At 46.6% G+C, this 230,686-nt stretch carries 188 protein-coding genes (2 of these 188 only partly in view); 49 read left to right on the top strand and 139 right to left on the bottom strand.

The genetic code is table 11. The features are described 5' to 3' along the window. Positions 1 to 864: the 5' portion of a Gfo/Idh/MocA family protein gene (locus AC4E8D_RS05635; RefSeq protein WP_221818974.1), read on the bottom strand. The gene continues 138 nt to the left of window position 1, outside the view; the window shows 864 of its 1,002 coding nt (coding positions 1-864); its start codon is at positions 862 to 864; its stop codon lies off the left edge, out of view. 496 nt (positions 865 to 1,360) lie between these two features. Here AC4E8D_RS05635 and AC4E8D_RS05630 point away from each other — a divergent pair, with 496 nt between their 5' ends. The 7 genes from AC4E8D_RS05630 to AC4E8D_RS05600 all read left to right on the top strand — a co-directional run bounded on the left by AC4E8D_RS05630 (position 1,361) and on the right by AC4E8D_RS05600 (position 10,671). Beyond that, positions 1,361 to 3,091, top strand: a complete 1,731-nt coding sequence (locus AC4E8D_RS05630) for an AraC family transcriptional regulator (RefSeq protein ID WP_221818973.1) — start codon at positions 1,361 to 1,363, stop codon at positions 3,089 to 3,091. A gap of 99 nt (positions 3,092 to 3,190) precedes the next feature. Next, positions 3,191 to 4,264 carry a FecCD family ABC transporter permease gene (locus AC4E8D_RS05625; RefSeq protein ID WP_221818972.1) on the top strand — a complete coding sequence of 358 codons (1,074 nt, stop codon included), beginning with the start codon at positions 3,191 to 3,193 and terminating at the stop codon, positions 4,262 to 4,264. A gap of 2 nt (positions 4,265 to 4,266) precedes the next feature. Beyond that, entirely contained in the window at positions 4,267 to 5,283 is a 1,017-nt protein-coding gene (locus tag AC4E8D_RS05620) for a FecCD family ABC transporter permease (RefSeq protein ID WP_490205955.1), read from the top strand. A gap of 60 nt (positions 5,284 to 5,343) precedes the next feature. After that, positions 5,344 to 6,291: an iron-hydroxamate ABC transporter substrate-binding protein gene (locus AC4E8D_RS05615; RefSeq protein ID WP_221818970.1), complete on the top strand. Its 948-nt coding sequence runs from the start codon at positions 5,344 to 5,346 to the stop codon at positions 6,289 to 6,291. Positions 6,292 to 6,558: 267 nt separating this feature from the next. Beyond that, positions 6,559 to 6,993, top strand: coding sequence for a MarR family winged helix-turn-helix transcriptional regulator (locus AC4E8D_RS05610; RefSeq protein ID WP_221818969.1), 435 nt, complete (start codon positions 6,559 to 6,561; stop codon positions 6,991 to 6,993). A gap of 68 nt (positions 6,994 to 7,061) precedes the next feature. After that, entirely contained in the window at positions 7,062 to 8,846 is a 1,785-nt protein-coding gene (locus tag AC4E8D_RS05605) for an ABC transporter ATP-binding protein (RefSeq protein WP_490205954.1), read from the top strand. Then, the gene (locus AC4E8D_RS05600; RefSeq protein WP_490205953.1) at positions 8,839 to 10,671 is read left to right on the top strand and encodes an ABC transporter ATP-binding protein; all 1,833 of its coding nucleotides are present in this window, start codon (positions 8,839 to 8,841) and stop codon (positions 10,669 to 10,671) included. Before AC4E8D_RS05605 ends, AC4E8D_RS05600 begins: the two co-directional genes overlap by 8 nt. Before the next feature lie 679 nt (positions 10,672 to 11,350). On the opposite strand, the gene AC4E8D_RS05595 is transcribed toward AC4E8D_RS05600, so the two are convergent. Further along, a complete protein-coding gene (locus AC4E8D_RS05595) occupies positions 11,351 to 12,766 on the bottom strand; it encodes an ATP-binding protein (RefSeq protein WP_490205952.1) in 1,416 nt (471 codons plus the stop codon). Positions 12,767 to 13,181: 415 nt separating this feature from the next. On the opposite strand from AC4E8D_RS05595, the gene AC4E8D_RS05590 reads away from it, so the two are divergent. After that, complete coding sequence (locus AC4E8D_RS05590; protein WP_221818966.1) at positions 13,182 to 13,517, top strand: hypothetical protein; 336 nt, start codon at positions 13,182 to 13,184, stop codon at positions 13,515 to 13,517. 240 nt (positions 13,518 to 13,757) lie between these two features. On the opposite strand, the gene mglC is transcribed toward AC4E8D_RS05590, so the two are convergent. From mglC to AC4E8D_RS05555, 7 genes are all read right to left on the bottom strand, one after another. Beyond that, positions 13,758 to 14,777 carry a galactose/methyl galactoside ABC transporter permease MglC gene (mglC, locus tag AC4E8D_RS05585; protein WP_221818965.1) on the bottom strand — a complete coding sequence of 340 codons (1,020 nt, stop codon included), beginning with the start codon at positions 14,775 to 14,777 and terminating at the stop codon, positions 13,758 to 13,760. 15 nt (positions 14,778 to 14,792) lie between these two features. Continuing rightward, the gene (locus tag AC4E8D_RS05580) at positions 14,793 to 16,298 is read right to left on the bottom strand and encodes a sugar ABC transporter ATP-binding protein (protein WP_221818964.1); all 1,506 of its coding nucleotides are present in this window, start codon (positions 16,296 to 16,298) and stop codon (positions 14,793 to 14,795) included. A gap of 74 nt (positions 16,299 to 16,372) precedes the next feature. Next, positions 16,373 to 17,434: a galactose ABC transporter substrate-binding protein gene (locus AC4E8D_RS05575; protein WP_036606548.1), complete on the bottom strand. Its 1,062-nt coding sequence runs from the start codon at positions 17,432 to 17,434 to the stop codon at positions 16,373 to 16,375. A gap of 171 nt (positions 17,435 to 17,605) precedes the next feature. Further along, positions 17,606 to 18,778, bottom strand: a complete 1,173-nt coding sequence (locus AC4E8D_RS05570) for a substrate-binding domain-containing protein (RefSeq protein ID WP_221818963.1) — start codon at positions 18,776 to 18,778, stop codon at positions 17,606 to 17,608. After that, the gene (locus AC4E8D_RS05565) at positions 18,756 to 20,582 is read right to left on the bottom strand and encodes a cache domain-containing sensor histidine kinase (protein WP_221818962.1); all 1,827 of its coding nucleotides are present in this window, start codon (positions 20,580 to 20,582) and stop codon (positions 18,756 to 18,758) included. Before AC4E8D_RS05565 ends, AC4E8D_RS05570 begins: the two co-directional genes overlap by 23 nt. Continuing rightward, entirely contained in the window at positions 20,579 to 22,312 is a 1,734-nt protein-coding gene (locus AC4E8D_RS05560; RefSeq protein ID WP_339307104.1) for a response regulator transcription factor, read from the bottom strand. The genes AC4E8D_RS05565 and AC4E8D_RS05560 overlap by 4 nt, the downstream gene beginning before the upstream one ends. A 332-nt stretch (positions 22,313 to 22,644) precedes the next feature. Then, complete coding sequence (locus AC4E8D_RS05555; protein ID WP_221818960.1) at positions 22,645 to 23,547, bottom strand: tyrosine-type recombinase/integrase; 903 nt, start codon at positions 23,545 to 23,547, stop codon at positions 22,645 to 22,647. A gap of 169 nt (positions 23,548 to 23,716) precedes the next feature. On the opposite strand from AC4E8D_RS05555, the gene AC4E8D_RS05550 reads away from it, so the two are divergent. Continuing rightward, positions 23,717 to 23,917, top strand: coding sequence for a cold-shock protein (locus AC4E8D_RS05550; RefSeq protein ID WP_017690333.1), 201 nt, complete (start codon positions 23,717 to 23,719; stop codon positions 23,915 to 23,917). A 103-nt stretch (positions 23,918 to 24,020) separates the two neighbouring features. Then, complete coding sequence (locus AC4E8D_RS05545) at positions 24,021 to 24,293, top strand: HU family DNA-binding protein (protein WP_036606368.1); 273 nt, start codon at positions 24,021 to 24,023, stop codon at positions 24,291 to 24,293. Between the two features lie 340 nt (positions 24,294 to 24,633). Here AC4E8D_RS05545 and AC4E8D_RS05540 read toward each other — a convergent pair whose 3' ends face one another. The 3 genes from AC4E8D_RS05540 to AC4E8D_RS05530 form a co-directional block, all read right to left on the bottom strand. After that, positions 24,634 to 25,278 carry a Vat family streptogramin A O-acetyltransferase gene (locus tag AC4E8D_RS05540; protein ID WP_339307100.1) on the bottom strand — a complete coding sequence of 215 codons (645 nt, stop codon included), beginning with the start codon at positions 25,276 to 25,278 and terminating at the stop codon, positions 24,634 to 24,636. 35 nt (positions 25,279 to 25,313) lie between these two features. Further along, positions 25,314 to 26,993: a methyl-accepting chemotaxis protein gene (locus tag AC4E8D_RS05535; protein ID WP_490205951.1), complete on the bottom strand. Its 1,680-nt coding sequence runs from the start codon at positions 26,991 to 26,993 to the stop codon at positions 25,314 to 25,316. Between the two features lie 380 nt (positions 26,994 to 27,373). Beyond that, the gene (locus tag AC4E8D_RS05530) at positions 27,374 to 29,332 is read right to left on the bottom strand and encodes a CotH kinase family protein (protein WP_405131529.1); all 1,959 of its coding nucleotides are present in this window, start codon (positions 29,330 to 29,332) and stop codon (positions 27,374 to 27,376) included. 458 nt (positions 29,333 to 29,790) lie between these two features. Between AC4E8D_RS05530 and AC4E8D_RS05525 the strand changes: the two genes are divergently transcribed. Then, a complete protein-coding gene (locus AC4E8D_RS05525; protein ID WP_101314730.1) occupies positions 29,791 to 31,527 on the top strand; it encodes a methyl-accepting chemotaxis protein in 1,737 nt (578 codons plus the stop codon). A 177-nt stretch (positions 31,528 to 31,704) separates the two neighbouring features. Here AC4E8D_RS05525 and AC4E8D_RS05520 read toward each other — a convergent pair whose 3' ends face one another. From AC4E8D_RS05520 to AC4E8D_RS05510, 3 genes are all read right to left on the bottom strand, one after another. After that, the gene (locus tag AC4E8D_RS05520) at positions 31,705 to 32,481 is read right to left on the bottom strand and encodes a hypothetical protein (RefSeq protein ID WP_490205950.1); all 777 of its coding nucleotides are present in this window, start codon (positions 32,479 to 32,481) and stop codon (positions 31,705 to 31,707) included. 394 nt (positions 32,482 to 32,875) lie between these two features. Further along, entirely contained in the window at positions 32,876 to 33,274 is a 399-nt protein-coding gene (locus AC4E8D_RS05515; protein WP_221818954.1) for a type II toxin-antitoxin system VapC family toxin, read from the bottom strand. A 2-nt stretch (positions 33,275 to 33,276) separates the two neighbouring features. Continuing rightward, positions 33,277 to 33,537 carry an AbrB/MazE/SpoVT family DNA-binding domain-containing protein gene (locus AC4E8D_RS05510; RefSeq protein ID WP_100528578.1) on the bottom strand — a complete coding sequence of 87 codons (261 nt, stop codon included), beginning with the start codon at positions 33,535 to 33,537 and terminating at the stop codon, positions 33,277 to 33,279. 650 nt (positions 33,538 to 34,187) lie between these two features. Between AC4E8D_RS05510 and AC4E8D_RS05505 the strand changes: the two genes are divergently transcribed. Together AC4E8D_RS05505 and AC4E8D_RS05500 are read left to right on the top strand one after the other, a co-directional pair. Beyond that, entirely contained in the window at positions 34,188 to 34,766 is a 579-nt protein-coding gene (locus AC4E8D_RS05505; RefSeq protein WP_237176755.1) for a TetR/AcrR family transcriptional regulator, read from the top strand. Between the two features lie 77 nt (positions 34,767 to 34,843). Beyond that, entirely contained in the window at positions 34,844 to 37,030 is a 2,187-nt protein-coding gene (locus AC4E8D_RS05500; RefSeq protein ID WP_490206469.1) for a YhgE/Pip family protein, read from the top strand. A 128-nt stretch (positions 37,031 to 37,158) separates the two neighbouring features. On the opposite strand, the gene AC4E8D_RS05495 is transcribed toward AC4E8D_RS05500, so the two are convergent. Continuing rightward, positions 37,159 to 37,500: a DUF4190 domain-containing protein gene (locus AC4E8D_RS05495; protein WP_237176756.1), complete on the bottom strand. Its 342-nt coding sequence runs from the start codon at positions 37,498 to 37,500 to the stop codon at positions 37,159 to 37,161. Positions 37,501 to 37,774: 274 nt separating this feature from the next. Between AC4E8D_RS05495 and AC4E8D_RS05490 the strand changes: the two genes are divergently transcribed. Further along, positions 37,775 to 37,987, top strand: a complete 213-nt coding sequence (locus AC4E8D_RS05490; protein WP_490205949.1) for a hypothetical protein — start codon at positions 37,775 to 37,777, stop codon at positions 37,985 to 37,987. A gap of 80 nt (positions 37,988 to 38,067) precedes the next feature. Here AC4E8D_RS05490 and AC4E8D_RS05485 read toward each other — a convergent pair whose 3' ends face one another. The 6 genes from AC4E8D_RS05485 to AC4E8D_RS05460 all read right to left on the bottom strand — a co-directional run bounded on the left by AC4E8D_RS05485 (position 38,068) and on the right by AC4E8D_RS05460 (position 42,137). Then, a complete protein-coding gene (locus AC4E8D_RS05485; protein WP_339182415.1) occupies positions 38,068 to 38,823 on the bottom strand; it encodes an amino acid ABC transporter ATP-binding protein in 756 nt (251 codons plus the stop codon). A 33-nt stretch (positions 38,824 to 38,856) separates the two neighbouring features. Then, positions 38,857 to 39,516, bottom strand: a complete 660-nt coding sequence (locus AC4E8D_RS05480) for an amino acid ABC transporter permease (protein ID WP_221818950.1) — start codon at positions 39,514 to 39,516, stop codon at positions 38,857 to 38,859. 112 nt (positions 39,517 to 39,628) lie between these two features. Continuing rightward, complete coding sequence (locus tag AC4E8D_RS05475; protein ID WP_237176757.1) at positions 39,629 to 40,399, bottom strand: amino acid ABC transporter substrate-binding protein; 771 nt, start codon at positions 40,397 to 40,399, stop codon at positions 39,629 to 39,631. A 132-nt stretch (positions 40,400 to 40,531) separates the two neighbouring features. Beyond that, positions 40,532 to 41,089, bottom strand: coding sequence for a DUF4825 domain-containing protein (locus AC4E8D_RS05470; RefSeq protein ID WP_339182411.1), 558 nt, complete (start codon positions 41,087 to 41,089; stop codon positions 40,532 to 40,534). After that, positions 41,086 to 41,781, bottom strand: a complete 696-nt coding sequence (locus tag AC4E8D_RS05465) for a permease prefix domain 1-containing protein (RefSeq protein WP_339182409.1) — start codon at positions 41,779 to 41,781, stop codon at positions 41,086 to 41,088. The genes AC4E8D_RS05470 and AC4E8D_RS05465 overlap by 4 nt, the downstream gene beginning before the upstream one ends. Beyond that, positions 41,778 to 42,137: a PadR family transcriptional regulator gene (locus tag AC4E8D_RS05460; RefSeq protein ID WP_047841826.1), complete on the bottom strand. Its 360-nt coding sequence runs from the start codon at positions 42,135 to 42,137 to the stop codon at positions 41,778 to 41,780. Before AC4E8D_RS05460 ends, AC4E8D_RS05465 begins: the two co-directional genes overlap by 4 nt. 80 nt (positions 42,138 to 42,217) lie before the next feature. Between AC4E8D_RS05460 and AC4E8D_RS05455 the strand changes: the two genes are divergently transcribed. Beyond that, positions 42,218 to 42,817: a hypothetical protein gene (locus AC4E8D_RS05455; RefSeq protein WP_405131527.1), complete on the top strand. Its 600-nt coding sequence runs from the start codon at positions 42,218 to 42,220 to the stop codon at positions 42,815 to 42,817. A 48-nt stretch (positions 42,818 to 42,865) separates the two neighbouring features. Here the strand turns inward: AC4E8D_RS05455 and AC4E8D_RS05450 are convergent, their stop codons facing one another. From AC4E8D_RS05450 to AC4E8D_RS05430, 5 genes are all read right to left on the bottom strand, one after another. Next, positions 42,866 to 44,371, bottom strand: coding sequence for an alpha-glucosidase/alpha-galactosidase (locus tag AC4E8D_RS05450; protein ID WP_405131526.1), 1,506 nt, complete (start codon positions 44,369 to 44,371; stop codon positions 42,866 to 42,868). A 171-nt stretch (positions 44,372 to 44,542) separates the two neighbouring features. Further along, complete coding sequence (locus tag AC4E8D_RS05445) at positions 44,543 to 45,307, bottom strand: carbohydrate deacetylase (RefSeq protein WP_221818943.1); 765 nt, start codon at positions 45,305 to 45,307, stop codon at positions 44,543 to 44,545. Positions 45,308 to 45,334: 27 nt separating this feature from the next. After that, positions 45,335 to 47,176: a beta-glucoside-specific PTS transporter subunit IIABC gene (locus AC4E8D_RS05440; RefSeq protein ID WP_221818942.1), complete on the bottom strand. Its 1,842-nt coding sequence runs from the start codon at positions 47,174 to 47,176 to the stop codon at positions 45,335 to 45,337. 197 nt (positions 47,177 to 47,373) lie between these two features. Next, the gene (gene licT / locus AC4E8D_RS05435; protein WP_221818941.1) at positions 47,374 to 48,225 is read right to left on the bottom strand and encodes a BglG family transcription antiterminator LicT; all 852 of its coding nucleotides are present in this window, start codon (positions 48,223 to 48,225) and stop codon (positions 47,374 to 47,376) included. 283 nt (positions 48,226 to 48,508) lie between these two features. After that, positions 48,509 to 49,525 carry an AraC family transcriptional regulator gene (locus AC4E8D_RS05430; RefSeq protein ID WP_221818940.1) on the bottom strand — a complete coding sequence of 339 codons (1,017 nt, stop codon included), beginning with the start codon at positions 49,523 to 49,525 and terminating at the stop codon, positions 48,509 to 48,511. 181 nt (positions 49,526 to 49,706) lie between these two features. On the opposite strand from AC4E8D_RS05430, the gene AC4E8D_RS05425 reads away from it, so the two are divergent. Then, positions 49,707 to 50,333, top strand: a complete 627-nt coding sequence (locus tag AC4E8D_RS05425) for a histidine phosphatase family protein (protein WP_490205948.1) — start codon at positions 49,707 to 49,709, stop codon at positions 50,331 to 50,333. 201 nt (positions 50,334 to 50,534) lie between these two features. On the opposite strand, the gene AC4E8D_RS05420 is transcribed toward AC4E8D_RS05425, so the two are convergent. From AC4E8D_RS05420 to AC4E8D_RS05385, 8 genes are all read right to left on the bottom strand, one after another. After that, positions 50,535 to 52,871: a rhamnogalacturonan lyase gene (locus AC4E8D_RS05420; protein WP_490206468.1), complete on the bottom strand. Its 2,337-nt coding sequence runs from the start codon at positions 52,869 to 52,871 to the stop codon at positions 50,535 to 50,537. A 557-nt stretch (positions 52,872 to 53,428) separates the two neighbouring features. Next, entirely contained in the window at positions 53,429 to 55,873 is a 2,445-nt protein-coding gene (locus AC4E8D_RS05415) for a glycoside hydrolase family 6 protein (protein WP_490205947.1), read from the bottom strand. 570 nt (positions 55,874 to 56,443) lie between these two features. Next, positions 56,444 to 57,520: an efflux RND transporter periplasmic adaptor subunit gene (locus AC4E8D_RS05410; RefSeq protein WP_339182398.1), complete on the bottom strand. Its 1,077-nt coding sequence runs from the start codon at positions 57,518 to 57,520 to the stop codon at positions 56,444 to 56,446. Positions 57,521 to 57,548: 28 nt separating this feature from the next. After that, complete coding sequence (locus tag AC4E8D_RS05405) at positions 57,549 to 58,919, bottom strand: ABC transporter permease (RefSeq protein WP_221818936.1); 1,371 nt, start codon at positions 58,917 to 58,919, stop codon at positions 57,549 to 57,551. Positions 58,920 to 58,937: 18 nt separating this feature from the next. Continuing rightward, positions 58,938 to 59,621: an ABC transporter ATP-binding protein gene (locus AC4E8D_RS05400; RefSeq protein WP_490205946.1), complete on the bottom strand. Its 684-nt coding sequence runs from the start codon at positions 59,619 to 59,621 to the stop codon at positions 58,938 to 58,940. A gap of 219 nt (positions 59,622 to 59,840) precedes the next feature. Beyond that, positions 59,841 to 61,004: a hypothetical protein gene (locus tag AC4E8D_RS05395; protein ID WP_221818934.1), complete on the bottom strand. Its 1,164-nt coding sequence runs from the start codon at positions 61,002 to 61,004 to the stop codon at positions 59,841 to 59,843. Beyond that, positions 61,001 to 62,467, bottom strand: coding sequence for a sensor histidine kinase (locus tag AC4E8D_RS05390; RefSeq protein WP_221818933.1), 1,467 nt, complete (start codon positions 62,465 to 62,467; stop codon positions 61,001 to 61,003). Before AC4E8D_RS05390 ends, AC4E8D_RS05395 begins: the two co-directional genes overlap by 4 nt. Then, the gene (locus tag AC4E8D_RS05385) at positions 62,464 to 63,177 is read right to left on the bottom strand and encodes a response regulator transcription factor (protein WP_036606313.1); all 714 of its coding nucleotides are present in this window, start codon (positions 63,175 to 63,177) and stop codon (positions 62,464 to 62,466) included. Before AC4E8D_RS05385 ends, AC4E8D_RS05390 begins: the two co-directional genes overlap by 4 nt. A 215-nt stretch (positions 63,178 to 63,392) precedes the next feature. Between AC4E8D_RS05385 and AC4E8D_RS05380 the strand changes: the two genes are divergently transcribed. Next, positions 63,393 to 63,869 (top strand): RNA polymerase sigma factor, encoded by a 477-nt coding sequence (locus AC4E8D_RS05380; protein ID WP_076213502.1) that lies wholly within the window; start codon positions 63,393 to 63,395, stop codon positions 63,867 to 63,869. 222 nt (positions 63,870 to 64,091) lie between these two features. Beyond that, positions 64,092 to 66,878 carry a DUF5689 domain-containing protein gene (locus AC4E8D_RS05375; RefSeq protein WP_490206467.1) on the top strand — a complete coding sequence of 929 codons (2,787 nt, stop codon included), beginning with the start codon at positions 64,092 to 64,094 and terminating at the stop codon, positions 66,876 to 66,878. Between the two features lie 96 nt (positions 66,879 to 66,974). On the opposite strand, the gene AC4E8D_RS05370 is transcribed toward AC4E8D_RS05375, so the two are convergent. The 5 genes from AC4E8D_RS05370 to AC4E8D_RS05350 form a co-directional block, all read right to left on the bottom strand. After that, positions 66,975 to 67,235 (bottom strand): hypothetical protein, encoded by a 261-nt coding sequence (locus AC4E8D_RS05370; RefSeq protein ID WP_405131521.1) that lies wholly within the window; start codon positions 67,233 to 67,235, stop codon positions 66,975 to 66,977. Between the two features lie 266 nt (positions 67,236 to 67,501). Continuing rightward, entirely contained in the window at positions 67,502 to 68,308 is an 807-nt protein-coding gene (gene phnE, locus AC4E8D_RS05365; protein ID WP_237176767.1) for a phosphonate ABC transporter, permease protein PhnE, read from the bottom strand. Beyond that, positions 68,305 to 69,156, bottom strand: a complete 852-nt coding sequence (gene phnE / locus AC4E8D_RS05360) for a phosphonate ABC transporter, permease protein PhnE (protein WP_036672541.1) — start codon at positions 69,154 to 69,156, stop codon at positions 68,305 to 68,307. The genes phnE (AC4E8D_RS05365) and phnE (AC4E8D_RS05360) overlap by 4 nt, the downstream gene beginning before the upstream one ends. Beyond that, positions 69,153 to 69,950 (bottom strand): phosphonate ABC transporter ATP-binding protein, encoded by a 798-nt coding sequence (gene phnC, locus AC4E8D_RS05355; protein WP_062837418.1) that lies wholly within the window; start codon positions 69,948 to 69,950, stop codon positions 69,153 to 69,155. Before phnC ends, phnE (AC4E8D_RS05360) begins: the two co-directional genes overlap by 4 nt. Positions 69,951 to 70,127: 177 nt before the next feature. Further along, entirely contained in the window at positions 70,128 to 71,126 is a 999-nt protein-coding gene (locus AC4E8D_RS05350) for a phosphate/phosphite/phosphonate ABC transporter substrate-binding protein (protein WP_397376237.1), read from the bottom strand. A gap of 258 nt (positions 71,127 to 71,384) precedes the next feature. Between AC4E8D_RS05350 and AC4E8D_RS05345 the strand changes: the two genes are divergently transcribed. Next, entirely contained in the window at positions 71,385 to 72,992 is a 1,608-nt protein-coding gene (locus AC4E8D_RS05345) for a bifunctional metallophosphatase/5'-nucleotidase (RefSeq protein WP_221818929.1), read from the top strand. Between the two features lie 103 nt (positions 72,993 to 73,095). Here AC4E8D_RS05345 and AC4E8D_RS05340 read toward each other — a convergent pair whose 3' ends face one another. From AC4E8D_RS05340 to AC4E8D_RS05225, 24 genes are all read right to left on the bottom strand, one after another. Further along, positions 73,096 to 73,431 carry a hypothetical protein gene (locus AC4E8D_RS05340; RefSeq protein ID WP_221818928.1) on the bottom strand — a complete coding sequence of 112 codons (336 nt, stop codon included), beginning with the start codon at positions 73,429 to 73,431 and terminating at the stop codon, positions 73,096 to 73,098. 278 nt (positions 73,432 to 73,709) lie between these two features. Next, positions 73,710 to 75,548 (bottom strand): ABC transporter ATP-binding protein, encoded by a 1,839-nt coding sequence (locus AC4E8D_RS05335; RefSeq protein WP_490205945.1) that lies wholly within the window; start codon positions 75,546 to 75,548, stop codon positions 73,710 to 73,712. Next, entirely contained in the window at positions 75,529 to 77,337 is a 1,809-nt protein-coding gene (locus tag AC4E8D_RS05330; RefSeq protein ID WP_405131517.1) for an ABC transporter ATP-binding protein, read from the bottom strand. The genes AC4E8D_RS05335 and AC4E8D_RS05330 overlap by 20 nt, the downstream gene beginning before the upstream one ends. A 368-nt stretch (positions 77,338 to 77,705) precedes the next feature. Further along, complete coding sequence (locus AC4E8D_RS05325; RefSeq protein ID WP_490205944.1) at positions 77,706 to 78,272, bottom strand: hypothetical protein; 567 nt, start codon at positions 78,270 to 78,272, stop codon at positions 77,706 to 77,708. 138 nt (positions 78,273 to 78,410) lie between these two features. Beyond that, on the bottom strand, positions 78,411 to 79,514 hold the full coding sequence (locus AC4E8D_RS05320; protein WP_036606281.1) for a toxic anion resistance protein: 1,104 nt from the start codon (positions 79,512 to 79,514) through the stop codon (positions 78,411 to 78,413). Positions 79,515 to 79,525: 11 nt separating this feature from the next. After that, positions 79,526 to 80,278 carry a hypothetical protein gene (locus AC4E8D_RS05315; protein ID WP_490205943.1) on the bottom strand — a complete coding sequence of 251 codons (753 nt, stop codon included), beginning with the start codon at positions 80,276 to 80,278 and terminating at the stop codon, positions 79,526 to 79,528. A gap of 266 nt (positions 80,279 to 80,544) precedes the next feature. Next, positions 80,545 to 81,594, bottom strand: a complete 1,050-nt coding sequence (locus tag AC4E8D_RS05310; RefSeq protein ID WP_490205942.1) for an ATP-grasp domain-containing protein — start codon at positions 81,592 to 81,594, stop codon at positions 80,545 to 80,547. Then, positions 81,595 to 82,443, bottom strand: a complete 849-nt coding sequence (locus tag AC4E8D_RS05305) for an HAD family hydrolase (protein WP_221819297.1) — start codon at positions 82,441 to 82,443, stop codon at positions 81,595 to 81,597. Next, a complete protein-coding gene (locus AC4E8D_RS05300) occupies positions 82,443 to 83,594 on the bottom strand; it encodes a cysteine protease StiP family protein (RefSeq protein ID WP_221818922.1) in 1,152 nt (383 codons plus the stop codon). The genes AC4E8D_RS05305 and AC4E8D_RS05300 overlap by 1 nt, the downstream gene beginning before the upstream one ends. Then, on the bottom strand, positions 83,591 to 84,886 hold the full coding sequence (locus tag AC4E8D_RS05295; protein WP_260632602.1) for a phosphoribosyltransferase family protein: 1,296 nt from the start codon (positions 84,884 to 84,886) through the stop codon (positions 83,591 to 83,593). Before AC4E8D_RS05295 ends, AC4E8D_RS05300 begins: the two co-directional genes overlap by 4 nt. A 67-nt stretch (positions 84,887 to 84,953) precedes the next feature. Continuing rightward, positions 84,954 to 86,156 carry an HpcH/HpaI aldolase/citrate lyase family protein gene (locus tag AC4E8D_RS05290; protein ID WP_223199854.1) on the bottom strand — a complete coding sequence of 401 codons (1,203 nt, stop codon included), beginning with the start codon at positions 86,154 to 86,156 and terminating at the stop codon, positions 84,954 to 84,956. A gap of 136 nt (positions 86,157 to 86,292) precedes the next feature. Beyond that, entirely contained in the window at positions 86,293 to 87,549 is a 1,257-nt protein-coding gene (locus AC4E8D_RS05285) for a TerD family protein (protein ID WP_221818920.1), read from the bottom strand. Positions 87,550 to 87,574: 25 nt separating this feature from the next. Continuing rightward, positions 87,575 to 88,156, bottom strand: coding sequence for a TerD family protein (locus tag AC4E8D_RS05280; protein WP_221819295.1), 582 nt, complete (start codon positions 88,154 to 88,156; stop codon positions 87,575 to 87,577). 93 nt (positions 88,157 to 88,249) lie between these two features. Then, positions 88,250 to 88,825, bottom strand: coding sequence for a TerD family protein (locus AC4E8D_RS05275; protein ID WP_221818919.1), 576 nt, complete (start codon positions 88,823 to 88,825; stop codon positions 88,250 to 88,252). Between the two features lie 91 nt (positions 88,826 to 88,916). Beyond that, complete coding sequence (locus tag AC4E8D_RS05270) at positions 88,917 to 89,510, bottom strand: TerD family protein (RefSeq protein WP_221818918.1); 594 nt, start codon at positions 89,508 to 89,510, stop codon at positions 88,917 to 88,919. A 35-nt stretch (positions 89,511 to 89,545) separates the two neighbouring features. Further along, entirely contained in the window at positions 89,546 to 89,992 is a 447-nt protein-coding gene (locus AC4E8D_RS05265) for a tellurite resistance TerB family protein (RefSeq protein ID WP_221818917.1), read from the bottom strand. A gap of 343 nt (positions 89,993 to 90,335) precedes the next feature. Then, the gene (locus AC4E8D_RS05260; protein ID WP_221818916.1) at positions 90,336 to 91,991 is read right to left on the bottom strand and encodes an extracellular solute-binding protein; all 1,656 of its coding nucleotides are present in this window, start codon (positions 91,989 to 91,991) and stop codon (positions 90,336 to 90,338) included. Positions 91,992 to 92,051: 60 nt separating this feature from the next. Then, on the bottom strand, positions 92,052 to 92,921 hold the full coding sequence (locus AC4E8D_RS05255; protein ID WP_036606256.1) for a carbohydrate ABC transporter permease: 870 nt from the start codon (positions 92,919 to 92,921) through the stop codon (positions 92,052 to 92,054). Positions 92,922 to 92,934: 13 nt separating this feature from the next. Next, the gene (locus AC4E8D_RS05250) at positions 92,935 to 93,852 is read right to left on the bottom strand and encodes an ABC transporter permease (protein WP_260632600.1); all 918 of its coding nucleotides are present in this window, start codon (positions 93,850 to 93,852) and stop codon (positions 92,935 to 92,937) included. A 271-nt stretch (positions 93,853 to 94,123) separates the two neighbouring features. Further along, the gene (locus tag AC4E8D_RS05245; protein ID WP_490205941.1) at positions 94,124 to 95,188 is read right to left on the bottom strand and encodes a response regulator transcription factor; all 1,065 of its coding nucleotides are present in this window, start codon (positions 95,186 to 95,188) and stop codon (positions 94,124 to 94,126) included. After that, a complete protein-coding gene (locus AC4E8D_RS05240; protein ID WP_490205940.1) occupies positions 95,185 to 97,002 on the bottom strand; it encodes a cache domain-containing sensor histidine kinase in 1,818 nt (605 codons plus the stop codon). The genes AC4E8D_RS05245 and AC4E8D_RS05240 overlap by 4 nt, the downstream gene beginning before the upstream one ends. Before the next feature lie 186 nt (positions 97,003 to 97,188). After that, positions 97,189 to 98,079: a hypothetical protein gene (locus tag AC4E8D_RS05235; RefSeq protein WP_221818913.1), complete on the bottom strand. Its 891-nt coding sequence runs from the start codon at positions 98,077 to 98,079 to the stop codon at positions 97,189 to 97,191. A gap of 265 nt (positions 98,080 to 98,344) precedes the next feature. After that, the gene (locus tag AC4E8D_RS05230) at positions 98,345 to 99,076 is read right to left on the bottom strand and encodes a nuclease-related domain-containing protein (RefSeq protein WP_017690394.1); all 732 of its coding nucleotides are present in this window, start codon (positions 99,074 to 99,076) and stop codon (positions 98,345 to 98,347) included. A gap of 278 nt (positions 99,077 to 99,354) precedes the next feature. Further along, positions 99,355 to 100,248 (bottom strand): NAD(P)-dependent oxidoreductase, encoded by an 894-nt coding sequence (locus AC4E8D_RS05225; RefSeq protein WP_339307057.1) that lies wholly within the window; start codon positions 100,246 to 100,248, stop codon positions 99,355 to 99,357. A 195-nt stretch (positions 100,249 to 100,443) separates the two neighbouring features. On the opposite strand from AC4E8D_RS05225, the gene AC4E8D_RS05220 reads away from it, so the two are divergent. The 3 genes from AC4E8D_RS05220 to AC4E8D_RS05210 are packed head-to-tail and all read left to right on the top strand — an operon-like array spanning position 100,444 to position 104,199. Beyond that, positions 100,444 to 101,565: a GerAB/ArcD/ProY family transporter gene (locus tag AC4E8D_RS05220; RefSeq protein ID WP_490205939.1), complete on the top strand. Its 1,122-nt coding sequence runs from the start codon at positions 100,444 to 100,446 to the stop codon at positions 101,563 to 101,565. Next, positions 101,537 to 103,039, top strand: coding sequence for a spore germination protein (locus tag AC4E8D_RS05215; RefSeq protein ID WP_490205938.1), 1,503 nt, complete (start codon positions 101,537 to 101,539; stop codon positions 103,037 to 103,039). The genes AC4E8D_RS05220 and AC4E8D_RS05215 overlap by 29 nt, the downstream gene beginning before the upstream one ends. Next, complete coding sequence (locus AC4E8D_RS05210) at positions 103,036 to 104,199, top strand: Ger(x)C family spore germination protein (RefSeq protein ID WP_490205937.1); 1,164 nt, start codon at positions 103,036 to 103,038, stop codon at positions 104,197 to 104,199. The genes AC4E8D_RS05215 and AC4E8D_RS05210 overlap by 4 nt, the downstream gene beginning before the upstream one ends. 86 nt (positions 104,200 to 104,285) lie before the next feature. Here the strand turns inward: AC4E8D_RS05210 and AC4E8D_RS05205 are convergent, their stop codons facing one another. Both AC4E8D_RS05205 and AC4E8D_RS05200 read right to left on the bottom strand, forming a co-directional pair. Then, positions 104,286 to 104,789, bottom strand: a complete 504-nt coding sequence (locus AC4E8D_RS05205; protein ID WP_490205936.1) for a hypothetical protein — start codon at positions 104,787 to 104,789, stop codon at positions 104,286 to 104,288. Further along, a complete protein-coding gene (locus AC4E8D_RS05200; protein WP_339307050.1) occupies positions 104,786 to 105,157 on the bottom strand; it encodes a hypothetical protein in 372 nt (123 codons plus the stop codon). The genes AC4E8D_RS05205 and AC4E8D_RS05200 overlap by 4 nt, the downstream gene beginning before the upstream one ends. 98 nt (positions 105,158 to 105,255) lie before the next feature. Here AC4E8D_RS05200 and AC4E8D_RS05195 point away from each other — a divergent pair, with 98 nt between their 5' ends. Then, entirely contained in the window at positions 105,256 to 105,588 is a 333-nt protein-coding gene (locus AC4E8D_RS05195; protein ID WP_445252491.1) for a hypothetical protein, read from the top strand. Positions 105,589 to 105,729: 141 nt separating this feature from the next. After that, positions 105,730 to 106,266: a hypothetical protein gene (locus tag AC4E8D_RS05190; protein WP_339307048.1), complete on the top strand. Its 537-nt coding sequence runs from the start codon at positions 105,730 to 105,732 to the stop codon at positions 106,264 to 106,266. Positions 106,267 to 106,368: 102 nt separating this feature from the next. Here AC4E8D_RS05190 and AC4E8D_RS05185 read toward each other — a convergent pair whose 3' ends face one another. Together AC4E8D_RS05185 and AC4E8D_RS05180 are read right to left on the bottom strand one after the other, a co-directional pair. Further along, the gene (locus AC4E8D_RS05185; RefSeq protein WP_339307046.1) at positions 106,369 to 106,650 is read right to left on the bottom strand and encodes a hypothetical protein; all 282 of its coding nucleotides are present in this window, start codon (positions 106,648 to 106,650) and stop codon (positions 106,369 to 106,371) included. Positions 106,651 to 106,877: 227 nt separating this feature from the next. Next, positions 106,878 to 108,176, bottom strand: coding sequence for a galactokinase (locus AC4E8D_RS05180; protein ID WP_339307044.1), 1,299 nt, complete (start codon positions 108,174 to 108,176; stop codon positions 106,878 to 106,880). Between the two features lie 276 nt (positions 108,177 to 108,452). Here AC4E8D_RS05180 and AC4E8D_RS05175 point away from each other — a divergent pair, with 276 nt between their 5' ends. Genes AC4E8D_RS05175 through AC4E8D_RS05165 form a run of 3 tightly spaced genes read left to right on the top strand, consistent with a single transcriptional unit; the run spans position 108,453 to position 111,458 of the window. Further along, positions 108,453 to 109,709 carry an MFS transporter gene (locus tag AC4E8D_RS05175; protein ID WP_490205935.1) on the top strand — a complete coding sequence of 419 codons (1,257 nt, stop codon included), beginning with the start codon at positions 108,453 to 108,455 and terminating at the stop codon, positions 109,707 to 109,709. A gap of 59 nt (positions 109,710 to 109,768) precedes the next feature. After that, positions 109,769 to 110,695, top strand: coding sequence for a DUF2268 domain-containing putative Zn-dependent protease (locus AC4E8D_RS05170; protein WP_405131495.1), 927 nt, complete (start codon positions 109,769 to 109,771; stop codon positions 110,693 to 110,695). Beyond that, the gene (locus tag AC4E8D_RS05165) at positions 110,670 to 111,458 is read left to right on the top strand and encodes a MerR family transcriptional regulator (RefSeq protein ID WP_405131494.1); all 789 of its coding nucleotides are present in this window, start codon (positions 110,670 to 110,672) and stop codon (positions 111,456 to 111,458) included. Before AC4E8D_RS05170 ends, AC4E8D_RS05165 begins: the two co-directional genes overlap by 26 nt. A gap of 147 nt (positions 111,459 to 111,605) precedes the next feature. On the opposite strand, the gene AC4E8D_RS05160 is transcribed toward AC4E8D_RS05165, so the two are convergent. The 8 genes from AC4E8D_RS05160 to AC4E8D_RS05125 all read right to left on the bottom strand — a co-directional run bounded on the left by AC4E8D_RS05160 (position 111,606) and on the right by AC4E8D_RS05125 (position 119,262). Continuing rightward, entirely contained in the window at positions 111,606 to 112,205 is a 600-nt protein-coding gene (locus AC4E8D_RS05160) for a hypothetical protein (protein ID WP_221818900.1), read from the bottom strand. Between the two features lie 453 nt (positions 112,206 to 112,658). After that, entirely contained in the window at positions 112,659 to 115,103 is a 2,445-nt protein-coding gene (locus AC4E8D_RS05155; RefSeq protein ID WP_490205934.1) for a DEAD/DEAH box helicase family protein, read from the bottom strand. Then, complete coding sequence (locus AC4E8D_RS05150) at positions 115,087 to 115,413, bottom strand: nucleoside triphosphate pyrophosphohydrolase (RefSeq protein WP_105405575.1); 327 nt, start codon at positions 115,411 to 115,413, stop codon at positions 115,087 to 115,089. The genes AC4E8D_RS05155 and AC4E8D_RS05150 overlap by 17 nt, the downstream gene beginning before the upstream one ends. Before the next feature lie 226 nt (positions 115,414 to 115,639). Then, complete coding sequence (locus AC4E8D_RS05145) at positions 115,640 to 116,137, bottom strand: hypothetical protein (RefSeq protein ID WP_221818898.1); 498 nt, start codon at positions 116,135 to 116,137, stop codon at positions 115,640 to 115,642. Between the two features lie 47 nt (positions 116,138 to 116,184). Then, positions 116,185 to 116,634, bottom strand: coding sequence for a hypothetical protein (locus AC4E8D_RS05140; RefSeq protein ID WP_221818897.1), 450 nt, complete (start codon positions 116,632 to 116,634; stop codon positions 116,185 to 116,187). 95 nt (positions 116,635 to 116,729) lie between these two features. Then, complete coding sequence (locus AC4E8D_RS05135) at positions 116,730 to 117,041, bottom strand: hypothetical protein (protein WP_221818896.1); 312 nt, start codon at positions 117,039 to 117,041, stop codon at positions 116,730 to 116,732. 12 nt (positions 117,042 to 117,053) lie between these two features. Then, positions 117,054 to 118,169, bottom strand: a complete 1,116-nt coding sequence (locus AC4E8D_RS05130) for a WXG100 family type VII secretion target (RefSeq protein WP_221818895.1) — start codon at positions 118,167 to 118,169, stop codon at positions 117,054 to 117,056. A gap of 565 nt (positions 118,170 to 118,734) precedes the next feature. After that, complete coding sequence (locus AC4E8D_RS05125) at positions 118,735 to 119,262, bottom strand: HEPN domain-containing protein (protein WP_221818894.1); 528 nt, start codon at positions 119,260 to 119,262, stop codon at positions 118,735 to 118,737. Between the two features lie 141 nt (positions 119,263 to 119,403). Between AC4E8D_RS05125 and AC4E8D_RS05120 the strand changes: the two genes are divergently transcribed. Continuing rightward, positions 119,404 to 119,745 (top strand): helix-turn-helix domain-containing protein, encoded by a 342-nt coding sequence (locus tag AC4E8D_RS05120; protein WP_076253421.1) that lies wholly within the window; start codon positions 119,404 to 119,406, stop codon positions 119,743 to 119,745. A gap of 80 nt (positions 119,746 to 119,825) precedes the next feature. Here the strand turns inward: AC4E8D_RS05120 and AC4E8D_RS05115 are convergent, their stop codons facing one another. The 10 genes from AC4E8D_RS05115 to AC4E8D_RS05070 form a co-directional block, all read right to left on the bottom strand. Beyond that, positions 119,826 to 120,560 (bottom strand): restriction endonuclease, encoded by a 735-nt coding sequence (locus AC4E8D_RS05115; RefSeq protein WP_221818893.1) that lies wholly within the window; start codon positions 120,558 to 120,560, stop codon positions 119,826 to 119,828. A 403-nt stretch (positions 120,561 to 120,963) separates the two neighbouring features. Further along, a complete protein-coding gene (locus AC4E8D_RS05110) occupies positions 120,964 to 121,383 on the bottom strand; it encodes a hypothetical protein (protein ID WP_405131491.1) in 420 nt (139 codons plus the stop codon). A 158-nt stretch (positions 121,384 to 121,541) separates the two neighbouring features. Beyond that, a complete protein-coding gene (locus AC4E8D_RS05105) occupies positions 121,542 to 121,922 on the bottom strand; it encodes a hypothetical protein (protein ID WP_221818891.1) in 381 nt (126 codons plus the stop codon). A 34-nt stretch (positions 121,923 to 121,956) separates the two neighbouring features. Beyond that, positions 121,957 to 123,084 carry a hypothetical protein gene (locus AC4E8D_RS05100; RefSeq protein WP_339182294.1) on the bottom strand — a complete coding sequence of 376 codons (1,128 nt, stop codon included), beginning with the start codon at positions 123,082 to 123,084 and terminating at the stop codon, positions 121,957 to 121,959. Positions 123,085 to 123,528: 444 nt separating this feature from the next. After that, the gene (locus AC4E8D_RS05095; RefSeq protein WP_490205933.1) at positions 123,529 to 126,666 is read right to left on the bottom strand and encodes a DUF3427 domain-containing protein; all 3,138 of its coding nucleotides are present in this window, start codon (positions 126,664 to 126,666) and stop codon (positions 123,529 to 123,531) included. Positions 126,667 to 126,849: 183 nt separating this feature from the next. After that, complete coding sequence (locus AC4E8D_RS05090; RefSeq protein WP_221818888.1) at positions 126,850 to 127,512, bottom strand: hypothetical protein; 663 nt, start codon at positions 127,510 to 127,512, stop codon at positions 126,850 to 126,852. 87 nt (positions 127,513 to 127,599) lie between these two features. Further along, positions 127,600 to 128,088 (bottom strand): hypothetical protein, encoded by a 489-nt coding sequence (locus AC4E8D_RS05085; RefSeq protein WP_221818887.1) that lies wholly within the window; start codon positions 128,086 to 128,088, stop codon positions 127,600 to 127,602. 18 nt (positions 128,089 to 128,106) lie between these two features. Further along, on the bottom strand, positions 128,107 to 129,267 hold the full coding sequence (locus AC4E8D_RS05080; RefSeq protein WP_260632564.1) for a CdiA C-terminal domain-containing protein: 1,161 nt from the start codon (positions 129,265 to 129,267) through the stop codon (positions 128,107 to 128,109). Between the two features lie 255 nt (positions 129,268 to 129,522). Then, the gene (locus tag AC4E8D_RS05075; protein WP_036606220.1) at positions 129,523 to 129,807 is read right to left on the bottom strand and encodes a DUF4183 domain-containing protein; all 285 of its coding nucleotides are present in this window, start codon (positions 129,805 to 129,807) and stop codon (positions 129,523 to 129,525) included. Between the two features lie 82 nt (positions 129,808 to 129,889). Next, entirely contained in the window at positions 129,890 to 130,720 is an 831-nt protein-coding gene (locus tag AC4E8D_RS05070; RefSeq protein ID WP_490205932.1) for a DUF4183 domain-containing protein, read from the bottom strand. Between the two features lie 738 nt (positions 130,721 to 131,458). On the opposite strand from AC4E8D_RS05070, the gene sstT reads away from it, so the two are divergent. Continuing rightward, positions 131,459 to 132,688, top strand: coding sequence for a serine/threonine transporter SstT (sstT, locus tag AC4E8D_RS05065; protein ID WP_237176813.1), 1,230 nt, complete (start codon positions 131,459 to 131,461; stop codon positions 132,686 to 132,688). Positions 132,689 to 132,954: 266 nt separating this feature from the next. On the opposite strand, the gene AC4E8D_RS05060 is transcribed toward sstT, so the two are convergent. The 13 genes from AC4E8D_RS05060 to AC4E8D_RS05000 form a co-directional block, all read right to left on the bottom strand. Beyond that, positions 132,955 to 136,437, bottom strand: coding sequence for a glycoside hydrolase family 2 TIM barrel-domain containing protein (locus AC4E8D_RS05060; protein ID WP_490205931.1), 3,483 nt, complete (start codon positions 136,435 to 136,437; stop codon positions 132,955 to 132,957). Positions 136,438 to 136,751: 314 nt separating this feature from the next. After that, positions 136,752 to 138,599: an IucA/IucC family protein gene (locus AC4E8D_RS05055; RefSeq protein ID WP_490205930.1), complete on the bottom strand. Its 1,848-nt coding sequence runs from the start codon at positions 138,597 to 138,599 to the stop codon at positions 136,752 to 136,754. Then, a complete protein-coding gene (locus tag AC4E8D_RS05050) occupies positions 138,559 to 139,908 on the bottom strand; it encodes a type III PLP-dependent enzyme (protein WP_490205929.1) in 1,350 nt (449 codons plus the stop codon). Before AC4E8D_RS05050 ends, AC4E8D_RS05055 begins: the two co-directional genes overlap by 41 nt. Continuing rightward, positions 139,905 to 140,681, bottom strand: coding sequence for an HpcH/HpaI aldolase family protein (locus tag AC4E8D_RS05045; protein ID WP_490205928.1), 777 nt, complete (start codon positions 140,679 to 140,681; stop codon positions 139,905 to 139,907). The genes AC4E8D_RS05050 and AC4E8D_RS05045 overlap by 4 nt, the downstream gene beginning before the upstream one ends. After that, positions 140,678 to 142,657, bottom strand: a complete 1,980-nt coding sequence (locus AC4E8D_RS05040) for an IucA/IucC family protein (RefSeq protein WP_490205927.1) — start codon at positions 142,655 to 142,657, stop codon at positions 140,678 to 140,680. The genes AC4E8D_RS05045 and AC4E8D_RS05040 overlap by 4 nt, the downstream gene beginning before the upstream one ends. Then, positions 142,632 to 144,419 carry an IucA/IucC family protein gene (locus AC4E8D_RS05035; protein WP_490205926.1) on the bottom strand — a complete coding sequence of 596 codons (1,788 nt, stop codon included), beginning with the start codon at positions 144,417 to 144,419 and terminating at the stop codon, positions 142,632 to 142,634. Before AC4E8D_RS05035 ends, AC4E8D_RS05040 begins: the two co-directional genes overlap by 26 nt. Next, positions 144,397 to 145,830, bottom strand: coding sequence for an MFS transporter (locus tag AC4E8D_RS05030; RefSeq protein ID WP_490205925.1), 1,434 nt, complete (start codon positions 145,828 to 145,830; stop codon positions 144,397 to 144,399). Before AC4E8D_RS05030 ends, AC4E8D_RS05035 begins: the two co-directional genes overlap by 23 nt. Next, positions 145,824 to 147,179 carry a diaminobutyrate--2-oxoglutarate transaminase gene (locus tag AC4E8D_RS05025; RefSeq protein WP_490205924.1) on the bottom strand — a complete coding sequence of 452 codons (1,356 nt, stop codon included), beginning with the start codon at positions 147,177 to 147,179 and terminating at the stop codon, positions 145,824 to 145,826. The genes AC4E8D_RS05030 and AC4E8D_RS05025 overlap by 7 nt, the downstream gene beginning before the upstream one ends. A gap of 85 nt (positions 147,180 to 147,264) precedes the next feature. Further along, positions 147,265 to 148,281, bottom strand: coding sequence for an ATP-grasp domain-containing protein (locus AC4E8D_RS05020; RefSeq protein ID WP_339306995.1), 1,017 nt, complete (start codon positions 148,279 to 148,281; stop codon positions 147,265 to 147,267). 542 nt (positions 148,282 to 148,823) lie between these two features. Beyond that, on the bottom strand, positions 148,824 to 149,645 hold the full coding sequence (locus AC4E8D_RS05015; RefSeq protein ID WP_100526515.1) for an ABC transporter ATP-binding protein: 822 nt from the start codon (positions 149,643 to 149,645) through the stop codon (positions 148,824 to 148,826). A gap of 13 nt (positions 149,646 to 149,658) precedes the next feature. After that, positions 149,659 to 150,702 (bottom strand): FecCD family ABC transporter permease, encoded by a 1,044-nt coding sequence (locus tag AC4E8D_RS05010; RefSeq protein WP_490205923.1) that lies wholly within the window; start codon positions 150,700 to 150,702, stop codon positions 149,659 to 149,661. Continuing rightward, complete coding sequence (locus AC4E8D_RS05005) at positions 150,699 to 151,712, bottom strand: FecCD family ABC transporter permease (protein ID WP_490205922.1); 1,014 nt, start codon at positions 151,710 to 151,712, stop codon at positions 150,699 to 150,701. The genes AC4E8D_RS05010 and AC4E8D_RS05005 overlap by 4 nt, the downstream gene beginning before the upstream one ends. A 97-nt stretch (positions 151,713 to 151,809) precedes the next feature. After that, positions 151,810 to 152,823 (bottom strand): ABC transporter substrate-binding protein, encoded by a 1,014-nt coding sequence (locus tag AC4E8D_RS05000; RefSeq protein ID WP_490205921.1) that lies wholly within the window; start codon positions 152,821 to 152,823, stop codon positions 151,810 to 151,812. A gap of 424 nt (positions 152,824 to 153,247) precedes the next feature. Between AC4E8D_RS05000 and AC4E8D_RS04995 the strand changes: the two genes are divergently transcribed. Together AC4E8D_RS04995 and AC4E8D_RS04990 are read left to right on the top strand one after the other, a co-directional pair. Continuing rightward, positions 153,248 to 153,829, top strand: a complete 582-nt coding sequence (locus AC4E8D_RS04995) for a hypothetical protein (RefSeq protein WP_076213307.1) — start codon at positions 153,248 to 153,250, stop codon at positions 153,827 to 153,829. Between the two features lie 262 nt (positions 153,830 to 154,091). Further along, positions 154,092 to 155,864 carry an alpha-glycosidase gene (locus tag AC4E8D_RS04990; RefSeq protein WP_490205920.1) on the top strand — a complete coding sequence of 591 codons (1,773 nt, stop codon included), beginning with the start codon at positions 154,092 to 154,094 and terminating at the stop codon, positions 155,862 to 155,864. Positions 155,865 to 156,031: 167 nt separating this feature from the next. On the opposite strand, the gene AC4E8D_RS04985 is transcribed toward AC4E8D_RS04990, so the two are convergent. The 5 genes from AC4E8D_RS04985 to AC4E8D_RS04965 all read right to left on the bottom strand — a co-directional run bounded on the left by AC4E8D_RS04985 (position 156,032) and on the right by AC4E8D_RS04965 (position 161,567). After that, positions 156,032 to 156,895 carry an IS3 family transposase gene (locus AC4E8D_RS04985; RefSeq protein ID WP_313771405.1) on the bottom strand — a complete coding sequence of 288 codons (864 nt, stop codon included), beginning with the start codon at positions 156,893 to 156,895 and terminating at the stop codon, positions 156,032 to 156,034. A gap of 11 nt (positions 156,896 to 156,906) precedes the next feature. Next, the gene (locus AC4E8D_RS04980) at positions 156,907 to 157,224 is read right to left on the bottom strand and encodes a transposase (RefSeq protein WP_221818869.1); all 318 of its coding nucleotides are present in this window, start codon (positions 157,222 to 157,224) and stop codon (positions 156,907 to 156,909) included. Between the two features lie 175 nt (positions 157,225 to 157,399). Continuing rightward, complete coding sequence (locus AC4E8D_RS04975) at positions 157,400 to 158,779, bottom strand: ANL family adenylate-forming protein (protein WP_221818868.1); 1,380 nt, start codon at positions 158,777 to 158,779, stop codon at positions 157,400 to 157,402. After that, positions 158,776 to 160,191 (bottom strand): cysteine peptidase family C39 domain-containing protein, encoded by a 1,416-nt coding sequence (locus AC4E8D_RS04970; RefSeq protein WP_221818867.1) that lies wholly within the window; start codon positions 160,189 to 160,191, stop codon positions 158,776 to 158,778. The genes AC4E8D_RS04975 and AC4E8D_RS04970 overlap by 4 nt, the downstream gene beginning before the upstream one ends. Then, positions 160,188 to 161,567: an alpha/beta hydrolase gene (locus AC4E8D_RS04965; RefSeq protein WP_490205919.1), complete on the bottom strand. Its 1,380-nt coding sequence runs from the start codon at positions 161,565 to 161,567 to the stop codon at positions 160,188 to 160,190. Before AC4E8D_RS04965 ends, AC4E8D_RS04970 begins: the two co-directional genes overlap by 4 nt. Before the next feature lie 448 nt (positions 161,568 to 162,015). Here AC4E8D_RS04965 and AC4E8D_RS04960 point away from each other — a divergent pair, with 448 nt between their 5' ends. Beyond that, a complete protein-coding gene (locus AC4E8D_RS04960; RefSeq protein WP_490205918.1) occupies positions 162,016 to 164,172 on the top strand; it encodes an alpha-amylase family glycosyl hydrolase in 2,157 nt (718 codons plus the stop codon). A gap of 156 nt (positions 164,173 to 164,328) precedes the next feature. Here the strand turns inward: AC4E8D_RS04960 and AC4E8D_RS04955 are convergent, their stop codons facing one another. The 4 genes from AC4E8D_RS04955 to AC4E8D_RS04940 all read right to left on the bottom strand — a co-directional run bounded on the left by AC4E8D_RS04955 (position 164,329) and on the right by AC4E8D_RS04940 (position 169,497). Further along, entirely contained in the window at positions 164,329 to 165,615 is a 1,287-nt protein-coding gene (locus tag AC4E8D_RS04955) for an MFS transporter (RefSeq protein WP_490205917.1), read from the bottom strand. A gap of 148 nt (positions 165,616 to 165,763) precedes the next feature. Next, on the bottom strand, positions 165,764 to 166,600 hold the full coding sequence (locus AC4E8D_RS04950; RefSeq protein ID WP_017690474.1) for a sugar ABC transporter permease: 837 nt from the start codon (positions 166,598 to 166,600) through the stop codon (positions 165,764 to 165,766). Then, complete coding sequence (locus AC4E8D_RS04945; RefSeq protein ID WP_221818862.1) at positions 166,597 to 167,952, bottom strand: sugar ABC transporter permease; 1,356 nt, start codon at positions 167,950 to 167,952, stop codon at positions 166,597 to 166,599. The genes AC4E8D_RS04950 and AC4E8D_RS04945 overlap by 4 nt, the downstream gene beginning before the upstream one ends. A 258-nt stretch (positions 167,953 to 168,210) precedes the next feature. Further along, on the bottom strand, positions 168,211 to 169,497 hold the full coding sequence (locus AC4E8D_RS04940) for a sugar ABC transporter substrate-binding protein (protein ID WP_490205916.1): 1,287 nt from the start codon (positions 169,495 to 169,497) through the stop codon (positions 168,211 to 168,213). 445 nt (positions 169,498 to 169,942) lie between these two features. Between AC4E8D_RS04940 and AC4E8D_RS04935 the strand changes: the two genes are divergently transcribed. Then, the gene (locus AC4E8D_RS04935) at positions 169,943 to 170,977 is read left to right on the top strand and encodes a LacI family DNA-binding transcriptional regulator (protein WP_339306978.1); all 1,035 of its coding nucleotides are present in this window, start codon (positions 169,943 to 169,945) and stop codon (positions 170,975 to 170,977) included. Positions 170,978 to 171,151: 174 nt separating this feature from the next. Here the strand turns inward: AC4E8D_RS04935 and AC4E8D_RS04930 are convergent, their stop codons facing one another. Beyond that, on the bottom strand, positions 171,152 to 171,910 hold the full coding sequence (locus AC4E8D_RS04930) for an SDR family oxidoreductase (RefSeq protein WP_307414842.1): 759 nt from the start codon (positions 171,908 to 171,910) through the stop codon (positions 171,152 to 171,154). A 192-nt stretch (positions 171,911 to 172,102) separates the two neighbouring features. On the opposite strand from AC4E8D_RS04930, the gene AC4E8D_RS04925 reads away from it, so the two are divergent. Together AC4E8D_RS04925 and AC4E8D_RS04920 are read left to right on the top strand one after the other, a co-directional pair. Next, positions 172,103 to 172,696 carry a TetR/AcrR family transcriptional regulator gene (locus AC4E8D_RS04925; RefSeq protein WP_490205915.1) on the top strand — a complete coding sequence of 198 codons (594 nt, stop codon included), beginning with the start codon at positions 172,103 to 172,105 and terminating at the stop codon, positions 172,694 to 172,696. Positions 172,697 to 172,852: 156 nt separating this feature from the next. Next, complete coding sequence (locus tag AC4E8D_RS04920; protein ID WP_490205914.1) at positions 172,853 to 173,392, top strand: hypothetical protein; 540 nt, start codon at positions 172,853 to 172,855, stop codon at positions 173,390 to 173,392. A 120-nt stretch (positions 173,393 to 173,512) separates the two neighbouring features. Here the strand turns inward: AC4E8D_RS04920 and AC4E8D_RS04915 are convergent, their stop codons facing one another. The 5 genes from AC4E8D_RS04915 to AC4E8D_RS04895 form a co-directional block, all read right to left on the bottom strand. Then, the gene (locus AC4E8D_RS04915; RefSeq protein ID WP_490205913.1) at positions 173,513 to 174,652 is read right to left on the bottom strand and encodes a toxic anion resistance protein; all 1,140 of its coding nucleotides are present in this window, start codon (positions 174,650 to 174,652) and stop codon (positions 173,513 to 173,515) included. Between the two features lie 198 nt (positions 174,653 to 174,850). After that, complete coding sequence (locus tag AC4E8D_RS04910) at positions 174,851 to 176,539, bottom strand: vWA domain-containing protein (protein ID WP_221818857.1); 1,689 nt, start codon at positions 176,537 to 176,539, stop codon at positions 174,851 to 174,853. 12 nt (positions 176,540 to 176,551) lie between these two features. After that, positions 176,552 to 177,283, bottom strand: a complete 732-nt coding sequence (locus AC4E8D_RS04905) for a hypothetical protein (RefSeq protein ID WP_313771416.1) — start codon at positions 177,281 to 177,283, stop codon at positions 176,552 to 176,554. A gap of 394 nt (positions 177,284 to 177,677) precedes the next feature. Then, a complete protein-coding gene (locus AC4E8D_RS04900; RefSeq protein ID WP_339306969.1) occupies positions 177,678 to 178,040 on the bottom strand; it encodes a Uma2 family endonuclease in 363 nt (120 codons plus the stop codon). Positions 178,041 to 178,328: 288 nt separating this feature from the next. Next, complete coding sequence (locus tag AC4E8D_RS04895; protein ID WP_490205912.1) at positions 178,329 to 180,650, bottom strand: beta-L-arabinofuranosidase domain-containing protein; 2,322 nt, start codon at positions 180,648 to 180,650, stop codon at positions 178,329 to 178,331. A gap of 182 nt (positions 180,651 to 180,832) precedes the next feature. On the opposite strand from AC4E8D_RS04895, the gene AC4E8D_RS04890 reads away from it, so the two are divergent. After that, complete coding sequence (locus AC4E8D_RS04890) at positions 180,833 to 181,597, top strand: helix-turn-helix transcriptional regulator (protein ID WP_490205911.1); 765 nt, start codon at positions 180,833 to 180,835, stop codon at positions 181,595 to 181,597. Positions 181,598 to 181,726: 129 nt separating this feature from the next. Then, positions 181,727 to 182,239 carry a GNAT family N-acetyltransferase gene (locus AC4E8D_RS04885; RefSeq protein ID WP_490205910.1) on the top strand — a complete coding sequence of 171 codons (513 nt, stop codon included), beginning with the start codon at positions 181,727 to 181,729 and terminating at the stop codon, positions 182,237 to 182,239. A gap of 134 nt (positions 182,240 to 182,373) precedes the next feature. Here AC4E8D_RS04885 and AC4E8D_RS04880 read toward each other — a convergent pair whose 3' ends face one another. Continuing rightward, complete coding sequence (locus tag AC4E8D_RS04880; protein WP_490205909.1) at positions 182,374 to 183,417, bottom strand: 2,3-butanediol dehydrogenase; 1,044 nt, start codon at positions 183,415 to 183,417, stop codon at positions 182,374 to 182,376. 333 nt (positions 183,418 to 183,750) lie between these two features. Here AC4E8D_RS04880 and AC4E8D_RS04875 point away from each other — a divergent pair, with 333 nt between their 5' ends. Next, complete coding sequence (locus tag AC4E8D_RS04875; protein WP_490205908.1) at positions 183,751 to 184,560, top strand: LysR family transcriptional regulator; 810 nt, start codon at positions 183,751 to 183,753, stop codon at positions 184,558 to 184,560. Between the two features lie 216 nt (positions 184,561 to 184,776). Here the strand turns inward: AC4E8D_RS04875 and AC4E8D_RS04870 are convergent, their stop codons facing one another. After that, positions 184,777 to 186,531 (bottom strand): methyl-accepting chemotaxis protein, encoded by a 1,755-nt coding sequence (locus AC4E8D_RS04870; protein WP_490205907.1) that lies wholly within the window; start codon positions 186,529 to 186,531, stop codon positions 184,777 to 184,779. A gap of 444 nt (positions 186,532 to 186,975) precedes the next feature. On the opposite strand from AC4E8D_RS04870, the gene AC4E8D_RS04865 reads away from it, so the two are divergent. Then, complete coding sequence (locus AC4E8D_RS04865; RefSeq protein WP_313771415.1) at positions 186,976 to 187,323, top strand: winged helix-turn-helix transcriptional regulator; 348 nt, start codon at positions 186,976 to 186,978, stop codon at positions 187,321 to 187,323. A gap of 307 nt (positions 187,324 to 187,630) precedes the next feature. Further along, positions 187,631 to 188,518: an SDR family oxidoreductase gene (locus AC4E8D_RS04860; RefSeq protein ID WP_339182196.1), complete on the top strand. Its 888-nt coding sequence runs from the start codon at positions 187,631 to 187,633 to the stop codon at positions 188,516 to 188,518. Positions 188,519 to 188,873: 355 nt separating this feature from the next. Here AC4E8D_RS04860 and AC4E8D_RS04855 read toward each other — a convergent pair whose 3' ends face one another. After that, the gene (locus AC4E8D_RS04855) at positions 188,874 to 190,226 is read right to left on the bottom strand and encodes an amino acid permease (RefSeq protein WP_339182194.1); all 1,353 of its coding nucleotides are present in this window, start codon (positions 190,224 to 190,226) and stop codon (positions 188,874 to 188,876) included. Between the two features lie 451 nt (positions 190,227 to 190,677). Further along, positions 190,678 to 191,133: a GNAT family N-acetyltransferase gene (locus AC4E8D_RS04850; protein WP_221818846.1), complete on the bottom strand. Its 456-nt coding sequence runs from the start codon at positions 191,131 to 191,133 to the stop codon at positions 190,678 to 190,680. Positions 191,134 to 191,388: 255 nt separating this feature from the next. Here AC4E8D_RS04850 and AC4E8D_RS04845 point away from each other — a divergent pair, with 255 nt between their 5' ends. Together AC4E8D_RS04845 and AC4E8D_RS04840 are read left to right on the top strand one after the other, a co-directional pair. Next, entirely contained in the window at positions 191,389 to 191,964 is a 576-nt protein-coding gene (locus AC4E8D_RS04845; RefSeq protein WP_339182190.1) for a GNAT family N-acetyltransferase, read from the top strand. Next, positions 191,961 to 192,308 (top strand): DUF1801 domain-containing protein, encoded by a 348-nt coding sequence (locus AC4E8D_RS04840; RefSeq protein ID WP_490205906.1) that lies wholly within the window; start codon positions 191,961 to 191,963, stop codon positions 192,306 to 192,308. Before AC4E8D_RS04845 ends, AC4E8D_RS04840 begins: the two co-directional genes overlap by 4 nt. 73 nt (positions 192,309 to 192,381) lie before the next feature. Here the strand turns inward: AC4E8D_RS04840 and AC4E8D_RS04835 are convergent, their stop codons facing one another. The 8 genes from AC4E8D_RS04835 to AC4E8D_RS04800 all read right to left on the bottom strand — a co-directional run bounded on the left by AC4E8D_RS04835 (position 192,382) and on the right by AC4E8D_RS04800 (position 202,424). Continuing rightward, the gene (locus AC4E8D_RS04835; protein ID WP_339306952.1) at positions 192,382 to 193,686 is read right to left on the bottom strand and encodes a DUF1963 domain-containing protein; all 1,305 of its coding nucleotides are present in this window, start codon (positions 193,684 to 193,686) and stop codon (positions 192,382 to 192,384) included. A 106-nt stretch (positions 193,687 to 193,792) separates the two neighbouring features. Next, entirely contained in the window at positions 193,793 to 194,971 is a 1,179-nt protein-coding gene (locus tag AC4E8D_RS04830; RefSeq protein WP_490205905.1) for an alanyl-tRNA editing protein, read from the bottom strand. Positions 194,972 to 195,230: 259 nt separating this feature from the next. Further along, positions 195,231 to 195,983: an iron ABC transporter ATP-binding protein gene (locus tag AC4E8D_RS04825; protein WP_339182181.1), complete on the bottom strand. Its 753-nt coding sequence runs from the start codon at positions 195,981 to 195,983 to the stop codon at positions 195,231 to 195,233. Continuing rightward, on the bottom strand, positions 195,980 to 197,044 hold the full coding sequence (locus tag AC4E8D_RS04820) for an iron chelate uptake ABC transporter family permease subunit (protein WP_339182178.1): 1,065 nt from the start codon (positions 197,042 to 197,044) through the stop codon (positions 195,980 to 195,982). The genes AC4E8D_RS04825 and AC4E8D_RS04820 overlap by 4 nt, the downstream gene beginning before the upstream one ends. Next, positions 197,041 to 198,051 (bottom strand): ABC transporter permease, encoded by a 1,011-nt coding sequence (locus tag AC4E8D_RS04815; protein WP_372238406.1) that lies wholly within the window; start codon positions 198,049 to 198,051, stop codon positions 197,041 to 197,043. Before AC4E8D_RS04815 ends, AC4E8D_RS04820 begins: the two co-directional genes overlap by 4 nt. A 31-nt stretch (positions 198,052 to 198,082) precedes the next feature. Continuing rightward, positions 198,083 to 199,120, bottom strand: a complete 1,038-nt coding sequence (locus AC4E8D_RS04810) for a siderophore ABC transporter substrate-binding protein (RefSeq protein ID WP_221818839.1) — start codon at positions 199,118 to 199,120, stop codon at positions 198,083 to 198,085. Between the two features lie 392 nt (positions 199,121 to 199,512). Beyond that, entirely contained in the window at positions 199,513 to 201,282 is a 1,770-nt protein-coding gene (gene dhaK / locus AC4E8D_RS04805) for a dihydroxyacetone kinase subunit DhaK (RefSeq protein ID WP_339182170.1), read from the bottom strand. After that, on the bottom strand, positions 201,282 to 202,424 hold the full coding sequence (locus AC4E8D_RS04800; RefSeq protein ID WP_017690500.1) for a glycerol dehydrogenase: 1,143 nt from the start codon (positions 202,422 to 202,424) through the stop codon (positions 201,282 to 201,284). The genes dhaK and AC4E8D_RS04800 overlap by 1 nt, the downstream gene beginning before the upstream one ends. Positions 202,425 to 202,729: 305 nt before the next feature. Between AC4E8D_RS04800 and AC4E8D_RS04795 the strand changes: the two genes are divergently transcribed. Then, positions 202,730 to 203,764 (top strand): PocR ligand-binding domain-containing protein, encoded by a 1,035-nt coding sequence (locus AC4E8D_RS04795; protein WP_490205904.1) that lies wholly within the window; start codon positions 202,730 to 202,732, stop codon positions 203,762 to 203,764. A gap of 105 nt (positions 203,765 to 203,869) precedes the next feature. Beyond that, complete coding sequence (locus AC4E8D_RS04790) at positions 203,870 to 204,859, top strand: aldo/keto reductase family protein (RefSeq protein WP_221818835.1); 990 nt, start codon at positions 203,870 to 203,872, stop codon at positions 204,857 to 204,859. Here AC4E8D_RS04790 and AC4E8D_RS04785 read toward each other — a convergent pair. From AC4E8D_RS04785 to AC4E8D_RS04770, 4 genes are read right to left on the bottom strand one after another with little or no spacing between them, the layout of a single operon-like run. Further along, the gene (locus AC4E8D_RS04785) at positions 204,856 to 205,734 is read right to left on the bottom strand and encodes a LysR family transcriptional regulator (protein WP_221819290.1); all 879 of its coding nucleotides are present in this window, start codon (positions 205,732 to 205,734) and stop codon (positions 204,856 to 204,858) included. The genes AC4E8D_RS04790 and AC4E8D_RS04785 overlap by 4 nt on opposite strands. A 30-nt stretch (positions 205,735 to 205,764) precedes the next feature. Beyond that, on the bottom strand, positions 205,765 to 206,226 hold the full coding sequence (locus tag AC4E8D_RS04780) for an SMI1/KNR4 family protein (protein ID WP_260632595.1): 462 nt from the start codon (positions 206,224 to 206,226) through the stop codon (positions 205,765 to 205,767). A gap of 41 nt (positions 206,227 to 206,267) precedes the next feature. Continuing rightward, positions 206,268 to 207,374, bottom strand: a complete 1,107-nt coding sequence (locus AC4E8D_RS04775) for a threonine aldolase family protein (protein ID WP_221818833.1) — start codon at positions 207,372 to 207,374, stop codon at positions 206,268 to 206,270. Between the two features lie 48 nt (positions 207,375 to 207,422). After that, positions 207,423 to 208,283 (bottom strand): LysR family transcriptional regulator, encoded by an 861-nt coding sequence (locus AC4E8D_RS04770; protein ID WP_221818832.1) that lies wholly within the window; start codon positions 208,281 to 208,283, stop codon positions 207,423 to 207,425. Between the two features lie 181 nt (positions 208,284 to 208,464). Between AC4E8D_RS04770 and AC4E8D_RS04765 the strand changes: the two genes are divergently transcribed. The 4 genes from AC4E8D_RS04765 to AC4E8D_RS04750 all read left to right on the top strand — a co-directional run bounded on the left by AC4E8D_RS04765 (position 208,465) and on the right by AC4E8D_RS04750 (position 211,484). Next, positions 208,465 to 209,454 carry a quinone oxidoreductase family protein gene (locus tag AC4E8D_RS04765; RefSeq protein ID WP_405131477.1) on the top strand — a complete coding sequence of 330 codons (990 nt, stop codon included), beginning with the start codon at positions 208,465 to 208,467 and terminating at the stop codon, positions 209,452 to 209,454. Positions 209,455 to 209,847: 393 nt separating this feature from the next. Next, a complete protein-coding gene (locus tag AC4E8D_RS04760) occupies positions 209,848 to 210,066 on the top strand; it encodes a bacteriocin immunity protein (protein ID WP_405131476.1) in 219 nt (72 codons plus the stop codon). Between the two features lie 173 nt (positions 210,067 to 210,239). Beyond that, the gene (locus AC4E8D_RS04755) at positions 210,240 to 210,551 is read left to right on the top strand and encodes a hypothetical protein (protein ID WP_490205903.1); all 312 of its coding nucleotides are present in this window, start codon (positions 210,240 to 210,242) and stop codon (positions 210,549 to 210,551) included. Positions 210,552 to 210,695: 144 nt separating this feature from the next. After that, positions 210,696 to 211,484, top strand: a complete 789-nt coding sequence (locus AC4E8D_RS04750) for a formate/nitrite transporter family protein (RefSeq protein WP_017690511.1) — start codon at positions 210,696 to 210,698, stop codon at positions 211,482 to 211,484. A 167-nt stretch (positions 211,485 to 211,651) separates the two neighbouring features. Here AC4E8D_RS04750 and AC4E8D_RS04745 read toward each other — a convergent pair whose 3' ends face one another. The 8 genes from AC4E8D_RS04745 to nirB all read right to left on the bottom strand — a co-directional run bounded on the left by AC4E8D_RS04745 (position 211,652) and on the right by nirB (position 228,488). Then, positions 211,652 to 212,638 carry a WXG100 family type VII secretion target gene (locus AC4E8D_RS04745; protein WP_221818828.1) on the bottom strand — a complete coding sequence of 329 codons (987 nt, stop codon included), beginning with the start codon at positions 212,636 to 212,638 and terminating at the stop codon, positions 211,652 to 211,654. A gap of 69 nt (positions 212,639 to 212,707) precedes the next feature. Beyond that, positions 212,708 to 213,148 (bottom strand): acetyltransferase, encoded by a 441-nt coding sequence (locus tag AC4E8D_RS04740; RefSeq protein ID WP_405131474.1) that lies wholly within the window; start codon positions 213,146 to 213,148, stop codon positions 212,708 to 212,710. A 154-nt stretch (positions 213,149 to 213,302) separates the two neighbouring features. After that, the gene (locus tag AC4E8D_RS04735) at positions 213,303 to 214,871 is read right to left on the bottom strand and encodes a glycoside hydrolase family 30 protein (protein WP_490206466.1); all 1,569 of its coding nucleotides are present in this window, start codon (positions 214,869 to 214,871) and stop codon (positions 213,303 to 213,305) included. Positions 214,872 to 215,017: 146 nt separating this feature from the next. Further along, positions 215,018 to 217,729, bottom strand: coding sequence for a glycoside hydrolase family 3 C-terminal domain-containing protein (locus AC4E8D_RS04730; protein ID WP_490205902.1), 2,712 nt, complete (start codon positions 217,727 to 217,729; stop codon positions 215,018 to 215,020). 663 nt (positions 217,730 to 218,392) lie between these two features. After that, positions 218,393 to 223,363: a DUF4132 domain-containing protein gene (locus AC4E8D_RS04725; protein ID WP_490205901.1), complete on the bottom strand. Its 4,971-nt coding sequence runs from the start codon at positions 223,361 to 223,363 to the stop codon at positions 218,393 to 218,395. Between the two features lie 24 nt (positions 223,364 to 223,387). Then, positions 223,388 to 223,807 (bottom strand): hypothetical protein, encoded by a 420-nt coding sequence (locus AC4E8D_RS04720; protein WP_221818824.1) that lies wholly within the window; start codon positions 223,805 to 223,807, stop codon positions 223,388 to 223,390. A 343-nt stretch (positions 223,808 to 224,150) separates the two neighbouring features. Further along, positions 224,151 to 226,283, bottom strand: coding sequence for an assimilatory nitrate reductase catalytic subunit NasC (gene nasC, locus AC4E8D_RS04715; protein ID WP_405131469.1), 2,133 nt, complete (start codon positions 226,281 to 226,283; stop codon positions 224,151 to 224,153). Between the two features lie 21 nt (positions 226,284 to 226,304). Beyond that, positions 226,305 to 228,488 carry a nitrite reductase large subunit NirB gene (gene nirB / locus AC4E8D_RS04710; protein ID WP_490205900.1) on the bottom strand — a complete coding sequence of 728 codons (2,184 nt, stop codon included), beginning with the start codon at positions 228,486 to 228,488 and terminating at the stop codon, positions 226,305 to 226,307. Positions 228,489 to 228,914: 426 nt separating this feature from the next. Here nirB and AC4E8D_RS04705 point away from each other — a divergent pair, with 426 nt between their 5' ends. Further along, a complete protein-coding gene (locus AC4E8D_RS04705; RefSeq protein WP_339308604.1) occupies positions 228,915 to 230,144 on the top strand; it encodes a nitrate/nitrite transporter in 1,230 nt (409 codons plus the stop codon). Positions 230,145 to 230,272: 128 nt separating this feature from the next. Here the strand turns inward: AC4E8D_RS04705 and fabF are convergent, their stop codons facing one another. Further along, positions 230,273 to 230,686, bottom strand: the end of a protein-coding gene (gene fabF / locus AC4E8D_RS04700; protein WP_339306917.1) for a beta-ketoacyl-ACP synthase II. 825 nt of this gene lie beyond the right edge of the window; only the last 414 of its 1,239 coding nucleotides appear in the window; its start codon lies off the right edge, out of view; its stop codon occupies positions 230,273 to 230,275.

The following is a 230,686-nucleotide window of genomic DNA, read 5'->3' as shown; positions in this document are numbered from 1 at the left end:
AAAAGCATAACCAATGCACGTTCGATCATCGGTGAACTTCTCGGGCTCGTCCTGACCATTCACATGCAGATAGGCTTCTTTGCCCGCCAGGAATAAAGGAAGACGAATCTTGCCTTCCGTACCGTATATGACTGCTTCATTGCTAAGGTTCAGACGAATGGCAGCACTCAGTGATGCAGAACGTCCCTCAGAATAGGACAACAACACGGAAAACTGCTCGTCCACACCCGTCTCACCGATATTGGCCGTACTCCAGACATGCTGGGGCTGTTCGCCAAAGATCATCGAAGCAAAAGAAATGGGGTACACCCCCGCATCCAACAATGCGCCCCCACCCAGATCCGGATTAAGCAACCTTCCTTCCGGCTCCCAGCCGACACGGAATCCAAAGTCTGCCTGAAGCATACGTACTTCACCGATTCGTCCTTCTGCAATCCATGCTCTGGCTTGAGCGATCGGTGGCAAAAAGCGTGTCCACATCCCTTCCATCAGGAAAAGGTTACGCTCCCGTGCCGTCTCCACCAGTTGCTCCAACTGACGTGCATTCATCGTAAACGGCTTTTCACAGAGCACCGCCTTGCCTGCCTCCAGACAAGCCATTACATTCTCCTTATGCACAGGGTGAGGTGTTGCCACATAGATAATATCTACCTCAGGATCTTGCAGCATCTCATCATAAGAACCGTAAGCGCGTGCAAAACCATATTCAGCTGCAAACTTCTCCGCACTTCCCGCTGTCCGTGAACCTACCGCTGCTTTCACTGCGTTCCCCGCATGCTCCAAATCCCTTGCAAACTGGGATGCAATCCATCCCGTGCCCATAATGCCCCAGCGTACTTTGTCCCGTCCCACTACTTCTGTCATATTTAAAGCCTCCCTACTGCAATTTGAGTTGAAAAGGTTCATGATTCTGATCAGGCCAACATGTTATCCCCTTTATTTTACCAAAAAGAAACGCTTACGTCAGAAAACGATTTCGATTATGTGCTTTCAATAGAATCCAAGCTCATCAGGGCCTCGAACATATCTGTATACATTTCAATTCTCCAGTAGATTTGCTAAGATTATCAGCAGACCTTGGCCAAGAATTCTTGTCCCTAAGCATACTTGTTACTAACGACAATCTGGTTAAACTATCGATCACATCTGATAACAGGATCAGGATCATATACCCTGTGCTATTCATAAAACATCTGACTATACTGCAAACGCGCTTTTGACAAGACAGCCAGTAATCATAACATCATGCAAAACGCATCAATAGACATTCAAGAAAGACGTTCAGGTCCGAGAAAATATAGTGCGTTCCAGATTCAATCATTACCTAAACTGTTCAAAAGAAAGGAGGACGCATAACATCATGACTACCATCCCTGGTACCGCCCACAGCTGCATGAATCCACACATGTTGCATCAGCAGACAAGTCCCAATGCAGAAAAGGAATCCTCAACCCGAGCAGATCTGAATGCATTCCTGAATGATACCCTGATCGAACTTCGTCAGGCAGAACATATTATAACCCGTGGGGAATGGCGCTGGTCCACAACTGAGCTGGCTCATCATACCTTCATATACATGCACAAATTCACAGGCCAACTGATCATGAATGAGATCAAATCTCATGTGGTTCGCAAATCAGCCTGTCTGTCCCTACCAGGAACTGCAATTGAACTGATTAGTGATGATGACCATGATATTGAACTGTATATGATTCACTTTGATCTGTATCGGGCTACGGAGAAAACAAAAGCCAGACGAATCTACGAACGTGAGCTCAGTTCACCTGTTACAGGCTGGATTCAGGGCCCGTTTTACGGTATACAGCGCATTGCCGCACAGCTTACACAATTAAGCAATGAAGGTTTGGAAACAGGCCTCAAGGCACAGCTCTTCCTGACGGAACTGTTACATATGCTCTGGCCCCAAGAAGACCAGACTGACGTAGGGGCTGGGCAGGATGAACCCGAACAGTGGCTCAGGTCCACCCTGCAATACATGCGCGAAAACTATATGCACGAGATCAAGCTCGAAAAGTTGGCTGAACTGGCTGACATGCACCCGTCCTATTACTCGCAGCTATTCAAGAGCCGCATGCAGAAAAATCCGATTGAATACATCACTCATCTGCGTATGAACCGGGCCAAGGAATTACTGCTCACTTCCGATCTGCGTATCCGGGATGTGGCTCGTGAAGTGGGTTACCGTGACGAGTTTTATTTCAGCCGACGTTTCCGAAACCATGCCGGTTATGCGCCAACTTCCTATTCGAAGCAGGTCCACCGAAATATCGTGTCACTCTCCTATCCATACACGGACCACCTGATGACACTTGGCATCACGCCATGCGCAGCTCAGATCCAAGGCCATCTTCCTCATATGCCCAAATCGCTGACGCTGCCCTTTCACGCCTATGAACCTTGGGAACAGGGACGTCAGGCTTTCCTGGATGTGAATCCCGAATTGATTCTGACCAAGGACAATGCAGCTGCCAAAGCGATGGAGCATATTGGCGATGTCGCTCCCATCATCACGATTCCCTGGAACCAGACTGACGTCTTTGGTCATCTGCATCAGATTGCATCCATTGTGGATCGTACCCAAGCAGCGACAGATTGGCTGGATCGACATGAACGCAAGACAGAGCGTGCACGCAAAAAAATCAAGGAATTCGTCGGGGACATCACCGTTGCTGTTGGCACGTTAACGCCTAAAGGTCCACGGATGTACAGCCATCGGAACTTTGGACATGTCTTTTATCGAACCTTGCAACTGGCCGCTCCTCAGCGTATTCAGACCGAACTGGCTGGCAAATCTCCCGGCGTTGGATTCAACTGGCTGCCCTTCACACCAGGAGAATGGGACGGACTGGAGGCAGATGTGCTGGTACTGGCGATTAATTCTATGCATGAAAAGGCAACACTGTTGAAAGAGATGGCTTCGAATCCACTGTGGAACAGCCATCCTGCGGTAAAAAACGGACGTGTACATCTCATCGACTGGAACTCATGGGTTGTATATGCTCCATATTCCATCAACATCCAGCTCGATGAAGCGCTCTCTATGTTGACGAACAAACCTTCACTTTTGTAATCTAAAAAATGTCCATCTCCAAAATCTTAATTTATGCCATGTACGGGCCTGAATTAAGATTTTATAATGATCACTAATTGATAATGATAATCAATAACAATGAAATACGTTGTTGGTACCAAAGGAGTGAACCGTATTCAACATCCGGGACTGCCACATCGTCCGTCTAATTCAAGAAAATCTGCAGTGACTGTTGGGCTGACGTTTTTGTCTGCCATAGCCATACTGCTGCTAAGTATGTTTGTCGCAATCTCTTTAGGTGCCAAAGGGTTAACGCTGGAAACCGTATGGGCTGCCATATTTCAGTACAACCCAGCTTTGACACCACATCAGATTATCCATGAGCTGCGGTTGCCTCGTGTCCTTGCCGCGGTTATGATCGGCGCTTCCTTTGCTGTTGCAGGAGCTTTAATGCAGGGCATTACACGCAATCCGCTGGCAGACACAGGCATTCTGGGCATCAATGCTGGAGCCACTTTTGTCGTAGCACTGAGCTTTGCCTTTTGGCCCGGACTGCCATACGGCTGGATTATGTTTTTATCATTCATGGGGGCTGTTCTGGGCACACTGCTTATCTTCCTGCTTGGAATGGCAGCACCTGGTGGTCTGAATTCCATTAGACTGACCGTTGCCGGAGCCGTTATTGCAGCCATGTTAACCTCGCTCAGCACAGGCGTTGCCATTTATTTTGACCTGAGTCAGGATCTGGCCTTCTGGTATGCGGGAGGTTTCGGTGGAATAGAATGGCGGCATCTCAAGCTGATTCTTCCCGTGCTGCTCGCCACACTAATACTGATTATGCCACTTGCCCGGCGTGTATCGCTTATGTCACTCGGTGAAGAAGTGGCGATTAATCTCGGGATCAACCTGCGCTGGACGAGATTAATCGCCCTTGCAGCGGTTGTTGTGCTGGCTGGTGTGTCCGTGTCGGCAGTAGGCTCCATTGGATTTGTCGGACTGGTCATCCCTCATATCTCCCGCAAACTGGTGGGTGTGGATTATCGGCTCATCATTCCGATGTCTTCTCTGCTTGGAGCGATATTACTGGTGCTCGCCGATCTGGGCTCACGCATCGTGAACCCGCCCGAGGAGCTCGCGGTAGGCATTATGGTCGCTTTTGTCGGTGTACCGTTCTTCCTCTATCTGGCCCGTAAAGAAAGGAGGGCCTTGTAGCGATGAATTTCAATACACCTTCACGAGGTAAACGTTCGATCATCGTCAGTATCACGCTGCTCTGCATCGCCATTGCCGTTATTGTGATCAGCCTGAACACCGGAACCATTCGTCTCTCCCCAATGGCTGTGTTACAGACTTTGCTTGGTAATGGCAATTCGGATGATCAGATTGTACTGTTTGATTACCGACTGCCTCGCATCCTGGTAACTGTATTGGCTGGAGCAGGACTTGGTATTGCCGGAGCGGCCTTGCAAGGGATCACCCGCAATCCACTTGCGGACCCGGGGATTCTGGGATTACATGCGGGGGCAGCCTTTGGACTAATGGTGTTTGTTAGTCTCTCCTTTACGATGGATGGCTCTGTGGCCTTGCTAATCCCGTTGTTTGCTTTTGCAGGAAGTGTGGCCGCCGCCCTGATCATCATGCTGTTATCTTATGATCGCCATAACGGCGTATCGCCCATTAAGCTGATTCTGGTGGGAATCGCGGTAGCGGCCGGGTTCCATGCGTTAACACTCTACCTATCCCTGCGTCTGGATGAAGATACCTATTCCTTTGCCGCTCGCTGGCTGGCAGGAAGCGTCTGGGGCCGGGATTGGATTCATGTGCAATCTTTGCTTCCTTGGGTGGTGCTATGTATTTCTTATATTTGGAGTCGATCCAAAACACTCGATGCCTTCAATCTTGGAGATGCTGCCGCAACCAGTATCGGGACACCTGTCCGATCCCAACGTATTATTTTGCTGCTCTGTGCCGTGGCTTTGTCTGCCGTTAGTGTATCGATGGCTGGTGGGATCGGCTTTATCGGTCTGGCAGCACCACATCTGGCACGCAGGCTTGTCGGTCCGATGCATCGGCATCTGATCCCTGCTGCCGGGCTCATCGGTATGGTTATTCTGGTGACCGCTGATACGATCGGGCGAACGATCTTTCAGCCTAATGCCATTCCGGCAGGTGTGGTGGTTGTTGCGATTGGTGCACCTTACTTTTTGTACCTGTTAGTACGAAGCAAGTGATCTTTTTTTCAGAAAACAATTAAGACATCCAAGAGATGTTCAAGGAGAATGTGACTACCCATGTTAAAGAAAAATCTTATGCTTGTTATGAGTATCTGTCTGGTACTTGTACTCGCAGCCTGTGGAACGACCAATAATTCACCATCTGCTTCTGGTGGTTCGTCTACGGATAATTCAACCAAGAATCAAGACAACAGTGCAAGTTCGGGAGAGCAACGCATTGCCTCCATGTCGATCCATCTGACCAATGATCTGCTGTCTCTCGGCATTACTCCGGTTGGTTCCGTTATCGGTGGTGAAGCCAAAGGCTTCCTGTCCCATGTTGCTGATCAACTTCAAAATACAACACCACTTGGTCCGGTTAAAGACCCGGATATGGAAGTTTTGCTTGCCCTGAAACCCGATGTGATCTATCTGGACGAAGAATTCTCCGGTGGTGATATTGCCAAATTCGAAAAAATTGCTCCGGTGCATGTCTTCAATCTGAATAACGGTACATGGCGCGACCATCTGAAAGAGATTGGCAAACTCGTGAATCGCGAGAAAGAAGCCGAGCAATACATTCAGGACTACGCGACCGAAACAGAAGAAGTGAAATCTCTGATTCATGACACGATTGGTGATGGTACTGTGATGGCGATCCGTGTTACTGCCAAAGAATTACGTGTATTCAGTACACGCCGTCCCATGGGTCCCATTTTATATGAGGATCTCGGTCTGACTCCTGCCAGAGGGATCACAGATATCGACTCGACTAAACCTTATCAAGTTGTCTCCCGTGAAATATTGCCAGACTACGATGCAGATGCGATCTTTGTGGTTGTGAATTCGGATGATGAAGCCCAGACCATGTTCAAGGAGCTGCAAAACAATCCGATCTGGCAAGGCCTGAAAGCAGTCAAAGCCGGCCATGTCTACCCGATTGGTGCACAACCTTGGCTGGATTACTCATCGATCGGTAATAAAATGGCCATGGATGAAGCCAAAGAAATGTTCTCCAAAAAATGATTTTCCTTACACTCCACACTTAGCGTGTCACAATACCAAAAAACCTCTCTTAGAGACCGGAACAGAGTTAGTTATCATACTCTCTTCCGTTCAAAGCAGAGGTTTTTGTTTTTTTCTTATCTATTTTACTTGTTTACTTTCCAGCCAATCGACCTGGAAATACCTTAAATCCAAAATTAACGACTTGTATTCACTTGACGATATGTCAAATCAAACTTAAGATTTATTTAGTCGACTAACTAAAAGGATACGAACGGAGTAGATGATATGAACCCAGTCCAAAATGATCGGTTAATGGGACAGCTATCCGAACTCGTGAAACTGAAACGCTACAAGGTTCATGAGAAACTTGTGAACCACCCCGAGTTATACCCGGGGCAGCCCCCTTTGCTGTTCCAGCTTGAACGGAAAGATGGCCAATCCCAGAAAAACCTGGCCGAACAACTTCAGCGCAGTCCCGCAACGGTAACTGTCATGCTCAAGCGCATGGAATCATCCGGTTATGTGAGACGCGAAGCAGACCCGAAGGATCTGCGCAGTCTGCGGGTATACCTGACGGATCAGGGCCGATCCGCGCTACAAGAATTGAAAGAAGTGATTCAGGAGTTGGAACAGCAGGCCCAGAAAGATTTTACACCGGAAGAACTCCGGATCATGTCTGCACTTGCACAGCGTATGCTCCAAAACCTGCGTGAATCCTGAGGTGATGCAGACTCGTGACATCGTTTAAAAGAAAATAATTATGCAATGAAGATTGAGGTGATTCCCTATTGTGGACGTTAAAACGATTCTTGACCCCGTATAAGTCGGCGGCAATCGTCGCCCCGCTGCTCATGGTACTTGAGGTTACCATGGACCTGCTCCAGCCCAAGCTGATGTCCAGCATCGTGGATGATGGTGTACTTGCAGGGAATCTGCCCCATATCATAACTACAGGTCTGATCATGCTACTTGTTGCGTTAATCGGCTGGGTTGGCGGCGCAGGCTGTACACTCTATTCAAGTAAAGCTGCCGTTGGATACGGCACAGATCTGCGACAAGAACTGTTTGACCATATTCAAACCTTCTCCTTCCGCAATCTGGATACGTTTCAGGAAGGATCTCTGATCACTCGTCTGACCAGTGACATTACCCAGATGCAGACCTTTGTACAGATGCTGCTACGGATGTTTATCCGTTCACCAATGCTAATCATCGGTAGTATCATCATGGCGTTTACGATCAGTGTAAAGCTAGCTTTGATTCTTATTGCAACTGTACCGGTGCTGTTTATTATTTTATTTATTCTGATAAAAGCTTCCTATCCGCTGTTCGCCAGTGTGCAGAGCAAGCTTGATCAGGTCAACGCTGTGCTTCAGGAGAATCTTGCCGGCATTCGTGTCGTCAAGGCGTTTGCACGTGCGCGTCTGGAGAAAAAGCGGTTCAAACAATCCAATGAAGATTACACCTCAACTGCCGTCAAAGCCTGGCGTATTGTCACACTGAATGCACCCGTACTCAGCCTGATGCTGAACGCTACCATTGTAGCGGTGCTGTGGTTTGGAGGTTTCCAGGTAGTCGGAGGCGATATTGCTGCCGGAGATCTGATTGCTTTTATCAACTATGTCACGGTTGTACTCTCGTCCCTCACGTCGATCGGCATGATGATGATGAGTTTCTCCCGCGCCAAGGTATCAGCTGCACGGATCAACGAGGTGTTACATACACAGCCGGATATTCAATCGGGAACCGATAACTCCGGGAATGTACAGTCATCCCCGTCTACTCGTGATCAGTCCCGAAAACAAACGTCTTCTCTTCCCTCCCACACAGGCGGTCAAGTGGAGTTCAGAGACGTATCTTTCCGTTATGACGGAGACCATGCACTCACTGACATTAACCTGAAGGCTCGCCCGGGTGAGAAAGTGGCCCTGATCGGTTCAACAGGTTCAGGCAAAACCTCGCTGGTGCAGCTGATTCCCCGTCTATACGATGCTTCGCAGGGTGAAGTGCTCGTGAATGGAGTGAACGTTCGCCACTGGGATCTTCAGGATCTTCGCAGCCGTGTGTCCATTGTGCTACAGGAATCCATCCTGTTCAGCGGCAGCATCCGGGATAACATTTGTTTCGGCCGGCCCGGTGCAACGGATGCTGAATTGCGTGCTGCGGCACAAGCTGCGGCAGCGGATGATTTTATTATGAAACTGAAAGACGGGTATGACACGGAGCTGGGTCAACGCGGGGTCAATCTGTCCGGTGGACAGAAACAGCGGATATCCATTGCACGCGCCCTGCTCATGCGACCGGAAGTGCTGATTCTGGATGATAGCACCAGTGCTGTTGATCTGCGTACGGAAGCGAGCATTCAGAAGGCTTTGCAGTCCTTGATGAAAGACAGCACGACCTTTTTGATTGCACAACGGATCTCCTCCGTGAAGGATTCAGACTGTATATATGTCATTGATGAAGGACAGATTGTTGCCAGAGGCACACATGATGACCTTATGGCTCATTCATCACACTATCAAGCCATCTATTTTTCGCAGCAACGGAAGGAGGATGTTCAATTTGGCTAAACCTGCATCTTCCTCCATACAACAAACGGTCGTGCCTCCCATCGGAAGACCCGGACCAGCGGGCAGAGGACCTGTTCCCAAAGTCAGAGCCAAAAATGCTCGCCACGCCCTGATTCGGGTATGGTCGTACATGGGACGTCATCGCAAAGGAGTTATCGCTGCATTAGTGCTGACGGCTCTTGGAACACTGCTCAATCTGGCAGGACCTTACCTTCTCGGCCGCACCGTAAACGAACATATTGTGCCCAAAGTAACAGCGGGTTTGCTGAAGGAATGTCTTCTTTTGCTGAGTGTGTATGTCCTTGGCTCACTCCTGATGTGGGCTCAATCCTATGTCATGATTGGTGTGTCCCAACTGACCGTTAAAGATCTGCGACATGCGTTGTTCTCCCGACTGCAAGAGCTGCCTGTCCATTTTTTTGATAAAAATCAAAGCGGGGATCTGATGAGCCGGGCGACCAATGATATCGATAACGTATCTACAACGCTGAACCAAAGCGTAACCCAATTGATGTCCAGTGCCATCCTGCTCGTTGGTTCCTTATCAATCATGTTTGCACTTGATGTACGGCTTACCCTGCTCAGTCTGGTGACTGTACCGTTGATTACCATCGCCACTCGCCTGATCGCGTCAAGAACACGTAAACACTTCACAGCCCAGCAGAAATTGCTTGGTGAGCTTAATGGGTATGCTCAGGAAACCATTGCTGGACAAAAAGTCGTAGCGGCTTATAACCGTCAGGATCAGGCACATCAACATTTTGAGAATTTGAACGAGAAACTGCGCACATCCAGCACACAGGCCCAGACCGTTTCGGGTTTGGTTGGACCTACGATGAACGTGATGAATAATATCGGGTTTGCCATACTGGCTTCTGTAGGTGGATGGATGGCTTATCATGAAATGACGTCCATCGGACTGATCGTCAGCTTTCTCGCTTACTCCCGCCAGATTGAGCGGCCGCTCAACGATCTTGCCAATCAGTACAATCTGATTCAGGCTGCAATTGCAGGTGCTGAACGTGTGTTTCACATTATGGATACGCCTAGCGAATACGTAGAGGAACAGAAGAAACAACTGGACCAGATTCAAGGTAAAGTGGTATTTGAAGACGTCTCTTTCGGATACAGTGCGGAGCGAGACATTTTGAAGAAGGTCAGTTTTACTGCAAAACCTGGTGAGATGATTGCACTTGTTGGACCCACCGGCGCAGGCAAAACGACCATTATCAACCTGTTACCCCGTTTCTACGAGATTACAGGCGGACGGATTACCATCGATGGATGTGACATCTCGGAACTGGAGAAGGATCAACTCCGTCGGCAACTCGGCATTGTACTTCAAGATGCCTACCTGTTCTCGGGTACCATTCGCGACAATCTCGCCTACGGGAAGCCCGACGCAACCGATGAACAGATCAGGCAAGCGGCTGAGCTGGCGAATGCACATTCGTTCATCCGAAAACTGTCACAAGGTTACGACACCCCCATCATTTCCGGGGGAAGCAACCTGAGTCAGGGACAACGACAACTGCTGACCATTGCCCGGGCAATTCTGGCTGATCCGGCCATTCTTATTCTGGATGAAGCAACGAGTAGCATTGATACGCGCACGGAGATGCACATTCAGGAAGCGATGCGCACTTTAATGAAAGACCGTACCAGCTTTGTCATCGCCCACAGACTGAGCACGATTCGTGAAGCCGATCAGATTCTCGTCATTGATGATGGACAGATCGCTGAACGGGGCAACCATGATGAGTTGATGAAGCAACAAGGATTCTACTATCAGTTACATCAGGGACAGCTGAATAAGTCGAACTAAAGCGACTCTGCAAAGTTACTCCATGCCGAAGCGGACCTTAGCGCGTATGGAGCAAGTAATTACGCTGTATCCTGAATGTGGGAGAACATGTCCTTTTCGTGCGAACAAGCGATCAATATGCCACAAAAGTGGATTTAATCTATTCCAAATGAAAAGCTCCACTCCGTGCCGGGCGGGCTTGAGGACATCGTCCAGCTCGCGGTTGGAACAGAGCAAGAGCGTAAACTAACGAATCTGAGGCGCCTTATTCAAGCTTTTGAAGCCCCCTCAGAAATCTAAAGAACCTGAGACACGTTATATCCAAATAAACAGCCATTTTCAGCGTTTTTTCATGGGATGTTGGGAAATAACGTGTCTGAAGTTTCTTACAAATTAAAGTAAGGACTTGAAGGCCAAATAAGACGTCCTATGTTCCTTAGAAAATCGACTACCCATTCGCCAGGATCAACCGGCTTGAACTTCAGACTTTTATACGCTGACCTCCATCACCATATCGCTTACTTGAATTTGCAGTCACACTCTTATATAGCTAAAATGATCGGAACCGATGTGGTCTGCACACATTAACTTTATTAATCGAAATATTAAACGCCGCACGGGGTTCTTCTGAACCCATGCGGCGTTTTTATGTTTTTGTCTAATGACTATTTAATTGCTATCTCTGGGTCAGTTATACGCTTTATGTCTCCATTGGCAGATGAAGCGTGAAGGTGGAACCAACCCCCATTTCGCTATGGACGGTAATTTTACCTTTGTGATCCTGAACAATTTTCTGGCAGAGTGCAAGTCCAAGTCCCGTACCTTCTTCTTTGGTTGTATAAAATGGATTAAAGATGGTGGATAGCGAATTTTCCGGAATGCCGCTTCCTGTATCTGTAATTGAAATGAGTACTGCGTCTCCGTCCTGCAACAAATCCATATGGACCTCACCAGGGTCAGTCATTGCTTCAAAAGCGTTACGAATCAGATTGATCAATACCTGCACAATTTTATCTCGATCCATGATGATCACAACTGGCTCATTAGTCATTTCAAGCGTAATTTGATGCCCTCGGGATGCCGCATCTGACTCGGTCAAAGACATCACTCGTTCAAGGCAGTGACCCAAATGTTCAGGCTTCATGTGATTCGCATGTGGTTTAGAAAACTGCAAAAATTCAGCTGTCAGATCGGTTACTCTCGTCACTTCACCCATAATCACTTCATACCATGGCGCGATATTAAATGCTTGTCCACGGGACAGCTGCAGGAATCCCCGAATTGCGGTAAGCGGGTTCCGAATTTCGTGAGCCATACCCGCGGCCAGTTCACCTACAGCCCTTAGTCTTTCGGAACGAAATACTTCTTCTTCATTTTTCAGCCATTTGCTGCGCTGTTGTTGAAGCAGCCTATCCTCGGCTACCGTCATAAAGTGCTGCAACGAATCCGACATTTCCGGGTACAGGGAGATGCTGTAGCTTACCTGGAGTCCTTGAAGCTGCACGGATAGTAGTGACGCCATTCGTTCTTCCACATCCTGTATCTCTGGCAAAACGACTGCAAATCGGTCTCCTGCATACCGGGATATGCCATAGGCCTCGGTGAAATGATTGCTGATCATCTGGCCTGTACCTGTGATTACCGTACACCAAGGATCTTCTGACTCTTTTTTAAAGCCGCTAAAGTTATTGACGTTCAAAAGGACAAGCAAAAAAGACCGTTGCTCTTCCACTGTCTTATGTAACACCTCCATGTAACCTTCGTAATTCAACAGTCCGGTAAGCGGATCATGCAGGGTCAGGAACCGATTTTTTTCCCGAAGCCTGCGCTTCTCGACCTCACTGTTGATTAAGGTATGGTACAAAAAAATGATAACAACCGAGGTTAACAGGTCAAATAACGAAACCAGCAAAGCATATGTATCTACAGGCACATACGAAAGCCGAATCAACGTATATTGCAGCATAAGCAGCAACGAAATCGGCAAGGTCTGTGCCAACCTTGGTTTGTCCTGGATCATTGAAATAATGAGCATATAATACAGCATGTTGCACCAGTTCAGTTCACTGAAATAGTGGAATATCCCGAGAAAAATCCACTGAAATTTTCGCAGCACAGGATATCGTCTCTCCCCATAAATACTTGCTACCAATAATGTCGCCGAAAGTGACATTATTGCCATATTAGGGGTAAGCCTGAGAACATAAGAGGACAGAATGACAAGCAGACAACCTAGCGGGAATATCACCATTTTCATCGTGTAACTAAGCAAACAGCCTCGCCCCCTTTGACATAAAACTCACATCAAACAACTTATGTACATGTATTATATCGATTATGATTAGCTGATGTTGTCGATTAGTGGAGGCTCGTCAAATTCGCACGAATGTATAAATTATGAAGGCAATAGGACATATGATGTAATTGTAATCAACAAAAGTGAAACAATTCCTCTTCGCATAAATCATTATTGTGGTACAATACATTAATGGATTAATTTAGGATAAATACTTTCTTATGGAGGATATCACATGATAACACAACGAAAACCACTGGGCCTCGGAACGCTCTCTCTACTCGTACTATTGATGGGTCTCGCCTTTAATTTCCAATGGGGCAAAACAAATTTTATGATCAGTCACTATCTTTTTAACTTAATAAACATACCGATTTATAGCAACGGAACTCAAGGACTTCATATTCCTTTTGTAGTAGCAGCCCTCTTCTGGATTCCAGCCTTCTTGCTTGCCAAAAAAAATCGTTCACATTATGGCACAAGTGTATCTTATAACGTCGCCGGATTCATGTTGCTCTTATGCATCATTGGACCAGTTATCCCCGTTATCGATTGGATGGTCAATGGTTAAACGCTTAAAGCCAGCTCTCTATATTCAGAGGGCTGGCTTCTTTGCTGCTTTTCCATATAAGATGAACAAATTATTTACACAACAACGTAGAGGACAGAAATAACCTGAAGAAGCGGAGCGTTCGCCTTTATCCCCGGATTTCCACTTCTTTTAAAAGGGAATCAAAAAAATCTGGGGATAACAGCGATCAGAAGGTTGTTCTGTCATCGGAGTGACTGGTGTAACCTCTTGAGGCTCATCTTATTTCTTCGCCATATACTTACGGATATCAAAAGCCACCGCAGCAACAATGATCAATCCTTTGATAATCAACTGCCAGTATGGGCTCACACCAATAAACGTCAGACCATAGTTAATGACCCCGAAGATCAGCACACCCGCCATAACCCCAGGAACCGTTCCAATACCTCCTGCCGTTGATACGCCGCCTACCACACATGCGGCAATCGCATCCAGCTCATACATGTTACCGTAATTGTTTGTTGCTCCACCTGTGCGTGCTGCCTCAAGTACACCGCCCAGACCATATAGTGCACCCGCAATAGCATACAGCGCAACCAGGTTGCGTGCCACATGAATCCCGGATACATGCGCTGCCTGAATGTTGCCACCAATCGCGTACATGTTTTTGCCGAGACGTGTTTTGTTAAAGACCACCCAGCAGATTAATGCCACCGCAATAGCAATCAGGACAATATACGGGATGGAATAACCTCCGCCCAGATCAATGTATCCAGAGCCAATAACGGTGAAGTCCGGTCGTAATCCTCCGATCGGCTGTGACTGGTTGGGTTCCGTATCAAAATAAATGGAGTTCAGTCCGTACACGGCAACCATCGTACCCAGCGTTGCGATAAAAGGAGGTACATGTAATTTGGCGACAATGAGTCCATTGACCAATCCCACGAATAGACCCGCGGTAATCCCGACAAGGATCGGCAGACCCACCCATAAGTGGGGCAGATCGGGGAAGAAGCGATTGGCATACTCGTCAATTTGCAGCATCGATGCCGATACAACCGCTGTCAGACCAACCACCCGTCCAGCGGACAGATCGACCCCGCCCGTGACAAGGATAAAAGCTGCACCGAGCGCAATAATGGCCCGTGTGGAGGACTGCTGCAAGATGTCCCGTAGTGTGGAGAAGGCCAGAAAATTCGGATCGGCAATCGCGATACCAATAATGAGCAGGATCAATACGATAAAGATGGCGCGTTGTGTTACATATTGTTTCACTTGATTGATCATCTGTGTGTTCATCTGTTTCCCTCCTGACTAAGCCATCCGCTGCTGCGCGGCCAGCCTCATAATATCCTGCTCTGTTGCCTCGGCTCCGTCCACGATTCCGGTGAGACGCCCTTCGCTCATCACCATAATGCGATCCGACATACCCAGCAGTTCTGGCATCTCCGAGCTAATCATGATAATGCTTTTGCCCTGACGAGCCAGTTCCGTAATAATGGTGTAAATCTCAAACTTGGCCCCTACATCAATTCCACGCGTCGGTTCATCCAGCAGGAGTATCTCCGGGTCGGTCAATAACCAACGGGCCAGCAGAACTTTCTGCTGATTACCGCCAGATAGGTTGCGAATCAGCGTGTTAACTGAAGGCGTTTTGGTTCTGAACTTCTGCGTCTGCTCACGTGCCTCTTCGCGGCCCTTTTTCTCGTCCAGCAAGCCCATTCGATTTCGGTAGCGCCCCAGACTGGCAATGATCGTGTTCTCATACACCGACAACACCGGGAAGATTCCTGTGACCCTTCGTTCTTCGGTGAGCAACGCGATGTTATGACGCTTCGCTGCTGCGGGGGAGTTAATCTTCACCTTGCGCCCATGAATCGAAATTGTACCTGAAGCGAGTCCACGCAGTCCAAACAAGGACTCAATCAGTTCTGTCCGCTGTGCTCCAACCAAGCCGCCAATGCCAAGCACTTCACCTTTTCGCAGCTCAAAGGATACATCACAAAACGATTTGGACTGGCTTGATGTCAGACCCTCGGCTTTTAATATCACTTCACCGGGTACGTTCGTCCGTTCCGGGAAACGTTCGTCCAGATCACGGCCAACCATACGCGTAATGATCAGATCTGTTGTTAAATCAGCAGCATCCCAAGTTCCTACAACGAAACCATCACGCATGATCGTCACTTCATCCGAGATCGTCAGGATCTCCTCCATCTTGTGTGAAATATAGATAATGGATACGCCGCGACTGCGCAGTTCATTAATAATGGCGAAGAGCTGATCCACTTCCTTGCCTGTCAGGGAAGAAGTTGGCTCATCCATGACGATGACTTTGGATTGAAACGAGACCGCCTTGGCGATTTCCATGGATTGAATCTTGGAGACAGACAGTGTTCCCGCCTGAGCCTTCGGATCAATATCCAGGTTCAAGTCCTTGAACAGGGCCAGCGTTTCGGTATACATCCGTTTCTCGTCCACTAGTATTCCCCTCATCGGAAAACGACCCAGCCATATATTCTCCATCACCGGACGATGCGGGACCGGATTCAGCTCCTGATGAATCATGGATATGCCTTGCTGAAGGGCCGCTTTGGAATTCGGAATATCCACATCCTTTCCTTCGATACGTATCGTTCCTTCATCCGGGTGATACATGCCGAACAGACATTTCATAAGTGTGGATTTCCCCGCTCCATTCTCTCCCATCAAGGCGTGAACCGTCCCCGGTTTCACTTTCAATGTGACCTGACTTAGTGCCTGCACACCCGGAAATGCCTTGGAAACTCCATTCATCTCCAGCAGGTAAGGTGACTCCATCTTGGTTCCTCCCTTCCATATGACCGGCAAAAAAGGGACGCTACCCGAATGTCGGACGTCCCTGTCTCGTGCTGTTATTGGGCGTCGGCGATGTTGTCTTTTGTAATCTTTTTGTATGCAATCCAGACGTATTTACCATCTGTAATGTCGTATTTGGTATTTTCCTTTGTTGGTGTCTCACCTTTGGCAAGTACGGAAGCCAGTGCCACCGTGGCTGCACCCTGATTCTTGGCATCATTAAGCACCGTGCCCAGCATTGTACCATCCTGGAGAGCCTGAATGGCTGGAGCTGTTGCATCCACACCTACAACCGGCATGGATTTGCCGTCCTTGAAGTATCCGGCTGCTTTCAATGCCTCAATGGCTCCCAAGGCCATGTCATCATTGTTTGCGAGAACGGCTTCAATCTTGTCACCATGTGAAGCCAGGAACGCCTGCATTTTCTCCTGACCTTTTACCCGATCCCACATCGCCGTGTCTTCCGCCAGCGCTTCCACTTCAATTCCGGCATCCTGGATCGCCTGAACCGAATATTTGGTCCGAAGCTCTGCATCCTGGTGACCCGGTTCCCCTTTCAGCATGACGTATTGCAGTTTGCCATCACCGTTTTTGTCCGCTTCCGGATGTGCTTTCCAGTAATCCACAATTAGCTGACCGGAGATCGTACCGGACTCCTCCGCTTTGGCTCCTACGTAGTACACTTTATCCCATTTGTTCATATCTTCCGCCACCGGCTCACGGTTGAGGAATACTACTGGAATATTCGCTGCCTTAGCCTTGTCAATGATGACACCTGCCGCCGTCCGGTCCACCGGGTTCACGGCCATTGCATTGTATTTCTTGGATACAAACAGATCCACTTTCTCATTCTGGGTCGGCTGTGCATTCTGGCTGTCCACGATATCCAGAGTCGCAACGCCTTCCGCTGCTGCGGTCATTGCATTACGTACACCCGTCATGAATGTATCATCGAATTTGTAGATGGCAACACCAATCTTTGGCGTTTCCGTCCCGGCTGCTGTCTGACCTCCTGTATCTGTTCCCGTACTTCCACCTGCACTGTCTCCGCCGCTGCTACACCCCGCCGCCACAACCATACATGCCGTAATCAACAGTGTCATCCACGTTTTCTTCATATTCTTCATATCCTAATGACCTCCCCCAAGTTCATTCGGCTTCACCGATGTCTTTATTATGAAAGGGTTTACATTAAATTCGAATACAATATCTTCACCTGTTCTATCGAAATCTTCCTCAAGTTAACAAACTCCTTAATTTCTTCATTCAGCATTCGTTCCGGCACTCTTTTATTGTACAAAAGGAAACAACAGCTTCTGGTTATCCATCCAGAACATATTGTCTGTACTAACCAGCTTGGTCTCAAGTAACACTCTCGCTTGCACCTGTTGATTGTTCAGCCGTGCAACGGCTTGATTCAATCCCAGATAACCTGCACTGTATCCATTCTGGACGATGAGATGATCAAAGACCCCTTCTTGCAATTGCTCCAGTTGCTGTTGTTCACTGCCGAATCCAACAATCCTTACTTTGCCCGCAGATTTGCGTCGATTCAGTTCATCGGCTGCTCCCAGAGAAGCAGGTTCCTGAAGAGTAATGAAGCCATCCACCTCCTGCTGGTCCAGCAATTGCTTTGCAGTCTGCCAACATCCATCCCGTGTATTACATATCGATTTGGGTTCTACTTGAATATCAGGATACTGTACCAAAGCTTCCATAACTCCCTGCTCTCTCTGAATCAGACCAGAATTAAGAGGATCGGGGCCCAATAAGGCCACAAGCCCTTTTCCTTCCAGAAGCCCCGCCATAGCCTGGCCGGCCTGTCTTCCCGCCTCAACATTATCCATCGAGATGAAACTGGTGATGCCTTTCACGGGAAATTCATCGTTAAGCACAATGACAGGAACAATGGTTCCATCAGAATTCATTGTCTGTGCCTCCTGAATGATGTCACTAAGTGCCTTCTCACTTAGGGGATCAACCAATAGAGCTGATGCCCCCTGCTTCAGAGCCGATGCGGCGGCCTCCACTTGAGCCTGCTCTCGTGCACTGCGAGACAACGTTTGGCTGTTGATATTTTCCTGTTTGACCTGCATCTGGCTTCCAGCAGAGTCCAGAATGGCAGGTGTGTACACATCACCATCGGAAGGGTATGCTTCCACGGTAATCAGTTCGGCCCCACTCTCTTTGGCAGCCGCTTCGGCGCCAAGCCGGATGGCTTCCGCAAGTTCCCCTGTCCCAGCTGGCGTAATCAGCGCAATACGTGGCGGTGCTGCCGTAGCATCGGGACTCGATAAGCCACAGGCACTGCATATGAGCAGACAGCAGCTTGCAGCTGTCTGGGTTAATAACCGACGTTTCCAGATTCCAGGGAAGCTCGCAACAACCTTTTTCCAAAATGTACGGATATTCAATCCTTTAACTCTATGAGTATCGTTCTTATTCACTTGGTTGTTTGTCATCAGGCTCACCCTCCTTCTGCTGCGATTGAATGGGAATCCGAACCCAGACCGTGGTACCTTCTTCCAACTCACTTGCAAAATCAAGGCCGAAGCCCTCCCCATAATAAAGCCGAATTCGGTCATGGACGTTGCGTACCGCTACGCCGGAGCCTGCACCGCTTTTGACCACAGGACGACCACTCAATAATCCCGACATCTGTTCTTCCGTCATGCCGACCCCATTATCTGTAATGCGAAACACCAGCTTGTTGTCCTCATGATAGACATCGACCTCAATACTTCCTTCGTCCATGTGGTACTCGATGCCATGAACAATGGCGTTCTCAATCAGGGGTTGAAGCACCAGCTTTAATGTCAGGCAATCCAGAAGCGTATCATCGGCCTTAATCGTAAAGTTGAATTTGCGCTTGAACCTCATCTGCTGAATCGTCAAATAATGCTGCGCATGCTCCAGCTCTTCCCTGACCGTGATAATCGTTTTGCCTTGACTAAGACTTATGCGGAACAGGCGCGAAAGAGATGTGATCATCGTGATCACTTCCTCATTGCGGCTCATGCCTACCATGCGCACCACAGAATTCAGCGTATTATATAGAAAATGCGGATTGATCTGAGCCTGTAAAGCCTCCAGCTCCAGACGCCGCTTCTGTTCCTGTTCATGGATGATCTCATCCATCAAGGTGCGAATTTTATTGACCATCAGGTTGAAGCGACGGGATAGTCGTTCCACCTCCAGCGGCCCTTCAATAGGCAACTCCACGTTGAAATCCCCGCGCTCCACCGCCTTCATCTTACGTTCCATTCGCCGGATCGGACGCGTCAGACTGGAGGAAAGAAACAGGGATACGAGAATGACCAGTACCAGAACAACGACCAGTACACGAATGAGATATCCATTGACCTCCTGACGCGTTGTCATAATCTCATCCAGATAAGCAACACCGACTATTTTCCACCCGATATTGGCAACGGATTTCACGGTATTCAGCCTCTTCTGTCCATCTGCTTCATCTTCGTAACTGCCGGAAGCCACCAAAGCCTGTTCGATATTCTCGCTTTTGAGTCCCATATACATCAATTGTTGCTGCGGATGGTACACGATATTGCCCGCACTCTCATCGATGATATAGACATATCCCCGTTGCCCCAGACTGACCCGACGGCTCAGTTCATCCATCTGTTTGAAATTGATATCGACCAGCAGGATAACCTGCCGATCCTGACCATTTTGCCGTATCGTTATGCCTTTGCTCATGGAAACGACCCATTTATATGGGCCTGTGTACATGTTCTGAATATGAGGTAACGAGAAACTCAGGTGATCCGGCACACGAAGCGCAGACTGAAACCACCCTTGCTGTGTCACATGGGCACTTGGTTTTAATTCAGCTGTAGGTCGGTTCTTGAGCAATTTCCCCGTGGAATCAAGCAGAGTAATCGAGATGATATCTTCACGACTGCTGAGCAGTGTGTCTAGTTGTTTATCCACCAGTTCCCCTTCCCATGTCCCGTCACGCAGCATGTGTTCCTCAATGGCACGGTACAGATGAGACATACTGCGAACGTAATCCTCCAGGTTATAACTGACCTGATCCACAATCTGTCTCGTCGTCAGTTCCGCACTTCGCTCGGCAGCCTGCGTGAACTTGTCATGCAGAAGCATCGCCATGATGGTCAGTACCAAGACGATGAAAACGGAAAAGGACCACGTAATAATAAACCGGATACTGCTGACTCTGGACGAACGCAGACGAGAGCGTAATTGAGGTCCCGTGGACTTCACCCATCTGGACAAAAACTTCATCGGATCGAACCTTCACTTGCCGTCTGAGAAGCCTGTTTACGATATTCTTTGGGCGAGACGCCAGTATGTTTTTTGAAACAAAAACTGAAGTAATTGGGTTCAGCAAAGCCAACCTGCTCCGCAATCTCAAATGACTTCAGCTCTGTCGAGCGAAGCAGTTCACGCGCTGCCTCCATTCGGATCTGCATCAGGTACTGCAGGAAGGTAAGTTGCACTTCTTTTTTGAAAATGCCACAAAAATAACCGGAGCTGATATGCAGATGGCCGCACAACTTCTGAATGGACAGGTCCGGGTCGGCATAATGCTCCTTGGTGAAGACTAACGCCTGCTCGACAATATCCTTGTATACATGCTGACGTCCGCTGGCAATGCGATGTTGTACGAGTAGACAGACTTCCCGTACCTTCTTCTGTGCATCAGTAAGTCCCGGAAGTCGGAACAAATCCGCATACAACTGGAACCCTGCACCAAAGATGTCCTCCATCGCTTCCCCTGATGCCTGTGCTGCCTTCCACACTGTTGTTAATACTTCAATTAAATAGAGCTGAATATCACTTCGCCCGTGTTCCACTGTAATTTCCCGGAAAATGATCGCAAGTGCTTCCTCCAGCTCCGCTTGTGTACCCGCCTTCAGACAACGTGTCAGCGTCTGCTGCTTCAACTCGTCGAACCGCAGCTTGCCCGCTGTCTGTCGCTCCACGTCCGCGATGTATATAATTGAATCCGTTCCGGGCACAAGTCGATAATCCAATGCCAGCAGGGCATCTTCATAGGCATGATTCACATCCGCGAGTGTATCGACAATCTGACCAGATCCCACCGTAGCCGGGATACGTAAATAGTGGTTGATGCTGCGCATCACATTTTCCAACGCTTTCTGTTGCCGCTTCACTCCATCTGTACCGCCCGTACGATCCACATAGAGCAGGACAATCGTCTCCTGATGCATAAAGGCATGACCAGCCCCATGCTCCGCCCAGACTTCTGCCGCAATGTTAAGTGCAGCAAAGCGTTTCAGCTCAGCATCCTCAGATTGACGCAAGGAACCTCCGGGAACCAATATCTCAGACTGATCCGCTACCTCGGATGATGTTTTGTTATCTCGCTGTGGGGTCTCGATAAATACTCCCTCAGACTTCTCCTTCTGTACATCTCCATCCATGTGCAGTGTCAATACGGACACACCATAGCGTTCTCCTATCAGGTCCAATCCGCATTGTTTGGCTTTACTATGAATATATGTCGAGGATTTCTGCCGATGGAGCAAGGTCGCCATCAGATCTGCCTGTAATAAAGGCAAACTGGTATGATAGTGCTCACGCAGCTGCTGTACATCTTCACGCTCAGCCACTTCAGCCGCCATCTGGGCGCGCAATCTTGTGAGCAGTTCGGTGAGATGTCCTGCCGAGAATGGCTTCAGCAGATATTCATCCACACTTAACGAGATGGCTTGCCTCGCATAATCAAATTCATCATATCCAGTCAAAATGACCACCTTCACGAGTGGATTACGCTTCCTCAATCTTTGTGCAAGTTCCAGACCATTCATGAATGGCATGCTGATATCTGTCACCACAATGTCCGGCTCCACCCGCTCCGCCATCTCCAATGCTTCCCGCCCGTTCTCAGCCAAACCGACTATCCGCAGATCAAGCGCTTCCCAATCGACCTCTACAACAAGTCCTTCACGCACATCTTCTTCATCATCCACCAGCAGTACCCGGTACATGTTTGGATTCCTCCTTTTGATGACAACCTTATGTCCTAGCAAAGAATATATATGTAGCATGTGAATCATTTGATTTCTTATGGCTCACCGAATTGAAGCAAAATGCAAAGGCTCATGTTGATTGCTCCAAGGTTGCCATCATAATATACAATATTATCAGGGATATGTAATCGCTTTCTTTGTTAGAGGTAAGGCAACCCTGTCGGGCAGTGCCTAAGTGAAATGTGAAGGATAGTATATGAATGCTAAAGGTAGGTTAAAGTAATACAAACACGGAAAATTTCGAAGTACTTCTAATAAGAGGTGTTTTGATTGTAACTATAATTCAGACTTCATTCTTGTTCTTTACGATGATTTGTACTTAATGCTTTAAAATAAATCATGGTTGTATCTGGGTTGGTGTGTCCCATTATCTCGGCTAAACGGTGCAGTGGCGTATGCTCAGCCATGACGTAGCCAAAACGATGACGCAGATCGTGTGAACTCAATCCTTCCAGCCCTGCTGTTATCATTACTTTTTTAATCAGGTGCCGCAATGCTCTCTCCGTTAAACGATCGTTTGTCTTCTCTGAAGGAAAAAGGTAAGCAGGATCGGTAGCAAGATCAGATAAGTACTGATTCAACATGACAACACATTGTATATTCAAAGGGATCTTACGTTGCACGTTGCGTTTATCGGCTCTCACTGTCAGGTGACCGCTTCGTCTACCAAGTTCGATATCCTGAGGCTTGAGGTTGCATACCTCCATCGTTCGCAAGCCTGTGTGAAACATTAGGGTCAGGATTGTCTGATCACGAAGGGAATTACCGTACTCCACTGCCGCGAGGAATGCCTGCTCTTCTTCTAATGTCATTCGGCGTGGACTTACTTTGTCTTCCGGAATGAATTTTAATGGTTTGGAAGGGTCATGACTGAGCCTGGATTCCAAGACAGCCCATTTGAAAAAACGCTTCAGCGTAATCAACCTCCGGTTAATGGTGGCTGGTTTCAATAACATAACGTTGTGAGCATTTTCACGATAACTGACTAAAGTGGATGTATCCACATCTTCAATTCGCAGTGAGAACTCTTCACTAAGCATGGTGCTTTCCTTGTACCATTCGATAAAGTGTTTCAGATCACTTGTATATTCCTTCACGGTTTTGGGATGCAATTCTCCCTCATTAGCAAGCATATGTATGAATTCCTCTATCGTCGGTTCCCGCTGCACCGAAATCCCTGATGACTGATTCATTAGAAAATACCTCCAAATCTTGACTTATATTAGCGGACATGGTATTATCATATTAATCGATACATTAGCGGACATCAAGTTCGTGGTTTAAATGCACCAGGTGAGTGTCAATTTTTCAATAATACTCGTCATAATGATCGGCTAAAAACTTATTTTTTGGAGGAATCACATGCAAACAGGTACAGTGAAATGGTTCAACGCGGATAAAGGATTCGGCTTTATCGAAACTGAAGAAGGAACAGATGTATTCGTTCATTTCAGTGCAATTCAAGGTGAAGGTTACAAATCTTTGGACGAAGGTCAACGCGTTCAATTTGAAGTAACTCAAGGTAACCGTGGACCACAAGCTGAGAACGTTACTAAACTTTAATTATATGAAAGCTGCCTTATTAATAAGGCAGCTTTTTATTTACACATATGTTGCACAGTAAAGAAAAGATTTCACATCACAAGAATGAAAGCGAGGTATTCCCATGGATAAAGAACAATTGATCACAGAAGTAGCTAAGGCTGGCGGTTTCTCCAAGAAGAATGCTGAAAAAGCTGTAACCGTTGTACTGGACTCGATTCTCGAAGCTCTCAAAGAAGGTAAAGAAGTTCAACTGGTTGGATTCGGGAAATTTGAAGTGCAGAAGCGTGAGGCAAGAACAGGAAGAAGCCGGAAAACAGGCAAGGAAATTCAACTACCTGCAGGTAAAGTTCCTGTATTCACAGCAGGTTTAAGCATGAAAGAAGCTTTAAATTAAACCACGTAACAAACGTAACAACCCATTGAAAAGAGGTTTTTATTCAAACACACAATGATAATATGGATTTAAATGTCGTGTTTACTACCGTTGATGATATCATTAACTTTTATTCAGGCAAACAGACAAACTCGGATCATACAGAAGCTCATACTCATTTAAAGCCCCCATCAGTACAGTCTGATTGCAACCTACGACCACCCACCCGCTAAATTAACATTTCATCTTGGACAACAAGAGGCCCTGATCCGCTCAAAACGGTCCAGGGCCTGATTTGCTTGGAAGCCGGCTCCGTCAGGGAACCAGCTTTTTTATCTTTTATGCACAATGTACAACCATCCTATTTGCTGTTCTGTAGTTCGCGCAAGATCTGGAGATCATATGTAGAGACAAGACGTTCCAAATGCGTATCCAGCCATTCCTCATCCTGATCCCACCACTTCAATTCCAGCAGCAGTCCAATCGTCTCTTCGTCAAAACGCTTTTTAATAGTCTTGGCTGGATTACCACCAACAATCGTATAGGGTTCAATGTCCTTAACAACGGTTGAATTGGAGGCAACGATTGCCCCGTCTCCAATCGTGATACCAGGCATGATCGTTACATTTTGACCAAGCCATACATCGTTCCCCAGTACCGTGTCACCCTTATATGGAAGTTGTTCCAGTGTAGGTGTCACACGTTCCCATCCTCCACCAAAAATGTTGAACGGATAAGTGGTCATACCCTCCATCCGATGATTAGCGCCATTCATAATGAATGTCACACCTTCCGCAATTGCACAGAAATTCCCAATGACCAGGCGATCACCAATGAAGTCATAATGATGCTGTATCCGGTCATAGAATTGCTCTGGCGGATTCGTGTTATCGCTATAATAGGTATAATCACCGATGTCCACGTTGGAACGCGGCGGCAGGTTTTGAATATAACATACCGTACGGATATTCTCATTCGGGAAAAGTTTTGTTTTATCAGGGGCCATATTGTAGTCCCTCCTTTTCCCTATTGTAACAGATATTAAATCTTAAACGGACTAAGTGAGGTCTGGAGCTCTGTCGACACATCAGACAAAATAGCCGCAGATGCCTTGATCTGTTCTACCGACTTGAGCTGTTCATGAACAGATCTTGCAGCCTGCTGTGAATTGGTACTGGCCGTCTGCGCATGGCGAGCGATCTCATGCACAGAAGCCACGATCTGTTCCACGCCTGCGGACATCTCTTCACTCGTCGCAGCCATGTCCTCAATCTCTGTAGCAATACGCAGGTTTGTATCCCGGATCAGGCTGAAGTTTTGCTCCGTTTCCCGGGTCAAGCGCAGTCCTTCCTGTACTTCGTCCTTCACTCTCGACATGGCCGATAGCGATTGCTGCATATCTTGTTCCATGGCTTCGACCAGTTCTTCAATACGATCTGAAGAGTCTCCAGCTTGTTCAGCCAGTTTACGAACCTCGGTAGATACGACGGCAAATCCTCTGCCATGCTCCCCTGCTCTTGCCGCTTCAATGGATGCATTGAGGGCGAGTAGATTCGTTTGATTTGCAATCTCATGAATGGCGGAAACCATCTGGCTAATCTGTGCCGACTTCCCTTCCAGCATACGAATGACTTCATCCGTTGTGGTAACGGAAGATTCAATTGTAGACATCTGCTGAACGGTAAGTTGCACCGCTTCACCTCCGGTTTCTGCCTGTTTGCGTGAATACAAGGCAGAGTCCGAGATACTGGAGGCCTTGTCCGCCATACGTTGTACACCTATAGCCACTTCTTCCATGGCCTGCAGATTTTCTTCTGTACTGATCGTCTGACTATCGGCTCCGTGCGCCACTTGTTCAACGGAGGATGCAATCTGCGCCGATTCTTTGGCCGTTTGATCCGCAATCTTGAGTAGCAGTCCAGTCGAATTCTCTGCTTTCTCCGCAGCTTGAAGTCCGCCTTGAATGATGACCTGGAGATTACTTCTCATCTCATTGTATCCCGTACCCAGCATGCCAATCTCGTCTTGGATGTTGTCCACAACTGGCTGTGTGAAATCGCCCGTCCCCGCACGTTTAATCGCCACAGATACCCGCTCGATTCTTACTCTCACCCTGCGAACGTACAGCAGGATCAGGGTAATTGCGACCAACATTGCAAGCAGGAATACGATCAGGAATGTCTTGAGGAACGAGGAGATAATCACATCAATTAACGATTGAGAAGCACCCACATAGAAAATTCCAATAATGTCTCCGGATGCGTTCTTGATTGGTTCATAGGCCGTCTGATATTTCTGACCCACAACCACGGCTTCACCGTAGTATTTTTCCCCTTGCTGCAAAACGGTCTGGGCGACCTCGTCCGATACCTTCGTGCCGACAGCACGCTTTCCGTCCACCATGACATTTGTTGCAACACGTTCGTCACCTCGGAAGATCGTCACCGTGTCCCCAGACGCTTGTCCAATCTCATCCACCAATTCAAAGTTGCCTTCCAGCGCGGCATCTCCCTTGAATAATTGTCCATCCTTAATGGCCCAATCTCCTGGATGCTTATATGTAATGATACTATTCGCCATCTCCAAATCTCGCTTTGCCTTCTCTGTAGCAAATGTCGTAATCCCCTGTCTCATCTCCAGGATTACACTTACCGCCACGGCTGAAGAGAAGGTGATAAATATACTGATAACGATCAAACTGATTTTGGTACCGATGCTCATGCTTCGCATGTGTGTGAGCCACCCTTTTCCCTATGTAGTTGTGGGGATATTCAAGCCAATTTCGAATCCGTTTCGAATATCACTATAGTCTTATCGGTAGGGGTGATCACAATATTTATAATATTTCAGTGACTTTTATCACAAAAATAACTTGTTGAAACCTAATATTTTACGAATTATCCGTAATCATGTAAGAATGTTCTTTAAGTGAAGCCAATCAAACACATGCCAAAAGTAAGGCCAGACATGAACGAGGCCGGATTTTGCTGGATGTTCGCTCCGTCTAACCTGACAAAGCAGAGCAAAAAGGGATTCGATCTGACCATCGAATCCCTTTTCTTATTCTCCATACAACAACGTTGCTCTTGAGAAGATATCTCTTATTTGGATGTAAGGCTTACTTGTGCAGCGGTTTGATCCCAGTCCACGGTAAGTCCCAGTCCTTCTGAGATGAAGCGTACAGGCACGAGTGTGCGACTGTTTTGAATGATCGCTGGTGCATCAATTTCGAGTGTCTCTCCATTTACGGTTGCGGTGCTGCTTCCGACCTTGAGCACAAAGGTCTGATCATTCAGAACCGCCGTTACCGTCTTAGCCGTTTTGTCCCAAGTCACTTCTGCACCCATTGCTTCGAGGATTGCGTTCACAGGTACCATTACTCGTCCATTTTGCTGCAGCGGGTCCTGATCCGGGAATGTGATCGATTTACCATCGAGTGTTACGGTAATAGTTTTGTCGGTTGTTCCGGATGAAGTATTCGAACCTGTCTCTTCCGAATTCTCAGGCAAAGGCGTTACTTCACGTCCGAGTTGCTCTTGCAGATTCGCAAGACGGTTCAGTGCAAATGTCGTCAGTGATCCGGCTGCCATGGAGCCCATGCCTCCGCCCCCGCCGCCAAAGTTACCACCAGGGCGTGTCTGCGTATTTCCTGTATTCGTTGTTGGATCTGTTGCTTCATCCGGAGGTGTCATTCCTTCGAAACCTTCAGGCGGCGTCATACCTTCCATGCCTTCAGGTGGGGTCATTCCCTCAAATCCTTCTGGTGGTGTACCGCCCATACCACCTGCCGCATCTGCATTGGCAGAATAAGCGATGTTGGATTCAAACTGTTCTGTCGTATAAAATTTCGTTGGATCTGCTTCTACATAAGGACGAATCTCATCGGCAAGGCCAGTAATACGATCTTGAATGCCTTCCATGTAGTCCGTCAGTTCGTTGACGTAACTCAAATATTTTTCCTTATACTCCGGCACAGCAAGCAGGTTATTGATCATCGGTACATTTTCCATGCTGATGCCCAATACAGGCTCGTCTACAGATACGTTCGTAGCATTGGTGTTAGTCGTGGTTGATCCGGTTGTTGTGCCACGTCCGCCTCCGCCCGAGTACCCGTTGAAGGACATGTTGAAGTCCCAAGGAACAACCGTGAACTTGCCAGCGGCATCACTGTAGAGCATGTAGTTGTGTCCTTTGTCGCCGTTATAGCTGTCATAGTTGCCAAAAACCATGTTGCCTGCAATATATTGAAGCGCCGAATCTACGTCCAGTACACTTTCAATATCACCCTTTTCTCCTTCTGGCATCTCATTTAGTGTTTGGATGAAGGTTTTGAGTTTGGTTTTGTCCTTATCCGTACCCAAGTCTTTGGTGATTGTACTGTAGTCACTGCCCTCTTCGTATTGAAGATAACTCTTCTCATCCGTATCATAGAGGTCACCTTCTTCGTAATTCTCACCGTAGTTGCGCTCCAGATAGCTATCATCCACTGCTTCAACGCCAGTATAGAAACCAACCAGCTCGCCGTTAACGTACAGATTAACATAGTTCGTCATTGGGACATCCATGCCAATACTCCGCAGTGCTTCATAGTGTAGAACTTCACGCATATACGACGGATCGGCGTAGTTATTGTTCAGCACCATTTTGTCCAGTCCAAGCAGGCTTTGTGTTTTATCGTATTTATCAAACTTCAGTCTGAAGCTGTAACGGTCCGAATCTTCCATTGAGGCTACAGCTTTCAGGGTCAGATTGCCCTTGGTGGAAAAACCGACGTTGTCCAGCTTGTTGCCGTCCACTTCCACACTCACATTCTTATAATCCTTATCCAGCGGACTTTCGAGCATGCTCTTCCAGTCTGCATCATCAATCGTTACATTCACATCTATGACGTTATCCGTCTGGAACAATGATTCATAAGCTTGCGTCACGCCTGCACTCGTGGTTGTCGCTGTACTTTCTGAAGCATATGCCGCATTCGGACTTCCGATCAGCCCAAAAGATGTCGTTACCATCGTCACGGACAATGCCGTTACTGTAACTTTTCGTAATAAAATATTCAAAATGATGAATCCTCCTTCTTGGTTTCTATTAAGCTACTGAGGCTTATGTAATCATGGTAGGGGACTAACCTTTAGTGAATCTTAAACGCGATTAAAAATGATATGTATCACTATGAAATTTTCATGGACATACAAGAAATATAATGAAAAAAAGCGCAATTATAACCTTGGAACCGGTTCATAAGTCCTATTTTATTGCAATTATCTAACATTAATATGCCTTTATAACGATATATCTGAAGAGTAGAACTTACCTGGAGTTCATATACGTGAATAGCAAAACTCTTTACAAAAAGCTTTTAGAAACAAAAGAGAATTTGAGCAGACAAGATATTTAGGGACCACATTGCATTTTTTTAAGTCAACAATTACATAGCGTGTAAACCCCCAGGATAAGTCCTTCGTCACAATCGTAGAAGGAGTGAACCATCTTGTTTAATAAGCTTCGCTGGAGTACCATGCCTTTCTTCATCAAAAATTTGGTGATTTCATTCGGCAGCATCATGTTGATCGGTGTAATCCTGATTACTGCCGCGTATCAATTGCAAAAAAATATCTTGGTTGAACAGTTGCACGACCAGGCTACCGTCATCACCCAGAAATGGTATGACGATCTCGACACTGCCAAAGTGGCAGAAGCGGCTAAGGAAAAAAGCTACTCCGGTCCTGTACAGCTGGAAATGAAAGCTTATCTCGATTCCATCCATGAATTCTATCCAAACATCGCGCAAGCGTACATTTTTGGTTCAGAACTTGAGGAAGGAAACGGAACGTCCATCATCGCGATTCCAACCAACCTGTTGGAACCATTCGAGGAGGGTAATCTGCCTGCAGGTGCCATGTACCCGCTGCCTCAGAATAACGTCGTAGTGCTGGAACAGATGAAAAAGGACGGAAAGCCTGCCTTCAGTGATTTCTACACGGATGAGTACGGAACTTGGACCACTCTGATCTATCCGATTAATAACGCAGATGGCTCCATGTACGCTGCTCTTTACTTCGATGTAGATGCAAGTGCCGTTCCAAAAGGCCTTAACAAACTGCTTACGTACGGTTTGATGTTCCTGATCGGTTTCTTGATCCTGTTCATGGTGTTGCAATTCATTTTGCTGAAAAGAACGTTGCTTCCGATCCGCAATCTGATGAAAGGTATCGAAGAAGTCAGCACGGGTAATCTGGACGTAACCATCGATACCGGGCGAGATGATCTGGGTATCATCAACGAGAAGTTTAATGCGATGATCCATCGATTCAATACAACCATCTATAAAGTACAGAATACTTCGCATCACCTCTCGGAATCTTCCAAACAACTACTGGGCATTTCCGAGAAAAATAATGTGAACATTCAATCCATTAGCACCAATATTCGGGAAATATCTACTGGACTGGTGTCACAAGACAAAGCCACTGTGGAGAACGCACGTGCCATGACTGAGATGTCAACGGTAGTGCAGACGATCGCCAGCAGCTCAGCCGATGTGGCAGATGAAGCACTCAGCATGGAGCAGCGCTCCAGCACAGGTAATGTGGTGATGCAACAAGTCATTGAGCAGATGCGCCTGATCTCCGGTGCGGTGCAAAATACGTCAAACTCGATTCAGTCTTTGGAAAATAACTCGAACCAGATTAGCAACATTGTTAACGTAATCACGGAGATTGCCGGACAAACCAACTTGCTTGCACTTAACGCTTCAATCGAGGCAGCCCGTGCAGGTGAAGAAGGAAGAGGTTTTGCGGTGGTTGCAGGTGAGGTACGTAACCTGGCAGAGCAATCGCAGGAATCAGCGAAGCAAATTCGACAGTTAATTGAAGAAATTCAACGGGATATCATGCAGTCTTCCGAAGCGATGCAGTTGGGTTCCAAGGAAGTTACCAAAGGCTTGGAAGTTACCCAAGAGACTGGTGTATTCTTCGAGAATATTCTGACTGCTACGAATAAAGTTGCAAACCAGATTCAGGATATCTCCAGTTCTACTGAAGAGATCTCGGCAAGCACACAAGAAATGTCTGCTACGGCCGATGAACTGTCTGCCAATGTCAGCAAGGCAGCAAGCAGCAGTAAACAAATTGAGCAGTCAATTGATGAGCAGGAAGCCTCCATGGCAGCCATTGTGAGTGCCTCCGATGAGCTCTCGGTTGTATCCGAACAACTGCAAGAACTGATCTCATTCTTTAAAGTACGTGCAGAATAGAATTAATAGGATATAGAGAACAAGAATACGACACAGTAAAAACCAAGGCTCATGAGTGACTACACTCAAAGCCTTGGTTTTTTTGTTGTTACCAACTTAGGTGGGTAGGTTCTATACCTTCCCGGTATCATTTAACAGACAGTGGTGTCATCAACTGATTGTTGAACCTCCAATCCACTATAATCCTGCAGCTGCTTTAATTTCTTTTCTCTGAGAAACGATTAATGATTGTATCTTTTCTGTTCCAAATGCACCTGCTGAGAAAGCATTCGCTTTGGGATAATAAACCATTCGAAAAGATGTTCCATCTTGAAGGTGCACACGTAAAAAAATCCCTGTCTCATGCTTGGATTTCTTATACACCTCATCAAAGCCAACATATCGCAACAGCAAAAGCTCGTTCATGAATTCGGATGCGGCTTCCTGGGGAAAGTCACCGATTGGGCTGCTATCGTTCCCGCTTTCAAGGCTGACTTTTTCCACTTTGTCTTCAATGTCCATCAGGTCTCCCATTGTCTTAGCATTGGGATTTTCTTTTGCTTCGTAAACCTTTTTATTCGCTACTACGCGATAATGCGACTTATAACCTTTTAGTTCATATATAACAGTTCCAATTGGAAGATATGCCGCATCACCATTCTCGGTCACGTGATCCGCACACGCATGCTCGTTCAGCATGAAGCTCACTTCCCCTACCCTATCCCCAATTTGCTCTGCGGGTACCTCTTTGGTCCCCTCGTTGTTTTGAAAATATGTAATATTATTGAGCATTAGAAAATCAATCCATTCAAGGGTTCCCGGGCATCGCTTCGTTGATTCCTTTGAAACTTCTTCCGTATCCGTTTCCTGGGGTTTGGATGTTATTTCACCCTTATTCGATGTTCCACAGCCAACAATAATGACTAGAACAAAAAGTATACTCAAGCGCTGGCTCCAATATTTAAATGGTTTCATGTTCAATCACCTCAACTTATTAGACGGATTTAACTAAGACTTAGTTACGAGCTTTTTACGATCAGCTATTCAACTCAATAAACGCCTAAGAACAGGGAACAGTTATTGGGCCAATGTGCTCCTCCTTGGTGCACTTCATGCAAGCTGCATCTCTGTATCATTCAAAAAACAGGTACTCGTAGTTCTATCCGTCGTTATACAAAAAAACACAGACAGTACAACTATCTGTGTTTTTTTACAGGTATGGGAGCTCAGTTAGATACAAAATCCATTCTCGTCCTCTTACCAAAATTTCAATCACGCACTCCATACAGAGTACGATTTAGAATACTTGTACCAGCATTATTTACTGTAATGTTACTGCTACCGCTGGTTTCAATTACCTAAACAACATTTAAAGTTGATTTGGCTTGTAATACTCGCATCCCAGCTTCTTAAAATCACTGTCCCATGTTACTACTGGCATGTTAATTGTTTTTGATTTTGCGCTAAGATAACAGTCCACAATGTCAACGTTACCCTTTTCAACAAACAGCCTTAACGCATCTTTCATGTAATCTTCCTCAAAGATAATGTTATCAATTTGCGATAGACTAAACAGGGCATTTCCTACATCAACATTAGAATGCTTGTAATGTGATCTCAGTACCCAACATGTTTCAATAATTACTGGTGATGAAACAATTATCTGAAAATCTCCGCTATCTAGCATTTCAGAAACTTTTTCAAACTGCTCCTTATCGTCTTGAGTGAACAACCGTACTAGTATGTTTGTATCAGCCAAAAAATCCATTGCTATTCCCCTTTTTTGTAACTGTTCCCCACCCAGTCAATCGCTGACTTCCTAGCTTCCTGAAGATCATGTTCTTGCCCTGTCTTTAAGATTCCTACAAGATCAGTTAACTTTTTCTGTTTCCTAACTTCTAATTTTGCTTCGCCATTTTGGATAATTACAATAATTTTGTCGCCTGTAGCTATACCTAGTTGTTTCCTTACCTCAACTGGAATTGTAACTTGTCCTTTCGAAGTTACCTTACCTGATTCATACATACTCATACACTACTACCTCCTACTCTATTACCTATATTACAATGTACTACTTTAATGTTCAAGTATTACTTTTTACATCAAGTAATATACATTCCAAGTATAGTCATTTGGAATTGAATTTCTAATGCTGAGTAATTTCAGCGTCAATATGTAAGCCCAAAGCTGTTTTACATGTTCATGTGTATTATAAACTTCAACTTCCCAGTCATAAGTAGGTATTTGCCGTTCCAATGTACTTCTTTAATGTGAGTTATTTCCCATTAACATGGTCATTAAGGACAATATTTCAATCCACGCACTCCATACGGAGTGCGACAGCGAAAAAGTACGTATTTTAACGATTTGAGCCATCCAAAACACGTTTTTTCACTATTATTCTATGACTTTCCATATCATTATTCAATCACATTATGCCTACGTGTTGCCTTAAGGTAACAATTTTGCCCATTTCGACAAATTCTGAGGTGCGAATCCCCCAGGGTTTTCATGTGAGCATCACATTCGCACCTGTCCCATCCGTTTATGACAATGATCATATCTAGCTCCCCTGTTCAAGTGCTACAGTTGTTAACGACCAACTGACCATAATAGTAAAATGGTCAATATAGGACTTACCTTACCATTATCCTTTCAACCTACAAGGAGGTGTATATGTGATGAAAACGATAGATCGAAGGCAACAGGTGATGGATTCTGCCGAGAAATCCTTTGCCCTGTTTGGCTATAAGGCCACAACGATGGAGCAGGTTGCGAGACTTGCCAATGTGGGCAAGGGAACGATCTATACTTTTTTCGAAAATAAAGAAGAATTGTTCAGTGAGATTCTGCGCTCGATCATTGCAGATATGAGACAGATTACAGAGCAGACCGTGAAGGAAGAGAATTCCTTTCTGGATAACGTGCATATGAGTATGGATTCTTTGCTGGAGTATCGAGAGGAACATGAGCTGTTGATCAAGCTCTTTCAGGAGGTCAACGAGTTCGGCACGCCGCAGGCCAAGGAAGGTTTGCAGAAAGTGGAGACAGCCATTCTCGAATATTTGGAGCGTCAAGTGAGCCGTGCCATGGAATTAGAGCAGATTCGCAGAGATGATCCCAAGCTGGTTTCTTTTGTCCTGCTGAAGCTGTATGTCACCTTAACCTCAGATTGGAACAAAGCGCATCCTACGTTGCACAAAGATCAGATCAAGGATTTTGTGGGCCTCTTTCTCAAGAATGGCTTATCCCCCATCTAGAGATAGGTATGCCACTAGATTCAAAACCTAATAGAGATAGAACACACGGATTAGCGTAAGGATAGGGAGAGAACATGATGAAATCATTCCACGTGTTTGGGCAGGATCTGAAGTCCGCCTTCAAAAAACCAAAAGTATTTATTCCGATTCTCGTTGTACTGTTCATTCCGGTGCTGTATAGTGGCCTGTTCCTGAACGCATTCTGGGACCCCTATGGCAAAATGAATGAATTACCTGTAGCCGTGGTCAACACGGATCAGGGTGCAGTCTACAATGACAAATCACTCGAGGTCGGTCAGAATCTGGTCGATGAATTGAAAAAAAGTGATGATTTCGACTGGCAATTCGTGACTAGTGAACAAGCAGAACAAGGTATGCAAGACAACACGTATTATATGACGATTGTGATTCCGGAGGACTTTTCCACCAAAGCAACAACCCTGATGGATGAGCACCCTGAGCCGGCAGACCTGATCTATGAACCCAATGAAGGATATAACTTCCTCGCAGGTCAGATTGGCGGCACGGCGGTCAAACAAATTCGTTCCAAAGTCGCTGCCAAAGTCACAGAATCGTATACGGAAACGCTATTGGATCAGGTCGAGAAAATCTCTAGCGGTTTGGCGGATGCCGGGGATGGCGCAGGTCAGATTCATGATGGTGCGATCAAGCTGGATGAGGGTACTGCTACATTAAAAGAGAACCTGTCCAAACTGGCCGTAGGCACCGACAAGCTCGAAACGGGCGTAGTTCCGTTAAAAGAAGGTACGACTACGCTCGCCCATGGCATAGGTGATCTTCATACTGGCGCGAGTGCCCTGTCCAGTGGCCTGTCTCAATTGGCAGCAGCAGGCACGAAGCTGGGTGATGGAGCATTGCAGGCTGAAGCGGGTGGCAAACAGTTACAGGCTGGCCTTCAATCTGTTCAGGAAGGCACAGCTAAGCTGGATGCAGGACTGGCGGCTTCCGAGGAAGGCAGTGCAAAGCTGACTGCTGGGCTGCAAAGTTCTGTTGAGGGCAGTGGCAAAGTTAGCGAGGGTGCCAAAGCGGTTGCGCAAGGTCTTGCCCAATTAGCTGAAGCGAGTCCGGAACTTGCCGCAAGTCCTGCTGTGCAGCAACTCCTGGCAGCCAGCCAAGCCGTAGCTACGGGCAGCGAACAGCTGTATCAAGGCGGACAGCAATTGGTCGCAGGCAGTCAAAACCTGTACGCTGCACAGCAACAACTGCATCAAGGTAGCAGCCAGTTGGTACAGGGTGAACAACAACTGGTACAAGGAGCCACGCAATTATCCGTCGGACAAGAAAAGCTTGCGACTGGTTTACAACAGTTCAATTCCAAATTATCTGAGGCAGCCGCTGGAGGAGCCAAACTTGCAGATGGTTCAAGTCAATTGGATGCTGGTGCAGGCAAGCTGGTTGCGGGTGTAAGCCAGTTCACTGATGGAATCTCAACCCTTTCAGATGGCTCACATAAGTTGGATGACGGTGCTGGTCAGTTAAAAGAAGGTACCCTTAAGCTAACAGACGGCTCTGGCGAACTTGCCATCAAGTTGAATGAAGCGGCTGAGCAGACGGGTAGTGTGAAAAAGACGGATGAGCTGGTAACCATGTATGCAGAGCCTGTTCAGGTCGATGAGCATAAATATAATGAGGTACCCAACTACGGTACAGGATTCTCGCCATACTTCCTGTCACTTGGGCTATTTGTCGGGGCATTGATTGCGACATTGGTTGTGCCAACACGCGGCAGCACGGTTAGCGAGGCAAGTGGCTGGAATCGTTTTGTGAGTAAAACGCTGGCTTTCACACTCATGAGTGCAGTGCAGTCCCTGCTTGCTTCATGGCTGGTCTTATACGGCTTGGGTCTGGATGTTCAGAGCGTTCCATTATTCCTCTTGTTCAGCTTTGTTACCAGTCTAAGCTTCATGTACATCATTCAGGCCCTGGTGACTTGGCTGGAGAATCCGGGTCGATTCCTCGCGATTCTGATGCTGATCTTCCAGCTTACTACCAGCGCGGGCACCTTCCCGCTCGAACTAATTCCAAATTGGCTGAAAGTGTTTAATCCATGGCTGCCTATGACCTATTCGGTAACAGGTTATAAAGCAGTTATCTCAAGTGGACAGTTCGGTGTGGCTTGGGATCAGATTGGTATTCTGTGCATCTTCGCCGTGATTGGCCTGGGAGGAACCTTAACGTATTTCCTGATGCCTCCTACCACGGAGAACGCAAACGTCAGCAGTGAAGTCTCACTTCACCTGTAAAAAGTAAAATAAAAAGCAAAGGCATGTACCTAAGTCCCACCCTCTTCTGGACAACAAGAGGTGTGAGTTAAAGTACGCCTTTGCTTTTTTAGTTTGAGATACAATCTAAGTTTGCTAACTTCATATTTCTAGTATGTAGAGTAAATTTCAGAACTTGAGATAGCGAAACTAAACAATAGCACGAGCAAAATAAGTAATACATACATCGCTGTACCGATGATTCCACAAACAAGTCCAGCAATGGCCAATCCTCTGCCTTGCTCCATGCGAACTCTGATCTCTTTGAAGGCTAAAGATGCAAATATAATCGCGACGATTCCGATTAAAATTCCCACGTAAGGAATCGTGACAGACAGAATCCCCAAAACTAGTGATACAATCGACTTGCTATTGGTCTTTGGTACTACATAAGGCGGTGGTGGCAATGTGTCGTTATAATAACGATCTACATCATTTTCGTGATGTTCCAAGGTAAATCCTCCCTGTTCTTTAAGTATGTTCATTATAATCGATTATTAGGAAAAATAATATCCATATTGTGTTAATTATGAATTACCATTAGATTTATTTTATTCTCATCATCCCCGGACATATACCTACATCCACAAGCTTATAAATTGTACTTCAAGGATATGAATTTAAGAACCGTTTATCCGTGTGATGATATAAACCAAGAATACCTCTAACATATAGATATTATTATAGTCGTAATAATTTTCTGAATATCTTTGGGGGATCACTACGATGAAAATCGATAAAGTAATGAACATACTTATGATTGTGATGCTTCTACCTATTGCTCTATATCGAAATAATGTAGCTGTATTATGTTTTAGTATTGTTTTGTTTGGAATCATGAGTTACACCACTTATCGAATCCGAACACGTTGGAATGTAGTAACTTATATCGTGTTGACCCTTGTATTGATGATCTGGAACATATACCTGTGGACATAAGCCATTATTTCAAAAAAGAACGCAATCCCTTATTAATCAACGGATTGCGTTCTTTCACATCATATAATTTGAGGTTTCTTCTACCTCTCCACTTCCACCCGCTGCAAAAACGTCCGGGTACGTGCAAGCTTTGGATTGCCGAAGATCTGTTCTGGAGGCCCCGCCTCTGCGATCTCGCCGTTATCCATGAAAAATACACGATCCGCAACGTCACGGGCGAAGCCCATCTCATGCGTGACGATTAACATCGTCATATTTTCCTGCGCCAGTTGTTTGATTACACGTAACACTTCCCCGGTCAGCTCTGGATCGAGTGCCGACGTTGGCTCATCAAACAGGAGGATATCCGGTTGCATCATGAGTGCTCGGGCAATAGCTACACGCTGTTTCTGTCCACCGGATAGATTGGCCGGATAGGCATCGGCCTTGTCCGACAGCCCTACTTTTCCAAGTAATTCAAGACTGCGATGCCTGATGACGCTTGAACTTTCTTTTTTCAAAGTCTTCGGTGCGAGTTCCAGATTAGCCTGTACGGTCAGATGCGGGAACAAGTTAAAATGCTGAAACACCATGCCCATGCGATCCGTAATCTTGCGAATATCCGCGGCACCTGCGTAACGGCCATTATCGACCAACGTCTGATCCTGAATGCGAATCGTTCCGCCCGAAATATCCTCCAGATGAATCAGGCTGCGCAGCATCGTACTTTTCCCCGAACCAGAAGGCCCGATCACGGCAATTACTTCGCCTGGTTCCACGTTGAAGGATACCTGTTTCAGCACATCAAGTGTGCCGAATGATTTTCTCAACTGATTTACTTCTATTATATGTGTCATATGCAGACAGTCCTTTGATTGATCAGATTTAATTTATTCAAATGAAAACCGCTTCTCAAGTGCCTTGAACAGCACGGTGAGTACAAGTGTCATGAGCAGATACATAACCGCCGCCACGAAGAAAGGTAACAGCTTTATGTCGCGATTTACCGCCGCTTGGGCGTAATACAACAGCTCAGGCACAGCCACGGCATAGAGCAGAGCCGTATCCTTGATGAGCGTAATGGACTCATTGGCCGTTGCAGGCAATACTACACGAATCATCTGAGGAATAATGACTTTGGTCATCGTCTGCCACTTCGTTAATCCAAGGACCTTGGCTGCTTCATGTTGCCCCTTATCAATGGAAAGCAGTCCGCCCCTGAAGATTTCAGCGAAGTACGCCGCATAGTTCAGGATGAACGCAATCCCCGCTGCAACAAAACGATCAAACACCAGATACTCTCCAATCACCGGAAGCAACGGTAAACCGAAGCAGAAGAATAGAATTTGGAGCAGTAGCGGTGTTCCTCGCATCACGTATACATACGTATGGGCAATCCACGCCAGCAGTTTAATCTGGCTTCTCATCGCAAGCGTGACCGCAAATCCAAGCGGTACAGATAACACGATCGCTAGCAAGAACATGAAAATGGTGGTCTGCGCACCCTCTAGCATCGGTTTTAAAATGGTCGATAAATAATCCCAACTCATTGTTTCGTCTCCTCTAATCTGTTAACCCCGCATTCCTCTGGGGCATAAATCGCTCCAGCATGGAATACGGGGTCCGTTTTGTTTCTAACTATATATCAGGTGTGTAACCTGCCTATTTCAGAACCTTATCTTCACCCAACCATTGGGCGGAGATTTTAGCCGCTGTTCCGTCTGCATTCAGCTCATCCAGCGCTTTTTGTAGCTGATTCAGAAGCTCTTCATTTCCCTTTTTGATACCAATGCCATATTGTTCCGGTGCAAGAGATTCATCCAGCAGTTTGAATGTTCCCTCTTCTTTGGACATGTAGTATCTCGCTACCACTTCATCAATGATGACCGCATCCAGACGTTTTGTCTTCAGATCCGTCAGTGCAAGCACGTTATCCTTGAATTCGGAAGCTTTCACTTTATCCTTCAGAGGACTTGCTGCCAATGCATCTGCCGCGGAGGACAGCGCCTGCAATCCCACATTTTTGCCATCGAGTTCATCCAGCTTTGTGATTGGCGAGTCTGCCAAGGTAATAGCTACTTGGCTGTTTTCCAGATACGGCTTCGTGAAGAGCACTTTCTCTTTACGCTCATCCGTAATGGTGTACCCGTTCCAGATCATATCGATCCGGCCACTGTTCAGCTCTGATTCTTTGGAAGACCAGTCGATTGGCTGGAATGTGATTTCTTTACCCATTTTCTCCGCTGCAGCTCTTGCGTAATCAATATCAAAACCAACAATTTCATTTTGCTCGTCCCGGAAGCCCATTGGAGCAAACTTGTCATCAATTCCTACAACAATCGTGTTATCGTCTTTGCTTGCGGAACTGGAACAACCAGCCACAATCAATACACATATACTAATGAATAATAGTAGAATCGCTTTTTTTCTCATCTCTCGAACCCCTCCATGTCTATAACCAAAACCCAAACGCTTTAGTTCGTTACCACGTTATCAGAGATTTATAATAACATAGCATGGGAGAAGAGTCGAGTCTCTTGCCTATTTCCTTCTATTTCATGCAGCTTAATTGTCAACAATCTGTGAAAAAGCCTTTTTCACTTGTGCCGGTTCTACCAGCTTCTCGCGTACAGTCGAATTCCATAGCTCCAGGTTCTGAAGCTCCTTTAATTCCGTACCTGTCCATTGTTGGGCAGATTCACGACGTAAGGTATGGCTGGTATTCTCAAACTGGTAGACGATCTGCTCCAGATTATCAATCATAACAAAGTTCGCAACCGCATTATATACAAGTATCCGCTCAAGTTCCTCTGCATCCATCTCACGCGTATCCAAGCTATAATTCACTTGGACCGTGAACGTCTCCGGGTACAGTTGGTAACCATTCAATCTTTCACGTAAAGGTAAAGCCTGATTCAGATGACTAAGGTTTGAATTATCACCCATGTAGGGACTGCGATATTTGGCTAAAGCGGCAAAATCATGTGTCAGCGGATTCTGCTGCTCTTCCTCGTACCGAGCCTGTTTCGCCTCGATCTTCGGATTAACGTAGCCTTCAACAATCACTAAGCCAATGATGCCCAACACAACAAGTGTTATAATCCATATGTTTCTAATTCTCATAACGCATCACTCACTTCATACTTACTAACGATCCGATACGCCCGATGCACTACCAAAGGGATAATAACGCTTAGTAACGGGATGGCAAAGGCAATGACGATCACAGCAAACTGGTAGGGTCCATCCACCTGAATGGGTCGATTAAACCAGATGTTGCTTCCGAATCGCAACGCTGCCTGCGTTCCCCATAGTACGAGTATTAATGCCGCCCACAACCACCATATCCTGCGATTCCACTGCACTAAGGCAGGGATTCGAATAACCGTGGTTTTCACGGAAGTTGCAGAATCGTTCGTCTTGTTGATCAACAGATACAATACATACATGCCACCAACAATGAGACTCACGATCATAAGCAGATTGTTTATGGCGGAGCCTTGCATCAGCACTCTCATTGGAATGGTAATGATCCAGGCTATGAGGCTATAAATCAGAGCAGACTGCAACAACGCTGTCCAGTAAGGAACACGTTGTACCCTTCGATGGTCACTCATCACTTCATCCATACCAGCGATATGCTGAATGGCGGTCTGGAACGCCTTCTCTTCACTCATACCCTGCGAGATATAATCGTCAATCCGCGCAGCGAGATTGCTGTGAATCTCTTCTTTTAATTCTCGATTGTCTAATGTATCTTGTGCGTGAGCGAACAAACGATTCACATGACGAGTGATGCGAGCTTCCAATCTCATAGGTCTTCATCTCCTTTTTCTCCAGTGACAATCATGCAATCAATCAGTGCCTTGGCTGCTTGCCAAGCATGAACCTGCTCTCTATAGGCTTCAAGGCCTTGCGTTGTAATTCGGTAATATTTGCGTCGTCCTCCCTGCGTCTCTTCCCCCCAGTAGGACTCCACATATCCACTCTTCTCCAGCCTCTTCAAACTGGAATAAAGCGTAGGTTCCTTCAATTCAAACTGCTCTCCGCTCTTACGGTAGATCTCCTTAATAATGCTGTAACCATAGTTATCTGCGGGTATAAGTACACTCAGAATGATGGGGTCAATATTGCCCCGAATCAGATCACTGTTAATCACTTGCACATCCATCTACGAGTTTCACCGACTTTCTTCCGTCCTGTGTATACTATAAGACACATTACTATGTCTGTAAAGGTAATATGTATCACATGGTAAATATGCATCGCAAGAGTAACACTAGCAACATTCCTCTCTTGCAAATAAAATTCTTCAATACGATAAGAACATTGACCACATTGTTATTTCTTTCAACTTTGCTTATATTATCCGGCTGTAATCCTACTCCAAGTCATGGTACAAACAAAACTGCCTCACCCTCAACAACCAATGCAAATCAAGCCAAAACGGAATTAAAACAAAATCAGGAACTGCCTACACCAGTGATACAGACTGAAAGTGGCACTCCTATTCCTGCTATACAGGGCAGTTATTGCTGGGAAAGTATGTGTGCAGACTATGCAGGTCATATGGAACTGCTGGAAGGTCAAGTACCTGTCTCCGTGTTGGTAGGCGAGAATATATCTATTCATCTGGGTACAAATGTACCACCTGACGAGTTAACTCTTGTCGAATATGTAAATGGAGTGGCACGTCCCATCTCTTTGCGAGAAGGTTCATTCCAGTTAGCGCAGGAAAAAGGTACTCATTATTATGGAGCCTTTGCCCGCTGGACTTCCTCTCAAAATTCGCAGGTTTCCTTGGGTGATACCTCTTTTGCCTTTGTTATCCGTGGTGTCGAAAAAAAATAGAAATAAACAGGCCCCTCCAATTTTGGAGAGGCCCTTACACATTTTTATCTAATGCTGCACTTTCTCGCGATCTTTCCCTTTATCGGATTCACCCGCGTTTTTGTTGGCAGCATCGCGATCCTGTTTCATCTCTTCCACCGTTTTCACCTTAAGTCGTGCTGCACCTTCATATTCCTTTGTTGGAATAAGGTCGCCAGCAGCAAGTCTTGCTTCTGCAGCTACAATCGCATCCCCATACTGCGGCAACCACTGGGCCTGCGCAACTAGCATCTCATCGACCATCTGCCAGATCTCTTTCGGATTACACACGGCACCCACGAGCGGGTCCATCATGAACGCCTGACGAAGTAATTTGTCGTCTCCGTTCACCGCTGCTTCAACCGCAAGACGTTGCACGGAAATACTCACATTACATACCGCAGCCGGACCAAGTGGCAGATCGCCTACATGAGGCATGGAGATGCCGTTGCGGTCCACATATCCCGGTGCTTCAATAATCGCATCATCCGGCAGGTTCGAGATTACTCCATTATTAATGGTATTGAAATGTCCACGATAGACACGTCCCGTCTCCAGACCTTCGATAATATACGAACCGTGCTCCTCGCCCCGTTTTTCCGGAATGAATTGCATCGGTTCATCCTTCATCCAGTTAGGAAAATCAGTCTCAAACCAGTTGCGCCCCTCTGTACACACCCGCAGATAACCACCTGTCTCTCCGTTGATCCAATTGCCCAGGTCGATCCATTCGTTAATCTCTTCCGGACGTTTGCGGTACCACGGCACATATTCACTCAGGTGACCATTCGATTCTGTGCTGTAGTAACCGAAGCGGCGCAGCATATCGATCCGCACTTTCTCAGTGCGGCTGTACTCTGGATGTTTCTCGAAGGCTTCGAGCAGATCACCTGTAAGGTCTTTGCCCTCATGAGACGCTTGAATATACCAAGTCTGATGGTTGATGCCGGCACAGACAATATCCACTTCACTCTTTTTCAATCCAAAAGCTTCCGCAATCTGATGATGACCATGCTGTACGCCATGACACAGTCCAATCGTCCGCACACCACCATATTTGTTGCATACCCAAGTCAACATCGCCATCGGATTGGAATAGTTCAAGAGCAGCACGTCGGGTGCACTCTGTTCACGAATATCTTTACAGATGTCCAGCATCTCGGCGATTCCGCGTTGTCCATACATAATGCCGCCTGCACACAGCGTATCGCCGACACATTGATCTACCCCATACTTCAGTGGAATGTCCACATCGGTTGCAAATGCTTCCAGTCCCCCTACACGAATCGTACACAGTACATACTTCGCATCTTTTAACGCTTCTTTCCGATCTGTTGTCGGCTGAATCTGAATATTCAATCCATTCTCACGGATATCCCGCTGACACAGCTCAGTCACCATGTCCAGATTGTGTTGGTTAATATCGCAGAACGCAATTTCAATGTTGTTAAACTCTGGTACCGTGAGCAAATCCCTTAACAATCCCCGTGTAAATCCGATACTTCCTGCCCCGATAAACGCCACTTTAAACGACATCCCTATGTCCTCCCCTAATCCGAATCTTTCGCTTCGGTTAATGACTCTCTTCATGAAATCATTGTACCAACCGCAAATAGGGAAGCGTTATCAAAATCATGACCTGTTCATGATCTTGTTGTCAAAAATCCTAACTTAATCTTCTGACTCGATGAAACAGCCGTACCTCTGCTACAACTGACTGTAGCTAATGAGTTGAATACCTTGTTCTGTCACATATTCTTTCAACGCTGGATTCATCAATAAAGCAAGATCGTGCTCCCGTTCATCTACCAGAGATGAGATATTGCGTAATTCTTCATCTGCATATCCTGGATGTCCAGCAATTTCAACGATATATTCTGTATCCTTATACTGCTCCAGCACGCTGCGAAACCATGATTCCTGTAGAGAAGGCATAGCTGGATCACCACATAACCTATCTGTAGACCGAATACCTGCATCCGCCAGCTTCCCCTCAAACTGGCCAGATAAGAGGTCATCTCTTCTCATAGGAACGTTATACTCCCGAGCCAGTTCCATCACCAAATCAAGAATTTGCGTATCTTTAATACTCACCCCATGATGGGTATCCAGATGATTTAACTTCAATCCGGAAGCCAAAAACTTCTCGATTTGTGCCTTCAACTCCGTGCGCACTTCCCCAGGATCATAGGATGCAGGAATAAGCCCAGGTTTTCGATAGAAACGACCCGACTTGTCGACGATACTCTGAACTGCTGATGCTTCCAGCACCGGAGCCATGAATGTCAGATTCAAATGAACGCCCATAGCCGTGATGCCTGCTTCAAGAGCCATGACACTACTCTTCTCAAAATGTACCGAATTCACCAACGCCGAGGTATCTGTAATCAGACCCTGTTTCATCCCATGAAGGATGCCTTCGCTTACTCTCATGGTGATGCCATAATCATCTGCATTAACAATCAGCTTCATTTTGCTCCTCCCCTTCTCTGTATCCATTTATGATCGAACAGACAACAGCTCGTCTGTTGCAGCAACTGTCCCTTCTGACTGCAACGGCGTAATGACGCGGAATTGATCAGAGTTCGTTACAACAATCGGAGTCGTCAGTTTAAAGCCTTCGTTCCGGATCTGATCCAGATCAAATTCAATCAGTACCTCCCCCTTACGGATTCGGTCACCTTGCTGAACTTTCTGTGTAAAATACTTCCCTTTTAATCTCACCGTATCTATGCCGATATGCATGAGAATTTCGACGCCTTCATCCGAAGTAACCGCAATGGCATGTGCGCTTTTCATTGTTACAGAAACAACGCCGTCTACCGGGGACACCAGCTGACCTTTGGACGGAATGATCGCTACGCCTTTACCCATCGACTCTGAGGAAAACACGACATCCTCCACTTCACGAAGTGTAATAACAGTGCCTTCAAGCGGACTGGTAATCAAGCTTTCCATCGCTGCATTCGTGTGTACATCAGGAGCTTCAGTCCCCCGATCATTTTTCTTACTCTCGTAGCCAAACAGCACCACGCACAAGGCTCCGCCCGCAATGGCAGTCAATACACCAATAATGTAATACAACATCGGACTCTGAGCAGGCAGGGTGAACACATTAAGGAAGAAATTGAACACAACCAACTTCACGCCGAGATAACCCATCAGACCACCGCCAATGGCTCCAGCGGCCACCAGATAAATGAGTGTTTTGCGGTAACGCAGAATGATACCGTACAGAATTGGTTCAGTAACCCCTGACAAAATTGCAGAAAGGAAAGACGAGCCGCTTAAAGCCTTGAGATCTTTATCCTTTGTTTTCAGGAATACCCCGAGACCGATACCCATGGAAGCAGCTACCGATGTTGCCGCAAGGGGTGCAATGAGATCTCCCCCAGCGCTTAGGTTCCCCATAATAATAGGCACCGTCGCCCAGTGTAATCCAAGCAATACGAGAAAAGACCAGGTACCCCCAAGAATAGTCCCTGCGATGACAGAGTTGCTGTTAATCAGGAAATTAACAATATTTCCAATCCATTGGCCCACATATTGCCCGAATGGACCAATCAACATGGCTGTTAGTGGTACCATAATGACGAGTGACAGGAATGGAACTGCGAACAGCTGCACATTTTTGTGCATGATTTTCTTCAAAAACTTCTCCAAAACCGCATAGATGCTAACGGCGATAAACATCGGAAAGACCGACGAAGCATAGTTCATTAACGATACGGGTATCCCGAGAAAATGAGTGGTGCTTCCTGCTGCTGTCAAAGCCGTAAAATTCGGTTCCATCAATGCGGCCCCGATCGCCGCTGCCACATAAGAATTCACATTTAGAACTTTGGCAATCGTGATGCCGAGAAGAATCGGCAGGAAATAAAAGATCGAGTTCCCCGCCGCAGCCAATATAGCGTATGTTCCACTATCCACAGCGATCCAGCCTGCTCTTTCAAGAACAATTAACAGAGCCTTAACTAGCCCTGCTCCAGCAAATACCGGGATTAATGGCGTTAAACTACCCGATATCAGGCCAAAGATGGCTGAACGGATGCTCCTTTTTTCTTTCTCTGAGCTTCCATCGGACCCTGCTCCGTCGAATTCCCCTTCGGCAACGATATGTTTGTACACCTCGGAAACATCATTACCTACAACAACCTGAAATTGCCCACCGCTTTCAACAACCTTCAGGATGCCTGCTGTGTTTTCCAATATGTCTGCATCAGCCTTTCGGTTATCGTTCAAGACAAATCTTAAACGGGTAGCGCAGTGAGTCAGCGATTGAATGTTATCCTTTCCTCCAACGCGGTCTACAATGTTTTGTGCTAATTTGAGATGATCCATGTTGTTCCCCCCATACATTTGTTTAATTCCTACAGTTCACGTCTTGACTCCATCATTTCGAATAACATATTACGATGGCAAAATAAAAACCTGAACTGAAGCTCGTCTACTGACCTTAGTCAATACACAAGCCTCAATTCAGGTTTCGCCTGCCGAACAGTCACAATCCCTTAATATATAGTTGTATCAGTATTCCTTCATTCTTCCGTCAGATCCTGCTCACGGTTCGTGACCCGGTGAATGTGGATCATGAAATAAACCATTTCCTCATTCGTTGTTTTCTTCTCGTAATTAATCTCCAGGTAGTTTCTAATCTTTCTGGCGCACGCATACGATTCGGGGTACTTGTCCTTTACATGATCATACAAAGAATCTCTCTCTTCCGGAATCAACTCATCATGTAGAATTCTGTAAGCAAAATACCGCAGATGTGTGAGGAAACGGCTATAATTAATCGAGCTTTCGTCCAGTTTAATTCCAAAATGATATTTCACAATATTCGCCAAATCATTAACAATCTTTGTCATCTGATAGGTTTGTTTCATATCCTGTCCTCGCTGCTGTGCATTGACAAAATGTAGGGCAATGGAACCTGCCTCATCCTCCGGCAGTTTCACACCTGTTTTCTGTTCAATAATGTTCAGCGCATTCAGGGCAACTTCATACTCGGCTGCATAGAACTTTTTGATCTCCCACAGCAAAGCATTCTTGACAATAATGCCTTCTGGAAACCTTCTTATCGCGAAACTGATATGATCCGTCAGGGTGATGTAGATGTTATCACTGAATTTGAGGGCAAGCTGTTGTTCGGCGTATTCAATAATTTCATTCGATAACTCCAGATGTTCGGTTGGAATCTCACCAATCAGACCCATCAGTTTGTCAGATGTTGCTTTTTCAACCACAAACTTTTTCTCTACCTGCGAGAAATCAATCACATCACTGTTATGTTTGTTATACCCAATCCCTTTTCCCATCACGATCATTTCGTCCCCGTTATCATCCGTCAGTAAAATCACATTGTTATTAAAGATTTTCCTGATCTTCATCTGCATCACCCCCAACTCATCACACGCTCATCCCATTAATATTCCATTAGAACTTCAAAAAAATCTCCCATAAAAAAAACCTAAATTGAAGCAGCAACATGTACAACTCATGTCTACTACGAACAATTTAGGTATCGCCTGCCGAACAGTCACAATCCTGAATATATGAGATTAACCACTACATTATCGACGAATCTGTTACTTCTGAACAAAGGATATCATGAATACCCTTTCAGTTCAACATTTAGTTTCTACCATGCCTTGTCAGCCCCAGGTGTTGCGCCTACTCCGATTCCTCCGGGTAGCTCCACTCTATTCGCTCCATGGAACCCCTGTATTGAACAGGTGTCTTACCCGTATACTTTTTGAAAAGCATATGAAAATACTGCCGACTCCCCACACCAACATAGTCTGAAATTTCGGAGATGGGAATATTGGACTGTTGTAACAACATCTTGGCCTTTTCCATTCGAAGCATCGTCAGGTAGTCGGTAGGTGTGCGCTGCGTGTGCTGACGAAAAATACGATGTAAATAACCTGGATGCAGATTGACGGCTGCCGCGATATCCTTCATCTGAATGTTGCGATCCATATTGTGATGCATGAATTCAATGGTTCGTTTGACATACAACTCCGCCTGATCTGGCGCACTCCGGCTCATTTCTCCGCGCAGACGCGCAACACGGACCAGCAACTGGATAAACAGCGTACGCACCAGCATGCCCTGTTCCGGGGACGAGAGATTGCGCGCCTCGCGGTGATACAACCTTTCCTCTGGTGGAATGATCTTCATCGGCACAGTTGATCTTCCTTGCTCCAGTAGACCACGCTGATCGAGTTCCAACACCAGACTTTTCATAATGTGATACACCTCTTCCGGGTCAGGCAGTACCAGATATGGCGAAGCATTAGTGAGTAGAGTGTGAACTTCTTCCTCTTCCAGCGCAAGCTGGCGGATGGATAGCTGTCCGGGAGACGAGGTGGAGAAACCAAACTCCACATTGAGCATCCGGCAAGGGACACCATCTTCCACCAGCAAACGGTGCGGGACACCTGCGTCGAGCATAATGAACTGCCCTTTTTTCAAAACGGTCTGCTCCGAACTCCCATCCGACATCTGCACATCCACCCGGCACATTCCCGAAATAATATACATGATCTCTGTGGAATCATGATGGTGATAGGACATACGATAGTTGTCCCACTGCTTGTAATAGTACGCGTAGAAACGCGGCCCGCAGTCCTCTGTTCGCAATGCCTCCTGGTACAGGCTTCCTGTCCAACGCTTTCTGATGCTCATGTCCATGCCTCCATTCCTGCGACGATCGATCCTCAATTTTCTCCATTGTAACAATTCCGTAGGTTGAATATAAACTGTCTTCGTTAAAAGCTTTATTGCATTGTTAAATTAGATAAATATATAATTAGTATATCATCTAATTATCTGTGTAAATTATCTATACTTAAGGAGGTTTCCACGCATGAGTACCACCTATCATCTCGTGAGACATGGTCTCAAAGAACGACGAATCGGTGATGTCTCCCTCACTTCCGAAGGGGTCTTACAAGCCGAAGCCACGGCACTTCATTTTGCCAGAGCTACCTTTCCCGTTACTAAAATCCTTACCAGCCCACTTCGACGAGCCCAAGAAACCGCAAATATGATTGCCCGCCACACCCATTCCCATATAACCGAAGATCCTCGCCTGCGCGAACGTGCCAATTGGGGCGATTGCCCCGATCAGTCATTCGAAGAATTCATTGCAATGTGGGATCGATGTACGTCTGATCCAGATTACGTTCCAGCCGTGGGAGACTCGGCCAAACAGGCTGGTGAACGTCTGGCCTCCCTCCTAACCGCATTAGCTAATGAAGAGCCAGAGAACAGTAACATTATTGTGGTTGCACATGGTGGACTCATTACTGATTTTCTGGTGCAAACCTTTAGCGAGGGCGAGCTTAACGTCTGGCATTCCAATTTTATAGCTATGCAGAACCAATTGATCCCCGAGTGCTCCATCACCACATTGATCCATGATCAAGGTAAATACACCATTAAAGCATTCGCTTCTACCGTGCATCTAGACTCCAACGATGTAAAAAAATGACGTAACATGGATGGCTGAGCAAACGCCAAGCTTTATCCGCAGATCCTTATGTGAAAAAAGCTCTGAAACCCCATGTGCGAGACACATTGGGATTCCAGAGCTTTTAAGCTTCGATGCCAATTCTTAAAAATGCCAACGCTGCTTTACGTTACAGGCTCACATGTTGTAGTGCTATTGCTAGGCAGTGCTCATCCAGCCTGCTTACTTTCCGCCCTTACCTGGCGTGTAGAACTTAGGTAGCGTTACTTTGGACCAGTCCATATCCGATGCCATATAGAAGGACGGATAGGACGGCTGATTGTATCCACTGTTCTGTCCGGCAATGCCCACACGATACATCGCATCATGCATCAGCGTGTACAGCTTGCGGTCTGTCTTCTCGGTACTCAGATAGATACGAATCGCGGAACTGTCCGTGGTTCTCACCAGCATCTCTTCCCGCCAATCCCCTAAGATATCAGCTACAAGGGAAGGTGTACCTTTGGTGTGATTGTTGGTCAATGTGCCTGTTGCCGTCAGCAACGTGCCACGATTCCAGTCTTTGATTGTAGGTGTGACGTCGATGGCACCATCAACGATCTGTGTCGTCATATCACCAGCCCAACGGATATTCATATTCGTTCCCGGCATCTGATCACTGATTTTCTCACCCTTAGCTGTCCACAAGCCTACAGCCCATGTCTCCAGTCCACGACGAGTCGGATCAACATCCCCCACCATGCCGCGACCGGTATCTTTCCCTGTGTATCCACCGTAGATCACTTCTCCGGTCTTCGCATCACGCAGGGAATAGCCGTACGGCGCCCACGGGCCGCCCTCGTGAACCATGAAAATCTCAAGTCCCGGACGATCCGGGTCGATATCTGCCACATGAAGTGCGTCCCCATGACCCAGACGGGCAATGGTTCCCGGCGCAGCACTCTCGGCAGGCATCAGGTCTGTGGAGCTGTACAGCACGCTGCCGTCATGATCAATCGTAGCGGAGCCATAGATAATCTCCTGTTTGCCGTCTCCATCCACATCCGCCACACTGAAATAGTGCGCTCCCTGGGTTGTTATGGAGCCGTACTCTGGATCTGTACCATCTACGCCGTGTGGCCCGTCATTGAACGGGTTTTTCATCGGTGTCCAGCCGCTGTCCACTTTCCATTCCTTTTTCAACTTCTTGCCGTCCCAATTGTAGGCAACCATCGTCGAACGTGTATAATATCCGCGTGCAAAGATTGCAGACGGTTTCTTGCCATCCAGATAGGCCACTCCTGCCAGGAAACGGTCCACTCGATTCCCCGGTTCAATCCGTGCCATGGCATAATCGCCCCACATCAGACCATCATCATGACGCTCGGGTTCATATGGAATGGTCTCCAGCTCTTTGCCTGATTTTCCTTCAAATACCGTAACATACTCCGGTCCATCCACGATAAAACCTTCAAACTTGCGCAGCTCATTTCGGTTACTGCGTTCTACCGCATACACATCAATGAAGTAGTCGGCCAGGCTCTCGGCATCTTGCTGAGATAATGGGTAGTTATACTTTTTCTCCATTCCAAAAGCCTCTTCCAATGTCGCAGGCCAGTTGCCCTTCACAACCTCATCATGTTTATGCCAGTTCTTGAACATATCCACCACGTGATCGTAGTAACCATCCGCACTTAAACGATAATCATCTTCGTTCGAGTACCCTGCCTTGCGATCCTGCTTGGGAAGTGTGATGTACTTCTCGGAGGTTACTTTTCCTTTTTTGTTATATTTAATAATCTTTGTGCCCGGAGCGGTCTTAAACATCATCTCGGCTTTGCCATCCCCGTCAAAATCGTAAACGAGCATCTGTGTATAATGAGCACCTGCACGGATGTTGACCCCAAGGTCGATCCGGTACAACAATTGTCCGTCCAGGGTGTAAGCATCAATATAGGTTTTACCGGTGTACCCTTTTTGCGATACGTCCTTGGCGTTGGAAGGGTCCCATTTGACGAAAAACTCATATTGGCCATCCCCATCCACATCACCCACGCTCATGTCATTGGCGGAATACGTATAGGCTTCTCCTGCTGGCGTCACGCCATCAGCCGGTTTTTGCAGTGGAATGTCCACATATCCGTTCGCCCAAGGTTTGACGGATGCACTGCGTTTGCTTTCCTTGCCCTTCTTGTTCACCGCTGCCACTTCATAACGGGAAGACGATTTACCCGCGGCATCAACATAGTTGGTGCTGTCGGTGACGGTAGCGATCTTTTTGCCATCACGATAGACGTTGAAGTCCGTACCTGTCAGCCCGTTGTCGCTGTACCCTGTGGCCTCATCACCAAGCAATCTCCAACTGAGAAAAACACCTTCAGATGTCGATGCAGCCACCAAACCCCGATCCAGATATTCCAGTTGAATCTCTTTCACGTGACTGCCCCCCTTATGTGATTGCAGGCTGGCCTCCGGCGCCCCATTACCGTTCGAAGCTTCCGCTCCCGTAACGCCAGCTGTTCCTCCAATGAGCAAAGCTACGCTGAGTGCCGAAGAGAGCACCTTGGCTGCAAGTGGCATACGTGCCTTCCTGCGACCTGATTGTCGACCTGACACCGATCCCTTATGTACCGGCGCTGTTGTTCCTGAGTTCATCCACCTTCACGCTCCTTGAGACAGAATAGGTGACGCATATACACATTGATAATGATTGGACGTTCGATAATTCATAGAGGCCTTCTTCGAAAGAAGGTTTCAACCCGCAATGATTACGCTTACAAAATTAAAAAAGAGAAATCAGCTTGCCCGACTACCAGAGTACGGTCCCCCTTCCATTCTCTTTCCAATCCGAGCGAGGTGATCTCGCCCATCGGGTTCTATTATAGACATCCTGCTTACCAGACCCTAGGCAAATATCCGTCCAAAACGATCAATAATCAGTGTTTATAGGAGACATTTTGAAAAAAAGTACTTGCAACTGTGAGGGATAGCCGCTCCGGTTACGAATCGTTCTTATGATCGCTGTTATCTCCGGATTTTCTTCTATCCCTTTTCCAGATGACTCTTGTAATGCATAGCAAAAAACCGCGATCCTCTAACACACAGAGGATCGCGGTTAAGACAGTTACAAATAAAGTTTAAGGCTCAATGCCCCATACCAGGTTTCCACCTTGGTAGAGTGTTACCTTGTTCCAATCCTGATAGGATGTTTTCGTTGAATCGAAGGAGTAGTCATTCGTCTCGTCCAAGTTGGACCAGTCTGTTTTGTACATGCGAAGCTGGATGTCTCCAGTCTGTCCACCAGCCTGAATGCTGCCAGCGCCAGATGTGAAGCTCAGCTCCACATACGAATCTGTGAAGGTCCGCTGGATATTGGCTCCGCCAACTTGAGCGTAATCGATGGCAGAATCCATCGCAGCTGAGCCTTCTTTGGAGAAGTAATACCGGATCTTCAGATCACTCAGATTCACAGCAGTACTGCCCAGGTTTTTGATGTTGAAATACGGTTTGATCTGGCTATCTTGAGCATTGGTATCTCCAGCACGATATTGCACGACAAGATCACTGGTTGGTACAACGACACTTTGAGGTGTCGCGGAAGCTACAGCGGAATCGGCACTTTGCCCTGCAGCATTCACTGCACTTACCACATAATGATACGTTGTGCCGTTCGTCAGGGCAGTGTTGGTGTAGGACGTGCCACTCACATTCGTGGCGATCGTTGTGAACGGACCTGATGCACTCAGCGCGCGTTTCACATCATAACTTGTTGCACCTGTAGAAGCGGTCCACGTCAGGCTCACCTGTGCATTGCCTGCGGTTGCTGTGAGAGCAGTCGGTGCTGCTGGCGCCGTCACACCTGCAACGGGTGTAGCTGTTGCTGTTGCAGAGTTAACACTTTCACCTACTGCATTTGTTGCTGTTACCACATAATAATAGGTTGTACCATTGATCAGGCCGGTGTTGCTGTAAGACGTTCCACTTACATTAGCTGCAATTGTTGTGAATGGACCTGATGCACTCAGTGCCCGCTTCACACTATAACTTGTAGCCCCTGTGGAAGCAGTCCACGTCAAGGAGACTTGAGCGTTACCGGCAGAAGCTGTCAATGTTGCTGGTGCTGCCGGAGCTGTTGTTCCGCCCGGAGGGTTGCCTCCACCGTTACTTGCAGGCAGTACAGGGAATGCGTTTTTCACCAGTGCCACGAATTGATCATGGAACCAGTGGCCCGATACCGGGGCATTAGGCAATGCACCTGTTAATACACCATCCCGAGTTGTGAAGGTTGGATCACACATCCGGTCGAAACCTTTGCCTTCGTTATTCGGAATTTCGGAGCTGGAGCCATCGGATTCACCAGGAGGTTTCACCCATACATAAGCATCCAGATGCGCTGGTCCTGGTGCAGCCTTAGGTGCTTCACCAATACCTGCGCCACTGGCATTACACCAGTTCCCCCGATGCTCCCGGCGATCTACACGTCCGGAGTTCACATAATCGTTGATGTTGCTGCCCGTAGCAGATGCTGGACGGTCTACCCCGCCCCAGCCATTCCGGCTAGTATCAATCAGGAAACCTGTACTGCTTGGCCAGCCAGCTTGTACAAAATCGGCATACAGCGCAGCGGTGAAATCGGTTTCGTCAAAATAAGGATTCCACTCATAAAACTTGGCAGATTTAATCGGTTGTCCACCGATATTGAGATCAGGGTTAGACAGGTTCGGCTCCCCCAGCGGTGTGGTGTTTGCTGTATTCGTAATGAAGCCATCTGCACTGCTCAGACCTGCGGCTGTCCCTTGCACAACACTTGTGTACAGCGCGACTGCTGCAGAACGGTTGTTATCCCATCCAAGCCAGCCAGAGTGGCCGATATCCAGATAGTTGTACACATTGGGAATGGCGTGCAGCTTGTCCAATGCATACTTCACACCCGCCTCATAGATACCTGTTGAGCTGGCTTGACCACAAGCTGGTGTACTCAGATTGGTCACAAGATTAGGCAGACTGTCCGGTTCAATGACGGCAATAATACGAATATCCTGATACTTCGGATCTGCAAAGATATCTGCAATGACATCAATATAATCTGTTTTATATGTCTGCAGTGCTGCCTGTGTTAGTGGAAGTTCACCATTCGATGCGAGTGCATGACAATCCCGTCCAGGCAAGTTATAGATAACAAATGAAGCCGTTATAGGCGTACCCGGTTTCTTTTGAGCGAGAACGGCATCCAGATGTTGCTCTACACTTTTGCGACCAGCGTTGTCCGTCCCGCCATAGATTGCAGCAATCCGATCAACCCATACTGCGGTTGGGTACGATTTGACTGTCTCCATCTTGGCCTTCAACGATGAATCATTGGTCATCGCAATGGATGTATCCACGAGAGCTGAATAGTCCTCGTTCAGATAAGCGGTTGCCCCTACAAATGGATTATCCACATGTGCTTCAGCGGCCTGAGTCAAGCCTGGAGACAGTCCAGGGAAAATCCCCGCAGCGAGCAGCGTTGCTGCAAGCATTTGTTTTACACCTTTGCGCAGGATCTTCTTACCTCTCGATTTGGTTTTCAATTTAGTCTTCATAGTTCCACCTTTCCTTTAGTTAGATTGGGTTGTACTCATGTCTGATCCTCTGTGTCATTATGATGCTTCGCACGAAGAGAACGTTCGGATGAGTTGGTTGTATCACCTCCAAAAGAAATGGTTGTATAACTGGAATCTTGAGCAAACAAATAGTGTGTGAGGGCGAATCATGCGAATGAGTATAATATGGTGGGTGTGGTTGTACGTGTGTTAGACATGAAGAAGTGTGAAAAAAGACTTGTGGGATGTCTGATTCCTAAATCGGGTAAGCGCTTTCTTCAAGCAGTTAAAAAAAAGGTCTTCGCCTATCCATCTACAAACATGATGTTCGGTGTCACCTCCTTATGTTCTAATTATACGACATGTAAATATTACTGTAAATTGAATTATATAAATTTAATTATATTTTTTTCCATAATCCAGGCAGGAATCTGAACATCCCTTGCCCCTCACCACAGTAAAGGCTCATCATGGCCATATGCCACAATGAACCTTGTGTTTTTCAAGGTCGAATCGACCGCTCGTCTAGCTAGTCATTACATATAATGCCTTGTTCATAGTTTCCTACGTCTACGGTAAAACGACAATGTCTCCCGGTTTCAACCCACTAACCACTTCCGTCTTGTCCCCCGTTTCCATTCCAGCCTGGATCGTCAGCGGCTCGGTCTGTCCGTTCCCTTTGTCTAACAGTACGTAAGGCTCAGTCTGATCCCGCATGATCGCGAGACTGGACACTACCGTCACTTTATCCTTCCGCATTGTCTCGATATCGCCTTCCAGACTCACGCCTCCATACATTCTGGCGTCCGGCTTCAGATCAATGACCACGTCAAACTGTGAAGCTTGCTTGAGGTCCGTATCGGTACTCTTGCGGGCGAATTTGGATACCTTACTCACCTTCCCGGTGAATTGCAGGTCTTTCTGCGCTGTCATTCGCACCTTAACCGGCATTCCCACCTTGAGCCTGAACATTTCTTCCTCACCGACGATCGTCATAAATTTCAGTTTGCTGATATTTGTAATGGATCCGATCAGCTGTCCTTCCGTCACCGCACGTGTCTTGCTATCCTCTTCATTCATCTGAAATATACCGGAAGCGGAAGCATATACAACAGACTTACTTATCACTGCCTGCTTTTTCTGTATCTCCTTCTCCTTGAGAACCAATGCTTTTTGATTCAATTCATTCGTCAGGCGTTTGCCTTCCCGGTCTGCAAATGCCTTCTTGCGCTCCTCTTCCGTCACGCCAAGCGTCTCACTCATATTCGCCTGATCCAAGCTAACCTGATTCATCTTATTTTCCAGCTGGGCTTTCTCCAGATCACTCTGCAACTGTTCAACTTCTGTTTGCAACGTGGAAGTATCGAGGGTGAACAGGATATCGCCTTTGCTCACCTGCTCACCACTTTTCACGTTCCACTGCTTGATGTTGGAAGCATACGGAGCGAAGATATCCGTCTGATCGGTGTATACGGATTTCCCCTTCACCTGTATCGTTTGCGTCATCGTTTCCTGTGTCACATCAAAGGTAATCGGGGGTGGCATCTCTATAGGTGCCTCCGGTTTTGGCTTGTACTTTTCATATAACCAGTACCCCGCACCTGCCAAAAGTACAACGGTGATGATGATTTTAATCCATTTCTTCATGTGCCCTATTTCCCTTTCGCTGATAAAATTACATCGATTTGATCACAGTTAATGCATTGGTCCGAGATGCGCTGATTGCCGGATATATACCCGATACAATGCCAACCAGAACAGCAAAAACGATGCCCAGTGGCAGAGCCGACTGCTGAATAACGACGGTCATCGGACCATTCATCTGATCTGCCATCTGACTCGCCAGCAGACTGTTCACCCCGCCGAGGGCAGCAAAGGCAATCCCCACACCAGCCACACCGCCCATTAATCCAAGCATCGCTGCTTCCGTAATAAACATCTGGCGGATTTGCCACAGATTTGCGCCCAGCACCTTCATTACACCAATCTGCTTACGCCGTTGATGCGTAGACATAATCATTGCTACAATAATGGATAATGAGGCCAGCAGCATGATAAAACCACCGATGCCCAATGCCGCTTTTTGGTACATCGCCAATTGACCTGACATCGCTTCCTCCTGGAACAGATTGCTCTGTGTGTTTAACGTTAGCTTTTGGATCTGTTCTTCCACCTGAGATACATAGCGTTTATCCTCTACCTTGACCAAGGCCGAGTTAAGATGTTTGGCCGAACTATTGTCTGTCTGTTGCAATCCAAGCTCATCCTGCAATGCACGAGCTGTATCGAGTGGCAGATATACTTTTTTGTCACCCTGAGCAGTCATATCATCCATATTGGAGGGTTTCATTAGTTCTCCAGATACACGTATGGAGCCGCTCATTCTGGTTTTGCTTGCATTCACAAAGTCTTCATATCGAAATTGAACATGCTGCTGGACGAGCTGATCCTGCTTCGATGCAATCGCCATATACTCTTCCAAAAGCGCATTGTTGTATGGATCAGCATTCAACTGCTCGAATAACTTCTGAGTTACTTTCGGGTCTACGAGTCCGAATGCGGTCCCATAACTGGTCACCGCCATACGACCATCTTCCGCACCACGCCCCTCAGCATACTTGTATCCAAACCCACCCAGGGTCTCGAGCTGTGTACCAATGACTTCAACATAGGTACTGCGACCATCTGGAAGCACCATTTCCAGCGAATCCAGCTTTAACATGGGAGCCACGGCAACCACATGGGGGAGCCTTTGGATAATCTGGATCTTTTCCAACGTCAACGCGCCCCGTTCAAACTTCGATGTCTGACCGCTCCCCTTGCCGTTCCCTGTACGAATGCCTTCATTGGGCGTAATCGTAATCTCATCCATCTTGTAATTGTCGTTCAATGTTCTCTCGCTATAGGTCTGTACGGACTGCCCCACACTAAGTGCAATGATCATGGCGGCAGAGCCGATGGACAGCCCCATCATGCACAGCAGGGTGACCATTTTTCTGCGAATGATCTGTCCCCAGGCCATACGTGCTACATCCCGTATTCTCACATTTCCTCTCCTTTTGCCTCAAACTTTCCTTACAGCTTCTTCGACCAGTATCCCATGTTGCAGGGTAAGAACGACCTGCATCTGCTCGGCGACCTCTGCTTCATGTGTCACAATCACAAAGGTTGTATTCATATCCCGGTTAAGCTGCTGCAAAATCGCAATAATCTCTTCCTCCGTCTCGGTATCCAAATTTCCTGTCGGCTCATCTGCAAAGATAACCGAGGGTTCGGTAATGAGCGAGCGTGCAATACTGACACGTTGTTGTTGACCGCCCGACAACTGGGACGGGAATAAGCTTGCCTTTTCCCCCAGTCCAACCTGCTCCAACAGCTTCAATGCTTTTGCTTTGCGTTTCGAAGGGCTTACACCCATGAACACCAAGGGTAACTCTACATTTTCCCGGATCATAAGATTGGACAGCAGCTCATAGGATTGAAAAATAAACCCGATATGATTGCGCCTGAATTCCGCCAGGCGATTTTCACTGAAACGTACAATATCTTGTCCAGCAATTAGAATCTTGCCCTGATCCGGTTTCATCAGCCCCGCCATCAGATTAAGCAGTGTAGACTTGCCTGAACCCGAACTGCCCAGCAGGGCCACCATCTTGCCTTCTCCAATCGTCAGGTTGATATCTTGAAGAACCGGCACGGTTCCCTGGCCATTGCGGAACGAGTGGGATAATTGTTCAACTTGAAGCATTGCTACATGTCTTCCTTTCTACTTACTAAATATGTACAGAGGTTGTTACGTAAAGATTCGCGTCGCACATTCCCTTTTATTATAGGTTCGAGATGTATCCGGGCTGGCCGGAGTTGTATCCAACTTGTAAAATATCAAAACAAAAAGACCTTGTCCGCAGAGTAGCTATCGCCAGCTCCATCCAGACCCAAGGTCTAATATTCTTGTACCTTTTGCTGCTTACCAGGCTCTAAAACTAAAGCGGTACATCTCACTTTTATCCATCGTGCTGCCCACTGCAAATAGCTCATCGTCATTCCATTTCAGATTGATGAAGTTATCAATATTGCGGTAGATCACCGTATCCGACGAAAGCTTGCTGTCATTCAGGTAGGCAATATGCAACTCATTCTTCTGATTCTGATTATCCATCGGGTAAAAGTATGCGATTCGCGATTCCTCTGCATCCAGTTCGAAGTTCCAGATGGAACCTTTTAATACCAGATCATACTGCTCCTGTGCTGCACGATACCGATACAGCCCCTGTACCTTATTCATCGTTCCCTGGATGAGCATGTCACCACTTTTCAGTAACTTGAATTGTTGAATGTCTTCCATTGCAGCATATGCCTTCACTTCATGCTCGTCCTCAAGCGATACACGATAGATGGCATAATTGTCTTTTAGCATCACCAGCATATAAAACTGTTTCAGGTCTTCACTAACCTGCAAGACATCCATCACGATAAACGTATCATTCGAACCTTTCCCTTGTCTTGGTCCTGTGAACATGTCCATCAGCTCATCATATGTGTAGATGACTTGACTCGTCCCCTGGCTCAGATCTACTTGTTTGAATAAGAGATCATCCTGACCGATGTAGGATTCGTTCCCTACAAACACTCTATAATAGGAGTTGTCGTTCGGAAGCTTGCGACGCTCCCCGCTCTCAATCACATACTCATACGTCGTCTTCAGCGTCTGACCCGCCCGGTATTGGGAGTATATGATCTTCTTGTGATCCGGGCTGATCGCTACACCGTAATCTGTATTACTCGCAATACTCTTCACTTCATTATCATCCAGATGCAGGAGAGACAACTGAAGTCTGGAATAGGAAGATTCCAGTTGATTTAATATAATCGTGTTCCGGTCTACCACTTCAAAATCAAAGATCGGAAAGTCATTTGGAATCTTGGTAGCTGACTCGATCTGAATTGTGCTGCTCGGTGGCGGCGCCAGACGGCTATTGAATTGCTCACCTGGCAAAATTACGGTTCTTGGTTTGAGGTTTGCGATACTGAACAGGCTGCCAATCCCGAAGATTCCGCTGACAAATGCAATTAACAGCCCTGACAGCATCAATCTGTCGCGGTTTTTACGCCAAAATCCGGGATGTCTCATGTGTTCATTTCCCCCGGAAGACTGATATTTACTTGTGTCCCTTGACGCATGATACTCTTCATCTCCACTGTTCCTCCGTGACGTTCAACGATGTTCTTCACAATAGACAAGCCGAGCCCCGCGCTGCCTTTCTCCGCCCTATTGATCTCTTTATCCTGGTAAAAAGGTTCAAATACATGCTGAAGTGCCTCAGCACCAATACCCTCTCCCTGATCACGAATTACGATAGCTATGACATCAGCCAACCGGAAAGATTGCACCTCGATGATTGAATTCACATCACTGTACTTGATTGAGTTATCCAGAACGTTAAGGAAGACCTCCTTCAACTTATCCCGATCTCCCTGTAAATACTGATGTTCCTCCAGCTCATAATGGATGCCTATATTGTACTTGCCCGCCTTAATCGACATGTCCTCACAAGCTTCACGAATGATGTCCGATACATCTATACGTTCAAATCGGTACGCCTGAATGACCGCAGACGAGACCGACACCTCCAGAATATCAGCAACCATCGTGTTGAGACGCTGGCTTTCCTTGATAATATAATTCATGCCTTTGTCAAAAAAGTCCTGATCGGTGAATCCGTTATCTCGCAAAATCTGGGCGTATCCCAGAATCGTCGTGAGCGGTGTCTTTAATTCATGCGTCACATTGTCAAAAAAGACTTTGCTTCGCGCCTGTACTTGTTTCACTTCATCCCGCTCCCGCTCAATCACATCAATCTGCTCCCTTATCCGATCAATCATGACGGTGAAGCTTGAAGCCAGTTCACCGATCTCATCCTTGGTGGTAATCTGGATGTCTGCGTTCAGACTCCCTTGGGCCACTTCGGCAGAACGTTTTGTGAGTACACGGATGGGTTGTGTGATTTTCCGGGAAATAAAGATGGATGCGATAAATAAAAATACGAAAATAACCGCTGCGAACAGCTTGATCGTATTTTGAAAACGAAGGTTGCGTTTAAACAAGTCCGTATAATCCTTCTCCATCTGTACGATTCCAATCAATTGTTGATCCGTCTGGAGCGGGAAGGACAGACTGGCCGTGACCTGGCCTTTATCCACAACTGTGGTGTACGCGATTCGGGAGTGTTTGGCTTCTTCCATATCAGGATGGTCAGACCGCTTAGCCACGTTAACCTCGTTGCCCACCGATCCGTATGACGAGGCATCAGGACGAAATACTGTAATCTCCCCTCCAACGGCTGATCCAATCTGCTCCGCGAGCTCGCGACTTCCGGCTTCGAGCGAGTCTCTGCTCATGCGTTTGTTATGGATCAGGAAGTATTGATTCAGCGCGATGTCCAGATTTCGTTTGGATTGCACCATATCCTCATGCACTTCCCGGTACATATTCTCCTGAGCTACCTTATTGGATAGAATCAGCAGAACGGAGAATCCGATAAAGACGATGACAGAGAATAACACCACCATTTTGAACTGGATCGTCCACTTCATGTCTGTACCTGAATATTCAGCTTGTACCCCACACCGAATACCGTTTCAATCATCGAAATGCCTTGCACACCACTATCCAGTTTCTTGCGAATCCGTTGCACATGAATGTCCACTGTTCGGGTATCCCCTGCAAAATCAAATCCCCATACCTTGTCCAGCAGTTCAGAACGTGTATGAACCTTACGATGATGGGTCACGAGAAATAACAACAGATCATATTCCTTGTTCGTAAGTCCTGCCCGTTCCCCGTCTTTCCACACTTCCCGTTCATCCTTGCGAATCTCAATATGCTTGCCTAGCCTTACAACCTCATAGGACTGATTCTCCAGTGTCTCGCTGATGAGATCAATCCGGCGAAAAATCGCCCGAATGCGCGCAACCACCTCCCGGATATCAAAAGGTTTCGTGATATAATCATCCGCCCCAAGCTCCATGCCAAGTACCTTGTCCAGCATGTCCGACTTCGCAGTGATCATGATGACAGGTATCTTGGAGTTCACAGATAATTGTCTGCACACATCAAAACCGCTCATATCCGGCAGCATCAGATCCAGCAGGATCAGATCCGGCTTCGAATCCCGAAGCAGATCCAGGCCCTCTTTTCCCGTAGCTGCTTCCTTGATCTCAAATCCTTCCTTACGTAACGAATAGGACAAAATATCGCGAATGGACTCCTCGTCCTCAATAATTAAAATCTCTTTTTGTCTCATGATACTTTCGTAATCTCCCTGCTCTATGAATTTCCTTCATCTGCCTATATTTTGTATCCCAAGCCGTATGCTTGGATAGAGGGAAGCACGAAATGTTACAACTCCGATACAACTCTGAACCTTTTGGAAACAACCTCCCGATATACTTGGATCATAAGAGACTCATACCAGACCGGACCCATGCCTGATCTGTATCCAAGGGGGATTCACATCATATGAACAGCACACGAATTAATGAAGCTTATATCAACTATAAATCAGAAATCACGAGGTATCTATCCCATATCGTCAAACAACCGCAAGATGCAGAAGATTTGGCACAGGATTGTTTCATTCGATTAATGAACGTTACCGTGGATATCCCTGAAGATCGCATTCTCTATTATCTCAAACGCATTGCCCGTAACCTGGCGATGGACAGCTTCCGCAGGCGGACCCGTACACTGAGACGAGACAGCCGTCTGGAGGTACCTACCCACCACGTCGATACATCCCACCTTGAAATTAGCGAAGGTGTTCATGATCTTGTTTCCCATATTAACAACACCGAACATCGTAAAATATTAGAACTTCGCCTCATCCATGGATACTCCATTAAGGAAACGGCAGAGCTGGTGAATCGGAGTGAAGGTATGATTAAATCCTCTGTCTTCCATGCCGTCAATCGAATTCGGGCCAAAGTCATCTCATAAGAGATGGCTTTTTTAATGCCGAAATCAATATACGAAGGTAGATTGGATAAATAAAGACAGGATCGAATTACCTATGGATATGTCAAAAGACCCAATTTTACAAATATCGAGTTAATTTTTACAAATTGTTATGACTATGTGAGATTTTCATGTGGTAGAATATGGACGAACTCATGAATCAACTAATATTTGGGAGGGATTTGGTTGGATAAATTAACAGGTATGCGAGGAGTATTTTTAAAATCACTCCTGGCATTGTCCATGGCTTTGCCACTTCAGATCGGATTATGGAACGGAGATGCATCGGTTCATGCGGAAGGACCGACAGACCCGGCACCGTTCATCCAGGCAAAGATTGTGAACCAAAATGCAGGTAAGAAAGTACTATTCGACAACTCTCACGGCCAAACGGCTGGAGCTGCAGACTGGGTGATTGATGGAGGTTTCTCCGACTTCGGGAATGCACTCGCGAATGATGGTTACGATGTCAAAGAACTTCGCAAGACAACTCCATTTACCTATGATGATCTGAAAGAGTATAACGTATTCGTTATTGCAGAGCCTCAAATTCCTTTCAAAACATCCGAACAAGCAGCACTTAAACAATATGTTGAAACAGGCGGCAGCATCTTCTTTGTTGGAGATCACTATAATGCCGACCGTAACAAAAACCGCTGGGATGGCTCTGAGGTCATCAACGGCTATCGTCGGGGAGCATTCGAAGATCCAGCCAAAGGTATGAGCACTGATGAGCGTAATTCTGAAGTGATGCAAAATGTAACCGGCTCGGACTGGTTGTCCGATAACTTTGGCGTACGATTCCGCTATAACGCACTTGGTGATATCAACGCCAATATCGTCGTACCGGCAGATCAAGCCTTCGGCATCACAGAAGGGGTATCGGCTGTAGCCATGCACGCCGGTTCAACCCTTGCAATCACCGATCCGGAAAAAGCAAAAGGAATTGTGTACCTGCCAAAAACCAATGCAAAATGGAATAACGCGGTGGACCAAGGTGTCTACAACGGTGGCGGGATTGAAGAAGGTCCATACGTGGCTGTATCCAAGCTGGGCGCAGGTAAAGCTGCCTTCATCGGTGACTCCTCTCCAGTAGAAGATGCATCACCAAAATACTTGCGTGAAGAGACAGGCACACGCAAAACAACTTATGACGGTTTCAAAGAAGCCGATGATGCCGTGTTGCTCGTGAACACCGTGAACTGGCTTGCTACACAAGAGAACTACACAAGCCTGACTGAAGTGAACGGACTTGAACTGGACACAGCTACAGCGTTGTTGCCATTCGAAGAGCCGGCTGCTTCCACAGAACCACAGGCTGAACCTTGGTCCGCACCTGCTGCCGGATACAAGTGGTACGATCGTTCCACGTTCAAAGCTGGTTCTTACGGTGGCCCTGCATCCAGCGCAAATGCTGCTTACAGCTTCGTGAAACAGGATACCCTTCCGAATGCAGAAGACTTCCAGATTCGTGTCGTTGTGGAGAACATGGCTCCTAACACAACCGTATCCGGTTATAGTGCCGGTATCTATCTGACTGGCGGAACACAGGTCGCCATGATCCAGAATGAAAGTGGCACTTGGCCGACTACGTACGGCTACAGCTCCACATTCAGTGTAACTTCAGACAGCAAAGGTCGCGCGATCAAAGACCTGAACGTACGCATCAAACCAGGTACAACTGGCGCTGCCAGCTTGCGTCTGCGTCTGAATGGTAGCAACCTGATCACCAATGCCGTGACCGTTGGCAATGTGCCAGCAGAACAGCTTCCGGAAGAAGAAGGACCGATTCCAGCAGGTATCACCGTTGCTGAAGCACGCACCAAAGCTGCTGGCACTACCGTAACGATCGAAGGTGTTGTGACGACAGAGCCGGGTGCATTTGGTGGACAAGCCTTCTATCTTCAAGATGAAACTGCTGGAATATACGTGTTCCAGCATACTAGCGGCTTCCATGCTGGTGACAAGGTGAAAGTAACGGCAGCAACAACCATCTATAACAGCGAGTTTGAGCTTACCGATATCGTTGCGATTGAGAAAACAGGTACAGCCTCCGTACCTGCTCCAATCAAAATTACAGCAATTACAGATGCGAACCAGGGTCAACTGGTTCAATTGAAGGATGTAACAATCGAGAATATCATCAGTGCTACACCAGTTGGATCATTTGAATTCGACGCGGTAGCAGCAGACGGAACAAGCACGCATATCCGTGTAGACACCCGTACAGGTGTGACAGATACTTCCTTCCCTTATGTTGCAGGGGACAAGATCAGTATCACAGGCATTTCCGCTATTTTCAAAGATGTATATCAATTGAAACCAAGAAGTTTGAATGATTTTGTACCTGCTGAAGATCAAGGTGGAGGCGAAGTGCCTTCCACTCCAGCTGCGGGGGCACCGGGTAAACCAGTGCTTTCTTCTGATAATGGATATACAACTGGCCTGTTCGAAGGTTCGTATAACGTAAACATGAACCTCTGGTGGGGCGAAAATGGTTCCGAGTACAAACTGTATGAGAACGGCGTTCTAATCGATACACAGAAGTTGACTGCGGCTTCACCATCGGCTCAGTCCTCCAAAACGGCTATTACAGGTAAAGCCAACGGTACGTATACCTACGTAGCCGAGCTGACCAATGACAAAGGCACAACACGCAGTGACGTGCTGACAGTACAAGTAACCAATGCTGCTCCAGGCAAAGCTACGTTGTCCCAAAACAACTGGGATGGTGATGGCAACTACAACGTATCCATGAACCTCTGGTGGGGTACGAACGCAACTGAATACCGTCTCTATGAGAATGATGTATTGATTGATACACAAGCGTTGAACGCAGCAACACCAGCTTCTCAAAGCGCTACAACGGACTTATCGGGTCGCGCTAACGGCACGTACACGTACCGTGCTGAACTGATCAACGCCGCAGGCGTAACAAGCACGGAGACGATTACGGTACAAGTAACCACAGCATTGCCTTTGGCTAGCTAAGTCTCAGTAAAGAAGCCTAACGTTTAACCAAACAACTAAAAAACCGAAACCAACATTGCCTGATTCACAGGGCAACCTGGTTTCGGTTTTTTTCATTCATTTCAAACGTTCAGGCTCATATCCATTTCTAACAAATAGAATGCTGTTCCATACAGCAGAATAAGCGGCCACGGCGATAACACTAATGACAAAAATCAAGTTCATCTGTGTAAACGTATAACTGCTTCCTGTGAAAATAATCAGGATTACACTGAGTCCAATATTTTCTCTGTTATGTTTTTTAAACTTCTGAAAGATCATTCTGTACAGTAATAGGAGTACCATAAACCCAATCCATATATTTTGAAATAATTCCATAGGTCACCTTCCTTATCCCTGAATTCCCTTTATATAGAAATCTATTAATTTTACATGTATTTGGAAAATAATTCAATCATTTTATACATATTCTTGGAACCCTCTTATTCCTCAACGGTTAGGTGAGCAACAAAAAACGTTGTTTATTTGCAGACACAAAAAAAGACTATCCCTGCCAATATTCCGGCACCGAATAGCCCTCTCTTCTTACGCTATCAACTTATCTTAATTTATCAACTAGTATATTCGTAACGTCACATTAACCCTTACACCAGCTTCTTACGAATATACCCCGAGATCAAGTCGATAATCGTGATCATCACTATTATACCAAGCAGAATTATACCTACTCGCGGCCAGTTCCGTGTGCTAAGTGCAAAGATCAGTGGTGTACCAATCCCCCCTGCTCCGATTACCCCCAGTATGGTCGCGGAACGTACATTGATCTCAAAACGATACAACGTATAGTTCAGGAATCCAGGCATAACCTGCGGCAGGATGGCAAACCACAACTGCTGCATACGATTGGCTCCGGAAGCAAGCAGCGCCTCAGATGGACCATAGTCGATATTTTCAACTTCATCCGCGTACAATTTTCCTAACATACCGATGGAGTGTAACCCAAGGGCGAGAACCCCTGCGAACGATCCGGGACCTACTGCCTTAATGAACAACAAGGCCATGATAATCTCAGGGAACGTGCGGATAAAGCTGAGTACCATTTTACCTGCACCCGAGATGGAACGATGCCCACTCATGTTACGGGCAGACCAGAATGCAAACGGGATACAGAGCACGGCCGAGATTACAGTACCTAGTACGGAAATTGCCAACGTGTCTAGCAGTCCGCGCAGCAAGTCTTCTCCTTCAGGCAAATATACAAACGCCCAGTCCGGTGAGAAAATTCCGGCTACAATGGCTTTCATAATCTGAGCGGCAGTTTCCTTAAACCCAGTAAACGGTACACCGGCAAGAGCCCAGACATACAAGAGGATTAACAGTAATACAATGACCCAGCGTAGCGGGTTTTTCCGTGGTTTTGGCCGGATGCGGCTTGTTTCATTTTTCATCATAGCAATTTCTCCCGCAGCTTAGTACTTACATAATCAATGACCAGAACAATGACGAGGGTAAACAGAATGATTACGCTGGTCTTGTCATACTCCAGGAACCCAAGTGTGGCCTCATAGTAGAGTCCAATTCCTCCGGCTCCCACCAGCCCCAGAATGGCAGCGGCACGTATATTAATTTCGAAGGCATACAGCACATAGGATGTGAACTGGGCAGCCAGTTGCGGCACCACGCCATATACAATGAGCTGAATCCGGTTCATACCAACAGCCGTCATCGCTTCCAGCGGCCCCTGATCAATGGTTTCCAGCGTCTCATACGTCAGCTTCGCGATCAGACCTATCGAGAACACAGCCAGTGCCAAGATTCCGGGGATTGGCCCCAAACCAAACACAGCAACGAACAAAGCAGCAAGCAACAGATCCGGCACGGTCCGAATCAGGTTCAGCAGAAAGCGCGCCGGATAGTAGATCCAGCGACTTGGCATCAGGTTACCGGCACAGATAATCGAGACCGGAATCGCAATAATCGCACCAATGGTTGTCCCAATCAGGGCCATTCGAATCGTTTCCAGCATGCCTTGCACGATATTATCAAAGTAACTCCACCGGGGCGGAAACATCTCCTTCAGCAGATCCAACATGTTGGGGAAACCTTCAAACAACTCCGTAAAACTGGCATCCGTCTGTTTGGCACTAGCCCACAGAAGGAGCAGAATGATCACTAAGGTGAGCAAATGTTTCGTACGCCCAGGCGGTTTCGGGCGATTCACAACTTGAGCCGGGCTGGAACCAGGTTCCTTCCCCACTCCGCCTGAATTCTGAAGTGGAACGTTGGACTGCCCCTTCATACCACAACTTCTCCCTGCTCATGCACAGCCTGCTTGTCCAGCAATTCGTCGGCCAGAATCGGTCTGCCGTAAATCTCTGCAAAGCGCTCATCCGTTGCCTCTTCCACCGGGCCGTCGAAGACCACCTCACCTGCTCGTAATCCGACAATACGGGTCGCATACTCTCTCGCCAGATCAATAAAGTGAAGGTTGACGATGGTCGTAATCCCAAGGTCCTGATTAATACGTTTCAGGTCATCCATAACCTGCTTCGTTGTAAGCGGGTCGAGTGAAGCAACCGGTTCGTCGGCCAGAATGATTTTTGCTTCCTGTGCCAGTACACGGGCAATAGCCACACGCTGTTGTTGTCCACCAGACAACTGATCTGCACGGGAATAAGCTTTCTCCGAGATATTCACACGATCCAGCGCAGTGAATGCCAGTTCAATATCCTCTTTTGGAAAACGACCCAGAATGGTACGCATGGTGGAATGATATCCAACCCGTCCAGCGAGTACGTTCCGAAGTACACTGGACCGTTTCACCAGATTGAAACTCTGGAAGATCATGCCGATGTCACGTCTGATCATACGTAACCGTTTGCCTTGTGCCTTCGTGATGGAGCTTCCGTTAATCAGAATCTCTCCCTCACTAATGTCGTGCAGTCGGTTAATGGAGCGTAAGAGCGTTGATTTACCCGCACCGGACAGGCCCACAACAGCAATGAATTCACCCTGCTCAAATTTCAGATTAATATTATCCAGGCCCTTGGTGCCGTTAGCGTAAGTTTTGGTAACGTTATGAAGCTCAATCATGACAATATCCTTCTTTCATTCATAATGATCAACCATACATGAGTCCTTGCTATAATGGCACAAGCCAGCGCAGCGTAGATCACGCTGAACTGGCCTGTCCATTGCTACGATTAAGCTGTTCCCATCCAAGAAAGCGACTACAAAGTGAACAGATCCCGAACTACTTTTGGATCAGAATTATTCACCTTTCACTTTTTCGCCATACTGACGAACGATCTCAAACTTGCTATCATCGGACTCTACATAACCTTCATGCGTATAGATTTCTTTGATGATCTGGTGACCTTCAGTATCTTTACCGATATCGATGAAGGCTTGTTTGATCTTCGCAGTCCAATCTGCATTCATGTCTGTACGAACGGCAATGGTATCGTTAGGAATAGGCTCAGTGAACGCCAGTACACGTGTATCTTCAAATACAGTCGGATAGTCTTTAGCTACCGTGTTGCGGGCATCTTGGAAAATTGCTGCTGCATCAACGTCACCGTTCAATACAGCGATAACTCCTTGGTCATGACCTTTCAACGTTACAGGTGTTACATCTTTTAATGGATCAATGCCTCTGTCCAACAACAGACCTGCTGGCCATACATAACCTGCGGAAGACGTTACGTTTTGGTAAGCAACTTTTTTACCTTTAAGGTCCTCGATGGATTGAATCGGCGAATCTTTTTTCACAATGAACATGGATTTATATGAATCTGCCAGTTGCTCTGTAGGAGCTCCAGTCTCATCATTTACACCGAAACGTTGTGCTTGCAAAATAACCTGCGCAGCGCCTTTTTCTTTAGCCAGTACATAAGCTGTCGGAGGCAAGAAACCTACGTCTACTTTGTTGGAAGCCATTGCTTCAATAATTGTGTTGTAGTCGGTGGATACGCTGACTTTTACCGGAATGCCCAGTTTGTCACCAAGTAGCTTCTCCAGCGGTTTCGCTTTGGCTTCAAGCGTATCTGCATTCTGGGAAGGAACAAATTGAACCGTCAATTCAGTTGGCACATAACCTTCGACAGGTTTCTCTGTCTCTGCCTTAGACGTACCGGATGCATTCGAACTCGAATTATCTCCGTTAGCCGAACCTGTTGTACTACTACTAGACCCACAAGCACTCAGAAACAGAACCAAAATCAACAATGGTAAAAATAAAGCAGACTTCTTCAAACGAACACCCTCCAAAGAGTTTCTATTTTTCAGTACTTATCTACTATAATTGCCAAACATTTGCGCGATGTGAAACGAAATTTGGAGTTTTGTAAAGTTTCCTGTCAGGCTGTCAGCGCGACTTGTATCTGTTAGAATAGGCTCATTATGGTTGAAGTTATAGGGAGAACATCGGAGATCACAGCGTATATTTCGATTCTTCATGTTAATCTGTCTTCTCCGTTTTATAGTAATTCCATATATCTGAACTTATATATTAGAGGAGATTGTAAAATGACATCCATAACCACCCATACGGCAAGCTTCGACATTCTGTTCACCAGTGATCTGCACGGGGCCATCCGCCCCATTCATTACAACACCAATGCCTACCGCCCAGCTGGGCTTGCCCTGCTGGCTTCCCTGATTCGCAAGGAACGTGAACGTTCACCTGAACTGATGCTCGTGGATAACGGGGATCTGCTGCAAGGATCACCCTTGGCCTCCTATGCAGCTTCACAGGTTTCCAAAAACGAAGTGCATCCATTCATTACAGTACTGAATGAACTCGGCTATGATGCTGCGGTGATGGGAAATCACGAGTTTAACTATGGTCAGCATCTGTTACGCAGGGCCGTTGAAGCTTCCAACTTTTCTTGGTTGTCTGCCAATATTGTAAAAGATGAGCATCCAGACGTACCTGCCTTCGGTCCTCCATATCTAATCAAAACCTTATCTTCAGGCGTCAAAATCGCCTTATTAGGCGCAACTACGCATTACATACCAAACTGGGAGCACCCGAAAAATATTGAGGGTTTACAGTTCCTTGATGCCTTGGAGACCATTCGTACATGGGTTAACTATATCCATGAGCATGAACAACCAGATGTCATGGTTGTCAGTTATCACGGCGGATTTGAGAGTGATCTGGAGACAGGCGAGCCCGCAGAACGGTTAACTGGAGAAAATCAAGGCTATGCCATCTGCCGAGACATCGAAGGGATCGATGTGTTGCTTACCGGACATCAGCATCGTCAGCTTACAGGTAATATTCATGGTGTAACCGTCATTCAGCCGGGATTCAGTGGAAATGGTGCGGGACATGTAACCGTTCAGTTGGAACAATCATCGGGTGGCAAGTGGCAGATTACAGATAAGAAGGCTCGGTTGTTACTTCTGGATGAACATCATAAGGTTGAACCTGATGCAACCGTCATGAAACTGACGGAAGAGCTGGAAACTGAGGCACAAGCATGGCTTGATCAACCCATTGGCGAGGTGGCTGGGGATTTATCCATCACCAATGCTACGGCTCTGCGACTCAAGGCACATCCATTCATTGCTTTTGTACATCAAGTACAGATGGAAGCGACTGGAGCGCAGCTCTCCAATACCGCCATGCTGAGTGAAGAAGCTCGCGGTTTCGGGAGGCACATCACCGTTCGGGACGTGTTATCCAACTTCATCTATCCTAATACTCTAACGGTGCTGGAGCTGAGTGGTCAGGATATCCGGGAGGCACTGGAACAAACGGCGCGTTACTTTGAAGTGAATGCTTCTGGCGAGGTGGCAGTCAATCCGGCTTATATGGAGCCCAAACCCCAACATTATAATTACGATATGTGGGCTGGCATGGAATACGAGCTGGATATCTCCCAACCTGTAGGCAGTCGAGTTGTGAAGTTGGAACATGAAGGCAAGCCAATGGACATGAATGGCATGTACTCTGTGGTGATGAACAGCTACCGCGCTGCTGGCGGCGGGGATTATGCAATGTATCCGGGCAAAAAGGTACTGCACGAAGGTGCCACGGACATGGCCGCACTGGTGGAGGATTATATCCGCAGACATCAACCGTTAACGGTGGGTCAGGCGAATAACTGGAAAGTTATTGGAGGTTAAATGAGAAAGAGCAGGTCCCGTGATCAGGATCTGCTCTTTTATTTTCAACCTATTGCTTACTTGTTCTTATTTGAATTATCCTATCCTATCCTGTCCTGTCCCGTTATCCGATATATTGAAGAATTAACTGATATAAGGCTATGGCAAACCCTAGAATACTTGCTTTCATTTTAGATGGATGATTTCTTTCGCTGCGAATCAAATAAAAGAAAACCAAAATAAATCCTGCGGGGATCCATAGCTCAAAGACACCTTTTGTTGTACTTTGAGAATAAATTGGAGTAATGAACGTACTGATCAAAAAGTAAAAGAAAACCGTAAAACGTCTTGTTTCTAACTGCTTGCTCCACCTTACTAGAATGAAAATAATAATGATTGCGATAATCATAATGTGAACAGGGGGCAGAAGAATAGCAACATTCCCAAATTTGAATTCCATTCCGCATTGCCCTCCTCTCTTCTAATGCATCACATGACTGACTACAGGCATACGTGTAAAAATTCATTCTCATGCTTCAAAACCGCTGGCAACCTTCCAAAAACGGACCTATTCCAATATATCCTTATTTTAACATACAATCACAGTTCCATTTCCCAAATTTATTCAATAAAACATGCAAAAAGAGCAGAAGTGAGGAGCATCGTGCCCTCATCCCTGCTCTTTTTACATACCTTACAAGTTTTTTTCTAATACATGTCACTTATTATCCAAAATGACTACTGAGCCTTTTTACGCAACTGACTGTAATACAGCTCGCTGTAGAAACCGCCTTGTTCCAGCAATGCATCATGCGAGCCTTGCTCCAGTAGTTGCCCATCCTTCAGCACCAGAATCCGGTCGGCCTGACGGATCGTGTTCAGCCTGTGGGCAATGACAAAGCTGGTACGGCCTTGCATCAGGCGTTGTAGCCCTTCCTGGATTTTAATCTCCGTAACAGTATCAATACTGCTCGTCGCTTCGTCCAATACAAGTATGGATGGATCTGCCAAGATTGCCCGGGTAATGGCGAGTAGTTGCTTCTGCCCCTGACTAATGCCGCTCCCGTCGGCCTGGAGCACTTTGTCGTATCCATCCTTCATCCGTACAATGAAGGAATGGGCATTAGCCAGCCGGGAGGCTGCTTCCACCTCTTCATCCGTCGCGTCCAGACGGCCAAATCGAATATTTTCCCGAATCGTACCCTGAAACAAAAATGAATCCTGTAATACAAATGCCATATGTGACCGCAGATTCTCACGCCGAATGGTGGTCATATCGCGTCCATCTACCGTTAATGTGCCACCTGTTGGATCATAGAAACGGGATAACAGCTGAATTAAAGTTGTTTTCCCCGCTCCGGTCGGACCCACAAGGGCAATCATCTCCCCCGGTTTGGCTTCAAAGCTGATCTCATGCAAAATGTTACGCCCTTCATCGTATCCAAAGGATACTTTGTCGAAACGAACGGCTCCCTCTACCTTGTCCAGAGATACCGCTGCCCCTTCATCCTTCGCTTCCTCATCTTCATCCAGCACCTCAAATACGCGCTCAGCCCCCGCAATCGCGGACAATAACGTATTCCACTGGTTCGCCAGATCATTCAGCGGACGGGTGAACTGACGGGCATATTCCACAAAGATAATAATCACCCCGACCGTAACGGAACCCTGAATCGCCAGAATACCACCGATGCCCGCCACAATCGCAAAGCTCAGGTTGTTCAATCCATTCATCAGTTTCGGGATAAAACCAGAGATCGTCTGTGCCCAGAAACCGGAAATCCGGATGCGGGTATTTCGTTCCTCAAAACCGCGAATCACTCGCTCCTCTTGGGAGAATGCCTTAATGATCCGCTGCCCGGATAAAGTCTCTTCGATATAACCGTTAAGTTCACCGAGATTGCGCTGCCGCTCCTTGAAGAGCGGTCCCGTTCTGCGCGTAATCCAACGCATGCCGATGGCCATCAAAGGCACAACGATAAAGGTAAGCAGGGTCAGTAGCGGACTGAGCCAGAGCATAACCCCAAATGTTCCGAGCAGTGTTAGTACACTCGAGAAAATCTGGATCGCCGAGCTATTCAACGTACCGCTGACATTCTCGATATCATTGGTCACCCGGCTCATAATCTCACCCTGCTGGCGTTTACCGAAGAATGGAATCGGCAGCTTGTGCAGATGGGAGAACAGATCATACCGCATGCGGAACACAGTTTCCTGTGCAATTTCGATCATCCATATGTTTTGTAACCAGGATGTAAGAGAGAACAAAACGTACACTGCGGTTAATCCAATCAGAAACCGAGTCCAGCTTGCGCCGGCTTCGCCCGCGATGAAATCATCCACGGCCACCCCTACCATGTAAGGGCCAAGCAAAGCAAGTGCGGAACTGGCAAACACCATCAACAGTACCATGGACAGCTTAACCTTGCGCCGTGCCAGATAGGTCCAGATACGACCAAGCGTACCTGACCAGTTCTTCGCCCGTGCCTTGGGTTTGCGACCACCACCTGATCGTAATGTCTCCGGATCAATCGGCGGTGGCGGCTGACGGAAAGGCTCAATGAATGCTTTGAACATGCTGTGCACCCTCCCCGTATTGTGATTCATGGATCCGACGATACAGCTCTGACGATTCCATCAGGTCTTCATGTTTTCCTTGCCCAATGAGTTGTCCATCATCAAGCAGCAGAATCAGGTCCGCCGAAGTGGTCGAACTGATCTTCTGGGTGATGATAAACGTGGTACACGACAACTCTTCCAGCGCATCCAGCAGTCTGCCTTCTGTAGCCACATCCAGTGCACTTGTGCTATCGTCCAGAATCAGAATCCTTGGTCTACGTACCAGTGCTCGTGCAATGGAAAGTCGCTGCTTCTGTCCACCGGAGAGATTCACTCCCCGTTGACCCAGCAATGTATCATAACCGTTTGGTAAATTCTCAATCGTTTCATGGATCTGCGCGCGCTTTGCGGCTTCCACGATCTCATCCAAGGTAGCATCTTCCTGACCCCAGGCAATATTTTCCCGTATGGAACCGGTAAACAGGACAACCTCCTGAGGCACATAACCAATCGCACCACGCAACATGGACAGATCCAGCTCTGATGCATCGGCACCATCAATCCGTACCTTACCTTGATCCTCTGTGTATAATCGTGGAATGAGCTGTACGAGCGAAGATTTGCCTGAGCCAGTTGCTCCCATAATGGCAATGCGCTCCCCCGCTTTTGCCGTGAATGTGATGTTATCCAGTACTGTAATTTCACTATTCGGATAACTGAAGCCTACACTCCGGAATTCAACCGCTCCCTGTACAGCTCGCTGTTTCTTCGCCGGGTATACAGATTGCGGAAAATGCGAAGATTTCATAGATCCAGCAGATGGTGCAGACGTTGATAACGACTTCGTCTGTTCAGTCTCCGACGTGTCCTCCGTATTAAACACTTCATTCAGTCGTTGCGCCGAAGCGCTTGCTCTGGAGAAGGTTACCAGAATCCATGACAACGCAGACATGGCACCAATTGTGCGAAGCAGGTAGTTAATGACGGCGACCACTTCACCCACAGTTGCATTACCGGAGGCAATGTCGACTCGTCCAAACCAAAGCACGGCGATGATACAAACGTTCATCATTAGCAGCATGAACGGCATCGTGGTCTCCGTCAGGCGCAGCGCGGAGATTGTGCCTTTCATCAGCTTGCCGCTGAATCCGGCAAAGCGTTCGATCTCATGGCCCATCCGTACGAAAACACGGATCAGCCGAATGCCTGTCAGATTCTCCTGGATGACTCCATTGACGGCATCCAGTCTGCGCTGCACATTGCGGAACAGCAGCGCTGCCTTTTTGATCATCCACACCACAACAATGAGCAGTACAGGCACCATGACAACTAGCAGCAGACCCAACCTCGGGTTCACGATCACTGCCATAATCATGCTACCAATCACCACAAGGGGCACACGCGTCATGAAGCGCAGACTCATGAAGACAGTGTCTTGAACCTGGGTCACGTCCCCCGTTAATCGAGTAATCAGGGACGACGTCGCGAACCGGTTAAAGACGGCATAAGAGAACGTTTGCACTTTCTCATACAGCTTCTCCCGCAGATCGTATCCGAACCCCAGACTTGCATGGGATGCAAAGAACGAACTCGCAATTCCGGCAGCAAAAGCCACAACCGCACTACCAACCAGCACGCCACCCCATAACCAGACGACAGATAAGTCTCCCTGCTGAATCCCGTTATCGATGATCTTGGAGATCAGATAAGGCTGAGCCAGCTCCACCGCAAGCTCAATTAACATCATGACCAGGGCTGCAATCGCGGCAACTCGGTACTTCTTCAAGTAGTACAACAGCTTGATCATAAGCATTCCTCCGGCTTGAAGCACCCTAAACCGATAATACGTTCCAGCTCAGAGCCTCCATTAGACATGTTGTTTTCTCCACAGCGTCCAATATGTAATCATTTCTATGTACACATATGGTTATTATAGCGTATTTTACAATGCCGCTTCTATTCTTATTACCCTACTTTTCCCATTACAATAAACTTCTCTTCATTTTGGCATTAAAAAAAGGAAGGTCTCCCTTCCCCGCACTAGTTAAAACTTAAAGTTTGCCCGCTCTACTAGGCATATCTCAAATCGAAAAGAAATGCATGCCTGCAAATCAGGAGTATCTGCCTAACTTGGCAGAATATAGTTATCTGCTTACATACTAAGCGGGATGTTCATTACCATCTTCTACGTCCACGGTCACCCCTATTATGATCATTCAACTCACCAAGACGATCGTATGTCTCTTTATATATGCGAATCACGGCCTGAACTTTGATAAAATCAGCATCTTCCGGTCCAAGTCCCTCCATAAACATTCTCTGAATAATCTGTTGGAAGAACTGCACCCTGGCCTCAATCTGTTTTTGCTCAAGCTGTAATATGTCTTCGAAACTATGGTTCCCTATGTAATCCATCAACTCATCATCATGACTGGAATAATCCGCGTTTCTTCGATCTGCAACCCATTCATCCGGCTCATTGGACTGGAGGTTAACACTGGTGCGTAATTGGGATAAGATGATTTTCTCTTTAGCCAACATGACATGAAAATCTTTGTTACGGAGCAGCTCCGATACAATCAGACTGCACATTTCACGGTTTTGGATCAGTATGCCGTCAAAAGGATGCAGCGTCCAATTTCCGTTCGCATAATACAGGTTAAAGTTAAAGAACTCACTGCCATATTTGTATTGAATATTAATCTTGATCTCATCAATAATCTCAAATGAAAAGTCCAGCATGTTCAGCAAGCTCCTTTGCACAACCCCAGATTTTACCTTCATTCTATCAAATAAATGAAACAAAGAGACGCACTCAGCGTCCCTCGTAGAAAATAAAACCATGTAGCACTCTCGATACGATATGCAGCGAGTCTTACCCTAATCCAGGAAAGACCCTAATGCACTGGAATCCGGTTTGTTTTTCTCCGGAATGGCAGCAGCCTTCGGCCCTTCCAGACCCAGTCGATCGCTCATTTTGGCGTTAAGTGTTGTCATCTTGTTGGTATAGTCATTACAGCTCTCGATAATCCGGCGATTGGACTGCTCGGACAGATCCAGCGCAGACATCAGATCACCCATCGCCTGATTGACTGCTTCAAGGGACATCGCCGGTTTGGACAACAGTTCATTCGTTTTCTCTGTTGTTGTCTTCAACAATCTGGCGTTCTCCTTGAATTGATCTTCAATCGTCTTATTCGTAGCTTCCACAGCAGAAATGACCTTCTCCTGATCATTGAGTGCCATGGCAATCATGGCCGAAACGGTGATCAGATTCGCTGTTTTATCAATGGCGTTGTTCACTGAATCAATCAGCTTGTCATTGTTATCATTAATGATGTCGGTAGCTGCGATCGCCTGATTGTACAGCATGATCATCTCTGTCATGGATTGGGTACGTGTTACCACTTTGCGCAACCCACGCTCCAGATGTGCTTTACGATTCTCGTTCTCAGGCTTGGCGATCTCGGTTTCGAACAATGCTTTCAATTGATTACCGAAGGAAATTTTGGTCTGCAGATTGTAGATCTCCTGAATGGAAGAACGTTTCAATTGACGCATGTTCACTATGCTTTCTTCCAGGTTGTCCTTGCCGTCCCGCAACCCGTTAATGATGGCATCAATGTTCGTGCGAACGGATTGATAACGGTATACGTAGTTTTTCAGCGGGCTTTTACGTAACAACTTCCCGACAAAACTCACATTTTTGCTTTGCTGCAAACTCTCACATTCATCACGGAGTTTCAGGATCATGTTGGATACCTCTGCCCGGTTCCCGGACATCAGTTCATTGACTGGACGATCAAGCAGCTTGAGAGTCTGTCCTGCTCTCTCTTGTGTTTTCACGCCCAACTTGCCGATATCATCCATTAAGGTATCCAGGTGAGCCGGATCACTTTGGGACACTTTCTGAATAAGCTGTGTTGCTTCCTGGTTAATCCGTTGCTCATCTTCCTGCTTCAACTGAGCCCATTCCGTTGCCATGCCAATCCCTCCTATAATTCAGAACTGTTATACCGTTGATGTATTAGTTCCGCTTTGTTCTGGAGCTCCATTAAGTCTTTATGTTCAATCGTTGATACAATATCCGATATCTTGGAATCTACGTCTCGAAGACCATTCAGCAGCATACGCCGATTATTGCGTTTCGCTTCTCCACTTAAACGCAGAAATGGATTAATAAAACCGTTCAGGTCTTTCAAAATCAGTCTGCGCACCGTATGGTTTATATCCCCGTTGTTCAGTTCCTGAAGGGAAGGAATCACACGCTGCAGACGGGCAAACAACGCCAGTGATTTCTCCACGATCTCATTATCCAGCTCGTTCTTCTGACCTTCGGAGATGATCATGTCCTCCAGAACTTCCAGGTACTCAATCACCGGATCAAATACAGGATCTGGTTCGGTCCGGGAAGGCTTCGCTTGTTCTGATCCCGCATGTTGTGCGGGAGTGGAGCTCGAATGGGGCTGTGCCTGAGAAGCTTCTCTTGCCCCTGTTGGCACTGCGCTTGGCGCTTGTCCACCATTTAAGCGGGATTGTTCATTGCCGATATCTGTAATGGGTACAGGGGCTGATGACGAACCCTCGACCTGTGTGCGTGGCGTGGAACGTGAAGGAATCAATCCCCCGACCACAGTTGCCAGTGCCGGAATCGCCCACGTGATAACATCCGGTAGAAAGGGACTCGAGATCGCCGCGAGACCATAACCGACCAATGCGCCTATACCTATCTTCGTTTTCCGTAACATTACTTGTCCTCCTGCCTGTAACAACACATAAAGTGCATATTCAAAAAGTCTGGTTTTCAGTACCGAGAAGATGGAATGAAGATAGAAATGGAGTAGCGGAGCGTAGGAAAACTACGTGAGCAACGGACATTTCGGCTGAATTTCATATTCGATGCTGATGATGCCGTAAGGCATTATTCGTAATCAAAAGTGGACTTTTTGAATACCTCTTATCCGTATTGTAAGAAAACCATCCAGAAGGTGTCAATGTTGAGGGAAATTCTCAGCTAGACGTGGTGTACTCCGCTTACCTTCTGAACGTCGATTATAAATGGCTGTTCGATATGACTTCCCAGAAGGCCAAACTTCGGATGAAGTGGTCCAATATCATGGCCAAGTGCAGATTTGACTGCCAGATAAGGGAAATTCACGCCGGACAGACAAGACATGTGCAACCCACCCGACATACGCGGATTAATCTCCAGCAGCTTCGGTGTATCCTTGCGATATTTCATCTGTATATTAAAATTATATGGAATCCGATATGCCTCTGTCACATTACGGGCAATTGCCAGTAATTCCTCGTTTTCTTCAAGCAAGCGTAAACGTCCTCTTTCTTTTTTACGCGGGATGGCCGTTATAAGTTTCCCATTGCGATCCGAAAGACAATCAATGCTGTATTCATATCCTTCCAGTACCTCCATCACCATGACATTGGGAAAGGACGGAGCAGAAGAGAATGCCCGCAGGGCATCTTCATATGAAATCGAGTTCAGCGCATATCCGAACAACTCCTGCAACGGATCACGTTCATTGTTAATCACTCGGAATCCCATACCACCCTCACCATTACATGGTTTGAAGCATACATCGTGTCCACGTGCACGCAGCGCCTCATAGGCTTGCTGGAATTGTGCAGCATTACTGACCGTGAAATAATCCGGAATCTCCATAATGCCTTTCTCACGCACTGATTCATAGAAACGGTCCTTCTCCATCAATTGTTCCAGCAATTCCGTGTCCGAGCATACGATAACCCGTGTGCCGATCTCTTCGAACAGGGAGATATGTCTGCTGATGTCCAGCATGTTCCAGCGTGGAATAAACACATCAATCTGATGACGACGGCAAAAGTCGAGGCAAAAATCAACATACTCCCTGCCCGTTAGACGCGGTTCAACTTCTGCAACATCACAGCCCTGTAATGCCATGTGTCCCGGATCAGGATGAGTACCGTAGATCTCAAATTCCATGCCGTCCTCATTGTCCCGAATCGCATTCATATAATGGTACGTTACAGAGAACCAACGGTTGAAGTATATCTTCATTTTTTTCATTTATACGGTCTCCCTTATCTCGGCATGGTCTATCTGGGTCTGTTGATCGTTATGAATACGGTGAACGTAATCGAGAATCTCATCTGCTGCAAAAGCACCGAATTGTTCCGTAAATTGATATGGCACCAGCTCAGGTGCACGCTGTCTCTCCACATGTAACTCTCCGTGTAACGGAGCAATGGCATGCTGCGCAAAGTCCAGCAAACAACGATCCAGCAAGGAATCGCCCGAAGCAATCACAGGCACATCGCCAATGCGTTGCCTAATGTGCTCCACTGCAGCTCTTTTGTTCACGGCTGAAGGCACCAGATAGAGCTTCCGACCCTGGATTGAACTCTCCCATCCCAGCGTCTCTAACACCCGAATCTTTTCCGCAATACGCTCCATCGGAAGCTTGTCACGTTCGATCAGTAATGCAAAGAACAGCTCATCACACAATCGCTGATTAATCACCCACTCCGGGCTCAGTACATCGTCAAATAAATCCAGGATCTCTTCAGGAGCAGCTGCCTGCTGACGAAGCAAAGAACGAATATGCAAGTTCCATTCATCGTCTACCTGACCGTCAACAATAATGTTGCCACCATTACTCGTCACCGCATATTTCGGAATACATTCGCTCTGAAAAATATGAATGCGCCGGTACTGCTCCACGGTACGTGTCGTCACAGGCATAAATACAATGTCTTGTGGCAAAGACTGCAACCGCTCCAGTGCATATGCTGACATAAAAGCGGACAACTTGCCGTTAATCCACTCTGCGGGAACAAGTCCCGGTGTATCTTCGGGAATGCGGAGCGCACGACGGGAGTACACCAGCGTCTGGTCCAGATCACTTGCGTAGATCATCATTCTCCTCCACCTCCCAGGGATTGAATAATGCCGCAACAGGAATAGGTTAGTCCCGGATATACCTCAACCGGCACATTTCTGTCTCTGGCGAGCATCATGATATGTTGCAAATCCGGATTATCCAGACGGTCCACAAGAATCTTCCAGGGGACCCGTCGCAATAACACTCGGGTTGTTTCTCCGATTCCAGGTTTGATCAGATTAATGTTCGCAATGCCAAAAGATTGCTGGATGGACTCAATATCCTGCCATCCTTTCCAGGTAATTTCCGAAGTACCAGTAGCATTGTCCTCCGAGCGAATTTCCGCTTGGTTCATCACCTGTCGAAAATGCCGAGCAATGGTATCCACATATTGGTTCGACACATCCGCAGAGGACCATTCACGATACCATTTGGCTCCGTGAAAATCTGCCGGCCCAATCAGATCATCCCGAAGTACTGTACGGCTCACGAGTCCCGAGACGGTGGAATTCAGACAAGCACTAGGAATAAGATAATCTTCCCTTGTCCCAAAAGTTCCTGAACATTGCCCCGGATCAGCCAACACAGCAAGATCATCATCAAGACTTACGCCATAAGTCCGTTCCATTTGGTCACAGGACTCTTTCAGCACTTTGCGAATAGCCCCTTTGCCTGTCCAACCATCTACAAACTGAATGGCTGTTTCCAGACCATGCTGCTGTAAAATATATAAAATTGCGTTCTCGTCCATACCCTTGCCACGAATAATCGAAATGCTATAATGCGGAATCGTCACCTTGTATTTCAATTCAATATAACGCTTGATCAGGATGCCAACAGGGGTTCCCGCTCGAGCCAATGATACCAGTACAAGATTCAGGCCCCTGCGCTCTACGATCTTCTCAGCCACGATGGCGGTATGAAGTGCAATTCTTGCAGCGGATTGTTCCAACGTCTGATGGAACAGCTCGATGTATTCTGCTGTGGGCTGATATTCCACGGGCAGCATCTCCGAATAATGAACCCCGGATTGGATCGCCTGCTCCCGTTCACCCGTTCCCTTTTCCAGATCCACATGGCTGATATCCTTCAATAGGAAAACAACGTCGGATGCAGCATAACTGCCCATCGGCTCGGGAGACGGAATCTCACGTTGTCTGATAAGCTCCAGTGTAGTTAAGTTCATTGCCCGTTGTCCCCTGTCTTCTCTGGCAAACCGCAATATACAATATGAATGTGTCCGCATCCCAACTGTTCCAGTACCTTCACCATTGGTTCCATTCGTTCTTCGGACATCTGTCTCTCCAGCAAAACAAAAATCTCGTCATATTGTCCCGGAGCGATGTTGTAGATAAAGTTACGAACGGATGCGTCTTCCGGTGAGGCATACCCGGCACCACTAACAACAGCATATCTTGAAGCCTGATGTGTATGGATTGGACTGCGGGTAGTGGATTGATACAACACACCTTCTCCCATCTCGGCAGCAATACGCATTGGAATGTACATGAACTCCCCTGTTCCCATCACCAAAGTCCGTTCTCCCTTACGCTGCGACCGAAGTCTTTCTGCAATTCGGCTAATCTCCTGGCGCAATATGCCATTATGCCGGGATTGTATACCAAACCTGCCCGTATGCTGGACATAGCTCGCTGTGCTACGTTTACCTTCACCATCCTCCGAAGTGGCATGAAGCTGATCGAAGGCATCTGCAACGGTAGATGTCTGAAGCGTCACGGCAGGATGAGACAGCTGCTCATCTTGGGGTGTTGCTTCCAACTGTGGAGTACCCACCACTTCAATGCGGCCCTTCAACAGGCTTAACGGTGTAATGGTAATGCCCAGTTCAACTTCCAGCTCGGCAAATCGATTCTCGTCCGCTTCCGTACGCCAGTCTAGCAGCGAAGCAATCACATATTGCTTCCGGGGATATCTGGCCTGAATATCCCGAATGATATTCAACGTCGTTTTGCCCGTCGTAATCTCGTCGTCCACCAGAACAATCGGGCCCTCTCCTGCAAAGGCTTCATGATCCAGCGCATAACAACGATGAGCCATCGCGTGGGAATGTTCTTCTTCAAATTGAATATCTGGATGCATCGCTGGAACATATTCACGAGTGGTGTGAATGTAGGAAGCATGATCAGCAAACATCTCGTACATGCTGTGACCCAACGCTGTCGCTGTCTCGGCAAAACCAACAAAACGAATCGTTTCCGGCAAACTCAAGCTTTCTTGCAACAGCATGTTGTACACTTGCCGGGCTTGCTGGGGATCAATCAGTCCCTCGACCATTTCCCGTTTCCACTCGGTGATCTGATCTTTGGTCTCTTCCGTCTCCTCAGTCAGGTGCTCATATAACAGAACAGCCAATGCTGCGCCGCTCAGAAGCGAGGTATACGGGTTAACCGGGATGTGCTTGCCCAGCAGTCTGCTTACAAACAGAAATGAACGTTTCTTATTGATTCGTGCAGCCATGGAAAATAGAGATTCAAGTGGAAGTTGCAGCGGGTTATGTGTAACCTCAACGTTCAGACTGAATTGATCAAGAATTGGGAACGTAGTTGTGTTGTTGCTCATGTTTGGGCAAGAGCCCGACAAAATGCTGCTGTTCATGTAACACCCCATATATTTGTGATCGGATTAGAATTCGATTCGCCCAGCTCAAGTGTGGTTTAATCTCATTCATTTTGTTATAGTAATTACTTTTGAACACACCCAGGCTACCGTCATTACGGGCGATGATGTCTTGGGCATCAGAATATTCTTCATGTGTAACAACGTACATCGCTTGTACGGGCTTAATATGAGAAGGATGAATGATCGTTTTGCCAACAATTCCATTTTCCTTGTCCATCATGACTTCACGCATCAATCCATCCATTGTGTTCGTAATATATTTCATTCTCAGATGCAGCCCTGATTTGCCCAGGGTTTCTTCGAATGGAGTCTGTCGTAATTGAGGTTTGAACACGCGCTCCCGCTGACTGAAATATTCCCAGACAGGACCTGAGATCACATACGGCTTGTCCATTCGTCCAAACAGATTGATAATATCCGAGATGCAGTCACGGATCGTGGCGATATCGTATATGGTCAATTCAGGACTTCGGCGTAGTCCAAACAGGCTTGAGAAATCGGTCGCACCAATGCGTACATTGAGCACATATTCAACATGTTCATCGAGGATGTTTCGAAGGCCCAGTAAGGTCTCCCAACGTGTCTCCCGATATATAATTGAAGCCGTTTCCAATATGGGCATTCCATAGAGAACGGGATAATGATCCGGTTTCCGTTGATTATACTTGCGGATCTGGTCAAAATAGGCTCTTCCATTGCCCACACAAAACTTGGGCAATGCCACGCCTGTCAGCATGGACACCAATTCTCCCAACGTATCAATGAGACGTTCCAACTGTTGTGGTGAACGTACACGAGCAAACAGAAGAGGCATTTGATCCTGACTCAGCATGCCTGTCTCCATATAAGTCATCAGTTGAGTTAGATGCTGTACCAGACACTGCTCGGCAAACTCTACTTGGTCGTCACCCACAGCGTCCTCCAGATCAATAATAATAGTCGTCAGACCTTCATGTTTACCATTCATAATGTCGTCCGCGATATGTGTGCGCGTCGCGGGCATATATAAAGCAGCCCCAACAGCATATGCCAGTAGATCTTTGGAAGTCCGGTGATTGAACGAGACGGGTGAAGAGAAAAATAAAGTATCTTCTTCTTCCAGACTCAAAAAGTTAAAATATTTCAGGGTTGTCTCCTCCTCGCACCTTTGGCAATAGCCAATCTGCAATAGTTGATTCCAGCTGTCGGGGCATAAAAACCAATCCCTCCTAGTCTGGAGGGATTGAATGAATACATACGAATGATTACTTTCTTCCCGCAACCCACTGCATTCCCCAATCATGAGCCTCGTCCAACGCCTGATGCCCATTATAGAACTGCACAATTCGTTCAATACTGAATGTCTCATTGTTCACATTGCGTAACATCGCGATGCCACACATGCCAAGCGGGCTCCCGTATTCATTCATTCGGACAATGATATCCGGGCCGTCCTTCTGCTGGATGGTTACCACACCGTCTACTTGAGACCAGTTGGCCACACCACCATAAATATAGGTAAATACCAAGATGCGCTCAATTTCCGAGATACGTGCACCATTAATCCGCAGATTCTCTCCCGTCTTAACAGATCCCGTCCGGTCATCCCCATCCAGTGCAATATAAGGGAAACGGTTCAATGAACCAAACGTCTGTCCCAAGGCCTGAATCACATCTCGTGTACCATCCTTCATCTCGAACAGGCAGCCCAAGTCCAGATCCACACTCTTGCTGCGACCAAATAACCCTTTGCTGCCCTGTTGATTCCAGTTCAGGTTAATCAGGATTTCACCAAGTCCCCCCGCATTTTTCTTGAGGTTAATGGTGTCGCCCTTCTTCTTCAATTCAATTTTGCTGAAATTGATTGAATTCACAGGAGCAGGCGTCAGTTCTGGTGCGGGTGCCGGGGGTGGTGGAGTCGGTACAGCTGTCGGGGGGACGGTTGATGTGGTTGGCGCAGCGTCTGATCCACCATCCACATCCACACCAAAGTTAGCGCAGAGTGCATTCAAACCACCTGCAAAACCCGATCCTATCGCATTGAACTTCCATTCTCCGTTATGACGATACAATTCACCGATGACAATCGCGGTCTCCACTGTAAAACCGCTTCCCAGATCATATCTCATCACTTCCTGACCTGTAGCTGCATTGGCAAACCGTAGAAAACCATGCTGAACCTGTCCAAAATGATGGCGTCGTGCTTCACCGTCATGAATCGTCAGGCTGAAGGCGATTTTCTCAATTCTGGCAGGGATTTTGCCAAGATCAATGGCGAATTGTTTCTTCTCGCCACCAACCTGTCCACCATCCATATACGTGATGAACGAGGTAGAGGGCTGATTATAAAAGATAAAATCTTCATCTCCAGCCACTTTATTGTCTGAACCCAGAAGGAATGCTGATGTGTCCAGCTCCACACCCGAGGCTGCCTCCCAACCAATGCCTACCGTTAGACGGGACAAGCCCGGATTGGTTTTGGTCAGATCACTCTTCTGGCCTTTCACGACAGAAATCGCCATAGCAGACTCACCTTTCTATGCCAAGTTATTGTGCATCCAGTCCGTAATTTTTGCATAAAGCAGATAGTCCACCGGTGAAGCCACTGCCTACCGCCTGGAATTTCCAGTCCGCACCTGCACGGTAAAACTCGCAGAACACCACAGCTGTTTCTGTGGAATAGTCCTCTCCGAGGTCGAAACGAAGCACTTCCCGATCACTTGCAGCATCTACAACACGAACAAAAGCGTTGGAGACTTGTCCAAAATTCTGCCCTCGTCCATCTCCATCATAGATGGTTACCGTAATACCGATCCGGTGAATGTGCGCAGGGATTTTGCTGAAGTCAACGACAACTTGCTCATCATCGCCGTCTCCCTCACCCGTACGATTGTCACCGGTATGTGTCACTGAACCCTCACCGCCGCTTGGATTGTTGTAAAAAACAAAGTCATCCGTACCTTTGGCTTTTCCATCTTCGTACAACAAAAAAGCCGAAGCGTCCAGGTCAAAATCGACTCCACCACTATATTTGTTTGTATCCCAACCTAAACCAACTACCACACGGGTAAGGCCCGGATTCGTCTTAGTCAGGTCAATACGTTGTCCTTTGGCAAGACTGATCGTCATTTGTTTTTCCACCTTTCCAAGTTATGTGATTAAATGAAAAGGAGAACCGTCCAGGAGACGGTTCTTCCCATCCTGTAAGTCGCTCTGTACGTCCTATTGCAAACCGTAATCGCGTGTTAATCCAACCAATCCATCCTGGTAACCACTACCGATGGCACTGAACTTCCACTCGCCGTTATGACGATACAATTCACCAACAACTACACCCGTTTCAATGGAGAAGTCTTCTCCCAGGTCGAAACGAATCAGTTCTTCGTTGTTTGCTTCGTTAACAATTCGCACATAAGCACGGGAGACTTGTCCGAAGTTCTGGCTACGGTCCGTAGCTTCGTAGATCGTAATGGAGAATGCAATTTTCTCTACATTTGCGGGTACGTTAGGCAGGTCGATATTGATCTGCTCATCATCACCATCGCCATCTCCTGTACGGTTGTCACCGGTGTGAACAACAGAACCATTTTCATTTTGTGGATTGTTGAAGAAAATGAAGTTTTTCTCGCCTTCTACTTTACCGTTTGCATTGGCACAGAATACCGATACGTCCAGGTCAAAGTCTTTTCCGCCATCATACTTGTTGGTATCCCAGCCCAAGCCTACTGTGATTTTTGTCAAACCTGGGTTCGTTTTAGTCAGATCGATTTTTTGACCTTTAGAGAGATTAATTGCCATCGTATGATCATCCTCGCTTATTTATAATTTATTGTAGTTATCGTTACATATGAATATCAGGATAATTGTCGAATTAGATTAAATCTTGTACTTAGGAGTACTTGCGAGCGAGTTCGTTGATATGTACCGCATGGGAACCCTCTCCAATTGCCGAGAATTTCCATTCGCCTCCATGACGATACAATTCACCACAGATCAACGCTGTTGAACCTGTGTAGTTATCGGATAGATTGAACTTCACGAGCTCACTGGAATTTTTACCATCCAGAATACGAATATAAGCCTTCTCAATCATGCCAAAATCTTGCTTGCGATTGACACAATCGTAGATATTAACAACGATTAATACTTTATGAACATCAGCAGGAATACAGGACAGATCCATTTTGATCTGTTCGTCGTCACCGTCTCCCTGTCCTGTTAGATTGTCACCTGAATGGATAACCGAACGACATGCACTTTGCTTGTTGTGGAAGCAAACCAGGTTGGAGTCCTTAACCAACTTGCCTTCCTCATTCAACATGATCGCCGATGCATCACAATCGACATCCGCTTGTTTTTTTCTTCCGAAAAAACCTTTGGCAGTTACCGGGTCCCAACCGAGACCAGCAATCACCTCAGTAAGTCCTGCATTGCCTTTGGTTAAATCAATCTTCTGTCCTTTGACCAAATTAATGCTTGCCACTGATTTTCACCTCCCTTCATATGTAAAATAGCTACTTAGAGATTGAATTCACTCGGGTTCAGTCCAAGTACGATGCATATCTCGGCAACGACTCTTTTCTCCTGATCATCAAAGTTGCCGTCAGCTGAACCAATCGCACTGCATACACCCACAATAACGCGCCCTACATCCGGCTTGGCTTTGAATTTCCCAATGGCTTTCAGCGCTTCCTGCTTCCCGATCTCTGGAGAGAACTCAAAGTTCGCGACATAATGATTGAATCGTGTAATCACTTCAGCCATATCAAATACTTTCAATTCCTGACTCAGGTTGATATAACCGGCCATCTTGTTCTTTTCCGCTTCGTCAATGGAACCATCTGCAAAAGCAACCAGTGCACACCCTGCAACCACGGCATCCATAAAATCTTTATTTTTAAACTTTTTGACTTGCTCTTCAAGTCCTTGTTTTGTTGAATTTAACCAGCCTTTAAATGAACTCATACTCAACCTCCAATAGTTTCAACCTGGTGTTCCATACATTCTTTTCAAGATTTTTCAGTAACTTTCATGTCTACATCATGTTGAATATAAGTTAAATTATTCCTTAACTATACTCTGAAATACGGCAATATTCTACATTTAAAAACAATTAATACCTTATGATACGCATCGTTCTGGATATAGTTTCATGCGAAATGCGAGAACTTTCTATTCACTTCATTTTTCAGTCAAATATTCCCCTATTTGAAGCCCAAACCTAAAAAGGCTCTGATCAGGGGATCAGAGCGCTTATTTCTACCAATACCAAAATTATAAATCGTATGAATGATTTGAATCCTTGAATTCACTCTGCTTTTTCAAAATCAGCTTGTTGCTGTTCATAGATTTCATAGAAATCGTCCCAGACCAATACATTATCCTTTTCCTTGCCCCACCAGTCTTTGTACCATGCTTCAATCTCCGGGCCACCGCCTTGTTCCCACTTCTGCTGTGCTTCCGTTGCAGCCTGTTCGATCGTATATTTGCTTCCCCCAATGATGGAACGGGTAAAAATATCGTTGATCGCTGTTGTCACATTGGTCAACTTGACCTGAAGCTCCTTGGGTAGCTGCGGCATATGTTCTGAATGGGTAACGCCCTCTCCCACCGGAAGATCCGTCATGTATACCTCACGCGCTTCCTTGAATAGTCGAAGTCCTTCCTTCTGCGACGGGATCTCTTCGCTGAACAGCATTTCTGTGTACCCGCATTTGCCTTCCTCCAGACGGCTGTACAACATGGCGTAATCGCCTGCCCAGCTGATCTCCTGCTTGTATTTCTCTTGATCAGAGATGCGCGGACAGCCTTGATCGTTTAACGTATAATGCGTGTTTTCAAATCCATTTTTGAAGGTTCGGCCCGACTCTGTTTTGGTCAGAAAATCGATATATTGCATAACTGCTTCCGGATTTTTGGCTCGCGCATTCACAGCTGCAGTCATCTGAACGGGGTTATTCCACACCATCGTGTGCTGTCCTACGGACGTGGTTGGCAGAGCGATGACCTTTAATCTGGCCTCAGGAACATTCTGCATCAGTGTATCCAGTTCCTTCGCTGCAAACCCGGTATAATCCGAAGTCATGGCCGCGTACATACCGATTTTGCCGTTCAGGAAATCCTGCTTCGCCTTGGCCCCGTCCTTGTCGGTCAATAAGTCCTTATCGACCACACCTGCTTCATATAATGCACGTTTGAATGCCGTGGCTTCTTTCATGTTGTTGGGACCAACCACCATCTCCCCGTCCTCCACATTCACCCAGTTAGCGTTGTACATATAGCGGAATAGACCCGCTGTATCGCCGAACTGAAATCCACCGATGCCGTATGTATCCTTAGCTCCGTTTCCATCGGGATCATTCTCCGTGAAGGCCTTGGCTACCGCCAGCATCTCTTCTTCATTGGTCGGTACCTCCAGATTCAACTTTTCCAGCCAGTCTTCCCGAATGAAGAAGCTCGTTAGTGGAAACACCTCGTTCATACGTCCCACTTCATAGAGCTTACCATCGCTTTTGATACCGGCCTTCTTGAGCTGGGGATATTTCTCCATCAAGGCTTTGTATTCCACACTTGAGTTCTCGATCAACTCATCCAGCGGCATCAGCTGTTTCTGATTAAACAGTGTGTTACGGATGGGCGTACCGAATTCAAAAATAATATCCGGTGCACTGCCAGAAGCGAATAATACATTAAGTTTGGACTGGGACTCCCAGCGGGGAACTGCTGTATATTTTACATTTGCCGGGCCATGCTCGTTAATCCACTTGGACCACATATTATCTTCGATCGTACCCATGCCGCTTGGGACCGCGCCCCGATCATAGATCGTTGACGTAATGTTCCCCCTGTTGCCTTCGCCTTCCGCCTGTTCGCTACCGTTACCTCCTGTACATCCCGCCAGCAAACCACCGATCAAGCCCAGAACGAGACCCGACTTCATCCATGCCTTCATCGTTAACGCCATAGATAAGACCCTCTTTCTTTCCTGTAATATGAACCCATGCGGGTTAACCCACAGCCTGCTTTAACCTTTAATTGATCCGAGCATGACCCCTTTAACGAAGTACTTCTGCAAGAACGGATACACTGCCAAAATGGGTATGACCATCACAATGACAGCTGCTGCCCGGATGCCTTCCGGGGTCAGATTCGATATCATCGTTGGATCGGTAAAATCCTGTACATTCAGATTGGACATAATCATATTTTGGACGAGCACGGTCATGTTGTATTTGGACGTATCATTGATATAAATCATCACACTCATGAACGAATTCCAGTAACCCACGCCGTAAAAGAGAGCAATAGTCGCCAGCAAAGGTTTGGATAATGGCAATACGATTCGGAACAAAAGCCCCAGTTCACCACAACCATCGATGCGCGCAGCCTCGTCCACTTCCCCCGGCAGATTTTCAAAATAAGATCGCATAATCAGCATGTTGTAAGTGCTCACCAGGCCCGGTAGCCAAAGCGCGCCGTAACTGTTCACAAGACCGAGATTTTGCACGACCAAATACGTCGGGATGAGTCCACCGTTAAAAATCATCGTGAACACCATCGCCATCGTAAAGAAGCGCCGGTGATAAAAATGTCTACGTGACAGCGGATATGCCGCCATAATCGTCACCGCCATGCTGAGCCCTGTACCGATCAATGTGATCTCCACACTGTTCCAGAATGCATTCAGAATCGGCGTTCCCGTAATTAGGCTGTGATAGGAGAACCAAGTGAAATCGACGGGCCATAACCCCACTTGACCTGAAACAACCGCTCTCGCATCACTAAATGACAAGGCAACAATGTTCAGTAAGGGCAGGATACAGCTAACGGCAACCAATGACAACAATACATAATTGATTAGATAAAAGACTTTTTCTCCTTTGGTTTTTCTCATGCTGTTCTCCCTCCTACCACAAACCTTCGTTAAATCGACGTGCGATATAATTTGCACTAAAAATGAGGATAAATGCAACCAGTGATTCGAACAATCCCATCGCTGTTGTCAGGCTGAACTGTGCTCCCTGAAGACCGGTGCGGTAGATATAGGTACTGATTACATCCGCTATCTCATTGACATTGGAATTCTGAAGCATATACACCTGGTCGAATCCGACCTCCATCACCCGCCCCATCGATAGAATCAGCAGAAGAATAATGGTGGAGCGTATACCCGGAAGGGTGACATGCCAGATCTGACGCATTTTGCTGGCCCCATCCATCTGTGCAGCCTCGTATTGGCTCGGATCAATGGTCGTTAGTGCCGCGAGAAAAATGATGGCATTGAAGCCCATGTCCTTCCAGATCCCTGAGCCGACAAATACCGCAACCCACGAACCCTTGTTATACATGAACGGATAAGGTGCTCCCGTCCAGGCCTCGACCCAGCGGTTTACGATCCCATTTTCCAAAGAGAAAACCGTCATAATCATCATCGCAATGATGACCCAGGAAAAGAAGTGTGGCATATAGACCACCGTCTGCACCGTTCGCTTAAAGGCCATGTTTCGCACTTCATTCAGCATAATGGCCAGAATAATCGGAATGGGAAACCCGATAATGATGCTTAACAGACTGAGGAACAAGGTGTTGCGAATAATCTCCACCGTGCGCGGATCACTGAACAGCGTCTGAAAATGCTGAAAGCCCACCCATGGACTGTTCCACAGCCCATCATAGAAGTTGTAGTCCTTGAAGGCCATGACCAGCCCTCCGATGGGTGCATAACGAAAGGTAATGTAGAACATAATCACCGGAACAAACATCAAGATTAACGGTATATTCATCTTGAATCGTCGAAGCCGCTGCTGCCGAATCCGATGCTTCATTTCACTGTCCGGCGGTTGCAATCCAGACGGCGGACCTGCGGTCAGTTCGCCCTTCACATCCATCACTCCTCTCTGCTGTTGATATACTATAGTTGTATTTTAGATAAAAATGTAAGCGTAAACATTTGTTATTTAACGATTCTTTTCTAATTTTCTACGCAAAAATAACCCCACATGGTGGGGTTGTCCTTGGAAACGAACAGATATTAAAAGGTGGCTTCTCTTTAATTGTGACCCTGCAGCAGTTCAAGGGGGATTGCTATCGGGCACTTCACTTGGCTACTTGCTTGCGATATTCGCGGGGCGATACCCCCGTCATCTGTTTGAATACGGTTGTAAAATAACTGGAGTTATCGAACCCGGTCAGTTCCGCTATATCTGCCATGCTCTGCCGAGTGCTGTGCAGCAGCAGCTTCGCCTTATCAATTCGGCGCTTGCTGACATATTGGCTGAAGCCTTGTCCTGTTTCTTTTTTGAACAAATGGCTCAAATAGTTGGGTGTCACATGAACATGGGCAGCCACGGCCTGCAACGTACATGTGCTGGAATAGTTCATTTCAATATACTGTATAACTCGTGTAACGACATGATCCTGCTGTTCCTGAGTTAGCCGCATCAGCATATCCACCCACTCTTCACTCTTGCAACGGGCCCAAGTGATGACTTCAGGAAGGGTATGAATCCAGAGCAGTGGATCTGGGGCAGTGGAGTCCATACCACCGGATTCCTTAGGCTGAAGCTGTTGTACCAGTAAGTCCATCATGACCTTCATAAGCATATGAATCTCCGCTTTGCCTTGTGACAAGCTCATCCCGGACGCTTCTTCTAGCAACATCTCGATCCGATTCATTATTGATCCGAATTGATGGTGGAGCAGCAACGAAGTCAGTTCCTCTCGTAGTCTCTCGGTACGGTCCACTTGGCTGTATTGTTCCCTGCTTCGAATGTCGGACTGTTTTCGGCGATATCGTTCATGTGCCTTTTGTAACACCTGACATGCTTCATCGAGCGAGAACGGCTTTAACAAAAATTCAATTGCCCCATACCGGATGGCACGCTGTGCATATTCGAACTCACGATAACCTGTCAAAATGATAATCATAATGTCCAGTCCACTCTCGTGTATGCGTTCGGCCAAATCTAGACCATCCATCACAGGCATGTTGATATCCGTAATGATCAGATCAGGTGTGCAGCTGTGTACAGCCTGTATCGCTTCTTCTCCATCGGCCGCTTCCCCAACGACCTCCCACCCGAGGGGATTATTGCGAACCAGATGAATCAGACCCTGACGAAATAATGCTTCATCATCCACTACGAGCATACGTCCATTCAACAGAACCTACTCCTCTCAGTCACCTGAATTTCCCGGCATGAGTCCTCACCGATCTGATAAGGCAAACGAAGACGTACTAGCGTACCCTCTCCCACAGTCGACTCGATCTGTACACCGTAGGGTTCACCGTGAATCAACTCAATTCTTCGAAGTACACTCCGCATGCCAATGTGCTGACGTTCCTCATCTGCATGTGCCACTGGCGTCATAATGCGTTCAATGACCGATGCGTGCATGCCGCAGCCGTTATCTGAAATTTCAATGATGAGCAGATCCGGCTCTCCTTCATGCCCGTTTTGCCGCGAGCCACGAATCTCCAGATGGCGGTTGTTCCTTTTGTCCGAGAAGGCATGAACAAAAACATTCTCCACGATGGGCTGAAGCAACAGCCGGATCACCTGACAGCGAAACAATTCAGCAGGAACGGCAATTTCAATCGACAAGGCTTCCTGATACCGGACCTGCTGAATCTGCAGGTAGTGATCTATTTGCTTCATCTCATCCTGAACGGTCGTCAGTTGCTGCACGGGTTCCAGCGTATACTGCAGCATCTCGGACAAGGCAGTGACCAGGCGAGCCGATTTCTCATCACCAAGCATATAGAACTTCCAGAAAAACATGCTCAAGGTGTTATACAGAAAATGGGGATTCAGCTGGGCCTGAATAGCTTTGAGTTCAGCTTCTTTTTCACTGAGTTCGCGCTCGTACACTTCATGTATAAGCGTATCAATCCGGGAAGCCATTGCATTGAATCGTTCACCGATGAAACCGAGCTCATCCCGTGTCTCGATCCGAACCCGTGTATCGAACTGTCCATCACGCACTCTTTTCATCGCGTTGACTAGACTCGCAAGTGGACGCAACAGTCTGCCGCTAATTACGGTAATGATGAACCAGGAGCATAATATGCTGGCTAATGCAGAGAACACAGCAACTTTTACAATGATCTTTCCCTTGTTCTGAATCTGAGCGAGTGAGACCTTGCTGACCAGAGTGAAGCCCGCTTTGTCTGACGTTTGTTTCGTATACAATTGGGTTGTTCCCTGCTCGTCCCTGATCTCAGTCGCCCCCAGACTTAGCTCGGTGAGTGGTGGTGGATCTGCATCCTGATTATGAAAGGCATACAAAAGCTCGCCATCTGCGTCAAACAAGTAGACAGCCACTTCCTCATTCAGTCGCAGATCTTTGAGATACGATTCGAACAACGAGGTGTTAAACAGAATTAGCATTACGCCATAGGTCTCCAGATCAACAGACCGCATTAATCGTCCCGCCAGAATCCAATTGGATTGTTCCTCCTGCAAGAAAGCATCCGGCCCCAAACGATTCCAACCATATTCGCCGCCCGTTCCTTCCAGTCTATGAACCATCTCTGCCAGATAGGAAGGATCCATCTGTTGAAATGAGCCGGCAAAGGCACCGAGATTAAATATGTTTTCCTTCAGGTCATATATGCGGAGCCCCATAATCTCCGGTGCATCCAGCCTTACCTGATACAACTGATCATCCAGTTCATCTTCCAGCTTCATCTGATCATAGGACGAGATGCCAGAGGTCTGTGCTTTGATGGCATCTTTTACGGAGGGATTCAGTGTGATATAATCGGTGACTTTATACATGTCGTGTACCCTGGAATCCAGACGTGCAAGAATCTGCTCTGCGGTAAGACTATACTGGCGACTGACCTCTTCATTGAACAGGTCGATATGGATGCGATAGGTGATCAACCCTGTGATTCCGGAGATTAAGACCGTTGCGGTAGATAAAAACAAGATTAGCTTCGTTTTAAATTTAAAGCGTTTACAAAATTTCATCCACCACATCTTTCACACACCTCACCTATATTCCGGACATGTCTTACTCCTAAAAACATATCATACACCTATTGGAAAAAACCAGAAAAACCCTGACCCCGCTTCAATCGGTAGTCAGAGTTTGAAGGCATGTGATCCAGACTTGTTACCCGGATGATCCAAATTTATCTCTGAATCACGGCATTTTTATTCCCCGTAAATCTCTTTGATCCGTTCTTCCTCATTCGTAGACAACAGAACATTAAGCAACCCCATGGCATTATTGGCATCGGTTCTCGTCGTCTTGTACATCTCGGCAAACGCCGCTTCATCCTGCTCCGGGTCCATCGCAGCAAGCTTGCCCCACGACGTGCGGGCTTTGTCGTATAACGTACTCAACGTAATGTCACGCGGATGCTGTGCGACAGGCGCCATGGATTCAAATTTCGCGGTAATGCTGAAAAAATCTTTGGAGTCCTGGAACGATGTACTGCTGTAGTCCTTATTTTTCATCGCATCTTCGGTAATCAGCAGGCCTTCACGCGCGATAAACAGTGTTTTCACCATGGCACGCTCCAGATTGGTTGCTTCTTCCCAAGTTATATAAGATTCGTCAGGTGCTTGTACGGTTGTAAAAAAAGGAAAGGCATCATCAATCAACTGCTGCGAATCAGAGTGAATTGGCACCCCTGCATTCATGTCTACAACGGCATCGCTGTAGTTGGCTACATTAATATTTTTGGAACCTTCCTCACTGACCCGACGCACCGGATGATCCGTAAGCGGGATACGGATATAACCGAGTTTATCGGCATACTGCTGCTTCAACTCTTCCAGTGTGGAGTCCTTTCCAATCTTGCCGTCGTCGGCTGAAGAAGATTCTTTTGCGGCTGAACCTGTCTCCTCACTCCCATTCGAACCGGTTGCTGCAGTTTCTGTTACGGCAGCATTCGAGCTGCTTGTTTCTGATGAAGCAACTTCTGTACCGGAAGCAGACTCCGGCGATGACGTCTCTTTCGCTCCGCCACCACAAGCTGTCAGAATCGCTGCCAAACCAAGCATAACTGTAAACGTCTTTATCGTATAATTCCATTTCATCGTATAATCTTCCCCTATCCTATGTATATTCCTGAGAGCCATTAACCTCTGCTCCAAGACTTGAACACTCTCTTACAAAAATATCCTTTCATATAACATGCTTGATTCACACAATTGGACATGGTCTACATTCTATCATAAGTTAAAAATCGGTTGTATACGACGATATACCTGTGTCTAAAGCCTTTTACTACTCGCACATTAACTACCACCGCAACACAAAAACACTGCCGCCCGTATGGACAACAGTGTTCGTGAAGCGTAATTATTTGATCCCTTTAGCCTTCTCCATATGCTCTGACCGAATCTGAGGATCGGTGGAATTGACCGATGATAACAGAGCGTAGATCGCCTGGATATCCTTCTCTTGAAATACGGTTTCGGGAACCTCTGTCTCAAGTCGTTCTGTCTTGCGCTGAATCGTTTCCACCAATTCATGATCGTAGATGATCAGTTCATCTGAATTCACATATCTCACAGCAGGATCAACACTGATGCGGCAACGGTTGGTGAAGGTCACCATGGAGACAAGACGTACTCTTTTGTAGTCTCCGAGGTGTGCATGGATGGCTTCCACATGTGCACGATGCTGCATAAGTGGATTGTACATTTTGACCCGACTGCTGCTGACCGACCAATTGGCCTCTCTTCTTCCGCCGCGAATCTCACCTGTCGTCAGATTTCGGGTTTCGATCACAAAGATTGCCCGAGGCCCGATCACGACATGATCAATCTGCGAATAACCGGAGCGTGACTTCGGATTGGTAACGAGCAGGTCGTTCAGCACTTTATATTGACTTGGAAGACCGATCAGCTGATCTGCTGTACTAGGTTCCTCCGGCTGGCGTGTCCAATCCCCTTCCGCCTTTTTCTTGCGCTTACTACGGACCATACGCGGGGGAATGGTTGTCGTCGATGGTAACGCTGAAGCGGAGGCTGTAATCTGGTTCGCAAGCTCTGGTTGTGTCTTGAACAGAGACAGGATTTTCTTGAACATGGGCAAGCTCCGTTCTATTATAGTGTGGGTTACGGGTGACCATTACAGGAGGAATAACATCCTTTGACACATTCATTATGTAAACTTCTATTACTTATGTCGGATAAAGCGGGGTAAAAATAAAGGGAAAACGATCAAAATCTCTCCAATACGCAAAGTACATATGAACATTTAACCAATTCTGTGACTTTAGACGCATAACCAAGTTGCAAAATTGAAAAAAAACAGCGCAATCTTTTCTGAATCGAAAAAGTATTACGCTGTTGTTCTCTTGGATGTTAAGCCTGAAGATAATAGGTGTAGAGTACCTGTGTACCTTTCTCATCCAGACCATTATTCGCTATTTCCTGATACAGGGATTCGGCCAGAGCCAGCCCGGGCGTTTTCATACCCATCGCTTTTGCAGACTCCAGTGCAATTCCCATGTCTTTGATAAAATGTTTCACATAGAATCCAGGCTCATAATCGCCTGCGATCATGCGCGGACCGAGATTGCTGAGCGACCAGCTTCCGGCTGCACCGGTAGCAATGCTCTTCAGCACGGTCTCCGCGTCCAGACCAGACGTCTTGGCATAGGCAAGTGCTTCGCATACGCCCATCATGCCAGAGGCAATGGCAATCTGGTTGCACATTTTGGTATGCTGCCCTGCTCCCGCCTTGCCTTGCAGCACAATGTTGGTGCCCATCTGCTCAAACAACGGACGAACGGCTTCAAAGGCCTCCGAACTACCCCCAACCATAATGGACAGCTTCGCATTCTGCGCTCCGATATCACCGCCCGACACAGGTGCGTCCAGTGCATGCAGTCCTTTGGCTTCCGCAGCTTCAAAGATTCGTGCAGCCAGTAACGGACTGGAGGTCGTCATATCAATTAGATACGAACCCGGTTTGGCATTGGCTACGAGCCCATCCTCACCGAGATAAATCTCCTCTACATCCTTCGGATACCCCACCATTGTGATGATTACATCACACGCAGCAGCCAGTTTGCCTGGTGTGTCATGCCATACGGCACCTTCCTTCACCAATGCTTCCGCTTTGGCAGCAGTTCGCGTGTACACATGCAGCGGATACCCTGCTCTCTGGATGTGCCCAGCCATGCTTTTACCCATCACGCCTGTACCAATAAAGCCAACTTTTGTCTCTCCAGGTGTCTTAGTCGTTATTGTCATCGTAGGTTTCCTCCCTATTTCTCTATGCCTCGCTCAGTGCTTGTCTTCGACATTGCTATATCTGTATGTTAAAGCTTTCTGCTGAGTCCGTCCATATCGCTTGCAGCTTTCTGTGAAAAAATCTGAAAAAGGAATCAACTTCCTGTATGCTGTACAACCTAACGGAAACTTCCTTCATTGGAAAGGAGGATTCGCATGAGTCGTGAAAAAGGTCAGATTACCATCTGGTTGTCCTTTTCCATCATTTTATTAAGTGCCGGATTGGTCTGCCATGTCTTGTCCATTCCAGGAATTCTCGAAGCAGCAGGCAGGGATGGATGGTTGTCTGTCGTGGCGGCAGGACCTTTTTTCATGTTGTTTCTATGTATGATGTATATCATCATTCGGCGAGTACGTGGACAGCGATTAACAGATTGGATTACGCGAGAATTCGGTGCGGTCCCTTCCTGGATCTTCCGAATCTCCGCTTCCATTCTGCTGTTCACGCTTGGCACACATACGTTGTATGAGACAACCAACTGGACCGTATCCACGTATCTTCAATTCACACCTCCCTATGTTCTGGCAGGTGGCGGAGCACTGGTTGCTGCGTGGGCAGCGGCTAAAGGCATACGCTCCATCGCGATGACTTCCAGTCTGCTGCTGCCCTTTGTCATTTTGCTAGGTTATTTTGTAATGTCCGCCAATATGAAATACAAAGACTACAGTCTATTGTTCCCGATTATGGAGAACGGTATGGGTCCCGTGTGGCGGGGCATGATCTACTCTCTTGCCGGGCTTATGGAAATCTGGATTCTTATGTTGTTCCAACATGAAGTCAAAGGCAAAATTCGTTGGTGGCACGTTCTGATCCTTGGCGTGTTTATGCTCAGTATGGCGATCGGACCAACCATCGGAGCCATCGTGGAATTTGGTCCCGAAGAAGCAGCCAAACAACGAAACAGTCCCTATGAGCAATGGAAACTTGTGAATATCGGCAAACTTTTGCAACACGTTGATTTTCTGTCCATCTATCAGTGGCTTAGTGGTTCCTTCGCAAGGGTCGCTATATCCATGTATCTCATCGTGGATCTGCTGAATTTCCGCAGACCGAAGAAACGATATATCGCGATTCTCACCATCACCGTCATCATGAGCTTAATGGCGATGCAATGGTGGCGCATTGATTACGTCGACTATTACGTGGATCATATTCAGTTCCCGGTCATGCTGGCCTATGTCTCAATCGTTACCGTGATATTAACCATTGCTGCATTAATCCACAAAAAGGACAAGGAGGCTCCCGAACGTGCCGATCTCAGCCCAGCCCAAGAATAATCGTGAAGTTGAACCGTTCCGAATGAACGAGCATAACCTGAATACCTTTTTTGCCGGATCTGATGATGTCATCATCAATAGTCATATGTTCGGAGAACCTCCGATGCAACTCCTTATGACCTATTGCAGCGGTATGGTGGATAGTGAAGCGATCTACGATATTATTCTTCCGGAACTCAAACGAACATATGAAAATACACACTTTATCCGTACATCAGACATTGAAAAGTGCATCAGCCTGGATTGGACCCGAATGGATCTGCAAGATCCGGCATTTGGAACTGAACTGATGTCTCTCCGTGTATTTGAAGGCCATATGTTGATCTGTATTCCTTCCCTTCAAGCCATGTGGAGTATTGATATTTCCAACATCCCCACTCGAACGCCGGAGGAATCGACCACCGAGGTTTCGATTCGCGGAGCGAGAGACGGATTCATTGAACCCCTTGCCGTCAATGTTGCTCTGATACGTACACGTCTGCGTACGAACCAGCTGGCCTGTAATATCGAACTGATCGGTTCACGTTCTGCAACCAAGGTAGCCCTGATGTATATCAAGAATATCGCGAACCCGGAGCTAATCGAAGACGTCCAGGATCGGTTGCGTAAGATTGAGACCGAACGCATCTTGACCGCCAATGAACTGGAAGAATTGCTGTCCCCTTCGAAGATTACTTTGTTTCCCGTCACCCATTATACGGGCAGGCCTGACTTTGCTGCAGAATGTCTCCTGAACGGACGTTTTATCCTCATTGTCGACGGTAATCCCAGCGCTATTATTGGGCCAGTCAATCTGTTTCTTTTGCTCAAATCACCGGAGGATGCCAGCTTTCCCTTCTTGGCTGTGAACGTAGGACGGATGCTGCGCTTTCTTGGCCTGATGATCACCGTGTTCCTGCCCGGATTCTATATTGCGCTGACATCCTTTCATATGGATCAGATCCCCTTTCCTCTAGTCGCGACGATCTCGGTTGGACGCATGGGACTTCCGATGGAATCGGGAATGGAGATGTTTCTCATTATGCTGCTGATGGAGCTGTTCCGTGAGGCAGGGGTACGTTTGCCAAGTGCCATCGGCCAGACATTAACTGTCGTTGGAGGTCTGATTATCGGAGATTCCGCCATTCGAGCCGGCATGGTCTCTCCCCTCATGATTGTCATCATCGCAGTTACCGTCGTAGCTGGAGCAACCATTGTGAATCAGGTCATGACCAGTTCTGTGCTGATCCTGCGGTTCCTTTGTTTTGTCTTGGGAGCTTCCCTCGGCATCTATGGGTTCATCCTGTCGTTGATTATGTTCCTCATCTACCTGACCGATCTCAAATCATTTGGCATTCCATATCTCACGCCGTTAACACCCCTTCATTTCAAACAAGCAATAGCTTCATTATTCAAACTGCCAAAGGGGTTAGGGAAACGAAGACCCGTCTATCTTGAGACTCAAGAACCGCGCAAGAAAGGAAACGGACGATGAAACACTTGTTACAGCGATGTTTGCTGGGTCTGTTAAGCCTATCGATGTGTGTGATGACGAGTGGGTGCTGGAGTGCCTTTGAGATTCAACAGGTAGACTACGCCAAAGCATTTGGGATTGATTATAAGGACGGCATGTATCATCTGTATGTACAAACAATGGATTTTGCCAGTGTCGCCAAAAGTGAAAGTTCAACCAAAAGTGCAGATACACCGCCTGTATGGGTCGGACATGCCGAGGGGAAAACCATGAGTCTAGCGCTGAACGAACTGTTCCGTACGGCTCAATTACACATGGCTTGGGGGCATGTGACAGCTATCGTTATGGCCGAAGGTGTGCTGACCAGCAAACATATCAAAGAAGTGTTCGACATGCTGGGACGATTTCCAGAATCCCGTTATACAACTTGGGTATATGGAACACGAGCGCCTCTGGAGAAAATCCTGAGTGCAACGTCCATCTATAATATGTCGCCACTGGACAGCATTCTTCACAATCCACTCCCCACGTACATGGAAGAATCGTTGTACCCGCCTGTGCTTAGCTTTAAGCTCATAGCAACACATAATGATCCCGCTACCACGACGTATCTGCCGAGTCTTGCCTTGAACGATACCCAGTGGGCTGAGAATGAGAAGAAACATGATTTGTTTCTGGTGGAAGGGGCCTTTTTCGAGAAGACTGGCTATGACTTTGAATACTTTCCACGCAGTCAGCTTCCCGGTTATCACTGGTTAATCAAGGACATGCGGCGTGCTCCCTTGCTTGTGCAGAAGGATGGAACGATCTATGGGGCACTCAGTGTAGGATTGCCAAAGATCAAAATTAAACCTGTCATTCAGGGTGAAGACGTTACGTTCAACATTGACGCCCACTACCTCACCGCCCTGTACGAATACCTGGTGCCCACCTCTTATGAAGAGATGATCCAGATTAGTGAAGTGAAGTTGCGGGAGCAGATCATGCAGACCTATCGTCACGGCCTTGAGCGTGGTGTGGATATTTACGGTCTTCAGGAGAAGCTGTATCGCAAAAATCCGAAACTCTGGCGTAAGTTATCAAACAACGGGAGCAAGATGATGCTTACGGAAGACTCGATTAAGGATCTGAAAATCCACCTCACGATTCCATATACAGGGAAATATAAACGGAAAGTGTAGCAAGAATGTGAAACACCCCTTTGCCCGTTCGGTACGACGGATAAGGGGTATTTGTGTATATGGATGTCGATCGTTTGCAATTCGAATCATGCGGATCTATGACTGCGAAGTTTCCATTCCATAATCCATCCTGTCAATATGGAGAAAGACAGGCCGAACAGCAGGATCGAAACATTGTAAAACAAGGTGTTCGTGTATTGGTTCAGCCAACCAAAACGGTATACTGCCGAATTCGGATCATTCGTAAATCCATTGAGTTGCATGCGCAAGTCATCGATGATACGTAACTCCAGAAAGACTGACAACACACACAGTAGGAGAGCAACCAGTGGTATGAAAGCATGCGCCCTTCCTCCCCAGCTCTGACGCTGATCATATAACCACCATTTGGACAAAGTTGTCGTCCAGATACATAGAATGAGAAAGGTCAGAAGAGATGGAAATAACACCAACAGCCCTAGATTCCCGTTACCAGATACGCCTCTACCGGGCTCATGCTGGAAGGTTAATCCACGTACAGCGCCGATCATAAGAACATTCCAGGTCAGGAAGATGAAGTATGGCTTGTTGATTCTTTTGATGCGACTCATATTTGCTTCCCCCTAATATAATGCATTACCCGCAACCGAGTAGTCAGAATTAAGGTCTGAGGAATGAGCACAAAGACAATATACATAAGTACAATTAACCATAGATGTGCGGCAAAATGTTCTGCACCAAACGTTAGTTTCGGACGCTCTATGTAATACCACCAGCATGGGATGGCAATAAACCATGTCAATCCAGTCGAGAGGAACAAGTCTTTCACATCGCTCCACAGGAAGCAGAACAGCGCGACGAACAAGATGGGCATAATCCATGAATCCAATATTGGCCCCCAGCTCTGAAAGGCAAAGATAATGGCAGGATACAGAAGGTTGATGGTCCAGCGCCAGATGTTATTAGTATAAAGATTCATTAACTTCTCACCTCATTACATACCGTTGCAAATGTACTAGCAGAAAAATTAGAATAAAAGTGTCGTTAGAGTTTATCACCAAAAAGGAGAATTAAAGCTTGATGAAAACAAAACTTATGGCTCTATTCTTACTTGTTTTTACACTTTCAATAGGAGGATGTTCTAGCCTTTCCACATCAGATAAGCAAAACATTCTTGAAAAAGCTACACCCGTCAGCATCCAATACATTAAGAAGTATTACGACGCAGACTTTGTCATCACGAGTCATGATATTGACGACCGTTCAGTCCATTCCCGCTTGTACCTGTATGGTCATGTAACAGGTCACGAAGATGAGCACATTACCGTTTCGTATAACTATGGCACACAGGAAGTCATCAGTGTGGAAGGACCGGGTTGGTTCATCGATAGCCGCAATCCAAAAAAATAAGATCCGGCTAAACTGCAATAATACATACAGTTAGCTCGTTATTTGCCTTTGTTATCATGGGAAAGAAATGAACAGATGAAGCATGATTTTGGATATTATAGCTCATACTACCTTCAGGAAAATTATCGAAGGAGTGACAGCATGAGGTTAAAAAGTATCATCGCCGTTGGAGCCGTGTTAACTTGCTCAACTTTGTTATGGGGATGTGGTAACGGCACTGCGAATAATGCATCCCAGCAGCAAAATGACACTATTCGGTCGGAAAGTTGGAACGATCCCCAACGACTGGAAGCTTCCCACCTTGAGGCGCTTGAACGTATGGAGAAAGATCATATTCACCGGATGGTTTCGCTTAGCGCAAGTATAGATGGAGACAAAGTGATGACTACGCTTGAACGGTCGAGCCAAAAGTTGGAGGAAATGAGACCCCTCGCTGAAATGCTCCAGCACGAAGGGCATCCCGCATTATTACAGCGAATCCAGGAGATGTCCGGTGATATCCAAGGTTCCAAATCCGTCATTGCTGAGATGAAAACTTTGCCTCAGGACGGTAAAATTAAGATTCAGTCCGAGAATTCCGATTCCTTGCATCACATCAGCAGCTTCCGCGATTACCACCAGTATATTCAGGGACAAGTGCAATCTTTAGACGGTAAATCTACGCAAATGTCCCACTAACCCTAAAGATAGTTCAGAGAATCGTTACAGTCGGAATACGATAATCCGATGGTTAACGGTTCTTTTTATTAACTTCATAATGTATCTCTCTTCGCTACAGATTCATTCCACCCACAACGACACCCAGATGAACACGCTAAATAACAAGACCGGCGTAAGTGCACCTGTGGCTAGGATGATCCAAAGTGTCGCGGGCTTGATCCTTTGGCAGTATGCATCGACCTTGCGCATCCGATCTTTCCGCCACTTGGCGAACCTGAGCTGTCTGATCATTCGATTCAGAACTTTTTGCCGCTGCTCGCCCTCTTCGAATTCATCGATCGCACGCCGCAACTCCTCGTATAATTGAGCCTCTTCCTGACCAGCCACTGTAGGTGTAATCATCTGATCCTTCCTCCCATGAGTACATTATTGAGATACAGCCTTTCGCCTAATCGAACCATCATTAGTACGCCTGTATTCTAGTCACTACCAACCTAACTAAACCACTACTTAAATAACACAGCAAGGACCTTCAAAGTTTGGAGTTTATCAAAAAATGAAAAACCCAAAAAGCCCGGGCATGGCCCGGACTTCGTTGAATCATATTGAACTATTTATCTAAGTGCTTTTTAGCCCGCGTTAGCGATCAAAGCATTCAGACATACTGCGCCTTGTGCACGTACATTAACGACGATAATCGGCGTATCCAACATGTCGTGCATCCATGACATATACTCTTCTACTTTTTCGTTTGGAAGGATCGTCAGAATAACCCCTGCGAATCCTCCACCATGAATACGACAAGCGCCGTCACCCAGGTTTTGCAGATAATTCTCGGTCAGTGCCAGCGCGATGCCAATCTCTTGTTCCTTCACAGCACCACTCTGATATACATTCTGCAACCACTTCCATGACGAGTTACCAGACGCCGTAATCAGTTTCAAGAAATCAGCAAAACGTCCATCACGCAACGCCTGAACCTGACCATCGACACGATTGTTTTCCTCCAGAAAATGAAGTGCACGCAGCACGGCACGATCCCCAGCAGCTTCACGAACCTTCTTGAGGTTGGCATAGATGGCGTCTGCAGTAATTTCCCGAACATACTCACTGCCCAGTGCCTGAGCAACCGCTCTCATCTCATATGGCACAGCAGCGTAATCTTCTGTCAGATCAGCGTGGTTACCGCCCGTATTCACAATGACCAATGAGTAGCCGTTTTGTTGGAAATCCCACTGAACAGGTTCAATGACAGGCTGTGCGGGATTTTCAAAATCAATAGCAATGAGTCCGCCGTACGCACAAGCCATCTGATCCAACAGACCGGAAGGTTTGTTCCAATAGTGATTCTCCGCATACTGACCGATCTTGGCCAAGGTCACAACATCCAATGCTCCATCGTTATAGAAATGATTCAAAATCGTACAGATCAGCATCTCAAATGACGCCGAGGAACTCACCCCTGATGCCGAAAACACGTTACTCGAGAGATACGCCTGGAAGCCGCCTACCTTATATCCGAATTCTCCAAATCCCGCAGCCATACCGCGAATCAATGCTGTTGTGCCATCGTCTTCCGTATTTGGCGTGAGGTCCGTGAGATCGATTACATATTTCTTGTCATAACCTTCTGAATAAAAGGTAATAACCGAATCCGCAGTTGGTGCTGCCACTGCAATCGTATCCAGCGTAATGCTGCCCGCCAGCACTTTACCATGGTTATGATCCGTATGATTGCCGCCAATCTCGCTGCGTCCTGCTGCGCTGAACAACTTGCTTCCCTCTTGCGGGCCGAAGTACTCTTCAAACGTTGCGTTCAGCTTTGTGTAACGTGCAGTCTGTTCCTCTACTTGTGATTGTCCATACATTTGGGCAAGCAACGCTTGGCCCTCCGTGGATTGGATCAGATTCAATGGTTGTGTCGTCATTAATAATCCTCCTATGGATATGCAGCTTTTATTTTTAGACTGTTGGTGAACATGGTTGTTGTGTCTGTTTCATGCCTTATTCCTCTCCCATTATCTCAGCTTCGTAGCGGAAAAGGTAGGGTAGAATTGAAAGTTTGTAAGCGTTTTGTGAAGTTATTTGTTGTAAAAATAGGATTGAAAACCATTTTAGAATAACTTAAATTTGGTTTATGTGAAAACACATTATTTTCCAACCTCAAAGTTGCTATGCTTAACATCTTATTGATGGAGGGAACGATGAAAATCAAGTCGAATTATACCAAGTTATTTGGTGCATTTTCGCTTACATTTTTGGGTGATGGACTTACACTTGCTGCGGTTCCTTGGCTCATATCAACCCTTACAAGCGATACGCTGTATGCTTCTGTCATCATGACGGCACTTCGTTTACCCTGGCTACTCTTCAGTCTGCCCGTGGGTGTTCTCATCGACCGATACTCACGCAAACATATGCTGATTGGGGCAGGTTTTACGCGAATGATTCTTCTGCTTGTCCTGACGTTATGTATCTGGGGAGGATGGGTGAGCATTCCGATTCTGGCTCTGTTCATGTTTGGGATTGGCCTGAGCCGAGTTGTATTCGACAGTACGGTGCAGACGGTAATCCCACAACTGGTAGATCAAAGTAAATTGGAGAAAGCGAATGGGCAGTTCACCGCTGGACAGTTAATCACAAGTGATATTCTGGGCGTTGCCCTGGGAGGGTTCATTATCACCCTGCATATTGTTTTTCCTTTTGCCATAGACGCTGTAACAGCTGTTATTGCTCTGCTCTTTTTGATCAGTTTGAAGGGAAACTTCTACCCAGGGGATACGGAAACAACCAAGAAGGAAGTTCGCCCGATGAAGAATTGGAAACGCGAGATGTGGTCCGGTATTCGATATGTCTATCATGATCGTTTTCTCCGCGGACTAGCCATTCTGTCTGTCACCATTACGCTGATGTATTCGATCATTCTGGCTACTCAGATTTTCTTTGTACGAGATGTGCTTCAGTTGGATGCTTTTGCATTTGGTATTCTCATCTCCATTGCAACAATCGGCAGCATTGTAGGGAGCCAGGCTGTTGCTTATATGCGTAAGAAATGGAGTACAAAACAATTGATTATTTCCTCCATTTTGTGCATGGGAATCATCTACGGTGTGGTGGGTCTAACTACAAATGCGTATATGGTAGGTAGTCTGTACTTCTGTGCTGCATTTTTCATCATTGTCTACAATGTTACCCGTTCCTCCATCCTGCAACGTTCCGTTCCTAATGAGATGCTTGGCAGGGTCGGAAGTGTGTTTCGCTTTTTGTCCTTTGGCATTAGTGCCATCGGTACGCTTCTTGGCGGGTTATTGGTGCGAGTTAGTGAAACGACTTTTGATCGCGTATTCTCGCTACAACTCCCTTATCTCTTGTTAAGCCTGATCTATATCCTGTCTGCTCTGATATTCGCGATGAAGATGAAGAATCATTCTGAGAGCCAGCAGCGTGACATCAACGCTTGACTGTTACGTTAGGTCATACTTGATAATGATCTCAAGCTTACATGAAGGAGAGATTAAGGATGAAGATTACCGCTTTTCGCTCAGATCAAATCTATGAGGAGATCATCCAGGCTGCACCCGATGAGAAATTGGAGTTATACCGCGATCGAATGATGAGTCCATTCATGAACAAATGGAACATTCAACAAATCCCGTTTCGCTCTCAAGAGCCTCACGGCTTCGACGTGATTATGTTGAATAACTTTATGAATATCGCTCCAGCAGATATCACACCTGAGATTAACGAATCGTTAGCAGCGATCTCGTCTGAAGCATTTTGGCAACAGTGTCATGAAGCTGTTCGTACGAGTCTATCGACCTTTACAGATCACGGGATTGAGCTATCGGTCTCCGAATATCTATATACGATTTTATTAGGCGACAAGAACAGTCCTTCACTCACCATGAACGAAGGTATTAGCGGAGACGGTGGAATCCCGGGTTATATTATTGCGAACCTGATCCCCAATGGGTATACTCTACCTCGTATGCAATCCGTGTTAGCCCATGAATGCAATCATAATGTGAGATATCAATATATCCAGTGGAGTCCACAGATTACGCTTGGGGAGATGGTGGTTAGCGAGGGGTTGGCCGAGAGTTTTGCGACATCCCTGTATGGAGAGGAGTTGCTAGGCCCATGGGTAGCCAAAACGGAACTGGAGACTTTGAATAACGTTATCAAGCCAAAAATGAAAGACCAGCTGCATGTCACCGGTTTTGACCAGATCAATCCGTATCTATACGGCGATGAACTTGCCATCATGCAAAATTTCACGCCCGTAGGTATGCCCTATGCGGCTGGCTATGCCTGCGGTTATCACTTAATTCAATATTATCTGCACAAAACAGGTACACCGATTACCAAAGCAACCATCACTCCGGCAAGTGTCATCCTTGCTGAAACAAAGGACTTTTGGAATGAAGACACCCTATTTCACCGTTAAAGATATCATTCAGATTACCGGCATCACCAAGCGCGCATTACATTATTACGATAAAACGGATCTATTGAAACCGAGCAAAGTCGAAGACAATGGCTATCGGTATTACGATCAAGAGGCACTGGGGAATCTGCAAATAATTCTTCTGTTCAAAGAAATGAATTTCTCCTTAAAAGACATTGCAGCCATGATGCAACTTTCCAAAGAAGAACAAAAAGATATTCTGAGAGAACATCGCAGTACACTCGTTCAACGCAAACAAAAGCTCGAAACCATCATCGACCAGTTGGACGAGTATGTGGATGGGAAAGATATCTCTCATCTTCATCTGTTTGACGACTCTTCCATTTTGTCTATCGAAGAGCAGTATCAATCTGAGGCAAAGTTTGTGTATGGAGACACCGAGAAATATCAGGAATTTGAAGCTAATGTGAGCGAGCTGTCTGCGGAAGAGCAAGAAAAAGCCTACCAGCAGTTCTCGATCAACATGGAGCAGGTATTTCGGGAATTGGCGAAGCATCAGGATCGGTCCCCTGCTTCTCGTGAGGTCCAAGCGTTAGTGCGTGAATGGAAGGGTTGTCTGGAACAATTTATGGTCTGTGATGATGAGATTCTGAGGTGTATTGCAGAAGCCTATACGACCGATCGCCGCTATGCGGGTTATTTTGATCAGTTTGGTGATGGGGATTTTTTGAGGTTTTTGTATCAGGCGATTATGGTCCATGTGGAGGGTGGGGTCATATCAACTGTGAAAGATGTTAGATGACCTCCGAAAGAACGCACAGAAAAAACACGGAACAATTGTAATATAAACTTAACGCCCAATTATGTAGATGATGTATCTAACAAACCCATGGCTAGAGCACCTTAGCCATGGGTTTGTTGATGAATATTTTAATTTCTAGAAATGTTTTTATCTGAATTCACCAACTAGATCAACTCCGTCAAATGTAGCCTTTGGATAATAATAAACAAACATAGGTAGGCCTGTGAATGAATCAGACTTATTTAAGGTAAGGAAATCCACTTTGCCAGACGATGTCTGGCTTACTGTATTGTTATAGATTTTACCTATTGCTCCAGTTTCAAAATTTACAATACCTACACAATCAATTTTAACTTCTGCTCGGATGTTTCTTTTTATGCCAGCTGTGTCCCATGCGTCCATATAGAAATTCCAGCTATTTTTACCGAATCCGTTATCGTATTCTACATAACCAGTTAAAGCTAATGTTTTATTGTTACCTGTGAAAAATTTCTTTGAGACCGAAAAGACTGATACGTCCCCTTTATTTTGAATATATGTTATATTATTGTTTAAAGCTGAGTTTTCTTTTAAATATTGTGTATCTTCGTCAGAAAATGGTTCGTTCACTTCATACTTATCTAGTATATTTTGTATTTTTAAGGCTGTATCTTCCTCACCTGTACTTGCGTGGGCTGAATTAGTAAAAAGAACGGAAATGGATATTGAAACTAAGAATAATGTCAATAACATACTGATCTTCTTCACTTTAAATACCTCCTAAAAATTATTATGAAAGGGGTTTCGACAATGCACATTGTGTGGAATAATATTCTTATTCTCGTTGTTAGCCTTCTTATCTTAGCTGGACTAGTTTCTGGCACAATCTACTTTTTAATAAAAAATAGGTCTAAATAGTTCACCTCCTTATGACGATACCACTTCCATATATTATATATTATTCAATAAATTATAATAAAACCCTCTTTTAATATTAATAATATCTAATCTTTTTATATTGATATATTTGTTGTTCGATCTCTCTGCAATTATTAGACAGTTTCCCTATTCGAATAATATAAGTGAACTACAAAAAGTTAATTTCAAGTAAGCAAAAAGCGTACCGCTATTCCACTGGTACGCTTTTTGTTTTTTCTTCTTGGTAAATTTTTATTTGCCAAATAAAATTTCAATTTGACTGACTGTATAAGAGCTTCTTCTCTACTTACCTTTCCCCCGCTCAAAATACGCATGCAAACGATACTGACAAATCTCCTTCGTCCAACGATACAGTAGCGCCTTTTCCTCCGCATCCTTCACCTGCACATTCAGCGAGAACACGCCTTCCTCGAATCGTGTCATGCTGCCCTTCGCCCCACTCCACATAGACATCGGCATGTCGATAATCAGTTTCTCAATCCGTGTTGCCGTTCTCTCATTCCATTCCCAGAGCGCAAGCTTGTCCTTGTCCGAAAAGTCCTTCCGTTTCCGGTACTCCTTCTCCGTCAGATACGTATGGAAGAACCTTGCCATCTCCCCCGGTGTGATCGGGTCCATCCAGTACGCTTCGCCTCGCTCCAACATGTACAGCAGCATGATCATCTTATAGCTTTTGTTCATGAGTGTCTTCTCCACATCACGCAGCCACGCCTCATGCCGAACGTACACCTCTCCCTCAGCCGGGGACAGCAGCTCCGCCCAATAGAGAAACCCAACATAGGAGCCAAATTCGTTCCGGTACCCGATACTCTTCGAACGCCCCATGAGATGCAGCCCCAGATACGTCGGAATACGCCCCAGTTCTCGCTTCACATCCAGAAAATCCTGATGCAACTTCTCGCGGCGCGGCAGCCGTTTGCGGCTTAGCTCCTGAAGCAGGTTCACTACCCGGGTCTCCAGATGAATCCCGCAGTTGTCTGGAACTTCCGGCACAGCCGAATCCCGGTCTTTCGCGGTTCCCTCCAGCTCCCCGCGCACATCCAGCAGACTCAATTTCACATCCGCATTTCGGTAGTTTCCGATCAGGTCGATGATGACACAATGTGATTTGCCTTCCGCCAGCCGTAGGCCGCGCCCTACCTGCTGGGTAAACACGGTGAGTGACTCCGTTGGACGCACAAAGAGAAGCGTGTCTACACGCGGTATATCCGTTCCTTCATTGAACAGATCCACCGTCAACACAACCTCCAGTTCACCCGCATCAAGCTGGCGAATGGCTTCCTCCCGGGACATCTCCGATGTGCGCGAATGTAGACTGAGCACCTTCACCCCCTGACTGCGAAAATACGCAGCCAAATAGTCCGCCTGCCGGATCGAGGAGCAAAAGCCAATCGTTCTAGTCTGCTTGTGCCGCCGCCAGGCTTCATAAATGGTCTCCACATGCTCCTCTTGCAACTGAACAGCCATAAGCTGTTCTTCATCATACTTCGTCCCGATCCAACGAATCTGCGAGTAGTCCGTATCGTCGAATACTCCGTAATATTGAAATGGAGCCAACCAACCCCTCCGGATCGCTTCAATAAAGTGCATCTGGTACGCCACATTCCCATCACAGAGCGCATACACATCCTTGCCATCCAGTCGATCCGGGGTAGCCGTGATGCCCAACAAGAACTTAGGCTGAAAATGCTCAATCACCGACATATACGTCTTCGCCGCCGCATGATGAAATTCGACCACCACGATCAGATCAAATGCATCGACAGCAAACACATCCCGGTGCTTCTGCATACTCAGCGTAAAGATCGAAGCATACACACAATCCGCGGTTCCATCCTTATACTGCCCGTTGTAAATCCCATGAGTACGATCCGGCATGATCCGTTGAAAGGACTTCTTCGCCTGGAACAGAATCTCTTCCCGATGCGCCACAAACAACACCCGCTGGAACCGCTGGGCTAAGAAACCCGCCAGATACGTTTTACCAAGCCCGGTCGCCATGACGACCATCGCTTTGTCGTACTGCTCCTCCATCGTGCCATGGAGTGCTTCAAGCGCATCCAACTGCGCCAAACGCGGCTGGATCGGCACAAGCGACAGCTCGGCGTCTTCTTCCTCTTTGTCCTCAGGTAGACCTGTGCCAAAATCCGCTTCTTCCATCTCCGTGATCCGCTGGATCATCTCCGGGTTCTTCTGGTGATACTTTCGGTACTCTTCTTCATACAGCGCAATCGAATCCGGGTTCACCGGCAGAGTTGTCTCGTGGTAGAAGCTCTGCATGAACTTATCCAAAGCCATCTGGAACGTATACGGCTCCGCCTCCGCATTCATCGCCAGATTCCATTCATATCCCGTCCTCAGCGCAGTGAACGAAAAGTTCGATGAACCGACGATCAGCAGCCCTTCCCCGTTGTCGTGATCGAACAGATAAGCTTTCGGGTGAAAAGAAGTGCCCATACTTCGCCACAGCCGTGTCTCGATTCGTGGATCAACCTCACACAGCGCCCGCAATCCTTCTGGCTGTGTTATGTACAGATAATCTCCTGCGAGCATCCGTACTTCTGCCCCACGCTCCGCCGCCCGCTTTAAGTGCGGGGCCAGCAGTCTCACCCCTGACTGCATAATAAAGGACGTCATAATATAAATCCCGGATGCATGCTGCATCCGGGCAATCAGTTCGTCTGCCAAGTTATCTGTAATGAGTTTAACGTTAAGCTTCGTCGACATCGATCAGATACACTCTCTCCTGGAATCCACCGCGTGCCTCAGCCTTGTCCGCCCGTAGCTTATCCAATTGCGCCGCATTCGCTCCATGCACCTCAGCCAGCGCCCGGATCACTTCGAGCATGTCGGCCAGTTCTTCTAGCGCTTCCTGATCGCTTCCTGCACTCATGTATTCTTCCGATTCTTCTTGCAGCTTTGTTCTTAGTTCTTGCTTATACTCCTCCGGGTCCAGAATGCGTGTCCGGCATTCCTTACCACTGGATGTGATAATATGCGGAATCTTGTCCCGCACCAATTTGTTGTATGTAGGCATGTGGTATAACATCCTTTCTGCTGTGAGAGCCTTCGAGCCTTGCGCAAGAATCTCCCTTTTTGCCATTATACCATTTGCTATGGGGAGGGATGGGTGATTTTGTAAAGTAGTGGATTGGATTGAGGAGATAAAAATAGCCCATGACTACTCGTATTCGAGTTGAAATGGGCTTTCTGCCATTATTAATGTCTAATTATTTTGCAACAAACTCTGGTTCAGAAGGATTCTAAGCCAACAGTTTTGAGACAATAGCATTCATATTCGTTGTTTCTTTATCAATCTCAACCAAACAAGTGTCATCATCCATAGCTGGTTCATAACCGATTCTAACTTTTTCAATTGCATACTTCTTCATAATATCAAGAATATACTCTATTAACTTCTGAGCATTTAACGTTGTCTCTGAATTTTCTCCGCTGAACAACTCCTCTTCAGGAAAATTCATAACGATATCTCCAGATTCCTCATCGAATGAAAATACAATCATCACGTCGTTAAAGGTATGACCCAGGTAAAGCTGAGACAATAATATATTCCCCGTTCCCTTAGGAGAAAGAATCTCTTCAAGGCTCTCTATTTGCTGAAATTCAATATCGTTTTCACTACGGTTATCATAAAAGTGAGAACTTTTGATATGATCCAACTGAATGTTCAAATCATTCTTAATGAATCGATCTAGATTATTTTTGTTAAAATCAATCAAAATAATTTCTAAACTTTCCATATCCAAACCTTCTTACATCATATAATTCTTTCATTTTCCCAATGTTTTCAATTCGGTATTGTAGGCGGATGTAGTTGCTTATGTTCCAACTCAAACCATTGCTCAATATGGTTACATAACAATGGGATGTCTTGAAGCGCTTGCTCACAGATTTCTTTATATGAATCTTGAAGCACTTCTTCAAGTTCCAAATTCACCTGATATGCCTCAGTTTGTTTCGCATGGTATACATCAGCAGGCTCAATGACATAATTTTTATTTTTGGTTAAAGGACTTACATAGATCGTCCACTCAAGGTTACCCTTAAAGTGCTGAATACAATGCTTTAATTCCTCGTAAAGCTGATCAGCGTTATGGAATCTAAAACAAAAACCCGCAGGTTTCTCATATATCCGATTCGGATTATACATCTCTGTTCTATTCCATTCATACGAACCTAATTTGGCCAAGGTATACGCCATAAGTTCCGGTGCAAGCACCTCTTCTTTTTTCTTCATATAAATACTTTTTGACACCATGCCACCCACTTTAGAATCCGTTTATTCATTTGTTGAAAACTATGTTTTCCTGATTACTTTCAATGATCTTATTATTAATCCTCCATTGATTGGATCGCATATTCTATGTCTTGCTCCATATCCAGATCAGGATACTTCTTTTGCAATTGAAGAAGACAATCTATAAATGCTCGACTTTGGAATTCAGAAGATAGATCTTCATATATCTCACTGAGCCAATATAAATCTTCTTCTCCGCATTGATTTAGAAATGATATGGCACTCTGCTCATTCTCTTTTAGAATGTCTACCATCTCATTCCATATCGTTTGAATAGCTGGATCGTCGGGATGTAAATCTTTTCTCTTCTTTACTAATGAGATAACTTTTTCACTGTAGTCTACCATGGTTTGTTCTCCTCACGGTTGTCTTGAGTTATCTGGAGTAATCGTTCCGATCTGTCCATCGTTCTTGATTACGCCTACTCTAACGTCATTATAGTTTCCAAACATCCATTCACCGTCACCCTTAACTCTATTCTCAGGCAGATTTGCTACATGCTCACCTGACTTTTTAATATCTTCCGATGTCCACTCCTTAGGGAACCATGCTTGGCCCTCTCCACTTCGCTTTGCTTTATTTTTGTGATTAGGTATATTACCAACCCGTACACCGTTTTCATATTCTTTAGTAATGTTAAAGGCGATCTTATTTTTAAGTAAGTAGTTAATATTATCTTGACCGTGACCACCATTGATCAATCTATTTTTAGAATTAAAATCTCCAAGTGAAGCATGGTGAATTCTTTCATTACTTACTGTAATTCTTCCACCAATCATACCTTTTGGGAATCCTAATCCTTCTTTTGGAACCTTATAACTCCTATTATACGTTCCTGTAAAAGCCAACACGAGCTTAGCAGTCTGTAAACCTCCTATAGAAACTGCTGCTTGCCAAGCCGGTATGGATTCTCCAGTTACGGGATGATGACCTTCCATAAATGCACTAATCTGTTCATCATATATATCCCCACCGCCAGACTCCGGTTGCTTCGGTCCAGCTCTCATTTCTTCATAGGTGCCACCCTGTTCCCAATACTTAACAAACTCTTTTTGCCCTGGCATCCCATCCTCTGCTTCACTTGCAGGCATGTTAACTCCAAACAAAGGATTATATACCATTCGCCTTTGTTCTTCTGTGTTACCTGTATTATGGTTCATCATTGTATGGGCAGCAATCTGTCCAGTAACGGCTCCCAAGCTCACCTGTTCCTGATCTGCTTGGTCGAATCTCTCGGCAATCGCCATTAGATCCTGAGAGGACTTCACCATACTTTCCAGTGCTCGATCCAGTACAGGACGTGAATGATGAAAATCATAGAAAAATCGTTCCTGCGTTGCTCCCGCCCACTGAGATTGGATGAATCCGATCCGTGCAGTCAGGTCATTACGTATTCCTTCCAACTGCTGCCTGCCCTGCTCAATCTGTTTAGATACATGCAGCAACTCCTCCGGTGTTACTTTAATTGTACTCATATCATTCTCCGCGTTTGAAATAGGATTTTACCATGTTAGCAGAAGCTTGATGCACATACATCCTTCCAACATTCTGATTTTTCCTTTCTCACCATAACAATATTTCCAACAACGTACTTCATAGGTCCTAATTTAAAGGAAATCTTCTTAATCTCTTTATTTAATAGAAAACAATCCATAAACACACCAGCGGGCACGCCGTCAACAAGGCCGCTGTAAAACTGATCTGTGCCGCGACTCGTCCTCCGGTAAACTCTTGCCGTGAAAAGAACATCCAGATCGAGAGGTACGTAGCGCCTAGTGGGAATGAAATTATCCCGCTAAACGTACTCGGTTCCATATACCCAGTCATCATGCTTTTACCAATTAGGATTAGAGTAACCAATTCCAATATAGATAATATGAAAAACGCGATAGCAATTACTCTTTTCAAAATGTACACCTACTTTCCAGACGCAAAGCAAAGAGCATCCTCTGTATTCTCTGCATCATACATCCTTCATTTGGATGATTTCATCTTGTAAGCGTAACACAGATAAATCAAACATTTAACCCAAATGATCAATTAAAAAAACATCTTCCCTGATGAATCATCCTTCAATCGAGTGGTTAACTCGTCCAATATCTCTTCTGTTCGTTGAAGAAGCTTTTCGACGTTGTTTAGTTGTATGGGTTGGTCATACGGGTAATCTGCTAGGGATGACATATGTTGCATCGTACCGATGAACAAAGCGATATCCAATCCGGGTTCAGTGTCTGTATGCACTAAAGGCAAGATTTCGTTCATGGTGAGTTCCTTGGGTAGATGTACTGAGTGATACTTATAGATATATAGCGCCTTGATCATGAAGGTTAAAGCCCAATCGCAGAGAATGAGGCAGGCTTTGAACTGATTGTGATTACTCATGATGGTGGCAAGTTTGAGATGATACTTAGCATGTTGGTGATAGTCCAATATTGTAGTATGTAGCATGTGATAAGCAGGAGTTTGTTTGGATCTAGGTTGTGTGGAGATATCATGGTCTTGCGAACGTGGAGTAAAATCTACTTGGTGATTACAATGTGCTTCGGTTATGGACCAATTTCTTGCCATTGTCATCCCTCCAAAGAGTTAATACCAGTATTATACAATAAATTAATACTTATAGTAATCAAATAAATTATTTGTATTCTTCGTTTGGTGTTTACCTTGAGAAAACTTGTCTACACTTTTGAACATAGAGAGGTGAATACCATGAACGAAGACAGAGAAGTTTTGAAGCTGGTCGGAGCCAGAATTCGCGCACTACGCAAAGAAAGAGGGTATTCACAGGAATCCCTCGGAGAAAAAGGTGGATTTCATTTTTCATACATAGGACAGATCGAACGTGGAGAAAAGAATGTTTCTTTGGTGAACCTGGCAAAGATCGCTGAGTCACTTGAAGTAAACTTAATACAGCTTTTCGCTTATGTAGACGAGGATTTTCATTTCACAGAGTCAGAAGTAGTTATACAGGAGATTTTAGAAATGTTAAGAGATGCCTCCCCTGACAGTATTCAACTAACCAAAAATGTGATACGAGAAATATTAAAGTGATCTTGAACATAAAAATAACAAAGGCAAGGCAGCTTACAAGCTGCTTCGCCTTTGTTTCACCGTCATTTTATTGAGGTCATTCAGATAGCTTTCGTTCTTCTACAAGTAGGGTAGCTACTACATCCCCAAAATTCCGCCCCAGCTTTATTCTTACGTTTAACCATTAAAGAACCACAACTACATTTGATATTAGATAATGTCTTAGATGACGCTTGCTCGTTCTTAATCGGTGCAATTTTCATTTTTCTATTGGATGGCACCCATTTACCCCAACTGCGAAGCTTGCTGTCTACTAAACCACCGTGCCAATAATCCACTTTGAATTGATCGGCTTCTTTTCTTGCTGGACCCGTAAGATCAGATGTGGTCACGATTAGAGACAAAATACAGTCATGATTCCTTTTCGCACCTACCAGCTCACGAACAGTCATTACTTGCACCTTATTATGATCGGCATAACATTTGGCTTGGACTGCTGTTTTTTCACCGCGCTTATCCGTAATAACCAGATCTACTCCTCCATCTTTACCCCCAACGCCAACTTCTTTTACGGTATAACCGTTGTCTCTAAAATAGAGTGTAAGTAAACGTTCGAACTCTGCTCCGGTCATTTTATCTAGTGGTAAAGTTAGAATCACTTCGTCTGATCTACACGTAGAGGAAGCACGATTAAATCTACTACTCACAGTTTTTTTAGTAGTCTGTTTCTTCCGTGGGTTGGACTTTTTTCTTTTTTTCTTTTTAGAAGGCTGTAATAGTCCAGCAACAACTGATAATGTAACAACACCAATAACGAGCCATATTATTTCATTCATTCACTTATTCTCCTTAGAACTTATAAAAATATAACCGATTTACCTTTTTAATGGCTTTCATACTTTTAGCAATACGAAGTATAGTTTTTTCGTTTTCATCAAAAAAATCTTTTGATACTTTAACGTAGTAGTTGTATTCAATTTCATCATCAGACATCCAGGATAACTAATACTGAAGCTGAAGCTGCTGTTTTGATATGTGGTCCACTCCACATTGCTTTTCTCATTTTTCAACACTCTCATATGTACTTGACTCAGTAGTTATAGTATTTTCTTTGTTAGTCAGATCGTTACTAGAATCACAGCCTGTAATAACTATGATCAACATTATGACAAATAAATGCTTCATCGTTTTATTTTCCTATTCAATCAGCTGTATAGCAGTAATTTCATTTCTTCAGAATTAAGGAAGTCTAATAAAGAAGCGTTTTCCGAAACCCAATGTAGAAGTTGTTTCTGTTCCAAGCTCCATTTTAAAAATTGAAACAAATATTAGATCTTGTTGCGTAGTAACGCCACTTACAACTGAGCTCCCAAACAAATTGATCCCTGCACTAACCCATTCATTATCTGACTCTTCTACTGAAGAGTTTACGACCCACTTAACAAAATCGTCTTTGCTTGGATTTGTCACGGCAAGCAAAATCAATATAAATCCAATTAAGATCCAAAATTTATAATTTCCACTTTTATTACTTGAGTAATGTACTTCATCACTTTCCATGTCTTTATCACCTTCCTTATTTATCTTAATTTCTACATATAAGTCTAATGGACTAGATAATTGAAAGAGAATCAGGCTTATAGAATCATTATCAAGCATTAATCCACTTATTTCCACTACTTTTCAAACAAAACACCTTATCTAACAATAAGCCCTTACTTTTGCTATTCATACAATACACTTATCAACCCCTACTAACAAAACTTGGTTAAATAAAAAACCTTGAAAGGCATTTGCCCTGCAAGGTTTAGATAATTCTACTTTTCTTTCTCGTAGAAGCGAACAATCTCATCCGGTGTTTGTGCTTCTAAGACGATCTGATTCTTTTCAAATACAATGACATGTGGATAAGTTTGGATCTCGAAAATCTCCTCGAAATTATACTGTTGCTTCTCACTAATATCAATATAGCTCACATTCGCAATAGGATTATCTGTTCTCAAGTTCTCATTGATGAATTGGAGATCCTTTTGCAAATCTATGATGTAGGAACGCTCAGATGGCTTATCTCCAAAAACGATGACAGTCACATCATTGGTTTGATTCTTCACAAGATAATCTATTGCCTTTTCTCGATCATTTGAACTGCAACCAGTAATCAATGTAACTAGCAATGCCAAAAGCAAGAGTTTCTTCATATTTCCTCCTTAGAGCTAAAGCTCGTTAAGGTAATTATTGAACTTTAGCAGTTATATCATGTGTGTAAGTATCTGTAAATGTAGTCCATTGAGCAGGCTTATTGCCAAAGGAATAAAATGCTCCGATTTTAACATATACGCCTGCTTGAATTTTCACATTCTTACCTTTACCTGTAATGCTTGTGACACCTTGTATTGTATATTTATCTAGGTCTCTACCACTTGAATTTTGAAGCGGAATGGACATACTTTTTAGATCCCATCTAGCAGGGTTTCCCTCATTACTTGTGTTACTCGAACCAATAGGGATCTGGATTTCAGTTCCTATTCCTGCATAGGATATAGCAATTGGAATGGAGCGCTGACTCGACGTCTTAACAATAGGTCTGGTGTATGCAATAGCATATGTCGAATTAACATCGTAAGATTCATAACGAGTTAAAATCGTATGGATGTCGGATTGTTTCTTAATGAGCTGACCTGTACTCCCATTCGGTGCTTTCCAAGTTGCCAGATTAGAAAACAAAGGTTGGAATTTAATTTGCATGTTATTATCGTTATTTGACATCAAATTCGTTGTATTCCACTGTACGTTCGAGAACGTATATTTACCGTATTTAGACGACTTAACAACAGGCAAATTAGCAGCAGCCATTGGTCCGATCACAGAAGGAACTTCTCTTGGCTGTTCATTAGTCTGAATTCCTTCATGCATCTCCTTTAAAGAAATCCATTCATTATTATTGAAATGAATAAAGGTCTCATCAGGAAATTCATTTCCCTCTGAAGTGGATGTAATAATAATGTCTCCGTTAGCGTTCTCCTTCTGATCGTAACCTAACTTCAATACAAAAGATTTACCATTTTGCAACATCCCACTAGCAGAAATTAAAGTTGTATTCGATTCGTTATCATAGTTCATTTCATAAGCAATATCAGTCACATTTAAAATTTCTTCTCCTGTATCCAAAACCATGGATAAGCTATTATCTGACAACAGTTCCACGTTTAAATGATCATACTGTTTAATTTTATCATACGTTTCATTGTTATATTCATATACATTCTTTATTGTAAATTGATCATCAGTTGCAGCATATGTTGACTTAGGAAACAGAGTAACAAGCAAAATCACAGCCAAAAACATTATACTTTTTCTCATTGGATAAACCTCCTGAAAAATAAAAAATACAGAAACTCTCTAATTTTGTATGCTGGCCAGCTTAAGAGAATCTTAGCCCACATTTGAAATTCGCCGTTTAATTACTCTCTTCAACTTCCAAATCATTAAACTTGTCAATCTTATAAAGACATATAGTATTGATAAAGAGTAAATATGAATTGTTAGACGAATTATTTCTAGTGAGCTATCATTGTTATAACACACATGAATATTACTGATTTCAGGTTTATATCGCAACGGTTATCATTAAAAATGAGGAAAAAGACCCTGAATTAATGATTTTTAATATGACTTTTGAATGAATAGTCTGAATATCCTATTCCAGATAATTCGACATTTTCTTTTCAAATAATCAAGAACTTTCCTATGAATAAAATTCAAACAAAAACCTGCTACCTACAGCAGGCTTTACCCTCTACTAATTCAAACAATACACTTATTCGCCACCGCCACCATCTTCGCAGGCATCTCTTCCCGCAGTCGCCATACAAAGCTCATAGGTTTGTTCCCCTCATGACTCACATAATCGGCTTCGCCCAGGAAGACAAATGGAGATGTATAGTTATGCTCCTCCTTATACTCCCGCACGAACAGCACGATCCGGTTACCTCTCTCGCGGTGATGGATATACCGCTGCGCGGTAACCGTATGCTCCGACACCCTGCTCTGAGTCTGCCAGTGGAACAAACGCTCGTTAATCGCATAATCCTCATACAGCGTTGAGGGTGAGAAATCTTTGTCCGATTTGTTCAGTGTAATGAAGAAAATATCCGTCTGTTCATCGGCAAAATACTTCACGCCTTCACGGAAGGCGGGTGATTGCTGATCATTCCAGTAACCGAAGGCGGCGAGCACTTGGTCGATGGAGTACGTACAGTGGATATCCAGTGGACAAGTATACGGGAACGGATTACTTTTATCCACAAATCGCAGATGAGCCAGATTATATTTGAAAATATCCACAAGCTCTGCTCGGAATGCCTCACAAGACAGCACACGCTGCACACCCTCTTCGATACTGCTCAGTCCTAGTTTATCAGGCGCAGCCCGATGGAACGTGTAGTAGAACATGATGAGCATGCGCTGTTCATCAGCGTTGGTCGGTTCTTTCCCTTTTTCAATAAAGTCGATCAGGAACGTCAGCCAGCTTCGGGAGTTAATCGTCAGCACAGACGGTAGTCTGCGGATGTACTCCTCGTGTTCGTCTTCAATGGATGCAGTTAATCCAGCTTCGGCCAACATGCCGCGGAAATACCTTCTCCCCGTGCGTCCACCATACAATTCATAGAGAGTCATCCCGTGATGTTCCACAAAATGAGCCAAGGTCAGCGGCAGTCCGGTGTCTTGTTGGAACGTTTGCAACTTCTGGATTAACCCTCTGCGATTACGACTCATTTGCTTTAAGTTACGCATAATGTATTCTTTCGCTTGCTTTTCCAATTGAATGAACGTGCCGCGAGGCAGGTTCGAGAAGCCGTTCTCGACGTAGTACGAGATGGAATGTTTGGTGGCCCCGATCAGAGCACGGAACTTATCCTGGAACCTGTATTCCTGGTGCGCTTGTCCGATGAAGTCAAGCACGGTCAGGCACTCTTTGCCATCCGCCATCCGTAGTCCACGTCCCAACTGTTGCAGGAATACGGTCAGACTCTCGGTAGGACGCAGGAACAGGATGGTGTTCACCTCAGGGATATCCACGCCCTCATTGTACAGATCAACGACAAAGATCATGTGCAGTTCCCCTTTCACCAGTTGTCCTTTCGCAGAATGACGCTCCTGTTCGCTCGACCCGCCATGCAGGGCCATGGATGGAATGCCGGCTTCGTTAAATATTTTGGCCATATACAGCGCATGATCCACCCCTACGCAGAAACCAAGCCCCTTCACATCGTCCAGATCGGTTACGTATTTGTTCAGACTTTGGATGATCTGGTTAGCACGGATTTTGTTATGGGTATAGAGCTTCTCCAGTTCGTTCAGATCGTAGCCTTTACGCGACCACTTCACCTGAGATAGATCGACAGTATCGGTGACGCCAAAATATTGGAAAGGACTCAGTAGTTTCCGGTCAATTGCATCGGTTAGACGGATCTCGGCGGCAATCGTATGATCGAAGTAGGCGGTAATGTCTTTGCCATCCATCCGTTCCGGGGTCGCTGTGAGTCCCAGCAAGATCTTCGGTTCGTAGTGGGACAACAGCTTCTGGTAAGAAGGTGCAGCCGCATGATGGAATTCATCCACAATGATGTAATCGTAATAGTCTTGGCTGGTGATCTCCGTCAGCTTCATGGAGTTAAGACTCTGAATACTAACAAACAAGTGATCCAGCGCCTCCGCTCGGTGATTCCCGACATGCAGCTCGCCAAAGTTCATATCCTTCAGGATATACCGGAATGTGTCCCGGCTTTGCTTCAAGATTTCTTCCCGATGGGCAACAAAAAGCAGCTTTGCTCCCGCATGGATTGCCCGGAATCGCTTGTAGTCAAAGGCAGAGATGACCGTTTTGCCAACGCCTGTGGCGGCAACGATCAGATTGCGGGTTCGTCCATACAGCGTACGCTCGGCGTCCAGCTGTTCCAGCACTTCTTTTTGATAATCGTAAGGCTGAATGTCGAGGTGAAAGTGGTTAGACTGATCTTTTTTGCGATTCAGAGCCGCCTTCAACTGTGCCTCATGGCCTTCATCCTCAGCCATATACCGCGTAAATTCACGGTCATTCCAGTAACTCTCGAAGGTCGCTTCAATCTTGCGCAGCACATCGAGTGAATCCTTCTCCGTCACCTTGAGGTTCCACTCCATACCACTGGTCAGCGCTGGGTTGGATAGGTTAGAGGAGCCGACATAGGCTGTGGTGAATCCAGTATCACGGTGGAAAATGTACGTTTTGGCGTGCAGCCGAGTCACTTTGGTATCATACGAAATCTGGATCTCTGTGTTAGGTAATTTGCTGAGTTCGGTAATGGCTTTAAGGTCGGTAGCTTCCATATACGTGGTCGTGATAATCCGCAGCTTGCCTCCGCCAGCCGTGAATTGCTGAAGTTGTTCCAGAAGCAGACGAAGCCCGCTGAATTTGATGAATGATACCAGCCAGTCGATCCGATCGGCGGTCACGATCTCCTTTTGCAACTCCAATAACATACTCGGCTCGGACTTTGCACCTGTGAATAAAGAGCTTTGCGCGATAGGTGTATCTGGACGAACGATTTTGGTATCCCTGACCGCACGAATGCTGTTCAGCTTGGAATACACATGGGTCAGCACTTCCCCCTGCTCGTCCAGTTGCAATTCGTTGTACTCTTCTTCCCCCAGTGTGCCTTTCAGGGTAGCAATAATCTCATTACACGTTCGGATCTGCGCCAACACTGCCGTCTTATCTTCCGTCTGTTCCCGCACAATCTTGAGCGCTCGCCGGGTCACCGCTGCCAGATACGTGGACAGCAGCTTGCGTGCTTCCTCTGCATCCAGCTTCTCAGTCCCAATGTTATACACATCCGGGTCCAGTGCCGAAATCTCCTGTCTGGTGATGGTGTTGATAAGCTGTTCATATATGCCTTGTTTCATGAATGTACCTCGTGTGGGTGTAGGATGGTTGTGGATATGTAAGTGATATCATTAGATTCATGGTATTGGTAAATATGGTCTCCACTCTATTATCGTCCAGCATGGGGGAAAATTCATTAGTTGTTTGTATATAAAAAAAGAGCACTCTCTATTGCCTATGAACGGCAGGAGCACTCTTCTTCATCATTCGTACCTTGGATTCAAAGCATCTCTCCAAACGTCATCATCCACGAAATCAAGCTTTTTTTCACTAAAATAAGCTTGGGTCTCTTGCTCCAGATCATTCAAGATTTGGGGCCAATCCTTCTCGTTAGTTTCCTTGGATTCAAAATCCCCAATAATGTTGAGCCATCGCTGATTTAACTGTTGATACTCCTCGATCCTGGTTTTAAGTTCAAGTGTTACAGGATAACTGGTTATGTCCAGTCTCTCGAACGTCATTCGCATGCGGTGAAGTGTAGGTGGCATTACATCATCTTGACCTAGATCGTTTGTGAATAAAGATGCGGGTTGTACCAGCCAATTAGCTTCTTCACTGAAATTTAGATTCATCAAGTTATACTTATCTATAATCTGAGTCATATTTGTAAAGTTGTAATAGAGCTGGCTGGCTTGTTCTCCATCCTCAACCATCTCGTTTGTTATTTGCTCATTCTCAAGTATTCGATCAAACAAAATATCATTATTTATAATTGTACTTTTCATATCAACCATATCTTGTCGTACATTCATCGTTAGATACTGTTCATACATTCTTTTTTCTTTATAAAAGCTATAGGTTAGAACAAGTAATAATGCTAAGCCAATACAGCATCCAATCATTACGAAGCGTTTCTTTAAAATCATGGCAATTTGTTCTCCTAAGATTTTATAGTAAGAAGCACCTCTACATTTGTCTGGTAGAAGTGCCTTTATACATTATTTATCTGTAATTCAGTTGTGAGGTTTCTTGAAAATTGAATACTCAATATTTTCAAGAAGTTCTCCGTAATGCGTTTGGAGTAATTCAAGATATGTTACGTTGAACGTATACGTTCCGTTTTTATAGAAAAATATCTCTTCTCCAGATGTGTGATAGAATACTCCATCTACTTTGAGTGATCCGATAACATAAAAGGAAATTTCGTACATTGTTTTATACCATAATTCATATTGTTGATTATTCTCCAATTCAAAAGATATGGTTTGTTGATACATAAAATCCTCTTCTTGAAACATAGTTTCATAAGAAGCTGCTGGATGATCAGCCGGGAAAATATTATCATAAGCAGTTATTTTCAAACCACCGCTTAGATCAAACTCATGAATGAACAATGCATTGTGTTGTCGGTTCATATAATTCACTTCAAAACTCTTACTTTCAATTAATCTTTTCAACCATAAAGGATCTTGTTTTCCATTCAACTTCAGTGAATATTCCATAAACTTGTCTCCTCTACTTTAAGGGAATACTGATATGATCTTACCGTCCTTTTTGATTGCGATAACTTCTTCTAAACCTTGGATTTCCCATTCTTTAAATTGCTTAAGCAACGCAGAATCATCTCCAGACCACTTTGTTAAATTAATCACCACATTCTTGGTTTGTTGTTTAATCACAACCTTTTCTTGAACCTCACTCCAAATACCTCTAATACCTTTATTTTCAGTTGGTGCATAACAATCAAATATACGCCCTTCAATTCTAAAATCGGGATCTCTTTTGGAATCAATTCCATCACTATCTAAAACTTTAGGGTTCTGTTCAATCCGATATCCACTTCTCGCCAATTGATCAGCAGCATCATTTTCTAATTCTAAAGACTGTTTAGTCGCCTTATCCGCATTATTTGGAATTTTTGTTCTCGCTCCACTTGGTAAGGCCTCTGGATTAGGTGATTCACTTGGCTTTATTAGATCTCTGGGACTGTCAATTCCCTTTTGAGGCTCCTTCTTATCTCCCCCTGATCCCCCAGATCCAATGTCATCCTTCGAACGAAAAGCTCTGCCAAACAAAACATACGCCAAAGCCTGACCTGTCATCGCTCCACCGTAATATCCTGCTCCACTCTCATCGATCTGTTTCTTCTGCTCATCCACAAATTGCTCTATGTCAGATCTCGCGGTTCCCGTACCCCAGGCGGTATCCCATGCAAACTGAATACCACGCCCAACATCTACAACTTTGCCCACTGTCATGGCATATGCCACACTGCTTAATGTACTGAACGGGTTAGAGAAGAAAGCTTCTGCCGTCTGGCCCATTCCTGTTAATGTTTCTCCTACTGATTTATCAAGCAGCCCTACAGCGAAATTTCGCTTTAGCTCCTCTGGAATGTATAGCGCAACCTCTCCTGTGCCATCCGTTGTTCTGAAGTTCATGGCGATAAACGTAAACTCTTTCTGGATTTCGTCCAACAGCCCGAGTGTAGTCGGGAACACTTCTTTCACCTGCATAAAATCCCAAAAGAATCGCTCTCCTGTCACACCAGACCAATCGGACTGCAACATATAGATCGATTTTTCCAGTTCCCAGACCATTCGCTCCAGTTCCTGTTTCTTCTGTTGGACCAACCGGGCCTTTTCCTCCAATAGATCGGGATGTACCTCGATTCGCTGCATTTACTTTTCACCACCAACCTGACCTTAGTTTATGTACCTAAATTTTAACAAGTGGGAAGGAAGATTGGAATCAAACGGAAGGATCATTTCCTCAGAGGTTATCCGGTCGTTGGGCAACATCCTTGGGTAACTATTTTTGCACATTAATGCATGGATGAATGCCGTTGAGTCGACTGGGTATCTTGTACAAAAAGAACGACTTCTATCACAGATAGAAGTCGCACAAGATAACAATACAGCATGATTAAATCTTCTTTAAGACACTACAAATTGTACGACAATTGGAGTCCCATCATTTAATGCATCTCCACCGGGAATTGTAATTGTAGTCGTCGTAGCCGAGGATGTATCTGCTGTTTGCATAAGGCCATTAATATAAAGATTGTAGTAGTTGTAGGTGCCTGGAAATGCGGTTGCAGCTACACCAGCGTCGTTTGTAAAAGCAGTCGCAGCAATGGCAAACGTTGCCCCAGTGCCGGTCCCATCACCAATGGTTGCAACAAATCTTAAACTGTTCTGAAATGGTGTCACAAGTGGCATGTTTCTCACCTCCTACCTAACATAGTATATGTGGTAGGTTTGGGAGTAGTGAAGGCAAAGGAACCAGCAACTAAATCCAATTTTAACCATTTATAATATTGGCTGTTATTATAATTATCTCGATAGTGATAGGTGTCCCTGCAAAGATCACACCGTTTTGTGACGAAAAAAACAACCTCTCTGCACTTACACTGTATGAGTTTCCTGGTTGGACAATCCCGTTTATATAAAGATTGTTGAAACTAGTAAGTCCAACCCCGGCAAATTCGGTTATGCTGTCGCCATCGTCATTTGTGAATTCTGTGGCAGGAATTACAACCGATGCCGACAAATCCAGATCGGTATCCGGAAAATAGAAGTAACGGTTTGCCGTAGGAATGATTTCAATTCCGGGTACGGTGCCCGGCGGACCTTGCTCACCTGGGGGACCCGTTGGTCCTTGGACTCCGGGAGTTCCCGGTTGACCTGGCTCACCCTGAGGACCAGCGGGACCCTGCGCTCCGGGAAGTCCTGCTTGACCCGGTTCACCTTGAGGACCAGCCGGGCCTTGCGCTCCCGGAATTCCCGGTTGACCCGGCTCACCTTGAGGGCCTGCCGGGCCTTGCGCTCCGGGAGCTCCCGGTTGACCCGGTTCGCCTTGAGCACCTGCAGGACCCTGCGCTCCAGGAACTCCCCGTTGCCCCGATTCACCTTGAGGACCAGCCGGGCCTTGCGCTCCATGAAGCCCCGCTTGCCCCGGCTCACCGTGAGATCCGGCAGGGCCCTGGGCACCTGCCACACCTTGCGTTCCAGGGAGACTCACAGTCTCCAATTCGTGCTGTCTCAACGGAGCCAGCTGGGGGGCGGGCTCACAGCATACCGGGTTGCTGCCTACCCCTCTCGGTAATGCAATGACTTTTTTGTCACGGGCCATTTTCTGTGATCTTAATGGACGCTTCAGTGAGCAGCGCTTTTTCCGATAAGATCTGCGGATAATATGGCATTTCTTTCGTTTTCCCAAGTGTTTTTTTCTACATTTCAACGTAGAACGACTGGGCCTTAATTTGTTGAGGGTGGCTGTCCTCTTGTTCAGATACTTCAAAATGGTCATCTCCTTAGGCCAAGGCACACAGTATATATGCCCTATACTATGTCCTTAGCACATTCGGAGAGTGTGCGAATAACTATGAGGAAAGCCCAATAAAAAAGACAAGAGTCCTGCTGTAGTTGTCCTTTGTCTTGCCAGCATGGCTTCATTGTTTAATTATGAGGGAAGCGAAATACCCTTATGAAGCGGAGTTCAACTTCCTTTTTGCCGTCCAATAGCTCCAGCCTTGGAATACTACAAACAACGCTACTGCCATGATCAAACTTATCCCCATCTCCACCAATCGCTGCATATTCCCATTCAAGAAAACGCTGTACCCCTGAGTTACCGCGGAACTGAACTGTTCTGAGGCGAAAAATACATAATAGAGACCAAACATCAGCATATGAACAAAGGTATACACGATGGGGAAGGCAAAAGGACAGCGGGGGATGGGACAATCTATAATACAAATATTACCACACCACACAAGAGACAAATTCCGTGATAAACTAACGCTATGCTCCATTACAGCGCCGATGCGTTGCTTGATAAGATTTTATATTGAAACTCGGAGGAATATGGATGAGAACGGCATTAACGAAATGGAACCGAATGAGTCTTATTAAACGAATTTTACTAGGAATTGTCTTGGGGATTGTCTTGGCCCTGATCGTGCCCGGTGCAACAGGAATTGCACTTTTTGGTTCCTTATTTGTCTCAGCATTAAAGGCGGTTGCTCCAATCTTAGTGTTACTTTTGGTGATGGCCGCTATATCCAACCATCGAAAAGGTGTTCAAACCAATATGAAAAGGATTATCGTCCTTTACGTTATGAGTACCTTTCTGGCTGGGCTACTCGCGGTTGTGGCAAGTTTCTTATTTCCGGTTACATTGACATTGGTATCGGATGTGCAAGAATTGACTCCACCTGATGGCATTGTTGAGGTCCTGAAGAGCTTGTTATTGAAGTTGGTTGATAATCCGGTAAGTGCACTGATGAACGCTAACTATATCGGTATTCTGGCTTGGGCCTTGCTGCTAGGTGTTGCTCTCAAAAGCTCGAGTGATAACACCAAAAACCTGATTACTCAATTCTCGGAAGCAGTATCGAAGATTGTGAAATGGGTAATCCAGTTTGCACCGTTCGGAATTATGGGTCTTATTTTTGACTCCATTACAACAAGCGGACTTTCGTCTTTGTTGGGATACGGCAAATTACTTTCCGTTCTTGTTGGATGTATGGTGTTCACCGCGCTTGTTGTCAATCCGCTTATCGTGTATCTGAACATTCGTAAGAATCCATACCCCCTCGTCTTTCAGTGCTTAAGAGAAAGCGGAATTACGGCATTCTTTACACGAAGTTCTGCGGCGAACATTCCAGTCAATATGAGATTATGTGAAAAGTTAGGATTGGACAAGGATACGTATTCGGTATCCATCCCGTTGGGCGCTACGATTAATATGGCGGGGGCAGCCGTTACCATATCGGTCTTATCCCTTGCAGCTGTTCATACGATGGGTATTCAAGTGGATTTTGGAACAGCGCTGATTCTCAGCGTGTTATCCGCTGTTGCCGCTACTGGCGCCTCGGGTGTGGCGGGTGGCTCTCTTCTTCTTATTCCTATGGCATGCAGCTTGTTCGGCATATCGAATGATATTGCGATGCAAGTCGTTGGGGTTGGCTTCATCATCGGAGTGTTGCAAGACTCATTTGAAACGTCCCTGAATTCATCCTCGGATGTCTTGTTTACCGCTACAGCAGAATACGCTAAGAAACGTAAAGAAGGTAAGAAAACAGCAGTTCAACTCTAAACCAACAGCAGTTGGCCTACCATATCCCCTCCTGGTTACAGTGAAAAAAGATCACATGATGACATGCGATCAACACCGTAGACCCGAGGGGATTTCTTCATTACAACGTAAAATGGAACAATAACTTCTGCAACATTTTTCTCCATAGAAGAAAGCATGAGCGCTCCGTTTTCTTGCATCAGCGTTACACAATAATAAAAAATCCCCTTCAAGTAACCACATGTTCTGAACGAACACCGTTTACTTGAAGGGGATTGATCTGTACTCTACTTCTCGAATCGGAACCAGCCGAAGTCAAACTGACTGCCTGGCAGGAAGATAAAGCTTACTTTCTGCTCACCTTTCACCTGTTCAAGCTCAAACACCCGTTCTTCGTATCCACTCGACTGTGTGAACTCAACCAGCTGGTTGCTCTGTCCGTCCGCACCTGCGAAGCGAATATGAATCGTATTCTTATCAATCGGTGAATGGCCGTAGATCACGAGCTTCGACGTACCTTCTGCCGTAAAGTCCATGTTTTCAAACTCCAGTGACACATTGTTTCCGATACCTTCAACACGGTCACCCTCAATTTTGAACGTATCTCCATAGAGATGATCACAGGATGCAGCAGCATTCTGCTCGAAGGCCCGACTCTGACGTTCGAAGGAGAAGCCTTTAATATGAATCTTCTGCTTCAGTACAAAACAGATCGACGTAATTCCGCTAAGACGTTTGGACAATTGGTATGTCTCTTCCTGGTACACATTCCAAATGGACTCTTTGTCATACACCACATCCGCGATCATCGTACTTCCTTCTTCATCCGGCATACCTTCCCAGATCTGAATGAAGTAGTCCTCCGTGGACAACGTAAAGATTGGAATGGTAATCGTATCGGAGCCATATGGCCCGAAGTCAATATTACGGAAGCCTACATGCGTCTCTCCGTCGCGACTTGTCGCTACCCCACGTTCGTTGCCGTTACCAACCTCACCTTTGGTGTAATCGTACAGTCCGCCCGTAATGAAACCGTATGGATCTTTGTATGCTGTGCCGAGACCTTCCGCCTTGAACTCCAGCTGGGAGATGAGTTTCGTTTTATCCGTACCGTTGGTACTGGTTGCGCGAAGCCGGAACTCCCCGTCACCTATAGCCGATACCTTCACCGCATGTTGATGCTCACCGTTGTCGCCCGTTTCTGCTTGAACAGCTTCCACCTTGGCAATGTTGGACTCGATCCCCGCATCATTCACAACAGCCCACTCGATATCTCGGTAGGAAGTGTTCTCCGGGTACAGCTTGGCGGTTACGACCAGCTCCGGGTTAGATGGATCGAGCAACTGTCCTGCTTTACTGATGATCTCAATTTTCCGCAAAGGAATCTCCTGAGCATTCCCCGTTAGCACCGGACGTTCTTCATTGTTCATGAAGACAGCTTTCGCTAGTTTCTCATCAACCAGTTCCGCATCCACAATACGCGATTCAAACTCAGCTACAGCCCCTTCCAAACCTTCGGAAGAAACTTCAATCCGTACCGTTCCAGGTTCATTTGTCGCTCCGATGATCGCCATCAGTTTGCCGCTGAACAGTCTTCTGCTCAACCCTTTGTATGGATCGTAGTCCGTGCTGTCCCCGTTATCCAGACCCAGCAATCGTCCTGCACCCGTCACCTGAACTTGTACGCGATTGTTCGCATTGTGAACCGGATTACCCGCCTCATCTTCCACATCAATTTCGACAAAAATGAGGTCTGTACCATTCGCTTGCAGTTGCGCCCGATCTGCTTGCAGACGAATCTTCTTCGCATCCGTATAGGATCTTTGCACATCGGTTGCAATGATCTGACCGTTCTCATCATAAGCGATCGCTTTCAGCTCGCCCTCTTCGTACGGCACTTTCCACCAACCTGACAGCTGTGTTCCATTGGCATGATCGATATCGTACGTACCAATGGTTTTACCATTGAGTTGCAGCTCAATCTTCGGCGCGTTGCTGCACACGCGTACATCAATGATCTGACCCAGGCTGAAATCCCAGTAAGGGAACAAGTGAACCATCGGACTTTTCTTATAATCCGTCCAAGCCGCTTGGTAGATGTAATAGGAGTCTTTCGGGAACGTTGCTGTATCCAGCTGTCCAAAATACGAATTCTTCGTATGATACGGTGTCGGTTCTCCAATATAATCGAATCCAGTCCACAGGAACTGACCCAGTGAATACGGCGTATCCCGCTCTGCCAAAATGCAGTATTCTGCCGACTTCGCACCCCAGCTCGTCGTACTGTTACCCAAAGCCGAGCACTGCTCGTCATCATCTGCCAGAATCGGCTGTTCGAATGGGAAGTGATAAATGCCACGGCTCTGCACCACCGAAGACGTCTCACTACCATAGATGATCCAGTCTGGATGTTCTTCATGATGTTTGTCGTAATATTTCTCCGCGTAGTTGTAACCTGCCAGCTTCACGATATCCGCGCATTTTTGTGCATTTTCCCACGGCATGTAGTTGGAACCAATCGTCACGCCTGCATTACCTTTTGGATCAAATTCCAGCACATAATCCATCAGCATCCGAGTTACTTCTTGTCCACGCTCATCCGCATGGGTATCATAGATTTCATTCCCGATACTCCACATGATCAGACTGGCATGGTTACGGTCGCGCTTCACCCAACTTTTCACATCGGTGTGCACCCACTCCGGGAAAAATCTCGCATAATCGTATGGCGTTTTGGCACGTTCCCACATATCAAAGGCTTCAGACACAACCAGCATACCCATCTCATCCGCGAGTTCCATGAACTCTTTGGCAGGCATATTATGTGCGGTGCGGATAGCGTTAACGCCCATTTCTTTGAGTAAAACGAATCTTCTACGCAATGCCGTCAGGTTAAAAGCCGCTCCCAGCGCACCGAGATCATGGTGTTCACACACGCCGTTCAGCTTCATCTTGACTCCGTTCAGGTGGAACCCTTCATTGGCATCCAGCTTGATATCCCGGAATCCAATGCGCTGTGAGACCGATTCAACTGTCCGATGTTCCTGATCATCCGAGATCAATCGCAGCTCTGTCACCAGTTCATACAGATGCGGTGCATCCGGGCTCCACAAGTTTGGACTCTCCACAATGATCTGTTGGCTATCTAATGATGCTGCCGCATTCTCACCCACCGAAGCCGTAACATTCGCTTGGCTGGATGCCACCACCTGACCTTCATACCGGATCGTATGCATCAGCTCTGCTTGTTGATTCTGTTCCAGGTTCAGCTCCGTATCTACTTCCACCTGCCAGCCATTCGGCTGTTGCTGAATCGATACATACGTTCCATCCGTCACGATGTGGTTGCGGTCTCTCGTTTTCAGCCACACATGGCGATAGATTCCGGCTCCGGAATACCATCTGCTGTTCGGGCTCTGATGCACCACTTTGACCACAATCTCATTGTCGCCTTCTACCAGTGCATTCGTGATCTCATGTTCAAAAGCAGAATAGCCATACTTCCACTCCCCAACCAACTGCCCGTTCACATACACCGAAGAATCCATGTACACGCCATCAAAACAAAGCAAAAGCTGCTGCTCATCCTTCGTGTAATGGATCGTCTTGCGGTACCATCCAATGCTGTCCTCATACAGTTCAAGCGTATTATATATCAGCCAATCATGGGGAAGTTCCACAGGTTCATATACCAGACCTGCAGGTTCCGTAACATCCAGCTTACTTTTCGCAAATTGCCATCCATCATTAAAAAGTCTCTTCTGATTCATGGTAGATTCTCACTTTCTTGAAGTAAATTATGATTGCGGTTACAACAGTAGATGTCGCTTTTTCCGAAAACCTTTTCGGTAATACACAAGTATGACTATAACACATAACCCGATTATACCATCAGTCTCTTTCCTGTACCTCCATTTCAGAAGATTTTTTAGCCAGATTAATGAACGTTTTATCCCTCCAAGCATTTCAAGTCTCGATGACAACAAACCAAAAAGGCAACCCGTCGACCGGGTCACCTTCTCTGTTCTCTCCTTTAGCACGCCACTTCTTCTCTCAACACTCCTACACCAACACTACTTAACCTCTATCCCTTGTAAAAAGGGTTCCACCCTATGCCTTTGCCCGATGGCATCGCGCCAGGCACCCCATCCGCTTCAAGCAGCGGACGGACAACTAACTTCACGGGCCACTCCTTGCTCTCGAATATCGCATGAGCGAGCGCGACCCGATCAGATTCGGGAAGCTGCACATGTTGCAGCGCTTCCTTCCAAGCCTGCTCCGTGATCTCCCATAACTTCGTTTCCGGGATGTGATACACCTCGCTAAGTGCCTCCATGATCGCAGCCAGATTCACCTGCGTCCCCAAAGACTGCACATAGAAGATCAGCTTCTGAATCGTCTCGTTATACAGGCTGTTCGAGTAGCCTGGACGAATATGATAGGCAGGGTCAGCAATACCATGCTTGTCCAGATAAGGCTGATGCAGACGTACGGAATCATGATCGCGGAACAAAAGACCTTTTACCTGATTATCCCGTAACACCAGACAACAGTTCTGACCATGAATCTCAGGCACAACGCCCACCTTGAACAGACGCATCACGATGTCATAAAACGTCGTAGCTATGCTGGTATAAAATTCGAGGACATCCGCGCCGCTCAAGTCATCACCCAGGATCTCCGTCAATAGATGCTGCCCTTCCAGATTCACACCCAGTGCGGCCATTGGAATGACTTTGTAAGCATCATCCAACAATTCAGCGGGATACACACGAATCTGTGCAGCCAGATGCCGGGGATGATCATCGAACAGTCCCATGGATTCCGGCATGAAACCCCACCAGTTCTGTTCTTCACACATATACACCTTGTGCTTCAACGTCTCGTCACAAGCAACAGCTTGTCTTAGCATCCGTTCTCCAGCAAGACCATTCAGCAGCTTCACTACCGGAAGATAACGAGCAGCCCCCAGAGACAGCACACTAACCGGTAGCTTGAGCATTAGGGTGGATTCAGTTGACGGAGCCATCGAGCGCAGAGAGGATGTGGCCTGTACGTCGCCCACTTCTATGTCCAATACGACAATGCTACCCGCTTCAATCTCTCCCGTGAAGCGAGGCAGAATCACATGCTGCAATTGCCACGGATGAACAGGCATCGGCTGATATTCGCCCAACGTGATCCCTTTGCGGGCAAACTCGGCTTCCACTACTCCACGCTGAATCTCGTCTAACACATCCAAAATGGACAGTCCATCTTCGCAACCTTGCTGCATGGCATCCAGCCGTATAGCTACCCAGCGCAGCGAAATCGCCTTCCCGAATTCCGCTGCATACCGAGTTACATCTTCTGCGTTGAATCCCACTTTAGCTTTGGACGATGGATGAAATGGACGATCACGCAATGCCGCAACACGTTCACCTTTGATAAACCATTCATAAGCAGAAGCCGGGACGTTAGAGGACAGATACTGGACTTGTTCCCAGCCCAAAGCATACTGCTCCACAGCAATGTCCAGACTAACCAGGAATTCCGCCACCCCAGGCTGCGCATAGGCCTTATCCGACAAAGCCCTCTGTAACACCGCACGTCCAACCTCTGCCGGAGAATCAAGGAGAACCCATCTTCCATCTGTTTTCTCCTCGTAGATCGGTGAACCCTGGACCCACTGAATCCCCTGTCTCACCCCTTCTTCAACCAGACACAGTACACCTTGCGTGTGTAATCTGTAGCGAGAAGCTATATTCTGATTAAGCTCTTCGCTGTCATACCCCTTGTACAATCGACGGAACGGTGCAGGTGCTGCGGCAAAATCAATGAATGGGTGATCCTCCAGTGGGAGTAATTGCTCCGACAAAAATGAATTCATCAGATCCGCCATAATCCGGCGTTCAGCGGCTTGCAGACTGGAACGTTTCATCAGTGTTGACATGATCATTGTCCTCCGTTAGATAATGGAATGCCGGGTGCGGATGCCCCAGAAAATCATGATGCGAGATGGTCCAGCAATAAGCTCCAGACTTTTCAAATACAACAATGTCACCTACCCGCAGCAGCGCTACCTCCGCATCGGAATGCATGCGATCCTTGGGTGTGCATAGCTCACCTACGATATGGACTCGACGACCTCTTACCTCTGGCCGGGCAAATGAATGCTTCCAACGGTTCGTCTCCATAATTTGAAACGGATGGTTATGTCCCCATGAAGCAGGCAGACGATTGTGGTGCGTACCTCCCCTTAACACGGCAAAATACTGACCATGAGAAGTTTTGATATCCGTAACCTCTGCCGCGTAATACCCATGGTCTGCCACCAACAGTCGACCCGATTCAAAATACAGCTGACCTCCGCGTGAAACACGGCGCTGTCTGGCTTCACTTTGTTCTAGCAACGATGTGAATAAAGGCCAGTCGAATCCGGGACTGCCATCATACGTAACACCGAAGCCGCCTCCTGCATTCACCACTTCCACAGGAAGATCATACTGCTGCTGCCACTGCTCCACCTTTTGCAAATACAGCTCGATCATCTGGGCATGCAGCCTGGCATCCATATTGTTGGACAAGGAGTGAAAATGGAACCCGCTTAACCGAACCAGACCCGCGCCTTCCACACGAATAAGTTCAATGGCTTCTTCCACCGCCTCTTCATCGATTCCAAAAGGACTCGGCCCACCACCCATAACAATCTTCGTCCGAGGTAACGTACTGCTTCGCAGGTTGATTCGGAGCAGTATGCGCACTTCCTGCGCTTGCTCCTGTTGTTGCTTGTGTTTTGGCTCATGTCCCGGGTTCTGCTCCCATTCTTGCTTCTGCCTGCTCTCCTGCACCTGCTCCTGCTCCATCGCCCTCTCTTTCGCAATCGCAATGATGCGCCGAAGTTCCAACAGACTCTCCACATGGATGTAGCTCACGCCATGCTCGATCGCCAGACGCAGTTCGCTCTCCTTTTTCCCCGGACCTCCAAACAGAATCGGAACCTCGCGACTTACCGCTCTAACCTTGAGTAGCTCTCCAATCGAAGCCACTTCAAATCCCTTCACCAATGGAAGCAACGCCTCAATGATCCGCGGATCTGGATTCGCCTTGATAGCGTAGAACAATTGTGTGTTCCCGGGCATGCTGCCCAACATCTGACTCACCTGTTCCTGAATGCCAGCCAGATCGTATACATACGCACATACCGGTTCTTCCATTCCGCGTTGCAGTTCATCAATCGCATGCCATACACTAGGTTTCATATCTGCCCACCCGCATTCCTGTAGTCATTCCGTTTTTGGGCATATGCCCGAAACGCCGTATTCCGATCATCACCAAGCACATATATATGTACTCCCCGCTCAGCCCAGAGCGACATATCCTCCACACCTCTGGTGACCGTTGCATAAGGTACTTCGCACTGCTGGGCAGTAGCATGCAATTCATCCAGTGCACGTCTCACATCCGGGTGCTCTGTCTGCCATGGCACGCCGAGGGATTGCGACAGATCCGCCGCCCCTTCCAATACAAAACTCACCTGAGGGTGAGACAGAATCTGTGCACTTTGCCGCACGCCCTCCACACTTTCGATCATGGGGACAACCATCACCTGTTTATTGGCTTCCTCAATATATCCGGTGAGTGGATATTTCCCGAATACACCCGGACGACCGCTATTCAAGCTCCGCGTGCCAACCGGATGATAGTAGGCGTGACGAACCGCTTCCTCCACCTGCTCCAGTTGCTCGACATGCGGAATAACGATGCCTTGTGCCCCGCAGTCCAGCACTTTGAGAATCTCCGCTCGTTCCACTTTCGAGATACGTACCAGCGGGGTCAGGCCGACCAGTTCAGCAGCCCGAACCAACTCTTCCACCGATTCCATCGATGTTGCGGCATGTTCCAGGTCAATAATGACAAAGTCATACTCCGCATGTCCGATCATCTCGATGATGATCGGGTGTGGGATGGATACAAAAAGACCATATACGGGCTGTTCGCGTGCAATTTTTTCCTTCAGCGTGTTAATTCTCATTTGACGATTCCCTTTAATTCGGGTGTTCTCTCTGATTCAAGTACATCCTTTGATATCTTGAGCGGATTGCTCGCTTTGCGGAAATATAACTCCCCATCCCCATACAGGCGGCGCTTGGTCATCTCTTCGATCAGTGCATCTTCGGCAAAAAGGTCAAATGCAGCGAATCGCTCTTCGTACTCCGGGTGCTGCTTCTGATAATCCACAATTACACCTGCGCACAGCTGCCAGAACGCTTCCTCCGACAACCCAAACTTCTCCAAAGCAAGCGCAATATCCGTCATACAGATAAAAAAGAACGCGTCATACGTATAGTCCCGGACTTCCGACACATCTCCCGCATAGATGAAGGAATACCGATTGAACTTGCGATGAGTTTCCGGCTCCGGGTTCAGCTTCGGTGCCCGTTCCGGGTGTAACAGTTGATCCGGTACATAACGAACACCATCATGCAAATCCTTGATAATGATTCGTTTCGGCAGATCGTTTTCCAGTACCAAAATGATATTCTGAGCATGAGATTCCAGCGCAATCCCGTGTGCATAGAGCAGATGAATAATCGGCAGTGTAACTGTGCGAACAAGGGCCTCGCTCCACTTTTCCACACCATGTCGTTCTACAGCATCCTGAATAAATGGAATACCATCCGGCTGCACCAACATCAACGCATTCAGCGGCCATGCTGTCTCGCCTTCCTTCAGATGAACCGATACATTCTCCCGCCAGATCGCACCAAGTGTGCCGTAGGCTCGTCCATATTGGGTTGCAGGCAACAGTTCATAACGGAATGACAGTCCCATGATTTCTTTCAAAATGCCAAACTGAGCCTGCTGCAACAGCTCATCCTCACAAACGAGTTCTTCCAGCCAATCGCTGATCAGCGGTGCGTTCTGGGTCGTATGCTGTGCCAGAATGCGCGTACTCGACGTGTTGGTGATGCTGAGGGCCAGTTTGATGTAAGGCGCTTCTGGGTTCACCCGGTTCGACAGCGAACGGATCGACTGCTGCGCGCGATAGGGCGAAGACGATGGACCAAGATACACAATGTCCCCATCCATCCGTTGACGGGCAAATACCGATTCCAACTGATGCTCCCACTGCCATGGATGAACTGGTATGAACACATAGCGATCACTAGCGTCAGCACTTATTTTTCCATCAACCTTGCTGTCTTTGCTACCTACGCCAGAGCCTATTGAGCTATCATGAACAGCTGTTATTTCACCAACCTCGGCACTGCTCTCAAGCTGATCTGCACTCGTCGCATATGCGTTAACGTTCTCGGCCATGTCCGTACGACCTTGTTGTTGCAGGATCTGTTGAAATCGTTGCATATCCTCTGCCGTCAGATGTTGCCCCACCAGTTTTTCAGAGCTATACCCTGCGGATACAGCGGTCTGAGCCAAATCTTTTTTCACAGCAACCCAGACTAATGAAACCTCCGAGTTAAATTCAGGGCCATAAGCCAGATTATCTTTCAGGGAAAATCCTAACCTCGACTTATAACTCGGATGGTACAGATGACCGTCGGTCATATGACTTTCAAGCGCATCATAATGCCGATCCTCACTCGGAATGTTCATGGGCAATATCGCCCGGCACTGACTATCCTTTGCCATCGTTTCGAGAAGTTCCTGGATAAAAGCCGTCACATTTGCACCCTTCAACGCGTTCAGCACAATTTCTTCCAAAAAGAGATCCAGATCGGTGCAAGGTACGCCCTCTCTTTGAATCGAACCCTTCTTCACCTTCACCCGGCCAAATGAAAACTTCCGCTCGGCTTCACACGTGTACGCCACAGGTTTTCCTGACGATGTAAGTCCTTCGGTTCGCCATTCGCTCCCACTTACATGGCTGTCCAGAATGCCTTCGAACCACATCGCCTCCAGTGTCTGCCGCATGATCCGTTCCTGTACACCCACGTAGACTGCTTCTGTCCTGCCGCCTGCTTCAGCCCTGTATCCCACGACTCCCACGTACTTCACTCCCCATTCGTTTCATTACATTGCTCACCGGCACGTAGGCCGGGGTCTGGCTGATCCCTCTTAGACAACTCACCAAGTTTTGTTTGGCCAGAAAAGCATCCGTTGTCAGCAGATGTTGCACATATGCATTGCCCGTTCGTTCCAGTTCATCCACAAGTACCTCACGTACCTGCTTCCAGAAATGCTCCTCGGATACGTTCACATCTCGCGCCATGGCATGAATTAGAGAACCCAGATGATTAACGATAAAATAGTAAGAAGTCCGCGCCCAGGCTTTCTCTCGCGAATAAAATAATAAATCGGACGCAGCACGATCCTGCTCAAGGATAAGTTCCTCATCCACACTGACCCCTTCCAGATCGCGGACGATAAAATCAACAGGCAACCCATCCTTTAAGGTCACAAGGGTATTCTGCAAATGAGCTTCAAAATGAATACCTTTCTCTCCCGCCGCCCGTACAATCGGCAGCAGAGAACATTTCAGATAACGATCCAACCAACGCTCAGCTATGTCACGTCCACCACCCAGCATCGTCATCAGTCTCGACCGCATCCTGGGAAGCGGTGCTTCTACTAGACTGGATAAGACATACGTATTCTCGACATCAAACTCAATGGGCCGATAAGCTATCGTAAACAGACTGGTTAACTCTTCATCTTCAAAAGCACAAGTCGCAACACCTGTCTCATACGCAATATACGTGTTCGGTTCGGCGCCGAAGCAGTCATGCTGCCTGACGTACTTGGAGGCATCCAGTGTTCTGCGCATCTGCTCAGCACTGTTAGTGCGAATCATGTTGGTGATCTGCATATTCAGTGACAGCTTGATATTGCAGTTCCATTCGGGAACATAAACTGTACGGACCGAAGAGGTTGGATAGACGGTAGGCCCCGCACTACCGAGTAGGATTAATTTTTCATCTCGAATATAGTGCTGTACCTCTGACAACCGTGATATGTATGCGTATTGCCATGGATGGACAGGCAGCAGCCCATACATTCCACTTTTTTCTTTTAAAATAGGCTCCACATGGCTCCGCAGGAGATCATGCAAATCCATTACCGCCTCATCATCCACCCATTCCTGCACGTAGACGTCCTGCCTCACGGCGATATAACAGAGTTGAAACGATGTCCGTAACTCCGGACTGTAGTTCTGAACATCCTGCTCGCTAAAGCCTTTGGAATTCTTCGGGAAAGGGTGAAACGGATGACCATACAACAGTGACTGTTCCGATGTGCGATAATCGTGGATGTCGAGACCGGCTGCTTGTTCGATATACAACGTAAGGTTACCGACACTGTTATCTACCTTTTGTGCAAAATCTTTGGCATACGTCGCATCTACACGATTCGTATTCTCGCCCTTTGGATGTGCAATATCCACCTCAAGTGAACGCTTCATTTCCATCACACTTTTCTTCATTCCATGTTGGTCCGAACTCGCTCCCTGTGCTCCATCTCCACTTAGCTCACATGTGATCCAACGTACCAAGTCGCCATAATGCACCGCTTCCCCGCCAGATTCCATGCTGAGGTATTCATGCTCCCCCATGGCAGAGTAATAAGACAAGCGTCCTGTCACCGTCACCACGCTGGCTTGAAAAGCAACAGCGTACGTCAGCGTATTTGGATTGATCCGAATATCGTTTTCCTTCTCTAGTGCAAGCTCACGGATGTAACAGTTCATCAGCAGTTTGCATGAATGTTCATGGGCCTGCTGCTCAGCCTCAGACCGGAGCTTGTTTTCCATCTCGAACAATGATGCCAACCTTCTTTCGGGTTATAAGTAAGACCAGGGGAAGTGTAAGCAGTATGGCGCAGCCAAGTCCGATACAAATCTCTTTGAGCGCTCCCCATTTGGCCATCTCCATGGACGTTCCTGCCCCGGCAAGCCATTGCCAACGCATATCGTAATATAGGGTCAAGCCCATCACCGCAAACGAAGAAGCGAGCCGCTCAATTGTGGTCGATAACACCGAGCCTTCATGCATGTCTTCCTCCGGTAAAGCCTGTAAACCAATAGCAGAGATACTCATGCCTGACAGACCAACGCCAATTCCCCGGCACGCCATGAGCATACCGATGATCCAGATCGATGCTCCCATGGGTAGAACCGCAAACGACAGAATGGATATCGACACCAGCAACGTGCCCCATGCGATAAAATGTATGGACCGACCTCGGTCCAGCAAGCTGCCGCCAATCCACATGAACAGACTTGTGCAGATGGATAAGGGAATGAACAGCGCACCGGACATGGCTGGTGACAAGTGGAAGACATCCTGGAACAACAATGGCAATGCAAAGATCACGCCAAACATCACACAATCCTGAATCGTCGAGATCAGCACGGTCAGCGGAAAGACGGCATTACGCCGCAGCAACTGGTATCGGATCAATGGTTCCTTGCGACCGTTCTCTGTCTGGATAAAACGAATGAGTAATCCCACACCCAGTGCAATCAGCAGCCAAGGTACCCATACCACCACAACTGGACTCGCGTACAACTGTACCCCCAGACTAAGAGCACCTACAGCACTGATCAGCAGCATGACACTGGATGGATGCCATTTTTTCCTACGGGCAGGGATATAGGTCTGAATGACTCGACCGCACCCGATCAACGAGAATATAGCCAGTGGCACGTTAAGCCAGAACAACATTTCAAGCCGTCCATACTGAATGATGAAGCCCCCCAGTGTTGGTCCGGCAGCCGGAGCGAGCATAAGCAGCAAACCCCACGCTCCGGTAATTCGCCCTCGTACCTCCGGGCCGTATACATCAAACAACAGCACAAGGGATAACGGAATCATCAGCCCCGCGGCAACGCCATGCATGAAACGAACCAGCAACAGTACTTCAATAGAGTGATAAAACAACGCACCTGCTACCGAGAACAGTCCATAGATACTGATGCCCAACATATACGTCTGCTTACGCCCTAGTCGGTCCACAATCAGGGAAGCCAGCGGCATTGTTAACGTCATAGCCAGCATGTACAGCGCGATGATCCATCCTCCTGCTGTCGTAGAGATCTGATAATATTGCACAAAATAAGGCAGCAGCAGGTTAAATGCACTGTTGGTCAGCACCAGCGAAAAGGCACCGATCAGAATCGCGAGTAATACTGCATGCCTCTTCATCAGGGATAGCTTCAACATGCAGCCGTTGCTAAAGCAATCGCTTCAGCTACCGATTTCTCAAAGATCGCAAGGATTGCACCCGATTCTTGTTCCGTAATATTCAGCGGCGGCAGAAAACGAACAACAGCTGAATGACGCCCGCCCAGTTCTACAATTAATCCATTCTTGAAACATTCACGCTGAATAGACTCAGCCAGCGCACCATTAGGCAGATAATGACCCAGACGATCCTTGCGTCCCATTGGATCAACCACCTCAACGCCAATCATCAGTCCTCTACCTCGCACATCACCAATCTCTGCATACCGCTCTTTCATTGCATTCAGTTGATTCATGAACTGCTCACTGCGTAGATGCACGTTGTGTAAAACATCCTGTTCCCGAATATAACGAAGTGTCGCAAGTCCCGCTGCCATGGCTAGTTGATTGCCACGGAACGTGCCTGTGTGTGCACCAGGTTGCCATTGATCCAACTCTTCCTTATAGATGACGACAGACATGGGCAGACTTCCGCCAACTGCTTTGGAGCAGATGATTACATCAGGTACAATCCCGGCATGTTCGAACGAAAACATTCGCCCTGTCCGTCCGATGCCTGTCTGCACTTCGTCGATGATAAGCGGAATGCTTCGCTCTGCCGTGATTCGGCGCAGCTCCCTAAGCCATTCAATATCTGCCGGAATGGCTCCACCTTCACCCTGTACCGTCTCCACAATGACCCCACACGGTGCGGCAATACCGCTCTCGCAATCATCGAGCAGGTTCTCGATATACTGTGCGCTCAACCGGGCCGTCATGCCTTCACCAACACCAAATGGGCAGCGGTATTCATAAGGAAACGGCAGGAAATGAACATCCGGTAGCAGGCTTTGCAGATGTTGTTTCTTGCTCAGGTTGCCACTCATCGACATCGTCGCTTGGGTCGAACCGTGATAACCACCTTGAAAAGCAAGAATGGATTTACCACCTGTAGCATGTTTGACCAGCTTAATGGCAGCTTCTACCGCATCGGCCCCGGTTGGACCACAGAACTGAATCTTGGCTTTATCTCGCATCTCTTCCGGAAGAATGGAGAATAGTTCTTGCATATATGAAAGCTTCAGCGGTGTTGCCAAATCCAGTGTATGTAGCGGAATCTGCTGATCCAGCACATCGCGAATGGCGTTGATCACCGTGTCATGGTTATGTCCCAGCGCCAATGTTCCTGCACCAGCCAGGCAGTCGTAGAATACGCGGCCTTCCGTATCGGTAATCTTCACCCCATGGGCCTTGCTAATGACTAGCGGGAAATGTCTGGGGTACGATCTTGCATTGGATTCCTTCTCATTTTGCAGCTTCAGATATTCCGTCTGCACCTCTACTGACATAGCCCTCTAACGCTCCTTATAATCGATTCAGGCTGAACCTGCTGCCTGTGTTTCTCGTTCTGCATCTTTTATCCGTTGTTATCAGCTATATTCCTTTATGCTCAAGTTGCTCCTGACACAGGTATTCCAGGTATAACCGAACCACATCACGAGTTGTTCCACCATGGGGAAAGACGTGGTGTGTCATATCTGGCAAGGCGTTCACTTCCAGGATGCCTCCTTGTTCTCTAGAGATTGGATTGCGGATATCACAACAACGAACATCGACCCCTGCTACATCGATCTGAAGAGTCTTTGCCGCCTGAGTGATCATTCGGGCATTTTCAGGATGAATAATTTCGGTACAATCCTTGTAGAATTCACTGATTTTTCCGGCGGCAGAATTGCGGAGATCGTATAGCTCGATTTCTTTTCCCGCGGCAGGAACTTCATCAAGTGTTGTCCCTTGTGCATGTAATACCTCCAGCAGTCGTTCCGCTTCTGCATTAACCTCGGGGAACGCTTCATACTCGCCAATGTGCGTCATCTCGATTCGATCCTGATTCAACTGCTCTATCAATGCCCGAACGGTTGAAGTTCCGTCTCCCTCGACATAGACAGGCCGATACTGGTTCACAGCCGCCACTTCACCGTTAATGATCAGCACTCTGTAATCGATTCCGGTTACATATTGCTGCAACATGATGCTGCTGCCGTGGACACTCGCAAGATGAATGGCTGCCTTCAGTTCATCTTCGGTACGCACATCCAGAGTCACGCCCATGCTGCTGCTCGCATCCAGCGGTTTCACCACAATGGAGCGGTATCTATTCAGAAAAGCTGCTGCATTGCTCCCCATCTCTGGGATCACGATAAACGATGGTACAGGCATCCCCTGCTCATGCAGCAACATATTGCATGCCTGCTTGTTCTTCGCGAGCAGTCCAGCGATTAACGGCAGACGATGAGATCTGGTTTTGTTAATGATGATCTGCTTGTCCCCTACAGACAGCTTCAGAAAATCTTCGCATCCCTCAAGAAGTGGCTCACAGGTGATGCCCATTTCTCTCGCTTTGCTTATAATGAGTCGGTTTTGCAGATTATGAATCCCTTTCGGAAACACTGAAAATCCTCCTCGATTCGAATGAAGGTACTCGCTCCTATATAAGTTGAATTAAGGATTATTTACACCGAAACTACAATGACAGAACAACCTTCCAATCGCTGTTATCCCCAGATTTTTTCGATTCCCTTTTCTCAATGGAAAAATCCGGGGATAAAGGCGAACGCTTCGCTTTTTCAGGTTTTTTCTGTCCTCTCCGTTGCATGTAAATGATTAATTCAACTTATATTGCTCATACGTTCATCAATTTTTATTGTAATTTAATATTGATAATGATTATCAATATCATACAAAATCTATTTTATGGCAATTCGAGTTATATTGTCAATAATAAACTTTTAAGGAAAAATAAGATTGAATTTAGTGTGGGTTTGAGTCGCCGTATGTGGTTTAGGATCGATTAATAGGCACAACAAACCAGGCAAGCCTGGGACATGGTTTAACCAATAGCTTGCCTAATTTGTTATCTGTATGCTATGCAATGGAGTCGATGTGGAGTTTTGAATAACTGTTGAACGAATCAAGAGCGGACTTTTTGATCCTCAAGCCAGCTGAGTGTAACGCTGTTCCCCATTCAGCTTCCTCCCTCTTCCATGCGGGATGCAGGTTGGTGTACCGAACAACGGATCAACTGCAATCTCACACTCCATCTGGAAGACTTTACGGACCATGTCCTGTGTAACGATATCCTCTGGTTTACCTTCCGCGTAGATCGACTTGTTGTGAACAGCCACAATGTGATGCGCATAACGACATGCCAGATTCAGATCATGAAGTACCATGACAATCGTGCGTCCTTCCCGTTCGTTCAACTCAAATAGCAGATCAAGGATATCAATCTGATGTGTCATATCCAGATAGGTTGTAGGTTCATCCAGCAGTAGCGTTTCGGTGCCCTGCGCAAGTGTCATTGCAATCCAGGCACGCTGACGCTGTCCACCGGACAGTGCATCCACAGGCCGATCCGCGAGTTCAGTCAGATGTGTGGATTCCAGTGCCAGCTTGACCATGCGCTCATCCTCTCGTGACCATTGCTTCAGCCATGTTTGATGTGGATAACGTCCTTGCTTAACCAGTTGGTTCACCGTCAGGCCCTCCGGAGCGGTCGGACCCTGTGGCAGGATGGACATGCGTCTTGAAATTTCCTTGGTCGGCAGCTTTGCAATCTCTTCACCATCCAGCAGCACCGAACCGGAGCTGGATTTCAGCAACCGGGCCATCGTACGCAGCAGCGTAGATTTACCACAGCCGTTGCTGCCAATCAGGACGGTAATCTGTCCCTTGGGAATGGTCAGGTTCAAATTTTCAATAATGGGATCTGCTCCATAGGAGATCGTAAGCTCCTTGGCTTCCAGAATACTCACAGCTCGCTCCTCCTCAAAACTGATTTCGATTCTTGAACAACAAATACAGGAAAAATGGTGCGCCTACGCCTGCAGTGAATACCCCTGCGGGAACATCTAACGGTAGAAAAGCTGTGCGGGCAATCAGATCTGCCGCAAATACAAGCAGAGCACCCACCAGTCCAGACACAATCAGCATACTGCCAAACATCCGTCCAACCAGCTTCCGTGCAATATGTGGAGCGATCAGGCCAACAAACCCAATGGTTCCGGCTACTGCAACGGCAATTCCCGCCAGCAATACACTACATAACAACAACGCCGAACGATGCCGTTGAACGGTAACACCCAATCCCGTAGCCAGATCATCTCCGAACTCCTGTGCATTCAGGCTGCGGGCGAACCAGATCGCCAGCGGTACAACGATCACGATAACCGGTAAAATCGTTTGGACATCGGTCCACGATGCTCCGTATACACTTCCTGTCAGCCAGATATAGGCTTGACCTGCCGTGTAGAACGGACTAAGAATTAACATAAAGGTCGTCCCGGCCCCGGTAATGGCCGATACTCCAATCCCGATCAGCACCAGACGGATCGGACTGACTCCCTTTTTCCAGGCAAGCACGTAGATGATCAAAGCCGTCACAATTGCACCAGCGATGGCGAACAATGGCAACACCTTGATACTTACCGCTCCACCCAGCAACGTAACAAAACCTACAGCTGCAACGGCCGCACCGCCGGTGATGCCGATCACATCCGGTGAGGCCAGCGGATTACGGATAATGCCTTGCAGAAGTGCGCCAGACATACCGAGGGCTGCTCCTACGAGCAGAGATAATAACACCCGTGGCAGTCTTAAGGTCAGCACGACGAAGTCATGCTCCCCTTCATTCAGACCGAATATCGTTCGAAGCACATCCAGCGGAGAGATAAAGTCACTGCCCACACTGGTACCAACAACCCCTGCCACCAGGAACAGGAGGATACACATGCCGATGACAACCAATGATTTTCGTTCCATTTGCACCGAGATGGTGTCTTTTTTGTTGCGGAAAGTTAACAGCTTCCTCATATCTTCGTCACCCCCTTGCGGGCAATATACACGAAGAAGGGTCCGCCAATCAGTGCAGTCATGACACCAAGTGGAACTTCCTGCGGCATAATCACCAGCCTTGCCACCACATCCGCAGACAACAGCAGAATCGCTCCCCCTACAATAGAGTAAGGAACGAGCCATCGGTAATCATTGCCCACCAGTGCACGCATGATATGTGGGACAACCAGACCAACGAGCCCGATCGAACCGGCTACGGCAACCGAACCACCCGCCAGCAATACCGTAACAATTCCCATGAGCACCTTAACCAGAATTACATTCTGTCCCATGCCTTTGGCGATATCATCACCGGTCAAGAGCAGATTGATGGCTCTGCCCATGAACAGAGAGACAATGGCTGCGGCTGTCATGTACGGCAGAACAGGATATAACATATCCAACGTCCGACCACTTACTGAACCGGCAAGCCAGAACAATACATCCTGCAATCCGGTTCCATCCAGCACCAGAATGGCCTGTGTGAACGAGGCAAACAATGCTGAGATAGCCGTACCCGCCAGTACAATTTTGATCGGTGTCAAGCCATCACGACCGAGGGAACCTAGCCCATATACAATCGCCGCGGCAACCGCAGCTCCGGCAAAACCAAACCACATCATGGTGGTGAGCGAAGATACGGATAATACCACGATGGCAATGACAATAAAAAAGATTGCACCCGCATTGATCCCGAACACACTTGGTGATGCCAGCGGGTTACGTGTCAATGCCTGCATCAGTCCGCCTGCCACAGCCAAACTTGCTCCCACAACAGCAGCAATAACCGTACGTGGCAATCGTTCCGTCAGCAGAACCACATGTTGCACAGAACTCTCGTCATAGAATTGCAGTGCTTCCCATGCCATCTGAAACGTGATATGTGTACGTCCCAGAATCATACTGGCTAGGCAAGCAAGTAGAAATAATATGAATACACCAGCCAGTCCATAGATCTTGGCACTTGCCTTTGTAAGAAGGGGAAACATACTCTCACTCTTTCATCTGTAAAATGACAAAAGACCTGCCTGCCCATACACTTCGTTAACGAATGTCCTGGTGCATGGCAGGTCCTGCTCCTGTTAGTTAGTTCAGGTTGAACTGCTTATATAGATCGTCCAGCATCATGTTGGCCGATGTGTATCCACCTGCCATGTTCCAGGCCACTTCATCGACCTGAACCAATTGGTTGTTTTTGACTGCATCAAGGTTTTTCCACAGTGGACTGCTGGTCCAATCATCATAATTTTTCTGAATGGCATCGGTTTCTGTACCTGAGTTGAAGTTAAAGATCATGTCTGCATTCATATCCGGAATGTTTTCTTTGGAAGTCAATTCAACTCCCCATGTGTCTGCGTCATGTCCCGCAGGTCTCGTGAACCCAAGTTCTTTCAGAATCTTACCTGCGTATCCCATGTAGAAAATACGAACCTGATCGGCTCTAAAGTTCGTGATGGTTGCTTCAATCGGCAGACGATCCCCCATTTTCTCTTTAAAATCAGCTACACGGCCATCCCAATCAGACAACAATTTATCCGATTGCTCAACCATATTCATTGCTTCCCCAACAGTTTTCACCGTTTCTTTCCAGTCAAAAAGCGTCTCCGTCACTACCGTTGGTGCGATTTGCGACAGTTGCTCATAGATCTCTTCATGTCTGATCTTCGTAGCAATAATCAAGTCGGGTTTCATCTTGTTGATCTCTTCCAGATTGGGCTGCGATTCCTGTCCTACTTGTGGAACTCCGTCCAGATCTTCTCTCAGATATTCATATACCGGCTGCTGAACCCATGATTCCACCACGCCTGTCGGTTTCACGCCAAGTGCAACAACGACATCATTTGCACCCTGGAACAGTGTCACGATCTTTTGCGGAGTTCCCTTGATTGTGGTTTCGCCCATGGCATGTTTGATCACTCGGGTCTGATCTTCAGTCGCACTGGCGGTTGTATCACTTTCATTATTGCTCTCATTGCTGCTTGCAGCTTGGCTGGACGTATTCGTTGTCTCGGCACTTCCACCCGAAGCACAACCAGCAAGTAGTGAAATCATCAGAATAAGTGCTGCATAAATGTATAGCTTTTTCTTTACTTTATACATGAAATCCGTCTCCCCTTTTTTACCTAATTGATATTGAATCTCATTATCAATTGTATTGTAATGGAGATGAAATCATTATACAAGCATTTTATTTGGAAAAACTTCTCACTCCCTGTCGAACTCTGTAACTTCATAAAACAACATCAAATAAAGATATATTAACCCAACCAATACAATATATATGAATACAATACGCCTCCACATAAACCATATATGTAATTTTTTCTCTATCACTTAACATGCACAATTCTCTTCTTACTTGTAGCTTCATCTAATACATGTCCTTTTGGATAGTGAATCATTATTCATTCATATGCGTTTAACTGATGAATCAACTGTAAAACAATTCCTGTAATTTCTTGTCGTACTATGTTAGATTATCCATTGGAATAAAATCACATCTATAGATAGGGGAATTTTTAACGTGAAAAAATCTTGGATTTTATCATTTATTATGAGTTTTGTATTGCTCGGCGGGGTGTTCGCACCTGCAGGGTCCTATGCCGCTGCAGCGGATGACTCAACCACTACATATTCGGAAGACGAATACTATGAAGAAGTTGACACGTCAGAACAAGAACCGATTCCTACAGTAGAAGAAGAAGATTTCCTCAACTACCTGGATGCATTGACTGATCCTGCCGTATACGAGAAGAAAGCCTTGAATGCAGTGGGTGGCAGCACGTACATCACATCTTCCAATCGCAAATCCTTCTATCTGAAACTGAACAATACAGCTATCCCTAACTACACCAAGTATGTCTCCATGTTGAAACAGATCAAACCGGAGAACGCTGAACTGAAAAAAATCCATGCCAAACTGATCAAAGGTAGCTATGCTCAGCTTGAAGGATATCAATTGTTCAAAAAGTCTGTTGCCAAAACGAAAGTAAACAGCAAGCTGCTTAAACAAGGTAATGACAAGATTGCATTAGGAATCAAAAGCATTCAACAATACCATGCTGAAATCAGAGCCTATGGCGAAAAACTCGGCTACCAAATGTAAAACAACCACACATGTATAACGTCAGACTGCACTATTCTGACGTTCACGTGTGAATGGAATCATCGTTTTATCCTTTTTAAGAATTTTTGAAATTTAAGGAAAAAAAGTGTTTTCTTTTGCTGAGTTAGTTCGTATAATAGCACTATAATCAAAAGGCTATGCTGCCGAAAGGTACAACCTCGTGAACAATTGAGGTTGTGCCTTTTTTGCGTTTAATGGCCGCTTTTATCTGAATTTCATCATCTGACGAGGAGTGATTTACATGATTCTTGAAGCCATCTACCACCGCCCCAAACTCAATTGGTCTTATGCTTATGACCGCTCGACTATGCACCTCCGACTTCGGTCCAAACGTGGGGATCTGGATGCGGTGATTGCCATTACCGGTGACAAATATGCCTGGGATCGGACGATCACACATATCCCCATGCACATCTTTGCCCGGGATGAAATGTTCGATTATTGGGAAGCCGAGACTTCACCTCTCTATCGCAGATTGCGGTATGGATTCCAACTGATTCAGGGAGAGGAATCAGTCTGGATGACAGAACGCGGATTTGAGCAGGCGCTGCCTGATCATCCACTTGAATTCTTTGATTTTCCATTTATGAATCCAGTCGACATTTTTGAACCGCCTGCCTGGGTTAAGGACGCTGTGTTTTATCAGATTTTCCCTGAACGTTATGCCAATGGCGATCCATCCATCAGCCCCAAAAATGCAGAACCCTGGGGAGGAGAACCTACACCGGTGAACTTCTTCGGCGGTGATCTCCAAGGTGTGCTGGATCATCTGGATCATATAAGTCAGCTCGGCATCAATGCCATTTACTTCTGTCCGCTGTTCGAGGCCACGACGAATCACAAATACAATACAGGCGATTACATGAAAGTTGATCCTCACTTTGGAACCAATGAACAGTTCAAGGCGTTCGTGGACGCCTGTCATCAGCGCGGCATACGTGTCGTTCTGGATGCGGTGTTCAACCATTCCGGCAGAGAGTTCCCTCCTTTTGTCGATGTCATGAAGAATGGAGCCTCTTCCCCTTACGCAGACTGGTTCTATATCAAGGACTGGCCGCCACGTGTGGAGGATGGCATACCGACTTATGACACTTTTGCCTTTGAACCGCTTATGCCGAAGCTAAATACAGAACACCCTGAGGTGAAGGCATATCTGCTGGAGGTAGGACGTTTCTGGATTGAAGAGATGGACATTGACGGCTGGAGGCTCGATGTAGCCAACGAGGTGGATCATCAGTTCTGGCGCGAATTCCGTCAGACGGTAAAAGCCATCAAGCCTGACGCCTATTTGCTTGGTGAGATCTGGCATGACTCGCTCATGTGGCTTCAGGGAGACCAGTTCGATGCCGTGATGAATTATCCGTTTACCAATTCGGTATTGGACTATACGGTGCATGGCAAGCTCGATGGACTTGGATTCGCCAATGAGATCGGCAAACTGCTTGCAGCCTATTCACAGCCTGTAACGGAAGCCGCCTTCAATCTGCTTGGAAGTCATGATACACCCAGACTGCTGTCCTTGTGTGATGGAGATGAGCGCAAGATGAAGCTTGCCGTTACGTTACTACTTACGTATCCAGGTGTACCATGTATCTATTATGGAGACGAAGTGGGACTTGATGGCGGATATGATCCGGGTTGCCGCAAGTGTATGGAGTGGGATGAGACCAAGCAGAACCGCGGGCTTCTGGAATTCTTCACCCGTACGATTGCCCTGCGCAAACAGCACCCTGCCCTGCGCAGCACGGAACTGAAGATTGTATATGCAAAAGCCGGAGATCCCTGTCTTGCCATTGAACGATTGGATTCGAATTCGGGCGAGCGTATGCTTCTTGTGCTGAATGCGGGTGATGAGCCGTGTACCCTTGAACTCCCTTTGGCAGATCGTAACGTCTGGCGAAATCTGTTCACATCAAACACCGTGGAAGCTCGGCAAAATAAACTGACCCTCGATCTGGAAGCATACGGATTCTCCTTACTGCAAATGGAGGCCAAACAACCCGCGAAAGCCTGATATGAATACGGCTAACAAGGGAAAATAACTTCAAAGAGGCTGTCCCCTAGGTCATATTGACGACCGGGGAACAGCCTCTCCTGCATCTTATACGTCTGATGCATCTTATACGTCATATCCTAACGAATCAGAGAGACCTTATTGGACCTATGTCAAAAAAGTAGACACTACGCCGCGGGTTTGTCCGTAAATTTCATCGCAAAACGAGCAGGGGAAAGATACCCTAGCGCGCCATGCATTCGCTTGCGGTTGTAATAGAACTCAATGTACTGGTAGATGGCAGTATAAGCCTCCTCCGGCGTCTTAAAACGAGGGTTGCAGTAAATGAGTTCCTTCTTTAAAATACTGTGCCATGACTCAATACAGGCGTTATCATAACAGTTTCCTCGTCGGCTCATGCTTGATTCCATTCCGTATGATTTTAGTTGCTCCACGTTTTCTTTTGACGTGTATTGAGAGCCGCGATCCGAGTGATGGAGTAATCCCGGAGCAGGGCGTTTGGCCTTGTAAGCTTCCTCCAGTGCACCCATCACCAAACTGGTTTCCATATGGTTATATAGACGCCAGCCTACAATTTCACGTGTGCACAAATCCAGAACGCTGGCGAGATATAGACGACCTCCTCGGCAAGGAATGTAGGTGATGTCGGTAACCCATACCGTATTCGGTTTGGACGTTTTAAATTGCTGATTCAGCGTATTTGGCGCAAGGGGATGGTCGTGTTTGGAATCCGTCGTCTGAACGCGATATTTGGGCATGACCACAGAACGTAGATTCATTTGACGCATGTAGATACTGACGGTACGGGAAGAGATTCGCAACCCTTCTAAATGGAGCAGATACGTAATTTTAGGGCTTCCACACCGCATCTGGTGGTCGTAAAAATGATACCGAATACGCTTCATGACCTCGTCTTTGCGGTTCTGCCGCTTGCTGGTTCGGTCCATTCGCCATCTGTAATATCCGCTCCGTGACACTTGAAAGGTTCTGCACATCTTCTCCAAAGAAAACTCGGAGCGATGGTCTTCCACAAACTGAAATCTTAGCTCTTTGGTTTGCTGAAGATGTGCACTGCTTTTTTTACAATCGCCAGTTTTTCTTGTGTATCCGCAAGCGTGTGCTCTTTCTCTTGAAGCAACCGGCGCATCTCTTGGAGCTCTGCTTCCAGTTCCTTCACTCGATCTACGCTGGCAACAGGCTCATGTTTTAGTTCGCGGTACTTACTCATCCATTGGTGCAACGTACTTTTTGGAATGTTGAGTTCTTCTGCCAAATCTCCAAGTGTCTTCGTCTGCTCTTGAATGAATTTGACCGTTTGTTTCTTGAATTCTTCGTTATATCGTTGCCGCTGTTCTCCCATGTGGACACCTCCGTTAGTCTTATTATCCTTCCGTCCGTTAACGGGTGTCCACTTTTTATTCTAGCTCCATGAGATTCGTTAGGTTTTACTTTTCTTAATTATCCCCTCAATACGATGTTTGAGGTTCGTTAGCGATAGCGATTCAATTGAGATAAAACTCATTGATGGCAGCGACCTATTTCCCAGCCGAGGCGAAGGGTGTCGAAGTCATTGGTTTTCGTATTTTTTTCATTCTTGAACTTACGAGAGCTTCCTGTGTAATTACGATTTTCTGCGGAATCTTGTATGAAGGCAGCTTGTCCCGACAATATTCCCAGATGGATCGCCGCAGATCGGTGAGAGTACATTCTGTAGCCAGCCGGATCGTCACCTTCACCCTCTGACCGATGATACCGCTGTGATCTCCCGAAACTACGGCCGCTTCAATACATTCCATCTCTTCCAGAACACCCTCGACCTCGGCAGGATACACTTTCCGTCCCCCTACGTTAATGATCTCGGAACGACGTCCCAGAATACGAATGTATCCCTCTTCCAGCACAGCTTCATCACCTGTTCGCAGCCACCCATCCTCTGTAAAGGGCGATGGTGCATTCAGATATCCAATCATCGCTGTTGCTGTATGAATCTGCAATTCTCCTTCCACTACCCGGTACTTGACTCCCTCGTCTTGAATGGAAAACAGCAACGAGCCTGGCTCTTTGGAGCGGGTTGGCAGAATGCCCAGTTCAGACATGCCATAGGCTTGTATCGTCCTTAGTTGTGGAAATCTCCGGTTCCAAGCTGCCAGTACGGATTCTGGCATCACTTCCGATCCGTATGACACAACTTCAAGACTGGATAGATCATACCCCTCATCATTTCTGCCCAGCAGCAACAGATTCATGAATGTTGGAGAGACCGGAAGAGCCTGCACACGAAACTTCTCAATCGTTCGGCACACTTCTTCGGGAGATCGATCCGCAATGATACACAGACAGCCCCCACTGGACAGGGATTGCAGCATGGTATTTACACCACCGATATGATCAAACATCATGAATGGAATCGTTCGCAAAGGCCGAACTTGCCGCCGAAAACCATCTAACAGCCGATCTGCACGATGCACAGTCGCTTTACTCACTCCGGTTGATCCGGATGAAAAGAGTACCAATCCCCCTACGCCATCCTGTGCCAGCGAGGATAACAATACAGGAACCTCTCCAGATAATTCACACGTTTGCCGAATACACAACTGGCCATCCTCAATGCCCAAACGCCACTTCACCTGTGCCAGCTGGATATATTCCTGTCGTTTGGCTTCAACCAGGTACCGATCCATGGGAAGCACGATACACCCTTGTCCGAGCAAAGCAACCAATGCTGCCGCCGCATAGGGGGAATAGTCTTCCTCCAGCGTTACAAGTTGCCCAGTCAGCCCTTCTGCTGTAATCCACTTACTCATGATGCCAACCTGTTCCAGCAGCCACCGATAGCTGTACTCCTGATCTTTCCAGATCAGTGCAGGATGCTGTCCCTGTTCCGCGAATCGTTCAAGTAAGAATTGGTTCATCATCTTGCATCCTCCTCACGGTCAGGTGCCCATTGCTGTGCGAGATAATCAACAAGTGAACCTACAGTCTGATATGGGCTTTCCGGCATGGAAGCAGCAGCTATCTCGGCCAGTGCGGCTCCCATCGCCGTCCCCCATCGATCTTCGATTCCCTGCTCTACCACTGCAAGTAATGACACAAGTTCCAGCGAATCCAGTTGCCCACTTCGTCCATACAGTGGAGCGTTACCACCCTCACCAAGTGGAATCGATGTATTATGGTACGCGTTTAACTCCCGGCAACTATCCAATACGATACGGAGCAAATCCTCCCTGTGTTCTTGTCCAATCATCGACACAGCCTGACGTGGGAAACAATCTGCCTGAGGTATGGACTGTCGAAGTGACTCATACCAGTGCCATTCATCGGTGACCAACATTTTAATTACACCTGTTAGCTGTACTTTCCACTGCTCACGCTGTTTTATTCGACTGACCTGAAGCATATTGTAGGCCTTCTCCCAACGTACGATAATTTCGCTAAATTCTCTTGCATATCGATCAAGGGGAGAACCTAGCCACAAGGCTGACTCTTGAAGCAAATCATTTAGAAAATATCGGCTCCACCGCATATCAAACAGCAGACCGGATATCAGCATTTCATTGTCCTGCTCCCCTTCACTCGCCTCATGCAGTGCATGTAACAGTTGCAGCGATACCGCATGTCCAAAATAATAATTGCGCTCTCCTTGTGTAATCGTCCTGCCTGTCAGAAATTCTTCAATCTGTGTTGTCAGCGCCTGGGTCAACATCTCGCGATAACCCGCTGAGTCCAGTTTCACAGTCGCCCGAATGTCCATGGTGCCATACGTTCGAAGTTCTTCTTTGCGCTTGGCCTGAGCAAGCTCGGGTATGCTTTGGTTACCTTTCCAGAAGTCATGAAAGGCCCTTTGAGCAACCTTTCCATAATACTTGGAGGGCACGGGATCATAGACGTGGACATGCTCATCTTCCATACCATACACGGCAATCCAATGGTCTACCAGATGCAGTCGGGAGCCTTGCTTCACGTGTTTGCGAATGTACTCGGGATTCTGATAATCCTCACAATAAGGCAGGTGATAACTGGTTCCTGTAGCCAGAAAAAGCTCACCTTCGCCGATATACTGCCGGATCAGCGTCTTCCCCTCTTCGAAGCTTCCCAGCTCCCGCTGTCCATACATCTCCCAGATCGGCTCTACATAATCCAGTTTGTGAAAATAAGGCTTCACCAGTCCGTTATCCCCACACGAAGGAAGGCTGTACAACCGACTTGCCGCCAGCAGTGCAAGACTTGTGATGGACCCTTGTCGATGGAGCACTTCATGAATCAGAGGGAAATTGCAGGGATAATAATAGGGAATGTCCAGCACTGGAGCGAATGAAGGAATGTTCATTTTGGGCCTCCTGTTCCCGTTTTGGCTGACGTACTGCCCCAGGATTGGATTTGGTAATGCACAGACATATCATCTGTTGCTCGAAATACCCGATTGGCAATAGGTTTGCCATCCACATCGGTCTCGAAACGACGGAAACCGCGAGTAAATCGGAAGGAGAAACCACTATCTCGCGGGACTCGGTAACTACCTTCATATCGACCTTTACCAGAACGAACAAGCTTCATGCCCATACCACCATATATCGTTTCCTCCAAGTCTTCGTCGGGAGCTACCTCTGCACGAACGCAGACCTCCACATGAGTGGACAATTCTGGAATGACAGAGTAGATGCGTGTAGCAGACAGTTCCCCCACAGTCAGCGTGATGAATGCACTTCCAATACCGACCGGAATTAACTCTCCACTCGTATTCACCTGAAGTATATTCGGGTCACTCGAAGTATAATTCCCATGCAGCAGACTCTGAACCAACCCACTCTCGTAGTGAATCTGTGCATTGATACACACGGTCATTCCACCCTGTAGTCCGATGACATCCCTTCCAAGCAGTTTGAGCGAAGAGGGCTTACCCACGTGGCCGAACATGTATATTAACGGGAGATGAACGCGTGCTCCCCAGTCACCTTCCTGATGACAGGCACCCTGCTGTTCCAGAAATGCCAATTCTTCACCCGGTCTGACTCCGCGTTCAAGTAATTGATGAGCTACCCTTCTGACCTGGGAAGGCAGAAACAGACCTTCTGTATCTCCAATATCCATCCACATTCGAACGGCAGGTACTTCCTCTGGCAGACGGTACATGTTTTCTTCCAACAGTCCGCTATCCGATGTTTCGTCCAGCTGCACATCCACATAGAATGGTGACATCATGATCAGTTTTCCGAAAACATCCGGATTTCGCATCCCCATGTGCAATGTACAAAGCGCCGCGGCAGATGAACCCAACAGCCCGGTATTCGACTTGTCCGGCAGCGTCCGATATCGATGATCAATGATCGGCTTGAGCTCATGAATGATGAAATGTTCATAGTCGATGCCTGAACACCCCACACTCACGGCTTCTCTCTCCGGAGCAACGAAGTGATAGAATTCATTGTGCGTGACTGGACGGACATGCGTAATGCCGACAATAATCAGTGATTCAATCTGCCCGGAGGAAATAAGACCGTCTGCTGCCTGGTCTATATTCCATGTTTCATTGCCTGGCCCGGATGGACCAAAAGCCCGCTGCCCCGCATGAACGTACAGAACCGGATAATGCCGAGCTGCCTGCTCATGGTAACCGGGCGGGAGGTACACATAAATGTTACGGATATTGCCCAGCCACGACGCCTGAATGCCTTCCAAACATTCGATGACAGAATGGGTACTCAACGATCATCAACCGCCTCTCTTCTCCCGATTCGACTGCATAATACAAACAACCCCGCCTCAGAAGAGACGGGGTTGTCCCAGAACACACGTAAGTGTCCCGGGATACATAGCCCTTATATTGTGAATCTGCGAATAGTTTAAATCCCCGGACATACTTTTGTAAACATAAAAATAGAAAATAAATGCTCTCAAAAAAGTTATTGACATAAGATCCATTATTTCTTACGATAGCGTTGTGATCATAACTCGAGGGCCATGCTTTTAAACCAGAAGCGGTTTAGGACAACCCCGGTAACTCCCGAAGGAGATGCCGGGGTTGTTGGCGTGTCAAAAGGAGGGAAGTCTTCAATCCACTGCGTAACATCCTGTTGTATTGAAAGCGCTATTATTCAAGATCCAGGTTGGTTGTTTATCTAAACTACTACATTCACGAGAAGGGTGGATTACTATGTTTCAAATGGCCAAACGCGTACTCCTCAGCACAACACTGACACTCAGTTTACTTGCAGGGGGCGCACTTCCCTATCTGCCTGCTTCAGCGATCCATGCCGATGCAGATACCGCGGTTACCAACAAGCAGAACTTTAGTACAGATGTCATCTATCAGATCTTTACGGACCGCTTCTTGGACGGCAATCCTTCCAACAATCCTACTGGAGCTGCCTACGATGCCACTTGTAGTAACCTGAAGTTGTATTGCGGAGGCGACTGGCAGGGTTTGATTAACAAAATCAACGATAACTATTTTAGCGATCTGGGCGTAACGGCATTGTGGATCTCCCAACCGGTTGAAAATATCTTCGCTACCATCAACTACGGCGGCGTGATTAACACAGCGTATCATGGCTACTGGGCACGTGATTTCAAGAAGACCAATCCGTATTTCGGAACAATGGCTGACTTTCAAAATCTGATTACGACTGCTCATGCCAAAGGCATCAAGATCGTAATTGACTTTGCACCAAACCACACGTCTCCTGCCATGGAAACCGATACGTCCTTTGCTGAGAATGGCAAGTTATATGATAACGGTAATCTTGTTGGCGGATACACGAATGATACGAATGGATATTTCCATCACAACGGCGGCTCCGACTTTTCCTCCCTGGAGAATGGAATCTACAAAAACCTCTACGACCTCGCTGACCTGAATCACAACAACAATACCATTGACCAATATTTCAAAGATGCAATCAAGCTCTGGCTTGATATGGGCGTGGACGGCATTCGTGTAGATGCGGTGAAACATATGCCTCTCGGCTGGCAAAAGAGTTGGATGTCCTCCATCTATGCACATAAACCTGTATTCACCTTTGGTGAATGGTTCCTGGGATCTGCTGCATCCGATGCGGATAACACAGAATTTGCCAACGAATCCGGGATGAGCCTGCTTGATTTCCGCTTTAACTCTGCCGTACGTGATGTCTTCCGGGATAACACGTCCAATATGTATGCTCTGGATTCGATGATTACAGGCACAGCGGCAGATTACAATCAGGTGAATGATCAAGTTACGTTCATCGACAACCATGATATGGATCGGTTCAAAACAAGTGCCGTGAACAATCGTCGTCTGGAACAAGCGCTGGCCTTCACGCTGACTTCACGCGGCGTACCTGCCATCTATTATGGTACCGAGCAGTATCTGACGGGTAACGGGGACCCTGATAATCGGGCCAAAATGCCTTCCTTCTCCAAAACAACCACTGCCTTCAACGTGATCAGCAAGCTGGCCCCTCTGCGCAAATCCAATCCGGCGATTGCCTATGGCTCCACTCAGCAACGCTGGATCAATAATGATGTGTACGTCTATGAGCGCAAATTTGGCAAAAGTGTAGCTGTTGTTGCGGTGAACCGTAATCTCTCCACACCAGCAAGCATTGCGAATCTAAGCACTTCACTGCCAACAGGCAACTACACCGATGTATTGGGCGGTGCACTGAACGGTAATAACATCACTTCCACCAATGGCAACGTCTCTTCCTTCACACTGGCAGCCGGTGCAACAGCGGTATGGCAATATACAACGAGCGAGACAACCCCAACGATCGGACATGTAGGTCCGGTGATGGGCAAACCGGGTAATGTCGTTACGATTAGCGGACGCGGATTCGGTTCCACCAAAGGCACGGTATACTTCGGTACATCAGCCGTTACCGGTGCAGCCATTACATCCTGGGAAGATACACAGATTAAAGTGACGATCCCAGCTGTTGCCGCAGGCAATTATGCTGTAAAAGTAGCTGCGAATGGCGTCAACAGCAATGCGTATAACAACTTCACCATCCTTACGGGTGATCAGGTCACTGTACGATTTGTCATTAACAATGCTTCCACCACACTGGGTCAGAACATCTATCTGGCAGGTAACGTGGCAGAACTGGGCAACTGGAGTACGGGTACAACAGCTATTGGCCCTGCTTTCAATCAGGTTATCCACGCCTACCCAACTTGGTACTTTGATGTGAGCGTGCCTGCCGGGAAACAACTGGAGTTCAAATTCTTCAAGAAAAATGGTGCAACCATTACGTGGGAAGGTGGTTCCAACCACACGTTCACCACACCAACCAGCGGTACAGCGACTGTAAATGTAAACTGGCAATAGGATATTCAGTCCACAAGGTAACCCGGAGTTACGCTAACGCGGCGTATGCTCCGGGTTTTGCTGTACCTAGCGAGCTTGCTTAGATTGCTTCTATCCTCTCTCTGTTGAATGTGTACATGTGGGTTCAATTCATATCATTTTGATGTATCATACATGTCATTGATAGGTTCGGATCGACTTCAATGTTGTAGCGGCCAGAATACCTGTCGCCAGCAGTAATATGCCCACGCCTTGCAGCACAGAAGCTGCGCCCCATTGATCTGCCAATACGGAGACTACCGTCAATCCCAGAATAGGCGCTGTACTGGTGATTGTTCCAACCACGCCATAGACCCTTCCCTGCAGCTCGTCCGGAACGGCTGTCCTCAGCATAATCTGGGTGAGCATCGTACAGCAGGCGAACATCGCACCTCCGCCCACGATAAACGGCAACGCCATGATTGGTGAGGATACATTCGCCAAAAAAATATAAAGCGGTCCCAACACAATCAGACCGATAAACACCCATCTCCCTCTTCGCTTCAATCGTTTTCCCGAAACAATCAGCAATGCAGAGCCAATCATGTATCCCAGCGGAATACAGGTCTCAATTAATCCAAACTGTACCGGATTTGCCTCCCATACCTTGACCGCCATCACTTGAACCAGCATCATCGCAGACATGAAAAACAAAATCAGCACGGGATTGAGCAATACGATGGATCGAATCAGACGATTCCGATAGATGTAGCCAAACGAACTGCGCCACTCCTGAGCAAACGTGGTCTGTTGACTAACGGATCGCTGCACCTCTGGAAAGCGGCCCGCCATCACTACACATACTGCAGACAACAGGAAGGTTGCCCCTGTAATTAATATGGCAACGAATCCGCCAAATGCAGCAACAGCCACTCCCGCTGCGGCTAGTCCACTGATCCGGGCAAGATTATCTACCATATGAATGGTTCCGGTTGCTTGTTGAATATGCTCCCTGCCTACCATACTTGCTACAGAGGCGTGGAATGCAGGTGCCTGAAAAAGACTTGAAAACATGGATAGCGAAAGCAACAACAGCACCACCGGGAACGGCGCATGCCAACCGAACAAGCTAATCGCAATCATTATAGCCATTACGCCCCGAAATACATCCGAGGCCAGCATCAGCTTCCTGCGATCCAATCGGTCTGCAACCGTACCCGCCACCGATCCAAACAGAAAACTGACGGCCATATTGCAGATCTGTACGGCTGCCATGCTCTTTGCACTCCCCGTGGTCTGTAACACCCACAGGCTGATCGCAATCCCATTGAAGCAATCCCCGAAGACCGAGATCCCGTAGCCGTACAATATCCTCCGAAAGGTAACATTACGCCAAAGTGTTGCTGGAGCTATAGTATTATGCAATGCAGCTTGTCCATCTTGGTATCCGATAATCTCGGGCTCACTGGACGGGTTCATGCCCATATATCACGTTCCTCCCTAATCATCATTCGAGCCCATGCAGAATCAGGCACTTCCGCTGCAGTGCCAGTCGATAAAGACATGACATCACGGAAGTGCCTGGTTAAAGTGCCGCAGGGATCGCGGCTGACTATGCTGTTATGGCACGGTATTACCCCTTCGAAGCTCCTGCCGTCAGACCCTGAACAAGGAATCGTTGCAGGAAAACGAACAGCAGTGTAATTGGAATCGCGATCAGTACCGCACCCGCAGCGAACATCGTAAAGTTACTGTCCTGATAACGGTTGACCAGATCCCACATACCCACCGCAAGCGTCCAGTTCTCCTTTGTCCGCAGCACCAGCCGGGCGAAGATAAAGTCCATCCATGCACCCGTGAAACTGGTTAGTGCCACATAAGTCAGCATCGGCTTGGATAAAGGCAGGATGATGCTGGTGAATACCCGCAGGTGACTTGCACCATCCATGCGGGCCGCTTCATCCAGACTGCGGGGAATCGTATCAAAGAAACCTTTGACGATAAATCCGCCCAGTACCGCCCCTGAAGAATAGACCAGGATGAGCGCAGCGTGGGTGTCGAGCAATTTAATTTGCAGCAAAATGATATAGATGGCAATCATGCTCATGAAACTCGGGAACATGCCGAGGATTAGCATGGTGGAGAGAATCGTTTTACGTCCACGGAAGCGGAAGCGGGACAAGGCATACATCCCGAGTGTCACCATCAACGTGGAGAAGATCATTGTGAAAAAGGCAATTTTCAGCGTATTCATATACCATCTGCCGTACATAAAGGACGGGTTATTGAACAGCTCCCCGTAATGGGTCAGCGTGAAAGCTTCCGGCCATAACCGCTCACTGAACAATGCCGCACCGGGTCTCAGGGAAGAGAGAAAGATCCAGAGTACCGGATAGATGGAGACAACGGCGATGATCAGCAACAGCACATAACTCAGGGCCAAACGCAGCGGATTATTACGTGTCTTCATTGAATCATGTCCTCCTCCTTGAATGATTTGGAGCGGCGGAAGTTCCAGATAGAGAATGTAGCGATAATAAGGAAGATGATAATGCCTACCGCTGAAGCCATGTTGAATTTGTTATTGTCGAGCGTGAGCTTGTAGAGCCAGGTCACCAGCAGGTCCGTTGCCCCTGCGTACTGGTAGTCTCCCCGCAGTGGATTTCCATTGGTCAGCAGGAAGATGACATTGAAGTTGTTGAAGTTTCCGGCGAATTGCATGATGAGTACCGGGGTTGTGGCAAAAAGAATGAACGGCATGGTAATGATCCGGAATTTCTGAAACGCAGATGCTCCGTCCACTTCGGCAGCCTCATAGAGGTCACGAGGGATGGCTGTCAATACACCTAGAATCAACACCATACTGACCGGAATACCGATCCACATGTTGACGACAATAACGGTGACCTTAGCCCAGAATGGATCTGTCAGCCAGGGCAATCCTTCCAGTCCAAATGCTCTCATATACGTATTGATTGGACCAAACTGACCATTGAACAGATTACGCATGAGCAGCAAGGAGATGATCTGTGGGATCGCATAAGGCAAAATAAAGATCGTCCGCCACAGCTTCTTGAAGCGTATGCCACGCTGTTCAATCAACAGTGCTACTAACACGCCGCCAAAATAGGTGGTGACTGTCGCCAAGATGGCCCAGATGACCGTCCAGGTCAGAACGCCGTAGAATGTCTGACTCCAGGATTTCAGCTGGATCAGATCACTGAACGTCTTGAAGCCTACCCAGTCCACGAGTTTTGCTGGCGGAATATGATCCGGGGCCGAATAGTTGGTAAACGCGATCGTGATCGTAAACAGGATGGGCATAACGGTGAAGAAAAGAATGCCCAGGGCCGGGATGGACAGGAACAGATACGGAAAGTTTTTGTCCATCATGTTCCGAAGCGATGCCGCTGCGCCTAGGGTCTGTTTGCCTTCCTCCCTCGCAAGCCCCGTGACGTACGCATCCCGAATATTCAAGATGTAGATTAAGATAAACACAAAAAACACCAGCAGTACGATAATGCCATCAAGCAGCAAAAAGATGGAATGGTCTCCCCTTTGTAGTACAGTGGACCCATTCACTTTGACAAAACGCTGTGTATTTTCCCCCAGTGTCCATATGCCCCATACGGCCTGTGACAGGCGAGGAAGCAGGTACGCAAGCCCCGCTCCCTCCAGTAACAGTAGACAAATCCCCTTAATCCATTGTCGATTGTACAGCTGTCCAAGACCTTGCAGTATGATGGAACATATGGCCGCTGTCATCCGATGCTGTCTTTCCGTGTTCGGTCCAACAGGCACCGGGACATGCTGCTGTTGCATTCGCTCTCTCCTCCCCGCCTATTGCTAACCTGCATACATTGAACAAAAGTGTACTTACACTGACCACTCCGATGACAGAACAAGCTTCCGATCGCTGTTATCCCCAGATTTTTTTCGATCCCTTTTCCAATGGGAAAATCCGGTGATAAAGGCGCACGTTTTACTTCTTCATCTTTCTTCTGTCCTCTACGTTTTTGTGTAAATATGAAGTTCAATTTATGCAGCTCTTATGCATATCTTCGCATTCGTCGTTCGTCCTTATTGGACGGTTGCAAGGCTTTCCTGGATCTGTTTCACGGCGTTATCCAGTGATGCCTTCACGTCCTTTTCGGTATCCCATATATCCGTAATGGCCGAAGTGATCGGTCCCCATACGCTGTCCATGGCAGGAAGCGAAGGCATTGGAGTTGAGTTGTTGAACTGTTCCAGGAACGCATTGTTGATTGAGTCCTCTTGCAACTTCGGATCAACAGCTACGTTTTTGTTCGCAGGAAGTGTACCGTTCAGGTCAAAGTTCTCCATCTGGGCCTCTTCATTGGAAAGGAACGCTGCCAATAGCTTCGACGCATTCGGATATTGCGTAAATGCATTCACATAATAGGCTTTAACGCCTGAGAAGGAGGTCATCGGTTTGCCATCGATTGCCGGAAGCGGAGCAACGCCAAAATCAATACCTGCATTGCGATAATCGGCAATGGTCCACGGACCATTAATGTCCATAGCGAGTTTTCCGCTGGAGAATAATCCTTTTTTGATATCATAGTTCACGTCACCCATCTTAAGCGGCAGCACCTCCGACTTCAGCGTCTGCAGGAACTGTCCACCCTTCTGGGCTCCTTCGTTATTCAGACCGAGATCCGCGCTGTCCATTCCGTTGTCTCCAAAAATATAACCGCCCTGTGAAGCCAGGAATGCATAGTTATAATAAAACTGCTGCAATTCCCACATCAGTGCGTACTGATTGGACTTCACATTATTGAACGTCTTGGCGAAACTGATAATCTCATCAAAGTTTTTCGGAGCTTCCGGATAGAGTGCCTTGTTATAGAAAAGGGCGTAGGTCTCCACGCTGTACGGATAGCCGTACAGGATATCCTTGAACGTCACTGCCTTCAGCGCGTTGTCGCTGGTGTTCTCTACGGTTTCTGCTTCGAATATGTCATTGGGCAGAATAAGTCCCGCCTCTGAAGCGCTACCAATCTTATCATGCGGGAAAACAACAACATCTGCCGCCAGACCCGCTGGGCCATCCGTCGTCAGCTTGGTTACCTGATCGGTTGGAGGTAATTCCTCCATTTTGACCGTTACCCCATATTTTTCTTCGAATTTTTTGACCCTTTGTTCAATAAAGCTGCTTTGATTTTTATCCTCCCAGATCACCAGGGTCGCCCCTTCTTCCGGTTGAAGGTTCTCGGCTGTCAGCTCTACAACTTCCTCCGGATTCTCACCTGCCGTTGTTGGAGATGGACTTCCGCCTCCAGCCCCGCACGCAGCCAGTGTAAAAGCCATCATGACGGACAATGTTGCCCCTTGCCATTTTCTCATGTAAAATGTCCCCTTCCCTCTGCTTGGTCCAACAAAGTTCGCGCTTTTCACCCTTTTGTCTGCGTATGTTGTCAGGTTCTGCACCCCATATCCCCTTTTGTACAAACGTTTGCTCAAATGGAAGACAAGATGACCTCTCCGTTCAATATGTAGGGGTAAACAAGTCAAGAAGTATGTAAATCCACTGATGTAAGCGCTACAATAACAATCACATCATACAATAACAAACTTTATTTGCACAAACGTTTGCACAAGCCATATTTGCTCAATTTCAACCATTTTCTTTCTTCTACCTACAGTAATTTCCTGTTTCCTTGTTCTGACTCTTTCTTCCTTAATATTACTTCATGAGTATCCCTTACTCGGCAGTTAGCAATTGATTTCTCGTATCCTTTGGATTACCATAGGAGAATATTTATACGATTGTTCAGAAGGGATTTTTTACATGATTACGATCAAGGATATTGCCAAATTGGCGGGTGTTTCCCCTTCTACAGTGTCACGGGTGATTTCCAACCATCCCAGAATCAGCACCAAGACATCTCTCAAAGTGAAGCAAATCATGAAAGAATTAAACTACCATCCCAACATCATCGCGAAGAGCCTGGTTTCCAAAACAACACATACCCTTGGGATTATGCTTCCGCGTCCTGCAGAAGAGTTGTTTCAGAATTACTTTTTCGGGGAACTGCTGCGAGGTATTATTACACATGCCACCCGTATGAATTATGAATTGCTGCTAACAACCGAAACATCATCAGACAATGAACTGCATGCAATATCACGCCTTGTTCATGGCCGTAGAGTGGATGGCATTCTACTGCTTGGGTCCAAACGAGACGATCCCATCATTTCTTTTTTGGAAGCGGAAAAGTTTCCTTTTGTGTTAATCGGTCGCAGTGAAGCTCATCCAAATGCCCCCATGGTGGATAACGATAATGTGCAGACCGCTTATGATGCGACTCATCATCTGATCGCTCAGGGCCATACCCGAATCGGATTTGTCAGCGGTCCTCCGGACATTACGTTATCGCATGATCGTATGTTAGGATACCAAAAAGCGCTTGCCCACGCCGGGCTGGATGCGGATAGTGACTGGATTGTGGAAGGTGAATTTCTGCAGGAAAGTGGATTTAGAGCGATGTCGCTGTTCATGTCCTTGCCGGACAGACCCACCGCAATTGTTGTCATCGATGACAATGTGGCCTTCGGGGTATTGAGGGCTCTTGCGGAGCTTCATTATCTGGTGCCTGAAGATATCAGTGTGGTCAGTTTTAACAATATTGCATTATCGGAACTGGCTTCTCCACCCCTAAGCTCTATCGACATCGGGACTTATCAGCTTGGTTATACAGCCGTTCAGGTACTGTTAAAAATTCTTAGTGGGGAACCACAGCTTCATAATCCGGTCATTATCCCCCATCGTCTGATCGTGCGCGAATCCTCACTCTTTTCCAAGCCAAAGCCACCCTCAGATTGACTCATTTCGAATATTCGCGTAGTAATGCAAACGTTTGTCCTACACGGAATATGATGCTGTTATCCACCGTACGTAGGTGCATAGGTGCAAAAAAAAGAAGCCGCATATACTGATGCGGCTTCCTTAATTCACACACTATTTCCGTACTCCATGTTTCGACTGCACTTGAATGGATTAATAAGAGCTCCAGCCAGCATCTGCTGTAACGACAGTTCCATTCACGAAGCTGGACTCGTCAGATCCAAGGAACAAAGCCACTTTGGCGATCTCTTCGCTCGTCCCGATGCGTGGGTTAATTGCCATCCCAAGCTGTTGCCGCCCTGCACCGAAATGGCTAATACCTGTCATGGAAGAGCTGATATTGGTTGCCACAGCGCCTGGAGCGATCGCATTACAGCGAATGCCTTGCTCAGCATACATGTACCCTGTATTTTTGGTGAAGCCCACAACCGCATGTTTGGACGCCGTATAGGCTGCCCCTGCACGTCCGCCATGTAGGCCCCCTGCCGAAGCAATGTTCACGATGATACCTTTTTGTTTTTCCAGGAAAATCGGCAATACTTTACGCGTTGTCCGCATCACACTGGTTGTGTTCACAGCGAACAATCTCTCCCACTTTTCATCAGTTACATCTGCTGCCGGCTCCATGCCATCCATAATTCCCGCATTGTTAACCAGAATATCTACTGTACCGTATGTGCTAACCGTCGTATCGATCAGATTTTGCACATCTTCTTCTTTGGCTACATTGGCCAGAACGACAATTGCTTCTCCGCCCTGTGCTTTAATATCATTAACTACCGCTTGTGCGGATTCTTCGTTAATATCCGATACGACGACTTTCGCGCCTTCTTGAGCATACAACGTGGCAATTGCTTTCCCCATACCTGAACCAGCACCTGTAACAACTGCAACTTTATCTTGAAGTTTCATTCCATGTATCCTCCTTTGTGTATTCGTTTACAATAAGTTAACAAACAAATGTTCATTAACTCTTATCCTTAGTATAATAAGTCATAGCGTTTTACTTCAATCAGTAAAAGCTTGCCCAGTTGTACGTTAAACAACACTATTAAGCCCGAATGTACTTTAATTAATAAAGTGAACTCGCGAGGAGGTAAATAGATGTCTGAAACTATGAATTCGATGGACCGAAGAATTAAAAAATCAAAAGCTGCACTGAAGGATGCACTCATCCATTTGATGCAAAAACATCCCTTTAAAGAAATTTCGATTACGGATATTGTGCAGCGTGCCGACCTGAATCGGGGAACTTTCTACAGGCACTATCAGTACAAAGAAGACCTGTTCAACGAAATCATCAATGATGTGATTCAGGATCTGGTGACTTCTTTTCGTAAACCCTATCAGGATGAGGAAGAGTTCCAAGTCAATCTGATGCCCTCTTCGGCGATCACTATATTTGAGCATGTGCACCAACATGCACAATTCTACACATTGGTTGTAAAATCTGAGGCCTCCTCCAACTTCCAGCGTATGATCTGTGATGTTCTTCGGAATCTGGCCTTACAGGATCTGAACCACATCTTCCCGCAGCACATCAACCATGAAATATTGGCAAGTTACCAATCTCATGCGATATTCGGCATGATCATGGAGTGGATCAGACAGGATTTCAAACACAGCCCCGCTTACATGGCCGAGGAGTTGTTCAAGATCATCCATTACAAGCCGGATAATGTCGTGTTGAGAAACTGAGATTCTGAATTGTCTTACTTCCCTATAGCAGGGTGATTGAGAGTGATTTTAAGAAAGCTTCACCACCAAAATTATGTAAATGCATTCCTGTAATTTCTGGTATTTATATGTTAGGTTATCCAATGGAATACAAACAAAAGGAGGATGACATTACATTTGAAGAAGTCGTGGATAATATCATTGATTACCAGTTTTGTTTTGCTTGGCGGAGTGCTTCTCTCTCCAGCCACTTCTGCTGATGCAGCCAAAGTAGCAACCTCTACATATTCAGATTTAGATCAGAGTTATGCAGAATTTGAAGAGTACACTAATCAGTTATTTGCTCTTGAAACTTATGAGGCCAAGGCCTTCACAGCTTTGGAAAGCATCGACACCCAAGTAACTTCAACAAATCGCAAGTCCATGTATCTTAAACTTACAAATACGGTGATCCCCAATTATACTAAATTGGTATCCAAGGCAAAACAAATCAAGCCTACCAACCCGCAAATCAAGAAAATCCACGCCACATTTGTTAAGGCAAGCTACACTCAGCTCGAAGGGTACCTGTTGTACCAAAAGGCAGTATCCAAGAACAAAGTGAATTACACGTTACTAAAACAGGGTAATGCCAAAGTAAACACCGCTAGTGTTCTAATGGATCAATGCGAACAACAGTTATACGCTTATGCAAGAAGCTTGGGGTATGACAGTTAGTACCAATCTTCATAAAATCCAAAAAGCGACCTTTCCCCATGTTTAATGGAGAACGGTCGCTTCTTCTAATTATAGAAATAAAGATAACAATATAATGCGTATTATTTCTCTCTCTTCTGATTACAGCCCCAGCTTCTGCCCTTTCTCCAACCGCTGAATCTGTTGCTCGCCGGTATCCGCAAGTTCACGGAACTGGTTAATCGTCTCACGCATTCTTGGCAGAGCTTCCTGCTTATAAAGACTAATCGAATCGAGCGCCGACAGCACATCGGTAAACGCCTGTTTCATCGTATCCACGGAGATGCTGGCTTCATACGCCTGCTTTTGGATGGCAATTCCCTGATCCTTGAGCATCTTGGATGTTCCGGCGATCAGATCATTGGTTGTCTGGTTCAGCAACTCAATTTTCTGCAATACAATCTTCTGATTATACAAAGCACTCGCTACTGTAACGGCAATCTTCAATGCCGAGATCGTTACATTCTTCGCCCGGTCTACGCCTCGGATCAGTTCCTTGTTGTTGCGGATCACCACTTCGATCGCCATGATGCCCTGCTGGTTCACAACCAACATCTGTTGCAGGTCCATCACACGCTGACGAAGCGGGAACAGCACTTCTTCCGTAATAAAACGAACTTTCTCGGGGTCTTCATTGCGGACCTTGGCCGCTTCAATCTGCGCATCGATGGACTCATCCATAAGCACGCCAAGATGAATCTCCTTTTGTAGTCGTTTGGTGAGTTCCCGCAAGTTCTGCTGTTCAATCTCCAGCGTTGTATTATCGTTACGGAGGGTGGATCTGCCCTTATCCAAAGAGGTTACGATGTCAGCGATGACTGCGTCAGCCTTCTGGTATTTCAGGAAATAGGCGCGAAGCGGATTGAACAATTTCCCGAGGAAACCGGTCTTGGCAAAGTCGACCACGCTTGGGTCGAGATCCTTCAGTTGCATATGCAGCTCGGTCAAACCTTTGGCGACCTGACCGCCCTCGTCTCCCGTCTTGGACAGATGTCCAACGGAGACTTGAAGCAAAGCGTTTTTCTCAGAAGAGGATCTCATCGTGTTCATGCCAAAGCCGTCAATGGATTGCAGAATTTCTTTGCGCTCCTCCAGGGATTCGAGATCCAGTGTCATGATCATCTCTACGTTGGCATTTGCCACTTGTTGAAGCTCCGCGACCTCGGCGGGCACGGGTTTCACCTCTTCTTCGATCACCTTCTGAATTTCCTTCTGGCTTGGTATTTCCATTGAAAATGACATCTACAGTTCCCCCTTTAAATACGTGCTGTAAAATGATTGATATTCCACGCGAGTGACTCCGATTGCAGTACCATCCTCCGATCGCTGTTATCCCCAGATTTCTTCATTTTCCTCATTAATCGGTTGAAATCTGGTGATAAAGGCGACCGCTACGCTTCTTCAGATCGGTTCTGCACTCTACGTCTTCGTGTTATAAATTTACATCTGTACGTTAAACAGGTTACCGATCTTGTATACGACATCGTCGGTATCGGCATTGATGCTTGCAGCCTCGTTAATGCTGGAGATGCTCTCCAAAGCCTTGATGTCCGCGTTGTATCCAATCGTATAGATTGGCACTTTGTACGTCTCGACCAGATCCCGGATATCCTTGAGGGTATGACCTTCGTTGGTCTCGCCATCACTCAGGACAAAAATCAGCGGCTTCACGTTCGGATTAGCAGCCATATAATCTTCCAGCATCTTCATTGCCACTACGATTCCATCAAAAGTCGCCGTACCGCCACCAGCTTGCAGACTATCAACTGTTCCGACAAACATGGACTGCTGGTTCGTATCATACTTGGCAATTGGCAGATTCACAGTTACCCCGCTAGAGTAAGAAACCAATCCAATACTGTTCTCTGTGCCCAGATACTTCTGACCTTTGCGCAAAGACTCCTTCAGTCGGTTAAGCGGCTCGCCGTCCATACTTCCGGACACGTCTGTCACGAACACGGCAGCAATAGGTTTACTGCCATTCTTCTTCTCTTTCCAGACTTTCTGCGCGGACAGCAACGTACCGCCATCCACGGTAGCCAATTCGGATTTGTAATCCTGCAAACCGTTGAAACCAAATTCTTCCGCCGATTGTTGGTACTTCGCCTGGGTTACGAATTCCGCAAACTTCTGGATAATCTCCTGTTTGTTCTGCGGCAATTGTCCCAATGCATACAACGGGCTATCATGTCTCACACCAAATGGTGTAAAGACGTATCCACTCTTCAGATCAGCGGTATTCACATACGTCTGGTATTCGAGTACAAAGGCATCCAGTCTGCCTGACTTGGCAGCTTCCCGCATCTGAATCGTTGTTGAGGCTGTAAACGGTACATTCGTCTGGAATTTTTCGAACCCTTCAATGGCCTTCTCGCCAAGCGGGTTGGCGCTGTCATACGTATTCAGTGCAGTCACCAGGAAATTCAGTCCTGTGGAGCTGGCAAATGGATCGGTATATCCCATCGCGAGTTCATTGTTGGCAATGGCTTCGGTTACGGTTTTTACATTAACGGAACCGTACGTATCAACCAGTGCATCATATTTGGCTTTGGAGATGACAATACCCGGAACATTCCCAACCAATCGCTCGGATACCATCTCCGTCTTCACCCCACTAGCCTCAACCATCTCGCCCCACAGTTCATTGGAAGGTGTGAATGCATCCGGCATATACTTACCAGACTTGATATAATCGGTGGCCGTACCAGAGGCAATGTTGCGAATTTTGACCGACACCTGTTTGCCACCAATGGTAATATTAGCTTTGTTGAACTCCTCGCCCACTTCGGTTAACCAGCCGTCTACCCCGCTGCCCGACTTCTCTGTGGAAGAAAAGATTTCGACGTAATCATTTGTTGTATTCTCTACAGCAATTGCGAATTTGGAGATATCCGGCAGTGATTCTGCCACATCGACCGGGTCGAGATCAATCTGTCCTTTGACCGGTTCCGCCGTCGCTGGCGCAATGTCCGCGTACAGTTTCCCCAGTTCCTTACCTGCATTCTCTGTGCTCACCTGTGTGGTTGACTTGCCAAAGTTCGATGTTAGTGTAATTCCTGCATAGACCAGACCAAATACGAGTACCAGCATCACGATTGATATGAAAAAAAACTTTCCCTTCTTGGCCATACGAGCAACCCCTCACTGTCTGTATAATTTGGTGTGCTTGATTAACTGATCAATCTCCTGCATACAAGGCATCTGTTCAATATCTCCGGCTTCAAAGCTGTCGAGGCGTGAAATCTCCAGTAACAACTGATCGAGCTTGAGCAAGATTTCCTCATTGGTGTGTAATGCATTTTTCACATAAGACAGATAATCGTTGTATACCTTGGTTTTTTCCTGAAAAAGCTTCTGGGGAAGTGTTGAGGATTTGGATTTCATCATGTTGGCATAGTCAGCTTCATCAAATACATTCAATCGGTTCAGCACACTGCGGATGTTCAGGTACAACAGCTTCTCCACTTCCAGTGTGACCGAAGCAAATTTCTTGTAGCTCAGTTCTCCTGGATCAAACCGTTGATGAAGCACATTCAGGAGGGTTTCTTTTTTCTTTTTCATTCGACTAAGTTGGGACAGCCCCAGCGTAATATCTTCTTCGAGAACTTTAATGCGCCTATAAAAAGATAAGGCTTCCACATAATCTTCATGCGTTTCAATATGCTTCACAGGCAGGACTACCGGTTGTCTGAACAGCAAGGTGTAACTCCCATATAGGAGTGCCATTGCACTGCCGAACAGAAGGGTAACGGATAGTGCAGTTGTGAATGCACCCTCATCGAAGTTCAGCCCGATGAAGCCGGGTGAGAATGCCAGAACATTCACAGCCACAATACAGAGGATTAATCCGAACAATTTTATGTACTTGATCATGTTCAATCATCCGACCTCCTTTCATGTTATATATTGGTGCTTGATGTCGTAATTTTCCTGTTCAACTTATTCTTATTGTACATGATGTTAACGCTCTCAGGTGGATATGATTGGATATTTGGATACTCATAATATACGTGGTTTGGGCTTATCCCATTTCATATTTTCAGGGACAACGTAGAACTTGGCAGGAAATTTGGTGGTCAATCGTAAAAGTTCGTCTTACCAGACGGCAGATTGTGGAGAAGAAATGTTATCAGATAATACGTGGAAAATAGCTATGCGTGTCATTTTTTATATAAGACTTGTCTGAAAAGGAGTAATGCAAAAAGGACGAATCGGAGCTCATCCGGTTTCGTCCCTTTTGCGTTGGTTCATCATTTTCGTGCTTCCACTACCTCAGTTTGAACAACGACTCCAGCGAAATGCGCAAGTCAGGACACACGACGGATTGAATCGTTTCCTGCTCTGTATATAGATGACGGGTCTGGTAACTGCCATCCTCCAGCGTGTACACATGGACGGTTTGATTGCCGGGGTCAACAATCCAATATTCGTTCACACCATATTTCTGATACAAGTTAAATTTTTCGTTGAAATCCTTTAACGCAGTAGAAGGCGATAACACCTCTATAATTAAAGAAGGTGCACCGTGGCAGCCACTTTTGGAAATCTGGTCTTTCGAGCACACCACCGATAGGTCAGGTTGTACAATTTGATCTGGTACATCATATTGTTCATTTTCGCTAAAATACACATCGAAAGGGGCTACAAACACGAAACATTTCCGATTCTGATAAAAAAGTCCGCAAGGAGAAGTACAGCTCACCCACAATAAACTGGTGCGATGAAGTAGGTACTGGCGACATATTAAAAGCTTTGCCGTTAATTAATTCCCAAGATCCTTCCCATGTTAACCAATCCTGAAAGTTATAAGTACCTTTATCGTCGGGTTTTGCCACACTTCCATCCTCCTCTTCCAACGAACCGTAATTTATCTCCATTATAACATTGTGTTTTGCGCCTTTTCACACCATGCCTCTTATTATGAAAAGATGGATTCCGGTTTGCTCCGCGTGGTGCGTACCTCTACAACTTTCCCGGCACAACCATTGTCGCCCTTCGCCTGGAACATTACCGTAACGCTGTCTTTGCCTGATGTAACCGCCTCAGGAATATCATAGGTCACATAGAACACTTCGCCGATTTTGTTCATGTGAATTCGCTGCTCACCAACGAGTGTTCCATCCACGGTAATGGCGAATTGTCTGTCATATAACGTACCTTCCCATCCAAACGTGGAATGATCTCCGCCCCAATAGGCCACACATAGATAATTGGATGCCGTTCGATCCACTGCCAGTTGGTAACTGAAGTAAGCCCCATTGACGCCAAAAGCTTCTCGCCACATATGCAACTTCTTACGTCCATCTGTGGTTGAACCGTTGTGATGCTCACCCCGGCAGTTGCTGTCCAGTTGATGTCCAATCTCATCCTGCTGACCGTCAGCTTGAACCCTGTCGATCGTGATATCGTTCAATTCTTTCTCCAGCGCATCTCCTTCATCGTTAAACGGCCAGTAAACGGTATAAAATTCATGATGCACATCATAGAAAGGAATGAGCTTCACGGCTTCGCCCGTCGAAGTGACATCCTTGCTAAGTTCAAATGTTAACGTATCTGCATCTACAACCTTAATCCACTCTCGTACATCCTCCTGTTCTGTCCAGATCACAGGTACGGAAGCAGTCTTGGGATTCAGCGCTGTTTCGTCCACAATCGTATCCTCAGGGAGCCCCTCGTTTCCTAGTGCACCAGCGAGCACTATTGGTCCGTACAGGAATGCCACTTTGTGGGCATCATCCCGTGAAGTGTACTGGCGGAGTGACATCGGCAGTGTGATTGTGATGACATCGCCCGCTGTCCATGTGCGGTCGATGGAAAGATAGCCGGGTTCCATCCGTGTATACGGATGCTCCGTATCCCCGTTGACGGTTGCCGTCATTGGCTCTTGTAGCCATGAGGGCAACCGTAGTCTTAGATGGGCCGAGGCGCTGCCTCCGGTGATCGTCAGGGTTACCTTTTCCGAATAAGGAAAGTCGGTTTCGAGCTTCAGGGATATACCCTGAGACGTCCAATCCAGCTGGGAAGCGATATACAGGTTGACGTACAGGTCTTGCTCGTCTTCGAAATAGATGGCCTCGGCATATTTGCCCGGATTCTCCATGCCTGATCCTGTACAGCACCACCAAGCCGTATCGTGTGTACCATAGATTTTGTAGTGACCTTGCAGCGTTGAGGCAAAATACGTTTTGTTCCCCGTATCCGGGTCCTGCGTGCCCAGGATGTGATTGTAGAGGGCGTTTTCATAATAGTCCATGTAGGCGCTATCGTGATTCCAGGCGAAGAGTTGCTTGGTAAGGTGCAACATGTTGTGAGTACAACAGCTCTCTCCTGTTTTGATGCCAAGACTCTCCATACCCTTTGCTTCGTAATGCTCCGAAATGCTCGTCGCACCAAATACGTAAGAACGATGATGCACCGTGGTGTTCCAGAAAAACTCTGCCGCTGTCCGATAACTCTCATGAGTATGGTCCTGATTGTAGATTTCGGCTGCACCGATCACTTTGGGAATCTGGGTATTGGCGTGTTTGCCTTGAAGATCGTCTTGCTTGTGCTCCAAGGGTCTCAGGATCAATTGATGGGTGAACTTGTTAGCGATCTCAAGATATAAGGCTTTACCGGTAATCCCATACAAATGTGCAAATACTTCATTCATGCCCCCGTGTTCACTTTGAAGCATCGTCTGCATCTGTTCTTCTGTCATCGGGAGCAAACCTTCAACCGCCCAGTCTGCAAATCGAGTAACTACCTCAAGTGCCTGTCCGTTGCCAGTGAGTTTATAGGCGTCAATCAGGCCGCGATAGATTTTGTGCACACTGTACCAGGGAACCCAGTATTCACCGATATTGAATCCACCGATATTCTCTGCTCGAAAAGCCATGTGGAAAGGTTCTTCGGACAAACCACCGATATACCCGCTCCCCGTGGTCTGCTGGATTCTCGCCAGTTCGGTGACCGCATAATCCAGTCTTTCTTTTAACGTGATATTCCCGGTTGCCTGATACGTCACAGACAGAGCAGACAGATAATGTCCGAGGGAATGTCCGCTGATGGTACGTGCCTCCCAACCCGCGTAGCGCTCTTTTCGGGCAGGTAAACCATGCGCTTCGAAGCATGGAGCCAGGAATCGATCAATATCCAGCGATAACAGGTAACGCTCCCCCACCTCTTGTGATGTTTGGAACACACCATTTAACAGATCTACATGTTCCGGTCCCAGAAATCCTTTTTTCGTATCAATCATGACACTCACTCCTTCTCGGGATGTAATAGATATCCATTCATTCTTGAGGGGTAAAATCCGTGTTCTGTTCCATAAGACTAATACTCAACAATCTACTGCAGAGCTTGAATATCCTCATATTATCAAATAAAATACAATTACATCAGACTCATAATCCAAGAAAAGGTGGATAAATCCGTCCTATGCAAAAGCCACTGGAACATTACCTGTGCGGCAAGTTCATATCCGAAGGCAACTGGAGCCACATGAGACGCAGCATGCCCGTTCACGAGATCATTTTGATGCTGGAAGGTGAGATGTACATCGCGGAAGAAGAGGAACAATATGTCGTTCGTGCCAACGATCTGTTGTTTCTGCGCGCCGGTCGCACCCATTACGGCTACCAGATCAGCGACGCCCCTGTCAGCTTCTACTGGGTTCACTATGATGCCATGTTGCCTGAATTCAACCGGTTTAGGACACATTCCACCATCCAGGTCCCTTCCATGGCCAATCAGTTATTCAAGCAATTGCTGCATGTGTCATCCTTCTCACCCGAGGAAGCCAACGCTGCTTTGTTATTGTTGTTCAGAGAACTGGAGCGGAATATAGAGGCGGATTATCGCCCGCACAATGCAATTGTGGACCATATCTGTAAGTGGGTCGATATTCATCTGCATACAAACATCACGGTGAGTCAGATTGCGGAAAATTTTAATTTTAACAAAGACTATATCTCCAAAATGGTGAAACGTGAGAAAGGTACTGGACTCAAAACCTATATCCTCACAGAACGAATTCGCCGGGCGAAACAATTGCTGCTGAACACCAATGCCAGTGTAAAAGAAATCGCCGGACAATGCGGCTTCTCCGACTACAAGCTGTTCCTGCGCATGTTCAAACAATACGAAGGCAATACGCCAACCGAATATCGCAATCATCTGTATTCCACACAGCTCAATCGCTGATATGCTTTGATCTATAGAAATGACTGAGTTACCTATAGAAAATTTGAATGAATCGGATTGAATCCGTTATGGTAAAATGCAAGAAAACTATATTCCATACTTAACCCATAAGAGAAGGGGAATTATTAGATGACAACGGCTGCCGTTACGATTCATCCTGCCACAGAAGCAGACCATCCAGAGATTGTAGATATCCTTGTTGCAAGTTATGTAGAGTATCGGGAGACTTTTGAGCAAAATGAACGATGGGAGGCTTATCTAAAAGATATTCGAGAGTCTGTGGTTAATCCGTACCTGACACAATTATGGATCGCAAAGATTGATGATCAGATTGTTGGTACAGTTCAATTATTCGAAACAGCACGCAAGGCTTATCCAAACTTTGAATTGCCAATCGATTATCCGTTTATTCGGCTGCTGGGTGTTGATCCAAAATGGAGAGGTCACGGGATTGCCAGAGTATTGCTCCAGCAATGCGTAGATTCTGCCAAAGAGATGGGCAAAAATACGGTGTACTTATATACGGGCGGTCAGATGGTTAATGCCATCCGCTTATATGAGCGTTTTGGATTTACAGAGGATAAGGAATTCAGCTCCGAGAGTGACGGGGGCAAGGCGATCTGTTACCGTTATGATTCCTAGTGGAGGTTAACAGCAACACGGGATCAGCCAGCCGAGAATGAAACGTAGAAAAGACCGATCATCTTCATGACGGTCTTTTCTACGTTTATAGATGATCAATCAACATTTGCAATGTTACATCGCTATTGATTTTTTTAGCCGCCAATCTCCACCAAAATCTTCGCATGGCTCTTGTCGCTCATCAACAGTTCAAGTCCTTCCTGCACGATGTCGTCCAGTTTGATTTTCTTGGTGATGACTTGTTTCACATCGAGCGCCCCTTCAGCAATTAATGAAATCACTTCAGGGAAAATGTGGCGATATGCCAGCGTTGCCGTTAGATTTGCTTCTTTGACCAGAAGATCGAAGAAGTTCACTTGAAGCGGATTGGGTATCGCAGCGATGACAACAACTTCTCCACCTTTTTTGACAACCGCAATGGCGCTATCCATCGTTGGTTGCACACCCGCTGCTTCATAAGCTACATCAATGCCGCCCGATTGTTGCAAGATCACCTCGGTTGCATTGACTTTGGCACTGTTCACCGGAATCGCTCCCAGCTTGGCTGCCAGGTCCAGACGTTCACCAAATACATCAACTGCATAGATTTCAGAGGCTCCTGCTGCTTTGGCAGACAGAATGGTCAATAATCCAATTGGACCTGCTCCGTATACGGCTACCTTGTTCCCCACTTTCAACTTGCTGTGACGAACCGCGTGAAAGGCTACTGCCGTAGGCTCTACGAGCGCGCCTTCTTCGAAAGATACGTTATCCGGTATGGGATGAACCATGTATGCTTCAACAACAACATACTCTGCAAAACCACCATCACCATTCAGTCCAACGAATCCAAATTGAGTACATTGGTTATAACGACCCTGGATACAGTATTCGCATTTTCCACAGTGGTACAACGGCTCTACCACAACACGATCCCCTACACTGATACCGCTTACATTACTTCCCAATTCACTCACGGTTCCTGCAAATTCATGACCCAATGTCAACGGTGCTTTATGTCCTGAAAGCGGATGATTCTCGCCTTCTTGAATCCCCACACCATGATGATAGGCATGCAAGTCACTGCCGCAGATCCCTGCATATTCCACTTTGATTTTGACTTGACCCGCTTGAGCAACCGAAATCTCCCGCTCTTCCACACGCACGTCTTTATGGGCATACCATACTGCTGCTTTCATGAAGTCCATCCCCTTTATATGATTGTCTATATAAGTTGAACTAGATATGTTACACCTGATCACGCTGATTGCAGTACCATCTTTCGATCGCTCTTATCCCCGGATTTTCTTCATTCCCTTGATCCAAGGGAAAAATTCGGTGATAAAGGCGCACGCTCTGCTTCTTCAGATTGGTTCTGCACTCTGCGTTTCTGGTGTAAAAGTTAAGGTTCTACTTATATAGTAAAGAACTATAACGCTTGTCTATATATTATATCGCTGTTCATGTATTATTCATATTTATAGATACTAATGTTAACATTAGTTGTATTAATGCTAAACGGAGATGAAATCATGAATCTGGAACAGCTCGAATATGTCGTTGAAATTGCGAAAACGCAGTCATTCTCCGCCGCCTCGGAGCATCTGCATGTCACACAATCGGCGATCAGCCAATCGGTTCATCGTCTGGAGAAAGAATTGGGTATCATCCTGTTCGAACGCTCGCGGCAGGGAACTCATCCCACTCCCGAAGGAAAACAATTCATTGCCAAGGCACTGGACATTTTGCAGCGGATTGATGAATTGAAATCCCTGAACGCAGAAGCCTCCTCTCTTAGCGGAGAGCTTCATGTGGCTACTTTTCCAAGTGTCATGCCCTATCTTGTCCAGTCTGCTGCGGATATGAAGCGTGAGCACCCGCAACTTAACATCTCCATTGAAGAGAAAGGGTCCATGGAAATCATCGAAGATATTCGCAACAACAAAACCCATCTGGGCTTTATCGCGATCTATGCGAAACAATTGCGGGAATTCGATGGACTTCACTTCAGTCCCATGTACTCGGGCAAGCTGGTCGTCGGTACTCATCACCTGTCTGAACTTGCCAAGCACAGCCGCGTTACACCGGATCAATTAAAAGAACACAAACTGGCACTGTATCGAGATGGTTTCATTGAAGACTTCATCAAGGAATTCACGTATGATCATGGATCTCTGTCCATTCTGTTCAAAACAAATAATTCAGAAGCCATCAACATGGTGTTAAGAAACGATATTGCCGCCACAATTGGTCACGACTTTTCCTTTCACCAAAATCTCTTATGGAAAGAAGGTCTGGTGAAGATGGTAGAGATCGCTGGAATTGATCAACCGAAAATGTAAATTGGCTTCGTGCAGACGGAATCCAAGGAGGTCGCCGTAGCCGCAGAACGATTCGCCCGACGCTTCAGACAGGCGATAGAGCTGGATCATTTAACAGTTTAAATCTAAAAAAGTGCTCCACCCTTTGAATGAAGTTTGGGATGAACACCAACTTCTCCAAGAGTGGAACACTTTTCTGACTACCTCTTGCGTTACTATTACTACACCTTACTCAAACTATACTTTAACTTTGCGTACGGCTTCACTCATCTCGTTCGTCTGCTGCTCCAACATGGTTGAGGTCTGCGCCACTCTGTTGAACATGGCCGACTGTTCACGCATCAAGCGATAGATTTCATCCGAATGATCCGATACCCCGGCTGATATCTGCGAGATCGTATTAACGGAAGCTGCAGCCTCTTCCGATCCAGCCGAGATTTCCTCTGCCGCAGCGGAGACTTCCTGAATGCGACGGGTCACCAGTTGGAACGCATCAACTACATGAGCGAAAGCTTGCTCCGCTTCTGCTGTAATTGTAACACCTTGTCCAATCTCGGTTGCAGTAACCCCCATCTGTGAGCCAATCTGCTGTGATTCTTGTTGAATGCGAAGCAGCAAGTTCGAGATCAGTTCCATGGATGTGCTTGAGGCCTCCGCAAGCTTCCGAACTTCGTCCGCCACAACCGCAAAACCTTTGCCGTGTTCTCCTGCATGTGCTGCCTCTATGGATGCATTAAGCGCAAGCAGCTTCGTCTGACTCGCAAAATCACGAACCGTGTGCAGGGCACCACCAATTTCCTGGGAGTAGTTATTCAGCACCTGGACCATCGCTACAACTTCACTTGAGACATTTGAGATGCTCTCCATCTGTGTTTTCATCAGTGTCATGCTTTGTTTGCCGGACTCCGCCGTAGCAAGTGCACTTGTTGCTGCATCTGATACAACCATCGAGGATTCGGATATATCCGTTATGCCTTTTGCGATCTCTTCCATCGCATTCGCACTATCGCTCGCACCCTGCTTCTGCGTATGTGCCCCTTGCCTAATCTGTTCGACAGATTGATCAACCGTCTTGCCCATCTCAAGCATCTCTTCGGTACTGCGATTAAATTCCTTCGTTGATTCTGATAAAATATCTGTGGTTACTGCTACGCCTTCAACCATGTTACTCACAATCTTATTCAAGTTCCCGGACATATGTATCATCGCTTGGTATGTTGTTCCAATCTCATCTTGGCTGCGCAAACGATACGACGTCAGAATTCGATTAGCTTCTGCAAGCTCACCTTGTGCCATCTTTTCCACACTCGCCTTCAGCGGTTGAAGTGGTCGCAGTCCTCTTACGATAAACCACGTGACAACAGCAATGCCTATAAGTGTAATTAATAGCAACAAAGCATAGAAAGGAATACTCGATTTCATTATATCTGACTCAATGCTTCCGATCACCGATACCGCCGTATCGATCCCGATTACACCTGTTACAGCGCCGTTACTATCCAGCATGGGAGCGTATGAGGAAATATAGTCGCCATACTCCTCATTGTTAATGATCGAAGAACTGGCTGTTTGCCCCTGCAACAGCTTTTGAACAGCCTCCTGAGGGATATCGGTTACTTCATTAATCGGTGAGGCTTTATCTGCATCCTTCATGCCGTCCACCATAATTAGTGGCGTACCTTTTTCATCTATTTTGACGAAATACACATACATTGCACCAATGCTTACGCGAAAGTCATCCAGTTCATCACGAATCTTCAAGAATTCGTCATTCTCCTTGGGGTCCTTGGCAAACTCGGCATAAGATGCTGTATCCAGCTGATTCACATAACTCTGAGCAATCTGGATGTTGTAACTCGAAATGGCCTCCTGCGCAGCTAGTTTCATATTGGCCACCTGTAACAGCATGCTTCCAACGGCTATAATCGTAATGACCAATGTGACTACTGCAACAATGCGCACAACCAAACGTTTTCTAAAAAAACCAATCATCCGCTCCTCTTCCTCTCCCGTGAACCCAAGCCTTTTTGACTAGGCGCTACCCAAAAACCGCATGCTTGAAGCACTATGTATGGGAAAATAGTAAACGAATATGTCGAATTAGGCAAGAAAATATTGGGTTAACGTAAAAACGCTATCATAGCCGTGATAGCTTTGTTCATTGGAACTGCATTTAGGCTTTATCTCAGTTTGTTTGCCAAACAAAATCTGCGTCATTATAACTGACCATGCAGATATTAATTACAGGTTTCTTTCATAAGGAATTTATGAGTTATGTTTATTCGGTATTAGGAGTTTTGTGTATACACTATTGAGTCATCTGTGTTGAATATAAAGTTCATTTTTTACATCCTTTACACGGAGATTGCATTTTTCAGATTGAATCAACACATGTACTATAATAATGGAAATTAAATGAGGGATGGTGTTTCTCAATTGAAAACTTTTTATTGTGATCTGGAAATTACCTTGGATGTCATTGGCGGAAAGTGGAGACCTCTTATTCTGTATTACTTATTAAAAGGTCCTAAACGGACCGGTGAATTGAAAAGGCTCATGCCAACAATTTCTCAGAAAATGTTAGTCCAGTCATTACGGGAGTTGGAGGGTGATAATCTGGTTATAAGAAAAATGTATAATCAGGTACCACCAAAAGTGGAATATTCAATATCAGAAATGGGTATGTCACTTGAACCCACTCTGCGAGCTCTTTGTGAATGGGGTAAGAATTATGCAGAGAAGACATTGAGCAAGGATGAATATCAGAGAATAAATGTAGAATAGAGTAATTTCAAAAACCAAGTTATTTTGTACTTCGTCCCAATTATCACCTTTTAGTTACTATATAACCTAAAAGTACGTACTATTTTAAAAGTAATACATGGTACATAATGAGACTTGTGACCATGAAGAAAATCAAAAAATAGTAATTCTAATATGCGTTTCAAAATTTAAACCTGGTAAGGAAGGAGTTTTCTGCGACAGTCTATGGTCATACAACTGGTGGACGATCGGAGAGTAATGATTAGATTAGTTTCTAATTGTAAGATTTACAGCAGTATATTAATAAAAGTCCAAAGGGGGTATTAATATGGGTAAAATACTTATTACTGGAGCAACAGGTAATCTCGGCAGCAGGACACTAGAGCTTCTTCTTAAAAAAGTTCCGTCAAGTCAGGTCGCTATATTGGTCCGTAATCCGGAATCTGATAAAGTGGAAAGGTTTGTTAAAGAAGGTGTGAAAGCTTACCAAGGCGACTATTTTGATTATAACTCCCTTCTGCGAGCATTTAGTGGTGTTGAAAAAGTGATGCTTATTTCCGCGCAAGCATTTACCGACCGCAATACGCAACATTTCAATGTAATCGCAGCTGCAAAGCAGGCTGGTGTTAAACAAGTCCTCTTCACGTCGATCATACGAAGAGAAAATTCAAATCTTATTGTGCCCGAAGTATCGACGTCAGACCTATTTGCTGAACAAACACTTAAAGCATCTGGATTAGCCTATACCATTCTGCGGAATCCACCGTATCTTGAAGTCATGCATTCGTATTTCGGAGATGCGCTTAAAGTTGGCGTGCGAGTACCAGAGGGTTCCGGTAAAGTAGCCGCTGCATCTCTGGATGATTTGGCGGCAGCCATCGTAGCCGTTCTCACCCAAAACGGGCACGAAAATAAGTCATATACTCTAAGTGGCAGCGAGGGAAGCTCTTTTGCAGACATCGCTGCAGCCCTCTCGGAGATTAGTGAGATAAATATCCCTTATGAGGCAATTAGCGAAAAAGAATATATAGACACTATGGTAACAAATGGCTTACCTGTTCTTATGACTGATTTCTTATTAGGTTGGGTGCGAGGAATCAACACTGGAGAATTCTCGGAGACATCTGGGGATCTTGAACGTCTGATTGGCCGAAAACCAATGACATATAAGGAATTCTTTAGAATCAAATCTCAGTTTTCTAAAGTTGAAGATTGAAAGCTGACATGTTACTAACCTGACTCTAAGAAAAGTCAGAGTTATTTCGAACGTGTTAATGTCCATTCTAGCAAGCGGTTCTGGTTATAGAACAAAATATATTCGCTCACTTGCTGCTCAACATCCGCTTTTGCTAACTGCTTCATTCAAGTAATTTTCTCAGTCTTTAAATGAGAGAAGATGACTCGATACAGGCATTGTCCAGGCAATTCTCACGCCTAGAGTGACTTCTTAGCATTCCAAGTTGTTTCAGTTTACTGTTGAAGGGCTTAGAAGTGTATAAAATAGGGACTGCTGAAAGCAGTCCCTATCTTACTTATAAAGTTTTCTCATTAATTATGACTACCTAACCATACTAAACTGTTCGTCCATTCGTCTTCCTGAATCGAATCAGGGACCAGATAATCAACAACGCGAGCACGGCAAGACAGATGCTAATACTGAACCGATTACCTTCATCAAACACAAACATCACCGCAATCACACTAAGACATAGTACCACGACTCCGGTTATGTAAGGGAATCCCCAGACTTTGAAGGTCGGTTGAACCGGATATCTCTTCCGCAGTTTCAACTGTGATGAGGCAATACAGATCCACACAAGGATTACGACAAACCCCGGAACTGCGAGCAATACGCGGAACAGTTGATCCTGCGCGAACAGGCCAAGCAAGGAACCTCCAAGCAAAACTACTGAGCACACCAGAAGTGTGTTAACAGGGCTACCGTTGCGATTGGTCTGTGACAATGCCTTCGGAGCTTCCCCGCCCACTGCCATGGAGTGCATCATCCGAGATGCACCATAAATCCCTGAATTCGCAGCAGACAGAACTGCCGTCACCAAAATAAAGTTCATTATGTGTGCTGCTCCCGGCAGGCCTGTAGAGGCAAGCACCTGTACAAACGGACTGCTCTCCGGCCCAATTTCATTCCATGGGATAAGACCACAGATGATGAGAATCGGCAAGGTGAAGAACAGAATAATTCTGAGCATGAAATTGCCCACGATTTTGGGCATAACTTTTTCTGCATTTTCCGTCTCGGTCAGGGTCAGACCAATCAGCTCCGATCCCCCGTAAGAGAACATAACCACAAGCAGTGCCGAGAAGATCGATGACCATCCGTTCGGGAAGAAGCCCCCTGCTTGCGTATAATTCTGCAGATATGGCGTGTTATCACTTGGGATAATACCAAAGATCAACCCTGCACCCAGGAAGATAAAAATAATGATCATGGCAATTTTGATCCCGGCCAGCCAAAACTCAAATTCCCCGAACACACCTACACTTAACAGATTAACGAGTATAATGAACGCCGCACAAGCCAGACTCAGCATCCACAGCGGTACTTCCGCGAACCAATACTGCAAAAAACTCCCGGCAGCAATCACCTCAATGACACATACCGATAACCACAGAAAGCAATACATCCATCCCATAACAAAGGATACTCGGCTACCAAATGCCTCCTGCACGAAGTCTTTCATATTTTTGTTCTTGTACACCGTAGCCATCTCAGCCATCGCGGCCATAACAACCAGCAGCAATAATCCAGCAAAAATGTACGTGACAATCACGCCCGGACCTGCGAGTCCAATCGTCTCTGCGCTACCTTTGAAAATCCCTGTTCCAATGACACCACCCATAGCCATAAAACTGATGTGTCTTGGTTTAAGCTTCTTCTGTAATGTTCCTTCTGTCTGAGCCAATTCAAGTCCTCCTGATGTAAAAAACGTCTATAATGCTGTCTTGTTTCATATTTTTGCACAATCTCATAAACATAATGTCCAGTATACCCTATTGTCCATCAATCAGCCCAGAAGTTCCTTATGGCCAATTCATCCCAAACGTATAGGGACATAACCTATGTTTTATACCCCACAATCGCATGAAGCAATCTGTGCACAATCCAGGTTAGCACCACAGCAATGATGGGACATAACATAAAGACAGCAAACAGCGGATTCATATGATCGAACAACCAATATATCCTGCACGACTCCCTCCACATTCTTCGTCACAAGGCCACGTTGCTTTAATGCTGTATTATTTAGTTTATTCTACTCGTTTTCCAACTCTTAAAATGTACGATATGTTGCACAATAAAAAAAACCAGCATCCTGTAAAAAAACAGAATTCTGGTTTCTCATGCGATTCCACTTAGATTGTTTTTGTCATAAACATGCTGTTCGGGTCCAATATATAATCTGCGAATGGTTCGCAATATTCGAAACCGAAGTCTTCGTACAATTTCCGTGCCGGGATAAATGAATCCATTGAACCCGTCTCCAGACTGATTCGCTTATAACCACGGTCTGTGGCAACCTTCATAATATGAGCCAAAATTTTTCTCGCTACGCCTTTTCTCAGATGAGCCGAAGCGGTACGCATCGACTTCAACTCTGCATGGTCTGAATCAAGTTCTTTGATAGCCCCGCAGCCGAGCAAGTCGCCCCCTTCCCAAGCACACCAGAAAGTAATTTCGGGCTTCTTGAGTCCATCCAGATTCAACGCATGTATACTCTCTGGAGGCGAATCTACCGCCATCCCTTGCAAGTGCTCCGCAATTAAAGCCTTAACTTGGACTCCACTCAAATCATCCACTTTGATCTCCATAACGTACCACTCCCGCCGACATTTTTATTGTTTTTATCACTGAATGTATATCAATCATTTCATCTTACTACCGTGTTAGGTTTTATGACAAGAGGTTGCTTATATCCACTGAAATACGCTATTGTGATTCACCTATAATTTCCAGTATGATGAGGCTATCAAATGCCAAAGGGGCGAGGTCTATTGCGAATTATACATAGAGTTAAATGTGAAACCAAGGTGAAGCCATCTTAACCTATTTTAAAGGAGACCCCTATGACACTAAGTACGGACAACCTGTTTTATAGCCAACGATTAAAAATGACGCCCCCACGTCCTGAAGACGTGGAGACCATGCTGCAATGGAACGAAGACCCGGAGTACCTTCGGAATGTGGATACTGATCTGGCCATTCCCTATTCAGAGAAACAGTTGGAAGATGAGGGCGAAACGAAGAACAAGGAAGTTTACTTCAGACTGCGCACGCATGAAGAGGATACGCTGATTGGTTTTGTCGTCATTCACAGCATTGAATGGAATAACCGCTGCGGACAACTTGCTATTGGCATCGGACTTGCCAAACATCGTAACAAGGGATATGGTACGGAAGCGTTGAATCTTATTTTACGATATGCGTTCCATGAGATGAATCTGGACCGGGTTGGCCTCGACGTCATCGCCTACAATGCCAAAGCAATCCGTTCCTATGAGAAGGTTGGTTTTCAGTTGGAAGGTCGGGCACGCTCAGCTGTATATCGTGATGGTAAGCGTTACGACCGCTTGATGATGGGAATTCTAAGACCAGAATGGGAAGCACACAATCAGATCCATACGGAGGGTGAACAAGCATGACCAAGAATGCAGAAGTCACTGCGTTTATTGAACAGATTCAGATACCTTGGCAAGTACAAATCGCTGAACAACTGCGTCAGTTGGTACATGATTCCATCCCTGACGTTCAGGAACGCGTGCAATACAAGAAACCTCATTTTCTGAAAAACGGGAAGTACGCTGCGGTCATCTCGCCATCCAAACAGGCCGTATCCTTCACCATCTTCCATGCAACCGGACTCGATCTGCCCGATGGGATATTCGAAGGCCCGGAAGAGCGCAAAACGATCAAGCTCAAGGAAAAAGATACGCCGGATTATGAATGGCTGTCGGGACTGCTGAAGCAGGCATCTGCAGAATTGTAGGAAAATCTGACGTATATTAAATAGGCATCCCATGAAGTTCAAGAACTTACGGGATGCCTCATTGCTTCCACCATCAAGATTGCTGGTACGATACGGCGGTCATCTGGCAAGGCTCACATATGAACATGTAATACATACCCTCACCATATTCCTCAACCTCGCCCCAATCCAGTTGTGCGACAGCCTTCATTCTCGTGGAACAGCGTGGACATGTTGGGTACTCCGCATCCTGAACCCATCCTGGATGGCCGCCGACCTGAGATAGCGATGGTTCCATCGCCCACTCACTGGCATGGAATACATGACGTGGTGCGTTTGCAATCCGAAACTGTCGGCCCATATCTGGTGTAAGTTTTACATCGTCCTCCGGGTCAATGTCGTCCGCTCCCACGGGCATGACATTATGTGAACTCCATAGCGGTTCCCCCGCTGCATCCATCTCCATGTAAACCACACCGTAACTGCTGCATATCACGCAAGTCTGTATCTGAAGTTGCTGGGCATGCCAAGACACGTCCTTCAGAGCGGGATGTTTAACATCCAGACTAATTAAGGTGGTTAACGCATTGCCACACCATGGACAGCAATTTTTGCTAGGGTTCAGCATCGATAGTGAATTTCCGGTTAACTCCACGTTAGCTCCTTCATTCTCTTTTACTTTATAGAGTGAATAACTTGGGGTGGTGAATAATTCCCTGCGCTGCCCGTCTTTTGTAAGCTCCCAACCAGCTTCAGTGGTGTAATGCTCTGGCGCCACGTACAATTCGCTCGCCCAAGATGGAGGAGATTGTCTCCATTGCCGGAACTGCTGCACGACAACATCATCCCCGATATGGGCCAGCATGAGCAAAATATGGTTCCGATTCTCATCATCGGTGTTCACCTGCTGCAAGAGACGATCACGAACCTCACCCGAGGCACCTTCATACAAAATGGCAGGATAATAGATCTCCTGTTCCAGCAGCTCAGGAATTTCAGCAGTCAACGATATATCATGGTAGCAGACCAGATATACCAGAATGTCTTTGCCCGTATCTTCATCACCTGTACAAATCCGTTGCATCGCGTAATCCTTCATCTGATCTTGTTGCTCTACAGACAAAGACAGATATACCTGTTCCTCGGATTGTTCATAGGGTGTATAACGAATTAGTGGATCGCGAACCTGAGGTTTGTGCATGATTTTCAAAATTTCGACCGGGTCTGTGATACCTGCATACAAGTTCACGTCACGTCGATTCGCTTCAATGTATCTCTGGCGCTCCTCACGTTCCATCTCCTGTTTGCAAGGCATGCAATAACCACCCGTTTTCGCTGCTGTTGTTGGTAAAACGGTATTTGCACACCCCTCCCGTATACACGGAATTCGTTCTGTCATATTCCAACCTCCTTCAACTATCGGCAATGGAAAACACGCCACAATGTGACGTGTTTGTCCCTTACTCCATATTTAAATGCTGTCGGTCTTATATCGCAAGACGCAATCAGTGATGTCCCAACTGGTCCTTGGTGAATTCGTAAAAGGCAAGCGCATCTTCACTGCTGGCAAAGCCTGCCTGAGCTATCTTTTCACTGCCGCCACCTTTGCCTTGGTATGCTCCAAGATTGCCTTTGAAGAAAGGTCCACAAGCCCATTCAGGCGGTTGGCCGTTCTGTGCCAGAACTACTTTGGCCTCCGAGATACTCACAAAGAGTACAAGCCCCTCATGGTCTGCGGTCAGCTTGGTGGCCAGGCTCTGCATATCCTTGAGCGATTTGTCTTCAAAGACCTGAGCAATCACCAGCCCTTGCCGAGCGGCCAGAAGTTCCTCCGCATAATAGGCATCATTGGTTGTTTTCACTGCATTCAGCTCAGTTTGCAGCTGCTTTTGCTCCAGTTCCATTTTCTCAATGCGCTCCAACAATTCGTCCTTACTGGTCTTTAATTTAACCATGATGCTGTTGAGCACATTTTGTGTAGCTGTGAATTCATTCAGCGCCCTTGTTCCACATTTGAAATAAATGCGGGTGCTGCCCTTCACTTTTTCGGTTTTCAACAGTTTGATGATGCCGATCTCACCTGTCGCCGACACATGAGTTCCACCGCAGGCGTTATACTCCACACCCTCGATCTCAACGATGCGAATGTCTTCCGTTACCGTAGGCTGCTTCACCAGTGGTAATTGTGCAACCTCTTCTGCTGTAACCCAGGACGTGTTGATGCGAGCATTACGATAGATCTGACGATTCACTTCTTGTTCAATGGCGGTTAATTGATTCGCTCCCAGTTCAGCCGCAGCCACATCAATCGTGTCATACTCCGTACCAAGATGGAAACTGAGCGTCATCGCTTCCGTCAGCTTTAGCGTGATTGCCGATAACAAATGCTGACCCGTATGCTGCTGCATATGATCGAATCTTCGCTCCCAGTCAATCTCACAATGTACTTCGTTCTGCTCAGAGGTGCGTTCCAGCTTATGCCACACCTCGCCCTCTTCGATGTTCACATCCAGAACAGCGATGCCGCCAATTTGTCCCAGATCACAAGGTTGTCCGCCCCCATGCGGGTAAAAAGCAGTCTCTGCCAGCGTGACATATACGCCGTCTTCCTTGTCCACTCTGCCTGTAATCGTTGTATGCCACTCTCTTGTATAAGCAGAGTCATAATAGATTTTTTGCGTCATTGAATCATCCCGATCCCTTCTCGTTCAAATGGGTTTTCATAATCTCCAGATTACACTATCTGGAACCCTCAAGCCAATTTATGGCATACAAAATCGCTTTCCATATCCAAAATAACGCTCTGTGAGCGAAAATACCTTTTCAACAAGAAAGAAAATTTTGCAGGATGATGCTCGGCATTGATCAAAAAAAAGAAGAGTGAATAATCACTCTACTTTCTGAAAACCATTTTAACAAACAACTTTTTATGAAGCCCTGTAGCTAATAGATCGCTATCGGTCCATACGGACCATCGATAATTTCAATTTTCGTTTCAAAAATATCTGTTAAAATTTCGGGGTCCATCACTTCTTCTACGGTTCCAAAAGCGGCGATTTGACCATCTTTCATGGCACATATTCGATCCGAATATTTGGCGGCAAAATTGATATCATGCATAACCGTCAGAATGGTTCTCCCGAATTCATTAGCGGCATATCTCAAATGCTCCATCATCCGAACAGAACGAGCAACATCTAGATTGTTCAGAGGCTCGTCCAAAAGTACATATTCCGTCTCCTGACACAAAACCATTGCGACATAAGCTCTTTGCCTTTGACCACCAGAAAGTTCATCTAGATATCTATTTTCCAGAGCAGTTAGGTCTAGAAAATCAATATATTTAGATATAATAGCTTCATCCTCATCCGTTAATCTTCCCTTAGAATAAGGAAACCGTCCAAACCCAGCAAGTTGTCTAACGGTAAGCCTTGTGACAAAATGATTTTCTTGTCGTAAAACCGTTATAATTTTGGCCAGATCCCTTGATTTGGATGTGGAAACATCCATATTGGCAACCTTGATCTGACCTTCGTCCAAATCCAAAAGTCTTCCGATCATGAGAAGTGTCGTCGACTTCCCCGCACCGTTGGGTCCAATTAAAGAAGTAAGACCGGCTTTGGGTATATGAATATTCAAAGGGCCAATCTCTACCTCGGCTGCATAGGTTTTTTTGACATTATTGATCTGTATCATAAAGAACCCTTCCTTAAAATCACAATTAAAAATGTTAGTCCGCCAACCAATTCTATAATGATGGAAACAACACCTTGGGCATTGAAAACATGATTCATAATAAAGTATGCACCGGTTAAGATCACAAACCCTATCGCAAGAGCCATTGGGAAAACATATCTGTGATCATAGGTTTGAGCGGCCTGATAACTCAAAATCGCAACTAAAAATCCATAGAATGTAAGTGGTCCAACCAAAGCCGTCGAAATGGCCATCAATATGGAAACCAGAACCAGCGTATAAATCACACTACTTTGATGTTTAGTTCCCAAGGAAGTAGAGACATCCTTACCCAGCGACAGTACATTTAACCTCTTGGCATTAGCAAGCAGCAAAATCGCTGCAATGATGACGATAGGAATCGCAATCGGGAAATAGGCAGAATCCGCATTATTCACGGAAGCAAACATTCTTGCCTGCAAAATATCAAATTCGGACGGTGCAAGAAGTCTTCTCATAAAAGAGGATACAGACCTCAGACCGGTCCCGATAATAATACCGACTAAAAGTAGAAGTTGTAAATTGCCGTATTTTCCGGAAAGCAACCATCCATAGAGGATTAAACACATGATGACCATTGCAGCAACTTGATATAAAAAGGAATCAACACCGCTAAAATTCACAAATACCGTAGCACCAAGGAAAAATATAGTACTCGTATGAATGGTTGAATAAATAGCATCAAAACCTAAAAGGGACGGAGTTATAATTCTGTTATTCGTAATCGATTGAAAAGCAACCGTGGATAAACTTTGGCAAATTGCAGCGATCAGCATTGAAACCAGAGCAACTACTCTTCTTGTAACAACAGGTATGAAAGAAGGCGAAGACACAGGAACCGGATTGTTATAAACCAGTAGTCCAACCGATGCAAAAACGCCCAGAACAATTAATGTTATCAGCAAAATCCAATAGCGCTTTTCTTCTTTTTTGGTACGGAAGGCTTTAGCTGATCTTTTTTTAGGACGACGGCTAGAATCGATTTCGATACTCAGTGGATTTCTACTTGCTAAGTTGCTCATCTTACCCTCCTTGTTGACCGCCTTTGTCTTAACAAAATGACAATGAATACGACGGCTCCCACTGTTCCAAGGATCATCGAGACAGGTATTTCAAAAGGCATAATAATGACACGAGACAGGATATCACACACAATGATGCTGCCCATCCCTAATAAGCACACCCATGGCAAATTGCTCCTGAGATCGTCCCCCCTAAACATGGAAACAATATTGGGGACTATTAACCCTAGAAAAGGCAAGTTCCCAATGACCGCTGCAACGATTCCAACGGCTAGTGAAATAAGCGCAGTACCCAAAAGAATGATCCTGTCATAATTTACGCCAAGACTGGTAGCGACGTCTTCCCCTAGTCCGGCTAATGTCAGCCGATCAGCAAAAACAAATATAAGAATAGTCACCAATACGATGAGCCATAAATATTCATACCTGCCAATTTGCACAGATGAAAAGGAGCCTGCAAACCAGCTTTCGATATTTTGAGTCATTTGGAACACAAGCCCGACGAAAGTTGAAAATGCAGAAATGACAGCTCCAAGCATCATCCCAATAATCGGGACAACTAAAGACGAACGGAGTTTAACTTTCTTTAGAAACATAAAAAAAATCATCGTCCCTATAAAAGAAAAAATGATTGCACCAGTCATTCTTAGCGTTAAGCTCGGGGCAGGAAAGACCAGATAAATAAACATGATCCCCAGTCCTGACCATTCCATTGTTCCGGTTGTGGTAGGTTCCACCAAGCGATTCTGTGTAATAAGCTGCATGACCAGTCCTGCCATTGCCATGGCGGCACCGGTAAGCATTAATGCAACAGTTCTTGGGACACGAGTAATGAAGAACATCTCCATTCCATCCGCTTGTCCTCGTATGTCATAAACTCCAATAAGCAGTGATGTAATGCCTAAAATAATAGTGGCTATAATCGCAATGATAAAAGGTATGGTCCATAGCTTTTTGGGGTTATGACGCTGGGGTTGAGAATTCTCAACCCCAGCTAATTTTGGTATTAAATTTTTCTGCACTGCAGCATACTCCTTTTTACTGTTTAGCTAAAGCTTTCGTAAGGTTGTTAATCAACTCCAAGAAAGTTTCGATGGATTCATTGGTGTACGTGTCGTTTGGAGCATAAACGATTTGTTTTTGAGTAATAGCAGTGGTGTTTTGCAGAGCAGGTGAATTATCAATAACGTCCTGAGCCGGAACGGCACCTTCTTCAGCAGATACAGCTGCATCCCGATCCAGTACGAAAATCCAATCCGGATTGCTTTGGGCGATCGCTTCAACAGAAATATCATCACCTTGATGATCAGAAGAAGATTTGTCCACTTCTAGTGCTGGAACCCAGCCGAAAATGTCATACAACGGTCCCCACACACGTCCAGTAAGCGGAGCCGAGAAACCGATGTTTCCACCAGAAACGACAACACTCATAATTTTATCTTCACCATTATAAGCAGCCTTAGCTTCTTCAATAGCTTTATCAAAATCAGCAATCAGTTGGGCAGCTTCTTCTTGCTTCTCGAAAACTTTTCCCAAATTGGTTGTTGCATCTTTAAGTCCATTAACAAAGTTTTCTCCAGGTGATGCTGTTTCTTCAAGCTCAATATTAAGGTCGATCACTGCTGCATTAGGTACTAATTTTTTGATGTCTTCATAGTAGCTAGCAAACCGTTGACCAACAATGACAAGGTCAGGCTGTATTGATGCCAATAGTTCAAGGTTTGGTTCTCGGTGATTCCCAATATTTTGTACCGATTCATCCGCCACATATGGTGAATCCGCAGGCATTACATCCTTCGGCGCTGCTGCTAATTTGACGCCCCAAGTGGACAGAGTCTCAAATGTTCTGTTATCCAGAGCAACGACCTTCGTTGGATTTACAGGCACGGTTACCGTTCCATGAGCATCCGTAATTTCAACTGTTGTGGCTGTAGCTGTAGTAGCAGCATCGGAAGTTGCAGCCTCTGTATTCGCAGTATCCGTCGTAGCAGGTTCATTACTTGAACAAGCTGCCAACACCAAAGTTAAAGCTGCAACCATGATAAACATTAATTTTGAAGAAATAGACTTTCTCATTTAATTTATATCCCCCTAAATTTAGAAAATTTGGATTCCCACGCAGCGTAATGTGTTGGATAAACTCAGTATCATACCTCCTCAGACGTAAATTTAGAGAATAAACTTAACCCCTTTTCACTGTAGTGCTGAGTAACAAAATAACAAATGATAGTGATTATCAATATCAATAGGTTATATTATAACAAGTTAGAAGGCATTTTCAACAACCTAATTGTTTTAATTCATGGCGAAATTATGAACCAAATATTCCATTGTAGGTATTTATATGCATAAAAATCGACATTTCAATACAAAAAAAGAAGCATCACTGTGTGATACTTCTTTTGCGGTAAGAACTCTTTATACATTTATATTTCTCATCGAAATGATCTAATTTTTCACTAACATTCTTATTTCATCGACTCAGATAATTCTGTGAAAATAACACCCAGCGCATACGCGCCAGCATCCGGGTAACCCAGACTACGATCGCCGACGGCACCTGCACGTCCCATACGTGCCACGATGTCTTCCGTTTTCTTCGCACCTTCAACGGCTGCTGCTGCACCTTTGGCAAATGCTGTTTTGAAGTCATCTCCAGACTCCGCACTTTGTGTCCAGGAATCGGCACATGGAACGAGTGCATCAATCAAGGTTTTGTCGCCAACAACGGCACCACGTCCGAAGGAACGCTCCCCAGTAGACTGAATCCCTTGCACGGCTGCATGAATCATCTCAGCAAATTCAGCAACGTTTAATTGCTGTTTATCCCCTGCTGCTTTGCCAGCCGCACGGAATGCCGAACCCCAGATTGGGCCGGATGCGCCGCCACAATATTCCATGATGACCAAGGAACATGCATCCAGGAATGATCCGATGTCTTTTTTATCTTCGTTAATAATGTGATTCCATTCGCGTTTCAACTGGCGGAAGCCTTTTGCCACACTCATACCGAAATCGCCATCACCGGCATGGGAATCCAGTTCACAGAACGGTACCTCGTTCTTGATGATGATTTCACCCATTTTATCGATCAGATAGACGATGTTGTCCAGTGAAAATTGATTGCCTTGGATGACAGCAGCTGATGCATCCGTCTCCACTTCGTAAGATACAGGAGCGTCTTCACCAACAACAGCTTCCAGCGCTTCGGAATACGCCACTTGTGCTGCTGGAGGACCGGATACTTTAAATGCAGGTGTATCACTTTCCTTGAACAACAGAGTTTTCAACTCATCATCCAGTTTCAGGATCGTAACCGACGCACCCGCCATATCGATGCTTGTCATGTAGTTGCCTACAAACGTTGTAGCGACCTTTAGACCTGCATGTCCTGCAAGTTCACGCTGCACGGAATTGTTGAGCAGATACAGTTCTTGCAGTGGCGTTGCACCAAAACCATTCACCAGCACGGCAATCTCAGCGGAAGCATCCTTATCCAGCTTCATGTCTGCGAGCAATGCTTCGACCATACGTCCTGCCAATTCATCAGCCGATACAATTTTCTCCCGGCGAATCCCTGGCTCACCATGAATCCCTACGCCGAATTCCATCTCATCTTCAGCAATTTCGAATGTAGGCGTGCCTTTGGCGGGCACCGTACAGGATGTGAATCCAAAACCAATACTGCGCACGTTCTGAGCTGCTTTCTCAGCAACGGATTTCACATCAGCCAGACTGCGGCCTTCTTCGGCTGCTGCTCCGGCGATCTTGTGAACCAGTACAGTTCCGGCAACGCCGCGACGTCCAACGGTATACAAGCTGTCTTGTACAGCGATGTCATCCTCAACACGTACATACTGTACGTCGATGCCATCTTCTTCAGCCAGATGTGCTGCATTCTTGAAATTCATCATGTCGCCGCTGTAGTTCTTGATGATCAAGAGTGTACCCTTGTTGCTGGCTGTTGCCTTGATCGCTTGATACACCTGGATTTGGGAAGGAGATGCGAATACATCTCCACACACCGCTGCATCCAGCATGCCTTTACCCACATAACCAGCGTGAGCCGGTTCATGTCCACTGCCGCCGCCACTGATCAGGCTGACTTTATCGGCCTGAATCTCTCTGCGTTTGATGACCTTATATTTTTTCAGAAATTCAAGCTCCGGGTGTGCAAGCGCAATCCCGTTGCACATTTCCATAACAACATGTTCGGCCTGGTTAATAATTTTCTTCATTATTTTACCTCCCGGCGAGCTGCTTTGTACTCACGGCCCATGCGGTCAGCCGCTGCAATGGCAGCAGCCACTTCAGGAACGGTGATCGGGAATGGCATCGCGTGAATGGATTCTTCCGGAATACAAGCGATCTCTGCCACTTTCAACAACTCTTCCTGACTAATCGTATCTACACCGATGTCCGCCAAGCTGATTGGCAGTCCCACTTCGAGACAGAAGTCCATGACTTCATGCAGCTCTTCGGTTGGTGCATTTTCGAGGACGAGTTGTGCAATTGTACCGAAGGATACTTTTTCACCGTGGAAGAAATGATGTGTGCCTTCCAGAACAGTCAAACCGTTGTGAATCGCATGTGCTGCGGCCAGACCGCCACTTTCGAATCCAAGACCTGACAACAGAATGTTGGTCTCCACGATGTTTTCCAGCGCTTGTGTCACGACGTTACTGTCACTTGCTACTTTTGCTTTTGCACCGTCAGTCAGCAGCATTTCATAACACAATTTTGCCAGTGCAAGCGCCGCATTGGTACCTACTGCAGATGGTGTGTATCCTTCGCGGGAACCCATTGGCAGACTTGCGTTTACACGGGAATAGGATTTCGCTGTTGCTCTTGCTTCGAAGTATGTAGAGAGCGCATCTCCCATACCGGATACGAGGAAACGGGTTGGTGCATTGGCAATTACGGTTGTATCAACGAGAACCACACTTGGGCTTTGTTTGAAGTAAGCATAGTCATCAAAAGAACCATCCGGTGTGTACAATACAGCGGAGTGACTTGTCGGTGCGTCTGTTGCCGCAATCGTTGGGCAGATGATCAGTGCTTCGCCTTCTGCTACACATTTGGCCGCATCAATGGCTTTACCGCCACCAAGACCGATGGTAGAGTCACATCCTTTTTCCTTTGCGATCGCTTGCAGACGCGCAACTTCTTCACGGGAACATTCCCCTTTAAAACCGCTTTCAACAAACGTAATGTTAAATTTCTCAGCTGTTGCATCCAGCTTTGCTTTGACACGCTGTACATCATCCGGATGTGCAATCAGCAAGGCTGATTCTCCGAAGGATTTAACAAAGTACCCCAGGTTCAACAATTCATCTTCGCCTTGTACATATTTGGTTGGACTGATAAATGCTTTTCTCATAATAATATATGCCTCCTAATGATATGAATTGGTGTGGTTATTACATCAAATTTTAATTTCTTACAATTGACCTTAATATAACGCATGAGCAGCTGGTTTACAGTGGACTTTGATAACAAATTATTATAATTTACAATCGTATTTTTTTGCTTTTTGGCACAATCATGGTATGTTATTGTCATGAGATGGTTCAATTTTGACCTCCCATAATACATTACCCGTCATCATTACATCTTAATATGTACAACTTGCTAACTTTTAACGGCCTAAATTATGAATCAGGTTAGCCTATGGAGGTTGCACCAATGATTAAAGAATATCTGCATATCAACAAAATTCTCGACCTTAATAAATGGAAGCGCCTACAAGATTCTCTCGCAACAGTCACCAAACTGGCGATCCTCACCGTTGATTATAAAGGCATTCCCATAACCAGCCACAGCAGCTGTCAGGCTTTCTGCCAGAATGTGCGTAAAGACCCCGAGTTTCTACCCTACTGTCAAAAATGTGATTCACGTGGCGGTCTGGAAGCCGTTCGGTTGAATGAGCCCTATGTATATCTATGCCATTTCAATATTATTGATATCGCGATTCCGATTACGATTGATGGCAAATATATTGGCGCTGTCATGGCAGGACAAGTGAAACTTGCCGATCCGGAAAAGGGTAGTGACTTGGAGCAAATTGTCACGTCCAAAAACGTACCCATGCATGCAGCCAAGCTGGAGGAATTAAAGGATGATTACGCCCAGCTGCCCGTGATGACCTATGAAGAGATCGTGAAAATCTCCAACATGTTATCCCTGCTCTGCAACTACATTGTGGAAGAAGCACTCAACAAAAATCTGTTAGTTGAAATGTTCGAGAAAGCCTCAGGTAATCAGGAGACTCTAAACCTCTCCACCATTCTGCCGGGTTACTCCATTCGTAATATCGAGTCGATCAAAAAAGAGATGACCAATGCGATAGCGGATGCCTATCTCAAAAATAGCCCAAGTGACACGAAAAGCTCCAGTCCGGTCCTTCAGCCTGCTTTTGAATACATTCATAGTCACAAAAGCGAACAAGTTTCACTCAAACAAATGGCTGATCTATGCCACCTGAGTCCGAGTTATTTCAGCAGACTGTTTGCCAAGGAAACGGGTGAGAACTTCACAACCTACCTGGCAAAACTCAAGATAAAGTGGGCCAAGCAATTGCTGGAGGTCACCGACATGCCTGTCTCACAGATCAGTGATGAGCTGGGATTTAATGAATCGGGATATTTTATCAAAATATTCAAAAAGTTCGAGGAAATTACGCCTGCTCTCTATCGCAAATACATCCAAGAGAAAATGTAGATTCACTGATACTTTTTTCGTATCAAAGATGAGGTTAAAAGATATTTCACCTATTAATCTGCCATTGTTACAATGGAGTCCAGATGACTTAGGGAGGCGACATGAATGGAATATCGCAAATTAGGAAACAGTGGATTAACCGTCAGTGAGATTTCACTCGGCAACTGGATTACACATGGAGCGCAAGTCGAGGATGGAATAGCAGAAGCTTGTGTGCGAACTGCATTGGATGCAGGTATTACCACATTTGATACCGCAGACGTGTACTCCAATACCAAGGCTGAAGCGGTACTGGGACAGGCTCTTAAGGATATACGTAGAGAAAGTATTGAAGTATGCACCAAAGTCTGTCACCCAACCGGCACAGGTCATAATGACCGAGGACTTTCACGTAAACACATCATGGAAGCCTGCAATGGTTCATTACAACGTTTACAGACGGATTATATTGATGTCTATTACGCTCACCGTTATGATTACAACACTCCGCTGGAAGAGACGTTTCTGGCATTCTCCGATCTGGTGCGCCAGGGCAAAGTTCATTACATTGGCGTAAGTGAATGGAACGCGGATCAGATTGCACGAGGAACCGCTTTGGCGAGGGAACTTCATGTACCCTTTATTGCAAGTCAGCCCCAGTATTCAATGTTATGGCGTGTGATTGAGCAAGAAGTCGTGCCTGCAAGCGACCAAGCAGGACTTGGACAGATTACATGGTCTCCTCTGGCTCAGGGTATACTATCAGGCAAATATGCGCCTAACGAAGCATTGCCCACCGGATCACGTGCAGCTGCTGAGGCAGGAGCACCCTTTTTCAATAAACTGGCTGGTCAGTGGTTACGTGAAGATGTTCTTACCGCTGTGCAAGAGCTTGTCCCAGTGGCCAAAGAGGTCGGTCTAACGCTCCCCCAACTCGCCGTTGCATGGGTTCTTCAGCACACGTATGTCAGTTCCGTTATTATAGGTGCATCCCGGCCGGAGCAGGTATTGGAAAATGTAAAAGCCTCCGGTGTGAAACTGGACTCTGAGATCATGTCTCGTATTGATGAAATACTGAATCCATGGATTGAGCGTGATCCAACCAAGACGGGTTAAACACATTCATCAACAAAGTTCATAAAACGTGATACCACTTCCTGATTCATATCCGTCCGCCATGCCGTGTACAAAGGTACGGAGGGCGGATTTTCTTGTAATGGAAGAAAGACTACACCCTTACGCTGGAACACATCCACCGATGACGGGACAATGGAAATGCCCATGCCCGCCGCAACGAGATTCACAATCGTATACATTTGGATCGCTTCCTGCGTAATTCGAGGATCTACGCCATGCTCCCTGCAATAATCCAGAACGAGACGATGGAACGGAGAACCCAGATGCCGTGGGAATAAAATAAAATCTTCATCCGCCAGTTCTCGAATTGAAACTTGAGTCTGAGAAGCCAACGGGTGATGATCTGGCAATACGGCAATCAACGTTTCCATCTGACAGGGGCGGAACGAGACATGACGAGTGTCTTCCTGATATCGCAAAAATCCAATATGGATCTGTCCGTCTTCCAGTGCCTGCAATTGTTGGGACGAAGTCATCTCACGCAGCGTCAATTCAATCTGCGGATACGCAGCGCGAAATTTCCTAAGAACATCCACCATAATGCTCCCCGAAGCCGAATCCACAAAGGCTATGGTTATATGCCCGATGATGCCCTGATCTGCCTTTTGCGTAAGCTGAATGGATCGTTCGAGCTGGGCCATGATCAGTCTGGCCTGTTCCAGAAATACGGCACCAGCCGGGGTGAGACGAACCATTTTTCTGGTGCGCTCCAACAACTTCACGCCAAGCTCATCCTCTAAATTCTGAATCTGCTGGCTCAGCGGTGGTTGCGTCATATTTAATTTTTCCGCTGCACGGTGGAAATGAAGTTCTTCTGCCACGGTGATAAAGTATCTTAACTTCCGAATATCCATAAGCCGATTGCGCATCCTTCCGTCTCCCTGTTAATTCATCTGTTCCTGCACCCAGATCGCAGACTCCGTCAGCATCGTCATTAAATCATTAAAATCTACCGCAATCTCTCGAATTGGCGTATCTCCTGCATCGTGGATCAACATCAGTATCTTGCCCGAGGGCTGATCCAACATAGCCATACTTCCTTCGCCAAATCCACCAATCGGGAACGGATTGAGATCATCCGACAGCTTGTACTCTTTCTTAACTTCACGGTAGATTTCCAGAAACTCAGGATATGCCCAATCCAGTTCTTTTGCTGAATACAAGGCAGGATCGCCGAAATTACATGCCCCGAATTCAAGCAAAAGTGCACGGTACGCTGCGGGCAATTGCACGTTATACTTTTGCTCAAAATTCTCAATGCTCTGTTGCGTTTCGGGCGTGCACCCTTCTCCCATTGTTGTATTGTAAGCTTTCACCAAAAGATCACGAATCGGTTCTAATTCCATCGACTTCACTTGAACTCCCCCTTTACATTAGAATCCGCTTGTTATCTCACCTGTTTACGCAACTCTTGGTCCAACCATTCCAGTGCTGCACGCAGCTTATCCTGGGGAATTTTCTCATAACGATCACCCGTAGACAATTCAAAGGCACAGCTGTTCCCACTCGTTTTGTTCAGATATGAAGTCATTCCTATGCCATACTGCTGAGCCATTTGCACCAGAATTGGTTCAACTTCGGCAGCAGCGAGCGCAAAGTGCACATGAAACATATTCGATACCGGTACCTCGGGTAACGTTTGTATCCCGTGACACGCATTCAGTAGGGAGGCGAATTCTTGAGCCTGCTCGTAATACAGTTCCATTTTGCCAATCCGCTCATTGTAATAATACTGAGAACTGAGAATGTACGGATACAGACCGATCAGATCTCCGCCGTGCCGACGTTTCCATACTTTCGATTCTTGCATCACATCCGGATCACCCGCCAATATAGCCCCCGCAATACCTCCAATGCCTTTGTAAAAGGAAACATACACCGTATCAAACAAACTGCAAATCTCCGCAGGCGTTTTCTGGTAATAGGGAGTAATCTCAAACAGGCGTGCCCCGTCCAGATGCAGCTTAATCCCGCGTTCACGACAATAGGCCGAGATCGCTTCCAACTCTTCATACGCTGGCAATTGCCCGCCAATCTCGCGTTGCGGCAGTTCCAACAGCAGACAGGCAATGTCCTCATCGAGCGCCTGTACATCTTGCAAACGAATCAAACGATCCTTGTCCGCAAGCAAAATTGATTCAATCTGATGCAGCTCTTTCAGTCCGTCTTCCTCATGGATTTCCAGATGACACAGAGGGTGGTAAGCTACTCGCTTTACTCCTTTGCGATCACACCAGATCCGTAATGCAATCTGCTGTGCCATCGTTCCACTTGGGAAAAATACCGCCGATTCCTTGCCAAGAACGTCAGCCATCTGTTGCTGAAACTCTTCAATAATGGGGCCGTTGCCGTAGTGATCACTGAACAACTCCCCATCAATCTGGCCCAATACGTTCTGAAGTACCTTCACTTGGCGACTGCCATGACCGCCCACAATAAAATCTACCTGATTAAAGGCATCAGCCAATGTTAACGTAGTATCCTCCAAAGTCATTCACTCCTTTATAGTGTTTGTTCAAAAATGGACTTTATGAACAACCTCTTATAGTTCTGGTACTGTAATAATCTCAACCAAAGCGCTGAGCGCACTAGATATATGTTCACCACGGGGATACACAAATCCTACTTCCAACCGGCAATAGGGATCGGGCAAAGACATCACCGCGATCTCTCCTCTTAATTCTGCTTTGGTAACCGAAGAACGTGGCAGCAATGATACACCGAGCCCGGCAGATACACCATTCAGAATCGTGTCCAGTGTTCCATATTCCATGATGTTAAGCGTGTGGATACCCTGATCTTTCAAAAAGGATTCCGCCTGATCGCGATGAGTGCATCCGATCTCAAAAAACAACATTGGCCTGGACAATAACGTGTACATCTCATGTACTCCAGGTTCAGCGATCAACACCAATTCCTCGTCATACATCTTCATATAGTTCAGCTCAGGATGGTCGATAGGACCATATATTAAGGCACCGTGCAATTCATGTTGAATGACCTTCTGGTTCAGTTCATGGGTCCCACCCGTGACAAGCGAATGCTGTACTTCCGGGTAGCATGAAGTATATTCAGCCAAGAGCGGCGTCAGAAAAGTAGAAGCTGCTGTCTCTATGGCACCTAGACGAAGCATCCCCGCTGGTGGGTTACCCACTTGTGTGGCCTGCTCTGCTTCATATAATAATTCCAATATTCTATCCGCATACCCAAGCAGGTTCTCTCCTGCTGGTGTAAGCGACATCCCCCGATTGGAACGATGAAATAGCGGTACTTGCAGTTGGGTCTCCAACTGTTTAATCCGTGCTGTTACATTGGACTGCACATAATTAAGTGAGAGCGCAGCTTTACTGATACTACCTTCGCGGGCAACCGCCTGAAATATTTTCAAATCACCTGCATCCATACCCTGATCACCTGCTCGTCGTTATATCGGCATTCTGCATCATCCGATTCATGCAAAGTGCCTATCTATTATTTTTAATGATACTGACAATCATTTTTGTTCATTTTACGTGAATCTGCTCCGTCTGTACAATGAGGCTCAGTAGTGAAATCTGGCTACATAGACAGGAGGAATATTGAATATGAAAGCCATTATCCATTCGGGCCAGAGTGGCCTTGCAGGTCTTCAATATACAGAGTCAATCTCTCGGGCACCAAAAGCCGGGGAAGTGCAGATTCAATTAAAATTCGCTGGAATCAACCATCGGGATCTATTCATCATGGCAGGACGCGGAACCCAGGACACCCCGCTCATTCCCGGTTCCGATGGAGCAGGTATTATCGTAGCGATTGGCGAAAGCGTAAGAGGGTTCGCGATAGGAGATGAAGTCATTATCCACCCTACGCTCGGTTGGGAACATGCATCTGAAGTGCCGACCGTACCCGATATTGTTGGTGGCCCTACGGATGGAACGCTGGCTCAATATATAACGTTGCCTGCTGCAAATGCCCTGCCTAAGCCAGCCCACCTATCCTGGGAGGAAGCTGGCGTGCTGCCCCTTTCAGCGCTGACGGCCTATCGCGCCTTATTCAATCGCGGTGTATTGAAGCAAGGTGAACATGTGCTCATTCCCGGTATTGGCGGTGGTGTTGCAACCTATGCCCTGCTCATGGCGGTAGCGGCTGGTGCCAAGGTGACCGTCACCTCCAGAAGTGACGCCAAAAGAAATGAAGCTCAGCGTTTGGGCGCTGCCCAGGCACTGGATAGTCATGCTGATTGGAGTAGGCAGAACGATCTGGAACCTGTGGACATCATCTTGGATAGCATCGGACAAGCCATGTTCCCAAAATATTTTGATATAATCAGACCAAGTGGACGTATCGTGATGTATGGTGCAAGCTCGGGGGATGATCTGACCCTACCGATTCGCTCTATCTTCTTCCCGCAGATTAGTCTAATCGGCACCTCTATGGGCAGCCGTGAGGATTTTATCCAGATGCTGCAATTCGTGGAGCACCATGATATAAACCCTGTAATTGATGGCGTATATCCATTGCAAGACGTAGCAAAAGCGTTCGAACGTATGGAAAACGGCGAGCAGTTTGGTAATCTGGCTATACGGATTGAATGACATCTATTCTCGATATGGGCCTTCATGAATTGTTGAAAATTGATTTACGATAATGGGGGAATCCGTCTGACCCGTCTAGTTAAACGTATACTAATTGTTCTTATTGCTATTATCATTGTGGCCCAAATTCCTATGTTAAAAGAAACCTTAGCCCGAGGAGTTACTACGTTATATGTGAAGATAAAGTATCCCGAACATTCCTTTCAATTCCAAGACTTCAACTACGAGTCTCATTTCGGGAACTATATCATTTCATATACTGATCAAGACGAACAACGCATTAGTCTGATGCTTGAGCCCAAATTTTTTCCGGTGCTCATTATATATGATCCATTGAATCAGCCCATGAAAGACTAGTTTGTTCACGCTATGAATCATTCAGGAGGTATCGATATGGACAATCCATTACATTTGGTAGAATTGGTTCGCAAACTGATGGACTCTGAAGGAACGGAAGCCGAGTTGGATGACATGTTGACGGAGCTACAACAGCAGGTTCCACATGCGGAGATCAGTAATCTGATTTTCTGGGATGAGCGAGACCTGACGCCTGAACAGATTGTGGAAGAAGCCTTGGCTTCCCGTCCAATCATTCTCCCGCCCAAGCCATAATATTCTTCAGGAGGTGAACGGTAGGATATGTCTGACTGTCTGATTTAAATCATAATAAAAACAATGAACACCCTGATTTTAACGAAATCAGCGGAGAAGAAAAACTACAGGCACTTCGTGATCTGATCGACCTAACCGATAATCACCTGACTCAGCAAGTTCTCGCTATTGGCATGGATACACATGAAGAGGATCTCATCCGTATCGAAGCTTGGCGGGCTTTAGGCATGGCGGGCTTCTCTGCTCTTCTGGGTGAAATCCTTCATGCTGCCGCGCAACTTGTTCGTGACTCAGAAGAAGATGAGGATATACAGAACTACGTCTTGCAAACTCTCGCTCTACTGCCCATCACAGAAGCCGAGATCCAATTGGCCCAGGAAGTTCTGGAGGGTAATGCCTACATATTAGTCAGAGGAGCGGCCTTTGTTATGCTTGTTGCACATCAACAAGTTAATGGTGCAGCATCTGCGTTAGAATCGCTTTAATCCGAACCTGATTTTGGCTCTTCTGCAATGCGGGTACTGCATTCGAATCAACGAAGTAATAATCAATAAACCAAGTTTAATCTCCCCAATTTCCATAATTTCGTTATAATGGTAAGCAAGACATCATGCTATTGGAGGAGAATTATGGAAACGGAAGCTTTACGCAACGTGGAACAACTAGCTTTGAAGAAACACAAGATATACAAACAAAGCTTAATCAGGTACCTTGCACGCTCCATGCTGGCCAGTATGTTTATCGGATTCGGCGTCATCGTGGCGTTTAAGACAGGTAACTTCTTTTATATGGAGCAGTCCCCGTTTACCTATCCGATGGCTGCAATTACGTTTGGTGCGGCCATCATTCTGATCGCCTACGGCGGGGGTGACCTGTTCACGGGCAATACGTTTTATTACACGTATGCGGCGCTGCGCAAGAAACTGCGCTGGTTTGAAGTGATCAAGCTGTGGATTGCGAGTTATAGCGGTAACCTGATGGGCGCAGCCGTGTTTGCCTTGTTAATCTATCTGACCGGGTTGTTCGACTCGTCTCAGGTGAATGGTTTTCTGTTAAGCGTGGTGGAGCATAAGATGGAAGTTCCAACCATGCAGCTCTTTTTCCGGGGCATCCTGTGTAACTGGCTTGTATGTATGGCGTTTTTTGTCCCAATGTTCATGAAGGAGAATGGAGCCAAAATGTTTGCCATGATGCTCTTTGTGTTCTGCTTCTTCATCTCGGGATATGAGCACAGCATCGCCAATATGTGTACGTTCGCGATTGCACTTGTGCTGAATCACCCAGGGACGATCTCATTTGAAGGTGTGCTTCACAACCTGGTTCCCGTGACCTTGGGTAATCTGGTGGGTGGTGTGCTGCTGATGGGCTTTATGTATTATGCGGTGAACAAACCGTTTCTGGATGAAGAGACACATTAATCTCTGGCAAAAAAAGATTCCCTTACAGCTCGGTCCTTCGACCGTGGCTGATCGGTAAGCCAAACCATAAACACCCCAGCAATCTTCCCATCTCAGGGAGAAGGTTGCCGGGGTGTTTCTTTACGGGCAGGCTCACGGATAAGCAGCCTGCCAATCCCATCCGTGGCTTAGAAGTAATCCCGCCACGGCGTATATTCAATATCGTTGTCGCCGCGCGTGACCACGATCATATTTTCCATTTTGCCCGTTTCCTTATTGGTACGGTAGATCATCGTACGTGTCTCGCCTTCTTCCGGCACAGAGAACAGGAACTTGTCCGCGACGAAGGAAGAACCCAGTCCAGTGGCATGTTCTGTAAAGGCAGAGCCTGTCTTGCTTGTGAGCAGCAGACCAATGCCGTAGGCTGTAGCCGTTTGTGCCACTTTGCCAAAGAGATGCTCGCCTTGACTGGTCGTGTGCGTTTGCTCCGAATACCTATACTTTTCCGTATCCTTGCTATAGTCCACCACATTGCCCTGTTTATCCAGACTGATGGTGGTCGTTTCGCCCTTATCGCTTTTTACCTGATACGTACCCACGATGGAATCCTCGGTGATTTTCACCGTTTTGCCCGTATTGGGGTCAGTCTGATAGATTACATCTTCATACTGAAGCCGAATGATGTTCATGCTGGCCTGAATCTGCTGCGCCAGTTCTTCGTCACCCATCTCTTTGGCTTTCTTCAGCATTTCCTCATAGTTCTGATATTTCTCGGCATCCTTCTCAGCCCATTCATCCATGTTCTTTGGTGGACCTGGCGTTTTGTCCAGATCATCGCCTTTATTTTTGCCCATGGTTGATAGCGCCCGCGCCGCAGTCAGCGCCGTCATGATTGCCTGGCTCACCGCCTCTTCATCTGTCGTGCGGAAACGCTCGGCAATCTTCTTAAGCTCCGACTGAATGGACAGAACCAGTTCCAGAACAGATTTCATCGTGCCTTGAGCCGTTGAATAATCGTTATAGAAGCGTTCCCGTTCCATGCCATCCCAGTTGCTGCGCATGACACTCATCTTGCCGTCCAATGTGGACATGAAGCCCGATAATTGCTGATGGGCCTGAGCGAACTGCCCACTGACCTTCTCCAGTTGTTCCGGTGTCACCTTGATCTGTGTCATCCTGCACACTCCTCTGCGTGTTCATTAACATCCTGTGGTCAACCAATGACGCTCTCTCTCAACCTGTTCCTATATGATCTCCAGATGCAACAGTGGAAACGGATTACCGGAACTATCCAATTCAGATCGCCCCATTTGTACAAATCCCATCTTTTCATAGAATCGGGCTGCCCCAGTATTCTGCTCATTAACATCCACCTTGAGGTGACGGCCTTTGATTTTGAAGGTATGGTTTATTAGCAGACGTCCCACACCCTGTCCGTGTTGGCTCGGATCTACAAATAACATCTCGATAAAGTTATCATCCACACCAATAAAACCCACGGGTTGTTGCTCCGTATTCAGCACTTCCCAAACCTCGACTTGCCTTTGTTGCAACACATCACTCACCACTTTTTTGTAGAACTGAATGTGATGCTCTTCCAAAAACGTATGGGTTGCCCGAACAGCACTCTCCCAGATCTCGACCAACTTGTCATGATCCTGTTCCCGATATGCAACGACTAACATGTCCAACGTATGCTCCTTTTCTAGTAAAAGTAAAAGGTTATGTAAAAGCCCGATCCTGGGATCGGACTTGTTTAACACTTCAAATTTGAAATAACTCAACGTTTATTTTATCATGTTCATCATTCAATCTGTACCCATAATTTCCAATCATGAGTCAACGTTCTCCCTCCGTTTTTGGCTTCCAACGGAAGGTTGCTGCCGATTGGGAAGGCAGTATATATCGAAACGAATCTCCATCTATGAGTACATCAAAGGAAACTTCTGCCTCACCCGTGTTAGCTGCAACCAGCACCAACGTTCCATCCGGATTGCGGAAGGTTACGTTCTCGAGCTGGCCCTGTTCTTGCGTGGAATCAACTCTCACAGCTCCCGGACGTACATAACGGCTGATGTGACCCATAGCATAATACTCGACATTTCTCGTGATTTCATCACGCTCCGGGTCAATCGTCACAACCCCGCGACAGTTCTCACAGCCACCGTTCGTGGGTCCACCTTGCGGATCGAGTGCGATGTTCCAGAGCAGCACATTTTTCGCCCAGTTGCGAGGTGCACCAATAATGAGATTGGACATCTGCCAGCTCAGATTCTCGCCAAAATCAGGACTCCACTCCCCACCACTACATTCGGTAAAATAGATATTTTTGTCCGGGAAGCGCTCATGCACTTCCGACATGACCGATGGATCACCTGCATAACAGTGGAAAGCAGATCCATCGATATAGGCAGCAGCCTGTTCATCACCAATCACCTTGCTGGTATATTCGACCGCCTGATCCCAGTTATGATCATACGCGATGATTCGCGTATCCAGTCCCGCGTCCTGTAGCGCAGGGCCAAGATAATCCCGTATGAACATCGCTTGTTCTTCGGCGCCCATACTCATACTTGGATATTTATTCGATGTGAACTCCGGTTCATTTTGCAACGTGATCCCGTAGATGGGAATGCCCTTTGTCTGATAAGCTTTGATATATTTCACAAAATATCTTGCGTACGCTTCGTATACCTGGGGGTCGTTGTAATCCAAATACCAGCCGTTTGTGGTCTTCTCCCCATACTTCATCCAGGCCGGGGCCGTCCACGGGGTGCCCAGTACGTTAAGATCCGGTTTCAAACCAGCTACACGCTCCAGCATATTCACGACTTCCTGATCCTTTTCGATCGAAAAGTGTTCCATGTCATAATCCGTGCCGGACTCGATATCATCATAGGTATAACTTGAAGCCGCGCCTGATTCATCTACCGAATAATCGGAGGCACCAATGGTGTGACGCACCATATCCATGTTCAGTCCTTCTGTTGTAAATAGTTCCTTCAGCAGTTGCTCTTGTTGTTCCTCTGGGAGCTCGTTGATCAGATGTGCCGATGAACCCGTCATCGCTGCGCCAAAACCATCCATGGTCTGATACGTCTTGTCCGGGTCAATCTGTATGGTGAAATCCGATGAAGACGTGTCTGACTCCTGCGTTGAAGAAACGGGAGAGTCTGTGTCTGCATCATGGTGATCTGAAATTGGAATGGGCTTCTGAGGTGTAAGCAGATTTTGCTGATCTCCCGTGGTTAGCCAGACTTCGGCCGTTCTCTGTTTGTCCACAACCGGTGGCGGAGCAGGTTGTTCACTTCGGTTGAAGATAAGCCAGATTCCTATACCGATACAACAAATAGCTGCGATCAACAGGATCATCCATCGTTTGGGATGCTCTCGCCAGCCTATGTTCATCACGCTTCACTCTCCTTTCATTGTGGAAAAAGCCGCGGCCAATAGGCCACGACTCAATTTCCTAATCTATATAAAGTAGAACCAACTGCATTTGACGCTAATAAATTCACTGGGATAACAACCTTCCAATCTCCCAGATTGCAGTTTTATTTACCAGACTTGCTTCCGATATTCACACTGCCTGTCAGACGAATATCATCCGATGCACTGCCGACATACACTTGAACTTTACCCTTAGGCATTACCCATTCATGTGATGCTTCATCCCAATAGGACAGTGCGCTGCGATCCAGTTGAATATTGACCCGCTGCTGCTTGCCTGCTTTGAGATCAACCTTCGCCCAACCAGCAAGTTGTTTCTTCGGAGTCTCGACTTTGGTTGGCAGATTGCCAACATAGACCTGTACAACTTCTGCACCGGAAACTTTACCGGTATTACGCAGGTTAAGGGATACTTCTACGGTTTCCTTATCACCTTTGCCAGTGTTTTTCACATGCAGATTACGATAATTAAAATCGGTATACGACAGCCCGTGTCCAAAGGCAAACGCCGGTGTCATGCCTTCTTTGTCATATCCTTTATACCCTACAAAGATACCCTCGGAATAGTTGCCCACCCCGTTCACACCCGGGAATTGTTCCGCAGTGGATACCGGGGTCTGGGAATCATCTGATGGGAACGTCACCGGCAACTTACCGGATGGATTCACATCACCAAACAGCACACGTGCCACTGCATTACCTTGTTCCTGACCTGCATACCAAGCCTGAACGATGGATGGCACTTCTTTTTGCCAGGAGTCCATTTCAACAGCGCGACCACTCATTTGCACCACAATCGTTTTTGGATTGGCTGTTGCTACCTTGCGAATCAGCTGCTCCTGGTTATTCGGCAGCTCCAGGTCGGAACGGTCGACGTAACCTTCACTGTCATACGTACGAGTTACCACGACGGCAACATCGGATTTTTTCGCCAGATCAACTGCTTTTTGCATTTTGATATCCACAGCGTCTTCTGGAGCTTCCCAGCCAAAACGAACCTGTGCACCCATATCATGATTAGTCTGTACCGGGAAATCCGTACGATACTCAATTCGAATATTGTGGGACTCGCCTTCTTTGAATGTGATTTCTTTCTTTGTTGTACTCAATGTTTCACCTTGATTGTCTACGAGTAACTCATCATCCACATACAGTTTCGCAGAACCCAGACTGGTCAGAGACAGTTTGTAATCACCTGTTTGAGGTGCTGTGATCGCCCCTGTCCAACGAGCAGACATCTTGGCATTGAACTTCGTTGGTGTCACTGGAAGCTTGGAAGATTGTGCGTTAAAACCTTCATAGTTGTAGAATCCAAGATTCATGTTGACCTGATGATCTGTACGGACCAGAGATGGGTCACCCTCCATATCTTTATTCGTCCAGTATTCAGCACGCAGACCGTATTCCGCACGATCTGTACCATAGTCTCTTTCACTTTCCTGAGCATCCGCTGGTGATAAAAGAGTAGAAGGTACGGCGGATGGTCCATTAAATGCATCCCCTGCGGAGATAGGATCGGTTCCGGCAGCATATTTTACATCCACACCGTTACCGGCACGGTTACGAATGCCTTGAAGTGAACTTACGGTATACGTCGGATTAACCAGACTGCTACCTCCACCAGCAGCAGATGCGTTATCTGCATCCGGACCGATGACAGCGATGGATTTCACGTTTTTCTTGGACAGCGGCAGCACATTATCGTTGTTTTGCAAAAGAACCATGCTCTCTTCTGCAATTTCACGTGCCTGTTTGCCGTCTTTCTTGGCATTGATTTGTGTATTCGTTACAGGGTTATCGAACAGCCCTTTATCGAACATTTGAAGCAAAATGCGTCTAACCTTCTCATCAATGGTTTGCTCGCTGACTTCGCCATTGTTCACGGCTTCCAGCAATTTGTCTCCCCATTTGCCGTAAGGCTCTCCCGGTGTCTCCAGATCCAGACCCGCATTGGCGGATTTGGCTGTGCTGAAGTTTGCACCGTAGTCACTCATGACAAACCCTTCGAAGCCAAACTGATCCCGAAGGACATTGGTCAGCATCTCCTTGTTCTCACAAGCATATGTACCGTTCACCTGGTTAAATGAACACATTGCTGAACCAAGATCCGCTTTTTCGACCATCGCCTGGAACGGACGTGCATAGACTTCCTGAATGGCACGTTCGCTGGCTGTTGCATTGGTCGTGAAACGTTCCGTCTCCTGGTTGTTCAGGATATAGTGTTTCGCTGTAGCGATAACCGGATTACTTTGAATCCCATTCACATACGCTGCACCCATACCGGAAGCCAGTAGCGGATCTTCCCCCAGAGATTCGAAGTTCCGGGAACCCCATGGTGTACGTGCAATATCCAGTCCAGGGCCGAGCACTACATTATGTGTTGTATCATGTGCTTCCTGACCGATCAAATCGCCATATTTCTTGGCAAGATTGGTATCCCAGGAAGCGGCAAGCGCGATGGGTGCAGGCAATGCCGTGGACTTTTTGTCCTGCACATCCGGGTTAGCCACACGTACCCCTGCAGGTCCATCTGCCATCTGTAATGCCGGAATGCCGAGGCGCTCCAATCCATCATTATAGAAACCATAATAGTTATTTACTTTACCAGTTACGAATCCAACTTTCTCCTCCAGCGTCATCTCCTTGAGCAGCAGCTCGGTGCGTTCTTCCGCAGATAGAGATGTGTTCATCCATGGCCGATCAGTCCCGGATTCCGCCTCCGCGGCGAAGGCGTGTAGCGGCATAGCCGCAACCGCCACGATGATTAATAACATAAACCATCGTTTGAGGAAAATCAGATTGAGTCTTCTGTTCATGTTGTAAGCTTCTCCTTCTCTCTTGATCATTTTTCTTGTGCACACATTGAATACATGTATACAAGGGAATGCAAACTGGCTTGATCCCAGTCTTTCAAGCATTCAGGTCGTCCTGCACATGGCTTCCGAAACTGCAGCCTGCAAGCAAGTCAGCAGATTTCGCTTCCTAACGATAGCCGACATGATCATGAATTACATCCCCTTAAATTTGGTAAATGATCGATAAGAACAAGCCTAGTTCTTTGGAATCACCACATCAAAAATTCAGATAACAAGATAAGAAAACGAATTATTTACATTTCCGTAACTACTTTAGAACAGATTCTTTACTTTTAAAAACAGTCGGTTCGACCCACTCCCGTTCAACCAATTAATGCAATTAATTATCAGATTAAGGAATATATCCACACACCCTGGGTCCTAAGTCTATTTGAAAACGGAACCAATCCGGTCCATTGAAATATCCAAAAATATAAAAGCAACTGAAGTCCCTTTTAACAGGTTCCTCCGTTGCCTTTATGTTTGGATTTCTCCATATTGTTCACTCCGTCCATGATTATTTGTTCTACACTCGTTATATTGAGATTCGGAGTTACATTGAAAATCGGGGTTACAAATAAAAAAACCGCCCCACGGGGCGGTTTAAATCTAGTTCGTTCATTTCTAATTCTGTAACTGTGCAAGAATCTGCGGGTCCTTGATCTTTTTGTCATCGGCGAGCAACATCACCTTGGACAGAATCTCAGCTGTTCTCGGATCTTCATCGAGGAATGGCAGGAAGATTCGCCCCCGATGCTGACTGTGCACCGGTACGATATGAAGTGCACCTGTGGCTTGTTTGAACACATTACCACTCCCCAGATGAACAGCATACTCACCCAATTCACCATCAATTCGTGCGTAATTCCCGTCCAGACGTACATTGTCGATCTTCAGCAGACGCAACGACTCGTTCACAATGACATGGCGCATCTCGATTGTTGTCAGGCTGGCTTCCGGATCTACGCCTCCTACATGTGCAACGCTGACCACCAGATCGATATCACGCATGACTTCGGAGAAGAACGTCAGCGGCACATCTTGCAGCGCTACCGGTTTGTAGCTCTTGCGATCGTAGAACTGCACCGTCTCCAAGGTAGGTGCCTCGGTATCTGCTGGTGAGAACCAATCTGCCATGGCATAGAGATTCGCGATCAGATTGTGCTCATAACTTACCTTCTGCAGACCTTCCTCATAACTGACAGTCCATTGGCGTCCTTTAAGCAGAGCTACTGCTTTTTTCGGTTGAATCTGATACCCGGCATATCGGCGGGACACCGTACCATTAGCCAATTCGTCCTCGTTAGGAAGATACAGCTCACGGAATACCTGCTTGAACGGCTGACGCTCCTGACGGGTGAACAGATCCCGCTGGAATTCACTCCAGCTTCCGTTCTGATACAGATGAAGCGGGTGAGCTATCAAAAGTTTATCTTGTTCCGCTAATGCATGGATCGTACCCTCCAGCCCTGGAGCAACCAAACCACTGGACGATACATCGAATCTTCCCGTCTTGTCACCTGACTGGAATACAAGTGTTCTTACCAGCGGATGTATAACCGGATTTTGCATCAGACTCGCAATTTCCTCACGTGTAAAGGATGTTCCAGCAGTCATCGAACGTTCCAATTCCTGCCTTGCCCGGCGATATTGATCCACCAGATCCGATTTTAGCTCTTTCAGTTCAGCGATATATCCATCTTTTTTGAACCGGGCAGGTATAGACTTGAGTGTCTTGCCTTTGCTAACGATGACCATCTCGGGTTGGCCTTCCTCATAAATGACCAATTGCGCTGTTGTGTCAGCATCCAATGCATGAGGTTCAAAGAAGGATTTCATCTCATCCAACTTGCGTGCTTCCATGTCCCACATCAACCGCGTAACATCGGCATAACCTGCATTACGAGCAAGGTTGCCCAGTGCAATCTGTGATGCCACACCTTCACTGGCACGGCGTTGTGCACCGAATTGTTTGCTCTGCATCAGGAACTTCTGAATGAAGTCGTATCGCTCATGCAGATCCTGTTCGCGATTTACAGCGAATGGAATCAGGCTATAGGTTAACAAATGATCCTTGTTTCGCTTATCTGACACGGACTCTCGCATGTCGTCCAGACGAAGCTTGCCAAGTGCAGCATCTGCAAACAACTGGGATCTGCGGTGGTTAGATCCCCCGGAAATGTACTTGGCGCAATCGTATAACAGATTGAACCGTTCCTCCCCGACAGCAGCATAGGCTTCTTCAAACCATGCGATATCAAACGCACCTTCATTAAAGTCCTGTGGTGAGATTGGAGAATAGTGGGCCACGATGGTTTCTTTCTCCGCAGTAAAGCGTTCATTAATATGAGCATGGAAGTACCAAGCTGCACTGCGTAGACCTTCCCATCCCAGATGTTTCGCTACAATCTCCATCCACTGCGGGGCGTACATGGCTGCTTCCAGCAATTTTTTCTCATTCACCGGATACTTCTGGAGCAACTCTCCAAGCCGCTTCTCGTCCTCTCCATCCCGCGGATGACAATTCTGAATCAGATAGCTGAACGTCTCTTTACGTGTTGTATTGTCTCCATAGCTATAGATATATCCACGGACAAATGTATCCTGATCCATCGCAGAGACCAGATGTACCCAGTGTTCCATGCCTTCAATTCGATCCAGTTTCATGGCAAGTGTGCTTACTTCTGTAGAGAGTTCTCCCCGGGTCAGCTCAATCTCCAGAATGCGATCGACCACCGCATCTCGCAATTGAACAAGCTTCGGATCACTCGCAATCATTTCTGTACGAGTGGATGTTAAGTCCCGAATAAACAACAGACGATTCCCACCGACCAGCACCTGTCGATATATCTCTTGATCATCAATCAGGTTCAACTGGTACGCACGCAGGAAATCTTCAAGTGACAGTAAAGACAGCGGTTGACTACTCTCTACAAGACTGGTGAACTGGTAAGCTGTCTGGAAGAAACGTTTGAAGCTGTTATCGTCATGGATTTTGCCCCGAACTACATAATTCCAAGGTCCAGTCAGAATATGAAGCATGCCTGACTCTTTTTCGAGTCGATCAGCAGGCATACTCGCGATGATGGAGGCCCAGGTTTTCTCAGCTATCTCAAACGTATCGATCGGATCGCTATCCAGAAATGCCGCCGATATCAGTGCCACTACCTGATCATTATACGTTAACGAATCCAGCATCTGCTGCAGCTTTTCGATGTCATCCAGAGGATAGATCTTTTCAGCAAACGACTTGCGCCAGCCTTCCAATAACGGAATCTTATGCAATTCGTCATAGTCATACTGCTCACGGAAATAACTGTAATGGTCGCTCAAATTGCCATTGAACTCCCGGAGCTGTATAGCCATGTATAGCTGCATCAGTTCCACACTGCTGAACTCGGCATGTTGAATATAGTTCTCCCATACGTCATGAAGCGGGAACTGTTCCATCTGCTTCATTTCATTCCGCTCTCCATATGGAACCTTGGAGCGAAGACTCGCTCCGACTAACAATGTGTCTTTATAGCCAGCGTAGTATTCCACTTCATACTCATAATCCCTGTGTTCATGCACTAATTCACTAAGTCCCTCCAGAAATGGTCTGGTCTTATCCAGAGAGAGTGTAAAGATATCCTTCGGATTATGGCCCTTGAGATCACGCTTCTCATCCAGTAATGGCTCACGTCGCTTCGGATCAAATAAACCAAATCCATTAGAGGCTGTGTAACGACTCCCCTGATCGGTCAGCTTATCCAGTAGTTTCTGTTCCTTGGCAGTGGGTGTCTCAATCAGCTGCGCCAATGGCTGCAATTGCTCCTGCTGATCTATCCGCTCTGGATCTGCCGCAATCTCGGTCAGTAGTTCGAGCGCACCCAAGCGCTGCAGTTCACTCTTGGCTTGCAAAAGTCGCTTCAGCGAGACCTCCAATTGGTTCACGGGTTGCAGTAACAATACATGAATGACCTTCTGACGAAGTGAGCCCGTCTTGAGCTTCATCAACGCCTCCATCTGTTTCATCTCTTCAACCGTCAACGTGAGCAGCTTCGCCTTGGCGAGTGCACCCTCCCGATTACTGATGCTTTTATCAGACAAACTCTCAAACACAAACTGTCTTTGCACCTCATTCTCGGGATGCTGAACAAACTGGGACAGCAGTTCTCCGCGTAGTTCCGGGCTTAATCGGTCCTTGATTGCAATAACTTCACCAATCCATTCCGGGTCCATATCATAGGCGGCCAGATATAACATTTTCTTGACTACATCATCCGTATCAATCCGGTAGTGAACATACTCAAGTACACCCGATGGTCCACCTGACCCGCCTTTTGGAATGGCAGACAGCATCTGTTTGAACCGATCAAAGTCCTGACGCCGCAAGGCCTTATCTCCCAGAGCAGGCAATGGCCACACGTAGACGCTACGCTGATTCTCTCCATTCTCGAAACTCCAGTTGTACATATACATCGCATCATAGTTGGTCACAATCCAGTGCATCAACTCGGTATCCTGCGCCTCCAGATAACGACGTGCAATGTCCAAACGAAGCTCCCTGTTCTGGCTGTTAGCCAGTACATATTGGGCAACAATCTTCTGATATAACTGACCTTGATCCATAATCTCGATTATCTTGCTCTTCAATTCCTTCTCTTCAATGACCGCTGTCGCCCACAGACTGATAAAGAGTTTGTTGGCGTTTGCTTCCTGCTGCCAGGCCTCGCGTACTTCTGGTTGCACAAGCGCCTGATAGGCCTGTTCAATCAACTGTGCGGCAACACGCTGGTTGGCTGCTTCTATGCCGATCCCCGTCCATACGGCAAGTGCTCTTACCACGGAACTGAAACGAATCAGGTTGTTGTCGATAATGATTTTTAATATGTAAATATAGGCTTCCAGTGTCCCTTCATCCATCCGCTCCACAATGCTTTGGCGCAACCCTTCCTGCAACCTTGCTGCAACGAGCAGCTCACCCACCATCTGATAGGCATCCGCCTGATCACTCATAAATATACCTTTGATCATTTCATGGGTTAACAACGCCGTCTGATTGTCACCATAGATAATATCATGCAGCGCCTGCTTCATATTTCCGCCCTGATGATCCAGTTCATAAGCGATACAATCCGCCAGAACCCAACGGATCTCATGCAGATAATCCAGCTTATACTCACGAAGTGACACATATTCTTCCAGGGAGAAATTTTTCATTTCCATTCGGAACAATCCCATCAGTTTGCGAATGACCTGTTCTACATGCTGCTCTGGATCGGATGTGCGAAAAGGCCGGCGTTCATAGTTGTTACTGTATGGGAAACGAGTCGCACGCTCTACAATATAACGGAATCGTGCAACCAATGACTCGCTCGCCAGATGCTTGAGCACATCCAACAGTGGCTCGAATAATGGTTTCTGCGTTTCTACAGCCAGCCTTCCAAGCAGCTTATCAGTATTCAAAAACATCTTTTCGTCTCCACGCAAATACGTAGACCCGGCGATCTCCACAACATAGCCTGCCAGCTCAAGCTGTACCCCTGTCAACGACTTGGCTCTTTCCTGCAATCCATCCATGTACACCTGTACTTGCTCTTCCTGATTCATCCTGTTCTCCTCCTTCATTGCTCTCTACCAAAGACGTCCCGCAAGCATTGTAAAACGGATAAACACCACGTTATCTCCGTCTTTTACAACAAGTGACTCATCCAGTTCCTGCAATTCTTCATCGTTGAGAAACACCTTGTACAACCCATCCTCATAGGCGGTTATCGCTGTATCCATCGCAACTTCCAGATCAGGAACGCCCTCATTGTATACTGCGCCAAACCCAACTTTCCCCGCCGCTCCCTGCACCTCAATCTCATCCGGCATCAGGTAGGCGAGCAGTTCTGACTGTTTCTTCTTGTCCTGAAGCGCTTTTACTTGCAGAGCCACCATATTCTCAATGAGCTGCCTTAACGTATGAGTTGTTTCCGGAAGTTCAGCAGCTTGCTTGGCAAGTACCGGCTTGCGTTTGCCCAGACTTTTTACCGTTATCCATACGTTCACTGTCTTGCCCCCTCTGTCCTGCCCTATTTGAAGAAGCTTCCATAAGCCCCGATATCTATACCACAATGCGGAATAACCTAAACTCGAAGTGACGATCTGTCTCTAAATAAAATATAAAATACGTACATATGTACCCCTAATGAACATCATAACTAAAATTCAATCCATATTCATGAGCCAATCCTCATGTTTACGTGGAACCACGGAACTATGGCCTACTTGCGTACATATACGCAAAAAAAGCCGCACAGTCTCATATAAATATGGACTGCGCAGCCGCTAAGCTAATATTAGAACAGTTTATGTCGCCTGAGAACCTTTAATAAATTGAAACCTGTATGAATCATCTCGCCAGACGCAGCGGTCGAATGGTTACAGCAGCTGTCTTGAAGCCAGGCATCCGGCAGAACGGGTCCAGTTCCGGTCGGGTGGCCCGATTCACATTCTGAATGCCGCCCCAATGCATCGGCACGAACAAGGTATCCTCTCGAATGGAATCCTTGATGCGCGAACGAACCGTGAAGCTTCCATACGTCGATTGAATCTCTACCCACTCTCCATCGTGAATACGATAACGGGCAGCGGTAGCCGAGTGAAGTTCAACAAAGTTCTCCAATTCACGAGCTGCCAATGCCGGACTTCGATGTGTCTGCACCCCTGTAAGATAATGAGGCAGCACACGCCCATTGGTGAGAATTAGGGGGAATTTCGGCGATATATCATTCCAGCCCGGGCTGGATTCAAATGTGAATGCCGCTTTGCCGTCCGGGTGAGCGAATCGTTCACCGAACAGCAGTCCTTCTCCCTGATCCTCCAGGGCAGAACACGGCCAGTATACCCCTTTCCCGTTACGCAAACGCTCATAGGTAATGCCATAGTAATCAGCCACTCCGCCGCGGCTCGCCACCCGAAGCTCATTAAAGATATCCTCAGCATTGTCATATTCAAAGTAAGAAGCTTTACCCAATTGTGCGGCAATCCGGCATAATATATCCCAATCATCAAGCGTTTCTCCCGGCGCAGGTCGCCCCTGTTCACGGAGCAGAACACGCCCCTCCAGATTGGTCAGTGTACCTTCATTCTCCATATAAGATGTAACCGGCAGAACCAGATCAGCCATGCGCGCTGTCTCCGACAGAAACATATCTGCCACGATCAGAAAGTCCAGCTTGCGCAGACCTTCTTCCACCAAACGCACATTGGGATTGGAGACGACCGGGTTGGAGCCCATTACGAGCAACGCCCGAATCTCCTGCTCATGGACCTTCTCCATCATCTCGTAGGCGGACACCCCTTTGCCTGGCAAACTTGCAGGGTCCACACCCCAGACGGTTGCCACATAGGCACGATCAGCTTCATTTTCAATAGATCGATAGCCCGGCAGCTGGTCAGCCTTCTGCCCATGCTCCCGTCCGCCTTGCCCGTTCCCCTGACCTGTGATTGCACCATATCCACAGCCTTCTCGGCCGATTTTGCCAGTCGCGAGCACCAGGTTCAGAAAGTGCCTGACGGCCATATGTCCATCTGTCTGCTGCTCCACACCACGTGCTGTCATGATCATGCCTGTCTCTGCCTCACCGTAAGCCATCGCTGCCTGACGAATCAGCGCCAGATCAACCCCGCACGTTTGTGCCGCCAGTTCGAGTTGCAAATCAGCCAACCCTTGTATCAATTGGTCGTAACCGTGCGTTCGTTCGCCTATAAAATGAGGGTCCACCAATCCGGCATCCATAATCACCTTCAACATGCTATCTGCCAGCAGAGCATCCATGCCAGGCTTCACCTGCAAATGAAGGTCGGCAATGGCAGCGGTTGCCGTCTTGCGTGGATCAATAACAATAATGAAGGCTCCGTTCTCCTTCGCCTGATTAAAGTATGGCAGAAGAGTAGGTTGGCATTCTGCAATATTGGTACCTGCAAGTACAATGCAGCCTGCCTTGGGAATATCGGACAGACGGAACGTCAATCCACGATCCATCCCGAACACTTTACTGCCAGCTGAAGCCGCAGCTGACATGCAGAACCGTCCATTATAGTCGATATATTTTGTCCCCAATGCAACTCTGGCGAACTTGCCGAGCAGATAGGCTGTTTCATTTGTCAAAGATCCGCCTCCGTAGACTCCGACTGTATCTGCTCCGTATGAATCTTTCAAGTCCAGAAACCGCTCTGCGATGGTCTGAATGGCCTCCTCCCAGGAACAGGATTCAAGCTCGCCATTGCGACGAATGAGCGGATGCATTAATCGTTGACCACTGAGCGCATGTTGATGAGCATTCATACCCTTCACACACAACCTGCCCTGGGAGGCTTCATTCGGAACACCCTGAACCGTATACTCACCACGACGCTGGCCCGCAACAGGTGCAGCCAATTCTTCAACAGTCATCTTGCACTGCACACTACAATACGGACACTGGGTTTCCTTTACATAGAGCTTGGAGGCTGTTGGTTCTGAACTCACGGATAATCCCATCTTTCCATCCCCGCCTTTCATCTATATATCAGCTTGAAGTGTAGCTGCCAGTTCCTTCTGTAACTGGTCATCCAGCAGCGTTTCCCGAATGGACATGAATCCCAATCGTTCCGTCCATGCCCATAACGGCTCATCATACCAAGCGGTTTGGCGATACCATTGAAGGCAGGCTGATGCGAGTGCTGCCGCTTGCACCTCTGTTTCAGCCACCCCGAGCAAGCCACCTTGTTTGACCGGATGCTCTGCATGACCACCTGCATAGATCTCCCACCCAGCTGGGGAAGCCAGCAAGCCAATATCCTGCACCAGTGCGCTCACCAAGGATCCCGGTCCTGGTGCGACGCCTATATTCACGGATGACGGCATCGCTGCACCGACCCAACGCATACGAAGTTGTGCAGCCAAGCTCCCTGCATCCCTTGCATAGAATGACAAGGGGATATGATCATCCCAGCGCACCTGAACCTCTGAGTGACCTTCGATCTCATCATCCCTTGAAAGTTCAGCCTGATTTCCATTCCGTTTAACTATCCGATATTCCTTATTCATGATCTCTCTGTCATTAATCGATCGATTGGATACCTGTAAGTAATAGTCGATCACAGGACGACATACCACGCAGCCAAACTCCGAACCCCAACCCAGCTTCTGCAAGATCAAAGATTTGTCTGGTAGGTCTATCTCCATAACAACGATGTCATCCAGCATTTCCTTCAGTTCTGCATGCCCAAGCTCCGTACAACTGCACACAGGCATTGGAGCAGGTTTATCCGGTATGGCGACCACTCCAGTACCCCCGTTATTTTTCAGATTATGCGTATGTTTCAACAGTGCAGCCACCATCGGGCGACAGCCACCACATGAACCAGAAGCCTTCGTCTGTTCCTTCACCTGATCTGCCGTCTCGAGACCCTGTTCCTGAATAGCTTTCATAATGGCAGCCTTGGTCACATTGTTGCAAGCACATACGGTTTCCTGAGCGAGTAATGCCGCAGCAGCCATCTCAGCCGGGTCCGGGGCCCCTTCACGCGGAGCCAATTCCGCTACATCCGCACCTCGTTGCACCAGTCCAAGCAAAGCCGTCCCTTCGGTTGTATCTCCAAATAAAATGGCGCCGCGCACTTTGCCAGCCTGCATCAGTACTTTTTTATATGTGCCTTGAATGCCATCCAGATGTTGAATTGCAGTCTGTATGCCTTCCCCACTGATCTCACCCGCCGAGAAAACATCAACCCCCGATACCTTCAACTGTGAGTAGGGAATAGATCCTTTATATTCAGGCGTTTCCTGACCACAGAGCGTACGTGCGAGCACTTTCCCCTGCTCATATAAAGGAGCCACCAGCCCATAACTGATTCCCCGATGTTCGGCACATTCCCCAACTGCGTAGATATCCGGTACACTGGTGCGCATATAGTCATCTACCATAATTGCCCGATTCGTAGCGATTCCGCTTCGTCTAGCCAGGTCCACATTCGGCCGAATCCCAACAGCGACAATGACAACCTGAGCTTCAAGCTTGGAACCATCTGTAAAGAGCAGCCCCTGCGCCTGCGATCGTCCGGTAATTTTCTGCGTATTTTTAGCCAAAAGAAAGGACATGCCCTGCCTTTCGAGTTCCTCCTGAAGCATCGCGGCAGCCTTCTGATCCAACTGCCGGTTCATAATGTAAGGTGCGTTATGGACCACCACAGCTTCCATGCCCAGATGCAGCAACCCGCGTGCAGCCTCCAGCCCAAGCAATCCACCACCAATGACGGCGGCCTTGCGATAGGTTTTGGAATAATCAGACATGCGCGTACAATCGTCAATCGTTCGGAAGGACATGACCCGCTCTTTATCAATTCCCGGAATCGGTGGGATAAAAGGTGAAGACCCTGTCGCCAGAATCAGGACATCATAGGTTTCTTTTAGTCCGGATTCAGTCTCTATATATTTTCCTCGGGTATCAATGCGGTGTACCGTTTCACCTGTACATAGCCGGATATGATGCTCGGCATACCAGGTCCAATCATTGATAATGATATCCTGTAACGAATGCTCGCCCTGCAATACTTTTGATAACATGATCCGATTGTAGTTGGGACGGGGTTCATTACCGTAGATTACAATCTCATACGTATCAGGCTCCAGTGCGATGATCTCTTCGACACACTTCACTCCAGCCATACCATTCCCGATAATCACCAGTTTGCTTCTGCTCATGGGCTGCCCCCCTATCTCTTTCACCTGAAAATAAACAGAAAAATCCCTTCTCCATGATTCGGAAAAGGGCACCGTTGCCTCCGGAATCCACACGCCTTTGTGTAGATTCATATTAGATTCAGATTAAGGGAATCTGAATATAATGTCAACTAAATTAACATTAAAAATGCGAATAACGATTAAAAAATGAATTATTTAAAATTACATGTAATTTTTGTTGACATACACATTTTCTCTTGATTATAATTTGAATCAAAATCACAGTGCTGTGATCAACTCAGATGCGGGAACACAATGACGTGTACCGCCTGTCGGCAACGGGGCCGCAAATCGTTCATATCTGGACGAATTGCGGCCTTTTTCTGCCTTAACAAGCACATAGACAAATCATGAAGATCTCAATTGGATGAGGAGCGATGATGGATGATGGAGAGCAAAAGTTTTTGGAAAAGCGGGCATAAGCCCACCCTCTTCGGGGCGTTTATGTATTTTGACATCAGTTTTATGATATGGGGGATGCTGGGTCCACTCGCAGTTGTCATAGCATTGGACTATCCGATGACTCCGCTGGAAAAAGCCAATCTGGTCGCATTGCCTATCCTTGGTGGCTCCATCCTGCGGCTTGTGCTTGGCTTCATGTCTGATTATATAGGTCCGAAACTAACTGCACAGATTGGGATGCTTGTCACCCTGGTTCCTTTGTTACTCGGCTGGCTATGGGTCGACTCTTTAAGCCAACTGTATGTGGTGGCACTCTTGCTGGGTGTTGCAGGCGCTTCCTTTGCTGCTGCGCTACCTCTGGCGGGTCAATGGTATGGCAAAGAGCATCAGGGTCTGGCCATGGGTATTGCCGGGGCGGGTAACAGTGGAACCGTACTCGCGACGTTGTTTGCCAATCGTTTGGCTACGCATTTTGGCAGCTGGGAAGTTGTGTTTGGACTTGCCATTATACCGATCGCTATCGTATTCATCCTCTTTTCTATCTTTGCCAAGAATAGCCCTAACCGGCCTGAACCCAAGAAATTGTCCCAATACGGAAGTCTGCTTAAACAAAAAGATGCTTGGGTATTCTGTGCCTTCTATTGTGTAACCTTTGGCGGCTTCGTTGGATTATGTAACTATCTCACCATCTTCTTCAACACCCAGTATGGACTCTCTCCTGTTCGTGCCGCTGACATTACCACCTTCTGTGTAATCGCAGGCAGTTTCTTCCGGCCTGTCGGGGGTTATCTGGCGGACAAAATTGGCGGAACCCGCATGCTAACTTTCCTGTACACAGGAGCCTGTATTATGCTAATTGGCGTATCCTTCATGCCACCTCTGCCTGTAGTGGTAGTCATGCTGTTCCTCGGTATGATGTGTCTGGGAGCCGGAAATGGCTCCGTGTTTCAACTGGTTCCGCAACGGTTTGGCAACGAGATTGGTCTGATGACAGGTATTGTAGGTGCCGCTGGCGGATTGGGCGGGTATGCACTGCCGCTGATTCTCGGTCAACTGTACAGCAGCTATCAATCCTATACACCAGGCTTTGTCATTCTTAGCCTGATTGCAGCAGCTTCCCTATTCCTGGTTCTCTTCATGCAATCCCGCTGGCGTGTAAGCTGGTTGAGCCGAGGCAACAAAGGCGTGGCGGAATCGACGTCCTTCTCTTCGTAAGGCGTACAACCACACGGCCGTTAACCAATGGTACGGTGTATGTGGATGATCCCGAAGTCGAAGTAACCAAAGAACAGCGTAGCCTGATGGGGCTGCGCTGTTCTTTCTACTTAAGCCTGTCTTTTTGCCTAAGATGAATACTTTTGAAGAACAATAACCGCATTATGACCGCCAAAACCAAAGGAATTAGACATCCCAATCCGCAACTCTGCTTTTCTTGCCTCGTTTGGTACATAATCCAAATCACATTCGGGGTCCCTCTGCTCCTGATTGATAGTTGGAGGAATGATGCCATGCCGCAGGGTTTGAATAAGCGAGATCGCCTCCGCACCGCCTGCTGCACCAAGCATATGTCCCGTCATGGACTTATTCGCTGTGACCGGAATATCATAGGCACCTGTCCCGAAAAGTTGTTTGATCGCTCTCGTCTCGGACAGGTCACCTGCCTCCGTACTGGTGGCATGAGCGTTAATCACATCAATGTCTTCAGGTCCAATCTGAGCCTCTCTCAGTGAAGCTTTCATCGCCAGATATGCCCCCCG

It is taken from the genome of Paenibacillus sp. SRL342, from assembly GCF_984798905.1.
The sequence above is the reverse complement of the archived record's forward strand: the minus strand, read 5'-3'. Positions and strand labels throughout refer to the sequence as shown.

Coding starts and splice junctions, on each gene's coding strand:
- AC4E8D_RS05155 (WP_490205934.1), bottom strand. CDS start 115,103: ATGTCGACGAAGCTTAACGTTAAACTCATTACAGATAACTTGGCAGAC.
- AC4E8D_RS04880 (WP_490205909.1), bottom strand. CDS start 183,417: ATGAAAGCAGCAGTATGGTATGCCCATAAAGACGTGCGTGTGGAAGAG.
- AC4E8D_RS05520 (WP_490205950.1), bottom strand. CDS start 32,481: ATGAAACCATTTAAATATTGGAGCCAGCGCTTGAGTATACTTTTTGTT.
- AC4E8D_RS05175 (WP_490205935.1), top strand. CDS start 108,453: ATGAAAATCAAGTCGAATTATACCAAGTTATTTGGTGCATTTTCGCTT.
- AC4E8D_RS04790 (WP_221818835.1), top strand. CDS start 203,870: ATGGAATATCGCAAATTAGGAAACAGTGGATTAACCGTCAGTGAGATT.
- AC4E8D_RS05515 (WP_221818954.1), bottom strand. CDS start 33,274: ATGGATTTTTTGGCTGATACAAACATACTAGTACGGTTGTTCACTCAA.
- AC4E8D_RS05035 (WP_490205926.1), bottom strand. CDS start 144,419: ATGGAAAACAAGCTCCGGTCTGAGGCTGAGCAGCAGGCCCATGAACAT.
- AC4E8D_RS05140 (WP_221818897.1), bottom strand. CDS start 116,634: ATGAAGAAAAAAGAAGAGGTGCTTGCACCGGAACTTATGGCGTATACC.
- AC4E8D_RS05240 (WP_490205940.1), bottom strand. CDS start 97,002: ATGAAATTTTGTAAACGCTTTAAATTTAAAACGAAGCTAATCTTGTTT.
- AC4E8D_RS05265 (WP_221818917.1), bottom strand. CDS start 89,992: ATGAGTTCATTTAAAGGCTGGTTAAATTCAACAAAACAAGGACTTGAA.
- AC4E8D_RS05380 (WP_076213502.1), top strand. CDS start 63,393: ATGAACAGCACACGAATTAATGAAGCTTATATCAACTATAAATCAGAA.
- AC4E8D_RS05420 (WP_490206468.1), bottom strand. CDS start 52,871: ATGCCACTTGCAGCCAAGGTGCTCTCTTCGGCACTCAGCGTAGCTTTG.
- AC4E8D_RS05510 (WP_100528578.1), bottom strand. CDS start 33,537: ATGAGTATGTATGAATCAGGTAAGGTAACTTCGAAAGGACAAGTTACA.
- AC4E8D_RS05415 (WP_490205947.1), bottom strand. CDS start 55,873: ATGAAGACTAAATTGAAAACCAAATCGAGAGGTAAGAAGATCCTGCGC.
- AC4E8D_RS05505 (WP_237176755.1), top strand. CDS start 34,188: ATGAAAACGATAGATCGAAGGCAACAGGTGATGGATTCTGCCGAGAAA.
- AC4E8D_RS05075 (WP_036606220.1), bottom strand. CDS start 129,807: ATGCCACTTGTGACACCATTTCAGAACAGTTTAAGATTTGTTGCAACC.
- AC4E8D_RS04975 (WP_221818868.1), bottom strand. CDS start 158,779: ATGATGAACCAATTCTTACTTGAACGATTCGCGGAACAGGGACAGCAT.
- licT (WP_221818941.1), bottom strand. CDS start 48,225: ATGAAGATCAGGAAAATCTTTAATAACAATGTGATTTTACTGACGGAT.
- AC4E8D_RS04960 (WP_490205918.1), top strand. CDS start 162,016: ATGTTTCAAATGGCCAAACGCGTACTCCTCAGCACAACACTGACACTC.
- AC4E8D_RS05145 (WP_221818898.1), bottom strand. CDS start 116,137: ATGGAAAGTTTAGAAATTATTTTGATTGATTTTAACAAAAATAATCTA.
- AC4E8D_RS04725 (WP_490205901.1), bottom strand. CDS start 223,363: ATGAATCAGGAAGAGCAAGTACAGGTGTACATGGATGGATTGCAGGAA.
- AC4E8D_RS05255 (WP_036606256.1), bottom strand. CDS start 92,921: ATGAGAAAAACCAAAGGAGAAAAAGTCTTTTATCTAATCAATTATGTA.
- AC4E8D_RS04935 (WP_339306978.1), top strand. CDS start 169,943: ATGATTACGATCAAGGATATTGCCAAATTGGCGGGTGTTTCCCCTTCT.
- AC4E8D_RS05575 (WP_036606548.1), bottom strand. CDS start 17,434: ATGAAGAAAACGTGGATGACACTGTTGATTACGGCATGTATGGTTGTG.
- AC4E8D_RS05250 (WP_260632600.1), bottom strand. CDS start 93,852: ATGAAGCATCGGATTCGGCAGCAGCGGCTTCGACGATTCAAGATGAAT.
- AC4E8D_RS05220 (WP_490205939.1), top strand. CDS start 100,444: ATGAGTCGTGAAAAAGGTCAGATTACCATCTGGTTGTCCTTTTCCATC.
- AC4E8D_RS05560 (WP_339307104.1), bottom strand. CDS start 22,312: ATGTACCGGGTACTGCTGGTGGATGATGAAGAAGATGTGCGTGAAGGA.
- AC4E8D_RS05025 (WP_490205924.1), bottom strand. CDS start 147,179: ATGTCAGTAGAGGTGCAGACGGAATATCTGAAGCTGCAAAATGAGAAG.
- AC4E8D_RS05120 (WP_076253421.1), top strand. CDS start 119,404: ATGAACGAAGACAGAGAAGTTTTGAAGCTGGTCGGAGCCAGAATTCGC.
- AC4E8D_RS04825 (WP_339182181.1), bottom strand. CDS start 195,983: ATGATACAGATCAATAATGTCAAAAAAACCTATGCAGCCGAGGTAGAG.
- AC4E8D_RS05555 (WP_221818960.1), bottom strand. CDS start 23,547: ATGAATCAGTCATCAGGGATTTCGGTGCAGCGGGAACCGACGATAGAG.
- AC4E8D_RS05165 (WP_405131494.1), top strand. CDS start 110,670: ATGAAGACACCCTATTTCACCGTTAAAGATATCATTCAGATTACCGGC.
- AC4E8D_RS05370 (WP_405131521.1), bottom strand. CDS start 67,235: ATGGAATTATTTCAAAATATATGGATTGGGTTTATGGTACTCCTATTA.
- AC4E8D_RS05470 (WP_339182411.1), bottom strand. CDS start 41,089: ATGAGAATTAGAAACATATGGATTATAACACTTGTTGTGTTGGGCATC.
- AC4E8D_RS04955 (WP_490205917.1), bottom strand. CDS start 165,615: ATGGGCATGAACCCGTCCAGTGAGCCCGAGATTATCGGATACCAAGAT.
- AC4E8D_RS05235 (WP_221818913.1), bottom strand. CDS start 98,079: ATGAAATGGAATTATACGATAAAGACGTTTACAGTTATGCTTGGTTTG.
- AC4E8D_RS05425 (WP_490205948.1), top strand. CDS start 49,707: ATGAGTACCACCTATCATCTCGTGAGACATGGTCTCAAAGAACGACGA.
- AC4E8D_RS05280 (WP_221819295.1), bottom strand. CDS start 88,156: ATGACGATCAGTCTTGCCAAAGGACAACGTATTGACCTGACTAAGACG.
- AC4E8D_RS05535 (WP_490205951.1), bottom strand. CDS start 26,993: ATGAGCATCGGTACCAAAATCAGTTTGATCGTTATCAGTATATTTATC.
- AC4E8D_RS05115 (WP_221818893.1), bottom strand. CDS start 120,560: ATGAATGAAATAATATGGCTCGTTATTGGTGTTGTTACATTATCAGTT.
- AC4E8D_RS04800 (WP_017690500.1), bottom strand. CDS start 202,424: ATGAGAAAAGCATTTATCAGTCCAACCAAATATGTACAAGGCGAAGAT.
- AC4E8D_RS05300 (WP_221818922.1), bottom strand. CDS start 83,594: ATGAACTTAACTACACTGGAGCTTATCAGACAACGTGAGATTCCGTCT.
- AC4E8D_RS04830 (WP_490205905.1), bottom strand. CDS start 194,971: ATGACGCAAAAAATCTATTATGACTCTGCTTATACAAGAGAGTGGCAT.
- AC4E8D_RS05185 (WP_339307046.1), bottom strand. CDS start 106,650: ATGATTACACCTACAGTGGCTGGTCAGGAAGAGGCTCAATTATACGAG.
- AC4E8D_RS05130 (WP_221818895.1), bottom strand. CDS start 118,169: ATGAGTACAATTAAAGTAACACCGGAGGAGTTGCTGCATGTATCTAAA.
- phnE (WP_036672541.1), bottom strand. CDS start 69,156: ATGAAGGGGCAGTCCAACGTTCCACTTCAGAATTCAGGCGGAGTGGGG.
- AC4E8D_RS05050 (WP_490205929.1), bottom strand. CDS start 139,908: ATGAAACCTAGTGTATGGCATGCGATTGATGAACTGCAACGCGGAATG.
- AC4E8D_RS04885 (WP_490205910.1), top strand. CDS start 181,727: ATGACAACGGCTGCCGTTACGATTCATCCTGCCACAGAAGCAGACCAT.
- AC4E8D_RS05005 (WP_490205922.1), bottom strand. CDS start 151,712: ATGTTTCCCCTTCTTACAAAGGCAAGTGCCAAGATCTATGGACTGGCT.
- nirB (WP_490205900.1), bottom strand. CDS start 228,488: ATGAGCAGAAGCAAACTGGTGATTATCGGGAATGGTATGGCTGGAGTG.
- AC4E8D_RS05295 (WP_260632602.1), bottom strand. CDS start 84,886: ATGGCTGCACGAATCAATAAGAAACGTTCATTTCTGTTTGTAAGCAGA.
- phnE (WP_237176767.1), bottom strand. CDS start 68,308: ATGATGAAAAATGAAACAAGCCGCATCCGGCCAAAACCACGGAAAAAC.
- AC4E8D_RS04850 (WP_221818846.1), bottom strand. CDS start 191,133: ATGGAGATCAAAGTGGATGATTTGAGTGGAGTCCAAGTTAAGGCTTTA.
- AC4E8D_RS05100 (WP_339182294.1), bottom strand. CDS start 123,084: ATGAGAAAAAGTATAATGTTTTTGGCTGTGATTTTGCTTGTTACTCTG.
- AC4E8D_RS05095 (WP_490205933.1), bottom strand. CDS start 126,666: ATGAAACAAGGCATATATGAACAGCTTATCAACACCATCACCAGACAG.
- AC4E8D_RS05375 (WP_490206467.1), top strand. CDS start 64,092: ATGCGAGGAGTATTTTTAAAATCACTCCTGGCATTGTCCATGGCTTTG.
- AC4E8D_RS04950 (WP_017690474.1), bottom strand. CDS start 166,600: ATGAAGACACGTAATAATCCGCTGCGTTTGGCCCTGAGTTATGTGCTG.
- AC4E8D_RS05170 (WP_405131495.1), top strand. CDS start 109,769: ATGAAGATTACCGCTTTTCGCTCAGATCAAATCTATGAGGAGATCATC.
- AC4E8D_RS05525 (WP_101314730.1), top strand. CDS start 29,791: ATGCCTTTCTTCATCAAAAATTTGGTGATTTCATTCGGCAGCATCATG.
- AC4E8D_RS05430 (WP_221818940.1), bottom strand. CDS start 49,525: ATGAGCATCAGAAAGCGTTGGACAGGAAGCCTGTACCAGGAGGCATTG.
- AC4E8D_RS05385 (WP_036606313.1), bottom strand. CDS start 63,177: ATGAGACAAAAAGAGATTTTAATTATTGAGGACGAGGAGTCCATTCGC.
- AC4E8D_RS04875 (WP_490205908.1), top strand. CDS start 183,751: ATGAATCTGGAACAGCTCGAATATGTCGTTGAAATTGCGAAAACGCAG.
- AC4E8D_RS05445 (WP_221818943.1), bottom strand. CDS start 45,307: ATGAAGCTGATTGTTAATGCAGATGATTATGGCATCACCATGAGAGTA.
- AC4E8D_RS05490 (WP_490205949.1), top strand. CDS start 37,775: ATGAAAATCGATAAAGTAATGAACATACTTATGATTGTGATGCTTCTA.
- AC4E8D_RS05335 (WP_490205945.1), bottom strand. CDS start 75,548: ATGTTCAAAGCATTCATTGAGCCTTTCCGTCAGCCGCCACCGCCGATT.
- AC4E8D_RS05400 (WP_490205946.1), bottom strand. CDS start 59,621: ATGCTTCAAGTTGAACAATTATCCCACTCGTTCCGCAATGGCCAGGGA.
- AC4E8D_RS05460 (WP_047841826.1), bottom strand. CDS start 42,137: ATGGATGTGCAAGTGATTAACAGTGATCTGATTCGGGGCAATATTGAC.
- AC4E8D_RS05080 (WP_260632564.1), bottom strand. CDS start 129,267: ATGCAGCGAATCGAGGTACATCCCGATCTATTGGAGGAAAAGGCCCGG.
- AC4E8D_RS05540 (WP_339307100.1), bottom strand. CDS start 25,278: ATGGCCCCTGATAAAACAAAACTTTTCCCGAATGAGAATATCCGTACG.
- AC4E8D_RS05225 (WP_339307057.1), bottom strand. CDS start 100,248: ATGACAATAACGACTAAGACACCTGGAGAGACAAAAGTTGGCTTTATT.
- AC4E8D_RS05030 (WP_490205925.1), bottom strand. CDS start 145,830: ATGTTGAAGCTATCCCTGATGAAGAGGCATGCAGTATTACTCGCGATT.
- AC4E8D_RS04925 (WP_490205915.1), top strand. CDS start 172,103: ATGTCTGAAACTATGAATTCGATGGACCGAAGAATTAAAAAATCAAAA.
- AC4E8D_RS05230 (WP_017690394.1), bottom strand. CDS start 99,076: ATGTTCAAGAAAATCCTGTCTCTGTTCAAGACACAACCAGAGCTTGCG.
- AC4E8D_RS05565 (WP_221818962.1), bottom strand. CDS start 20,582: ATGAAGTTTTTGTCCAGATGGGTGAAGTCCACGGGACCTCAATTACGC.
- AC4E8D_RS04910 (WP_221818857.1), bottom strand. CDS start 176,539: ATGGCCAAGAAGGGAAAGTTTTTTTTCATATCAATCGTGATGCTGGTA.
- AC4E8D_RS05500 (WP_490206469.1), top strand. CDS start 34,844: ATGAAATCATTCCACGTGTTTGGGCAGGATCTGAAGTCCGCCTTCAAA.
- AC4E8D_RS05455 (WP_405131527.1), top strand. CDS start 42,218: ATGGTAAATATGCATCGCAAGAGTAACACTAGCAACATTCCTCTCTTG.
- AC4E8D_RS05550 (WP_017690333.1), top strand. CDS start 23,717: ATGCAAACAGGTACAGTGAAATGGTTCAACGCGGATAAAGGATTCGGC.
- AC4E8D_RS05610 (WP_221818969.1), top strand. CDS start 6,559: ATGAACCCAGTCCAAAATGATCGGTTAATGGGACAGCTATCCGAACTC.
- AC4E8D_RS04945 (WP_221818862.1), bottom strand. CDS start 167,952: ATGCAACAGCAGCATGTCCCGGTGCCTGTTGGACCGAACACGGAAAGA.
- AC4E8D_RS05475 (WP_237176757.1), bottom strand. CDS start 40,399: ATGAGAAAAAAAGCGATTCTACTATTATTCATTAGTATATGTGTATTG.
- AC4E8D_RS04745 (WP_221818828.1), bottom strand. CDS start 212,638: ATGACACAGATCAAGGTGACACCGGAACAACTGGAGAAGGTCAGTGGG.
- AC4E8D_RS04835 (WP_339306952.1), bottom strand. CDS start 193,686: ATGACAGAACGAATTCCGTGTATACGGGAGGGGTGTGCAAATACCGTT.
- AC4E8D_RS04860 (WP_339182196.1), top strand. CDS start 187,631: ATGGGTAAAATACTTATTACTGGAGCAACAGGTAATCTCGGCAGCAGG.
- AC4E8D_RS05395 (WP_221818934.1), bottom strand. CDS start 61,004: ATGAGACATCCCGGATTTTGGCGTAAAAACCGCGACAGATTGATGCTG.
- AC4E8D_RS05305 (WP_221819297.1), bottom strand. CDS start 82,443: ATGATCTACGCAAGTGATCTGGACCAGACGCTGGTGTACTCCCGTCGT.
- AC4E8D_RS05260 (WP_221818916.1), bottom strand. CDS start 91,991: ATGGCGTTAACGATGAAGGCATGGATGAAGTCGGGTCTCGTTCTGGGC.
- AC4E8D_RS04705 (WP_339308604.1), top strand. CDS start 228,915: ATGGAGAGCAAAAGTTTTTGGAAAAGCGGGCATAAGCCCACCCTCTTC.
- AC4E8D_RS04870 (WP_490205907.1), bottom strand. CDS start 186,531: ATGATTGGTTTTTTTAGAAAACGTTTGGTTGTGCGCATTGTTGCAGTA.
- AC4E8D_RS05485 (WP_339182415.1), bottom strand. CDS start 38,823: ATGACACATATAATAGAAGTAAATCAGTTGAGAAAATCATTCGGCACA.
- AC4E8D_RS05450 (WP_405131526.1), bottom strand. CDS start 44,371: ATGTCGTTTAAAGTGGCGTTTATCGGGGCAGGAAGTATCGGATTTACA.
- AC4E8D_RS04810 (WP_221818839.1), bottom strand. CDS start 199,120: ATGAGAAAGTCTATTTCTTCAAAATTAATGTTTATCATGGTTGCAGCT.
- AC4E8D_RS05480 (WP_221818950.1), bottom strand. CDS start 39,516: ATGAGTTGGGATTATTTATCGACCATTTTAAAACCGATGCTAGAGGGT.
- AC4E8D_RS05320 (WP_036606281.1), bottom strand. CDS start 79,514: ATGGCAACGGAATGGGCTCAGTTGAAGCAGGAAGATGAGCAACGGATT.
- AC4E8D_RS04735 (WP_490206466.1), bottom strand. CDS start 214,871: ATGAACATAGGCTGGCGAGAGCATCCCAAACGATGGATGATCCTGTTG.
- mglC (WP_221818965.1), bottom strand. CDS start 14,777: ATGAACACACAGATGATCAATCAAGTGAAACAATATGTAACACAACGC.
- AC4E8D_RS05105 (WP_221818891.1), bottom strand. CDS start 121,922: ATGAAGAAACTCTTGCTTTTGGCATTGCTAGTTACATTGATTACTGGT.
- AC4E8D_RS05180 (WP_339307044.1), bottom strand. CDS start 108,176: ATGACGACACAACCATTGAATCTGATCCAATCCACGGAGGGCCAAGCG.
- AC4E8D_RS04760 (WP_405131476.1), top strand. CDS start 209,848: ATGGACAATCCATTACATTTGGTAGAATTGGTTCGCAAACTGATGGAC.
- AC4E8D_RS04755 (WP_490205903.1), top strand. CDS start 210,240: ATGGATACACATGAAGAGGATCTCATCCGTATCGAAGCTTGGCGGGCT.
- AC4E8D_RS05205 (WP_490205936.1), bottom strand. CDS start 104,789: ATGAGTCGCATCAAAAGAATCAACAAGCCATACTTCATCTTCCTGACC.
- AC4E8D_RS04890 (WP_490205911.1), top strand. CDS start 180,833: ATGCAAAAGCCACTGGAACATTACCTGTGCGGCAAGTTCATATCCGAA.
- dhaK (WP_339182170.1), bottom strand. CDS start 201,282: ATGAAGAAAATTATTAACCAGGCCGAACATGTTGTTATGGAAATGTGC.
- AC4E8D_RS04820 (WP_339182178.1), bottom strand. CDS start 197,044: ATGAGCAACTTAGCAAGTAGAAATCCACTGAGTATCGAAATCGATTCT.
- AC4E8D_RS05545 (WP_036606368.1), top strand. CDS start 24,021: ATGGATAAAGAACAATTGATCACAGAAGTAGCTAAGGCTGGCGGTTTC.
- AC4E8D_RS05340 (WP_221818928.1), bottom strand. CDS start 73,431: ATGGAATTCAAATTTGGGAATGTTGCTATTCTTCTGCCCCCTGTTCAC.
- AC4E8D_RS05330 (WP_405131517.1), bottom strand. CDS start 77,337: ATGATCAAGCTGTTGTACTACTTGAAGAAGTACCGAGTTGCCGCGATT.
- AC4E8D_RS05190 (WP_339307048.1), top strand. CDS start 105,730: ATGAGGTTAAAAAGTATCATCGCCGTTGGAGCCGTGTTAACTTGCTCA.
- AC4E8D_RS05630 (WP_221818973.1), top strand. CDS start 1,361: ATGACTACCATCCCTGGTACCGCCCACAGCTGCATGAATCCACACATG.
- AC4E8D_RS05150 (WP_105405575.1), bottom strand. CDS start 115,413: ATGCCTACATACAACAAATTGGTGCGGGACAAGATTCCGCATATTATC.
- AC4E8D_RS04980 (WP_221818869.1), bottom strand. CDS start 157,224: ATGGGAGAACAGCGGCAACGATATAACGAAGAATTCAAGAAACAAACG.
- AC4E8D_RS04905 (WP_313771416.1), bottom strand. CDS start 177,283: ATGATCAAGTACATAAAATTGTTCGGATTAATCCTCTGTATTGTGGCT.
- AC4E8D_RS05045 (WP_490205928.1), bottom strand. CDS start 140,681: ATGAGAATTAACACGCTGAAGGAAAAAATTGCACGCGAACAGCCCGTA.
- AC4E8D_RS05085 (WP_221818887.1), bottom strand. CDS start 128,088: ATGGAATATTCACTGAAGTTGAATGGAAAACAAGATCCTTTATGGTTG.
- AC4E8D_RS05570 (WP_221818963.1), bottom strand. CDS start 18,778: ATGACAAACAACCAAGTGAATAAGAACGATACTCATAGAGTTAAAGGA.
- AC4E8D_RS04750 (WP_017690511.1), top strand. CDS start 210,696: ATGGAAACGGAAGCTTTACGCAACGTGGAACAACTAGCTTTGAAGAAA.
- AC4E8D_RS05580 (WP_221818964.1), bottom strand. CDS start 16,298: ATGGAGTCACCTTACCTGCTGGAGATGAATGGAGTTTCCAAGGCATTT.
- AC4E8D_RS05000 (WP_490205921.1), bottom strand. CDS start 152,823: ATGTATAAAGTAAAGAAAAAGCTATACATTTATGCAGCACTTATTCTG.
- AC4E8D_RS05310 (WP_490205942.1), bottom strand. CDS start 81,594: ATGAAAAAAATGAAGATATACTTCAACCGTTGGTTCTCTGTAACGTAC.
- AC4E8D_RS04795 (WP_490205904.1), top strand. CDS start 202,730: ATGATTAAAGAATATCTGCATATCAACAAAATTCTCGACCTTAATAAA.
- AC4E8D_RS05625 (WP_221818972.1), top strand. CDS start 3,191: ATGAAATACGTTGTTGGTACCAAAGGAGTGAACCGTATTCAACATCCG.
- AC4E8D_RS05210 (WP_490205937.1), top strand. CDS start 103,036: ATGAAACACTTGTTACAGCGATGTTTGCTGGGTCTGTTAAGCCTATCG.
- AC4E8D_RS05125 (WP_221818894.1), bottom strand. CDS start 119,262: ATGGCAAGAAATTGGTCCATAACCGAAGCACATTGTAATCACCAAGTA.
- AC4E8D_RS05465 (WP_339182409.1), bottom strand. CDS start 41,781: ATGAGATTGGAAGCTCGCATCACTCGTCATGTGAATCGTTTGTTCGCT.
- AC4E8D_RS05060 (WP_490205931.1), bottom strand. CDS start 136,437: ATGAATCAGAAGAGACTTTTTAATGATGGATGGCAATTTGCGAAAAGT.
- AC4E8D_RS05590 (WP_221818966.1), top strand. CDS start 13,182: ATGATAACACAACGAAAACCACTGGGCCTCGGAACGCTCTCTCTACTC.
- AC4E8D_RS05285 (WP_221818920.1), bottom strand. CDS start 87,549: ATGGCGATTTCTGTCGTGAAAGGCCAGAAGAGTGATCTGACCAAAACC.
- phnC (WP_062837418.1), bottom strand. CDS start 69,950: ATGATTGAGCTTCATAACGTTACCAAAACTTACGCTAACGGCACCAAG.
- AC4E8D_RS05315 (WP_490205943.1), bottom strand. CDS start 80,278: ATGTTACGGAAAACGAAGATAGGTATAGGCGCATTGGTCGGTTATGGT.
- AC4E8D_RS04770 (WP_221818832.1), bottom strand. CDS start 208,283: ATGGATGCAGGTGATTTGAAAATATTTCAGGCGGTTGCCCGCGAAGGT.
- AC4E8D_RS05110 (WP_405131491.1), bottom strand. CDS start 121,383: ATGCTTGATAATGATTCTATAAGCCTGATTCTCTTTCAATTATCTAGT.
- AC4E8D_RS05620 (WP_490205955.1), top strand. CDS start 4,267: ATGAATTTCAATACACCTTCACGAGGTAAACGTTCGATCATCGTCAGT.
- AC4E8D_RS04940 (WP_490205916.1), bottom strand. CDS start 169,497: ATGAGAAAATGGCAAGGGGCAACATTGTCCGTCATGATGGCTTTTACA.
- AC4E8D_RS05275 (WP_221818919.1), bottom strand. CDS start 88,825: ATGGCAATTAATCTCTCTAAAGGTCAAAAAATCGATCTGACTAAAACG.
- nasC (WP_405131469.1), bottom strand. CDS start 226,283: ATGGGATTATCCGTGAGTTCAGAACCAACAGCCTCCAAGCTCTATGTA.
- AC4E8D_RS04915 (WP_490205913.1), bottom strand. CDS start 174,652: ATGTCATTTTCAATGGAAATACCAAGCCAGAAGGAAATTCAGAAGGTG.
- AC4E8D_RS05010 (WP_490205923.1), bottom strand. CDS start 150,702: ATGAGGAAGCTGTTAACTTTCCGCAACAAAAAAGACACCATCTCGGTG.
- AC4E8D_RS04780 (WP_260632595.1), bottom strand. CDS start 206,226: ATGGAATTAGAACCGATTCGTGATCTTTTGGTGAAAGCTTACAATACA.
- AC4E8D_RS04970 (WP_221818867.1), bottom strand. CDS start 160,191: ATGAACATTCCTTCATTCGCTCCAGTGCTGGACATTCCCTATTATTAT.
- AC4E8D_RS04840 (WP_490205906.1), top strand. CDS start 191,961: ATGACCAAGAATGCAGAAGTCACTGCGTTTATTGAACAGATTCAGATA.
- AC4E8D_RS04990 (WP_490205920.1), top strand. CDS start 154,092: ATGATTCTTGAAGCCATCTACCACCGCCCCAAACTCAATTGGTCTTAT.
- AC4E8D_RS04930 (WP_307414842.1), bottom strand. CDS start 171,910: ATGAAACTTCAAGATAAAGTTGCAGTTGTTACAGGTGCTGGTTCAGGT.
- sstT (WP_237176813.1), top strand. CDS start 131,459: ATGAGAACGGCATTAACGAAATGGAACCGAATGAGTCTTATTAAACGA.
- AC4E8D_RS04740 (WP_405131474.1), bottom strand. CDS start 213,148: ATGTTAGTCGTTGCATATCGGGAACAGGATCATGACAAGTTGGTCGAG.
- AC4E8D_RS05345 (WP_221818929.1), top strand. CDS start 71,385: ATGACATCCATAACCACCCATACGGCAAGCTTCGACATTCTGTTCACC.
- AC4E8D_RS05410 (WP_339182398.1), bottom strand. CDS start 57,520: ATGAAGAAATGGATTAAAATCATCATCACCGTTGTACTTTTGGCAGGT.
- AC4E8D_RS04730 (WP_490205902.1), bottom strand. CDS start 217,729: ATGAACAGAAGACTCAATCTGATTTTCCTCAAACGATGGTTTATGTTA.
- AC4E8D_RS05615 (WP_221818970.1), top strand. CDS start 5,344: ATGTTAAAGAAAAATCTTATGCTTGTTATGAGTATCTGTCTGGTACTT.
- AC4E8D_RS05135 (WP_221818896.1), bottom strand. CDS start 117,041: ATGGTAGACTACAGTGAAAAAGTTATCTCATTAGTAAAGAAGAGAAAA.
- AC4E8D_RS05440 (WP_221818942.1), bottom strand. CDS start 47,176: ATGGATCATCTCAAATTAGCACAAAACATTGTAGACCGCGTTGGAGGA.
- AC4E8D_RS05200 (WP_339307050.1), bottom strand. CDS start 105,157: ATGAATCTTTATACTAATAACATCTGGCGCTGGACCATCAACCTTCTG.
- AC4E8D_RS05325 (WP_490205944.1), bottom strand. CDS start 78,272: ATGCTGGACTTTTCATTTGAGATTATTGATGAGATCAAGATTAATATT.
- AC4E8D_RS05090 (WP_221818888.1), bottom strand. CDS start 127,512: ATGATTTTAAAGAAACGCTTCGTAATGATTGGATGCTGTATTGGCTTA.
- AC4E8D_RS05070 (WP_490205932.1), bottom strand. CDS start 130,720: ATGGCCCGTGACAAAAAAGTCATTGCATTACCGAGAGGGGTAGGCAGC.
- AC4E8D_RS05390 (WP_221818933.1), bottom strand. CDS start 62,467: ATGAAGTGGACGATCCAGTTCAAAATGGTGGTGTTATTCTCTGTCATC.
- AC4E8D_RS05055 (WP_490205930.1), bottom strand. CDS start 138,599: ATGTCAACACTGATGAAACGTTCCAGTCTGCAAGCCGCTGAACGCCGG.
- AC4E8D_RS04845 (WP_339182190.1), top strand. CDS start 191,389: ATGACACTAAGTACGGACAACCTGTTTTATAGCCAACGATTAAAAATG.
- AC4E8D_RS04775 (WP_221818833.1), bottom strand. CDS start 207,374: ATGACTTTGGAGGATACTACGTTAACATTGGCTGATGCCTTTAATCAG.
- AC4E8D_RS04765 (WP_405131477.1), top strand. CDS start 208,465: ATGAAAGCCATTATCCATTCGGGCCAGAGTGGCCTTGCAGGTCTTCAA.
- AC4E8D_RS04895 (WP_490205912.1), bottom strand. CDS start 180,650: ATGATTGATACGAAAAAAGGATTTCTGGGACCGGAACATGTAGATCTG.
- AC4E8D_RS04785 (WP_221819290.1), bottom strand. CDS start 205,734: ATGGATATTCGGAAGTTAAGATACTTTATCACCGTGGCAGAAGAACTT.